The sequence below is a fragment of the Cohaesibacter intestini genome, from assembly GCF_003324485.1.
Classification (GTDB): Bacteria; Pseudomonadota; Alphaproteobacteria; order Rhizobiales; family Cohaesibacteraceae; genus Cohaesibacter; species Cohaesibacter intestini.
This window is the reverse complement of record NZ_QODK01000004.1, coordinates 1-230,686: the sequence shown is the minus strand read 5'-3', so window position 1 is coordinate 230,686 and position 230,686 is coordinate 1. Positions and strand designations below refer to the sequence as shown.

General features: G+C 55.9%; 204 protein-coding genes, 1 tRNA gene, 1 other RNA gene and 1 pseudogene. 104 read left to right on the top strand and 103 right to left on the bottom strand.

Going from position 1 to position 230,686, the window contains the following annotated elements; all coding sequences use genetic code 11:
• Window positions 1-191 precede the first annotated feature (191 nt).
• Both DSD30_RS15700 and DSD30_RS15695 read left to right on the top strand, forming a co-directional pair.
• Window positions 192-1,424, top strand: a complete 1,233-nt coding sequence (locus tag DSD30_RS15700) for an FAD-dependent oxidoreductase (protein ID WP_114010665.1) — start codon at window positions 192-194, stop codon at window positions 1,422-1,424.
• Window positions 1,409-2,317: a glycosyltransferase family 2 protein gene (locus DSD30_RS15695; protein ID WP_114010664.1), complete on the top strand. Its 909-nt coding sequence runs from the start codon at window positions 1,409-1,411 to the stop codon at window positions 2,315-2,317. Before DSD30_RS15700 ends, DSD30_RS15695 begins: the two co-directional genes overlap by 16 nt.
• 23 nt (window positions 2,318-2,340) lie before the next feature.
• On the opposite strand, the gene DSD30_RS15690 is transcribed toward DSD30_RS15695, so the two are convergent.
• Complete coding sequence (locus DSD30_RS15690; RefSeq protein ID WP_114010663.1) at window positions 2,341-2,754, bottom strand: universal stress protein; 414 nt, start codon at window positions 2,752-2,754, stop codon at window positions 2,341-2,343.
• Between the two features lie 72 nt (window positions 2,755-2,826).
• Window positions 2,827-4,191 carry an alanine/glycine:cation symporter family protein gene (locus DSD30_RS15685; protein WP_114010662.1) on the bottom strand — a complete coding sequence of 455 codons (1,365 nt, stop codon included), beginning with the start codon at window positions 4,189-4,191 and terminating at the stop codon, window positions 2,827-2,829.
• 450 nt (window positions 4,192-4,641) lie between these two features.
• On the opposite strand from DSD30_RS15685, the gene DSD30_RS15680 reads away from it, so the two are divergent.
• Window positions 4,642-5,499 (top strand): DMT family transporter, encoded by an 858-nt coding sequence (locus DSD30_RS15680; protein ID WP_114010661.1) that lies wholly within the window; start codon window positions 4,642-4,644, stop codon window positions 5,497-5,499.
• A gap of 22 nt (window positions 5,500-5,521) precedes the next feature.
• Here DSD30_RS15680 and DSD30_RS15675 read toward each other — a convergent pair whose 3' ends face one another.
• The 3 genes from DSD30_RS15675 to fliI all read right to left on the bottom strand — a co-directional run bounded on the left by DSD30_RS15675 (window position 5,522) and on the right by fliI (window position 8,093).
• Window positions 5,522-5,953: a paraquat-inducible protein A gene (locus tag DSD30_RS15675; RefSeq protein WP_114010851.1), complete on the bottom strand. Its 432-nt coding sequence runs from the start codon at window positions 5,951-5,953 to the stop codon at window positions 5,522-5,524.
• Between the two features lie 375 nt (window positions 5,954-6,328).
• Window positions 6,329-6,739 carry a flagellar export protein FliJ gene (fliJ, locus tag DSD30_RS15670; protein ID WP_114010660.1) on the bottom strand — a complete coding sequence of 137 codons (411 nt, stop codon included), beginning with the start codon at window positions 6,737-6,739 and terminating at the stop codon, window positions 6,329-6,331.
• Between the two features lie 13 nt (window positions 6,740-6,752).
• Window positions 6,753-8,093, bottom strand: a complete 1,341-nt coding sequence (gene fliI / locus DSD30_RS15665) for a flagellar protein export ATPase FliI (RefSeq protein WP_114010659.1) — start codon at window positions 8,091-8,093, stop codon at window positions 6,753-6,755.
• A 368-nt stretch (window positions 8,094-8,461) separates the two neighbouring features.
• Between fliI and ctrA the strand changes: the two genes are divergently transcribed.
• A complete protein-coding gene (gene ctrA, locus DSD30_RS15660) occupies window positions 8,462-9,163 on the top strand; it encodes a response regulator transcription factor CtrA (RefSeq protein WP_114010658.1) in 702 nt (233 codons plus the stop codon).
• A gap of 248 nt (window positions 9,164-9,411) precedes the next feature.
• On the opposite strand, the gene DSD30_RS15650 is transcribed toward ctrA, so the two are convergent.
• The 7 genes from DSD30_RS15650 to DSD30_RS15620 form a co-directional block, all read right to left on the bottom strand.
• Window positions 9,412-10,371: a CheR family methyltransferase gene (locus DSD30_RS15650; RefSeq protein ID WP_114010656.1), complete on the bottom strand. Its 960-nt coding sequence runs from the start codon at window positions 10,369-10,371 to the stop codon at window positions 9,412-9,414.
• On the bottom strand, window positions 10,371-11,597 hold the full coding sequence (locus DSD30_RS15645; protein WP_114010655.1) for a protein-glutamate methylesterase/protein-glutamine glutaminase: 1,227 nt from the start codon (window positions 11,595-11,597) through the stop codon (window positions 10,371-10,373). The genes DSD30_RS15650 and DSD30_RS15645 overlap by 1 nt, the downstream gene beginning before the upstream one ends.
• 35 nt (window positions 11,598-11,632) lie before the next feature.
• A complete protein-coding gene (locus DSD30_RS15640) occupies window positions 11,633-11,998 on the bottom strand; it encodes a response regulator (RefSeq protein WP_114010654.1) in 366 nt (121 codons plus the stop codon).
• A gap of 33 nt (window positions 11,999-12,031) precedes the next feature.
• Window positions 12,032-12,523: a chemotaxis protein CheW gene (locus tag DSD30_RS15635; RefSeq protein WP_114010653.1), complete on the bottom strand. Its 492-nt coding sequence runs from the start codon at window positions 12,521-12,523 to the stop codon at window positions 12,032-12,034.
• The gene (locus DSD30_RS15630; RefSeq protein WP_114010652.1) at window positions 12,520-15,330 is read right to left on the bottom strand and encodes a hybrid sensor histidine kinase/response regulator; all 2,811 of its coding nucleotides are present in this window, start codon (window positions 15,328-15,330) and stop codon (window positions 12,520-12,522) included. The genes DSD30_RS15635 and DSD30_RS15630 overlap by 4 nt, the downstream gene beginning before the upstream one ends.
• A 238-nt stretch (window positions 15,331-15,568) precedes the next feature.
• Complete coding sequence (gene chpT / locus DSD30_RS15625; protein WP_114010850.1) at window positions 15,569-16,273, bottom strand: histidine phosphotransferase ChpT; 705 nt, start codon at window positions 16,271-16,273, stop codon at window positions 15,569-15,571.
• Between the two features lie 250 nt (window positions 16,274-16,523).
• Window positions 16,524-17,030, bottom strand: a complete 507-nt coding sequence (locus DSD30_RS15620; RefSeq protein WP_157967733.1) for a YHS domain-containing (seleno)protein — start codon at window positions 17,028-17,030, stop codon at window positions 16,524-16,526.
• A 324-nt stretch (window positions 17,031-17,354) separates the two neighbouring features.
• Here DSD30_RS15620 and DSD30_RS15615 point away from each other — a divergent pair, with 324 nt between their 5' ends.
• From DSD30_RS15615 to DSD30_RS15585, 7 genes are all read left to right on the top strand, one after another.
• Window positions 17,355-17,963, top strand: coding sequence for a DUF1134 domain-containing protein (locus tag DSD30_RS15615; RefSeq protein ID WP_425359469.1), 609 nt, complete (start codon window positions 17,355-17,357; stop codon window positions 17,961-17,963).
• 216 nt (window positions 17,964-18,179) lie between these two features.
• The gene (locus DSD30_RS15610) at window positions 18,180-19,712 is read left to right on the top strand and encodes a hypothetical protein (protein WP_157967732.1); all 1,533 of its coding nucleotides are present in this window, start codon (window positions 18,180-18,182) and stop codon (window positions 19,710-19,712) included.
• A 200-nt stretch (window positions 19,713-19,912) separates the two neighbouring features.
• Entirely contained in the window at window positions 19,913-21,742 is a 1,830-nt protein-coding gene (locus DSD30_RS15605) for an ABC-F family ATP-binding cassette domain-containing protein (protein ID WP_114010649.1), read from the top strand.
• Entirely contained in the window at window positions 21,735-22,244 is a 510-nt protein-coding gene (locus DSD30_RS15600) for a P-loop nucleotide/nucleoside kinase family protein (protein ID WP_114010648.1), read from the top strand. The genes DSD30_RS15605 and DSD30_RS15600 overlap by 8 nt, the downstream gene beginning before the upstream one ends.
• 96 nt (window positions 22,245-22,340) lie before the next feature.
• Complete coding sequence (locus tag DSD30_RS15595; protein WP_114010647.1) at window positions 22,341-22,796, top strand: hypothetical protein; 456 nt, start codon at window positions 22,341-22,343, stop codon at window positions 22,794-22,796.
• Window positions 22,793-23,029, top strand: coding sequence for a helix-turn-helix transcriptional regulator (locus DSD30_RS15590; protein ID WP_114010646.1), 237 nt, complete (start codon window positions 22,793-22,795; stop codon window positions 23,027-23,029). Before DSD30_RS15595 ends, DSD30_RS15590 begins: the two co-directional genes overlap by 4 nt.
• A gap of 178 nt (window positions 23,030-23,207) precedes the next feature.
• Window positions 23,208-24,809, top strand: coding sequence for a peptide chain release factor 3 (locus DSD30_RS15585; protein WP_114010645.1), 1,602 nt, complete (start codon window positions 23,208-23,210; stop codon window positions 24,807-24,809).
• Window positions 24,810-24,877: 68 nt separating this feature from the next.
• Here the strand turns inward: DSD30_RS15585 and DSD30_RS15580 are convergent, their stop codons facing one another.
• Complete coding sequence (locus DSD30_RS15580; RefSeq protein ID WP_114010848.1) at window positions 24,878-25,438, bottom strand: pyridoxamine 5'-phosphate oxidase family protein; 561 nt, start codon at window positions 25,436-25,438, stop codon at window positions 24,878-24,880.
• Window positions 25,439-25,737: 299 nt separating this feature from the next.
• Between DSD30_RS15580 and DSD30_RS15575 the strand changes: the two genes are divergently transcribed.
• The gene (locus DSD30_RS15575) at window positions 25,738-26,457 is read left to right on the top strand and encodes a class I SAM-dependent methyltransferase (protein WP_114010644.1); all 720 of its coding nucleotides are present in this window, start codon (window positions 25,738-25,740) and stop codon (window positions 26,455-26,457) included.
• A gap of 210 nt (window positions 26,458-26,667) precedes the next feature.
• On the top strand, window positions 26,668-27,129 hold the full coding sequence (locus DSD30_RS15570; protein ID WP_114010643.1) for a YbaY family lipoprotein: 462 nt from the start codon (window positions 26,668-26,670) through the stop codon (window positions 27,127-27,129).
• A 62-nt stretch (window positions 27,130-27,191) separates the two neighbouring features.
• Here DSD30_RS15570 and ilvD read toward each other — a convergent pair whose 3' ends face one another.
• Both ilvD and trpB read right to left on the bottom strand, forming a co-directional pair.
• On the bottom strand, window positions 27,192-29,045 hold the full coding sequence (ilvD, locus tag DSD30_RS15565) for a dihydroxy-acid dehydratase (RefSeq protein ID WP_114010642.1): 1,854 nt from the start codon (window positions 29,043-29,045) through the stop codon (window positions 27,192-27,194).
• A gap of 303 nt (window positions 29,046-29,348) precedes the next feature.
• On the bottom strand, window positions 29,349-30,560 hold the full coding sequence (gene trpB / locus DSD30_RS15560) for a tryptophan synthase subunit beta (protein ID WP_114010641.1): 1,212 nt from the start codon (window positions 30,558-30,560) through the stop codon (window positions 29,349-29,351).
• A gap of 305 nt (window positions 30,561-30,865) precedes the next feature.
• On the opposite strand from trpB, the gene speA reads away from it, so the two are divergent.
• From speA to DSD30_RS15540, 4 genes are all read left to right on the top strand, one after another.
• Entirely contained in the window at window positions 30,866-32,770 is a 1,905-nt protein-coding gene (gene speA / locus DSD30_RS15555) for a biosynthetic arginine decarboxylase (RefSeq protein ID WP_198662985.1), read from the top strand.
• Window positions 32,771-32,834: 64 nt separating this feature from the next.
• On the top strand, window positions 32,835-34,040 hold the full coding sequence (locus DSD30_RS15550) for a saccharopine dehydrogenase family protein (protein WP_114010639.1): 1,206 nt from the start codon (window positions 32,835-32,837) through the stop codon (window positions 34,038-34,040).
• A gap of 202 nt (window positions 34,041-34,242) precedes the next feature.
• Window positions 34,243-35,436, top strand: a complete 1,194-nt coding sequence (nspC, locus tag DSD30_RS15545) for a carboxynorspermidine decarboxylase (RefSeq protein WP_198662984.1) — start codon at window positions 34,243-34,245, stop codon at window positions 35,434-35,436.
• 26 nt (window positions 35,437-35,462) lie between these two features.
• On the top strand, window positions 35,463-36,347 hold the full coding sequence (locus tag DSD30_RS15540; RefSeq protein ID WP_114010638.1) for an agmatinase family protein: 885 nt from the start codon (window positions 35,463-35,465) through the stop codon (window positions 36,345-36,347).
• A gap of 128 nt (window positions 36,348-36,475) precedes the next feature.
• On the opposite strand, the gene DSD30_RS15535 is transcribed toward DSD30_RS15540, so the two are convergent.
• Complete coding sequence (locus DSD30_RS15535; protein WP_114010637.1) at window positions 36,476-36,688, bottom strand: hypothetical protein; 213 nt, start codon at window positions 36,686-36,688, stop codon at window positions 36,476-36,478.
• Between the two features lie 155 nt (window positions 36,689-36,843).
• Window positions 36,844-37,053, bottom strand: coding sequence for a cold-shock protein (locus DSD30_RS15530; RefSeq protein WP_114010636.1), 210 nt, complete (start codon window positions 37,051-37,053; stop codon window positions 36,844-36,846).
• 292 nt (window positions 37,054-37,345) lie between these two features.
• On the opposite strand from DSD30_RS15530, the gene ybaK reads away from it, so the two are divergent.
• Window positions 37,346-37,819, top strand: coding sequence for a Cys-tRNA(Pro) deacylase (gene ybaK, locus DSD30_RS15525; protein ID WP_114010635.1), 474 nt, complete (start codon window positions 37,346-37,348; stop codon window positions 37,817-37,819).
• A gap of 25 nt (window positions 37,820-37,844) precedes the next feature.
• On the opposite strand, the gene DSD30_RS15520 is transcribed toward ybaK, so the two are convergent.
• The 4 genes from DSD30_RS15520 to DSD30_RS15505 all read right to left on the bottom strand — a co-directional run bounded on the left by DSD30_RS15520 (window position 37,845) and on the right by DSD30_RS15505 (window position 41,269).
• Window positions 37,845-38,306, bottom strand: a complete 462-nt coding sequence (locus DSD30_RS15520; RefSeq protein WP_114010634.1) for a GNAT family N-acetyltransferase — start codon at window positions 38,304-38,306, stop codon at window positions 37,845-37,847.
• A 12-nt stretch (window positions 38,307-38,318) separates the two neighbouring features.
• Entirely contained in the window at window positions 38,319-38,750 is a 432-nt protein-coding gene (locus DSD30_RS15515; RefSeq protein ID WP_114010633.1) for a deaminase, read from the bottom strand.
• Window positions 38,751-38,909: 159 nt separating this feature from the next.
• Complete coding sequence (locus DSD30_RS15510; protein WP_245418501.1) at window positions 38,910-39,518, bottom strand: hypothetical protein; 609 nt, start codon at window positions 39,516-39,518, stop codon at window positions 38,910-38,912.
• 92 nt (window positions 39,519-39,610) lie between these two features.
• A complete protein-coding gene (locus DSD30_RS15505) occupies window positions 39,611-41,269 on the bottom strand; it encodes a methyl-accepting chemotaxis protein (RefSeq protein WP_114010631.1) in 1,659 nt (552 codons plus the stop codon).
• Window positions 41,270-42,169: 900 nt separating this feature from the next.
• On the opposite strand from DSD30_RS15505, the gene DSD30_RS15495 reads away from it, so the two are divergent.
• The 5 genes from DSD30_RS15495 to DSD30_RS15475 are packed head-to-tail and all read left to right on the top strand — an operon-like array spanning window position 42,170 to window position 47,992.
• On the top strand, window positions 42,170-43,147 hold the full coding sequence (locus DSD30_RS15495) for a BMP family protein (protein WP_245418513.1): 978 nt from the start codon (window positions 42,170-42,172) through the stop codon (window positions 43,145-43,147).
• Complete coding sequence (locus DSD30_RS15490) at window positions 43,147-44,688, top strand: ABC transporter ATP-binding protein (protein ID WP_245418500.1); 1,542 nt, start codon at window positions 43,147-43,149, stop codon at window positions 44,686-44,688. Before DSD30_RS15495 ends, DSD30_RS15490 begins: the two co-directional genes overlap by 1 nt.
• The gene (locus tag DSD30_RS15485) at window positions 44,685-45,734 is read left to right on the top strand and encodes an ABC transporter permease (RefSeq protein ID WP_114010628.1); all 1,050 of its coding nucleotides are present in this window, start codon (window positions 44,685-44,687) and stop codon (window positions 45,732-45,734) included. The genes DSD30_RS15490 and DSD30_RS15485 overlap by 4 nt, the downstream gene beginning before the upstream one ends.
• Before the next feature lie 3 nt (window positions 45,735-45,737).
• On the top strand, window positions 45,738-46,682 hold the full coding sequence (locus tag DSD30_RS15480; protein WP_114010627.1) for an ABC transporter permease: 945 nt from the start codon (window positions 45,738-45,740) through the stop codon (window positions 46,680-46,682).
• Window positions 46,679-47,992: an amidohydrolase family protein gene (locus DSD30_RS15475; RefSeq protein ID WP_114010626.1), complete on the top strand. Its 1,314-nt coding sequence runs from the start codon at window positions 46,679-46,681 to the stop codon at window positions 47,990-47,992. The genes DSD30_RS15480 and DSD30_RS15475 overlap by 4 nt, the downstream gene beginning before the upstream one ends.
• Before the next feature lie 126 nt (window positions 47,993-48,118).
• Here DSD30_RS15475 and DSD30_RS15470 read toward each other — a convergent pair whose 3' ends face one another.
• From DSD30_RS15470 to betI, 11 genes are all read right to left on the bottom strand, one after another.
• Window positions 48,119-48,982: a P-loop NTPase family protein gene (locus DSD30_RS15470; RefSeq protein ID WP_114010625.1), complete on the bottom strand. Its 864-nt coding sequence runs from the start codon at window positions 48,980-48,982 to the stop codon at window positions 48,119-48,121.
• Window positions 48,983-49,012: 30 nt separating this feature from the next.
• Entirely contained in the window at window positions 49,013-50,641 is a 1,629-nt protein-coding gene (locus DSD30_RS15465) for an FGGY-family carbohydrate kinase (RefSeq protein WP_114010624.1), read from the bottom strand.
• A gap of 188 nt (window positions 50,642-50,829) precedes the next feature.
• On the bottom strand, window positions 50,830-51,561 hold the full coding sequence (locus tag DSD30_RS15460; protein WP_114010623.1) for an SDR family oxidoreductase: 732 nt from the start codon (window positions 51,559-51,561) through the stop codon (window positions 50,830-50,832).
• 41 nt (window positions 51,562-51,602) lie between these two features.
• A complete protein-coding gene (locus DSD30_RS15455; protein ID WP_114010622.1) occupies window positions 51,603-52,340 on the bottom strand; it encodes an SDR family oxidoreductase in 738 nt (245 codons plus the stop codon).
• 225 nt (window positions 52,341-52,565) lie between these two features.
• A complete protein-coding gene (locus tag DSD30_RS15450) occupies window positions 52,566-53,555 on the bottom strand; it encodes an ABC transporter permease (RefSeq protein WP_245418499.1) in 990 nt (329 codons plus the stop codon).
• On the bottom strand, window positions 53,545-55,047 hold the full coding sequence (locus tag DSD30_RS15445) for a sugar ABC transporter ATP-binding protein (RefSeq protein WP_114010621.1): 1,503 nt from the start codon (window positions 55,045-55,047) through the stop codon (window positions 53,545-53,547). The genes DSD30_RS15450 and DSD30_RS15445 overlap by 11 nt, the downstream gene beginning before the upstream one ends.
• Window positions 55,048-55,123: 76 nt before the next feature.
• Entirely contained in the window at window positions 55,124-56,041 is a 918-nt protein-coding gene (locus DSD30_RS15440) for an ABC transporter substrate-binding protein (RefSeq protein WP_114010620.1), read from the bottom strand.
• A 96-nt stretch (window positions 56,042-56,137) separates the two neighbouring features.
• Window positions 56,138-57,022 carry an AraC family transcriptional regulator gene (locus tag DSD30_RS15435; RefSeq protein ID WP_114010619.1) on the bottom strand — a complete coding sequence of 295 codons (885 nt, stop codon included), beginning with the start codon at window positions 57,020-57,022 and terminating at the stop codon, window positions 56,138-56,140.
• A gap of 833 nt (window positions 57,023-57,855) precedes the next feature.
• The gene (betA, locus tag DSD30_RS15430) at window positions 57,856-59,511 is read right to left on the bottom strand and encodes a choline dehydrogenase (RefSeq protein WP_114010618.1); all 1,656 of its coding nucleotides are present in this window, start codon (window positions 59,509-59,511) and stop codon (window positions 57,856-57,858) included.
• Window positions 59,511-60,965 carry a betaine-aldehyde dehydrogenase gene (betB, locus tag DSD30_RS15425; protein ID WP_198662999.1) on the bottom strand — a complete coding sequence of 485 codons (1,455 nt, stop codon included), beginning with the start codon at window positions 60,963-60,965 and terminating at the stop codon, window positions 59,511-59,513. Before betB ends, betA begins: the two co-directional genes overlap by 1 nt.
• Window positions 60,966-60,977: 12 nt before the next feature.
• A complete protein-coding gene (gene betI / locus DSD30_RS15420) occupies window positions 60,978-61,640 on the bottom strand; it encodes a transcriptional regulator BetI (RefSeq protein WP_245418498.1) in 663 nt (220 codons plus the stop codon).
• A gap of 112 nt (window positions 61,641-61,752) precedes the next feature.
• Here betI and DSD30_RS15415 point away from each other — a divergent pair, with 112 nt between their 5' ends.
• The 3 genes from DSD30_RS15415 (at window position 61,753) to choV (ending at window position 64,682) form a co-directional block, all read left to right on the top strand.
• On the top strand, window positions 61,753-62,673 hold the full coding sequence (locus tag DSD30_RS15415; RefSeq protein WP_114010615.1) for a choline ABC transporter substrate-binding protein: 921 nt from the start codon (window positions 61,753-61,755) through the stop codon (window positions 62,671-62,673).
• A 138-nt stretch (window positions 62,674-62,811) separates the two neighbouring features.
• Window positions 62,812-63,648, top strand: coding sequence for a choline ABC transporter permease subunit (gene choW, locus DSD30_RS15410; protein WP_114010614.1), 837 nt, complete (start codon window positions 62,812-62,814; stop codon window positions 63,646-63,648).
• The gene (gene choV / locus DSD30_RS15405) at window positions 63,645-64,682 is read left to right on the top strand and encodes a choline ABC transporter ATP-binding protein (RefSeq protein ID WP_114010613.1); all 1,038 of its coding nucleotides are present in this window, start codon (window positions 63,645-63,647) and stop codon (window positions 64,680-64,682) included. The genes choW and choV overlap by 4 nt, the downstream gene beginning before the upstream one ends.
• Window positions 64,683-64,819: 137 nt before the next feature.
• Here choV and uxuA read toward each other — a convergent pair whose 3' ends face one another.
• Entirely contained in the window at window positions 64,820-66,019 is a 1,200-nt protein-coding gene (uxuA, locus tag DSD30_RS15400; RefSeq protein WP_114010612.1) for a mannonate dehydratase, read from the bottom strand.
• A gap of 224 nt (window positions 66,020-66,243) precedes the next feature.
• On the opposite strand from uxuA, the gene DSD30_RS15395 reads away from it, so the two are divergent.
• A complete protein-coding gene (locus DSD30_RS15395; RefSeq protein WP_114010844.1) occupies window positions 66,244-66,939 on the top strand; it encodes a GntR family transcriptional regulator in 696 nt (231 codons plus the stop codon).
• 34 nt (window positions 66,940-66,973) lie between these two features.
• A complete protein-coding gene (locus DSD30_RS15390) occupies window positions 66,974-67,954 on the top strand; it encodes a C4-dicarboxylate TRAP transporter substrate-binding protein (protein ID WP_114010611.1) in 981 nt (326 codons plus the stop codon).
• Window positions 67,955-68,006: 52 nt separating this feature from the next.
• Here the strand turns inward: DSD30_RS15390 and DSD30_RS21975 are convergent, their stop codons facing one another.
• Window positions 68,007-68,129, bottom strand: a complete 123-nt coding sequence (locus DSD30_RS21975; protein ID WP_280955316.1) for a hypothetical protein — start codon at window positions 68,127-68,129, stop codon at window positions 68,007-68,009.
• Between DSD30_RS21975 and DSD30_RS15385 the strand changes: the two genes are divergently transcribed.
• From DSD30_RS15385 to DSD30_RS15375, 3 genes are all read left to right on the top strand, one after another.
• Window positions 68,128-68,658 (top strand): TRAP transporter small permease, encoded by a 531-nt coding sequence (locus DSD30_RS15385; RefSeq protein WP_114010610.1) that lies wholly within the window; start codon window positions 68,128-68,130, stop codon window positions 68,656-68,658. The two genes, DSD30_RS21975 and DSD30_RS15385, sit on opposite strands and share 2 nt — an antisense overlap.
• Window positions 68,659-68,661: 3 nt before the next feature.
• Complete coding sequence (locus DSD30_RS15380; RefSeq protein WP_114010609.1) at window positions 68,662-69,942, top strand: TRAP transporter large permease; 1,281 nt, start codon at window positions 68,662-68,664, stop codon at window positions 69,940-69,942.
• Between the two features lie 159 nt (window positions 69,943-70,101).
• The gene (locus DSD30_RS15375; RefSeq protein ID WP_198662983.1) at window positions 70,102-71,520 is read left to right on the top strand and encodes a mannitol dehydrogenase family protein; all 1,419 of its coding nucleotides are present in this window, start codon (window positions 70,102-70,104) and stop codon (window positions 71,518-71,520) included.
• Between the two features lie 103 nt (window positions 71,521-71,623).
• Here DSD30_RS15375 and pdxA read toward each other — a convergent pair whose 3' ends face one another.
• Window positions 71,624-72,625: a 4-hydroxythreonine-4-phosphate dehydrogenase PdxA gene (gene pdxA / locus DSD30_RS15370; RefSeq protein WP_114010607.1), complete on the bottom strand. Its 1,002-nt coding sequence runs from the start codon at window positions 72,623-72,625 to the stop codon at window positions 71,624-71,626.
• Window positions 72,626-72,848: 223 nt separating this feature from the next.
• On the opposite strand from pdxA, the gene DSD30_RS15365 reads away from it, so the two are divergent.
• Window positions 72,849-73,985 (top strand): four-carbon acid sugar kinase family protein, encoded by a 1,137-nt coding sequence (locus DSD30_RS15365; RefSeq protein WP_114010606.1) that lies wholly within the window; start codon window positions 72,849-72,851, stop codon window positions 73,983-73,985.
• 16 nt (window positions 73,986-74,001) lie between these two features.
• Window positions 74,002-74,742: a FadR/GntR family transcriptional regulator gene (locus DSD30_RS15360; RefSeq protein ID WP_114010605.1), complete on the top strand. Its 741-nt coding sequence runs from the start codon at window positions 74,002-74,004 to the stop codon at window positions 74,740-74,742.
• An 87-nt stretch (window positions 74,743-74,829) separates the two neighbouring features.
• On the opposite strand, the gene DSD30_RS15355 is transcribed toward DSD30_RS15360, so the two are convergent.
• The 5 genes from DSD30_RS15355 to DSD30_RS15335 all read right to left on the bottom strand — a co-directional run bounded on the left by DSD30_RS15355 (window position 74,830) and on the right by DSD30_RS15335 (window position 79,779).
• The gene (locus tag DSD30_RS15355) at window positions 74,830-75,789 is read right to left on the bottom strand and encodes a phosphoglycerate dehydrogenase (RefSeq protein WP_114010604.1); all 960 of its coding nucleotides are present in this window, start codon (window positions 75,787-75,789) and stop codon (window positions 74,830-74,832) included.
• Window positions 75,789-76,670 carry a dihydrodipicolinate synthase family protein gene (locus DSD30_RS15350; protein ID WP_114010603.1) on the bottom strand — a complete coding sequence of 294 codons (882 nt, stop codon included), beginning with the start codon at window positions 76,668-76,670 and terminating at the stop codon, window positions 75,789-75,791. Before DSD30_RS15350 ends, DSD30_RS15355 begins: the two co-directional genes overlap by 1 nt.
• 32 nt (window positions 76,671-76,702) lie before the next feature.
• Window positions 76,703-78,175, bottom strand: a complete 1,473-nt coding sequence (locus DSD30_RS15345) for a tripartite tricarboxylate transporter permease (RefSeq protein WP_114010602.1) — start codon at window positions 78,173-78,175, stop codon at window positions 76,703-76,705.
• A gap of 121 nt (window positions 78,176-78,296) precedes the next feature.
• Window positions 78,297-79,268: a Bug family tripartite tricarboxylate transporter substrate binding protein gene (locus DSD30_RS15340; RefSeq protein ID WP_114010601.1), complete on the bottom strand. Its 972-nt coding sequence runs from the start codon at window positions 79,266-79,268 to the stop codon at window positions 78,297-78,299.
• Between the two features lie 40 nt (window positions 79,269-79,308).
• Window positions 79,309-79,779, bottom strand: coding sequence for a tripartite tricarboxylate transporter TctB family protein (locus DSD30_RS15335; protein WP_114010600.1), 471 nt, complete (start codon window positions 79,777-79,779; stop codon window positions 79,309-79,311).
• A gap of 406 nt (window positions 79,780-80,185) precedes the next feature.
• On the opposite strand from DSD30_RS15335, the gene DSD30_RS15330 reads away from it, so the two are divergent.
• The 11 genes from DSD30_RS15330 (at window position 80,186) to DSD30_RS15280 (ending at window position 90,253) form a co-directional block, all read left to right on the top strand.
• A complete protein-coding gene (locus tag DSD30_RS15330) occupies window positions 80,186-81,304 on the top strand; it encodes an iron-containing alcohol dehydrogenase family protein (RefSeq protein WP_114010599.1) in 1,119 nt (372 codons plus the stop codon).
• A 202-nt stretch (window positions 81,305-81,506) separates the two neighbouring features.
• Entirely contained in the window at window positions 81,507-82,703 is a 1,197-nt protein-coding gene (locus tag DSD30_RS15325; RefSeq protein ID WP_114010598.1) for an NADH:flavin oxidoreductase/NADH oxidase family protein, read from the top strand.
• A gap of 220 nt (window positions 82,704-82,923) precedes the next feature.
• Window positions 82,924-83,100 carry a hypothetical protein gene (locus DSD30_RS21605; RefSeq protein ID WP_157967731.1) on the top strand — a complete coding sequence of 59 codons (177 nt, stop codon included), beginning with the start codon at window positions 82,924-82,926 and terminating at the stop codon, window positions 83,098-83,100.
• A 275-nt stretch (window positions 83,101-83,375) separates the two neighbouring features.
• Complete coding sequence (gene napF / locus DSD30_RS22045; protein WP_114010596.1) at window positions 83,376-83,861, top strand: ferredoxin-type protein NapF; 486 nt, start codon at window positions 83,376-83,378, stop codon at window positions 83,859-83,861.
• Between the two features lie 3 nt (window positions 83,862-83,864).
• Window positions 83,865-84,128 carry a chaperone NapD gene (locus DSD30_RS15310; protein ID WP_114010595.1) on the top strand — a complete coding sequence of 88 codons (264 nt, stop codon included), beginning with the start codon at window positions 83,865-83,867 and terminating at the stop codon, window positions 84,126-84,128.
• 12 nt (window positions 84,129-84,140) lie between these two features.
• Window positions 84,141-86,642, top strand: coding sequence for a nitrate reductase catalytic subunit NapA (gene napA / locus DSD30_RS15305; protein WP_114010594.1), 2,502 nt, complete (start codon window positions 84,141-84,143; stop codon window positions 86,640-86,642).
• A gap of 38 nt (window positions 86,643-86,680) precedes the next feature.
• The gene (napG, locus tag DSD30_RS15300; RefSeq protein WP_114010593.1) at window positions 86,681-87,511 is read left to right on the top strand and encodes a ferredoxin-type protein NapG; all 831 of its coding nucleotides are present in this window, start codon (window positions 86,681-86,683) and stop codon (window positions 87,509-87,511) included.
• Window positions 87,508-88,428 carry a quinol dehydrogenase ferredoxin subunit NapH gene (napH, locus tag DSD30_RS15295; protein ID WP_114010592.1) on the top strand — a complete coding sequence of 307 codons (921 nt, stop codon included), beginning with the start codon at window positions 87,508-87,510 and terminating at the stop codon, window positions 88,426-88,428. The genes napG and napH overlap by 4 nt, the downstream gene beginning before the upstream one ends.
• A 21-nt stretch (window positions 88,429-88,449) precedes the next feature.
• On the top strand, window positions 88,450-88,893 hold the full coding sequence (locus DSD30_RS15290; protein WP_114010591.1) for a nitrate reductase cytochrome c-type subunit: 444 nt from the start codon (window positions 88,450-88,452) through the stop codon (window positions 88,891-88,893).
• Window positions 88,894-88,919: 26 nt separating this feature from the next.
• Window positions 88,920-89,633 carry a NapC/NirT family cytochrome c gene (locus tag DSD30_RS15285; RefSeq protein ID WP_114010590.1) on the top strand — a complete coding sequence of 238 codons (714 nt, stop codon included), beginning with the start codon at window positions 88,920-88,922 and terminating at the stop codon, window positions 89,631-89,633.
• A gap of 107 nt (window positions 89,634-89,740) precedes the next feature.
• Window positions 89,741-90,253, top strand: coding sequence for a DUF2478 domain-containing protein (locus DSD30_RS15280; protein ID WP_114010589.1), 513 nt, complete (start codon window positions 89,741-89,743; stop codon window positions 90,251-90,253).
• Window positions 90,254-90,845: 592 nt separating this feature from the next.
• Here DSD30_RS15280 and DSD30_RS15270 read toward each other — a convergent pair.
• Complete coding sequence (locus DSD30_RS15270; protein ID WP_114010587.1) at window positions 90,846-91,166, bottom strand: DMT family transporter; 321 nt, start codon at window positions 91,164-91,166, stop codon at window positions 90,846-90,848.
• Between the two features lie 670 nt (window positions 91,167-91,836).
• Here DSD30_RS15270 and DSD30_RS15265 point away from each other — a divergent pair.
• The 3 genes from DSD30_RS15265 to DSD30_RS15255 all read left to right on the top strand — a co-directional run bounded on the left by DSD30_RS15265 (window position 91,837) and on the right by DSD30_RS15255 (window position 94,839).
• Window positions 91,837-92,853, top strand: coding sequence for a sialic acid TRAP transporter substrate-binding protein SiaP (locus DSD30_RS15265; RefSeq protein ID WP_114010586.1), 1,017 nt, complete (start codon window positions 91,837-91,839; stop codon window positions 92,851-92,853).
• 98 nt (window positions 92,854-92,951) lie between these two features.
• On the top strand, window positions 92,952-93,434 hold the full coding sequence (locus DSD30_RS15260; RefSeq protein ID WP_157967730.1) for a TRAP transporter small permease: 483 nt from the start codon (window positions 92,952-92,954) through the stop codon (window positions 93,432-93,434).
• Window positions 93,435-93,549: 115 nt separating this feature from the next.
• A complete protein-coding gene (locus DSD30_RS15255) occupies window positions 93,550-94,839 on the top strand; it encodes a TRAP transporter large permease (protein WP_114010584.1) in 1,290 nt (429 codons plus the stop codon).
• Between the two features lie 171 nt (window positions 94,840-95,010).
• Here the strand turns inward: DSD30_RS15255 and DSD30_RS15250 are convergent, their stop codons facing one another.
• The 4 genes from DSD30_RS15250 to DSD30_RS15235 all read right to left on the bottom strand — a co-directional run bounded on the left by DSD30_RS15250 (window position 95,011) and on the right by DSD30_RS15235 (window position 97,858).
• Complete coding sequence (locus tag DSD30_RS15250; protein WP_114010583.1) at window positions 95,011-95,661, bottom strand: GntR family transcriptional regulator; 651 nt, start codon at window positions 95,659-95,661, stop codon at window positions 95,011-95,013.
• A gap of 255 nt (window positions 95,662-95,916) precedes the next feature.
• Window positions 95,917-96,825 (bottom strand): dihydrodipicolinate synthase family protein, encoded by a 909-nt coding sequence (locus DSD30_RS15245; RefSeq protein ID WP_114010582.1) that lies wholly within the window; start codon window positions 96,823-96,825, stop codon window positions 95,917-95,919.
• A gap of 508 nt (window positions 96,826-97,333) precedes the next feature.
• Window positions 97,334-97,408 (bottom strand) — tRNA-Glu (locus DSD30_RS15240).
• A gap of 75 nt (window positions 97,409-97,483) precedes the next feature.
• Window positions 97,484-97,858: a hypothetical protein gene (locus DSD30_RS15235; protein WP_114010581.1), complete on the bottom strand. Its 375-nt coding sequence runs from the start codon at window positions 97,856-97,858 to the stop codon at window positions 97,484-97,486.
• Between DSD30_RS15235 and DSD30_RS15230 the strand changes: the two genes are divergently transcribed.
• The 3 genes from DSD30_RS15230 (at window position 97,857) to DSD30_RS15220 (ending at window position 100,697) form a co-directional block, all read left to right on the top strand.
• Complete coding sequence (locus DSD30_RS15230) at window positions 97,857-98,879, top strand: RluA family pseudouridine synthase (RefSeq protein ID WP_114010580.1); 1,023 nt, start codon at window positions 97,857-97,859, stop codon at window positions 98,877-98,879. The two genes, DSD30_RS15235 and DSD30_RS15230, sit on opposite strands and share 2 nt — an antisense overlap.
• 121 nt (window positions 98,880-99,000) lie before the next feature.
• Window positions 99,001-99,903: an RNA polymerase sigma factor RpoH gene (gene rpoH / locus DSD30_RS15225; RefSeq protein ID WP_114010579.1), complete on the top strand. Its 903-nt coding sequence runs from the start codon at window positions 99,001-99,003 to the stop codon at window positions 99,901-99,903.
• A 158-nt stretch (window positions 99,904-100,061) separates the two neighbouring features.
• The gene (locus tag DSD30_RS15220; RefSeq protein ID WP_114010578.1) at window positions 100,062-100,697 is read left to right on the top strand and encodes a TetR/AcrR family transcriptional regulator; all 636 of its coding nucleotides are present in this window, start codon (window positions 100,062-100,064) and stop codon (window positions 100,695-100,697) included.
• A gap of 167 nt (window positions 100,698-100,864) precedes the next feature.
• Here DSD30_RS15220 and DSD30_RS15215 read toward each other — a convergent pair whose 3' ends face one another.
• From DSD30_RS15215 to DSD30_RS15200, 4 genes are all read right to left on the bottom strand, one after another.
• Window positions 100,865-102,631, bottom strand: coding sequence for a RodZ family helix-turn-helix domain-containing protein (locus DSD30_RS15215; RefSeq protein WP_114010577.1), 1,767 nt, complete (start codon window positions 102,629-102,631; stop codon window positions 100,865-100,867).
• A gap of 79 nt (window positions 102,632-102,710) precedes the next feature.
• The gene (locus DSD30_RS15210) at window positions 102,711-104,006 is read right to left on the bottom strand and encodes an adenylosuccinate synthase (protein ID WP_114010576.1); all 1,296 of its coding nucleotides are present in this window, start codon (window positions 104,004-104,006) and stop codon (window positions 102,711-102,713) included.
• A 416-nt stretch (window positions 104,007-104,422) separates the two neighbouring features.
• A complete protein-coding gene (gene serA / locus DSD30_RS15205; protein ID WP_114010575.1) occupies window positions 104,423-106,009 on the bottom strand; it encodes a phosphoglycerate dehydrogenase in 1,587 nt (528 codons plus the stop codon).
• Between the two features lie 105 nt (window positions 106,010-106,114).
• Window positions 106,115-107,278, bottom strand: coding sequence for a phosphoserine transaminase (locus DSD30_RS15200; protein ID WP_114010574.1), 1,164 nt, complete (start codon window positions 107,276-107,278; stop codon window positions 106,115-106,117).
• Between the two features lie 118 nt (window positions 107,279-107,396).
• Between DSD30_RS15200 and DSD30_RS15195 the strand changes: the two genes are divergently transcribed.
• From DSD30_RS15195 to DSD30_RS15145, 12 genes are all read left to right on the top strand, one after another.
• The gene (locus tag DSD30_RS15195) at window positions 107,397-107,762 is read left to right on the top strand and encodes a hypothetical protein (RefSeq protein ID WP_114010573.1); all 366 of its coding nucleotides are present in this window, start codon (window positions 107,397-107,399) and stop codon (window positions 107,760-107,762) included.
• Window positions 107,759-108,361 (top strand): bifunctional DNA primase/polymerase, encoded by a 603-nt coding sequence (locus DSD30_RS15190; RefSeq protein WP_157967729.1) that lies wholly within the window; start codon window positions 107,759-107,761, stop codon window positions 108,359-108,361. Before DSD30_RS15195 ends, DSD30_RS15190 begins: the two co-directional genes overlap by 4 nt.
• Window positions 108,358-109,509 carry an AAA family ATPase gene (locus DSD30_RS15185; protein WP_114010571.1) on the top strand — a complete coding sequence of 384 codons (1,152 nt, stop codon included), beginning with the start codon at window positions 108,358-108,360 and terminating at the stop codon, window positions 109,507-109,509. Before DSD30_RS15190 ends, DSD30_RS15185 begins: the two co-directional genes overlap by 4 nt.
• Before the next feature lie 148 nt (window positions 109,510-109,657).
• Window positions 109,658-111,172, top strand: a complete 1,515-nt coding sequence (locus DSD30_RS15180; RefSeq protein WP_245418495.1) for a terminase TerL endonuclease subunit — start codon at window positions 109,658-109,660, stop codon at window positions 111,170-111,172.
• Entirely contained in the window at window positions 111,163-111,471 is a 309-nt protein-coding gene (locus tag DSD30_RS22040) for an HNH endonuclease (RefSeq protein ID WP_114010570.1), read from the top strand. Before DSD30_RS15180 ends, DSD30_RS22040 begins: the two co-directional genes overlap by 10 nt.
• 25 nt (window positions 111,472-111,496) lie before the next feature.
• Window positions 111,497-112,768, top strand: coding sequence for a phage major capsid protein (locus tag DSD30_RS15170; RefSeq protein WP_114010569.1), 1,272 nt, complete (start codon window positions 111,497-111,499; stop codon window positions 112,766-112,768).
• Complete coding sequence (locus tag DSD30_RS15165; protein WP_114010568.1) at window positions 112,768-113,358, top strand: HK97 family phage prohead protease; 591 nt, start codon at window positions 112,768-112,770, stop codon at window positions 113,356-113,358. Before DSD30_RS15170 ends, DSD30_RS15165 begins: the two co-directional genes overlap by 1 nt.
• Window positions 113,359-113,360: 2 nt before the next feature.
• Window positions 113,361-113,897, top strand: coding sequence for a hypothetical protein (locus DSD30_RS15160; RefSeq protein WP_114010567.1), 537 nt, complete (start codon window positions 113,361-113,363; stop codon window positions 113,895-113,897).
• 2 nt (window positions 113,898-113,899) lie between these two features.
• On the top strand, window positions 113,900-114,946 hold the full coding sequence (locus DSD30_RS15155; protein WP_114010566.1) for a phage portal protein: 1,047 nt from the start codon (window positions 113,900-113,902) through the stop codon (window positions 114,944-114,946).
• Window positions 114,947-115,135: 189 nt separating this feature from the next.
• Window positions 115,136-115,846, top strand: a complete 711-nt coding sequence (locus DSD30_RS15150; RefSeq protein WP_114010565.1) for a hypothetical protein — start codon at window positions 115,136-115,138, stop codon at window positions 115,844-115,846.
• Entirely contained in the window at window positions 115,843-116,187 is a 345-nt protein-coding gene (locus DSD30_RS21900; RefSeq protein ID WP_245418494.1) for a hypothetical protein, read from the top strand. Before DSD30_RS15150 ends, DSD30_RS21900 begins: the two co-directional genes overlap by 4 nt.
• 2 nt (window positions 116,188-116,189) lie before the next feature.
• Entirely contained in the window at window positions 116,190-117,023 is an 834-nt protein-coding gene (locus DSD30_RS15145) for a tyrosine-type recombinase/integrase (protein ID WP_245418493.1), read from the top strand.
• Between the two features lie 362 nt (window positions 117,024-117,385).
• Here DSD30_RS15145 and DSD30_RS15135 read toward each other — a convergent pair whose 3' ends face one another.
• Window positions 117,386-118,156 carry an outer membrane protein gene (locus tag DSD30_RS15135; protein ID WP_157967728.1) on the bottom strand — a complete coding sequence of 257 codons (771 nt, stop codon included), beginning with the start codon at window positions 118,154-118,156 and terminating at the stop codon, window positions 117,386-117,388.
• 378 nt (window positions 118,157-118,534) lie between these two features.
• Between DSD30_RS15135 and DSD30_RS15130 the strand changes: the two genes are divergently transcribed.
• Entirely contained in the window at window positions 118,535-119,455 is a 921-nt protein-coding gene (locus tag DSD30_RS15130) for a DMT family transporter (protein WP_198662982.1), read from the top strand.
• Between the two features lie 79 nt (window positions 119,456-119,534).
• Here DSD30_RS15130 and glmM read toward each other — a convergent pair whose 3' ends face one another.
• The 13 genes from glmM to ruvC form a co-directional block, all read right to left on the bottom strand.
• On the bottom strand, window positions 119,535-120,884 hold the full coding sequence (gene glmM, locus DSD30_RS15125; protein ID WP_114010560.1) for a phosphoglucosamine mutase: 1,350 nt from the start codon (window positions 120,882-120,884) through the stop codon (window positions 119,535-119,537).
• A gap of 282 nt (window positions 120,885-121,166) precedes the next feature.
• Window positions 121,167-123,086 (bottom strand): ATP-dependent zinc metalloprotease FtsH, encoded by a 1,920-nt coding sequence (ftsH, locus tag DSD30_RS15120; protein ID WP_114010559.1) that lies wholly within the window; start codon window positions 123,084-123,086, stop codon window positions 121,167-121,169.
• A 192-nt stretch (window positions 123,087-123,278) separates the two neighbouring features.
• The gene (gene tilS, locus DSD30_RS15115; protein WP_157967727.1) at window positions 123,279-124,616 is read right to left on the bottom strand and encodes a tRNA lysidine(34) synthetase TilS; all 1,338 of its coding nucleotides are present in this window, start codon (window positions 124,614-124,616) and stop codon (window positions 123,279-123,281) included.
• Window positions 124,603-125,643, bottom strand: a complete 1,041-nt coding sequence (gene ybgF, locus DSD30_RS15110) for a tol-pal system protein YbgF (RefSeq protein ID WP_114010557.1) — start codon at window positions 125,641-125,643, stop codon at window positions 124,603-124,605. The genes tilS and ybgF overlap by 14 nt, the downstream gene beginning before the upstream one ends.
• Before the next feature lie 273 nt (window positions 125,644-125,916).
• Window positions 125,917-126,396: a peptidoglycan-associated lipoprotein Pal gene (pal, locus tag DSD30_RS15105; protein ID WP_114010556.1), complete on the bottom strand. Its 480-nt coding sequence runs from the start codon at window positions 126,394-126,396 to the stop codon at window positions 125,917-125,919.
• Window positions 126,397-126,612: 216 nt separating this feature from the next.
• A complete protein-coding gene (gene tolB, locus DSD30_RS15100) occupies window positions 126,613-127,905 on the bottom strand; it encodes a Tol-Pal system beta propeller repeat protein TolB (RefSeq protein ID WP_114010842.1) in 1,293 nt (430 codons plus the stop codon).
• A gap of 174 nt (window positions 127,906-128,079) precedes the next feature.
• Window positions 128,080-129,015: a cell envelope biogenesis protein TolA gene (locus DSD30_RS15095; RefSeq protein ID WP_114010555.1), complete on the bottom strand. Its 936-nt coding sequence runs from the start codon at window positions 129,013-129,015 to the stop codon at window positions 128,080-128,082.
• Window positions 129,016-129,468, bottom strand: coding sequence for a protein TolR (tolR, locus tag DSD30_RS15090; RefSeq protein WP_114010554.1), 453 nt, complete (start codon window positions 129,466-129,468; stop codon window positions 129,016-129,018).
• A gap of 3 nt (window positions 129,469-129,471) precedes the next feature.
• Window positions 129,472-130,182 (bottom strand): protein TolQ, encoded by a 711-nt coding sequence (tolQ, locus tag DSD30_RS15085; RefSeq protein WP_114010553.1) that lies wholly within the window; start codon window positions 130,180-130,182, stop codon window positions 129,472-129,474.
• 331 nt (window positions 130,183-130,513) lie between these two features.
• Window positions 130,514-130,972 (bottom strand): tol-pal system-associated acyl-CoA thioesterase, encoded by a 459-nt coding sequence (gene ybgC / locus DSD30_RS15080; protein WP_114010841.1) that lies wholly within the window; start codon window positions 130,970-130,972, stop codon window positions 130,514-130,516.
• Complete coding sequence (gene ruvB / locus DSD30_RS15075; protein WP_198662981.1) at window positions 130,956-132,017, bottom strand: Holliday junction branch migration DNA helicase RuvB; 1,062 nt, start codon at window positions 132,015-132,017, stop codon at window positions 130,956-130,958. The genes ybgC and ruvB overlap by 17 nt, the downstream gene beginning before the upstream one ends.
• Window positions 132,014-132,631 (bottom strand): Holliday junction branch migration protein RuvA, encoded by a 618-nt coding sequence (ruvA, locus tag DSD30_RS15070; protein ID WP_114010552.1) that lies wholly within the window; start codon window positions 132,629-132,631, stop codon window positions 132,014-132,016. Before ruvA ends, ruvB begins: the two co-directional genes overlap by 4 nt.
• Before the next feature lie 35 nt (window positions 132,632-132,666).
• Window positions 132,667-133,170: a crossover junction endodeoxyribonuclease RuvC gene (ruvC, locus tag DSD30_RS15065; RefSeq protein WP_114010551.1), complete on the bottom strand. Its 504-nt coding sequence runs from the start codon at window positions 133,168-133,170 to the stop codon at window positions 132,667-132,669.
• Between the two features lie 145 nt (window positions 133,171-133,315).
• Here ruvC and DSD30_RS15060 point away from each other — a divergent pair, with 145 nt between their 5' ends.
• A complete protein-coding gene (locus DSD30_RS15060; protein ID WP_114010839.1) occupies window positions 133,316-133,948 on the top strand; it encodes a LysE family translocator in 633 nt (210 codons plus the stop codon).
• A gap of 82 nt (window positions 133,949-134,030) precedes the next feature.
• Here DSD30_RS15060 and DSD30_RS15055 read toward each other — a convergent pair whose 3' ends face one another.
• From DSD30_RS15055 to DSD30_RS15030, 6 genes are all read right to left on the bottom strand, one after another.
• Window positions 134,031-134,780, bottom strand: a complete 750-nt coding sequence (locus DSD30_RS15055; RefSeq protein ID WP_114010550.1) for a YebC/PmpR family DNA-binding transcriptional regulator — start codon at window positions 134,778-134,780, stop codon at window positions 134,031-134,033.
• Window positions 134,781-134,908: 128 nt separating this feature from the next.
• The gene (locus DSD30_RS15050) at window positions 134,909-135,736 is read right to left on the bottom strand and encodes a TIGR00282 family metallophosphoesterase (protein WP_114010549.1); all 828 of its coding nucleotides are present in this window, start codon (window positions 135,734-135,736) and stop codon (window positions 134,909-134,911) included.
• Window positions 135,737-135,869: 133 nt separating this feature from the next.
• Entirely contained in the window at window positions 135,870-136,460 is a 591-nt protein-coding gene (locus tag DSD30_RS15045; RefSeq protein WP_245418512.1) for a 5-formyltetrahydrofolate cyclo-ligase, read from the bottom strand.
• Between the two features lie 178 nt (window positions 136,461-136,638).
• A non-coding RNA gene (ssrS, locus tag DSD30_RS15040) (6S RNA) lies at window positions 136,639-136,799 on the bottom strand.
• Between the two features lie 52 nt (window positions 136,800-136,851).
• A complete protein-coding gene (locus DSD30_RS15035; protein WP_114010547.1) occupies window positions 136,852-137,211 on the bottom strand; it encodes a cell division protein ZapA in 360 nt (119 codons plus the stop codon).
• A gap of 27 nt (window positions 137,212-137,238) precedes the next feature.
• Entirely contained in the window at window positions 137,239-137,520 is a 282-nt protein-coding gene (locus DSD30_RS15030; protein WP_114010546.1) for a DUF4164 family protein, read from the bottom strand.
• 686 nt (window positions 137,521-138,206) lie between these two features.
• Here DSD30_RS15030 and tkt point away from each other — a divergent pair.
• From tkt to DSD30_RS14985, 9 genes are all read left to right on the top strand, one after another.
• On the top strand, window positions 138,207-140,198 hold the full coding sequence (tkt, locus tag DSD30_RS15025) for a transketolase (RefSeq protein ID WP_114010545.1): 1,992 nt from the start codon (window positions 138,207-138,209) through the stop codon (window positions 140,196-140,198).
• A gap of 366 nt (window positions 140,199-140,564) precedes the next feature.
• Window positions 140,565-141,572, top strand: a complete 1,008-nt coding sequence (gene gap, locus DSD30_RS15020) for a type I glyceraldehyde-3-phosphate dehydrogenase (protein WP_114010838.1) — start codon at window positions 140,565-140,567, stop codon at window positions 141,570-141,572.
• Between the two features lie 185 nt (window positions 141,573-141,757).
• Window positions 141,758-142,957 (top strand): phosphoglycerate kinase, encoded by a 1,200-nt coding sequence (locus tag DSD30_RS15015; RefSeq protein ID WP_114010544.1) that lies wholly within the window; start codon window positions 141,758-141,760, stop codon window positions 142,955-142,957.
• A 154-nt stretch (window positions 142,958-143,111) separates the two neighbouring features.
• Window positions 143,112-143,750: a thiamine phosphate synthase gene (locus tag DSD30_RS15010; RefSeq protein ID WP_114010543.1), complete on the top strand. Its 639-nt coding sequence runs from the start codon at window positions 143,112-143,114 to the stop codon at window positions 143,748-143,750.
• A gap of 128 nt (window positions 143,751-143,878) precedes the next feature.
• Entirely contained in the window at window positions 143,879-145,015 is a 1,137-nt protein-coding gene (locus DSD30_RS15005; RefSeq protein WP_198662980.1) for a tetratricopeptide repeat protein, read from the top strand.
• A gap of 248 nt (window positions 145,016-145,263) precedes the next feature.
• Entirely contained in the window at window positions 145,264-145,827 is a 564-nt protein-coding gene (gene efp / locus DSD30_RS15000; RefSeq protein WP_114010541.1) for an elongation factor P, read from the top strand.
• Window positions 145,828-145,996: 169 nt separating this feature from the next.
• Complete coding sequence (locus DSD30_RS14995; RefSeq protein ID WP_114010837.1) at window positions 145,997-146,800, top strand: inositol monophosphatase family protein; 804 nt, start codon at window positions 145,997-145,999, stop codon at window positions 146,798-146,800.
• A 365-nt stretch (window positions 146,801-147,165) separates the two neighbouring features.
• Complete coding sequence (locus tag DSD30_RS14990) at window positions 147,166-148,191, top strand: flagellar motor protein MotA (protein WP_114010540.1); 1,026 nt, start codon at window positions 147,166-147,168, stop codon at window positions 148,189-148,191.
• An 84-nt stretch (window positions 148,192-148,275) separates the two neighbouring features.
• The gene (locus tag DSD30_RS14985) at window positions 148,276-149,304 is read left to right on the top strand and encodes a peptidoglycan -binding protein (protein ID WP_114010539.1); all 1,029 of its coding nucleotides are present in this window, start codon (window positions 148,276-148,278) and stop codon (window positions 149,302-149,304) included.
• A 26-nt stretch (window positions 149,305-149,330) separates the two neighbouring features.
• Here DSD30_RS14985 and DSD30_RS14980 read toward each other — a convergent pair whose 3' ends face one another.
• Window positions 149,331-151,106, bottom strand: a complete 1,776-nt coding sequence (locus tag DSD30_RS14980) for an ABC transporter transmembrane domain-containing protein (RefSeq protein ID WP_114010538.1) — start codon at window positions 151,104-151,106, stop codon at window positions 149,331-149,333.
• A gap of 247 nt (window positions 151,107-151,353) precedes the next feature.
• On the opposite strand from DSD30_RS14980, the gene rpmE reads away from it, so the two are divergent.
• Window positions 151,354-151,578, top strand: a complete 225-nt coding sequence (gene rpmE / locus DSD30_RS14975) for a 50S ribosomal protein L31 (RefSeq protein WP_114010836.1) — start codon at window positions 151,354-151,356, stop codon at window positions 151,576-151,578.
• Window positions 151,579-151,870: 292 nt separating this feature from the next.
• Here rpmE and rcdA read toward each other — a convergent pair whose 3' ends face one another.
• On the bottom strand, window positions 151,871-152,419 hold the full coding sequence (rcdA, locus tag DSD30_RS14970; protein ID WP_114010537.1) for a protease adaptor protein RcdA: 549 nt from the start codon (window positions 152,417-152,419) through the stop codon (window positions 151,871-151,873).
• A gap of 868 nt (window positions 152,420-153,287) precedes the next feature.
• Between rcdA and DSD30_RS14965 the strand changes: the two genes are divergently transcribed.
• The 3 genes from DSD30_RS14965 (at window position 153,288) to DSD30_RS14955 (ending at window position 157,256) form a co-directional block, all read left to right on the top strand.
• Complete coding sequence (locus DSD30_RS14965; protein ID WP_114010536.1) at window positions 153,288-154,292, top strand: NAD(P)H-quinone oxidoreductase; 1,005 nt, start codon at window positions 153,288-153,290, stop codon at window positions 154,290-154,292.
• A gap of 337 nt (window positions 154,293-154,629) precedes the next feature.
• Window positions 154,630-156,168, top strand: a complete 1,539-nt coding sequence (locus tag DSD30_RS14960) for a vWA domain-containing protein (protein ID WP_157967726.1) — start codon at window positions 154,630-154,632, stop codon at window positions 156,166-156,168.
• A 368-nt stretch (window positions 156,169-156,536) separates the two neighbouring features.
• Complete coding sequence (locus tag DSD30_RS14955; protein WP_114010534.1) at window positions 156,537-157,256, top strand: DUF1013 domain-containing protein; 720 nt, start codon at window positions 156,537-156,539, stop codon at window positions 157,254-157,256.
• 108 nt (window positions 157,257-157,364) lie between these two features.
• On the opposite strand, the gene DSD30_RS14950 is transcribed toward DSD30_RS14955, so the two are convergent.
• A complete protein-coding gene (locus DSD30_RS14950; protein WP_114010533.1) occupies window positions 157,365-159,266 on the bottom strand; it encodes a propionyl-CoA synthetase in 1,902 nt (633 codons plus the stop codon).
• 292 nt (window positions 159,267-159,558) lie between these two features.
• Between DSD30_RS14950 and DSD30_RS14945 the strand changes: the two genes are divergently transcribed.
• Both DSD30_RS14945 and DSD30_RS14940 read left to right on the top strand, forming a co-directional pair.
• Complete coding sequence (locus tag DSD30_RS14945) at window positions 159,559-160,314, top strand: sulfite exporter TauE/SafE family protein (RefSeq protein WP_114010532.1); 756 nt, start codon at window positions 159,559-159,561, stop codon at window positions 160,312-160,314.
• 276 nt (window positions 160,315-160,590) lie between these two features.
• The gene (locus DSD30_RS14940; protein ID WP_114010531.1) at window positions 160,591-162,219 is read left to right on the top strand and encodes an acyl-CoA synthetase; all 1,629 of its coding nucleotides are present in this window, start codon (window positions 160,591-160,593) and stop codon (window positions 162,217-162,219) included.
• Window positions 162,220-162,339: 120 nt separating this feature from the next.
• On the opposite strand, the gene DSD30_RS14935 is transcribed toward DSD30_RS14940, so the two are convergent.
• Entirely contained in the window at window positions 162,340-162,510 is a 171-nt protein-coding gene (locus DSD30_RS14935) for a YdcH family protein (RefSeq protein WP_114010530.1), read from the bottom strand.
• Between the two features lie 215 nt (window positions 162,511-162,725).
• Between DSD30_RS14935 and DSD30_RS14930 the strand changes: the two genes are divergently transcribed.
• From DSD30_RS14930 to DSD30_RS14910, 5 genes are all read left to right on the top strand, one after another.
• Complete coding sequence (locus DSD30_RS14930; protein WP_114010529.1) at window positions 162,726-162,932, top strand: YdcH family protein; 207 nt, start codon at window positions 162,726-162,728, stop codon at window positions 162,930-162,932.
• A gap of 201 nt (window positions 162,933-163,133) precedes the next feature.
• A complete protein-coding gene (gene purE, locus DSD30_RS14925; RefSeq protein ID WP_114010528.1) occupies window positions 163,134-163,646 on the top strand; it encodes a 5-(carboxyamino)imidazole ribonucleotide mutase in 513 nt (170 codons plus the stop codon).
• A 44-nt stretch (window positions 163,647-163,690) separates the two neighbouring features.
• Entirely contained in the window at window positions 163,691-164,773 is a 1,083-nt protein-coding gene (locus DSD30_RS14920; RefSeq protein ID WP_114010527.1) for a 5-(carboxyamino)imidazole ribonucleotide synthase, read from the top strand.
• A 156-nt stretch (window positions 164,774-164,929) separates the two neighbouring features.
• Window positions 164,930-165,157, top strand: a complete 228-nt coding sequence (rpsU, locus tag DSD30_RS14915; RefSeq protein WP_114010526.1) for a 30S ribosomal protein S21 — start codon at window positions 164,930-164,932, stop codon at window positions 165,155-165,157.
• Window positions 165,158-165,618: 461 nt separating this feature from the next.
• Window positions 165,619-166,461, top strand: a complete 843-nt coding sequence (locus DSD30_RS14910; protein ID WP_157967725.1) for a tetratricopeptide repeat protein — start codon at window positions 165,619-165,621, stop codon at window positions 166,459-166,461.
• An 87-nt stretch (window positions 166,462-166,548) separates the two neighbouring features.
• Here DSD30_RS14910 and DSD30_RS14905 read toward each other — a convergent pair whose 3' ends face one another.
• From DSD30_RS14905 to DSD30_RS14895, 3 genes are all read right to left on the bottom strand, one after another.
• Entirely contained in the window at window positions 166,549-166,683 is a 135-nt protein-coding gene (locus tag DSD30_RS14905) for an aa3-type cytochrome c oxidase subunit IV (protein ID WP_114010835.1), read from the bottom strand.
• Between the two features lie 114 nt (window positions 166,684-166,797).
• A complete protein-coding gene (locus DSD30_RS14900) occupies window positions 166,798-168,111 on the bottom strand; it encodes an ABC1 kinase family protein (protein ID WP_245418510.1) in 1,314 nt (437 codons plus the stop codon).
• 209 nt (window positions 168,112-168,320) lie between these two features.
• Complete coding sequence (locus DSD30_RS14895; RefSeq protein WP_114010523.1) at window positions 168,321-170,192, bottom strand: M3 family oligoendopeptidase; 1,872 nt, start codon at window positions 170,190-170,192, stop codon at window positions 168,321-168,323.
• A 314-nt stretch (window positions 170,193-170,506) separates the two neighbouring features.
• Here DSD30_RS14895 and DSD30_RS14890 point away from each other — a divergent pair, with 314 nt between their 5' ends.
• The 3 genes from DSD30_RS14890 (at window position 170,507) to mepK (ending at window position 176,545) form a co-directional block, all read left to right on the top strand.
• A complete protein-coding gene (locus tag DSD30_RS14890; protein ID WP_114010834.1) occupies window positions 170,507-172,132 on the top strand; it encodes a sigma-54-dependent transcriptional regulator in 1,626 nt (541 codons plus the stop codon).
• Window positions 172,133-172,279: 147 nt separating this feature from the next.
• The gene (locus DSD30_RS14885; RefSeq protein WP_114010522.1) at window positions 172,280-174,061 is read left to right on the top strand and encodes a L,D-transpeptidase family protein; all 1,782 of its coding nucleotides are present in this window, start codon (window positions 172,280-172,282) and stop codon (window positions 174,059-174,061) included.
• Between the two features lie 462 nt (window positions 174,062-174,523).
• Window positions 174,524-176,545: a peptidoglycan L,D-endopeptidase MepK gene (gene mepK / locus DSD30_RS14880; protein ID WP_425359471.1), complete on the top strand. Its 2,022-nt coding sequence runs from the start codon at window positions 174,524-174,526 to the stop codon at window positions 176,543-176,545.
• A 162-nt stretch (window positions 176,546-176,707) separates the two neighbouring features.
• Here mepK and DSD30_RS14875 read toward each other — a convergent pair whose 3' ends face one another.
• Entirely contained in the window at window positions 176,708-178,210 is a 1,503-nt protein-coding gene (locus tag DSD30_RS14875; RefSeq protein WP_114010521.1) for an outer membrane beta-barrel protein, read from the bottom strand.
• Between the two features lie 268 nt (window positions 178,211-178,478).
• Here DSD30_RS14875 and DSD30_RS14870 point away from each other — a divergent pair, with 268 nt between their 5' ends.
• The 4 genes from DSD30_RS14870 to dmeF all read left to right on the top strand — a co-directional run bounded on the left by DSD30_RS14870 (window position 178,479) and on the right by dmeF (window position 182,621).
• Window positions 178,479-179,468: a KpsF/GutQ family sugar-phosphate isomerase gene (locus DSD30_RS14870; protein ID WP_114010520.1), complete on the top strand. Its 990-nt coding sequence runs from the start codon at window positions 178,479-178,481 to the stop codon at window positions 179,466-179,468.
• 242 nt (window positions 179,469-179,710) lie between these two features.
• Window positions 179,711-180,481: a MotA/TolQ/ExbB proton channel family protein gene (locus DSD30_RS14865; RefSeq protein WP_114010519.1), complete on the top strand. Its 771-nt coding sequence runs from the start codon at window positions 179,711-179,713 to the stop codon at window positions 180,479-180,481.
• Between the two features lie 57 nt (window positions 180,482-180,538).
• Entirely contained in the window at window positions 180,539-181,393 is an 855-nt protein-coding gene (locus DSD30_RS14860) for an OmpA/MotB family protein (protein ID WP_114010518.1), read from the top strand.
• Between the two features lie 187 nt (window positions 181,394-181,580).
• Window positions 181,581-182,621, top strand: coding sequence for a CDF family Co(II)/Ni(II) efflux transporter DmeF (dmeF, locus tag DSD30_RS14855; protein WP_114010517.1), 1,041 nt, complete (start codon window positions 181,581-181,583; stop codon window positions 182,619-182,621).
• An 89-nt stretch (window positions 182,622-182,710) separates the two neighbouring features.
• Here dmeF and DSD30_RS14850 read toward each other — a convergent pair whose 3' ends face one another.
• Entirely contained in the window at window positions 182,711-183,160 is a 450-nt protein-coding gene (locus tag DSD30_RS14850; RefSeq protein ID WP_114010516.1) for an NfeD family protein, read from the bottom strand.
• 52 nt (window positions 183,161-183,212) lie between these two features.
• Window positions 183,213-184,187 (bottom strand): SPFH domain-containing protein, encoded by a 975-nt coding sequence (locus DSD30_RS14845; RefSeq protein ID WP_114010515.1) that lies wholly within the window; start codon window positions 184,185-184,187, stop codon window positions 183,213-183,215.
• Window positions 184,188-184,559: 372 nt separating this feature from the next.
• On the opposite strand from DSD30_RS14845, the gene DSD30_RS14840 reads away from it, so the two are divergent.
• The 4 genes from DSD30_RS14840 (at window position 184,560) to arsH (ending at window position 186,876) form a co-directional block, all read left to right on the top strand.
• A complete protein-coding gene (locus tag DSD30_RS14840; RefSeq protein WP_114010514.1) occupies window positions 184,560-185,225 on the top strand; it encodes an ANTAR domain-containing protein in 666 nt (221 codons plus the stop codon).
• Between the two features lie 114 nt (window positions 185,226-185,339).
• Entirely contained in the window at window positions 185,340-185,693 is a 354-nt protein-coding gene (locus tag DSD30_RS14835; RefSeq protein WP_114010513.1) for an ArsR/SmtB family transcription factor, read from the top strand.
• Between the two features lie 21 nt (window positions 185,694-185,714).
• Window positions 185,715-186,122, top strand: a complete 408-nt coding sequence (arsC, locus tag DSD30_RS14830; RefSeq protein WP_114010512.1) for an arsenate reductase (glutaredoxin) — start codon at window positions 185,715-185,717, stop codon at window positions 186,120-186,122.
• 1 nt (window position 186,123) lies between these two features.
• Window positions 186,124-186,876, top strand: a complete 753-nt coding sequence (gene arsH, locus DSD30_RS14825) for an arsenical resistance protein ArsH (RefSeq protein ID WP_114010511.1) — start codon at window positions 186,124-186,126, stop codon at window positions 186,874-186,876.
• Window positions 186,877-186,940: 64 nt separating this feature from the next.
• Here arsH and DSD30_RS14820 read toward each other — a convergent pair whose 3' ends face one another.
• From DSD30_RS14820 to DSD30_RS14770, 11 genes are all read right to left on the bottom strand, one after another.
• Window positions 186,941-188,179 carry a phenylacetate--CoA ligase family protein gene (locus tag DSD30_RS14820; RefSeq protein WP_114010510.1) on the bottom strand — a complete coding sequence of 413 codons (1,239 nt, stop codon included), beginning with the start codon at window positions 188,177-188,179 and terminating at the stop codon, window positions 186,941-186,943.
• Between the two features lie 11 nt (window positions 188,180-188,190).
• Window positions 188,191-189,009: an ABC transporter ATP-binding protein gene (locus DSD30_RS14815; protein ID WP_114010509.1), complete on the bottom strand. Its 819-nt coding sequence runs from the start codon at window positions 189,007-189,009 to the stop codon at window positions 188,191-188,193.
• Window positions 189,010-189,240: 231 nt separating this feature from the next.
• Window positions 189,241-190,560 carry an ABC transporter substrate-binding protein gene (locus DSD30_RS14810; RefSeq protein ID WP_114010832.1) on the bottom strand — a complete coding sequence of 440 codons (1,320 nt, stop codon included), beginning with the start codon at window positions 190,558-190,560 and terminating at the stop codon, window positions 189,241-189,243.
• 157 nt (window positions 190,561-190,717) lie between these two features.
• Complete coding sequence (locus tag DSD30_RS14805) at window positions 190,718-191,794, bottom strand: branched-chain amino acid ABC transporter permease (protein ID WP_114010508.1); 1,077 nt, start codon at window positions 191,792-191,794, stop codon at window positions 190,718-190,720.
• Between the two features lie 3 nt (window positions 191,795-191,797).
• Window positions 191,798-192,706 (bottom strand): branched-chain amino acid ABC transporter permease, encoded by a 909-nt coding sequence (locus DSD30_RS14800; RefSeq protein ID WP_114010507.1) that lies wholly within the window; start codon window positions 192,704-192,706, stop codon window positions 191,798-191,800.
• A 42-nt stretch (window positions 192,707-192,748) separates the two neighbouring features.
• Complete coding sequence (locus tag DSD30_RS14795) at window positions 192,749-193,546, bottom strand: ABC transporter ATP-binding protein (RefSeq protein ID WP_171022166.1); 798 nt, start codon at window positions 193,544-193,546, stop codon at window positions 192,749-192,751.
• 26 nt (window positions 193,547-193,572) lie between these two features.
• Window positions 193,573-195,558, bottom strand: coding sequence for an AMP-binding protein (locus tag DSD30_RS14790; RefSeq protein WP_114010505.1), 1,986 nt, complete (start codon window positions 195,556-195,558; stop codon window positions 193,573-193,575).
• A 625-nt stretch (window positions 195,559-196,183) separates the two neighbouring features.
• Entirely contained in the window at window positions 196,184-197,770 is a 1,587-nt protein-coding gene (locus DSD30_RS14785) for a TRAP transporter large permease (protein ID WP_114010504.1), read from the bottom strand.
• A complete protein-coding gene (locus tag DSD30_RS14780; RefSeq protein WP_114010503.1) occupies window positions 197,770-198,309 on the bottom strand; it encodes a TRAP transporter small permease subunit in 540 nt (179 codons plus the stop codon). Before DSD30_RS14780 ends, DSD30_RS14785 begins: the two co-directional genes overlap by 1 nt.
• A gap of 224 nt (window positions 198,310-198,533) precedes the next feature.
• A complete protein-coding gene (locus DSD30_RS14775; protein ID WP_114010502.1) occupies window positions 198,534-199,622 on the bottom strand; it encodes a TRAP transporter substrate-binding protein in 1,089 nt (362 codons plus the stop codon).
• Between the two features lie 367 nt (window positions 199,623-199,989).
• A complete protein-coding gene (locus tag DSD30_RS14770; RefSeq protein WP_114010501.1) occupies window positions 199,990-201,093 on the bottom strand; it encodes a TRAP transporter substrate-binding protein in 1,104 nt (367 codons plus the stop codon).
• A 480-nt stretch (window positions 201,094-201,573) separates the two neighbouring features.
• Here DSD30_RS14770 and DSD30_RS14765 point away from each other — a divergent pair, with 480 nt between their 5' ends.
• Window positions 201,574-202,971, top strand: coding sequence for a cache domain-containing protein (locus DSD30_RS14765; RefSeq protein ID WP_114010500.1), 1,398 nt, complete (start codon window positions 201,574-201,576; stop codon window positions 202,969-202,971).
• A 405-nt stretch (window positions 202,972-203,376) separates the two neighbouring features.
• On the top strand, window positions 203,377-204,081 hold the full coding sequence (locus DSD30_RS14760; RefSeq protein WP_114010499.1) for a response regulator: 705 nt from the start codon (window positions 203,377-203,379) through the stop codon (window positions 204,079-204,081).
• On the opposite strand, the gene DSD30_RS14755 is transcribed toward DSD30_RS14760, so the two are convergent.
• Window positions 204,078-205,088 (bottom strand): nickel/cobalt transporter, encoded by a 1,011-nt coding sequence (locus tag DSD30_RS14755; protein WP_157967724.1) that lies wholly within the window; start codon window positions 205,086-205,088, stop codon window positions 204,078-204,080. The two genes, DSD30_RS14760 and DSD30_RS14755, sit on opposite strands and share 4 nt — an antisense overlap.
• 47 nt (window positions 205,089-205,135) lie before the next feature.
• Window positions 205,136-205,804, bottom strand: coding sequence for a DUF1007 family protein (locus DSD30_RS14750; RefSeq protein ID WP_114010497.1), 669 nt, complete (start codon window positions 205,802-205,804; stop codon window positions 205,136-205,138).
• 311 nt (window positions 205,805-206,115) lie between these two features.
• Here DSD30_RS14750 and DSD30_RS14745 point away from each other — a divergent pair, with 311 nt between their 5' ends.
• A complete protein-coding gene (locus DSD30_RS14745; RefSeq protein ID WP_245418491.1) occupies window positions 206,116-207,105 on the top strand; it encodes a Leu/Phe/Val dehydrogenase in 990 nt (329 codons plus the stop codon).
• 47 nt (window positions 207,106-207,152) lie between these two features.
• Here DSD30_RS14745 and DSD30_RS14740 read toward each other — a convergent pair.
• Window positions 207,153-209,327: pseudogene (locus tag DSD30_RS14740) on the bottom strand (heavy metal translocating P-type ATPase); the annotation flags it as partial.
• A gap of 83 nt (window positions 209,328-209,410) precedes the next feature.
• The gene (locus DSD30_RS14735; RefSeq protein ID WP_198662979.1) at window positions 209,411-210,229 is read right to left on the bottom strand and encodes a creatininase family protein; all 819 of its coding nucleotides are present in this window, start codon (window positions 210,227-210,229) and stop codon (window positions 209,411-209,413) included.
• Window positions 210,230-210,500: 271 nt separating this feature from the next.
• Between DSD30_RS14735 and DSD30_RS14730 the strand changes: the two genes are divergently transcribed.
• On the top strand, window positions 210,501-211,682 hold the full coding sequence (locus DSD30_RS14730; RefSeq protein ID WP_114010494.1) for a pyridoxal phosphate-dependent aminotransferase: 1,182 nt from the start codon (window positions 210,501-210,503) through the stop codon (window positions 211,680-211,682).
• A 137-nt stretch (window positions 211,683-211,819) separates the two neighbouring features.
• Complete coding sequence (locus DSD30_RS14725) at window positions 211,820-214,891, top strand: aminotransferase class III-fold pyridoxal phosphate-dependent enzyme (protein ID WP_157967723.1); 3,072 nt, start codon at window positions 211,820-211,822, stop codon at window positions 214,889-214,891.
• A gap of 11 nt (window positions 214,892-214,902) precedes the next feature.
• Here DSD30_RS14725 and DSD30_RS21600 read toward each other — a convergent pair whose 3' ends face one another.
• Complete coding sequence (locus DSD30_RS21600) at window positions 214,903-216,081, bottom strand: citrate synthase family protein (RefSeq protein ID WP_198662978.1); 1,179 nt, start codon at window positions 216,079-216,081, stop codon at window positions 214,903-214,905.
• Between the two features lie 112 nt (window positions 216,082-216,193).
• Between DSD30_RS21600 and DSD30_RS14710 the strand changes: the two genes are divergently transcribed.
• Complete coding sequence (locus tag DSD30_RS14710; protein WP_245418490.1) at window positions 216,194-217,312, top strand: citrate synthase/methylcitrate synthase; 1,119 nt, start codon at window positions 216,194-216,196, stop codon at window positions 217,310-217,312.
• A gap of 70 nt (window positions 217,313-217,382) precedes the next feature.
• Here the strand turns inward: DSD30_RS14710 and DSD30_RS14705 are convergent, their stop codons facing one another.
• From DSD30_RS14705 to DSD30_RS14670, 8 genes are all read right to left on the bottom strand, one after another.
• Complete coding sequence (locus DSD30_RS14705; RefSeq protein ID WP_114010490.1) at window positions 217,383-218,783, bottom strand: TRAP transporter large permease; 1,401 nt, start codon at window positions 218,781-218,783, stop codon at window positions 217,383-217,385.
• Window positions 218,784-218,794: 11 nt separating this feature from the next.
• Entirely contained in the window at window positions 218,795-219,391 is a 597-nt protein-coding gene (locus DSD30_RS14700; RefSeq protein WP_114010830.1) for a TRAP transporter small permease, read from the bottom strand.
• Between the two features lie 207 nt (window positions 219,392-219,598).
• Entirely contained in the window at window positions 219,599-220,594 is a 996-nt protein-coding gene (locus tag DSD30_RS14695; RefSeq protein WP_114010829.1) for a TRAP transporter substrate-binding protein, read from the bottom strand.
• Between the two features lie 258 nt (window positions 220,595-220,852).
• Window positions 220,853-222,196, bottom strand: coding sequence for a sigma-54-dependent transcriptional regulator (locus DSD30_RS14690; protein WP_114010828.1), 1,344 nt, complete (start codon window positions 222,194-222,196; stop codon window positions 220,853-220,855).
• Between the two features lie 65 nt (window positions 222,197-222,261).
• The gene (locus DSD30_RS14685) at window positions 222,262-224,025 is read right to left on the bottom strand and encodes a sensor histidine kinase (protein WP_114010489.1); all 1,764 of its coding nucleotides are present in this window, start codon (window positions 224,023-224,025) and stop codon (window positions 222,262-222,264) included.
• A 138-nt stretch (window positions 224,026-224,163) separates the two neighbouring features.
• Entirely contained in the window at window positions 224,164-225,420 is a 1,257-nt protein-coding gene (locus DSD30_RS14680) for a uracil-xanthine permease family protein (RefSeq protein ID WP_114010488.1), read from the bottom strand.
• A 312-nt stretch (window positions 225,421-225,732) separates the two neighbouring features.
• The gene (gene fghA / locus DSD30_RS14675) at window positions 225,733-226,566 is read right to left on the bottom strand and encodes an S-formylglutathione hydrolase (RefSeq protein ID WP_114010487.1); all 834 of its coding nucleotides are present in this window, start codon (window positions 226,564-226,566) and stop codon (window positions 225,733-225,735) included.
• A 132-nt stretch (window positions 226,567-226,698) separates the two neighbouring features.
• Window positions 226,699-227,484 carry a hypothetical protein gene (locus DSD30_RS14670; RefSeq protein ID WP_114010486.1) on the bottom strand — a complete coding sequence of 262 codons (786 nt, stop codon included), beginning with the start codon at window positions 227,482-227,484 and terminating at the stop codon, window positions 226,699-226,701.
• 446 nt (window positions 227,485-227,930) lie between these two features.
• Between DSD30_RS14670 and modA the strand changes: the two genes are divergently transcribed.
• The 3 genes from modA to modC are packed head-to-tail and all read left to right on the top strand — an operon-like array spanning window position 227,931 to window position 230,535.
• Entirely contained in the window at window positions 227,931-228,725 is a 795-nt protein-coding gene (modA, locus tag DSD30_RS14660) for a molybdate ABC transporter substrate-binding protein (RefSeq protein ID WP_157967721.1), read from the top strand.
• Window positions 228,726-228,769: 44 nt separating this feature from the next.
• Window positions 228,770-229,465: a molybdate ABC transporter permease subunit gene (modB, locus tag DSD30_RS14655; protein WP_198662977.1), complete on the top strand. Its 696-nt coding sequence runs from the start codon at window positions 228,770-228,772 to the stop codon at window positions 229,463-229,465.
• Entirely contained in the window at window positions 229,462-230,535 is a 1,074-nt protein-coding gene (modC, locus tag DSD30_RS14650; protein WP_114010483.1) for a molybdenum ABC transporter ATP-binding protein, read from the top strand. The genes modB and modC overlap by 4 nt, the downstream gene beginning before the upstream one ends.
• Window positions 230,536-230,686: the final 151 nt, after the last annotated feature.

Below are 230,686 nucleotides of genomic sequence, written 5' to 3'. Positions count from 1 at the left end.
AAATCGTCCCATCAACGAAGCGCTTGTATCAAAGCCATTTCATTGGACCAGACTGCACATAATCGATTGACCCTGACGCCTGAAGAATTGTAGCTTCCGGGTAGATGTAAAAGCACAAAGCAACCAATCCGGGCAGATTTCTTCACCGCGCTTTGAAGGCATGCCCGAGCGAAGCCGGTTAGAGGAAGCGAATGTCCGTTTCGATTATTGGGGGTGGCCTGACCGGATGTCTGATCGCCCTGGAGCTGGCCGAAGCAGGGCACAAGGTCGTGCTGTTTGACAGGGCTTCTGAGTTAATGGCCCGGGCCTCTTTTGCCAATGAAGGGAAAATCCATCTCGGCTTTGTCTATGCCGCAGACACCAGCTTCCAGACAGCCCGCCGCATGATTGATGATGCCTTGCGCTTCAGACCGCTGCTCGAACGCTGGATCCCGTCTCGTGTCTTCGAGGCAATGATCTACGACCGCTTCGACTATTTCGTTCCGCACAGCTCGATGTTGTCCGTTAAAGCCATCAATGCCCATTTTGGCAAAGTGATCCAGTATCTTAACGTCCAAACAAACCGCAATGCTGCCTCCTATCTGGGCCGCAGGGATTTTGCACCGGTTTCTCCCTCAGCCCCGCCACACGACACACTTCAGGCCCTGTTTCACACACCCGAACAGGGCGTATGGCCAGCCTCCATCGCTGAGGAAATACGCCGTTGCGTCCACAGCCACCCAAGGGTTGACATTCGTCTGGACACGACTGTCACCAAAATCCGACCGCAAAAGCAACAATGGCATCTGGACCTCATGCCATCAGACAAGGCAGAGCAGACCACAGAAGGGCCGTTTGAGACGGTGATCAATTGTGCCTGGGCGGGACGCAGGCACCTCGATGCCGCATCAGGCCATCCGGACCATGCGCAATGGTTCTACCGCTACAAATTCGGTGTCGTGCTGTCCAATGCCCGAGCGGCATTTGGCGGTGCGCTTCCCCGCAACAGCACAGCGATGCTTGGCGCCTATGGCGACAGCGTCTATTGTGCGGCTCAAGACAGTCTTTATTGCAGTTGGTACCCGGTCGGTATGTGTTTCAGTTGCGCAGAACTGGTCAGCGATCAGCCTCCAAGGTTAGACGATCATGAAGCTGCGATCCTGAAGACCTGGCAAGGCTATGCCACCATTGACCCAACCTTCAAGACCCTGTTGGAAACACAGCCGATCTCCAAGGCCCGGATCGTCGGAGACTATATCGCCGCCAAAGCCAAAACGGACATTCAGGACCCGAACAGCCGCCTGCATGAGCGGCACGGATATGGTGCCATGCAGTTAGCGCCCGGTTACTGGAGCGTTGAAACCGGAAAATATACCTCTGCGGCCCGCTGTGCCGAGGACTGCGTCCGGGCAATTTTGGAGCGGGAACCATGTTCCGGTTTTTAAGGCCTCGCCCCCTCGTCTCGATCTGCATCCCCGCCTATGACGCCCAGCCCTTCATTGCCCGGGTGCTGGAGTCTGCGCTATCCCAGAGCGTGGACGATATCGAAATCATTGTCTCCAATGACGGTGCCCTTCCAACGCCGGATCTGCAGTCCTATCGAAAACACCCCAAGATCAGGGTGATCAATCAGCGCAAACGGCTGGGCTGGGTGGCCAATACCAACACCGTTCTGTCCAAGGCCAGAGGCCAGTATTTCATGGTCCTGCCCCACGACGACCTGTTGGCACCAACCTATCTGGAAGCATGCCTTTCTTGCCTTGAAAGCGAGCCTGACACCTTTGCAGCCTACAGCGACATCGAGTATCACGGCGGCATTATGGAGCCGTCCGAACTGCTGGGCACGCTTGACGAGCGAATCGGCCATATGATGGAAAATCTCTATAATGGATACAGCTTCCGAGCCCTGATGCGCCGACGGCCCGCCGACTGGCCTGCCCTTGCCCTGCGTCACAATCCGCCCACAGATTGCTGTGTCGACACCACCTGGATCCTCCAGCAAACCCTGTTGGGCGCGCTGCGTCGCGTGCGGCAACCCCTTTACTTCAAGACTTTACACGAAACCAACACCCACGCCAGTTGGGAGCAGATCCCCCCCGACATGCTGGTATCCGGCTGGTGGCAGCATTGTGAAACCCTCGGCATGTTGGCACGCGAACGAACGAACAATCATACGCTGATCGATGGACTGGTTGCGCATCGGCGCGACCCCCGGCGCGTTATCGAAACCCCTCTCTTTCTCAGAAATGCCTTCGACGCCCTATATCCGCAGGACCTGCACCTTCTGAACGAGAAAGGCGAGCAGGAACAACCCCGCTCGCCTTCACCCCTGTCATAGAATGCTGCTCTGCGCCGCACCACTCAATCGCGGATAACCATCACCGTGCAATGGGCGTTGCGCACCACGCGACCCAAATGCGGACCCATTTCAAAATCAGGGAAGTCCCCCTTGGCCGAAGCCATGACGATCATGTCAAAATGGTCAGCATGGGCCAGCTTGAGGATTTCGCGATAGGCGCTGCCTTCCTCGATATGGATGGCGATATCGCTTGTTCCCTGCTCCGCTAAAATGCCTTCGATGACCTTACGCACATGCGCCTTTGCCCCGTCACCATAATTGTCCGGCAGGTTTGGCAGCTTGATGATTTCGGGAATGACCGAAACAACATGAAGCTCGGCCCCGTAGAATTTCGCCTGCTCCTGAGCCATCGGCAGAGCCTTTTTCCAGGACCGGGAGTCGGTGTGATCAATCGGCAGCAGGATTTTTGTGACCATGGGTCTTGTCCTTGCATAAACTGGGATTGGAAAGGAGGAAGGGAGCCGTCAAGCCGGCTCCCCGGATTGCGATCACTCGCCCGAATTTTCTTCCGAGGCACCATTGGTTGCGAAATAGTCTCGCGTCAGTTTGAACACAACCGGGCTGAGCAGAGCCAGAGCGATCAGGTTCGGGATGGCCATCATCGCATTGAGCGTATCTGCCAGAAGCCAGATGAAACCAAGATCCGCCGTTGCGCCGAAATAAATCATCACGATCCAGGCAAGACGATAGACGATCAGGATGCGATGGCCCATCAGATAGCCAACGCATTTCTCGCCATAGAAGGACCAGCCCAGAATGGTGGTGAAGGCAAAGATCGAAAGCGACAGCGCAATCACGGTCCCCCCGATGCCCGGTAGCGTGGTTTCAAAAGCCAACGAGGTCAACGCCGCTCCGGATTCACCAGACGTCCACGCACCAGAAGAGATGATGGCAAGACCGGTGATCGAGCAAACAATGATGGTGTCGATGAAGGTGCCCAGCATGGCGACCAGACCTTGGTTGACCGGCCCTTTGGTGGCCGCCGCCGCATGGGCGATCGGGGCGGAGCCAAGACCGGCTTCGTTGGAGAAGACACCACGGGCCACACCAAAGCGGATGGCGGCCCAGACAGCAGCGCCCGCAAAGCCACCTTCTGCAGCCGAAGGGGTGAAGGCATGAGCAAAGACCAGACCAAGTGCTTCGCCGATATTACCGATATTGATCAGCAGAACCAGGAAGCCGGCAATGATATAGGCAACAGCCATGAACGGCACCAGCTTGCCAGCAACGGCCCCAATGCGGGAGATGCCCCCCAGAATAACCATGGCGGTCAGCAGCATCAGCACCACGCCGGTGACGGATGTATTGACACCAAAGTTGCTTTCCAACACCTGCGCCACACCATTGGCCTGCACACCATTACCAATGCCAAAGGCGGCAATCGCACCGAACAGGGCAAAGGCAAAGCCCAGCCAGCGCCAATTCTTGCCCAGACCATTCTTGATGTAATACATCGGGCCGCCGACAAAGTTGCCCAACTCGTCGGTTTCACGATATTTGACGGCGCAAACGGCCTCGGCATATTTGGTTGCCATGCCAATCAGGGCCGTCATCCACATCCAGAACAGAGCGCCGGGTCCACCCAGAAAGACAGCCGTCGCCACGCCGGCAATGTTGCCCGTGCCTATAGTGGCCGAAAGCGAGGTCATCAGAGCATTGAAAGGACTGATCTGCCCTTCCCCCTGCCCGGCGCGCCCCTTGAACAGCAGACTGAAGCCGGTGCCCAGCTTGAGGATCGGCATAAATTTCAGACCCACCTGCAAAAACAGGCCAACCCCTAGGATAAGAACCAGCATCAACGGTCCCCAGACGACTCCGTTGATGGAACTGACAAGAGCATTCAACGCTTCCATGAATTTGCCTTCCTTTGCAAAAGTGTCATGCCTCTACGCGTCTTGTCCTGACTTTCCAAATCGGAACAGACTCTTGGAGGAAAAAATCAAAAGGGATATAGCGCAGAAAACAACCAAGATGCACCGTATCCGAGCTGCATCGAATCGTCGCATTCGTACAAGTCCCCACTTGCATCCTCAAAATCCGTAACCGTCAGCCTCCGCAGACAATTCCACTGGAATGGCATGTCCCATAGCACGGAGACATGCGCCCCGATCTGGGATTGATTTGACGCCGATCCCCTTCTAGTCTTGGTGCCAGCCTTTCCATGTGCGGCTAGGGTTCCGTTGCCATTGGGCAAGCTGGTCCGAGCGCCGTTATGAGCCGGTGGCAGACACCCGAGGACGAAAAGACCAGAGGGGATGGACAGGGCGTGATGAAACACGTCTATATTTTGTCTGGAGTCTCAAATGTCCATCACTGGCTTTGCCCTCATTCTCACCGCCGCATTCTGTCACGCCACCTGGAATGTCTTGATCAAGCGGATCAATGGCGGGCCAGAATTGATCTGGCTCTTTTCCACGGTAACGGTCATCCTCTATTTTCCGCTTGCCCTCTGGATCCTGCTTGTCGAGCGTCCCCAGCTCGATGCCATGACTTTTTTGCTGATTCTCGGCAGCGCGACCTTTCATCTCGGCTATTTTCTGCTGTTGCAAACCGGGTATCGCAAGGGAGAATTGTCGCTGGTCTATCCAATAGCCCGCGCGACCGGCCCACTGCTCTCCACGACCTTTGCGATTCTGTTGCTGGATGAAAGCATCACTCCGCAAATGGCGGCCGGCGCCATCGCAATCGTGTTTGGCGTTCTTATGTTGACCGGGGGCTTCAGATCCGGTGCCCGTAATGTCAGCACGTCCCTCCTCTTCGGACTGGCTGCAGGGGTGCTGATCGGCAGCTATACCGCATGGGACGCCTATGCGGTGTCGGTCCATCTCGTCCCGCCCCTGCTGATCGACTATGGATCCAGCGCCGGGCGAATGGTGGTTCTGGCACCTGTGGCATCGCGCAGTCACGGCCTCATACGCCAGCACTGGCAACAGCACAAATGGGGTGTCATTGCCATCGCGGTCTTCAATCCTTTAGCCTATATTCTCGTACTCTATGCGCTCACCTTCACGCCGGTGGCTCTTGTCGCCCCGTTGCGCGAAATCAGCGTGTTGCTCACCGTGTTGGCGGGCAGCCTGTTGTTGGGAGAAGGCAATCTCAAGCATCGGCTCGTCTGGGCACTGGTGATCCTGATTGGCATGTCCATACTGGTCTCTGCCTGATCTCTTGCCGTTTGGTGCTGCCCTACTTCTTGATCATCACCGACGCGAGAACCGAGGCGGTGGTGGCGGTGCCATAGAACCATAGTCCCGGCAAGGCACTGGCCTCAGCCAACCCGCTGGTCTTGGCGGAAAAGACCACCAGAGCCACCAGCAATACATCCATCATCGACCATTTGCTCGCCAGCCCCAGCAGGATCACCGACCGGGACCGTTTGCCACGAAAGGCGGCAATATGCAGAAGGAGAATTTTGACAGCCGGAAACACCACAGAAAAGGCACAGACAATCACCGCCAGCAATTTCTCATGGTCGTACCACAGCCCAACAACGATGCTCATCAGTGACGGCGTTTCGGTGAAGAACAGCAATCGGTCGAGGGAAACCAGCGGCAGGGTCAGCCCGAGGGCGAAGGAAAAACTGGAAATTGCCAACAAAAGGGGCAAGAGAAAGGACATCTGATCCAACCCGACAAACAGCAAGCGCCCGAAACAGGCGTGGCCAAACAAGGCGCCTGCCCCCTCTAGCGCAGTTTACCGGGCAAGAGCAAGGGCCAACCCGAGGCAAACACATGGCCAAAGCCAAACAGGGAGCATCCCCGGAGGCCGCGCCATTGTGCGGAACGGATCGAAATGTCTGAAACAATGCTGCGTTGGCCTCGCGCGGGGTACACAGCTCCCTCGCGAAGATCGGATCATGGGGGGGCAGGTCACACCCCATCGTCATACCGCATCAGTCCCGCAGCTTCATACGAAGCGCAGATCTGATGCAGAAGACCAGGAACAATGATCGGCGCTTTGCGCGATGTGCCCATGGATGGGCGAGCATCATAATTAGCGGCGGCGCCGTCCGATTGTGCTGAAATCATCCAGCTCGTCCTGCTCGGCCTGTTCACGGGCAGCCATTTCACGCTGGTGGTCGCGCTCTTCGAGCTTCTCGACTTTCTTCAGCTCGCCGATTGCCTCGCGCAATTGGTCCTGTGCCCGCTCCAGCTGTTCATTAAGATCAGCAATGGAAACCTGCAGATTTTCCTTGCGCTGCAAGGCTGCCTTGGCAAAGGTCGGATAAGCGAAATGCCCGATATCATCGATGCCCGCTTTTTCTTCCTCAACCGCGATTTGTGCATCCAGATCACGGATCATTCCCTGAAATTCCGTGACCATCAACTCAATCTGTCCGACTTGACGACGCTTTTCATCAACCTGAAAACGTTTCAGACGGATTAGACTCTCGCGCGACTTCATTACTCAATACTCCTTAAAGCCCCGTATTGCCCTGTTCTGACCGCGCCCCAACGATGGCTTCCAGCCTTTGGTATCCCTCTTCCAAGCTGGTCGCCTCTCCCTTTCCTTGAGAGAGAAATGCTTCCAGAGGCTCATGAAGAGCGATGGCCAGATCCACACTTGGATCGCTTCCCTGCCTGTAGGCTCCCAATCGGATCAACTCTTCCATATCCGAATAGGTCGCCATATGCTGCCGGGCCTTCAACACACTGGGCCAGAAGGCCGGATCGGCAGCATTGGGAAGTGTACGCGAAACAGATTTCAAAATGTTTATCGCCGGGTACCTTCCCCTCTCGGCAATGGCCCGTTCCATGACGATATGTCCATCCAAAATACCCCGGACGGCATCAGCAACGGGTTCATTGTGGTTATCACCTTCCACCAAAACAGTAAAAAGACCTGTAACGGCTCCCTCATTTTTTTCGCCCGGACCGGCTCTTTCCAGAAGTTTTGGCAGTTCTGCGAAGACTGTGGGGGTATAGCCCTTAGAGGTGGGGGGTTCGCCGGCAGCCAAGCCAATCTCCCGCTGCGCCTGAGCAAAACGGGTGACCGAGTCCATCATACAAAGAACCTGTTTACCATCTTCGCGAAAATACTCGGCCAATGCCAAAGTAAGATAGGCAGCCTGCCGCCGCATCAAGGCCATTTCATCCGAAGTGGCCACCACGACGATGGAGCGTTTCAGCCCCTCCTCGCCCAGATCATCCTCGACAAACTCCTGCACCTCGCGCCCGCGTTCCCCGATCAGGCCAATCACATTGACCTCGGAACTGGCGTTGCGCGCCAACATCGAAAGCAGCACCGACTTGCCAACACCGGAACCAGCAAAGATGCCCATGCGCTGGCCCTGACAAAGGGTAATGAAGGTATTGAGCGCCCTGACCCCCAGATCCATCGGCCCGCCGACCCGGGTCCGCTTATGCGCGGCGGGTGGCTTGCGTCGCAGCGGCACAGCATGGTGGCCGCGGGGCAAGGGACCCTTACCATCAATCGGCTCCCCATGGGCATTGATCATCCGTCCCAACCACGCCTTGGTGGGCCGGATCACCGCAGGACCGTTGAGCACGGCTCGGCAGCCAAGACGAATGCCATCAAGCTCAGAGAAAGGCAAACACAGGGCCCGATCGGTCGAAAAGCCGACCACTTCGCACTTGGCAGGCTCCCGTCCATCCGCATGAATCGTCAGCATCGAGCCCACGCTCATTTCGAACAAGGGACCGGCCACCTCGACCAGATGCCCTTGAATCGACGTCACGCGGCCATAGGCGTGTCTGGGCGAGATGTCATCTACCTTACCGATAAGTTCCTGGACCATTGCTAAGCCTTTAATGATTCTACTGCATGGTAATGATTCGTTTACCCGATTGGTTAATTATTATCTCGAGGGATTTTGACCGGCAAATATTTCCCAGCTGGGTAATCGCTTGCGTAGCTGAGTCTCGTGAATCACTTAAGAACGTTTCTTAAAGTAAAACATTAAGAAAGCTGGTAGGAAAAGATTTCCTAGGAATCAACGAGATAGCATTTTTTTTGTAAAGTTACGAGACGAGGCTTGCACGATGGAATCAGGATTTGTTAACCATTATGGACTAGCCTTAACAACTGGGATGAAATTTGGTCCTAAGCAATCGCCAGAAAGGCAGGTTGCTCCGAGCCCAGGAAAGGCAAACAAAGGGGATTGGCATGCGAGTTTTGCTAATTGAGGACGATAGCGCCACAGCACAGAGCATCGAGTTGATGCTCAAGTCCGAGAGTTTCAATGTCTATACCACCGATCTTGGTGAGGAAGGCGTCGACCTCGGCAAATTGTACGACTACGACATTATTCTTCTGGATCTGAACTTGCCAGACATGAGCGGCTATGAAGTGCTCCGCACTTTGCGCGTCTCCAAGGTCAAGACTCCTATTCTCATCCTTTCTGGCCTGGCGGGCATTGAAGACAAGGTTCGTGGCCTTGGATTTGGCGCTGACGACTATATGACCAAGCCATTCCACAAGGATGAGCTGGTGGCACGTATCCATGCGATCGTCCGCCGCTCCAAGGGCCATGCCCAGTCGGTCATCAACACCGGCGAATTGACGGTCAATCTCGACACCAAAACTGTTGAAGTTCAGGGCCAGCGCGTCCACCTGACCGGCAAAGAATATCAGATGCTCGAACTGCTTTCCTTGCGCAAAGGCACCACGCTGACCAAGGAAATGTTCCTCAACCATCTTTATGGTGGCATGGACGAGCCTGAACTGAAAATCATCGACGTATTCATCTGCAAACTGCGCAAGAAGCTCGCAACCGCGACCGGCGGCCGCAACTATATCGAAACGGTATGGGGCCGCGGCTATGTTCTGCGCGAACCAGATGAAGATGGAATGCGAGAAAGCGCCTAACTTCGGACAGTCCCTGTCAGGAAGGGCGACCAAATCCCGCTCCTGACACGGCCCGAAACTGGCAATGCTCCCCTATTCCTTAAAAGCCGCCTTTGCAAAAGGGCGGCTTTTTTTTGCCTAACTCCCCTGACTCGACCTTATCGGCAGCCGCCATCTTCCCTCCTCGGCACAGATTGCAGAACGCCAAGCAAAAAACCGCTCCCTTGAGGGGAACGGCTTTTTGAATTCTTGTCAGATAGTGGCTTGGGTTACTTCCGACCGCCATTGATGCTTGAAAAGCGTGAGGCGGAAAAAGTCGATGCGCCCGCGCCCGGCGCAGCACCCGAAGACTGGGCTGAAAGGCTACCACCGGCAGCAAGCGCCCGCTGACCAAATCCACCGGCAGAGCCAGTCTGCGCACCAGCAGCATTGGTATAAAGGCCACGTTTACCAGGCACCGACTGGAAAGAGGTCGTCAATCCAACCACGGTTTCAGCTGCACCGAGCAATAGATAGCCATCATTTGGCATCTGCTTGGCGAGACGGTTCATGATATCGGTTTTGGTTGCCTGATCGAAATAGATCAACACGTTACGGCAGAAAATCACGTCAAACTGACCCATCGAGGCGAAGCTGTCGAGCAGATTGAAGTGACGATAGCTGACCATCGAACGGATCTCCGGAGAGATCTGCCACATTTCACCATGCTGCTTGAAATATTTAAGCAACAACTGCACCGGCAGCCCGCGCTGTACCTCAAACTGGGTATAGAAGCCAGCTTTGGCCTTCTCCAGCACTTCATGGGAAATATCGGTACCAATGATCTCGAAGCTCAAACCACCAAGCTTGGCAGCATTTTCCTTCAGGCACATGGCCAGAGAATAAGGCTCCTGCCCGGTTGATGCAGCCGCGCACCAGATCCGCACGCGGCCCCGCTGACGATTTTGCACCAAATGCGGAATGATCGTTTCGACGAAATGCTCAAAGGGTGTTTTGTCGCGAAAGAAGAAGGACTCGTTGGTGGTCATCGCCTCGACGACCGCCGTCTGCAAGGCGCGATCTCCTGAAGACCGCAGCTTAACGATCAAATCAGCAATGGTCCCAAGCCCGGCTTTGCGCGCGACAGGCATGAGACGGCTTTCAATCAGATATTGCTTGTCTTCAGAGAGCACAAGTCCGGACTTTTGTTTCAAAAAGCCCTGCAAGAAAGCATAGTCTTGTGGTGTCATTATCGCTCCCCTTTGAAAATTCGCAATACTTTGGAGCCAATCTGGTTGAGAGGCAGAACCGCCGCACAGACACCGGCATTCGCGGCCGCACCCGGCATACCCCAAACAACGCTGGTCGCCTGATCCTGAGCCAGAACACTGCCACCCGCATCGACAATAAACTGAGCACCTGCAGTGCCATCATGTCCCATACCGGTCAAAATCACTGCCAGAGTAGCCGACCCATAAACGGTGGCGGCGGTCTCGAACAATGGATCAACGGCAGGTTTACAAAAATTGACAGGCGGCTCATCGGTCAATTTGACGACCGCTTGCCCGGCCTGTTTGACAAGTTTCATGTGCTTGCCGCCCGGCGCCACATAGATATGCCCGTTCTGCACCACTTCGCCATCCTTGGCCTCAGCGGAAGGCATGCCGGAAGCACGCGCCAGATGGTCCGCCAAAATAGCGGTGAAAGTGGCGGGCATGTGCTGGGTGATCAGAATAGGGACGGACCGCATTTGCGGGCCAATTTCTTGCAGCAGCTTCTCGAGTGCCTGTGGCCCTCCCGTAGAGCTACCAATCAGCAAGGCACGCGGCCGCGCGGATCCAAGCTTGCGCAAGGCGATGCCATTGGCCCCAGCCACCGGCGCAGCAGCTCGAGGTGTCGCCGCAGCAGCAGACGGTCTTGGGCCTTCACTTGCAAGCGTTTTGCGACTTTGCAGTGCCCGTGCCCCCCCTGCCCTTGCGACAGGTGCGCCACCGCGGGACGCGCGGAAGGTCGGTGCAGTGCCGTCCTCGATGCCGCCAATCGCCTTGATCTTGTCGACCAACTCATTGCGGAAGCTCTTGGACGTTGTAATTTCACTGTTCGATTCCGGCTTGGGCACATAGTCGGTTGCCCCCAGCGACAGAGCGCGCAAGCTGATTTCGGCATTGCGGCGCGTCAATGTCGACGCCATGATGATTTTGGTGGAAGGACAGCCACGCAACAACAGTGGCAGAGCTGTCAGGCCGTCCATATCCGGCATTTCGATATCGAGAACGACGATGTCCGGTTTGCTCTTGGCAATATTTTCAACCGCGAGGCGACCATTGCGGTGCGATCCGACCAGTTCCAGAGCGGGATCTTCCTCGACCCAGCGACTGATCAATCCGCGAATAACCACAGAATCGTCAACAATCATCACCTTGATTTGACGCGATGCAGCCTTGGCAGCCGGAGCGGTTGCGGACATCAGACCCATGTTATTCAACTTTCATAAGGGACCAAAAAGCAGGATCAGATCAGTCCGACTTCCTGCAATTTTGCTTCAACGATTTCTCGATCAAACGGCTTCATGATATATTCGTTGGCACCCGCGCGGATGGCTTTGGCAATATGCGCAACGTCATTTTCCGTGGTACAGAAAATCACTTTCGGGTCAGAGCCGCGTTCGAGTTTGCGCAACTCGACCAGAAAATCCATGCCGTCCATGACAGGCATGTTCCAATCCAGCAGAACAGCATCAGGCATGTTGCCAGCGCAGCTATCCAGCGCCGCCCTGCCATCTTCTGCTTCCAAAATCTCGAAATCGAGATCTTCGAGAATCCGCCGCGCCACTTTGCGGATAACGCTGGAATCGTCGACAACCAGACACGTCTTCATATTCACTCTCCAGAGACACCTTTATCTCAGCAATTAAGCCGCGACAGTGGTGGTTGTAACCATTTCACCGAGCACCTTATCGACATCCAGAATAACCATCAGGTCATTTTCGAGCCGATGGACCCCGGCAGCGATGCTCGCCCAGCGTTGATCCAGATTGCTGGGAACAGCTTCGCGGCTATTCTCACTCAAATCCAGAACTTCACCGACAGAGTCGATGATCAGACCATAAGATTCTTCCTTGAACTCGATACCGATCGCCATCATGCTGGACTGTTTTTCCAGAGGACGAATCCCCAACCGCCTGCGCATGTCGATGGCCGTAACGATCCGCCCACGCAGGTTCAGAACCCCAGCGATTTCTGTCTGGGACAGCGGAACCCGTGTCACGGATTCCGGCACGAACACATCATGGACCCGGCTGATCGGCAGGCCGAACAATTGTTCGGAAATGTAGATGGTGACATACTGGATGGTTTCATCCATGTTTTCGACTTCAGCGTCGTTTACAAACTGCTCGGTCATGCTGCAGCTCCCAGTTCAATATGCTGTTCTTTCAGAGAAGCAATCAGACCCGGACGATCGAATTTCGCCACATAGTCGTTAAAGCCTGCCTGACGTCCCCGTTCGATCGCAGCTGGCGTGCAGAGCGATGACAGGGCGATGATCGGAATATCACGGGTTGCCGGTTGGCGACGGATAGCCTCGCAAAGCTCGAAGCCATTCATTTCCGGCATTTCGATATCGGAGACGACGATTTCGTAGCTCGGATCCCGTTCAAGTACGGCGAGGGTTTCCTTGCCACTCGCACAAATGGTCACTTCATAACCAGCTGCCTTGAAGACCGGGCCGAGCATATTGCGGAAGAAGCTCGAGTCGTCGACAAAGAGCAGTTTCTTGGCCACCACGTCCTCGATGCCCATTTCCTTGCGATGGAACCAGTCCTCGAAGGCCTGTGGCAGGAAGTGGCCGACATCGATGATCTCGGTCGCCTTGCCCTTGATGACGGCTGTACCCAAGATACCCGGAACTTCGGACGACACCTCGATATTGAGCTGCTCGTCGACAATATCGACGATCTCATCGACCACCAGGCCCATCGAACGACCGGCATCGGAGAAGACCAGCATCGGCTGGGATCCCTCGGTCCGGCGCTGAACGAAGTCGTTGACCTGAACCAGTGGCATCAGGGCACCACGATACTGCACCATGTCGCGACCATTGGAGAATTCGATCTTCTCGATTTCGAATTCCTCAAGACGCGTGACGAGCGACAGCGGAACCGCCTTTGGTTCTGCGGAGCCGGCACGGAAGATCAACAGCGAAACGGTGTTCTTCTCTTCCGGCAGGGCTTCCTTCTCAGCCTGTTCTTTGTTGGTTTCCATATCGGTTCCAACATGGCTGCCAAAGGCCTGTGCGACGCCATTCGGATCGAGGATCATGATCACCGACCCGTCACCCAGAATGGTGTTGCCGGAGAACATGGTCAGGTGCCGCAGCATGGAGGCCATCGGCTTGACGACGATTTCCTCGGTATGGAAGACCGCATCAACCACGACGCCGAAGGTCTGTGCACCGACCTGCATGACAACGATAAAGCCATTGTCATCCAGCTTGAGCTCTTCTTCGGATTTCTCTTCGATCCCGAGCAGATTGCTCAGATGAATGAGCGGCAGCAGCTTGTTGCGCAAGCGCAGAACCGGCGTATCCTTGATCCGCTCGATCTTGTGCTCGGAATTGTTCTGGACACGCACCAACTCAACAACGGACAGCTGAGGGATTGCGAACCGATCGCCGGACGCTTCGACCAGCAAGGTCGAAACAATGGCCAGCGTCAGCGGGATCTTGATCGAGAAGATCGACCCCTTGCCAGGCACCGACTTCAGGTCAACCGAGCCACCGATCACTTCGATATTGTTGCGCACGACATCCATGCCAACGCCGCGACCTGAGACATTGGTCACCTTCTCGGCGGTGGAGAAGCCAGCAGCAAAGATGAATTTGTTGATCTGCTGTTCGGACATCTTGTCGAGCTCGGCTTCGGTCGCCAGCTCGTTCTTGAGGATCTTTTCTTTCACCTTCTCGGTGTTGATACCACGACCATCATCTTCGATATCGATGATGATATGGCCACCTTCGTGATAAGCGGACAGCTTGATGGTGCCTTTGACAGGCTTGCCCATCGCGACACGCTCGTCGGAGGTTTCAAGACCATGGTCAGCGGAGTTGCGCACCATGTGGGTGAGCGGATCCTTGATCAGTTCCAGAACTTGACGGTCTAGTTCGGTATCCTGACCGACCATCACCAGATCGATATCCTTGTGCAGGTCGTTGGCCAGATCGCGTACGATACGCGGCAGCTTCTGCCAGGCATTGCCGATCGGCTGCATCCGGGTCTTCATGACCCCTTCCTGCAATTCCACGGTCACATTGGACAGACGCTGCAGAGGCACCTTGAACTCGGAATCTTCGTGGCGACGGACAATTTCCAGCAACTGGTTGCGGGTCAGCACCAGCTCGGACACCATCGTCATCAGATGCTCCAGCGTCTCCACATTGACGCGGATCGACTGATTGGCAACAGACTTGGTTTCCTTGTCAGCAGCCTTCGGCTCTTGCTTCTTCTTGGCAGCAACCGGCTTTTCAGGTGCCTTGGCAGCAGGCATCTTACCATGACGCTTCATCGAAGCGGCATCAGCAACGGCTTCTTCTGCGGCTTCCTTGGCGCTTTGGGCGACGTCAAAACCATCAGGGCCGTCTGCTTCGCGGAAAGCCCGCTCCAAGTCATCCAGCGACACCTCGCCCGCTTTCAACTCGCGCTCAAGCACCTGATAGACTTCAACCGGCGCATTGTCCTTGCCTTCTTCAGCTGCTGACGCTTCAACAGGAGTTGTATCGCTTACGGCGTCTTCCGCTGGCTCAGCGGCATCCACTGCAGTGGACTGGCCGACATATTTGCCAACCCCTGCCAGTCGATCCAACTGATCGATCAGATCCTCATCCGAGCCATCCGGTTCCGCCTCGTTCGCTTCAAGCTCGCTCATGATTTCTTTAATACGATCCAGCGACAACAAGATCACCGACACGGATTCTCCCGTAACCGGCGCGCCGTCCCTGAACTTGCCCATCAACGTCTCTGCGGCATGTGCCAGGCTTTCCAACCGCGGCAGTCCGAGGAACCCGCAGGTTCCCTTGATGGTATGCACAAGTCGGAAAATATTATCGAGAATCTGAGCATTGTTCGGTTCTTGCTCGAACTTCACCAGCTCAACGTCTACGACGTCAAGGCTCTCGTTCGTTTCCTCGATAAATTCGCGTAACAGATCATCCATGGCCTAAAACCCTGATTTTTGGCGGAAACCAGCCCTTAAATACAGCTATTCCGCCTCAGTGTCGGCCTAAACTGTTAATTTAGACTGAAACAAATCACTTAATTTCATAAACTTTAGAGATACGCCTATAACCTGTTGGTATTTCACCATAAAGCACGGAAAAATAATAAGAAAAAGGGCCAGACTATGCTGACCCTTTAACCATCTTAAGGCGTATTTTACTGCGAAATTCTACCCGCTAACCAATCGTTTCAGATGGCTGAGCCACCCCGATCATTTCATCAGGGCTGGGAATGTGAACGGGTTTGGCCTCAATGGTAATCACGTCATCTTTCCAATCAAATGACAGATCCATTTTGCTTTCGCGGGCGAGCAGGCCGGTATAGTAAGGCTGGATTGAATGGGAATCGATGCCCTGATCATCCGCAGGACGACCACGCAGCAGACGATCCAGCTGCGCGGGAATGCGCGCATGCTTGCCTTCGCACACCAGACGGAAGGTCGGATAGCGAGCATCCCCTTCCAAAGACACGTTAATCACCCCGCCCCGTGGAATGGTGGACCCACCGATCAGGACCAGATTCAGCAAGAGTTTGACCAAATTCTTTGGCATCAGGACACGGGTGCCTTGCCATTCCAGATCTGCTTTCTCGCCTGCCATGAAATTGCGGGCAACGCTTTCCGCATCTCCAGTATCAATTTCGGCCCCGGCGGATCCGGCAGCACCAAAGGCCAGACGGGCAAATTGCAGCTTTGCCGAGGCCGTTCTGGTGCTCTTAACGATTAGTTCCATGGCGAAGGTTCGCATTTCCTCGCCATTGTCTTCCTCAAGCACTTCCAGACCATTGGCGATTGCACCAACCGGATTGATAATATCATGGCAAACGCGGCTACAAAGCAGCGCGGCAAGGTCCATGGAAGAAAGCGTGTCGATACCAGTCATTGCATCCTCGAAAGCTGTCACACCCTTCACCACTTTTGCCGTCTCTGATCATCTGGACAGAAGACAGACCGCAAGCGACTTGCGCTTCAAAGGGCGCATCGATCCGCAACCGGCGCGAATCAGACCAAAATTCCTTTTATGAGGATTACCTTCAAGCAGGTCCCCTGCCAAGACCGGACTTGCCGCAACCGAGGAGTTTCACGGGAAAGATGGCCGGTCCACAGGCCAGTCGTGCTGCACTGCACCTTGTCTAGCGCGACAAGGTGCCTTCCAGCACGGTCCAGACCTCGTCAGATTTGCGAATATGGGCCTCAACCGCTTCGGCCCAGGCCGCACGGGATGTGTGGGTGTAGAACAGAAACAGGCGGTCTCCGTAAAGCGCCCAGACCGTGGGATTGCACCCCGCCGCATATCCGCGTGCCATGGCCAGGGCGCCATGTCCCCCATAAGCGGGCGCATACACGTCCGGGTCAGCCTTGAAGACTTCAAGATTGGCGCGCGTTTCGAACAGCCAACTCACCCCATTCCAGACAAATTCATACTCTCGTTTGCCACGCTTGGCGGCATGATCTGTGAAATAGGCCACCGGATCATATCCGTAAATGGCATAGCCGGAGAAGGAGTCTGTTACCACGCGCCGCGATTGCGCCGTGGCCATGGCTTCCGTGGCCCAAAACCCTGTCAGCAGGCACAAGCTCATGACGGTCAGGCCGATAAAACCCCTTGCATCGCAGAACATATTCCTAGCGGTCTTCATCGTCCTGTCCATTCTGCCATCACACAAACGGATTTCCCCTCCATCTTTCACCCAAGCCCCATGAGTGGCTTGACTGGTACGGAGCGGGCAAAACCCGAAATGACCATCATTTCTTCACAATCCAGACTAATCTGGTGGCCATAATCATTTCGTTAATAATTAAGCGAGATCCCACCCGTATGGTAAACAAAAGCTTGCCGCGCCTCAGAGCCGACAGGCATAGAAACGATCGCTCCTGCTGCCCGTTCTGGAACCAACACCGGTTTGGCACATTGTTGTGAGGGTCACACTCTTTAGATGCGATGATTCAAAGGAAAAGATGCAATGCCTCATAAGACTTTGCCCCTGATGGCTCATTTCTGGCGCACCACACTGTTGCTGGTCGCCCTTCTCACCGTCACGATTACAACGCCAATGCAGGCCCGGGCGCAAAGCGCGCCAAACGATAATCATTACTCAGCCGATGAAATCGTCAATGCAGGCCACGTCTTTTTCGGCGGCGTCACCGGTGAGCTGGCCTCGCTGGTCGAGAAGGCCATTTCCCGCTTCGGCCTGCCTAACGGCTACATACTGGGTGAAGAAGGCAGCGGCGCGATGATTGTCGGCGGCCGGTTCGGCGAAGGCATGCTGCACACCAAGAATATGGGGGCCCACAAGATCTTCTGGCAAGGTCCCTCGATCGGCTGGGACCTCGGAGCCGATGGCAACCGCACCATGATGCTGGTCTACAACATTCCAAGCGTCGACTATGTCTTTCGTCGTTGGGGTGGCGTGAACGGCTCTGCCTATCTGGTTGGCGGTCTCGGTTTCACGGTGTTGGCAACCGAGAGCAGGAAATATATCCTACCAATCCGCTCTGGTGTCGGCGCCCGTCTGGGGGTCAATGTCGGCTATCTGAAATTCACCCGCAAGCCAACCTGGAACCCGTTCTAAACGGCCTCCCGGATAGCAAGACGACAGGATGCGGCGCATATCGCCTCAAGCAGTGAGAGGCAGATTGGCAGGGTTTTGTCGGGCAAATTCGCAAATGTCCGGCAAAATGTACGCGCGTGATGCTTTTTTGTATTTCACTCATCCGGATTGACTGCTAACTGTTGTAGTCTGCCAAAAGCTGGATAGAAGCCGCACAGAAACAAGGAATTGGGCGCCGTGATTGCCATCGCATTGTATATATCGCTAGGAGTGGTTGGCACTCTTTTGCTGGTGTTGCTGGCGCTGCCCATGATCTGGCGACGTGCAGTCCGTTTGACCGAAAAGCGCATCACCGCGGAGATGCCGATCAGTTATGGCGAATTGCAGGCTGAGAAGGACATGCAACGCGCCGAACAGGCGATTGAGTTGCGCCGCCTTGAGGTCTTGGCTGAGACCCGCCACGAGGAGGTGTCCAACCAAACCCTGAAGATTGACAATCTCAACCAAAAGCTTGCAAGTCGCGATCAGACCATCACCGAGCGCCTTGCGGAGATTGAAGACCTGCAGACTGCGTTGGCAAACCAGAAACAGGCCACTGCCGACACAGAGGCCAAGCGGCAAGCCACCGCCGAAGAACTGGCAGGCGCACGGACGGACATCGCAACGCTTGAAGAGGCCAAAGCCGACATCGAGCAGGACTTTGCCGACACCAAGGCGACCCTGCAAGAGACGATCGATGAGCGTGAAAACCATATCAACGAGCAGAAAATCGAACTGGCCGCCCAGATGGCCCGCATCGAATCCGACAAGCAGGAAATCAACGAGCTCAATGCCAAACTGACCAAGGAATCCGATCTTCTGGCCGAGACGAAGGGATTGCTGGCACAGAAAAGCTCCGATTACGAGCATCTCAAGGAACGGCAGGACAAGCAGCAAACAAAGATCGATGCCCTGCAATCAGAGCTGGCCGACAAGGACAGTGAAATCGACACGCTCACGCGCCGTCTGGAACGGGCATTGGAGCAGAGCAACGCAACGGTTGATGATTCCGCCGAACGCCTTGAGGAATCCGAAGCACGCCGGGCGGAAGCAGAAGCCAAGATTGCCAGCCTGTCCGGCCAACTGGAAGACCAGAAAAAGGTTGAGCCCGACACAAGCGCATCTGACGAACAGGACACAATCATCGCCACGCTCAAGCAGGAGAAGGCGGATCTGGAAAGCACATTGAAAGCGGCCCACCAGATCATCGACCGTCTGGACCGCAAAGTGAAGAAGCAAGCGGACAAAGAGGCTGGCAAAGACAATACCAGACTCAGCGATACTCCCCTGACCTCAGGCGAGATTGCCCTGCGCAACCAGATGAAGTCGATGGCAGCGATCATCACCGAAATGGCAGCCAGACAGGAAGGGGTCAAATCACCCATTCCATCCCTGCTGAAGCAGGCCGACGCAAGCATCGAAAAAGCAGCCAAGGGACCTGAGAAGGACATTCCCAAAACGGCACCCTCTGAAAGCGAGATGACAGCCTCCGGGGATGATCATCCGGCGACTGGCCAATCCAACGGCAAGACGACAGGCCAGAGTGACGATCAAAAGGCGGATCAGGCTGAGGCCAAGGCCGATGCCCCTGACACATCTGCGGCTGCCACCTCCACCGCCAATATCGAGGCGGCGACCCCAGCCCAAAATCCTTGGGAGCAGGTCTTCTCTCTCACCGACCGCATCAAGCAGATGCGCAAACCCGGTGAAGACAAGAAAACCGCCCCCTGACTCCCGCTTCTCTGAACAGCCACTCTGACAGTGTCTGCGCATGTCACTGGCGGAAAAAATCTGCTGCGTCCCTTGCAACGACGGCCGAGCCCACAAGGCAGCAAGTGCCTATTGGACTTGTCATTACTTTCCACATTGGGTAAAGGCAGGGTCACCAATTCTGCAGGCATCGCACCCGCGAACAACCAAAAGACAACATCATGGCCCCTCCTCTTCTGCATATTCAGGACATCCACCTCGCCATTGGCGGTCAGGCTCTGCTATCGGGCGCAGAACTTGCGGTGCATGAAGATGATGCCATCGCGCTGGTGGGGCGCAATGGATCGGGCAAATCCACCCTATTGAAGATCGCAGCTGCCCTTGTCGAGCCTGATCACGGCGAGCGTTTCTTCCAGCCCGGCACCACGTTGCGCTATCTGCCGCAGGAGCCGGACCTGTCTGCCTATGCCACCGTGCTGGACTATGTCGAGGAAGGCCTTGCCCCGGGCGACGATCATTATCGCGCCCAGTATCTGCTTGATGAGCTGGGCATGACCGGCAAGGAAAAGCCGTCCGACATTTCCGGCGGGGAAGCCAGACGGGCAGCACTCGCTCGTGTACTGGCTCCGGAGCCGGACATTCTGCTGCTCGATGAGCCCACCAACCATCTTGATCTGCCTGCCATCGAATGGCTCGAAAGCGAGCTGAAACAGATGCGGTCGGCCAAGGTGATCATCAGCCACGATCGGCGCTTTTTGGAAAATCTGACCCGCAACACGGTCTGGATCGATCGCGGCACGGCCCGCCGGTCCTCCCGTGGCTTCGCCCATTTCGAAGCGTGGCGGGACGAAACCTTCGAACAGGAACAGGTCGAGGAGCAGAAGCTCAAACAGAAGATCCTCGTCGAAGAAGACTGGATCCGCTATGGCGTCACCGCCCGCCGCAAGCGCAATGTCCGCCGTCTTGGAGAGTTGCACAATCTGCGCTCCAAGAAACAGCATATGGCGCAAAACCGCCCCCAAGGCGATGTCAAACTGAACGCCTCCGAGGGCGATAGCTCCGGCAAGTCAGTGATCAAGGCCAAGCAGATCGCCAAACGCTATGGGGACCGCGACATTGTCAAGGATTTCTCCATCGAGATCCTGCGCGGCGACCGGATCGGCATTGTCGGCCCCAACGGAGCAGGCAAGTCGACCCTGATCAATCTGTTGACTGAAGGCCTTCAGCCGGACCGAGGCGAGGTCAAGCTCGGCACCAATTTGCAAATGGTGACCCTTGATCAAAAACGCGAGAGCCTCAACCCAAACTGGACCCTGAAAGAAGCACTGACCACCCATAGCGGCGACATGGTGCAGGTGGGCGACACGTCCCGTCATGTAGTGGGTTATATGAAGGACTTCCTGTTCCGTCCCGAACAGGCGCGCAGCCCGATTTCCGTCCTCTCGGGCGGCGAACGGGGTCGCCTGATGCTGGCGCGGGCCCTCGCCAAACCCTCGAATTTTCTGGTGCTCGACGAGCCGACCAACGACCTTGACCTTGAAACCCTCGATCTGCTGCAGGAAGTGCTCAATGACTATTCCGGCACCGTTCTGCTGGTCAGCCATGACCGAGACTTTATCGATCGCATCTGCTCAACCACCCTGTTTGCCGAAGGCGATGGACGCTGGACGGAATATGCCGGCGGCTATAGTGACATGGTCGCCCAGCGTGGCGAAGGGATCGGGGCCCGCAAGTCAGCCAAGAAGGAAAAAGGCGTCAGGGCTGAGGACAAATCCGTTGCCAAGGAAAAGCCCCAGCAGCCCAAACAGCAAAAGGGGCTGACCTTCAAGGACAAACATCTGCTTGAAACTCTGCCTGCCAAGATGGAAGAGATCGAAGCCAAGATCACCCGCCTACGCAGCCGCCTCGAAGACCCAGAGCTTTTCGCCAAAGACCCGGAAACCTTCAACAAGGCCGCCAAGGCACTCGAAGCACAGGAAGAACTGCTCGCCAAAGCCGAAGAAAAATGGCTTGAGCTGGAAATCCTGCAAGAGGAAATGGGTGATGGCTGAGACAGGCCCACAAGGCCATCTGCACCTCTTCGCCGGGAAAATGGCGTCCGGCAAATCAACGCTTGCCAAAAATCTGGCGGCGACTGAAGGCGCAATCCTGATCAGTGAGGACCAATGGCTCGCCGACCTGTTCGGCGACCATATGGCAACCATCGCCGATTATGTGACCTATTCCGCCAAGCTGCGTCATGCTGTGGAGCCATTGCTCGGCCAGCTACTGGCACAGGACCTCCCTGTCATTCTTGATTTTGCTGCCAACACATTTGGCCAGCGTCGCTGGATGAAGGCGGTGATTGACAGGACCAGCTGTGCCCACAGCCTGCATTTTCTTGACCTGCCCGATACCATTTGCAAACAACGTCTGCTGGCCCGCAATGCGAGCGGCGAGCACGCATTCGCCCCGACAGAAGCGCAGTTTGACCAGATGACCAAACATTTCGAGCCGCCTCAAGCAACCGAAGGATTCACCATCATCCACCATACGGATTTCGACATTCCCTGAGACCACCTTTCCAACCAAAATGTAAAACACCCTTTACATTTTCTCGAAACCAAACTATGTAAAGCATGCTTTACATTTTTGTGCAGGGAGTGTCTCATGTCTCATTTTCAAAGATTCAATCTGATCGCTGCAAGTTTGACACTTGGTGTTTTGTCTGTCCTTGTCTGGCAATTTTGGGATGGCTTTGCTTGGAGCGATATCTCCGCCAAACACATGATGATCACGGTTTTACTGCTGACCATTGTTTACTCCGCAGCCCTTGCAGCGGCAGCAACAACGCTTTGGTCAAAGACTTCTCGCGCAAGAAACCCGTTGGACGAGCGCGAGCAAGCGATCGAAGCCAACGCCGAGAAAATCGGATATCGCGCTCTGGACCTTATGATCACGCTTCTGGTTTTCGCCATTGTTTTGGAAACCCTCTATGCTCCGGATTTCTTCGGCCCCCTTTCATTGTTAAACCCGGTAGGTCTGGTATTCACGCTGACCACAATGGTCGCAATCTCCTATCTCACCCGCTTCACTTTGGCCTTCTATCTGGCGAGAGTTGCATGACAGAGTCCAAAATTGTCAACCGCTTAAGAGAGTTACGTCAAGGGCCTCCCAAGATGACCCAGCAGGCACTCGCCGATGCATTGAATGTGAGCAGACAAACCATCATTGCCATCGAGAATGGGCGCTATGCGCCCTCTCTTGCCCTCGCCTTGCGCATCAGCCAATTGATGGACCGCCCGGTGGAAGACATTTTTTCCCTTCCCTTGAAAGAACAGCTAACAGGACCAGATTGACCCTTTCGAGCATATTGAAGGCCTTCCGCATAATCTGGGGATCTTTCCTCTGGCAATCTTTCCCCATCTCCCCTATTGTCCCGGCCAAATTCGAGGCCGTCCGCTTCTGATCGCCTCACGGGGCAATCCCGTTTGAGCGCCGAGCGAAGCGATCACAACCACAAGAGAAACGCATTTCATGTCCGCCAATACTGCGCAAGCAAGCCACGACAAACGCCGCACCTTCGCGATCATTTCCCACCCGGATGCCGGTAAGACCACGTTGACGGAAAAGCTGCTCTATTTCGGCGGCGCCATCCGCATGGCCGGGCAGGTCAAGGCCCGCGGCGAGAAAAGGCGCGCCAAGTCCGACTGGATGAAGATCGAACAGGAACGCGGCATTTCGGTCACCTCGTCGGTCATGACCTTTGAGCATCACGACCTGATCTTCAACCTGCTCGACACCCCGGGCCACGAAGACTTTTCCGAAGATACCTACCGCACCCTGACGGCGGTCGACAGCGCCATCATGGTGATCGATGCCTCCAAGGGGATCGAAACCCAGACCCGCAAGCTGTTTGAGGTCTGCCGCCTGCGTGATATCCCGATCATCACCTTGGTCAACAAATGCGACCGGGAGGCCAAGGATCCGTTCGAGCTGATGGACGAGATTCAGGAAACGCTGGCGCTCGATGTCTCGCCAATGGTCCTGCCCATCGGCTCAGGCTCCCAGTTCCATGGCTGCTTCAACATCACCAATGGCGAATATTACACCGCCAGTACCAAGGGCGATGCCTTTGACAAGGTGGTCGAGACTTCCGGCATCCATGACGAAAAGCTCGACGCGCTGGTCGATGGACAGTTGCTCGAAGAATGCCGCGAAATGATCGAGTTGGCCGAGGTCGGTTATACCGAATTTGATCTGGAGAGCTACCGCGAAGGCCATTTGTCGCCGGTCATCTTTGGCTCGGCGCTGAAGGATTTCGGCCCGACCGCCCTGCTCGATCTGATCGCAGAGATCGCCCCTTCCCCGCGCCCGGCCCCGACCACCGAGCGCATCGTGACGCCAGACGAGAAGAAAGTCTCCGGCTTTGTTTTCAAGGTGCAGGCCAACATGGATTCCAACCACCGCGACCGTGTTGCCTTCATGCGCATTTGCGCTGGCGACTTCAAGCGTGGCATGAAGCTCAAGCAGGTCCGCACCGGCAAGGATGTCATGGTTCACAGCCCGATCATGTTCTTTGCTCAGGACCGCGAAGTGGTGCATGGCGCAGGTCCGGGCGACGTGATCGGCATCCCCAACCATGGCACCATCCGGGTGGGTGACACCTTCACCGAAGGCGAAACCTTCCAGTTTACCGGCCTGCCGGCCTTCGCGCCGGAAATCCTGCGCCGCGTCCGTCTGCCGGATACCTCCAAGGTCAAACAGCTGCGCCGGGCGCTGGAGGATCTGGCTGAAGAAGGCCTGACACAGGTCTTCAAACCCAATATCGGCTCCAACTGGATCATTGGCCTGGTCGGTATCCTGCAGCTGGACGTGATCAAATCCCGCGCCAAGGCCGAATATGGCGTCGATATCGACTTCGAGCCTTTGTCCTACAATATGGCCGTCTGGGTGAAATGCGCTGATGAAGCCAAGATGAAAACCTTCCTCACGGCCAATGCCTCCAACATTGTCCGCGACCGAGAAGGCAGCCCGGTCTTCCTTGCCAAGAGCCAGTGGGAGCTCGACTATACCAAGGAGCGCAACCCGGACATCACCTTCATGAAAACAAGGGAGCTGGTGCAAACCGGCGAATGATCAGCATCAAGCGTGGCCAGTCAGCGCCCCTGCGTGGCGCCCAAAGAGGCTGTCATTGAATGGCAGCCTCAATCAGCCGGGATCTCAAGCCCGGTTGGCAGGCCGTCCATGCTTTCGAGATTCTTTTCCTGCCAATAAGCCTTGATGCCTTCAGGCCCCTTATTCTCGGCCCAGTTGATCAGCGACGGGCGTTCCCCCTGATGGTCGAACAGCGGGACACCATAGCCGCAGGATGTCTGCACCAGGTCGATCGACAGCCTGACAATTTTTCTGGCTCCAAGGGGGACCTCCCCGTCAAAATGCTGGTCAATCAGGGCTTTGAATTCATCCTCGTGCCATCCGATCACCTCGCCCTTGCCATAGAGCCGCAAGATATTCGGTGCACCGGAAAAGGCACAGAACATGATCGTCAACCTGCCATCAGCCAGCAGGTGCGCTGAGGTTTCATTGCCGCTTCCGGTTCGATCGAGATAGAGAACGCAAGACTCGTCAACCACCCTGAAAGCCCCGATTTCGCGGGGTGAAACATTGATCCGGCTATCCGCCGTCGCAGATGCGGTGAAGAAGATATGCTGTTTGGAAATAAAATGTGTCAGCTTCTCGTTGAGGGTTTCAAACTGCTTGGCCATCTTGCTCATTCTCCTTACCCTGATTGAGACGAGGAGTATAAATCAGGGTAAGGAGAATGCAATCATCAGGCATGCCCTTGTTTTGCCATGGCCCCACTGCAAGCGGCAGAGGAGGCATGAAGCTGCAGTGATTTCAATGAGCAGACGTCACATGTCGCTCCACCGCATCCCGCCAGCAGCTTTCATACGTCCCTTCATTCGCCCCTTTGCTGCAGGAATACTACACAAACAGGCTTTGGTTTCGCGCCAGAATCAAATTTAATCTATGGCAACAGCAGCAACGGCAAAGGCTTTGACACATGGAAGTGACGCGCGACCAACTGGAAATCATGAAGTATGAGGAGCTGCGCAAGGCTCCCTATCAGCTCAATATCTATCATCTAGCATGGGAGCGGGCCGTTCTCGATTCTGTCGAGTTCATCGAGCCACATTTGAACAATGCGCTGCTATATGGTGCCAAAGAGCCACTTTGGAAATATGCCATCAGCAAGCTCGACCGTCAGAGCATGATGGCCATCGAATTTGGTGTCTATAAAGGTGTATCGGTCAATTATATGGCCCAACGCACACCCGATTACACCTGGCACGGCTTTGACAGCTTTGTTGGTCTAAAGGAAGACTGGAAAGGCATGATCGAGGCAGGTCGCCTGTCCATGCAAGGCAATCATCCGACCGTTGAAAGCAATGTGCGCCTGATCGACGGTTGGTTTCAGGATACACTTCCCGGTTTCCTTGAAGAAATCGACGCCGTACCGGATTTGATCCACATCGACAGCGACACCTATGAATCAGCCCACTATATTCTGGAAGAGATGGCCTCAGTCATTCGCCCCGGCGCCCTGATCATTCTCGATGAGCATCACGGCTATCCGAACTGGCGCAATGGCGAGTTTCTGGCTCTCAATCAGGCTAGTGAAAAATTCGGTATCGAATTTGAGTATCTGGCCTTCGCTCAGGAGCAGGCGTTGATCAGGATCACCAAGAACGACGCCTATACCGGCATAAGCGATTCCGAATAGGTCGCGGACCACACCAGTGCCATTGGATACGCCGACCCTACAGGCAGGGCAGGCGTATCCTCTTCTCACCAGCCACCTCACTGACAGGCCCCGACGCATTCGGGTTGCCACAAAATGACCCTGAAATGACCCAATTCACCTCAGATTTCCCGCCGCAATTGATCGCCAGACTGACAGGCAAGTCAAATGCATGTCTATCTGGAGTGACCCATGGCCCTTTCAGAACAATCCACGCCAAAACGCATCATCTCGGATCGCATCCCATGCGAACCAGCCATTCCTTTTGGCCCCTTTTCCCTGCCCAACGAGGTCGATGAGGCAGACGCCATTCTCGACAAGATCCTCAATGGTGAATTGCAGGGCGAAGTGGTCACCGCCACCCCCGTGGCTTTGCCTGACGGGGCGAAGCTGGAGGTGCGATTGCTTGACCTCTCGGACATAGACGCGCCGGTCATCATTTTATGCAATGAGAGCATCAGCGACATTCACCGCCTGCCCCATGCTTTCAGCCTCAACTACAATCACCATGCCATTCGGCGTGGCAACATCTATGCGATTTCAGCCACCATTCGCGTGGGTGGCAAATTGCTATTCGGCAATGCTTGTATTCAGCTGGTTTTCACCTCAACGACCGAGGCCTTTGTCCGACTGCAATTGGTGCCAGTGGGATAAGAAAACCCGGCCTCACTGGTGCAAGGCCGGGTCCAAAATGTCGTCACACAAGCAAAATATCTCTAGTCGATCCGCTTGAGATTGGAGATGTCGCGCACAGCGCCCTTGTCGGCCGAGGTGGCCATCAGGCCATAGGCTTCGAGCGAGCGGGACACAATCCGATCACGCTTCTCGACCGGTTTCCAGCCACCATCAGGCCTTGCATTCATCGCATCGCGACGGGCCTGCAGCTCTGCATCCGAAATGGCGACATTGATGGAGCGGTTCGGAATGTCGATCTCGATCATGTCACCCTGCTCGATCAGGGCAATCGCTCCACCGGAAGCCGCCTCAGGCGAGGCGTGACCGATGGACAGGCCGGACGTGCCACCAGAGAAGCGCCCGTCGGTGATCAAGGCACATGCTTTGCCCAACCCCATGGCTTTCAAATAAGAGGTTGGATAGAGCATTTCCTGCATGCCCGGACCGCCGCTTGGCCCTTCATAACGGATGACAACCACTTCACCGGCCTTCACATGGCCTTTGGTGATGCCTTTCACCGCATCATCCTGACTTTCAAAAATGTGGGCCGGGCCAGAGAATTTCAGAATGCTCTCATCAACCCCTGCCGTCTTCACGATGCAGCCATCTTCGGCAATGTTGCCGGACAGGACCGCAAGGCCGCCATCCTGACTATAGGCATGGGCCTTGTTGCGGATACAGCCGCTTTCGCGGTTGCGATCCAGCTCCTTGTAGCGCTTGGCCTGCGAGAAGGCCTCCGTCGTGCGCACACCGCCCGGTGCCGCCTTGTAAAGCTGTTCCACCTCGGCCGTTGGCGAACGCATGATGTCATAGGCATCGATCGCATCGCCAAGCGTCGGCAGATGAACGGTCGAGCAATCCCGATGCATCAGTCCCGCACGGTCCAACTCGCCCAGAATGGCCATGATACCGCCCGCCCGGTGGCAATCTTCAATATGATAATTCTGGGTCATTGGCGCCAGCTTGCAGACCGATGGTACGGAGCGTGACAGGCGGTCAATGTCGGCCATGGTGAAGTCGATTTCCCCTTCCCGCGCCATGGCGAGAATATGCAACACCGTGTTGGTCGATCCACCCATCGCGATGTCGAGCGTCATCGCATTCTCAAACGCCTTGAAACTGGCGACATTGCGCGGCAGAACGCTTTCATCTTCGTCCTGATAATAGCGCTTGCACAGATCAACCGCCGTGCGGGCGGCTTTCAGGAACAGTTCCTTGCGATCTGCATGGGTTGCGACAATGGTGCCGTTGCCCGGCAGGGCCAGACCAAGGGCTTCGGCCAGACAGTTCATCGAGTTGGCCGTGAACATGCCCGAGCAGGAGCCACAGGTCGGGCAGGCTTCTTCCTCAACCTTCTGGACCATTTCGTCCGACACGGTCGGATCGGTACCCATGACAATCGCGTCAACCAGATCGAGACCATGGTCAATGCCTTCCGCGCGGCCCGCTTCCATCGGACCACCGGAGACAAAGACCGCCGGAATATTGAGGCGCATCGCGGCCATCAGCATGCCCGGGGTGATCTTGTCACAGTTGGAAATGCAAACAAGCGCATCGGCGCAATGGGCATTGGCCATATATTCCACCGAGTCCGCGATGATCTCGCGTGATGGCAGGGAATAGAGCATGCCGTCATGGCCCATGGCGATGCCGTCATCCACCGCGATGGTGTTCATCTCCTTGGCAATGCCACCCGCTGCCTCGATTTCACGCGCTACCATCTGCCCCAGATCTTTCAGATGCACATGACCCGGTACGAACTGGGTGAAGGAGTTGCAGACCGCGATGATCGGCTTGCCGAAATCCGTATTGCCAACACCGGTCGCCCGCCAAAGAGCGCGCGCGCCAGCCATGTTGCGGCCATGGGTCGAAGTCTTGGAACGATAATCTGGCATGGTAGTCTTTCCTTCAGGACGAGTCTCGGAACCGTCCGGATATGTCGGTGAGATGGTCGAGCCTTGCACGGGGATCAGGAAGGCTACGCATTGGTCCAAACCTGTTTAGACCATTCCATGGAGGGGAGACAATAGCGTTTGTTTCAAAAATCAACGCCTATTTGTATTTTTCGCAAAGCGAGCCAGAGAGAGGATCGCAATCACCAAGCGGGCTCAGCTCCCGCACCATAGCCCTCATAGCCACAGAAAACAAAAAAGCGGCCCTCATGAGGGCCGCTTTCCCAATCACGCAAGCGCTCTGGATTATAGCTCAAAATCTTCGCCGAAGCCGAACTTCTCGGTCACATAATCGATGTCCTTGTCGCCACGACCGGACAGATTGACCAGAATGCTCTCCCCGGGCAGATCCGGCGCCATCCGCATGGCATAGGCAACCGCGTGTGAGCTTTCAAGCGCCGGAATGATGCCTTCATATTTGCCCAGAGCGTAGAAAGCACGCAGGGTTTCATCATCACTGGCCGAGCCATATTGGACCTTGCCGATGGTATGCAAATAGGAATGCTCCGGCCCAACACCCGGATAATCAAGACCAGAAGCAATGGAATGAACCGGCGCAGGCTCACCCGCCTCATCGGTCAGCACGAGGCATTTGAACCCATGGATCATGCCAGGTTTGCCATAGGTGATGGTTGCTGCATGTTTGCCAAGCTCGGTCCCCGTGCCATGCGGCTCAACCCCGTGCAGCTGAACCTCGTCATTGTCGATGAAACCGGAAAACAGTCCCATGGCGTTTGACCCGCCACCAACACAAGCCATAACATGATCAGGATTATTGCCGGTCATCTCGAAGAATTGGTCCCGTGCCTCAAAGCCGACAACAGACTGGAAGTCTCGCACCATTTTCGGGAAAGGATGTGGCCCAACGACCGAGCCGATGGCGTAAATGGCATCTTCCGCCTGTTCCAGATAGGACATGAAGGCACTATCGACCGCTTCTTTCAGAGTTTTACCCCCAAAGCTCACTGGCACCACCTGTGCGCCCAAAAGCTTCATGCGGATCACATTGGGATGCTCCTTGGCGATATCGACTTCACCCATATGGATTTCGCATTCCATACCGAAATAGGCTGCCGCCGTCGCCAGAGCCACCCCATGCTGGCCAGCGCCGGTTTCCGCAATCAGCTTTTTCTTGCCCATGAATTTGGCAAGCAAGGCTTCGCCCATACAGTGATTGAGCTTATGGGCCCCTGTATGGTTCAAGTCTTCACGCTTGAGATAAATTTGTGCCCCGCCCATTTTCTCGGACAGATTCTTGGCATGCTGCACCGGTGTTGGTCGGCCTTGGAAATGCTTGCGAATATAGCGCAGTTCCGCAATATAGGAGCTATCAACAGCGAGGCGCTCATAGGCGGCGGCGATTTCCTTGAAATGCGGTTCCAGCTGTGGCGGAATGAATGAGCCGCCAAAGTCACCAAAATATCCGTCCTTGCTCGGGACTTGCTTCAAATAACCCATGAACACTCTCCAGTCAGTTGATCGTTTTTATCATTGTCTTGATACCGGTAAAATCCGTAGACTCAACCTAACCAAGAAAGACAGGGCTGAACAGTACCGGCAAACACGTGGGGCCGACATAATTGTCGCGCGTCCATAAGACCTTGGAAGGAGACTGGGTGCAAATCCAGTTTTCCCTTGCACTGGCTCACTACTCGCCATATGCAGCAACGAAATGACAAAGTTCCGTGCGAAGCAAGAGGAAACGTCGCACCTTTGGACCGACATCACACCCACAGCATCACTTTCAGATGAGGGATAGGCGATTGAGCATCTTGGACGAACAGACCCCCGGAGCCATCTATGGCATTGAACGTTGGGGCAATGGACGCTTTGAAATCCTGGACAATGGCAATATTGGACTGATCACCCACCATGGTCAGGACACCACGAGCACCGATCTGACGTCGATCCTCCACTCGCTGGAGGAACGCGGCATTGCCTCGCCGATCCTGTTGCGTGTGGCCAACAGCCTCAAACAACAAATTGACCGCATCAACAATGGCTTCAAGAATGCCATCAAGGAACTGGACTACAGCGCCGCCTATCGCGGTGTCTTCCCGGTCAAGGTCAACCAGCAGGCCCATGTGATCGAAAAGATCGTCGAATATGGCGCGCCGCACGAATTCGGTCTTGAAGTTGGTTCGAAACCCGAACTGATCATTGCCCTGTCCCAGCGCCTGTCCCGCGAAGCGTTGCTGATCTGCAATGGTATCAAGGATAGCGAATTCATCAATCTGGCACTTCTGTCCCGCAAGCTCGGCTTCAACACCATCATCGTGCTGGAAAGCGCGTCCGAACTGGAGCTGGTTCTCGAGGAAGCCAAGAAGCTGAAAATCCGTCCGGCCCTTGGCATTCGCATCAAGCTGAACAACCGCATCACCGGCAACTGGGCCTCCTCATCGGGCGACCGTTCGGCCTTTGGCCTGTCATCTCCGGACGTGCTGCGCGTTGTCGATCGTCTGCGCGATGAGGGCTATCTCGATTGCCTGCTGTTGCAGCATTTCCATCTCGGCAGTCAGGTACCGGATATTCTCGATGTGCGCCGCTCCACCGCCGAAGCTTGCCGCTTCTTTGTCGAGTTGCGCAAGGAAGGCGCGCCGCTCCATTATATCGATCTGGGTGGCGGTCTGGGCATCGACTATACCGGCGAGCACAAATCGACTGAAAACTCCATCAACTACACCACCGATGAATATTGCTACAATATCGTCGAAGCGGTGCGCAACACGATGGATGATGCGGGCGAAAAGCATCCAATCATCGTCACCGAAAGCGGCCGCGCAACGGTTGCCTACAGCTCGATGCTGCTGTTCAACATTCTCGACGTCACCGAATATGACGAAGATGAAGAAGTGGAAGTCACCGAGGAAGACAGCCGCTCCCTGCGCGACATGCGCGATGTGGAAAGCTATCTCACCCCGGCCCGTCTACAGGAATGTCTCAACGACGTCACCTTCTATCGCGACGAAGTGCGCCGCAATTTCGGTCGCGGCGAATGCGGTCTGCGCGACATGGCCAAGGCAGAGCAGCTCTATCTCCACCTGATTTCCAAGATGCGCAAGGTGGCCCGCACCGACGAGTGGATTTCCGATGATGTTGTCAGTGCACTGGAAGCCACCGCCGACATCTATCATTCCAACTTCTCGCTGTTCCAGTCTCTGCCGGATGTCTGGGCGATCGATCAGTTGCACCCGATCATCCCGATCCAGCGCCTGAATGAGGAACCAACCCGCCGGGCGATCCTGTCGGATATCACCTGCGACAGCGACGGCAAAGTCGATCAGTTTGTGCTGGCTGACGGCATTTCCCAGTCCCTGCCGGTCCATGCGCTGGCGCAGGGTGAGCATTACTCCCTTGCGGTCTTCTTTGTCGGCGCCTATCAGGAAACGCTGGGTGACTTGCACAATCTGTTCGGCGATACCAATGTGGCGACCATTGAAATCCGCCCTGACGGCGGCTTCGACCTCATTCACGAGGTCGAGGGTGACACAATTGCCGAAGTTCTGCGTTATGTAGAATATGACCCGCTTGCTATGTCCAACTCCTTCAAGATGATGGTCGAGGAAGCGGTGTCCCGCAAGGCCCTGACGCTCAAAGAGCGCAAGGCCATGATGAATGCCTTCAAGGAAAGCCTCAACGGCTATACCTATTTCGAATTTGACCACTAAGCCCGCGCTTGGCGCGCCCCCCATTTGACTGTGGGGATGAAGACTTTGAGAAAGAGGAACTGACATGAACAAGATTCTGGTCATCGGCGCAGGCGGCGTCGGTTCGGTTGTCGTCCACAAAATGGCCCAGCTCAGCGAGATCTTCGGCGAGATCACCCTTGCCTCCCGCCGCATTTTCAAATGCGACGAGATCGCGACCTCGGTGAAGGAACGCACCGGCGTCACCATCAACACCGCAGAAGTCGATGCCGATGATGTGGATGCAACCGCAGCCCTGATCGAAAAACTCGGCGTGTCGCTGGTGGTCAATGTGGCCCTGCCTTATCAGGACCTCAACATCATGGATGCTTGCCTGAAAACCGGCACCAACTATCTCGACACCGCCAACTATGAGCCGCGCGATGTGGCCAAGTTCGAATATAGCTGGCAGTGGGCCTATCAGCAGCGCTTTGAGGAAGCAGGTCTGATGGCTCTGCTCGGCTCTGGCTTTGACCCGGGCGTCACCAACGTCTACACCGCCTATGCCAAAAAGCATCTGCTCGACCGCATCGACACTCTCGACATTCTCGATTGCAATGGCGGCGACCATGGCCAGCATTTTGCCACCAACTTCAACCCGGAAATCAACATCCGCGAAGTGACGGCCCCGGTCCACCACTGGGAAAATGGCGAATGGGTCACCACACCCGCCATGTCCAACAAACAGCCTTATGACTTCCCCGCTGTTGGCGAGAAGAACATGTATCAGATGTATCACGAAGAGCTGGAAAGCCTTGTGAAGCATCTGCCGGAAATCAAGCGCGCCCGCTTCTGGATGACCTTCGGCGATGCCTATATCAAGCATCTCGAAGTGCTGCAAAATGTCGGCATGACCCGCATCGATCCGGTCCTCTATGAAGGCAAGGAAATCATTCCACTGCAGTTCTTGAAGGCCGTCCTGCCAAATCCGGGCGATCTGGGCAAGACCACCAAAGGCAAGACCTGCATCGGTAACATTATGACCGGTGAGAAAGACGGCAACGAGAAAACCGTCTATGTCTACAATATCTGCGACCACGAAGAATGCTTCGCAGAGGTTGGCTCCCAGGCCGTGTCCTACACCACCGGTGTACCAGCCATGATCGGTGCCGCTCTGATGCTGACCGGTGCATGGTCGGGCAAGGGTGTCTTCAACATGGAACAGATGGATCCGGATCCCTTCATGGACATGCTCAACAAGCATGGCCTGCCATGGCAGACCGTCGACCTCGACAAGCCACTCGATTTTTGAACCCAAGCGTTTGCAAAGCAAACGCGCCAGAAGGTGCAACGCGGCTCTCACACGCAGCGACAGGTGGTTTGCCAAAACCACCCAAAGCCTTATGTATCGAGAGCCTGTTGCATCGAGAATGAAGCGCAAAGCCCCCCATTTCGGGGGGCTTTCCACTCTTGAATGAGCCCTTTTCACGCCCCTTTCCCGGAGCCAGTGTCCAATGACCGACGCCCCAATCATGGAAACCCAGGCCGGCGATGCCGGAGCCTTCAAGGACTTCGACCTTAGCCGTGTGCCCTCCCCCTGCTTTGTCATTGACAAGGCCGCCATCCGCCGCAACCTCTCCCTCCTCTCTGAGGTCGGAAAACAGGCGGACGTCAAGGTGCTGTTGGCGCTGAAGGCCTTTTCCTGCTGGTCGCTGGGCGATCTGATTGGCGACTATCTCGATGGCACTTGCGCCTCGGGCCTGTGGGAAGCCAAACTGGCACGGGAGAAATTCAAGGGTGAGCTGGCCACCTATTCCGCAGGCTTCAAATCAGATGAAATGCCGGAAATCCTTGAGCTGTCCGATCACCTGATCTTCAACAGCCCCGCCCAAATGCAGCGATTTGCACCGCAAATTATCGCAGCTCGCAATTGGGGATACGTGCCGGATTTCGGCCTGCGCATAAACCCAGAACATTCCGAAGGCTCGATTGCCAAATATGATCCCTGTGCTGCCGGATCGCGCCTCGGAACCCCGATCAGTCAATTGAGTGAAGCTGATCTCGCGCCTTTCTCCGGCATCCATATGCACACTTTGTGCGAGCAGGATTTCGCGCCTTTGAAGCGCACCTTCGAGGCGGTCGAAGACACGCTTGGCCCATGGCTGCACAAGCTCAAATGGCTGAATTTCGGTGGTGGGCATCATATCACCCGCGACGATTATCAGCGCGACGAACTGGTGGCCTTCCTCAAGACGATCCGCGCCAAATATGATGTCGAGATCTATCTCGAACCGGGTGAGGCCGTGGCCCTTGATGCGGGGATTCTGGTTGGTGAAGTGCTCGACGTGACCCATAATGGCGATGTACGGCTGGCGATCATGGACATTTCCGCGACCTGCCATATGCCCGACGTGATCGAGGCCCCCTATCGGCCCGCCCTGCTGGGCGAAGCAGACAACGGACTGACATTCCGTCTGGGCGGCCCGTCCTGCCTTGCGGGGGATGTGATCGGCGATTACAGCTTTGCACAGGACCTTGAAATCGGTCAGCGCATCGCCTTTCTCGATCAGGCCCACTATTCGATGGTCAAAACCAACACCTTCAATGGTGTCCGCTTGCCCTCGATTGCCCTTTGGGATTCGGAAACGGACGATCTGGAAATCATCCGCCGCTTCCCTTATGAAGAATTTCGCGACCGCCTGTCCTGAGGCGCGCAGACGAAAGGATCCTCCCCATGGCCGACCTCAACTATCCCGCTTTTCTCGGCTCTGAGCTCAGCGACGACGAGCGCAATCCGGACACTGCCTTGTTTGAAGTGATCCCTTGCCCGCTGGAGAAAACCGTCTCCTATGGCTCGGGCACCGGTGCGGGTCCGTCAGCTTTGCTCGAAGCCAGCCAGGAGCTGGAACGGTTCGATGGCAAGGGTTTCCCGATTGAAAAAGGCATCATCACTGCCGACCCGATTGATTGCAGTCTGACGATTGAAGAAGTCATGCACAATCTACGTCGCGCCACCCGCAACAGCGTTACCGCAGGCCGCGTGCCCGTCACGCTGGGTGGTGAGCATAGCCTGTCCTATGCCGCCATCATGGGCGTGGTGGATGCGCTTGAACACCCAATCGGCATCATTCAGGTCGATGCCCATGCGGATTTGCGCGTTGCCTATCAGGGCCACAAACATTCCCACGCTTCGGTGATGCATCTTTGTGCCGTGGAAGAACAATTGCCACTGATCCAGTTCGGCATTCGCGCCCTTTGCATCGAAGAGCAGGAAGCCCGCCTTGCCACGCCACATATTCACCATGTGGATGCGGAAGAGCTGGTCACTGGCAACATCAATGCCTTTGATTTGCCGGAAGACTTCCCGCAGGATGTCTATATCACCTTCGATGTGGACGGCCTTGACCCGTCCATCATGCCAGCCACCGGTACACCAGTTCCCGGCGGCCTGAGCTACTATCAGAGTCTCAATCTCGTTGCCCATGCGCTCAAGGGTCGTCGTTGCGTCGGTATGGATGTGGTGGAGCTGGCGCCGATTGAGGGCCAATGGGCGTGGGATTTCACCGCCGCGAACCTGACCTACCGTCTGATGGGCTTGGTCGCAGACGGCAACGCATGAACGACAATATACCGCGGGAACAGCGCAAGGCCGGAGACCTCCGCGCATCATCAACGATGCTGATCAGCTTCCTCTAGCAGGGCCGGAACCACTGCGAGCCAAACGCTCATAAGCCGCCGATCAAGTTGTTATTTCGTGCGTTTCTTGCGCGCCAAAGCCGGCTTTTTGTCGGCTGCGTCCTTTGCGTCGGCGGCCTCTTTTTCGAGCCGCAGCGCCTTCAGGCGTGCGGTATTTTCGCGCTGCTTGAGCACTTTTTCCTGCTCTTCACTGAGCACAGCTTTCTGCTTCTTACGTGTCGCAGCGAACCGTTCTTCCGCGTGATTTCTGGAAATTTTAATCATAGGGACTCCCGTCACAAAAAAGGGCCATCTGAGACAGATGGCCCAAATATCAGGTCAACGCGCGGTTTGTTCAGTCGGACTAGTCATCTCAATGAACACGCGCGTCACCTTTTTTCGCGTAATAGGCAAGAGACATGTCTCTTGCAGACCGCGTATCAGTCAGCAGGCTGCAGGTTCACTGCGGAAGCCCGGCCGTCACGACCACTTTCCAGATCGTAGGAAACTTTCTGACCTTCATTGAGGCTATGCATGCCTGCATTTTCAACAGCAGAAATATGAACGAAAGCATCTTTGCCGCCATCATCTGGTTGAATGAAGCCGAAACCTTTGGTGGTGTTGAAGAATTTTACGGTGCCGATTGTCATGGCGATTACCTTTGTGTAAGAACCCGAAGCCGTAGGCGAACGAGTAGATGTCCCTTGCACGACATGTGAAGGGATGAAAACGTTCGCAAAAATCAGGGGAAGCCAAGCAGTCCAATAAAATTGGAAGATCAGTTTGCCAATGATGGCAGTAAACGTATTTTGCTTACATGGCCCCTTAATGTGACAATTTCAAGGCCAAATCAAAAAAGACTGCAAAACAACTGAAATTGGCATGTATTTTCCATTAATTTCGAACAAAATGGCTTCGAGCCAACAATGAGGCGAAACGCAAATGGCCACCAGCACCCCGGCAACCAAGACACTGGAAAAAGCAGGCATCGCATTCGAGCTGGTGCAGTATGATTATGCACCGGGCAACGACCGCGTGGGTCTGCAAGCCGCCGATGCAATCGGCGCGCCGCCCGGCCAAGTTTTCAAAACGCTGATGGTCGAGTTGGATGGCAAACCGGTCTGTGCCATTCTTCCATCTGACCGTGAACTCAACATGAAAAAATGCGCCAAGGCGCTCAAGGGCAAGTCCGCTGCCATGATGGACCCGCAAAAAGCCGAGCGCCTGACCGGTTACAAGGTCGGCGGCATCAGCCCGCTGGGCAGCCGCAAACGCCTGCCTGCAGCATTGGACGCTTCCGCCAAGAGTTATGACACAATCTTCCTCAATGGCGGCCAACGCGGCCTGCAAGTGAAGCTGAAACCGGACGATCTGATAAAGCTTCTGGGCTGTCAGGTCGAGGACTTGGTGCGGTAGGGTTCAAAAAAGAACGTATCTTGCCTCACCCAACCTTGAACTGCTTGCACATATTGGTGTCTTCATAACGATAGGTGTGGAAGCCCATGGCTTCGTAAAAGGCCAAAGCTTCCCCATTGTCCGCCCCGATTTGCGCTTCGATGTCCTTCAAGCCAGCCTCTTGCGCCGCCTTCAGCGAAACTGCAAACAGTCGCTTGCCGATGCCCATCCGGGCAGCTGAGGGGCGAATATGCGTGCCGATAACGCCCCAGCCCACGGGCGCGTTATAGATATTGCCAGCCCGCACCAGCTTGAGGGATTGAAACCCCAGAACGCAACCGTCATCCGCCTCCATCACTGTGCAGCATACCCGATCCGGATCTTCGATATAAAACTCACGCACCATTGCGGCATCACCGGCGGACGCTCGTTTTCCCACGCGAAAGATTTCATCCAGCACATCGCTCATGGCGTCGGCATCAGCCAAGGTGGCGGGCCTTGTCTTCATTTCGATTTCCCTTCACCCCACCACGGAAAATGCAATACCGCAGTCATTCAGGATCTGTTCGGACCGCGTGGTATCAAAGCGGTTCTGGATGCCCTCATTGTGGCGCCAGACGACCTTGGCCACCTGATGGGCGGCGAGGAATTTGGTGCATTCCTTACACGGCGGATGGGTGACATAGACGATGCAGCCCTTGGCGGTTTCCTTCATCGCCGCGAGCGCATTCATCTCCGCATGAACAACGCGATCATATTTCTCCTCGCGCTCCTCATACCATTCATCCCGATCTTCCATACCGCGCGGAAAGCCATTATAGCCCACCGCGGCAAAACTCTTGTCGGGCCGCACGATGACGCAGCCCACCTTGGTGGAGGGATCGCGGCTGCGTTTGGAAACAGCCTCGGCGCAGTCGAGCACCCATTCATCAAATCCGGATCGGGACACCATGTCGAACCTCTTTCAACCTGTGGTGCGCCCACCTTAGCGCCCTAATGGCCAGAGCAAAAGCGGGAAATCAACACCGTCAGGCAATAGTCCCGCCCCAAAATGACAAAAGCCCCCGCATCATCCGGATGCAGGGGCTTGTTGTTCATCGGTGTCGATTGATCAGTTGGCCTTCGCCTTCAACCGGCGTTCCAGTTCGGTCAGGTTGACCTCGATGGTCGCCGCCCCGATCAGCTCCTTGGTTGACGGGTCAACAAGGCTCTTGTTGATCTGCATCCGCCAAATATGGTTGTCTTCATCCCATTCAGGCTCATCAACAAAGACGGCATCAGGACCGACATCATAAGTCTTCTGGAATTTGGCTTCGTCGCCCTGCCAGAAATCCGAAGTGATCGAAGACTGCCCCACATTGAGGCCCTTCTTGTTCATCACAAAGATCTCGACAAACAGACCCAGATTTTGGCCCTGCATACGGGTCAGATAGACCGACAGCGGGCTCGACAGGGTGGAGGCAATCAGAGGCTTCATCACCTGCTTGCGCTCGGCACGCCACTGTTTGTCCAGCGCGTCTACCTCGGCCTGCGCGAGATCGCCATAGAGTGCATTGTGGGCGTGAACGCTGACCCGAACAATTTCGTTGTCGAGCCATTTGTCAATCATGGCAAACAGCTCTTTGGAATCCATCTTCTTGAAGTCAGGCGCCTCGGCAGCAACAGCCAGATTGGCCCAGACCATTGCACAGATCACCGTGAAAAATCTCAAAATTCGCATTTTCTTCTCCCTGCTTCGGCCATTCAGAGGGATCCAGTCGAGGGATCCGGCCTCAGGTTTATTCTTTGTCTTGAATGGGGTCCCGTCGGCCTTTAGGCCGCCAACAACCGCTTGATGAAGCCATCAAGCTCATGCTGCAGGGTTTCATTCTGCTGGTTCATTTTCGAGATAAGGTCATTCATCGTCGCAGAGACCTCTCCGGTATTGACCGCACCACCTGCGACCGTGACCATCGATTCATTCACGTGGCTGGTGCCTTGGGCCGCTTCATTGACATTGCGCGCAATATCTGTGGTGGCAACATTCTGCTGATCAGCAGAAATGGCCATTTCACTGACCCGCTCATTGATCGCCTTGACCCGCTCGGTCACATTGCTGGTTGCGGCAATCGACTGACCGGCAACAGACTGCATGTTTGCCACCTGCTGCTCGATCTGCTCGGTTGCTTTCGAGGTCTGGTTGGCCAGATCCTTCACTTCAGCGGCAACCACGGCAAACCCACGCCCTGCTTCCCCGGCACGCGCAGCCTCGATGGTGGCGTTCAGGGCCAGAAGGTTGGTCTGTTCAGCGATATCATTGATCAGGCGGGTCACGTTGCCCACTTCCTGAAGCACATTCTGCAAGGCCACCATGGATTGACTGGAGACGTCAACCTCGGCCATCGCTTCTGCCGAAAGGGAAGCGGAATCCGCAACCTGCTGACTGATCTCACCAATCGAAGCGGCCAGTTCCTCGGTCGCTGAAGCCACCGCCTGCACATTGCTGCTGGCTTCCTGAGAGGCACGCGTCACGGCCTCGGACTTCGAAGCGGTATCTTTGGAGATGCTCGACAATTCGTGCGATTTGTCCTGCAAGCTGCCACAGGTCTGAGCTAGCGTCCGGGCGATGGAGCCAACGGCTTGTTCAAACTCACCGGCAATGCGCTGCATTTCGGCTTTTTTGTCCAGCTCGCTTTGTTCCTGAATGCGCTTGGCCTCTTCCTCCATCTGCCTGTTTTGGGCAAGACTGTTGCGGAACACGGTCAAGGCGCTGTTCATGCGGCCAATTTCATCGGCACGTTTTTCCTGCGGAATTTCAACTTCGAGATGGCCCTGAGACAGGAACTCAGTCGTTTCAGTCAATTGGCGCAATGGTTTAGAGACTGCGATATTGTTGACCACGCCCAGCACCACGGTGGCGATCACCAACAACACCAGACCGATGGCCGCCGAGTTGTAAACCGATTCCAGTTTAGCATTCTGCTTGATGGTCAGCTGGCCCTGCACGCTTTCCAGATCGGCAATCTGTTTGTCGATCAAGGCAACCATTTCTTCGATGCGCTTGTTGCTCTGACCGGACACTTCGATGGCACGCGCCAGATCCACCCGCATCGGATCGCTCATATGATCAATCTGTTTTTTGGCGAACTCATCCGACCAGGTCAGCCAGAGTTTTTCGATTTCCGCGATGCCTTTCTCCGAATTCATTTTCTGGAACTGTTCGGTCAGGACGGCGTCAATCTTTCGCATCGCGTCCAGTTCTTTGAGATCACCGGTCAACAGAAAACTCTTGAGAGAAATGGCTTCATTGGCCAGTTCCATTTGCAGCTCATCAAAGGCACCGATCCGTTTATCGATGCTTTGACGCTCTTGCACAGCCACCTTGACCGCACCTGATTGCCAGAAACCTACGGCACCCACGCCGATACCGATCACCGCCAGCAAAATGAAGAACAGCAGGCTCTTGATTGTCAGAGAAACATTTTTAAGCATCGCTTGGTCCTTTTTGTCTTCACGCCTTTTTTTATGACGCCAAAACGATTTAGAACGTCCAAAATGAAGGCTCAGACATTCCTGTTGAAGGCGAGCTCTGATGGCCGCACCTTTGGCTGGTTATTGCTTATTGGAGGATTCTACCCGGAGAACGTCCTGACGGATCACAAACGTCGGTCTTTTCGCCCGCATGCCTTCACCGCAACAGGCTCAAGTGCCGACTTGCGTGCCGCAATGGCACAGGTCATGAGAAGCGACGTGGCGAGGAAAACGAACGTAATCATAAGGGTGCCCACCTATGTTTGAGTTAGCACCAGATTAAATTTCAAATTTTAAAAATTCGTTTCGAGTTTCAATGACCAATACAATTGGTTAGCAAATATTGGGAGAAAAAGACCAAAAACTTCGGAATTCCGTTTAATATCATTAGTATTAGTCCAGCCAAACACCGCAAAAAGCACGCAAAGATTGAATTGCAACCTCTCAACACCTTTAATTGCTAAGTATTTATGCGCACATCCTTCACCACACCTTTTCAATCAAAAGAAACGTGGAAAATTATTGCAACCTGGTTCCTTTTCCTCATCGCCAGCGGGTTTGAGGTCTTTTTTCCTTCTGACAACATTCCACTGAAGGCGGTTGGCGACACCGACAAGTCACATCATTCTGGATAACTTTGTCTACATGAAGGATTTTCCAATCCGGCTGCCATAGGAATAGGCGAAGTCAGTGGACGTTGCATAAATTGTATGCAATAGAATTCGCTGATAAAAATATAATCACATTCGACTTGTCAAACGGCACAATTTGCTCAAAGCTGCCGGAAACCAACCAGACATTTAGGGATTTGACATGGCCAAAGACACCAACCTCCTGCCTTCGCTTTCACGTCGCCACTTCATGCAGCTTTCTGGCGGCTTCGCCTTGAGCCTTGCGGCCTTTGGCCAGAAGGCATGGGCCGCTGAGCCGATTCCGACCGCTGCCATCTATACCGTGCCGGTTGAACAGCAATGGGTCAGCCGCATCCATGTTGCCGCCGAAGCCGCCAAGGCCCGTGGCGACATCACCTATGTCTATTCCGAGAATGTCTCCAACAGCGATTATGAGCGCGTCATGCGCGAATATTGCGAATCCGGCCACAAGCTGATCATCGGCGAAGCCTTTGCCGTTGAGAAAGCCGCCCGCGCCGTGGCTGCCGACTATCCGGACGTCTCCTTCCTGCTTGGCTCGAGCTTCATGCCAAAAGACGATGCGCCAAACTTCGCCGTCTTTGACAATTACATTCAGGACGCCTCCTACCTGTCCGGCATCATTGCCGGGGCCATGACCAAGTCCAAAAACATCGGCATGGTCGGCGGCTATCCGATCCCGGAAGTCAACCGCCTGATGCATGCCTTCATGGCAGGCGCCAAAGAAATCGCTCCGGACATCACCTTCCAGGTCGCCTTCATCGGCTCTTGGTTCGATCCTCCGAAAGCCAAGGAAACCGCCTTCGCCCAGATCGAAGCTGGCGCTGACTTGCTTTATGCCGAGCGCTTTGGTGTGTCCGATGCCGCCAAGGAAAAAGGCTTGCTGGCCGTTGGCAACGTCATCGACACCCAGGCCGATTATCCAGAGACCGTGGTGGCCTCTGCCCTGTGGCATTTCGAGCCAACCCTCGACCATGCCATCGCTCAGCTGAAAGCTGGCAACTTCAAGGCCGAAAATTACGGCATCTATTCCTTCATGAAAGAAGGCGGCTGCTCGCTTGCTCCATTCGGCACCTTTGAAGGCAAAATCCCTGAAGCGGCCCTCAAGCTGGTCGCCGAGAAGGAAGCCGCCATCAAGGACGGATCCTTCGTGGTCGAAATCAACGACACCGAGCCAAAATCAAGCTAATGACAAAAGACAAGATGCAAGAGGCGGAGATTGTTCTCCGCCTCGATGCGATCACCAAACGCTTCGGCCCCCTGATCGCCAACGATTCCGTCAGCTTTGACTTGCGGAAGGGCGAGGTCATTGCCCTATTGGGCGAGAATGGCGCGGGCAAAACCACCCTGATGAATATCCTTTTCGGCCATTATGTCGCCGATGAGGGCCATGTCGAAGCCTTTGGCACACCCCTGACGCCCGGTGATCCGTCAGCCGCGCTGGAGGCAGGCATCGGCATGGTGCACCAGCATTTCACCCTGACCGACAATCTTTCTGTCCTCGACAATATCGCCCTTGGCACCCAGAGCCTTTGGTCTTTGCGCTTTGATCGCAAGGCGGCCCGCAAGCGCATTCTAGAGCTGTCGGACAATTTCGGCCTGACGGTCGACCCGGATGCGATGATTTCCGATCTGACGGTTGGCGAACGCCAGCGGGTCGAAATCCTCAAGGCGCTCTATCGCAATGCCCGCATTCTAATCCTTGATGAGCCGACCGCAGTGCTCACCCCGCTGGAAACAGACGCGCTGTTCGAAACCCTGCGCCATCTGATCCGTGACGGCCTGTCCGTGGTCTTCATCTCCCACAAATTGAACGAAGTGATGCAAATCAGCGACCGCGTGCTGGTCCTGCGCTCCGGCAAATTGTCCGGCGAGCGCGTCACCACTGAGACCGACCGCCACGAGCTGGCCGAATTGATGGTCGGCGAAGAAATCCCGCTGCCCGTCGTCGAAAGCAAGGAACCCGGCGCGCCGGTGCTTGAATTGATGGCGGTCACCACCCCGCAAATCGGCACCGCCACCCGCCTTGATGACATCACCCTCACCCTGCATGAAGGCGAAATCACCGGCCTTGCAGGCGTCTCCGGCAATGGGCAGGTTGCCATGTCGGCCTTGCTGTCCGGCATGCTGGCGCCCGAAAGCGGCGACATGCTCTTTTGCGGTTCCTATATCGAAGACTGGTCGCCACAAAAGGCACTGGCCGCAGGCATTGGCCGCATCCCCGAAGATCGCCACAGCACCGGCACCATCGGCGACATGTCGATCCTCGAAAATACCATTTTGGAAAATTACCGCGACGCCCCCTATTCCCGTTTGGGCTGGATGAACAAAGCCAAGGCCCGCGCCTTCACCGAGCAGGCCATCGCCGATTATGATGTCAAATGCCCGTCACCGGACGCCCCCATCCGGCTGCTATCCGGCGGCAATATGCAAAAGCTCATTCTCGCCCGGGCGCTCGACAGCCACCCCAAATTGATCGTCGCCGCCCAGCCGACCCGTGGCCTTGATGTCGGCGCGGTCAATTATGTCCACCAAAAGCTACTCGAAGCTCGCAGCAACGGCGCGGCTATTCTGCTGATTTCCGAGGATCTCGACGAAATCCGCCTGCTGTCCGACAAGATCGTTGTCATCAGTCAGGGCAAATTGTCCGCCCCATCGGCGCGCGGCGAACGCAGCATCAAAGAGCTCGGCATTTTGATGGCTGGCCACAAGAAGGGGGCCGATGCATGAGACTGGAACCCAAAGACACCAAATCGCTCGCTGCCTCCATCCTCTATCCGGTTGGCGCGATCCTCGCGACCCTGATTTTTTCCTCCATCCTCGTCTTGATGGCAGGTGCGTCGCCCTTCTCGGTCTTCTATCTGGTGGCCAAAGGCGCGGCTGGCTCGCAATTTGCCTTTTTCGAAACCCTGACCCGCGCCACCCCGCTGATCTTCACCGGCCTTGCGGTCGCCGTCGCCTTCCGCGCCAAGCTGTGGAATATCGGCGCTGAAGCCCAGCTTTATATCGGCGCCGTGGTCACCATCCTGATGGGCACCGGCGCGTTACCGCTTCCCTCTTATTTGCTGATCCCCGCCATCATGGCCGCCTCCATGCTGGCTGGCGCAGTGATGCTGCTGGGACCGGCTTTCCTCAAAATCCGCTTTGGCGTCGATGAAGTCGTCACCACGCTTTTGCTCAATTTTGTCATCCTGCTATTTGTGTCGATGCTGCTCGAAGGTCCCCTCAAAGACCCGATGGGTCTCGGCTGGCCACAATCCGAAGCGGTTGACGATGCCGCCACCCTGTCCCGTGTGGTCAAAGGCAAGCGCCTGCATTATGGCTTTGTCATCGCGGTTGGCGCGGCGATCTTCCTCTGGGTGATCATGAAGAAAACCACCCTCGGCTTTGAAATGCGCGCCGTCGGCCACAATCCAAATGCGTCGGGCTTTGCGGGCATCAGCGTCAATGGCGTGCTGATGAAAACCGCCCTTCTGTCCGGCGGCATCGCCGCACTGGCTGGCTTTTCCGAAGTTGCGGGCCTCAAAGGCAGCCTCAGCCTCGACCTGTCGCCGGGCTATGGCTATACCGGCATCGTCGTCGCCATGCTGGCCATGCTCAACCCGCTTGGGGTCATCTTGTCGGCCATTTTCGTCTCCGGCATCTTTGTCGGGGCCGATGCCATGAGCCGCACCGCAGGCGTGCCGAGCTATATTGCCGATGTGATGGTCGCAACCGCCCTTTTGACCATGGTCACGGCCATTATGTTGACCCGCTTCCGGATCCGCTGGAGATAGACCATGCTTGAGGCTTTAGACATCCTGCTGACCAGCTCTTTCTGGGTCGCCGTCATCCGCATCGCTTCGCCGCTGATTTTCGCCACCATGGGCGAATTGGTCTGCGAACGGGCGGGCATTCTCAATCTTGGCATCGAAGGCATCATGACCGCCGGGGCCTTTGCTGGCTGGGTCACCGTCTATCTCGGCGGCGATCTCTGGCTTGGCGTCTTTGTTGCTGCCACTGTTGGCCTCGCCATCGGGGCGCTGCATGGACTTTTGACCGTGCCCCTTGCCCTGTCCCAGCATGTGACGGGCATCGGCATCACCCTGCTTGCCACCTCGCTCACCTATTATACCTACCGACTGGTGCTGCCCAAGGTCACCTCGCCACCGAAAATCGAAGCCTTCGAGCCCTATGCCATTCCGGGCCTGTCGTCTCTGCCGGTGATTGGCGAAGCCTTATTTGCCCAGACACCGCTCACCTATCTCAGCTTCGTCTGCGTGGCGCTCGTGGCCTATATTCTCTATCGCACCCCGCTCGGCCTTGCGGTCCGTGCGGTCGGCGAAAATCCAGAATCCGTCGAAGCGCAGGGCATTTCTGTCGTCGCCATCCGCATGGGCGCGGTCATGTGCGGCAGCGCCATGATGGCCGTTGGCGGCGCTTTCCTCACCATGTCGGCCTTCAACTCCTTCTTCTTTGAGATGGTCAATGGCCGTGGCTGGGTCTGCATCGCGCTGGTGGTGTTTGGCTCTTGGCGTCCGGGCAAGGCCCTGTTGGGGGCTATTCTCTTTGCCGCCTTTGATGCCTATCAGATCCGCCTGCAGCAGGTAACCGGCGGCGTTCTGCCCTATCAGCTGTTCCTGATGATGCCCTATCTTCTGTCCATTCTTGCCTTGATCATCATGGCCCGTCGTGCCACCTATCCAAAGGCACTGATGATCCCATATCTCAAGGGGGAACGATAATGTTTGATCTCATCGTCAAGGGCGGCACACTGCCCAGCAAAGTCCGAGAGGACGGCTCTATAAAAGACGGCTCCATTGCCGACATCGCCATCAAAGACGGCAAAATCGCCGCCATCGAGCCCAACATCACGGCCGAAGCGGGCGAGATCATCGACGCGTCGGGCATTCTTGTTGCCCCGCCCCTTGTCGACCCGCATTTCCATATGGACGCCACCCTGTCCTATGGCACCCCGCGCATCAATGCCTCCGGCACCCTGCTTGAAGGCATCAATCTGTGGGGCGAGCTCAAGCCGATCCAGACCGAAGAAGACATCGAAACGAGGGCGCTCGCCTATTGCGACTGGGCGGCATCCATGGGCCTGCTGGCCATCCGCACCCATGTCGACACGTCCGACGAAGACGGGCTGAAAGGCGTCCGCGCCCTTTTGTCCGTCCGCGACAAGGTCAAAGACTATATCGATCTGCAGCTGGTCGCCTTCCCACAGGATGGCTATTTCCGCTCCCCCACCGCCAAGGACTGCACCTTGCGGGCGCTCGATCTGGGCGTCGACATTGTCGGTGGCATCCCGCATTTTGAGCGCACCATGGAAGATGGCCGCCGTTCGGTAACCGAGCTCTGTGAAGTGGCTGCCAAGCGCGGCCTGATGGTCGACATGCATTGCGATGAAAGTGACGATCCGCTGTCACGCCATATTGAGCAGCTGGCCTATGAAACCCAGCGTTTGGGCCTGCAAGGTCGGGTCGCTGGCTCGCACCTGACCTCAATGCATTCGATGGACAATTATTATGTCTCGAAATTGCTGCCGCTGATCGCCGAGGCCGAAGTCTCCGCCATCCCCAATCCGCTGATCAACATTGTCCTGCAAGGTCGCCACGACACCTATCCCAAGCGCCGCGGCCAGACCCGCGTGCCGGAAATGCTGGCGCACGGCATCCGCGTCGGCTTTGGTCAGGATTGCGTGCTTGACCCTTGGTATTCGCTCGGCACCGCCGACATGCTCGACGTCGCCTTCATGGGCCTGCATGTGGCGCAAATGACCAGCCCGGCAGACATGCGCAAATGCTTCGACATGGTGACCATCGACAGCGCCGCGATTATGGGCCTTGAGGATTATGGCCTCGCGGTGGGCAAGAAGGCGAGCCTCGTCCTTCTCGACGCCAATGACCCGATCGACGCCATCCGCCTGCGCGCCACCCGGCTGACGGTCATCGCCAAGGGCAAGGTCATTTCCCAAAAGCCCCGCGATTTGCCCAAACTTGCCCTGCCCGGCCGCCCGGACACTGTCACACGCCGCGCACCCAAGCGCTAGGATTGCTGACGGGCCGCTCCGGCACAAGCGGCCTGCTCACCATCCAGACCTCTTCCCGACATCGACCATACCACTGATCAGCAGGCCATAATTCGCCTGATGATCTCACGCTTTTTATAAAGCCCGTCAGGCCCGCAAATAGTCCTCAACACAGAGCCTTGGCACATTGATGGACAGGCGATGGATCTGGGTGACCAGACGGCCTCCTTGCTCTATCGCCGACCGCATGGCATGAGGGCTAATGTCCATCAAGGCCTGACTTTCCCTTCGATGCAAAGCGGCGGGATTGGCCACCACCAGAAAGCCCATCCTTTGCAGGAAAAGTTCCGACGGACAGCCCGGCTGCGCAAAATTGGAAACCGCATCAAAGGCCTGCATCAGCGACGCATCATCCTCTCCACGCAGAATGATCAGCACTCCGGCGACACCGCTTAATTGACAAAGGACAGACATCAAACTCAGCTGATCAATTGGACTGATCCCCGCCACCGGCTGACCAAGCTGTGACAAGGCGAGCGCCATTTGCCTTTGATCGCCTTCCCCATATGCCTGCCAGTAGGAGAGAAGGCGGTGAGACAAATGGCGTCCACCAGTCAACGGCCGCAAGACCTCCAGCCGTTTTCGGATTATGGCATGCTCATCACCCCTGTGGCGATTGGCTTGCGCCCTCACCCCAGCAAAGAAGCGATCCAACAACGCTGCCATGGCTTTGAGCCCTTGTTGCCCGCCTTGCGCCAAACCGGTGGCAAAATCAGGGTCGAGACCCCAGCCATAGCCGTCTTGCGGCACAACTGACACAGTCAGAACCGCGGCCTGTTTGGCGCAAACCGTATGGCGAGCAAGGTCGAGCAACATCGAGCGGCCAAAGCCATCCTCCCCCACCAGCAACCGTACCGGTCGTGAGCCCTCAAGCAGACGATTGGCGAAGAAGACAATCTCTTCTATTGCCGTCGATTGATCAAACTGGGTGGCTTGTGACCAGTTGCCCATGACCTTTGCTCCTGTTCCTCCACCAGCCAGTCACGACCGCACGGCGGCCTCACGGGCCAGATTTTGAAACCGCTTGAACAGATCATAGCGTGTGTCGTGATAGGTCCGTGCCGCCCCATCGGCGGGTGGATAATCCGCCGCAATCGACGACATCGCGGCCATGGCATCGGCCACCGTGCCAAAGGCACCGCCAGCCACCGCGCCCAGAATGGCCGAGCCAAGTAGGACCGGCTCTTCCGTTGCGGGGGCTGCCACCCGAACCCCGGTCGCGTCCGCCAGCAATTGCCGCACAAGGTCACTGCGCCCCGCGCCGCCACTGATGACGATCGACTGGATCTTGGCGCCCGCTTCCGCCTGCGCTTCGATGATCTGTCGCAAGCCATAACCAAGGCTGCAGACACCTGCCACATAGAGCGCCACCAGATTGTCGATATCGGCTTCCATGCCAAGGCCCGCAATCACCGCGCGGGTGTGTGGGTCGCCATAAGGGGCGCGGTTGCCGATAAATTCCGGCACCACATGCATCCCGTCCGCCAAGGAAGCCACCGTCTTATCGGCCCTGGCCTTGTCAGCCCCGGCCATGGCCACAGCACGGGCCGCCAACCAATCGGGCAGCGCGCATCCCTCTGCCTTGGCCAATGCACCCGCTTCAAAAGCAGCCGGATGATAGGTCAGCAATTGGGCAATGGCAGCGCCCGCCGCCGACTGCCCCCCTTCATTCAGCCACAGCCCCGGCACCATGGCCGAGAAATAAGGCCCCCAGACACCGGGCACAAAGACCGGCTCGTCGGTCGAGGTCATGGTGCAGGAGCTGGTGCCAAAGACATAACCCAGATTGTCCTGCGGTTTGCCCGCGCCCGTAGCCCCCACCGTGCCAATGCCACCCGCATGGGCGTCAATCAGACCAGCCCCGACAGCGGTTCCGGCCACCAGACCAAGGTCCGCCGCAGCCTCCGCCGTCAGGCCTGTGCCAAGCGGCGTCCCGGCATCAACCACCTGCGTGCCGATCCGCTCGAACCCTTCTTCGGCCAACACACCAAGGCCGATCTTGGTGAAATAATCCGCGTCCCAGCTGGCTTCATGGCCCATATAGGTCCATTTGCAGGTCACGGTGCAAATGGAGCGCGCGTCGCTGCCCGTCGCCCGCCAAGTGAGAAAATCCGTCAAATCAAAGAAGCGCCATGCCTTGGCGAAAATTTCAGGCTTGTGTTCCTTCAGCCAAAGCAATTTGGGCGTTTCCATTTCCGGTGAGATGATGCCGCCGACATAATCCAGAACCCTGTGGCCCATTTTGTTGATCCGCTCAGCCTGTTCAATCGAGCGATGATCCATCCAGACGATGATGTCACGATCCCCGTTGGCATCATCACCAATCGGCAAAGGCGTGCCCCCCTCGCCCAAGACCACCAGCGAGCAGGTCGCATCAAAGCCGACACCAACCACATCGGCCGGATCAATTCCGGCTTGCACCAAGGCGCCCTTACTGGCAGTGGCAACAGCCTGCCAGATCTCGCTAGAAGACTGCTCCACCCGCGAGCCCGGCTCATGAAAAACCGTGATGTCGCATTTGGCCGTGCCGAGCATGCGGCCAGCTTGATCAAAAATCCCGGCGCGTGCGCTGCCCGTACCGACGTCAATACCCATGAAACAAGTTGCCATGATGCGGATCCTTTAAAAGCAATTGGAGATAAGAGGCGGCACCAGCACGCCGCCTCTCAAGTCGGGCAAAGCATCGGGGGCCGTCTCTGACCAGACCGACTGGGTGGCGGTTGATCAGATCCGTTGGAGCCACCCGGCCCCGCGCCTGCCTTGCCCTTGGGGGTTGCCCCCCAAAACTCTGAGAGGCCTCAGAGACGATCAAAGTTGGTTGGCAGAACCAGCATGTCGCGAATGGTGACATTGCGGTCGCGGGTCAGGATATACATCACCGCATCGGCCACTTCCGTTGCCTCGATCAGGCTGCCGGATTCCTTGGCTTTGCGCAGATTTTCTTCGGGCCAGTCGGCCAACAGAGCGGAAATGACCGGACCCGGAGACACCTGCGAGACGCGGATGCCATGCGGGATCATCTGCCGACGCATGGTCTGGACAAAGCAGGTGATCGCCCATTTCGATCCCGCATAAACCGGCTCCCAATGCGTGGGGAAGTGACCGGCAATCGAGCAGGTGACCATGATGTCGCCAACCCCACGCTCAATCATGTGTGGCGCCATATCGCGGACATTCTTCATCACCGCATTGACGTTGAGATTGAGCATCCGGTCGATGGAATCCGTATCGGTGTCGATCAGGTCCCCGCCGATATAAATCCCTGCATTGCAATAGAGGATGTCGACATGGTCAACTTTTTCAAGGATTTCCGGAACCATGTTCGCACAGCTATCCCGATCAAGCAGATCGGTCACTTGAGCAATCGCCTTGTCGCCCAGCTCGGCGGTCAGCCGTGCAAGGGCCTCTGCATCGCGGTCGACCATGACCACGGTCGCCCCTGCATCGAGAAGGGCCTTGGTTGATGCCAAACCGATACCAGAAGCGGCACCGGTGATTGCTGCGATTTTGCCTTCCATGGACACTGCCATTGTCTTGCTCCTTACTTGGATGAAATCGTGAAGTTGATGTGTCAGACCGCCAGAAACCCGCCATCGACAGACAGGACAGACCCTGTCACCATCGCGGCGTCATCGCTCAAGACCATCGCGATGCTGCGTGCAACATCTTCAGGCTCGGCAAAGCGGTTGATTGGATGACGCACCATCATTGGCTGGCTGTTGACCGGATCGCTCCAGGCCTCGATCGCCAGATCGGTCAAGGTGATGGTCGGGGCGACGGCCACCACGCGGATGCCATGGGGCCCAAGCTCCTTGGCCATCACCCGCGTCGCGCCTTCGAGCCCGGCTTTCGAGGCGGCGTAGCAGACATGGGCCTCAAAGCCCCGATGCCCGGCAATGCTGGTGATATTGGCGATCACCCCGCCACCGCCTGCGGCCACCCGTGCCTTGGCGAACTCCTGCGCTGCAATCAGCGCGGCCCGCAAATTAAGATTCAGCACCGCCTCGCAGCCCTCGTCTGTCATGTCGAGGACGCTTTCAAGAATGTTGGTACCGGCACAATTGACCAGATAATCGCAAGGGGCCTCACCGCCCATTGCCTCCTGCATGGCCCGGCGCACATCGCTTGCCTTGCTGAAATCCGCCGCGATGGTGCGCGCGCCTGTTTCCGCTGCCAGTTTGGCCAACCCATCCTCTGAGCGGGCGATGCCGACAATCTTGGCCCCGCGTTTCGCCAGCAAGCAGGCGGTGGCATAGCCAATGCCCTTGCTGGCGCCGGTGATCACCACCGATTTTCCCTTGAAATCCATTTTGAACCTCTCATCTTTCCGCGTCCCACCCGCGCAGTTCGTGGGGCAAGAACAGCTCAGACATCTGGCCAATCAGCCTGAAAAAAGCGCGACTTCCCCCGTCTCCCGGAGAGAGCCCTCACCGAAAGGTCACTTGTCGTTGCAAGTGGGTTTTGAAATTTCTGTTGCTCAGTCAGTCATCGGCGTCTCAAGTCAGACCTCGAGACGCCTTTAAGCCTGGGACCATCAGCGCCATTCGCGACCGATATAGATGGCCAGCAGAATGATGCAGCCCTTGATGACATCTTGCAGATACGGATTGATGCCCATCAGATTGAGACCATTATTGAGGATTCCCAACAGGATTGCGCCGATCAGGGTGCCAAGGATCAGACCACGCCCCCCGGCAATCGACGTGCCGCCCAGCACCACAGCCGCGATGGCATCAAGCTCAAAGCCGACCCCGGCATTGGGCTGACCACTCATCAGCCGACCAGTCAGCACGATCGCCGCCAGCGACGAGGTGAAGCCGGAAATGGTATAGATGGCCAGCTTGATCCATTGGGTCTTGACGCCCGACAGACGAGCAGCCGTCTCATTCCCACCAATCGAATAGACATGGCGACCGAACGGCGTACGCTGCAACAGCACCCAGGCGCAGAAATAGATCACCACCATCAGGATCACCGGCACCGGAATATCGCCAATCCTGCCAATGCCGAACCACGAAATCCAACTTGGCAACCCGCTGATCGGATAGCCACCCGAATAGATCAGCCCCAGACCTCGGGCGATGCCCATCGTCGCGAGCGTCACAATGATCGCGGGCATGCGCCCCCACGCCACCATCGCCCCGTTAATCAGGCCAAAGCCGATCCCGACCGCTGTGCCGCCCAAAAGCCCAATGCCCCCAGACATGTCGCCATGGACAATCAACCCGGCACAAATCGTCCCAGACAGGGCCATCACGGCACCGACCGAGAGGTCAATCCCGCCGGTGAGAATGACAAAGGTCATGCCAACCGCCAGAATGCCAATGATCGACACCTGCCGGAGCACATTGAAAATGTTGGAAATGCTGAAGAAATTCTCACTCGCAATACCCATCATGATGGACACCACGATCAAACCGGCCAACGGCAGGACCAGCGGCGAATGCAGATAGTCACGGAAATTGAAACTCTGGTTCATGCCTGGTGCCTTCCCGGCCTCGCTGATAATTTCATTATGCGACATTGTCTTGTCTCCCGGTCGTTGCGAGCGTCATGATTTTTTCCGAGTTGATGTTGGCGCCTTCGACCGTGTCGACAATGCCGCCGTCACGAAAGACACAGACCCGGTCGGACATGCCGAGAATTTCCGGCAGCTCCGAGGAAATCATGATGATGGAACACCCTTGCTCGGTCAGGTCGCGCATCAGCTGATAGATTTCAGCCTTTGCCCCGACATCAATGCCGCGGGTGGGTTCATCAAAAATGAGGACATTCATGGTGTGGTTCAGCCAGCGGGCCACCACCACCTTTTGCTGGTTGCCCCCCGAAAGGGTATCGAGCGGATCGCTGGGGCCATTGGCCTTGACCCGCACCTGTGCCATCACCTCTTTGGTGCACAGCACTTCCTTTTTGAGGTCGATAAAGACCCCATTCTTGCGATATTTGCCGTAATTGTTGATCGAGACATTGCGCAGGATCGAGAAGCTGGTCACCAGCCCCTGTTCCTTACGGCTTTCGGGCAACAGCCCGATGCCATGGGCCAGCGCATCAGCAGGCTCGGAAAAGCGCACTTCCTTGCCATTATGCTTGACATTGCAGGTGACGGACGGATGCGCCCCGATCATCGCCAAGGCAGTCTCGGTGCGCCCGGACCCGACCAAACCGGCAAAGCCGAGAATTTCGCCTTGATGCAATTGGAAGGAGGACACCGGGCTTGCTTTTGACAATTGCAGTTCACTCACATCCAGCACCGGCTCGCCGCTCATGTCGATCTCTGGTTTCGGCGGGAAGCTCTGCTCGATCCGCCGACCGACCATCAGCTCCACCAAACGGTCCACATCCACATCGGCAACGTCATGGGTGGCAATATAATGCCCGTCGCGCAATACGGTGATGCGGTCGCAAATCTCGAAAATTTCTTCCATGTGATGGGAAATGAAGACAATCGCCACCCCATCCCGGCGCAATTCGCGGATCACCTTAAACAGATGCTCCACCTCAGACGGCGTCAGCGTTGCGGTTGGTTCATCCAGCACCAAGATCCGCGCTTCCAGCGACAAGGCCTTAGCGATTTCGACAAATTGCTGTTCGGCAACCGACAGATTGGCCACCGGCACATTGAGCGGCAGGTCCACATCAAGCCGAGCGAGGATTTCGCGCGCCCGATTGCGCATGGCCTTGCGATCCAGAAGCCCGAGCCGAGTGGTCATCTCTCTGGCCAGAAACATATTTTCGATGGCCGTCAGATAAGGAATGAGACTGAATTCCTGAAACACGATGCCGACGCCAGCCGCAATGGCCGCGTCATAATTGGCAAAGGAGTGAAGCTCATCATTGATCCTGATGGTGCCTTCGCTCTCCTTGATAATACCACACAGGACTTTCATCAAAGTCGATTTGCCAGCACCATTCTCGCCCAGAAGCGCATGCACTTCCCCCGCGCGCACCTCAAGATCAACGCCATGCAAGACTTCGATAGAGCCGAAGCGTTTCTTGATCCCGTTCATTTGCAGCATAGGACAGTCCAATAGGTTGGAGTGAGAGAACCACCCCCACCAAAGAAGCGGCGGGAGTGGTCTTGGGAGGTCCAGATTACCAGCTGAAGCCTTTGGCATTCTTGGCGTCGATCACACGAACGTCGATCGGCACTTCAGACGGCACAACGCGAGCACCCCAGAGCTGGGCCAAAGCCATGCCCAAACCGACGCGGATCTGATCGCGTGGGAACTGAGCGGTGGTTTCGATGAATGGCGTGCCATTGTTGATGGCGTCAATGGCTTCAGGCGCACCGTCAACCGAGGTCAGCTTGATGTCGCGACCCGATCCCTGAATGGCAGCCAGCGCACCCATGGCACCACCGTCATTAACGGAAAAGATCCCTGCCAGTTTCGGATGGGACTGGATCATGTTTTCGACAACACCAAGGGCAACCGAACGGTCCTGGCGGCCATTCTGTGTATCGACCAGTTTGATATCGGCAAATTCACCCAGAGCAGCTTTGCAGCCTTCGACGCGTTGCAGGATCGGCACCACCGGGATACCATCCAGAATGGCCACTTCCCCTTTGCCACCCAGAGCCTCCGCCATATATTTGCAGGACATGTAGCCAGCATCGCGGTTTTTGGACCCAACGAAGGTGTCAACCGGACCATTGGCGTTGGCATCCACTGCCACGACGATGGCACCCGCTTCCTTGGCCATGGTCACAGCGGCTTCGATGCCGGCGCTGTCGGTCGGGTTCAAAAGGAGGATATCAATATCCTGCTGCAACATGTCTTCCACATCGGAAAGCTGTTTGGCAACATCATGACCCGCATCGGTGACAACCAGATCAGCATTCAGCGAAGCCGCAGCTTCTTTCAGCGCTTCATGCATGGAAACGAAATAAGGGTTGTTCATTTCCTGAAATGTCATGCCGATTTTCAATTTGCCGTCAGCGGCAGCAGACATCATGGTCGAAGCCATCAGGCCAAGCGCGGCCACCGATACGGTTTTAAGCAGTTTCTTCATCTGGGTTCCTCCCGTTTGTGAAGTGGGCAATACTTACCCGTTTGCGCAGAGTGTTATTCTGCGACATGGTTGAAATCAAAAGCGTTTTTAAAAAACCTACCCTGTCATACGGACCACATTATTCGCCGCAAAAGAGGTTCGGAATTCCGACGGGGACATCCCCTTGAGCTTTTGGAAGTGTCGGTTGAAGTTGGACAGGTTGGCAAAGCCGACATCGTAACAAATGTCAGCGATGCGAGCGTCGACGTCCGACAGCAGCATGTGACAGGCCAGATCGATCCTGAGCTGGTTCTTGTAGCGAACCAGCGTCATGCCCGTATGGCGCTTGAAGGACCGCGAGAAGGAGCTTTGGCTCTGCCCGGTCAGGTCCGCAAGATCCGCTTCGGTGATCGGCTTGGTCAGATTTTCCCGCAGGAAATGGATCGCCCGATTGATGCCCGTATCATCAGCGCCGCCCATTTCCAGCTGGAAGTTGAGGCTGGCAAGAACTTGCGGCTCCGGCGCCCGAAGCAGTGTGTCGACGATCTCGCAAAACAGGGCAATCCGCTTGATCCCCGTTGCATCCACCAGTTGACTGAGCACAGGTTCGATCGAATTGCCGGTCTCGTTGTCGAACAGAAGGCCACGTTGGCTCCGCTCAAGCATCGGACGGAAAGAGGCCATTTCAGGAATGGCATCCATGGCATCTTCGATGAAGGGTTCGGAGAACTGGATGACCTGACTGCGGCGATGGTGAAAGCTGCCTTCGGGAATCTCGCTGATCCAGTTTTGCGGCAGATAGGGACCGGTCATGACGAGCTGGCCCGGCTTGAACTGGCCGATATGATCGCCGACATAATATTTGCCGGACGTCGAAACAACGAGATGAATTTCATATTCCGGGTGATAATGCCAGCGGACAGTGCGGAATGGATATCCGTGCTGCCAGGCGGCAAAAGACTCACCTTTTCGAATATGCACCAACTCAAGATCTGGCTGCATCCTATCCTCCCATTAACGCCAATCCACCCCCTCCCAAGGGTGCAAACGATCGTCGTCTTGTAAGCGAGTATAGGTCAGATATTTCCAATAACTCCACATCACTACGGAGTTTTATATAATACTTTTTTGACCAGCCAATGTGAATATTGGCATAGGCGATCCGCGCAAGCCATTATAAAACATGAACTTTTCAAGAATAATTAACCATTGGAAATCAGAAACTGTCGTCAAAAACGGGAGATTTTGGCCAAATCAGACCGAGGCTGAGGTTAAACCCTGCCCAGAAAAGAGCTTGGGCGCTCTTTGATATGCAAATTTACCGTACGCAGTTTCCGACATGCGTTCGATACTATTTTAACATTCCAAGATGCATCTTATCCAATTTTTCGTTGCATTGAGGATATTATGTCGCAGCTGAATTTGGAAATAGCTGTTCAAAACCAAACGTGCTTGAAAAACATGGCGGACAAGTGATCCACCTCAATGGGTTGGGCCCCATCACAATAGGGATATGAGCTCCTCTATCCGATGCAGCGGATGTCTTTCGTCGACACAAGTTCGAGCCTGAACGAGCCCATGGTCCCCACTGACAATCATGGAAAGTATCATCCCATCTAATGCCAACCTTTTGACACCAAGTGTCAAAAAACCATCAGGCCGAAGGGTAATCGGGCTATAGACGCCCCGAAATGAAGGAGGAGAAGGCGGAGAAACCACCGCGATCTTGTTGATCGCGCCTGTCCAGTGAAAAGATGAACCATCTTTCTGCCTGACTGGCCGGCAAGGTCCCAAGGCGCGTCTGTGTTTTTTGCGCCTTGGGAAAGGGCGTGGAACTATCGCTGGCTGGTCTGCCAATCTGGATGAATCCAGGCTTGGCTTTCATCGCGCGGCAACATCTGGCCAAGGATATGATCGGCCGCCTTCTCGCCGACCATGATGGATGGGGCGTTGAGATTGCCATTGGTGATTTGCGGGAAGATGGAGCTGTCAGCGACGCGAAGTCCCTCAACGCCAATGACCTTGAGATCCGGGTCGACAACCGCCATCGGATCGTCTTTCGCTCCCATCTTGCAGGTACCGCAAGGATGGAAGGCACTCTCTACATGCTCACGGATAAAGTCATTGAGCGCCTCTTCAGACGTGACCTCTGCACCGGGCTGGATTTCCTTGCCGCGATAGGGTGCAAAGGCCTCCTGCCCGAACAGTTCGCGGGTCAACTCAATGCAGGTGCGGAAATCGCGCCAATCCTCTTCATGCGACATGTAGTTGAACAGAATTTTCGGATCCTGTCGCGGGTCAGCGGAGCGCAAGGTGACTTCGCCGCGGGATTTTGACCGCATCGGCCCGACATGCGCCTGAAAACCATGGCCTTCGGCAGCCACCTGCCCGTCATAGCGCACAGCGATGGGCAGGAAGTGGAATTGAATGTCGGGATATTTCACCCCGGCGGCCGTGCGGACAAAAGCCCCGCTTTCAAACTGGTTCGACGCGCCCAGTCCGGTTTTGGTGAACAGCCATTGCGCACCGATCAGCGCCTTGCCAATCAGGTTCCAGTATTTGAACAGGGTGATCGGCTGGATACAGGCCTGCTGGATATAAAGCTCCAGATGATCCTGAAGATTCTTGCCAACACCGGGCCGGTCCGCAACGATGTCGATATCATGCGCCGCCAGCTCCGCCGCAGGGCCAATGCCGGACAGCATCAACAGCTTGGGCGAGTTGATGGAGGATGCAGCGACGATAACCTCGCAATTGGCATGGATCACTTCGGTCTGGCCGCGCCGGTGGACTTCGACGCCCGTCGCCTTGCCATCCTCAATCACGATTTTCTGGGCAAAAGCCTTGACCAGCTCGCATTTACCACCTTGAAGCGCAGGCTTGAGATAGGCCTTGACGCAAGACCAACGGGTGCCTTTCCAGATATTGGCCTCAAGCGGGCCAAAGCCCTCCTGCTTCTCGCCATTGTAATCCGCGGTCATTTGATAGCCAGCCTGACGACCGGCTTCTTCAAAGGCGGAAACCAGCGGATTGTCGCGCGGCCCCCGCGAAACATGCAGCGGGCCGTCCTTGCCACGCCAGTCGGCATCCCCCCCATGGCCACCGGAATGCCATTGCTCCATGCGTTTGAAATAGGGCAGCACATCCGCATAGGACCAACCAGACGCGCCATTCTCGTTCCAATCGTCATAATCACAGGCATGACCGCGCACATAAACCATGCCGTTGATCGACGATGTGCCACCAATGATTTTGCCCCGAGGCGTCACAAGCGACCGGCCACCCAGATGGGGCTCAGGCTCGCTTTTGAAGCCCCAATCGTAAATGGGCATGTTCATGGGATAGGACAGAGCAGCCGGCATCTGGATAAAGGGACCAATATCCGTGCCACCCTGTTCGATGACGATCACCGATTTGCCTGCTTCGGCAAGCCGATAGGCCGTCGCACTACCGGCAGAACCGGACCCAATAATTACATAATCCGCGCGCATCAAAAGGGAGCCTCCGTATCACCAAGACAGACATAAACCGACTTCAACTGGCTATAATGCTCAATCGCGGCCTTGGAATTTTCACGCCCGACACCCGACATCTTGACGCCACCAAACGGCGCCTCGACCGGGGTCAGATTAAAAGTGTTGATGTAACAAGTCCCGGCTTCAAACCGCTCGACAACGCGGTGAGCCCGGGTCAAATCACTGGTAAAGACGCCTGCTGCCAGACCGAATGCGGTCGCATTCGCCCGATCGACAACCTCCTGTTCATCCCGGAAGGACAGAACAGACATGACGGGTCCGAAAATTTCTTCCCGCGCGATGGTCATCTCATCGGTCACGTCAGCGAACACCGTCGGCTCGATATAATAACCGGCCCCGTCAATGGCCTTGCCACCGGCGACCAAGGTTGCACCTTCTTCAAGGCCTTTGTCGATATAGCCCAGAGTGATCGCGCGTTGACGCTCGGAGACCATCGGCCCAATGGTGGTTGCCTCATCCATCGGATCGCCGATGATGGCCAATTCCATCCGTTTGGACAGGCGAGCCAGAAACACATCCTTGATGGACTCGTGCACGAAGACACGGGTCGAATTGGAACAAATCTGACCGGTCGAATAGAAATTGCCATTGATCGCAGCGGACACCGCATTGTCCAGATTGGCATCATCGAAAATGATCAGCGGCGATTTGCCGCCCAGCTCCATCGTGGCATGTTTGAGCCCCGAAGCCGCGCTGGCATAGACCTTCTGCCCCGTGGGCACAGATCCGGTCAGCGACACCTTGGCAATGCGCGGATCTGCCACCAAGGCCGCGCCGACATCCCCATAGCCTTGCACCACATTGAACAGGCCAGCAGGGGCACCGGCCTCGATCAGGATCTCGGCCAACTTCAAGGCAGACAGCGGGGTGACTTCGGACGGCTTGAAGATCATCGCGTTGCCGCAGGCCAAAGCCGGTGCGGCCTTCCAGCAGGCAATCTGAATCGGATAGTTCCAGGCACCGATCCCGACACAGACCCCAAGCGCTTCGCGGCGCGTATAGACAAAGTCACCCCCGGCAACCGGAATATGCTCGCCGGTCAACGTGCCTGCGAGGCCACCGAAATATTCAAGCGCATCCGCACCGGACGCTGCATCGGCAACAAGGGTCTCCGACAAAGGCTTGCCCGTGTCATGGGTCTCGATTTCCGACAACTCGCGATTGCGCTCACGCAGGATCTGTGCGGCACGGGTCAGAACCCGGCCCCGCTCTGTGCCGGACAGTTTTGCCCACATTTTCTGAGCGGCCTCAGCGGCAACAATGGCCTGTTCGACAATCGCGGTGGTGGCGCTGTGAACCTGCGCAATGGTCTCGCCGGTGGCCGGATAGACCACCTCGATGGCAGCTCCGGTGGAGTCTTCACAATATTGCCCATCCACAAAGTGGCTGGCTCTGGGCTGATAAGCCAATGTCATATAAGTCTACTCCTGTCCCCCGACCAACGGGGGGTTGGCAATGGGAGCCATCGGGCTTGGGTCGGCCTCATCGATGGATATTTCCTCATTTTCGTGAATCTCGGTGCATTCGGCCGCGATGGCCCGCAAGACATGCTCAGACGCCGCCTGATTGTCGTCTGATGACGTATCCAGCGCATAGCGCAAATAGAGACCGTCAATCAGACCGCCAATGCGTCGGGCGACATCCGGTGCAGTCTCGCCGATCAGGGGGCGCAAATTGTAAACCAGATTGCTGTGCAGCCGCCTTTGATAGATATAGAGCAACCGCCGCGCGGCAGGGGATCGCAAAGCCAGCGAATAAAAGATCAGCCAGGCATGAATGGCTTCCTTGGTAAAATTGCGATTGTTGAAACTGGCCCGCGCAATGGACGCAAGGCGCTCTTGCGGCGTGCGGGCTTCAGCCAGTCCCCGTCGCACATCCTGACCATAGCGCATCAGAATGTGCGCCATGGCCGCCAGAAACAGGCTGTTTTTGTCCTTGAAATAATGAAAAGCCAGACCTGATGACACACCTGCGCTTTTGGCAATCTGACTGGTGGTCACATCCAGCGACCCAACGGCGGCGACCTCTCGTATGGTCGCAGCAATCAGCTCTGCCCGTCGTTCCTGTTCGCTTTTTCTCGCCAATGCCATTATCCTGCAAAGTGGGTTGCAAATTTCTTCTAGCCTGTTATTTATTAACCAGTCAATCAATAACTATCAATAGTCACCATCCACACAATTGAAAGCGAGACCTTCCATGAAACTGGCTGTCGCCGCCTCCATCTTTGCCCTTTCCACTGCTTCAGCTTTTGCCGATTGTTCCACAGTGACATTCTCAGATGTTGGTTGGACGGACATCACGGCAACCACTGCAGCCACGTCTACGGTTCTCAATGCGATGGGTTACAAGACCGACACCCGCGTCCTGTCGGTGCCAGTGACCTATGTTTCTTTGCAGGAGGGAGACGTTGATATTTTCCTCGGCAACTGGATGCCGACCATGGAAGCCGACATCAAGCCCTACCGCGAGAAGGGAACGGTTGAGACCGTTCGTGCCAACCTTGAAGGCGCGAAATACACCCTCGCGACCAATGCGGCAGGCGCAAAGCTTGGCATCACGGATTTTGCCTCCATCGCCAAATTCTCCGATGAACTGAAGGGTGCCATCTACGGCATCGAGCCGGGCAATGACGGCAACCGCCTGATCATGGACATGATCGAAAAAGATGCCTTTGGCCTCAAGGATTTCAAGGTGCGTGAAAGCTCCGAGCAGGGCATGCTCAGCCAGGTTGGCCGTCTGAGCAAACGCGACAAGCCGATTGTCTTTCTGGGCTGGGAACCGCATCCGATGAATGCCAACTTCGATCTCACCTACCTGTCTGGTGGCGACGACTATTTTGGCCCGAGTTTTGGTGGCGCGACCGTCTATACCAACGTCCGCGCAGGCTATGTTGCGGAATGCCCCAATGTTGGTAAACTGCTGACCAATCTGGAATTCTCCCTTGCCATGGAAAACGAGATCATGGGTGCAATCCTCAATGATGGCGAAAAAGCCGAAGACGCGGCAGCAAAATGGCTCAAAGCCAATCCAGCCGTTCTCGATGGCTGGTTGGATGGTGTTAAGACCATCGATGGCAAGGAAGCCCTGCCCGCCGTCAAATCGGCTCTGGGCCTCTGATACGAAATCATCACCAAGCCCCGCTTCGTGCGGGGCTTGTCATATCCGGCCGGAGATCTGCAACAGCGCACTTGCCACAGCAAGAAATCGCATCATTGCAGTCAATCAATCCTCCCGCTGAAAGAAGGAACCCCTATTGTGGACTGGCTCTATGAGCATAAAATACCCGTCGGCGATGTCGCGAGCGCAATCTTTGAATGGGTGCGCACCCATGCCGAAGAGGGACTAGATCTCCTTTCTATCTTCCTCGAAACCATCATTGACACCATCCTCTGGCTGCTGAACGCCCCCCACCCCCTTATCGTGATAGCCATTTTTGTCGCTCTGACATGGCTTTTCCAACGCAACTGGAAGACCTGCCTGTTGGTCGGTCTTGGCTTTCTCTTCATCCTCAATCAGGGATACTGGCAGGAAACGACCGAGAGTCTGACCCTTGTCCTAACATCGTGCAGCGTCTGCATGGCCATCGGCGTTCCCATTGGCATCATGGCCGCCCACAGACCGCATTTCTACGCCATCCTGCGCCCCATTCTTGACTTGATGCAGACCTTGCCGACCTTCGTCTATCTGATCCCGGCGATTGTCTTTTTCGGCATCGGCATGGTGCCCGGCCTGATCTCGACGGTGGTCTTCGTCCTGCCCGCCCCCATTCGCCTGACCCAACTGGGTATTTCCTCAACCCCGGACAGTCTGGTCGAGGCCGTGCGCGCCTTTGGTGGCTCGAACCGGGATGTCCTGTTCAAGGCCGAAATTCCCCATGCCATGCCGCAGATCATGGCGGGCCTCAACCAGACCATCATGCTCGCCCTCTCCATGGTCGTTATTGCTGCGCTGGTCGGTGCAGACGGACTGGGCGTACCGGTGGTCCGCGCCCTCAATCAGGTCAATACCAGCCTTGGCTTTGAAAGCGGCTTCATCATCGTTGTTGTCGCCATCATTCTCGATCGCATGCTGCATAGGAAAAGTGACCAATGACGCCCGCAATAAAATTCGACAATGTGTCGATCGTGTTTGGCGACCATCCCGAGCAGGCCCTGCCCTTGATGGACGAAGGCTTGGATCGCAACAGTATTCAGGAACAGACCGATCAGGTCATGGGCGTCCATGATTGCTCCTTTGAGGTTCATCAGGGTGAAATTTTTGTCCTGATGGGCCTGTCCGGCTCGGGCAAATCGACCTTACTGCGCGCAGTGAACGGATTGAATCCTGTGGTGCGCGGTGCGGTGCATGTGGATGACGGAGGCTCCATCATCAATGTCACCGCAGCTTCGCCAAGGGAACTGCGTCATATCCGTAGCAACCGAATTGCGATGGTATTCCAACAATTCGGCCTGCTGCCATGGCGGAGCGTGGTGGAAAATGTCGCACTGGGGCTGGAACTGTCCGGCATTCCGAAGAAACAGCGCCGAGAAAAGGCAATCGAGCAACTGGCGCTGGTCGGACTTGAAGACTGGGCCGACAGTCAGGTCGCCGAATTGTCCGGCGGGATGCAACAGCGCGTTGGCCTTGCCCGCGCCTTTGCCACCGACGCGCCTATTCTGCTGATGGATGAGCCTTTTTCGGCGCTCGACCCCCTGATCCGCAACAGACTGCAGGATGAATTGCTCGACCTGCAAGAAACTCTCAAGCGCACCATTCTGTTCGTCAGTCACGATCTCGACGAAGCCTTCAAACTGGGCAACCGCATCGCCATTCTGGAAGGCGGACACATCGCCCAGATCGGGACGCCGCGCGAGATCTTCTCAAGACCGGCCGATAATTATGTGTCGGACTTCGTCGCGCACATGAATCCGCTCGCCATTTTGCGTGCCAGTGACGCCATGAAGAAACCGCAAGCCGAAAGCTACGAAGAAACCGTCCCGGCAGAAACCCTGCTGGCCGACATGCTGGACATACTGGCAAACAATGACAACCCGATCGGTGTCGTCAAACATGGCAACATCGTTGGTGAGCTGACGGCAACCAAGGTGTTGAGATTCCTAGCCGGTCATCTGGGCGACGAAGGGTAACGCCCCGACCTCCCATCAGATGCGGATGGCGGGATCAGACATGCCCTTGACAACCAATAAACCCCGCACCCTTTATCATGAAGGGTGCGGGGTTTTTCAATCATTTGCCCAAGCGACAGCAAAGAATGTCCTGTGGGTCAGCCATGCTCCAGCGCAACCATGATGCCACGCAACTCGGCAAGGCCTTTCAAGCGACCGATCGCCGGATAGCCCGGCTGGGCCTGACGCTTGAGATCATCGAGAATATCGAGCCCGTGATCTGGACGGAACGGAATGGACCAGTCCTTGCGCCCCTGCGCCCGCCGTCTTTCTTCCTCGGCCAGAGCAGCCTTCATCAAGGCAACCATATCCACATGCCCCCCCAGATGCTCGGCCTCATAGAAGGAACCTTTGATATCACTGCTTTCCAGCACCACATTGCGCAGATGTAAGAAATGCACCCTGTCGCCTAGGCGTTCCATCATGCCCGGCAGATCATTATCCGGCCGCGCGCCCAGAGACCCGGAGCATAGCGTGATACCGTTGGCGGGAATATCGACCGCATCCATCAGATATTTGTAATCCGCTTCCTTCGACATGACCCGAGGCAACCCCAACAAGCCAAAAGGCGGATCGTCCGGATGACATCCAAACCGCATGCCAAGGCTCTGGGCAAGTGGCGCGATTTCTTCAAGAAAGTCGACAAAGTTGGAGCGCAGTCGCTCTTCCGAGATCCCGTCATATTCAGCCAGATTGGCCCGGACCTTTTCCATCGACGGGGCTTCTGCATCGCCGGGCAAGCCAAAGATAATGGATTCGGCCAATTCGATCTTTGCCGCATCGTCCAGCTTGGCAAACCGCTCTTTCGCTGCTTCGATCACGTCTTCGGGAAAATCGTCCTTCGCACCTTTGCGCTCCAGAATAAACAGATCAAACGCCGCGAAATCGATGAAGTCAAACCGCATGCATGTCGCACCGGTTGGCAAGCGGTAGGCCAGATTTGTTCGCGTCCAATCCAGCACCGGCATAAAATTGTAGCAGATGATCTCGATGCCGGCGTCAGCCAGATGCTTCATGCTCTGCTTGTAATTGGCAATATGGGTGCGCCAGTCGCCTTTCTGCTTCTTGATATCCTCGGAAACCGGCAGGCTTTCCACCACGTCCCAAGCAAGACCGGAGGCCGAGCCATCCGAGCAACGGGCGATCAATTGCTGGCGCCTGGCGATTTCCTCGGGTGTCCAGACATCGCCGGTCGGGACGTGGTGTAACGCGCTGACAACGCCCTCTACGCCTGCCTGCAGCATATCCTCGATCATTACTCGGTCCTGCGGACCAAACCAACGCCACGTCTGACGCATTTATGCCTCCTGCTCTTTCTTGTTGGCACCCTCAAAAGTCAAAATTCCTTTCAAGCTTTTTGAGGGGGCAAGTGCATTCGAAACGGGCTAGAAAGGCAGAGATGCAAAAAGGAGCCAAGCCGGGCTTCGAATGAATACAAGATTCGTAACACAGCCAACGCCGGTTGACAAGTATGGTGGTATACCGGTATGGTGGTTAGCAATTGGAGGACCTAATGACATCGATGGATATGCTCGAACAGACAGAGATTGACCTGCGCTTGCCCGTGGCACCGCAGATCCATCAGATTCTGCGACAGCGGATTATCTGCAATCAACTGTCACCGGGGAGCCGTATGTCGGAAGCCGAACTGGCAACCGGATTTGCCGTCTCCAGACAACCTGTTCGCGAGGCCTTCATCAAGCTTGCCAATGACGGCCTCTTGAATGTCTTGCCAAACCGCGGATCCTTTGTGCGCAAGATCTCCATCAATGCTGTGATGGATGCGCGCTTCGTGCGTGAAGCGATTGAAGCTGACATCGTCAAACTTGTTGCTCAAGAGCATGAAGCCAGCCTCGACCGCACGCTTGGTCGACAGATTGCCCAACAACAAAAGGCAGTCGAACAAGGTGATCCTGACGCCTTCATCGAACTCGATGAACTGTTCCATCAAACCCTCGCCGAAGCCGCCAAAAAGGCTGGAGCCTGGGCCGTTATTCAAAGCCAGAAGGCACAGATGGATCGTGTTCGATATCTCAGTCTTGGCCAGCAAAATATAGCAAAGCTGGTCGAGCAACATCGTGCAATCACGGTCGCTATTGCCGATCGTGATAGCGCAACTGCAGAGCAGGCCATGCGCACTCACCTACGGCGGATCATCAATGATCTACCAACAATTGCGCAACAAAAGCCTGAACTATTTGAGCCTGGGGGCAACTGACCCCCGATTACCAATCAACAGGGAGGGAAACCTGATGAAACAGAAAACACTTGGTACACTCATTCTCGCAGGTGCAATGGCCAGCTTGCTTGGCTCGACAGCCATGGCTGCAGATTACACGCTGAGCATCAATACGGCGCTTGCCACGTCTGATCCTCTCTACAAAGGTCTGGAAGCCTTCCAGAGCAACATGAAGGAAGCCTCTGAGGGTCGTCTGGAAGTCAAACTCTTCCCGAACTCCCAGTTGGGTCCTGATGAAGACGTGCTCGAACAGGCCCGTGCTGGCGCTCCTGTTGCCGTGATTGTTGATGGCGGCCGTCTTGCGGTCTTCCAGAAAGAACTCGGCGTGCTTGGCGCGCCTTTCCTCGCATCCGGCTATGATGGCATCCGCAAGGTCGTCACCTCTGACTTGTTTGAAGAATGGGTCAAGAAACTGCATGACAATTCCGGCCATCAGATTCTCAGCTTCAACTGGTGGCAGGGCGAACGCCACCTGCTGACCAACAAGGAAGTCAATGTACCAGCGGACCTCAACGGCATCCGCATGCGCACGCCAGGTGCCCCTGTCTGGACCGGCACCATTGCTGCCATGGGCGCAACGCCAACCCCGATGCCTTGGGGTGAAGTCTATTCTGCTCTTTCCGCCAACGTGATCGATGGCGCAGAAGCCCAGTTCCCGGCCATCGTCGGCGCGAAACTCGACGAAGTCATCACCCACGTCACCAAAACCGGCCATATCAACCTGATCACCGGCATGGTCACCTCGGCTGACTGGTATGACAGCCTGCCAGCAGATCTGCAGAAAATCCTGCGCGACGAAGCCTTGAAGGCAGGTGATATCGCCTCTTATGGCACCCAGGATGCCCTTGCTGGCATCGAAGAAGCCCTCACAGCCAAGGGCATCTCCGTCCGCGCTGTCGACGTGACCCCATTCAAGGACGCCACTGCCAAGGTTTATGACGATCTGGGTTATGGCGACCTGCGTGACACGCTTCGCGCCATGGCGTCAAAATAATCCTCCCGCAGACTTGAACCAGCGGCCGCCGCGAAGTTTTCCTTCGCGGCGGTTAGAGTATCGCCATCCTGTCGAGCCCGATAACGTGGCCATAGGGAGCGCGTTCAAAACACCATCCGGGATTGCGTGCCAAATCAGCAAAGACACCGATCCCGTAGAAAGGCGAGGCAGTCATGCCGGGTTTTCTGGGAAAAATAGAATTTGCCGTGGGAGCAATCCTGTTGGCCATCATCACGGTGCTGGTCTTCATCGCGGCAGTCATGCGCTTTTTCGGCCATCCGTTGATCTGGTCGGTGGATCTGGCCCAATTGCTGTTCATTTGGCTGTGTTTTATTGGTGCGACGCGTGCCATGCGCGAGCGTGTTCATCTGGGTGTTGACTATCTGGTCCGCCTCTTCCCGTTTGGTCCACGCAGGCTGATTGAAACGGCGTTGGCTCTGGTCTTTATCGGCTTTTTGCTGCTGTTGGCCAAAGAGGGATATCGCCTGACCATGCTCAACTGGCAGCGGATTTTCGGGGATTCCGGCCTTTCCTATGCCTGGGTGACCATTGCCGTCCCCGTTGGCTCGATCCTGCTCTCCATTTCAATCCTGTCCAATCTGATCATCTCCTGGCGATCGGGGCCTGAAAATCAGCAGCTTATCTTCATTCGCAAATCTTCCGCCCAAGACGCTGCGACAGACAAGACATCAACGGAGCTCTGAGTCATGGCCTTGATTGCATTTATCTTCTTTCTGTTGATGATCCTCGGCGCTCCGGTGGCTTTCGCCATTGGCATTTCCGGCTTTGTCTTCTTCCTCACCTCCGATGTGATGCCTGTATCCATTGGTGTTCAGAAAATCGCCACGGTATCCCAGAGCTTCCCTCTTCTCGCGGTGCCTTTCTTCGTGCTGGCGGGTCACCTGATGAATGAGAGTGACATCACCGAACGGTTGTTCCGCTTTTCCAAGGTCGCCCTTGGCTGGATGTCCGGTGGCCTGGCTTTGGTGTCGATCTTTCTCTCCACACTGATGGGCGGTGTGTCCGGCTCGGCGGTGGCCGATGCAGCCATGGAGGCCCGTATTCTTGGGCCTCAGATGCTCGCCAACCGCTACACCAAGGGATACACGGCCTCCGTGATCGCACTCAGTTCGCTGATCACCGCAACCATCCCGCCATCCATCGGACTTATCCTGTATGGCTATGTCGGGCAGGTCTCCATTGGTCGCCTGTTCCTTGCAGGCGTGGTTCCCGGCCTCTTGATGATGTTGTTCCTGATGGTTGCTGCCTTTCTGATCGCCAAGAAACGCAACTATGTCATCGATGCCGCGGAGAAACCCACCGCGCGCGACGTCGGCGTGGCAGCATGGGACGCCAAATGGGCCCTGCTCTTTCCGGTTCTGCTGATCATTTCCATCCGCGGAGGCATTTTCACCCCGTCCGAAGTCGGGGCCTTCGCGGTGGTTTATGCCATTGCTATCGGCCGTTTCGCCCATGGCATCATGACCTTTGAGGCCGCCAAACGGGCCTTTGGCCATGCACTCAGCGACATTGGCATGATCATGTTGATCATTCTGATGAGTGGCATGATCGGCTTTGCCATCATCTTCATGCAGGTGCCTCAGTCGGTTGCTGGCTTCCTGCTCAGCTCGATTTCCGAGCCGCATCTAATCGTTGGTGTCATTCTGATCTTTCTGCTGATCTCGGGCCTGTTCTTCGAGAGCACCATTCTTGTGCTGTTGTTGACCCCGATCTTCGTGCCGGTGATCAAGAGTGCCGGGGTCGATCCGGTCCATTTCGGCATTCTGATGATGACCATCGTCACGCTTGGCTCCATGACACCGCCCGTCGGGGTGGCCATGTTCACGGTCTGCAGTCTGCTCGACACGCCAATTGATGAATATGTCAAGGAAAGCCTGCCCTTCTTGCTGGCAATCCTGTGTCTGGTCCTGCTGCTGCTGTTCGTTCCAGAAATCGTGCTTTTCCTACCCAATTGGGCCTTTGGCTAGAGCCCCATTGAGAACCCTCCCTTAAGGTGAGGAGCAGATTTCCCGTTTGATGTGTCTACAGGCATCACAAACGAGTTGGCTCCTCGCCCCCTTTTTTTTTGCGAGCCTCACCCCATGACAAGCCTCCCCTTCCCCCAAAATCCAAATCCTGATGTTGCATTGCCAGACTACGACCGGTCTTCCTTGGCCGTTCGCATGTGTCATATCGGCTTCGGCGCCTTCCATCGCGCCCATCAGGCCGTCTATACCGACCAGTTGATCGGGATGGGCGCCACCAACTGGGCCTATCGGGAAATCGAACTGATGGGACCGACCGCACCACTCAATGCCCTGAAGAGCCGCGACTATCTCTATAGCGTCGTTGAGAATGGCGCAGACAACCGCAAAGCCCGGGTCATCGGATCTGTCATCGATCATCGCCACATGGCCGATTGCGGCCCCGAAGCCATCATCGAGGCCATTAGCGAAGACCCGATCGAGATCGTCTCGATCACCGTGACGGAAAAAGGCTATACGCTGGCTTCCGACGGCGGTCTGGATGTCGACAATGCCATGGTCAAGGCCGATCTGGCCGACTCTGAAAATCCCAAAACCGTAATCGGCGTTCTGACTGCCGGTCTTGCCTGCCGCCGCAAGGCAGGCAAAAAGCCTTTCACCATCCTGTCCTGTGACAATCTCCCGTCCAATGGTCACATGGTAAAACGTGCCGTGCTTGACTTCGCCGCCGCCATTGATGCGGATCTGGCGACATGGATTGAAGCCGAAGCCCGCTTCCCCTCCACCATGGTCGACCGGATCGTGCCTGCCATGACACCGGAAAGCCACAGCATGCTCGCAGATGTACTGGGCTATGAAGATCCGGCTGGCATTTTGTGCGAGCCATTCCGCCAATGGGTCATCGAGGACGATTTCGTCTCTGGTCGCCCGGATTGGGACAAGGCGGGCGCAACCTTCACCAAGGATGTGCTACCCTTTGAGAATATGAAGCTGCGGATGCTCAACGGCTCCCACTCTTTCCTCGCCTATCTGGGTTATCTGGCAGGCCATGAGACCATCGCGGACACGATGGGAGATCCGGTCTTCAAAAAAGCCGCCCGTGATCTAATGGTGCTGGAACAGGCACCAACACTCGAGGCTCCGGGTGACGTCAATCTGGAAGATTATGCGGATATCCTGATCGCTCGTTATTGCAACCCGTCGATCCGACACCGGACCTGGCAGATCGCCATGGATGGTAGCCAGAAACTGCCTCAGCGCGCGCTTGAATCCATCGCCCACCATCTCGATCACGGCACCCCCTTCCCACGACTGGCAATGCTCGTGGCAGGCTGGATGCTCTATGTCAGCGGCACCGATCTGAACGGTCAGCCAATCGAGGTATCAGACCCGATGGCCGACAAGCTCAAGATCCTTGCCAATGGAGACGGAGTCGAAGCAATTATCAGCGATCTGATGCAGAAGACCGGCATCTTCCCCCAAAAGCTGGCGGACAATGCAGCATTGAAGTCCAGCCTGATCGACGCCTATGAAGCGATCCGGCAACAGGGCGTCAAGGCAGCGATTGCCGCGCTTGGATAAAGGCAAGCAGAAGCCGCCAATCCTGTTGCTCCCCAAAAACAAAAAACCGCCGCGAGCCAAAGTTCGCGGCGGAAGTTGGGAGGAAGAACTCTCATTGCGTCAATCAGGCGGGAGCATCCGCCAAACGCAAGCCATACGTGATGGCGCAAATCATATTTTCATGCTTGGCAAGGCCCTTGCCCGCAATGTCAAAGGCCGTACCATGATCGACCGAAACCCGGTCGATTGGCAGTCCAAGCGAGACATTGACCGCACTATCAAAGGCGATCAGCTTGATCGGGATATGACCCTGATCGTGATATTGCGCAACCATCAGATCAAACTCGCCCTGAGCTGCGCGGTAATAGGCGGTGTCCGCAGGAATGGGCCCAACCACATCGATACCCTTGGCCTGTGCCATCTCAATGCCCGGACGGATGTTGCGATCATCCTCATCGCCAAACAGGCCACCCTCGCCACAATGGGGATTGAGACCGGCAACACCGATCTTCGGCTTGTCGTAGCCAAGCCGCTTGAGATGGCGATCACCCGCTTCAATGGTCGCCAGAATCCGCTCCGGCGTCGCCCGTTCGATGGCATCACGCAGCGACACATGGGTGGAGGCATGAATGACCTTCAGCTTGGGATCCGCAAGTAGCATAAAGGAAGACTTCGACTGGGTCAGATGCGCCAGCATGCCGGTATGACCATCAAAATGGTGACCGGCGGCATTGAGCGCAGCCTTGTTGATCGGCGCGGTGACAATGCCCTTGATTGCCCCGGACTGCGCCAATTCCACACCCTTGGCGATATATTGATAGCAAGCCTCACCACAAAGATCACTGAGCACGCCAAACCGGTCCGGCAGTCCTTCAAGCGGGATATCATAGACCTCAAGGCTCTCGCCCGCCTCTTCCGGATCGGTCCCATAGGGATGAAAACGAGGCTCGAAATCGCAAGCCGCAGCCGCGCGTTTCAAAACAGCCATATCCCCGATCACCAACAGGCGCGCCCGCTTTTCTGCAGGTAGGTCGTGAAAGGCTTTCAGGATGACTTCCGGTCCGACGCCCGAAGGGTCGCCCATGGTGATGGCCAGTTTGGATAGCGGCATTGGAAAGGCACTCATCGATAGACTCCAGCATTGACAGTGAAAACAATTTACACCATATTTGTAAATATGTAAGCAAATATTTTGCTTTCTTATTTAAATCAAGCGGGATAACAAGATCAAAGTATTGATTTATAAGTGATTTTTGCGAACATTTCACATATCATCAATATGTAACAAATATTCTCGCACCTTCGACCCTGTGGCACACCAACCCGCCACCCATCAGGAAGAACTCGGCATGTCAAATCCGGCGTCGCACCCTCTCGTCGTCACCATTGCAGATGACCTCACTGGCGCGTTGGATTCTGGCGTGGAGTTTGCCAAGCACGGCCTGGCTACCTATGTAGCAACAAGCCCTGACCATCTGGACGAAGCGCTCGCGCAGGCCCCGACCTGTCTGGTGATCAACACCGCCAGCCGTGAGATTGCCGCGGCCCAAGCCCAACAGATCCATGACAGGTTACGCCAGAAGCTGGACCATCTTGAAGATCACTATCTGTTCAAGAAAGTGGACTCCCGCCTCAAGGGCAACATCGCCGCCGAGATCAACGGCTTGATCGGCCCCCAGCAAAAGCAGGTCATCCTGGCCCCGGCAATTCCGGCCATGGGGCGATTGCATCAAGCTGGCATCCTGACCGGATCGGGTATTGAAACACCAATCAATATTGCCGAACGCTGCAGCGATCTTTCGCAACCCGTTCATGTACCAGATATTGCAAATCAAACCGACTTTAACACCATTCTACAAACCGCACCGGGACAAGCCTTGTTTGTCGGCGCAAAAGGCATGGCACAAGCTCTGGCCCAAACACTGGTCCAGACTCTGGTCCAGACTCCGGCGCCCCACCAGACCGACGACATTCCTGCCAAACCGTCAACAAAACAGACTTTCAAGCCACTGGCCGGGACCATGCTTGCCGCAATTGGATCCCGCGACCCCATTACCCTGCGCCAGATTGATTCCTTGAGCGCCCGCCAACTTGCTGCCGTGCGCCATGTGGCGGTCCCGGATGGCGACATCAGCGAAAAAATCACGGAAAAGGACACATCCCTCCTACTGCAGCTAACGGCAGGCCCAAACCCGCAGGACAGCATCAGGGTTGGAGCCAAATTCACAGCCGTTGCTTCAGAAATTTTCAAACGACATCAATATGATAATCTAATTGCTTGCGGTGGCCAGACGGCACAGGATCTATTGCAAACCCTGTCGGTTCGCCTGTTGAAACTCACCGGCGAGCTTTACCCCGGCGTCCCAGTTGCAGAGGCGCTATTTGACAGTCGCCGATTTTGGCTTATTACAAAGTCAGGTGGCTTTGGTGATCCTGACTTGTTGGCAAATTTGTTTGCACGCCAATCAGAACCACCGCAAGCATGAACTGAGATACAGGTCGATGAGCTTCACTGAAGATACTTCCTCCGGCAAAGGCAAAGGCAAGAGCTCCTTGTCTGAGCGCGTCTATAATTTGCTCTTTACCCGAATTTCCAACGGCGATTATCAAGAAAACCAGAAGCTTCCGACCGAGGCAGTGATGGCCGAGGAATTCGGCGTCTCACGACCAGTCTTGCGCTCCGCCATGGATAGACTGCGCGACAAGGGCCTGATCTATTCAAGGCAAGGTGCAGGCAGCTTCGTCAAGGTGCAGCACAACAAGACGCTGGGCTACGCCAAGGTGGAGACAATAGCCGACATTCAACGCTGCTATGAATTCCGTCTATCGTTGGAGCCACAAGCGGCCTATTATGCCTCGCTGCGCCGCAACGGTGATGCCTTGGGCGAAATTGAAGCAGCCCTTGAGCTGATGGATCAGGCGACCCACAATCTCACGCATAAGGAAGATGCGGATTACGCCTTCCATATTGCGATCGCCAAAGCCTGCAACAATCACTATTTCGAAGCCTCAATGGGTGCATTGCGTGAGCATATTCATGTGGGCATGAAAATGCATGGCCAGTCCTTGATGGATGATTCCAGCGCCAGCGCCAGCCTTGAACGGGTGTTCGAGGAACATGTCGGCATATGCGATGCGATCCGGAAAAAAGATGCAGATTTGGCGCATGCGCTAATGACAACACATATCGAGCATTCCCGTGACCGCCTGTTTGAAGGGCGCCTGTTGGATCTGGCGCTATAAGCGATTTGCGCTCTGCCGAAAGCCGCTTGCCCGCCTTGTATGATACACAAATCAAGGCGAGCATTCTGCGGGGGACTTAAGGGGGACCTAAAGCTCCTTGGCATTGAGGCAGCGCTGCGGCATGCCCCCTTCAAGGATTGTCGCGATATCCTCGACGACCATCAGGCCGACATTTTCAACCGCTTCCTTGGTATCAGCGCCCGAATGGGGCGTGAAAATTGCGTTGGCATGGGCGAAGATTGGATGGCTGACATCCGGTGGCTCACTGACATAGGCGTCGATGGCGACGCCGCCCAATTGGCCATTTTCCAACCCGTTGTGAAGCGCATCGAGATCGACCACTTCCCCGCGCGCCAGATTGATCAGCTTGGCCCCTTCTTTCATTTTGCCGATGGCATCAGCATTGATCAGGGCAGCATTGTCTTTGCCGCCAAAGACATGCAGCGAGACAAAGTCGGACTGCGCCAGCAACTCATCCAGCGACAGGATGGCAATGTCATGCTCGGCAGCAAAAGCCATGTCGGCATAAGGGTCGGTCGCGACCACCTTGAGGCCAACGCCAATGGCGAGTTTGGCCAGCCGCTTGCCGATATTGCCCAAGCCAACAATACCAAGCACCTTACCGCCGAGCTGGGTGCCAACGCGACGATTCCAGCCGCCGGAGGTGACACTCACATGGCCCTGCGGGATGAAGCGGGCCATCGCATACATGAAGCCCATCGCCAACTCTGCAACCGCATCTGCGTTCGCCGCAGGCGTGTTGCAGACGGGCAACTTCGCGGCCGTGCAGGCCGGGATGTCGATATTATCGACCCCAACCCCATGCTTGATGACGGCTTTCAGCTTGTCAGCACCCACAAGACTGTCAGCACTGACAGGCACCAGGCCGACCACCAAAATGTCGGCATCGGCAATTTGCTCCGACACGCCGCCATCATGCTTGGACGTGTCGTCACAGCGCACCAGATCCCAGCCATGCTCGGCAATGAGATCGGGCACCCGGCCATGTTTGCCAAAGCCGGGAGAGGTTGTAACAATCTTGACCATTAGATCAGCTCGTATTTTTTGAGGATGGCTGCAACCTGCTTATCCTGCTCATCGTTGGGCAGAAGGGCTGGCTGGCGCGAAGCACCGACGGACGGATCCATCACCCAGAGGGCGCGCTTGACCATGGCTGGCGGGAAGCCAAGGCCATAAAGATCCTTGCGGAAGTTGCCATAGATTTCCTGAGCGGCGGCGGCCGCTGCCTCATCGCCCGCATTGAAGCTGGAGATGATTTTCGCCAGCACATGCGGCATCACGTTGCCAAGGCCAGAAATCGCCCCGGCTGCACCATTTTGCAAAGCCCAGTGAACCAGATGATCCGGACCGGAATAGACCGCAAAGCCCTCCACGTCTTTGCCGACCTGCATATAGGCTTCCAGCGTTTCCTGCTGGCCACCGCTATCCTTGATGCCAGCAATATTGGGGTGTGCGGACAGGATGCGAGCGGTTTCCGGCTCGATATGATTCTGAGTGCGGGCCGGAATGTCATAGAGATAGATTGGGGTCTCTACGCTGTCGGCGACGGTCTGGTAGTGACGGATCAGGCCATCCTGCGTGCAGGCAATGAAGAAAGGCGTGATGACCGCGATGCCATCCACGCCAATGGCATCGAACTGCTTGGCCAGCTGGACGGTCTCGTAGGTTGCCGGCATACCCGCATTGACGATAACCTTGCAGCGGCCTTTGACTTCATCAACCACTTCGGCAGTCAGCTTGACCTTTTCATCAAAGGTCAGGGCAGAGAAATCACCATTGGTGCCAGCGCAGAGAATGTTGTTGCCAGCTTCAATTTGGCGACGCACCTGCGCGCGGGTGGCATCATAATTGATGCTTTCATCATCATTGAAACAGGTGACAAGAGCAACATAGGCATCTTTTGTCATGGGGATTTGTCCTTTTCAATCGGGGTCATGGCTCAGGCATTGGATTTGGAGCGGGCCCGGGAGATGAGAGGCCAGAGCAGTGAGAGCACTGTCAGACCAAGGAAGAGAAGCGTGATGGGACCAGAGACAAAGGCAATCACATCGTCACCGGTCTGCAACAGACCACGGCGCAGATTGCTTTCCATCATCGGACCAAGGATCAGAGCGATACAGAGCGCTGCCTGACTGAAGCCGAATTTCTGCATGCCCCAGCCCAGCACCCCGAAGCCGACCATTGTGTAGAGGTCGATCGGATTGAGGTTGATCGAGAAGGAGCCGATGAAGCAGAAGATGACGATGGAAATGGTCAACATCCGGCGCGGCACCATCAGGATTTTGGAGAAGAGCGGGATCAGCGCCATGCCAAAGATGAACATGAAGATGGTGGCGATGAAGGTGCCGCCAAAGATGCCAACCACCACATCCGGGTTGGTTTGGAACAGCATAGGACCGGGCGCAAGGCCTTGGATCATCAGACCACCCATCAGAACCGCTGTGACCACATCACCAGGCACGCCAAGGGCCAGCAGGGGGATGAGCGCAGACGCGCAGACCGCATTGTTGGCGCTTTCGGTTGCCGCCACGCCGGGGGCATAGCCGGTGCCGAACTTTTCTGGCGTTTTGGACGAGCGGCGGGCTTCATTGTAGGAAATCCACGAAGCCGTGCCCGAGCCGGTGCCCGGCACGATGCCGATGAAAGTGCCAATGATCGAGCCGCGCAGCAGGGCCGAGGCACTTTCCTTCATTTCCTTCATGCTTGGCCAGCGGTTGGCCACATGGGAAATGGGTGTCTCGGAGAGATGCAGGCGCTCAAGCTGGGTGAACACTTCGGACAGCGCGAACAAACCAATCAAAGCGGGCGTAAAGGCGAAGCCAGAGGCAAAGCCATTGACGCCGAAGGTATAGCGCATGACGCCGGAAATCGGATCTGCCCCGACGCAGGCAATCAGAATGCCAAGCAGGCCGGAAATGGCCCCTTTGAGCAGATCACCGGACAGCGAGGCAATGATGGTCAGACCGAAGAGAGCAAGGGCGAAATATTCGGGCGCGCCGAATTCCAGCGCAACGCTGGCCAATTGCGGCGCCAAGGTCGCCAACACCACCGCTGCAAACAGGCCGCCAACGGTCGAGGCAATGGTTGCCATGCCGAGCGCCTTGCCTGCCTGCCCTTTCTGGGCCATCGGATAGCCATCCAGAACCGTGGCAGCAGAGGCTGGCGTGCCCGGCGTGCGCAGCAGGATCGATGAGACGCAGCCGCCATAAATGCCGCCGATATAGATGCCGATCAGCATATTGAGTCCCATCACCGGGGTCATACTGAAGGTCAGAGGAATGAGCAAAGCCACACCCATTGTGGCCGTCAAGCCCGGCAAGGCACCAATGACAAGGCCACCGAGGGTGCCCATGGCAATGGTCCAGAGGACATCAAATTGGAACAGAGGGGTAAGATAGGAGAGCGTATCCATGATCAACTTTCAGGCAAACGCGGCGAGGCCAGTCAGAGGCGCGGCGCGACGCAGTGTTTAGTCGATGAGACGGAGCGCAGAAACCCGCGCTCCATCAAGCTTGGAAGGGATAGACGAAGGCTTATTTGTTCATGCCCAACATGCCCAGCTCTTCAAGAACTTTGCGAGAGACGTCGCTGTCTTTGCGAACGCGTTTTTCGAAGGTTTCAGCGTCTTCGTAAGTGACGAACTCGCCCATATCGGTCATTTTCTGAACAAAGGCAGGATCGGTCGCAACAGCTTTGGTTGCTTCGCGCAGCCAGGCCAGCTGATCAGCCGGGGTATTTTTCGGAGCGATCAGACCTTTCCACGAAGACCATGTGAAGTCGACCCCTTTTTCGACCGCAGTCGGGGTGTCCGGGAACAGATCAATGCGTTTGTCTTCCATCACGAAGAGCGGAACCATCTGGCCGGCTTCGGAGGCTGCTTTGGCTTCAGCAGGGGAAGCAACCATGGCATCGATGTGACCACCGATACAAGCGGTACGCGCCTTTGAAGAGCCTTCAAACGGGATGGACTCGATCTTAATGCCAGCCGCCGCCGCAAAAGCTTCAGCCGAAATCTGGTTGGCACCACCAGCGCCGGAATTGCCAACCTGAGGCTTTTTCGATTTGGCATATTCGATGAAGGCATCATAGTCGGAGAAAGGCGCATCTTTACAGGCAACCAGCACCTGCAGAGAGCGAGCAAACAGACCAACAAAGGCGAAATTGTCGACTTCATAATCGGTGCCGCCAATATGCGGCTTGATGGCGATTGGGCCTTGCGCTGCAGCGCCTACAGTATAGCCGTCCGGGCGACCATGAACCGCAGCTGACGTACCGATGGCCCCGCCACCGCCCGGCTGATTGCGCACCACAAATTGTTTGCCTTCGAATTTTTTCTCAAACACATCTGCAAAGACGCGCAAGGACAGATCGGTCGAACCGCCTGCAGAGTAAGGCACAACAACCTGAATAGGGCGAGCCGGGAAATCAGCAGCCGAGGCCATACCAGTCATCATGATGGCGGCGGCAGCAAGGGCCAAAGTTGAAGTTGAAGTTGAAGTTTTCATTTCATGTCCTCCCATGGATCAGAAAAAGGGTCAGGCCGGTTTAAGGGAGCCAAACCGAGAGCAACTCGGTAAAGCCAAGATAGACAATGCTTGTCATGATGATCGGAAACAGCGTCAGCACGATCCAACGCCGCTCACCCATCAGCCAGAGTCCGGCGACGAAGGTCACAAGAGTCGCCGGAATATAACCGATGGGAAAGAAAGAGGCCGCATAGGCAACAAGAAGCAGTATGAAGGCTGCAAAGATCAGAAGGGATCGCCCGACAGGGACTTCAACACGCACCTCGTCTGCTTGCTGATCGCGCTTATAGGCAAGCGTCGAGCGCAAGACGAGAATGCAGGACAACACCGCAACGCCACCAATCATCATCCACGGAATCATCCGCGGCCCGGCAGCGGAGCTCGACATGCCATTCTTGATATCGGGCGTAAAGAGAGCCGCAACGGCGCAAAACACCAGCAGACCCAACGCGATAACCAGATCGCTTTTGCGCTCAGATACAGACGCCATTCATTCCTCCCGACAGTTTCTCCAGAATCTCAAGCAGAAAACAGCTTACACTTCCAGAAAAATCCATGCTTTCATCAGCACAATGAGAACTATTTGATAATTTGTCAACAAAAATGTCCACTTTTTTGACAAGACACACAGCTCCCCGTGCGAACTCAATGTGGAAATTAATTACCAAACAATTGGCATAATTATCCTATCCATTTGAAATGTATACATTTTATAATAACTCACATCCAACCAACCACACCACCAGCACCACCATGCCCAAAAATAAGTTGCCCGCCAACATGTAAAATAATTTGACAAATTGTAATTCTAGCCGTCTATTGATGCCAACATATTTGCGCTTGAAACTGGCAACAAAGACCCTTGATTTGCTGGATTTCAGTTTGAGGAGGAAGAAATGCTGGAACTGACATCGCTGATCGAATTACAAATTCCCCCAGTTGTTCGCTTCGGAGACGGTGCTGTCAAATCACTGGCATCCTGGACCGCCGACAAAGGCTTCAAGGCACCTTTCATCATTGCTGATGCCGCCAACAAAGACCGTATTGATCTGCTGGGCCTGACCAACCCCACATGTTTCACCGACGTTGTGCCTGAACCTAGCATCGAGAATCTCGACGCCGCCGTTGCAGCAGCCAAGGGCTGCGATCTGGTCATCGGCTTTGGTGGCGGCTCTGCCATGGATATCGCCAAGCTGGTGGCTGTCATGGTTTCCGACGAGGTCGCATTTGCCGACATTTCCGGCCCCCATCGCGCTCCCGCTCGCAAGGTTGGTCTCGTCCAGATCCCGACCACAGCGGGCACTGGATCCGAAGTCGGCACCCGCGCATTGGTCACCGACCTTGCCACCATGAGCAAAGTCGCAACGGAAAGCGTGCATATGCTGGCTGATGTTGCCTTGGTGGACCCGCTGATGACCGTCACTGTGCCAGCCCCTGTGACCGCAGCCACTGGCGTTGATGCCATGGCCCATTGCGTTGAGGCTTTCACGTCCAAACGCTCGCACCCGATCATCGACGGTTTTGCCCTCCAAGGCATTCAGCTGGTTGGCAAATTTCTCAAACGTGCGGTTAAGGATGGCAATGACAAAGAGGCCCGCACAGGCATGGCACTCGCTGCCTTTTATGGCGGCATCTGCCTTGGGCCCGTCAACACCACGTCCGGCCACGCGGTCGCTTATCCGTTGGGAACCAGACACAAACTTCCCCACGGCATCGCCAATGCCCTGATTTTCCCGCATACCTTGGCCGCCAACGCGCCCGTTGCGCCACAAAAAACCGCGTTCATCTGCGAGGCCCTAGGCTTTTCGGCATCAGAGCCAGCGGAAATTTGTAAAAAAGCCAAAGCCTTCTGCGAGGATCTCGGCCTGGACATGGCCCTGAGTGCCTACGGCGTGGACGAGGCCGATCTGCCTTTGATGGCAAAGGAAGCCCATGCCATTCGGCGCCTGCTCGACTGGAATCCGGCTGATTTGTCGCAAGAAGACATTGAAGGCCTGTATCGCGCTGCCCTGTAGTCAGAACAGCTTCAATCCTGTTCAAAGCCAATCTTCATCAACCCGAAGGAAGCGACAAAGACAGTCGAAGCCGTCGGGTTGATGCGTTTCATCGGCCCAACAAGAAGCTGCGAGCCCCTCCACTGTCACTCCCTCGGCTTGACTTGCCATGACATCGTCAGCGACAAAAGCGTGTGTAAAAACCTCAACTGCTGGAACGCCGATGTCTCAGAAACTGCCCCTGTTCGAGCCCTTCCTGCTGCCCTGCGGCGTCACATTGAAGAATCGCATTGCCAAATCGGCAATGTCGGACTCTCTGGGCGACGGCACCGGCCACCCAACCAAGGACCAGATCAGCCTGTATCAAAAATGGGCGGAGGGCGGTGCGGCCCTCTCCATCATTGGCGAGGTACAGGGTCATCCCGGTTTCGTAGAAAAGCCGGGCAATCTGGTGCTCAATGACAAGGCGGATCTTGAGCCCTTCAGGGATTTGGCCAAGGCTGGCGGCGCACACGGCACACAGCTTTGGCTTCAACTCGGCCATGCAGGCGCCCTCGCCTATGCCCCGACCAGCACCCCCAGAGGGCCAAGTGCACTTGATCTGCCGGGTTTGCAATGCGCAGAATTGTCAAAAGCTGACATTTGCCAAATCCCTGAAGACTTTGCCAGAACGGCTGAACTCGCCAAACAAACTGGCTTCGGAGGAGTGCAGATCCATGCAGCTCATGGCTTTCTGCTCAGCCAGTTCCTGTCACCTCTCTTTAACAACCGCCGCGACGCATATGGCGGCTCCGTCGCCAACCGCATGCGCCTGCTTGTGGAAAGCATCGAGGCAGTTCGCAGCACAGTTGGCAGCCGCTTTCCCGTCGGCCTCAAACTCAATTCCAGCGACCAACTCGAGGGCGGCCTGTCAGAGCAAGAGGCGCTTGAGGTCATTGCCGCACTGGACAAGACCTCGATTGATCTGATTGACATTTCTGGCGGCACCTATTTCCCGGGCGCCAAAGCGGCGTCCGATGGCGCTGGCAAGGGACCCTATTTTCTCGATTTTGCCAAACGGGCTCGAACGATGACAACAAAGCCACTGATGGCGACCGGCGGCTTTAAAACGCACCATCAGGCAGAACAGGCCGTTGCCAGCGGCGCGACTGACCTCGTCGGCCTTGCGCGGGCATTGGTTCTGGACCCGTCGCTTCCCAAACATTGGCAAGCCAACAGAATGCCCGAACCAAGCTTTCCGCGATTTACCGCCACCCCTGACGGGGGCGTAACGGCCTGGTACACCATGCAAATGACCAAAATTGCACGGGGGGAAGACGACAGCACCGATCAAGACATTTGGCAGGCCATCAAGGCTTACGATGAACGCGACGATGAGCGCACCAGAATATGGTTGAAGCATTTCTGCCAAGGACAATAACTGGCGCGGGTGTTGGACGACACCAGCCCATCAGCAGGGTCCCAAGCATGCCCCAGCAAAACCACTTAAAACACCCTTTATACTCCAGCCAGATCCCTTAATGGACATGATGAAAAATATGCCTCTTTTTTCATCATTTCTAAATTTCAGATGATTAACTTTTGATCACCAGTAAAAGGCTATGCGCAGGATTTGCCAGACAGATTTCACAGACTGAAGCATGATCTTCAGTGCAACAGGCAAAGAAAGCTTGAAGCTGGAAAAACGCATCCCGCAACGCGCTTTGAAAATTTGGAAATCATCGATCAAAAAATCGAAATCAATGGATAAATTGTTAGCGCTTATCGCAACAATCAGAATTTTTGACCGTTGTCTGTCAGCCGTGACCGCCTTTTGAAAAATGCAGGTGAACGCAACTTGCAACCCGCCGAAATAGGTTACGCCCTATTTTTGTACGAAATAACTGAAAAAATCAGATCGCCCAATCTGCCCATAATTTCAGCAAAAGTTGCACCTCTTATACTATTTTACTAGAGATCATAGAGGTCTGATTTTTCAATGTAATTCGGAAATAACCAGAGCCAAGAGGATTTTTGATTAGCTCACATTAACAAAAATCAATTTTCGCAGTTGGGGCTGGTGGTATGGCTCGCAACGGGAGGACCGGCCCGTATGCAGGACCAAATCAGCAAAAGAGCTTTCTTTCGCGGAAAGCTCAAGGCCGCAATATCGTTGCGACCACCCGGAGCGGTGGAGCAATTTGCCGAGCTTTGCACGCGATGCGATGCATGCCTCACGGCCTGTCCGACCGGGATCATCGGCCGTGATCCAGAGGGATTACCCAAAGTCGACCTGAGCAATGGTGCCTGCCTGTTCTGTGGGGAATGCGCCGAGGCGTGCGAGCCGCAAGCGATCTTGCCCGCAACCAGTTGGGCAATCCGCGCCAAGGTGAATGCCAGCTGCCTTTCCTTCAATGGCATCATGTGCCGCACCTGTGAGGATCATTGCGATCATCAGGCCATCCACTTTCATCTCATGACCAGAGGACGGTCCGTCCCGACCATCGATCCCGACAGGTGCACCGGCTGCGGCGAATGCGCTGCCCCGTGCCCATCCCAGTCCATTCAATTCTACGAACAACCAAGCCAGCGAGGATAGTCCATGTTTAACATTTGCGGATGCCTCGTCCATGTCATGCCCGCTGAGGCCGATCGGGTGATCGGCGCAATCGAGGCTATGGCTGGATGTGAGGTCCATGCCCATGAAGACGGACGCCTCGTCGTCACGGTCGAAGACATCGGGGACCAGAAGGCCTCGGACACGATCATGGCCATGCACCAAATTCCAGGCGTGCTGACCATCACTCTCACCTATCACCATTTCGAACCGCTCGGCCCGCAAGAGGCTGCGGCTTCTGCACTCTGAGGAGGCACAGACATGACACTTGACACCACCCGTCGTAATCTTCTGAAAGCAACTGCTGCCACCGCGACTGCGTCAGCCGCAGGCATCGCTTTGCCACAGGCCGCAAGCGCCCAGATTGGCCGTCCGGACATCCGCTGGGACAAAGCGGTCTGCCGCTTCTGTGGCACCGGCTGCTCGGTTTTGGTCGGCACCAAAGAGGGCCGCGTGGTCGCCACGCAAGGGGACCCGGACGCACCGGTCAACCGGGGCCTGAACTGCATCAAAGGCTACTTCCTGTCCAAGATCATGTATGGCAAGGACCGCCTGACCACCCCGATGCTGCGCAAGAGCAACGGCGTCTATGACAAGAATGGTGAATTCACCCCGGTTTCGTGGGATGAAGCCTTTGATATCATGGCCGAGAAATGGAAAGCAGCCCTGAAAGACAAGGGCCCGGATGGTGTGGGCATGTTCGGCTCTGGCCAGTGGACCGTCTGGGAGGGCTATGCCGCATCGAAATTGATGAAAGGCGGCTTCCGTTCCAACAATATCGACCCCAACGCCCGTCACTGCATGGCGTCCGCCGTCGCTGGCTTCATCCGCACCTTCGGCATCGATGAGCCAATGGGCTGCTATGACGACCTTGAGCATGCAGACACCTTCGTGCTCTGGGGATCCAACATGGCCGAGATGCATCCCATTCTCTGGTCACGCCTCACCGACACCCGCCTGACCAAGCCGGGTGCCGAGGTGCATGTGCTGTCCACCTTCGAACATCGCTCTTTCGAGTTGGCCGACAATGGCATGATCTTTGTGCCGCAGACGGATCTGGCGATCCTCAATTACATCGCCAACTATATCATCCAGAATAATGCGGTGAACTGGGACTTCGTCAACGCCAACGTCAACTTCACCAAGACCAACACTGACATCGGCTATGGCCTGCGCCCCGAGCATGCCTTGGAACAGGCCGCTACCAACCCGGCTCACGAAGGCAAGCACGGCAAACTCGAGAAGATCTCGTTCGAGGAATACAAGGAATATGTCTCCAAATATACCTTGGAGAAAGCGGCAGAACTGTCCGGTGTGCCGGCTGCCAAGCTGGAACGGCTGGCCCAGCAATATGCTGATCCGAACCGCAAGGTGATGTCGCTCTGGACGATGGGCTTCAACCAGCATACCCGTGGCTCTTGGGTCAATTCCCTGATGTATAACGTCCATCTTCTGGTCGGAAAAATCGCCGAGCCCGGCAACTCGCCTTTCTCCCTGACCGGCCAGCCTTCTGCCTGTGGCACGGCGCGTGAAGTCGGCACCTTTGCCCACCGTTTGCCTGCTGATCTTGTGGTGGCCAATGAAAAGCACCGCACCTATTCAGAAGAAAAATGGAAGCTGCCAAAAGGCCTGCTGAATGGCAAGGTCGGCGCTCATGCCGTGCTTCAGCATCGCCTGCTGAAAGACGGCAAGATCAACGCCTATTGGGTGCAATGCACCAACAATATACAGGCCGCGCCCAACATGAATGAGGAAGGCTATCCCGGCTATCGCAATCCGGACAATTTCATTGTCGTCTCGGACCCTTATCCGACAGTTACCGCCTTGGCCGCCGACCTGATTCTGCCAACCGCCATGTGGGTCGAGAAGGAAGGGGCCTATGGCAATGCCGAGCGCCGCACCCAATTCTGGCGCCAGCAGGTCAAGGCTCCCGGCGAGGCGCGCTCCGACGTCTGGCAGGTGATTGAGTTTTCCAAGCGCTTCACCGCTGAAGAAGTCTGGCCTGCCGAGATTCTCGATGCCAACCCCGATTACAAGGGCAAGACCCTGTATGAGATTTTGTTTACCAACGGACAGGTCGACAAATATCCGCTGACTGAAACCGCGGAAGGGTTCGACAATGACGAAAGCGAGTATTTCGGTTTCTATGTCCAGAAAGGCCTGTTCGAGGAATATGCCGCCTTTGGTCGCGGCAAGGCCCACGATCTGGCACCATTTGACACCTATCACAAGGCCCGCGGTCTGCGCTGGCCGGTGGTTGATGGCAAAGAGACGCTCTACCGTTTCCGCGAAGGCTATGACCCTTATGTGAAAGAAGGCGAAGGGGTCAAATTCTACGGCAAGCCCGATGGCAAGGCGAACATCATTTTCGCTCCGTTTGAGCCAGCCGCCGAGGAACCGGATGAGGATTATAACCTCTGGCTGGTAACGGGCCGCGTGCTCGAGCACTGGCATTCAGGTTCCATGACCCGGCGCGTGCCAGAGCTGCATCGCTCCTTCCCGAGTGCGGTTGTCTTCATGCATCCCGAAGATGCCAAGGAGCGGGGCTTGCGGCGCGGACAGGAGATCACCATCACAACCCGCCGCGGCGAAGTGAACAGCCGTCTGGAAACCCGTGGTCGCAACAAGATGCCGCGCGGTCTTGTCTTCTTCCCTTGGTTCGATGAAGGCCAGCTGGTCAACAAGCTGACGCTGGATGCAACCTGCCCGATTTCCAAGGAAACAGACTTCAAGAAATGCGCCTGCAAAGTCGAACGCGCCTGATCCGTTGACGCCAGATCTTTTGACCTAAGAGAAACACCATGTCCACCAACGCGAAAAAACCTGCCAACCCGGACCGCCGTCGCTTCCTGACCGAAGTGGCCCGCGGCTCGGCAGGCTGTGCGCTGGCGGGCATGGGACTGGCCTGGTTGGCAAAAGAAGCCCAAGCTTTGCCCGCCACAGCCATCCGACCGCCCGGCGCTCTGGCGGAAGAGGCGTTCCTTGCCGCTTGCGTCCGGTGTGGTCTCTGTGTTCGTGACTGCCCGTATGACACGCTGACACTGGCCGAGCTTGGCCGCGATGCAGCAGCAACGGGCACGCCCTTTTTCACGGCAAGGACCATTCCTTGCGAGATGTGCGATGACATTCCCTGTGTGGTGGCCTGCCCGACCGGAGCACTGGATCCGGCTCTCGACGTGATTGATGACGCGGATATGGGCGTTGCCGTACTGATTGATGAGGAGCATTGCCTCAACGCCTTGGGATTGCGTTGCGATGTCTGCTATCGCGTTTGCCCGCTGATTGATGAAGCCATCACGCTCGAACAATCCCACAATGCCCGCTCCGGCCATCATGCGATCTTCATGCCCACGGTTCATGCTGACAAATGCACCGGCTGTGGCAAATGCGAGAAATCCTGCGTCCTACCCGGAGAATCCGCAATCCGGGTGCTGCCGACCAGACTGGCACGGGTGGAACCGGCCGAGCATTATCGTCTTGGCTGGGAAAATCGCGAGAAAATCGTCGATGAACTGATCGATCTGCCAGATCGACTGCCCGGTCCGGGAACCGACAATCTCAAGGCGCCCGGCGGCTTTGAACAGGAATTCAAGCCGACCTTCTCCTTGCCACAGGGGAGTAAGGGGCAATGAGCGCAAAAACCCAAAGCCCGGTCGGATCCGAAGCCATCGAATTGAAGGGCTGGCTTGCCGCCCACAAATATCTGCTTCTGCGTCGCACCACCCAGTTGCTTTTCCTAGCCCTGTTCCTGATCGGTCCATGGTTTGGTATCTGGTGGGTCAAGGGCAACCTTGCTGCATCGATGACGCTCGACATCCTGCCATTGGCTGACCCCTTGATGCTTCTGCAGTCCGCACTGGCTGGCCATTGGCCGGAACAAACCGCCCTTGTCGGGGCGCTGATCGTGGCTGTGACCTATGCACTGATTGGCGGGCGCGTCTATTGCAGCTGGGTATGCCCGATCAATATTGTGACCGACGCATCCCATTGGCTGCATGACCGGCTGGGCTTGCCCAAAGGCTGGCAGCCAAAGGCCAACACGCGCTATTTCATGCTGACCGCGATCCTCATTGCCTCGGCCATGACCGGAACGCTGGCCTTCGAACTCGTCAACCCCATCACCATGCTCCATCGTGGACTGGTCTTCGGGCTTGGCTTTGCATGGACCTTCGTGATTGGCATTTTCCTGTTCGATGTCCTGCTGGCCCGGCGGGGCTGGTGCAGTCATCTGTGTCCAGTCGGGGCCTTTTACGGCTTGCTTGGCAGCAAGGCCCTGCTACGCGTGTCCGCCACCGACCGCGCCGCCTGCGACGATTGTATGGATTGTTTCGCGGTTTGCCCGGAAATGCATGTCATCACGCCCGCCCTGCGTGGCAGAAGCGAAGACACACCCATCATCCTATCCCGCGATTGCACCAATTGCGGGCGCTGCATCGACGTCTGTTCGGTGTCTGTTTTCCAGTTTACCCATCGATTTGACCAACGCCCCAGCCCGGGGCGGACCTCAGGAAAATCCAAACTTGCGCATAAGGCGACAGAAGCTGCCTAACCAGGCGAAGGAGGAAGAGAAATGAAACAACATAGCCTTATCGGCATTCTTACAGTGTCTATTTCGCTCGCACTGGGCAGCTTTTCCATTGCACAGCAGATGAACAAACCAGGCAAGGTGGAAAGCTTGCGCGGTGCAGCGCTGGACGAGCAACCGCCAGCGGAACAGGTCTTCCATCAAGATGAAAACCGATTTGTTCGCAACTATCGCCAGCAGCCACCGCTGATCCCGCATACCATCGCCCAATATCAGATTGATCTGGCGGCCAATGAGTGCCTGTCCTGCCACGACTGGACCAACGCCGGCGACCGTGGCGCCCCAACCCTGTCCATGACCCATTATCTGGACCGGGAAGGCAACCAGCTGGACACCATCGCCGGCACCCGCTGGTTCTGCAACCAATGCCATGTGCCACAGGCCAATGCCCCAGAACTGGTTGAAAATACCTTCGGGAAATCCAACTGACGCACCGCTTGTAAGGAACATTGAACATGGCTGATCAAGATAACCATGCCCAAGATAACCAGGCCGGGAAAGCGGGCTTCCTCAAACGCCTCTGGCGGTTCGTCTCCAAACCCTCGGTCTCCTATTCACTTGGCTTTTTGACCATTGGCGGCTTCATTGTCGGGATTCTGTTCTGGGGGGGCTTTCACTGGGCACTGGAACTCTCCAACACCGAGAGCTTCTGCATCTCTTGCCATGAGATGGAAGACAATGTTTATGCCGAATATCAGGGCACCATCCACCAGAATAACCGCTCCGGCGTCCGTGCCACCTGCCCGGACTGCCACGTTCCCAAGGAATGGGGAGCAAAGATGATCCGCAAGATTCAGGCCTCCAAGGAGCTCTATGGCCACTTCATCACGCGCTCTATCTGGACAGAGGAGAAGTTCAAGGCGGAGCGCATCAATCTGGCCACCCATGAATGGGCACGCATGAAGAAGAATGACAGTCAAGAATGCCGAAACTGTCACGCCTTTGATTTCATGGACTTCACCATGCAGGAAAATCGGGCAGCCGATAACCACCAGAAGGCGCTTGATGACGGCATGACCTGCATCGATTGCCATCAGGGCATCGCCCATGATCTGCCGCCCGACTATCTCGACGCCTATCGCAAGCTTGTTGCTGAAATGGTCAAGAATGGCGACATCGAGCCACAGAAGCGCGACATCGAAGACGCCAAGGCTGCCATGAAGAAGTGATTTGAAGCCGATCAACCAATGCCGGGGCGCTGGGGAACCCACTCTGCGCACCGGATCCGCCTGACCGCCCTTCCCGCCCCAGCATTCGCCCAAGAGATCCCCCTTCGATGACCATCGCCTATATTCGCAGCCTGCAACGCGGCGGCACCAATGAGCTGTTTGATCTTTTCGCCCATCACCTGCTGGCGCAAGGGTTTCGCGTTGTTGGCACCATCCAGACCAACACCCCGCGCCCCAAAAGCCACAAATGCGATATGGATGTGCGCATTCTGCCCGATGGTGACATCATCCGGATTTCGCAAGATCTCGGACCAAATTCGCGGGGCTGCCACCTCGATCCATCGGCGCTGGAAGAGGCTGTGATGCAAACCACGGCCCGCCTCGATCAGGCCGATCTGCTGATCCTCAACAAATTCGGCAAACAGGAAGCCCAGGGACGCGGCTTTCGTGACGTGATCGCACAGGCTGTCATGCAGGACATTCCCGTGCTGGTCGGTGTTAATGACCTCAATCTGGCGGATTTTCTGACCTTTTGCGGTGATGAAGCTGTTGAGCTGCCAACGGATCGCGAGCATCTGTTCAAGTGGGGCGACGCATTAAAGCTTCCCCAGAACAGCTGATTGACTTCACAAGAACACGCAAAAACCAACTGCTTAAGCTATTGGTTTGGGTTGGAGAATCCGCGAGCATAAAAGTGAACAAAATAAAAAGGCAAAATCCGTCCGTGTTTTCTTTACAGTTTTAGTCCAAGCCCAAGATGGCGGCACGGCATGACCTGAACATTGTCTATGAGGAACCTTCAAGTGCAACCGGGAAAGAGCTGAAATATTCAATACAAGACTCTGAAGTTGAGATGAATGCAGAGGAATGCTGCAACGCAATTCATTCACACTTCTGGGCAAGACAGAAGCTTTTTCAAAATTGGCATGCCGACCTTGGTTCTCCAAGTGTTGAGCTCTAGTGCCACAGACATGGAGCTGCCACGGAACCGCTCTGAAGTGGCCCCACGTTGCGGGCGGATTTGCAGCACTTGGCCATTCTCGCATCCCCTCAACGGTTCAGGATACACCCTACCCCACGGGTAAGTTTTCCGGGACCACACACAGAGGCGGCAAGGACCGAGTTTGCGTCAATGCAGATCAGGGACATAAAACCCCACAGAAACCGCGCAAGCATATACTGACAGCGAATGCGCATTTTCTTCGATCGGCTTCAGGCCGAGCTAGCCAGCTTCATCACAAGGATGCCGCTGACAATCAGAAGCGCAGCAACAACGCGTGCAGGCGTGAGGGGCTCTCCCAGAACGACGACACCGACGACAAACGCACCGACAGCGCCGATGCCCGTCCAAATCATATAGGCTGTTCCAAGTGGAAGTGTTTTCATTGCGATAGACAACAGTCCGAAACTGGCGATCATTGTTATGATCGTAATCGCGGTTGGGATGAAGACAGAAAAGCCTTCAGACTTCTTCATCGTGAAAGCCCAAACAGTCTCCAGAACTCCGGCAACAATCAGATAAACCCACGCCATGGATAATCCCTCTATGACGGGCCGTCCCGAATGAAACCAGTTTGGTGAGGTCGTCCTCATTCAGCTAGGTATGACTTCAAAAGATGAACGTCAACCATATGATCGACTTTGATGCTTCGTTAGAGCGCAAGTGATTTTGTGGTGCTTGGCTCGGCTGTCTCAAGCGTCATCCAGAAACAAGAGCAACACTCCTAGCTACCATTCGGTCGTTAGTCTTGAAATTTCAGAAGCCAGCATTCGGTCACTCCACAGGGCATCTGTCCGCCAAACAATAGCGACGCACACACGTCTTTCGACAGCTGCAACAAATTTGGCTCGGTGTTCACCTATCAAGGGAAGCCCGCAAATTTAATCAGTGATATATCAAAGATTAAGAAGAAATTTCATTCTCACTCAAGGTTGTGGATGCGATTTCTGGCTGATTCTCCCTCAGGTTTTTATTGGGTCACCCCTCTTCGGTCTCCTTGATCAATTCATATAACGACGCCATTTGCCTGTTGATCGCGACACATTTGAGCCAATATATGATTTATCAGTGATATTCTAATGATGATTTTACCTTGAAACGCGTTTCGGTTGATGGCACTATTGCCCAATAACGACCCGCAATGCCATCCTGGGAGGGCGGGTATGAGCAATTCTGGTTTGCTTTAGTTCGTAGGAGGAAATAATGAACTTTTCCAAACTTTGCAGACGTGGCCTATTGGGTGCCGCGCTTGCGCTGGCTTTTGCGCCTGCAGCGATGATCGCTGAACCAGCTGCAGCCGAAAAGATGACTGTACGCATTTCGTCTCCGGCGGTTCCGGGCGATTGGCATGCCGAACAGCTCTACATCTTCAAAGAGTATGTCGAGCGCGCACTTCCGGATCAGTTCGATATTCAAGTGTTCCTCAATGCGACGCTGTTCAAGCAAGGGACCGAGCCTGCGCAAATGATGCGCGGCAATCTTGATATGGCCATGATTTCTGCTCAGGACATCGCCAAACAGCTGCCGCAATATTCAATCTTTACCGCCGGCTATCTGATCCGTGATCCAGAGCATCAAAAAGCCGTCTTCTATGGCGATGTCGGTAAGGAATATTTCAAGGCCGTATCCGACAAAATGGGTGCGCATATTCTTGCTGTTGGCTATCTTGGCACCCGTCAGTTGAACCTGCGCGACGAGCGTGACGTGAAGGTTCCTGCGGATCTGAAAGGCGTCAAGTTGCGCATGCCTGGTTCCAAAGCCTGGCAGTTCCTCGGCTCCGCTCTTGGTGCCGCACCAACCCCACTGGCCTTCAACGAAGTTTATCTGTCTCTGAAAACCGGCACCATCGACGGTCAGGACAACCCGCTTCCAACCAACCAGAAGGCAAAATTCTACGAAGTCACCAAACAGATCGTTATGACCGGTCACCTGGTGGATGGTGTTTTCCTCTCCATCGCCAACAAAACCTGGGACAAGTTGAACGCTGAACAGCAACAGGTTTTCACCGATGCTGCGCGTCTTGCTGCAGAGTTCAACAACAAGAACCGTCTGCGTGACGAAGCCGGGCTGGTTGAGTTCTTCAAATCCAAAGGCATGACGATTTCCGAGCCGGATCGTGATGCCTTCCGTACCCATGTTCAGAAAATGTATCTGGAGAGCGAGTTCTCCAAGACATGGCCTGAAGGTCTGCTTGACCGCATCAACAAAGCGGGTATGTAACAGAACAAGATTGAGCGGCTTTTTTCGCCGCTCAATCTTTATGCCCGCCTTCATTTCACACAAGTATGATTGACAGGGCAGGCAAAGCTGGAGGAACGATGGTGCAAAAACTTCTCAAAAGCTTCAAACTGGTTGCCGAATTTGTTGGCGTCTTCTGGTTTCTCGTGATGTTCATCACTTTCCTTTTGCAAGTCTTTACGCGCTATGTGCTGAATGATCCCCTCGGCTGGACGACAGAATTGTGCCTGATTGCATTTCTCTGGTTTGCTTTCTGGTCCGGTGGTTTGCTGGTGCGTCCGTCAGATCAGGTGCGCTTTGACTTACTCTATTCCATGGCCAGCCTCAAGGTCCGGCGCCTTCTAACGATTGTCACGACACTTTCCATCGCGATGGTGTTCCTGCTTGGACTGCCAGCCAACGTCGATTTCGTCACTTTCATGAAAATTGATGTGACCTCAGTCATGGAAATCCGGTTCGACTATGTCTTTGCAGTCTTCGTCGTCTTCATGGCCGCGCTCGTTGTTCGGGGCATTTTACGCACCATACGTCTGATGCGCCCTGATTGGCAGGATGAGCTCTGACGCGCCTCTCCCTTACACAGCACTGCATGCCAGTGTTTCTATGATTGCAAGCGTGCAGACCAATCTCCTGAGTCGGCCTTGCATCTTTTCACGCGGATAAACAGCGGATAAAAATATGAGTATCGCTCTTCTGATCATGTTGGTTTTCTTTGTGGTCATTTGCGCCATGGGAGCTGCCATCGGTCCGGCCATGATTGCCAGTGGCATTCTATATCTTCTGATCTCGGGTCAGGATGTCGGCTTGACGGCTGACTTGATCATGAATGGGTTCTTCTCATCCTTCGTGATGCTTGCTGTGCCGCTGTTCATCTTTGCCGCCAATGTGATGAATGCCGGGACGATTAGCGAGCGCTTGCTCGACTTTTCACTGGTCGTGGTCGGACGTTTCCGCGGTGGCCTCGCGCATGTGAACATCTTCACCAGTCTGATCTTCTCCGGCATGAGCGGCAGCGCCATTGCCGACGCTGCGGGCGTTGGCAAGGTGTTGATCGATATGATGCGCAAGAATGATCGCTATCCTCCGGGATTTGCCGCAGCCATCACGGGCGCGTCCGCAACCATTGGCCCGATCATTCCGCCCTCTATCCCGATGGTGCTCTACGCGCTTGTCTCTGACCAATCTGTCGGAGCTCTGTTCCTAGGTGGTGTGGGGCCTGGCCTGTTGATGACAGGTGCGCTCATGGTAACCGTTTGGATCATTGCCAAACGTCGGAATTTCCCGATGGAACCCGCCCGCAGTGCGGCAGATGCACTCGTTGTGATTGGTCGCGGCATTCCACCTCTATTGATGCCGGGTATTCTCCTTGGAGGCATTTATGGAGGTGCCTTCACGCCAACGGAAGCTGCTGCCGTGGCGGCGCTCTATGCCCTGTTGCTGGCCGGTTTCGTCTATCGTGTGCTGGGCTTGCGCAAGCTGTTTGTGATTCTGATTGAAACGGTGCGTTCCAGCGCCGTGATCGCCTTGATCATCGCAGGTGCTTTCCTGTTCAACTATATCGTTGCGACAGAACAGATCCCCAATGCGATTGCCAGTTGGTTGTCCGGATTCGAATTGTCGCCAACAATCTTCCTGCTGCTTGTCAGCTTGTTGTTCCTCGCCTTTGGCTGCTTCCTCGATGCCACGACGATGATGTTGGTGCTTGTGCCAATCGTCCTGCCTTCTCTGAAGGCCATGGGTATTGATCTGGTGCATTTCGGTGTTGTTGTTGTCGTCAATATGATGATTGGCCTGATCACGCCGCCATATGGGGTTCTGCTCTTTGTCATCAATTCACTGACAGGCATTGAACTCGCCGAGATCATCCGCGAGATCTGGATATTCATCGCAATTCTGCTGCTGTCGCTATTGGTGATGATCCTTGAGCCGAATATCGTGCTCTGGCTTCCGCGCATGCTTGGCTATTGATCGCGTCGCCGACGCCAGACCGCAACGGATGGTGTTTTCACAACACAAGATCCAGTGATTTGCGAGAACGCTGCATCAGGAGGACGGTCGGAAGGCACTGTCACATGCAATTGCGGACAATTGCCTGCCAACCCATCGTCTTAAGAGACAGAGTTGCCTCAACTCTGTCTCTTACAATCCCAGCGCACGGTGCAGAGCTGTAGTCAAATGTCGCTCGATGGCTGCCACAGACGCACTGGCATCATGTTTTTTCAACGCCTCAATGACAGCCATATGCTCTTTCATCGCCTGTAGGAAGGTTCCAGGTGTGATCAAGGTCAGATTGCCATGGGCGAGGCGGATGAGTTTTATGCGATCATTGTTGAGCTTGTGAAGATTGTTGACGATCGAATTGCCAAGAGCCTCAACAATAGTGTCATGCAGATTCCAATCAACGCCTTGCGCTTCCTGCAGCAGGGCATCGCTCGGTCCCTCCTGTTCAAAGCGCGCAATGATATCCTTGTGCTTGGCTTCAAGGGCTTCGATTTGTGCATCGCTGGCATTTTCTGCAAATTTCGCTGCGGCTTCTTTTTCGATCAACATGCGCAATTGATACGTGTCACGAATGAAGCGCAAACTTGCTTCGACAATCTGGATGCCACGTTGGGGTACGATATGCACGAGGCCTTCAACTTCAAGACGCTGGAGGGTTTCGCGCACAGGTCCAAGAGGGATACCGGTCAGTTTCACCAACTCTCTTTGCGAGATAAACTGACCCGGACGCAGGTCACCTGTGAAAAGGTGATGCTTGAACTTCACATACGCACTGTCGCTAAGCTTCATCGCTGCTAATGACCTTCTGTGCCGGTGCACTGACTTGATCTCGTGAAAACGGCAATTGCTGCAGACTTGATTCTATCAAAGATTAATCACGCGATAGGATCTCGTCAATCACTTCGCCAACTGTGTATTCCTTCCGTCCATTTGAAGCCCCTTGATATGAAAACCCCTCGGCCGCAATCAGCCGAGGGGATGAACTTGAGAGACATTCTGTTGGTGGATCGAAAAGATCAAACACCATAAACCAAGGCAGGGCCTTCAGAAGCCCGCCATCGATTTGCCATGTGCGAATGCGGACAACAGCTTTTTCTTCTCTTCATCATCAATCGGCAGGTTCGGGACACGTATGGCTTCCCACTCCGCTTGTTGTGTTTGATCAGCAAGAATGGCTTTCAAGGCTGGTGTAACCGGTGAGCTGGTGACCGCCGCGACAATATGTTCAACACCGTTCAATACTTTATCGTCTGTTGCAGCAGGCACTCTGTCAAACAAATCCCGCAACAGCTCGGGAGCCACGTTGGCCACACCAGAAATGTTCCCAGCACCTCCCGCAGCCAGCAATTTTGGAACCAACGCTTCCCAACCCGTAAATACCGCGATGTCGGGACAGCGGTTGCGAATTTCCATCATATAGTCCCACTCCCCGGAGCTGTCTTTGACGCCAGCAATCGTGGTCGGGAAAGCTTCAACCAGGCGGGCAATGACATTCGGCGAAATCAGGACCCCTGTAACGGCCGGGAAATTGTAGAGATAGACTTGTAAGGCAGAGTCGTTCACTTCTGTGATGACTTTGGAGAAAAAGGCGAAAACCTGATCATCAGTCAAAGACTTGAAGAAGAACGGCGGCATCAGAAGAATATTGTTGCATCCGTGTTCCAGAGCATGTTTCGTCAGCTTGATGGTGTCGGGCAAGGCCACACAGCCTGTGGCAGGCAAGATCTTGTCGGCAGAGATGCCTGCGCTCAATGCAGCTTCCAGACCCTGCATGCGTTCTTCCGTCGTAAAGCCGGGGCCTTCTCCGGTTGTCCCGAACAAGCTGACACCATGGCATCCGCGTTCAAGAAGACCCTTTGCGTGAGCTGACAGGCTGGCTAGGTCAAGGGTGCCATTTTCCAAAATTGGGGTCAGAACCGCTGCGAAGATGCCGCGGAGAGGCTGATTGGTCATTTTAACTTCCACTTCATCACCTGAAGTCAATGCGTGTTGCAATCACATTCGGATTTTGACAACTCGTTGACTGCATGACTAACATATCAGTGATAGTACATTGATTGCATTTTTCGATCAAGCAAGATGTCGCTCTCTTGAAGCAGGATCGCCGCTGAACTTGAGTGTTTGAATGTCAAACTTATAGGCTCTGTTTTGCAGATGAATTGAGTGGAATGACTTGGGTAAGTATCTTCAACTATCCCAAGAATTGCAGCCCCTTGAGGGGCAAATCTTAAGCCGTTCCTATTCGACAGACAAAAGCTGGCAGAGGCTGGGGGAACAGTGTTTGAGGTTATGGCTTTCCTCGGCCACAAAACACCGCAACAAGCGCAAATATGGAATAGCAGCGAACAGGAAAAAGATGGCGGGGAATGCGATGGCGCGGCTGAAATGGCAGCGAGCCTCGCTGCCCAGTCAAACAAAAGGCCCCGCAACTCATTGAATTGCGGGGCCTTTTAGTCGAAAGTGGCACGCCCTACGGGACTCGAACCCGTGTTACCGCCGTGAAAGGGCGGCGTCCTAACCGCTAGACGAAGGGCGCTCGCTATCGGTGAGGCGGTTTATATGAGGCTTTGTCGCAAAGCGCAAGAGTGGTTTTTGACGAAACTGTGAATATTCATTCTACCTGTGGAATAAACTCGATGCGGCGGGAAATGCTCCCGTTCTTTTTGCTGATTTCGAGCACAGAGGTCATGCCCTTGCCATCCACCAGCAAGTAGACAGTGCCATTTTCGATCCGCATCTCGCGGATGCTTTCACCTGCATTCAGGCTGTGCGTAACCGCCCCCACAGGCGCGGCAGCCTCAGAGGCACTTTCCTTCTTGGTCACGCTCTTGTAGATAAGAATGCCAATAATGGACGAAATACCGACAACCATCACCAATATGGACCGAAGAGCAATGCGGCGCATCTTACGCTGCAGTTCCAGCATTTCCGGGCTCTGAAAGGGATCATCGCCGTTTGGTTGTTGGTCGGAAGATTGTTGAACCATGAGTGACTCTAGCCTAGTAGATGAAATCCTGACCTTCGAAGTCGAAGAGCATGAAAGTGGCAAACGCCTTGATGCGATTATCGCCGCCAAGGATGGCCGTTTTTCCCGCTCCCGCTTCAAAAGCCTGATCAAGGAAGGCAAGGTCAGCCTCGCCCAGCCCGATCAACCAGAGCGGACGATAGAGGAGCCCAACCACAGGGTCAATGCGGGGGATTGCATCAAGGTCACTTTGCCCCCGCCCGAAGACCCCACACCGCAGGGGGAAGACATCCCGCTGGATGTGGTGTTTGAGGATGACCACCTGATTGTCATCAACAAACAGACCGGTCTTGTCGTTCATCCGGCGGCCGGAAACTGGACCGGTACGCTCGTCAACGCCCTCATCCATCATTGTGGCGACAGCCTGTCGGGCATTGGCGGCGTCCGCCGTCCGGGCATTGTTCATCGGCTGGACAAGGAAACCTCAGGCCTGTTGGTGGTTGCCAAGAGCGATGCTGCCCATAAGGGCCTGTCCGAGCAATTTGCCGACCATGGACGCACCGGGCCATTGGTGCGCGCCTATCAGGCCCTCGTCTGGGGCCAGCTGAGCAACCGCAAGGGCACCATCGACACCCAGATTGGTCGCTCCCAACACAATCGCCTCAAGCAGAAGGTGCTGCGTGAAGGTGGGCGTCAGGCCATCACCCATTATCAATTGCAGGAAGAATTTGGCTCTGGCGGCGAAATCGTTGCCTCACGGGTCGAATGCCGCCTCGAGACTGGCCGCACCCATCAGATCCGCGTTCATATGGCCCATATTGGCCATCCGCTGATCGGCGATCAGGAATATGGACAAGGCTTCAAGTCAAAACTCAACAAATTGCCCGAAACCCTCGCGCGTCACATCGAGAAACGCAAGCGACAGGCGCTGCATGCGGGTCTGCTTGGCTTTGCGCATCCGGTCTCGGGCGAAGTGCTGGAATTTCGAAGCGAAATGCCTAACGATCTGAAGAATGTGATGAAAGCACTGCAAAAAATGTAGAACTTTTTTCTGTTCTGGCCCTGTTGTTGTCCAATTTTGACCTATATTAAACCAGAATGCAGGCCGTCCCGGCTGCACGATACTGTCCTGCCACTTGGGGGACAAGAGGAATAAGAATCAAATGGCAAAAGAATCTGGCAACATCCCTGTCGTCTCAAATTCTGAAGGTGGCCTGAGCCGCTATTTGAACGAAATCCGTCGCTTTCCCATGCTGGAGCCGCAAGAAGAATATATGCTGGCCAAGCGCTATGCGGACTATGACGACAAAAACGCCGCCCACAAACTGGTAACAAGCCATCTGCGCCTTGTCGCCAAAATCGCTATGGGTTACCGCGGCTATGGCCTGCCGGTCAGCGAAGTCGTCTCAGAAGGCAATGTCGGCCTGATGCAGGCCGTCAAACGCTTTGACGCCGAAAAAGGCTTCCGCCTTGCCACCTATGCCATGTGGTGGATCCGGGCCTCCATTCAGGAATATATCCTGCGCTCTTGGTCGCTGGTCAAAATGGGCACCACTGCCAACCAGAAACGGCTCTTTTTCAACCTGCGCAAGGTGAAGGGGCAGATTCAGGCGCTCGAAGATGGCGATCTGAAACCGGATCAGGTCGATTACATCGCCGAGAAACTGGGTGTCTCCAACGAAGAAGTCATCTCCATGAACCGCCGCCTGTCGGGCGACGCCTCGCTGAACGCGCCTTTGAAGGCCGATGGCGAAAGCGGCCAATGGCAGGATTGGCTTGTGGACGATTCCGAAAGTCAGGAATCCGTTCTGGCCGACAAAGAAGAACATAACCATCGCATGTCCCTGCTCACCGATGCTCTGGACATCCTCAATGATCGCGAGCGACGCATTTTCGAGGCTCGCCGCCTTGAAGAGAAACCGATCACGCTCGAAGAATTGTCCGAGGAATTTGACGTCAGCCGCGAACGCATTCGTCAGATCGAGGTTCGTGCTTTCGAAAAGGTCCAGAAGGAAGTACAGGCAGCCGCAGCCAAGGCGCTGGCTGACAGTGCGGTTGATCAATAACGTTTTTCTCTTGCAAGACGACGCTGCGACACCCCCGAATTCGGCGAAAACCACAATAGCGCGAGGCTGATCACAAAGATGTGACCAGCTTGTCGCGCAAAAATATTTCGCATAAAGTCGTCTACTAAATTTTTCGCATTCAGGAGGCAGATCACCCAATGGGTCGCGCACGTTCGTTTGATGATCAAGACGTACTGGAAAGGGCCACACGGCTATTCTGGCGACAAGGTTATAAAGGCACATCCATGCGAGACCTGGTCGAAGCAACGGGATTGGCCAAAGCCAGCATCTACAATGCCTTCGGGACCAAGGAAGATCTCTTCAAATCCGTCCTCTCCTATTATATCGACAACAAGCAAACGCACAGCTTGTCCTTTCTGGAAGGCGGGTCCAATGGACGCGAGGCATTGCTTGCCTATTTCAACAATGTGCTCTGCGTGACTCTGGAGAACCAGTCGACTGCGGGCTGCTTGCTGGTCAACACCGCGACCGAACAATGCGCCACGGATACAGCCATGAAGGGGCTGGTCGACCATGGCATGGAGAGAACACAGCGTACCCTGATCAGCACCGTCACACGCGGCATCGAGGATGGCTCCATTGCCCCGTCAGTGGATGCGGAAACCGCCGGTCTGTGCCTGATGGGCACATTGCTTGCCATTCGCGTGATGGCCAGAAAAGGCGTCGACACACAATGGGTTACCAAATTGATCCGCGCCAATCTTGAAGCCCACATACCGGTCTGCATGCCATCCGCCGTATCAACAGGGCCTGTCACAGGCTATCGGCACTGAAACCGCTCCACCCAACGGCCCACTGGTTGATCCAGATCGACATATGCTGCTTGATCACACCAAAACAAAAGCCGGTTGGCATCCGCCACCGGCTTTCTCTTTGAGATAATTGCGCTGAGACATGGCTCATTCAAGCGTGCCATCCTGCACGATCTACCGAACCGTCTTTATTCACCCCAAGCCTTGATGGCATCCGCGATCACACGCTCCCCTGCAGCCCCTTTCTCAAGGGTCAGAATGGCCCGCACGCCCGAATTATACTGGATCGGAATATCGATCCAGCTGCGCAGGGTCAGAAGCTCGAGATTATAGCGTTCTTCCTTTTCCCCGGCGGTCAGGGCAATCCAGTGCAAATCGTCAGCGATCTTGATCGCCGCACCAACCATACCTTCGCCTCGGCTTTGTTCGGTCGGCTTGAGGATCAGTCCCGGTATTTTGACAATGGCGCGCGCTTCGTCCGGGGTTGGACGCTCGGCTGAAATCTCGATCAGATGAGAAGCAGGCAATTCAGCATCCTGATTCTTGGCCATTTTGATCGAGAAGGTTACATTCTGGTTGGGGATGGTTGCGGAAATCAGAATTTCGGCATTGTCGCCCTTGCCATCAAGCTCCCAGACAACCTCTCCGGCATTTGCCGAACCCGGCTCGCCATTCGGGCCTTCTTCTTCATAGAGAATAGAGCGTTGGGCAACCACCATCTCTTGTCCGGGCGCACTGGTCGCATCATCATTGCTGGCACCCGTCACCTGCTCGTCACTTGAAGGAATGGCATCAGGAACCGCAGGTGTCTCGCTCTGATCCTGAGACGGTGTCGCAGGCTCACTCTGGTCCTCAGGTTGCGACGGGGTTGACTGGTTGTCATTCTGCGGTGCTTCCGTCTGCGACGGCGCAGTGATATCAACCGTCCGGACAGATTTAGCCGGAATTTCCGCCTCATCTGCAGGCTTGGCTGCGCTGCCCTGATCCGGTTCACGCTGAGACGGTGGCTTTGAAACAACCTGTTCCGCACCGCCCTGATCACCCATAAAGGCGTCACGATTCTGGTATAGAAGGTAGCCACTACCGCCCAACAGACCGGCGAGCAAAACACCACCAACCATCACACCAAACCGCGAACCGCTCTCACTCTCGTCTTCAAGACCATCCTTGAAGTCATCGCTCTTGGCGATCGGGAGAGGTTTGTCGAGTGGGTCCCGTTTCACCTCACCTTTGATGGCCGTCTTACTGTCGGGCTTTGATGGAGCACCGGGACGGGCAACCGGAACAGCCATGGTCGGCTCAATACGGTCCTGACTGGCTTTTTTTGCCGGTTTTTCAGACTTCTTCTTCTCGTCGCGCCCATCGCCTACCGCATCAGCAGCGTCCTGTGCGGACTTCACAGCCGCATTGGTGGCAGCCCCGAGCGCATTGGCGTCCCGTACCGCATGCTTGAGCACATCAGGCCCGGCCCGCTTGACAACCGGATCAGAGGTCTGGTCCTCGTCATTTGCTTCATCATTGCTGTCAGACACAGTCACGGCAGGCACAGACACGGCAGGCCCTTTGCCCGGATCCTTAGCAACAGCCACGGCCTTCGAGGCAGGTTTTTCACCCTCTTGAGATTTGCCAGCAGCCTCTGATGCCTGTGTCGATATATCCGATGGCGTCACAGAAACCTGCGGTGCAGACGGAGCCTCTGCGGCCTCATCTCCAGCAGTTTCCTTGGCATCGCGCGCCTGTTTTTCAAGATCCAGCTCACGCTCGACCGCCCGCACGGCTTCTTCCAAAGCCATGCGTTGTTTGGAAATATCAGACGCAGCCAATGGCGGGTCCATATTCTGAAGCTGCGCCAACAGCGCCTTGCGAGCCTTGTCATAAATTGCCTGACGCTGCTCGCGCCCGGCATCCGGGGCGGCATCCACAGCACGCTTCAAAATCGTAAAATAGTCCGCCATCTTCCAATCCACTTAATGAGCCATTCCGGATCGACTCCAGTATGAGAATCGATCCGAAAAAGCCATTTGGAACCCCATCTTAGTCCTGATACGGATCCTGAACAAGAATGGTATCGTCTCGTTCCGGGCTGGTCGAGAGAATTGCAACCGGCGCACCGATCAACTCTTCAACGTGGCGGACATATTTGACGGCCTGCGCTGGCAGGTCGTTCCATGTCCGGGCACCGGCAGTCGAGCCAGTCCAGCCTTCAAGGGTCTCATAGATCGGCTCAACGCGCGCCTGCGCACCTTGCGAGGCTGGCAGATAGTCGATCCGCTCGCCGTCCAGCATATAGCCGACGCAGATCTTGATTTCTTTGAGGCCATCAAGCACATCAAGCTTGGTCAGCGCGATGCCGGTGATGCCAGACGTGCAAACTGTCTGACGCACCAGAACCGCATCAAACCAACCACAGCGGCGCTTGCGCCCGGTGACAACGCCAAATTCCTTGCCCTTTTCGCCAAGGAACTGACCGACTTCGTCATGCAGCTCAGTTGGGAAAGGCCCTTCACCGACGCGGGTGGTATAGGCTTTGGTGATGCCAAGCACATAATTCAGTGCCGATGGCCCAATGCCCGACCCGGCAGCAGCCTGACCGGCAGAGGTGTGGGACGAGGTCACGAACGGATAGGTGCCATGATCCACATCGAGCAGAGCCCCTTGCGCGCCTTCAAACAGGATCCGCTTTCCATCGCGCTTGGCCTTGTCCAGCAGGCGCCAGCTCTGGTCCACGAAAGGCAGCACCTGATCAGCCACGCTGGTCAGCTCTTCATACAGGTCCTCGGCCTTGATTTCAGGCACGCCCAAACCGCGACGCAGCGGATTGTGATGAGCCAGCAGACGGTCGATCTTGGCAGGCAGGGTCTCGATATTGGCCAGATCCAGCACGCGAATCGCACGACGGCCGACCTTGTCCTCATAAGCTGGGCCAATGCCGCGCTTGGTGGTGCCGATCTTGGTACCGGCAGCAGCGGCTTCTTCGCGCATCGCATCCAACTCGCGGTGCAGCGACAGGATCAGGGAGGCATTCTCGGCAATCCGCAGATTGTCGCGGGATACCTTGACGCCCTGTTCTCCAAGGCGGGCAATCTCGGCAACAAGCGCATGCGGATCAATCACCACGCCGTTGCCGATCACGCTGAGCGTGCCTTCACGCACGACGCCCGATGGCAACAGGCTCAGCTTGTAGCTGACCCCATCAATGACAAGCGTATGCCCGGCATTGTGACCGCCCTGAAACCGGACGACGATGTCTGCCCGTTCCGACAGCCAGTCCACGATCTTGCCTTTACCCTCGTCGCCCCACTGCGACCCGACGACCACAACATTTGCCATCGATGCGAGCTCCTTTAATCTGATGGTTGAGAAGGGGACGGGTACGGTTCGGATTTCGACCACGCTGGGGTCGAGCAACAACAGCAAAACTGAGCGTCAGATCGCTTCAACCGCGTCCCTTCAAAGAAATAGCCCTTCCGGGCGTCCGCCTGTTGCACCACCAAACCTTGATTAGGCTACCGGGCGGCACATCTTTCCGTTACAGACAATTCTATAGAGGGAAGTGCCCATGAAACCAAGCGCTGAGCCTTCTCGATTCAGTGAAATCTGCAAAAATCCCGCAACATCCCGTGGTTGATCCGCGCTTTGGGCACAGGATCTGCCACCAACAACGCAAAAACCCGCCCCAGAACACCGGAGCGGGTTTTCAAATTTGGATCATTCAGGCGATTCTCGGCGCCCCTGAGGGCAAGACCTCAGGCGAAATGCAGAGCCTTGGTCTGAACGACACCTTCCAATGCCGCAATTTCCGCGATCACTTCATCAGAGATCTTGCCATCAATCTCAATCAGCGCGATGGCGTCCTGACCGGCTTCCTTGCGGCCCAGATTGAAGGTCGCAATATTGAGGCCATGGGTGCCAAGCAACGTCCCCAAACGACCAATAAAGCCCGGCTTATCCTTGTTGGTGATGTAGAGCATATTCTCGCCCAGCTCGGCTTCCATATTGATGCCCTTGATCTGGATGATGCGCGGCTTGGCATCGCCAAACACGGTGCCAGCAACGCTGCGTTCCTGACGTTCGGTAATCAGTGTGACGCGGATGTAATTCTCATAGGCGCCCTGCTGCTCGCGACGGGTTTCCTCAATGTGAATGCCACGCTCTTTGGCAACAGCCGGAGCAGAGACCATATTGACGGTCTGCAGCAGCGGCTTCAACACGCCAGAGAGAACCACGGACGTTAGCGCACGGGTGTTCATCTCGGCCACATCGCCTTCATATTCGATGCGAATGCCCTGCAGGCTGGTCTCGGTCAACTGACCGGCAAAGGAACCAAGCTGGTCAGCCAGTTTGACGAATGGCGTCAGGCGAGGCGCTTCCTCAGCAGTGATGGATGGCATGTTGAGTGCATTGGAAACAGCGCCATTGACCAGATAATCAGCCATCTGCTCAGCCACCTGAATGGCCACATTTTCCTGCGCTTCCGAGGTAGAAGCCCCCAGATGCGGCGTGCAGACCACGTTCGGCAGACCGAACAGCACATTTTCCTTGGCCGGCTCTTCAGTGAAGACGTCAAAGGCCGCACCAGCAACCTTGCCGCTTTTGATGGCTTCCGCCAGAGCACCTTCGTCAACAAGACCACCACGGGCGCAGTTGATGATGCGCACGCCGTCTTTCATGGAAGCAATGGCTTCTGCGGAGACAACATTGCGTGTCTTTTCAGTCAGAGGGGTGTGCAGCGAGATGAAGTCAGCGCGCTTGAACAGGTCTTCCAGTTCGACCTTCTCAACCCCCAGATCCATTGCACGCTCTGGCGACAGGAAGGGGTCGAAAGCGATGACCTTCATTTTCAGGCCAACGCCGCGGGTCGCCACGATTCCACCGATATTGCCGCAGCCAATGATGCCAAGGGTCTTGCCGGTGATTTCGACCCCCATGAATTTGGATTTTTCCCATTTGCCAGCCTGCGTCGACGCATCAGCCGCCGGGATCTGGCGAGCCACGGCAAACATCATGGCAATGGCATGCTCGGCCGTGGTGATGGAGTTGCCGAACGGGGTATTCATCACGATGATGCCGCGCTGGGTGGCTTTCTCGATGTCCACATTGTCAACGCCGATACCAGCGCGACCGATGACCTTGAGATTGTCTGCGGCAGCAATGACTTTTTCGGTCGCCTTGGTGGCAGACCGGATCGCCAGCCCGTCATACTGACCGATAATTTCAATCAGCTTGTCCTTGTCTTTGCCCAGATCGGGCAGATAGTCGACTTCAACGCCTTTGTCCTTGAAGACCTGAACGGCGGTTGGAGACAGTTTGTCAGAAATCAGAACCTTAGCCATGGGATGCTCCTCATGCTCTTTGCGGACAGCGCACGCGCAACAGCGAAACCGGTGCGTCTGTCACAGGAAATCAAATTGAATTCAGGGAATTGGAGGGGGCTCTGATTACAGAGCCGCCTTTTCTTCAGCAAAGGCCCAATCGAGCCAAGCGGTCAGCATATCCAGATCACTTGCCTCGATGGTGGCACCAGCCCAGATGCGCAGCCCGGATGGGGCATCGCGATAGGCTCCGATATCGAAGGCAGCGCCTTCAGCATCGAGACGCGCAACAAGTGCCTTGGCAAATTTCGCCTGAGCATCCGCTTCGAGCGCCTGAACCGCCTCATCAACGATCGTCAGGCAAACGGACGTGTTGGAGCGAATGGCCTCGTCCTTGGCAAGGAAGTCAACCCAAGGGGTCTTGGCAACCCAGGCTTCCAGCACGGCAAGATTCTTGTCGGCCCGTGCGATCAGGCCCGACAGACCACCCAGATCCTTGCCCCATTTCAGGGCATCGAGATAATCCTCAACGCAGAGCATCGAAGGGGTGTTGATGGTCTCGCCCTTGAAGATACCTTCGATCAGCTTGCCGCCTTTGGTCAGGCGGAAGATTTTTGGCAAAGGCCATGCGGGCGTGTAGCTTTCCAGACGCTCAACGGCGCGGGGGCTGAGGATCAGCATGCCGTGAGCCGCTTCTCCGCCAAGCACTTTCTGCCAGCTATAAGTGACCACATCGAGCTTGTCCCATGCCAGATCCTGCGCAAAGGCAGCGGAGGTGGCATCACAAATGGTCAGGCCTTCGCGGTCCGCGTCGATCCAGTCACCATTGGGCACACGCACACCGGAGGTGGTGCCATTCCAGGTGAAGACGACATCGCGGGAGAAGTCAACCTGCGACAGATCCGGCAGCTCGCCATAGCCAGACTTGAGCACGCGCACATCATCCAGCTTGAGCTGTTTGGTAACGTCGGTTGCCCAGCCAGCGCCAAAGCTTTCCCATACGAGAATATCAGCGCCACGCGCACCAAGCAGCGACCACAGAGCCATTTCGACGGCACCCGTGTCAGACGCAGGCACGATGCCGATCCGGTAATCCGCAGGCACATTGAGCACCTCACGGGTCAGATCGATGGCTTCCTGCAGCTTTGCCTTGCCAATTTTTGCGCGGTGGGAACGACCCAGCGGCGCGTCAGTCAGTCCATCGAGGGACCAACCCGGACGCTTCGAGCATGGGCCAGAAGAGAAAAGGGGGTTGTTCGGCTGTTGAGCCGGCTTCGTCATATCTGTCATGTATCTACCCTCACAGATAGTTGCCTCTCGTTGGGGAGAGGTGTCCCACTCACCGGACTACAGCAACACTGAGGAAACCGCAAGCATTAAAGGGAATTCAGCTACAGATAAATGTAGCATGGAACAGAACGCACCCGGAACATGCGGGGAAGTGTGTCACAAAACTGGCACAAGCGGTTCACAGTCTGTTCTTGATGATCCGAAGGCTTTGCACGATGCGCTCACCGAATATGACCTGAAACCAACGCTTGCTGAGGCCAAAGGGATCACGCCACAGGTACAGCGCGAACGCATTTACCAGATTTACACTGAAGCTATTCGCCTTCAGGGCTTGCTCATCGGTCATTTCAAAATTGCAAATGAAGTGCATTTGAAAGATCCAGTCGGTCATGAAGGCGCTATCCATGCCATGGATTCAATTCAGGATGCGGCTCGCGATCTATGCGGTTCAATTGTTGACACGCTCGACGAGGTGTCGCAGTGAACGCAGCTTTACAAAAAGAAATCCCCGGTGCGGCAACACCGGGGACTTGCGAACTACTGAAAAGTAGAAGCGAGATAATACACCCGGATCCTAGCCAATTTAGCCCCATGACGCAAGAAAAGGCTTTGCGTGATGAACTCATTTTTTGGGCCTTGGCATATGCGAAACGCGGCTATCCTATTTATCCGATCAATATCGACGGTACACCATTGGTTGACTGGAACGGCGTCACCACGCCTGAAAGCAAGGTGCGTGAATGGTGGGGCAAGTTTCCTTTCGCAATGATTGGAATGAGCGTTGGCCTATGGAGTGGCATCTGGTGTTTGAAGGTCAAAGACCGCAACACCCTTGAAAGCCTGAAAAGGTCCGGTTGGGCAATTCCTGAGAAGGTCGTAGAGATTGTCACCCCTCTTGATGAACTAATGTTCCTTTTCCGCCCCGAACAAAACTTCGATCAAATCAGGGGATCGATTGCCCCCGGCGTCCATGTTTTCGGCACGGGTGACTTTGTGCTGTTGCCTCCAAGCCGTCCGGCGCTTGGTGGTCCAGATTATTTCCTTGAAGAAGGGCAAGAGCTTGAAGTGGGGCAACTGGTATGACTGACAACAATTTCAAAGTGCTTTCCGACATGAAAAGCCAATCCAACGTTACCACATTGCCAAAGCGTAAGAGCTTCAAGCGCACGAACACCAACGACATTATGGCGACGGAATACGCGCCTATTCGGTGGATCGTGCCTGAATACCTTCCTGAAGGTTTCAACGTACTGGCGGGGCGTCAAAAACTTGGCAAAACGTGGCTTGCGATAGATTGGGCCGTGTCCGTTGCCACAGGTCAGCACGCTATGGGCCAGATCCCTTGCGAACAAGGTGATGTGCTTTACATCGACATGGAAAATGGAGCAAGGCGCGTTCAACGGCGGATCAAGACCCTTTTCCCGGATGAAAAGTCAGTGCCTGATCTTTCCCGTTTGGATTGGGTAGAGGAAGCCGTTCAGCTTGATCAGGGTTTCATTGAATGCCTTGAAAGCTGGCGACTGTCCGTCAGTGAACCCCGGCTTGTTGTGATCGACGTTTTGCAGCGCATTAAGCCCGCGGGCACCAGCAACCGCAATGCCTATGAGAATGACTATGTAGCCTTTGCAGAATTGCAGCGCTGGGCAACTCAGAACGGGGTTGCAGTGCTTGCCCTGCACCATACCCGTAAAGGCGGTGCGGACGATCCTCTTGAAGCCCTGACCGGATCAAATGGCTTGTCAGCGGTAGCGGACGCGACCCTACTGCTAGACCGTGATGGAAACGGGATAACGCTCTATGTGCGTGGTCGTGACGTGGAAGAGAAGGAAACAGCCCTGACCTTTGCAGGCGGTATTTGGTCCATGCATGGCGAGGCAACCGAGGTGCGCCGTTCATCGGAGAGGGCAGCAATCCTTGATGAACTTCTTACCGCTGACGAATGGCTTACCCCAACCGACATTGCCATTATTACCGGTCGCAACAAGAACCCGGTAACAAAGATGCTGTCTCTTATGTCTAAGTCTGGCGAGGTAATGAAGGCTAAGAAAGGGCATTATTACCACCCATCTCGCACTGACCTAACCCCCGGTAATGTGGGTAATAAGGTAAGGTCAGAGAATAAAGGTATTAATAACAATGATTTAGAAGAAAGCGACATTCTTACCTTATCAATGGATGCGGGTAAGGTCGGTAAGGATCAGGAGAACCAAGGCAAGGAGGGCAGGCCATGACCTACAGTCCATTCTTACCTTATTACCGTTCTTACCGGGGGTCTGCATATCTGGTCCCAATGGTCGGCAATCTGACAGATATGGGCATCGGGGGTGGGACTTATCTTTTCTCTCTCGCAAGCCACCCTAAAACTGTGGAGGCGGTCGAATGATGGCATCCACGAAAGCAATCCGGTTCCTTGAAAGCCTTCAGATTCCAGAAGGGCCAAAGGCTGGCGATCCGATCAAGCTGGCTCCGTTTCAGAAAAAGTTTGTCAAAGGCGCTCTGAAAGCTGGCATCTCGATTGCCGTTCTTTCTATTGGTCGCGGCAATGCAAAGACGGCTTTGTCTGCTGGCATTGCTTTGGGCGCATTGCTTGGCGAATGGGATAATCAGCCACGGCGGGAAATCCTTATTGCAGCCCGGACAAGAGATCAGGGCCGGATTGCATTCAATTTCGTTGAAGGCTTTGCAAGGTCTTTGCCGGAAGAGATCCAAGAACAAATGACCTTCAGGAAATCGCCACGGCTTGAAATAGAGTTTGATGGCGATGGCGGCGGGCATTTGCTGCGCGTGATTGCAGCGGATGGCAAAACGGCATTGGGCACCGCTCCGACTTTGGTTCTGATGGATGAACGAGGCCATTGGCAAGCAGATAAAGGGGATGCGCTCGAGCACGCTCTTTTGTCCGGCATCGGCAAACGCGGCGGGCGGGCGCTGATTATTTCGACTTCTGCAAGCGATGACAGCCACCCATTTTCAAAGTGGATCGATGAACCACAAGAGGGCGTCTATGTGCAAGAGCATAGGCCAGCACCGGGCTTGCCTGCTGATGATCTGGAAAGCCTGAAAGAAGCAAACCCCGGCGCTCAATATGGCATTGGCTCAAATCTTGACTGGCTTCAAGCTCAAGCGAGAAGAGCAATCAAGCGCGGCGGATCTGCTCTTACCACCTTCCGGCTTTACAACCGAAATGAGCGCGTCAGTGCTGAAACCCGCGATCTACTTTTGACGGTCGATGAATGGCAGGCTTGCGAAGTCTCTGAATTGCCAGCCCGCAAGGGGCAAGTCGTGATTGGGATCGATCTTGGCGGCTCGGCATCGATGACGGCAGCGGCTTTTTATTGGCCTGAGACTGGAAGGCTTGAAGCGCTTGGAACCTTCCCCTCTATGCCTTCCCTGCTTGATAGGGGGCAAAATGACGGCGTTGGTTCTCGGTATGTCGATATGAGCGAGCGGGGCGAACTCTCAACGCTTGGAGAGCAAACGGTTCCAGTTGCCCCTTGGCTTACTCAAGTGATGAAGCATGTTGAAGGTGAAACCGTCTCGGCAATCATCATGGACCGATACAAGCAAGCCGAACTTGGCGAGGCCATTTCACGGGCGGGCATTCGTGCGCCCCTGATTTGGCGCGGTCAAGGTTTCCGCTCTGGGGGAGAAGATTGCGAACGTTTCCGGCGTGCCACGTTTGACGGCAAGGTGAAAACGTCCCCTTCCCTGCTCTTGCGGTCTGCATTCTCTGATGCGGTCACGCTTAGAGACCCGGCAAACAATATGAAGCTGACCAAAGCCAGATCAAAGGGGCGCATTGATGCGGCAAGCGCAACGGTTCTGGCAGTCGCAGAAGGGGCGCGAATTATGGGGCGTCCAGTCTCCAAAGGGGGGCGCGTGGCATGGGCTTGAAGAAGGAATATGCCAGACACTCGAAGAAAGTCACCCGGTCCCAACGCTGGAAAACGGTTCGATTGGAAGTCTTGCGGCGTGATGGCTGGAAGTGCGTGAAATGCGGCGCAAAGGGACGATTGGAAGTCGATCACATAAAGCCCGTGAGAACGAACCCAGAACTCAGCTTTGAAGAGTCCAATTTACAAACACTTTGCGGACCCTGCCATAGCAGGAAAACCCGCCTAGAAATCGGCTTAGGCCGTGAAGATCCAGCCCGCGAGGCTTGGAAAGAACTGATTGCAAAAATGCGGTCTTAATCCACCCCAACACAAGAGGCTAAAAATGTTGGAATCTGTAAAAATCAATCGCCGTCAGTCCGAAATCCGGCAGGCACTTAGTGAACTGGTCGGCAAGCAAAACCCGACTGAAGACGAAACCCGCTCTATGGAAAGCATGGATGCGGAATACCGCCAGAATGAAACCCGCTATCGTGCGGCGCTCATTGCGGAAGATACCGAACGGCGTGAAGCTGGCGAAGAGCTTGAAACGCGCGGCGACAAAGAATGGAATGATCTGATCGATCGTTTCGAAATGCGGCAAGTCGCCCTTGCACTGGATGAAGGCGCGGCGCTTTCCGGTCCAACGAATGAAATTGTGCAAGAGATGCGCTCTCAGGGTGGGTATAGGGGTTTTCCCGTACCTTGGGCAGCTCTGGAAACCCGTGCAGGCGAGACAATCGCAAGCGGTACTCCCGATCCTATTCGGACCCGCCCTATCATTGATCGCCTTTTCCCTGACTCTGTTGCATCCCGCATGGGCGTTCAGATGATCAATATCGACTCTGGCGAAACTGAATGGCCGGTTGTCACTAGCTCAGTGTCTGCTGGCTGGGCAAGCTCTGAAACGGGAAATGTCGCTGGCCCAACTGCCTTTGCGACGACTGACAAAGCGCTGAAACCAGAACAAAACCTTGGTATTCAGATGCGGATCACTCGCAAGACGCTCAAACAAAGTGGCAGCGCTCTTGAAATGGCGGTGCGCCGTGACATGAACTCTGCAATCGGTGCGGCACTCGATCAAGCAATTTTCCTTGGCACTGGTGCCGATGGTCAACCGCTCGGCGTAATCACTGGTCAGAGCACCTACGGCATTACTTCAACCGATGCGGCGGCTCTGGCTGACTGGTCTGCATTCCGCGCCGCTGTTGTCCGCTTTATGACGGCAAATGCAGCTGGAAGCCCCAACGCTGTTAAGGCACTCATTCGGCCTGAATTGTGGTCCCTGCTCGATGACACATTGATTTCTGGAACTGCGGTTTCGGAATGGGATCGCCTTCTGAAGAATATCCCGGCTCAGAATATCGCCATGAGTACGAATGCTCTTGCTGATCCGTCTGGCACTCCAAGCGAAACGCAAGCCCTACTTACTACCTCGGCGGGCGGTGTCGCTCCGATTTTCGTGGGTGTCTGGGGGGGTGTCGATGTTATTCGCGATCCATATACCGACGCCCAATCAGGCGGGCTAAGGCTCACAGCGTTGACCACTGCTGATGTGACAGTTGCGCGTCCTGCTCAGCTTGAACTGATCACTGGCCTTGAGTTGGAGGCTTCCTAATGCTTTGGGGCGGTCATAACGGCGGGCTAGAGCTTCGCCGCTCCGAAGGCGGTTTAATAACCGTCCTTCGAGGCCGCTTCCCCTATGGTGCGCCTACCGTCCTTTGGGACGGTGGCCGCTCTGGGCAAGCACGAAAGGAAGTCATTGCACCACGCGCCTTTGCAGCACGTATCAACAGCGGGGAAGATATCTACTTTCTCGCAGGGCATGACTTTGAAAAACCACTGGCAAGCAGATCGGCAGGCAGTCTCACTCTCGAAGACAGCGACGAAGCATTGACGTTTGAAGCTCGGATTTCCCCTGAAATGCGGGCGGTGTCCTATGTCTCGGATTTCATGGCAGCACTGGAAGCCAATCTAATCAAAGGGATTTCACCGGGCTTTAGGGTTGCGCCAACAGATCATGCGGAAAGCGTACGTTCTGAAGGCGGGGCGATCCTTCGCACTGTCAAGAATGCTGAATTGTTCGAGATTAGCGCAGTAACCCGCCCTGCCTATCCAAGCGCACAAATCGAGGCGCGGGCATGGCGTGCAAACGCATATCCGCCAGATAGCGGCTTGGTGCATTCCCTCAAGCGTTGGAGGCTCTAACGATGGCAACCACGATTAAACAAACTGAATCCATCCCGGCCAGTTATCCCGATACGGCACCATATCCGCATTGGAACAATGAAAGCTATCCTGATGATGCGAGCATTGAAAACGCTCTGATCTGGCAGCGTATTGAAAGCTATATCGCGCACCGTTGGACGGCTCGCAATGTCGTTTGGATTGTCGAAGGTCCGGGCGAATGGACGCCGCCACTAACACCGGCAACAATTAGCCAGGTCGAAGTCTGGAACGGCTCCGCATGGGAAACCGTCAGCATTGCCGATGCGCCTTTGGGCTTTGAATTGCCCGGTGATGGCCCCTATCGCTTTAGTGCTTCAGTCGGTAGCGGTGATGTTCCTGAAGCAGTGCAAGAGGCTTTCCGGCGTTTGCATGAATTCAGTAAGGGCATTGCTGAAAACCACAAGAATGATGCGGCTTATCGCTCCGATGATCAAACGGAAGTTTTCACCGGATGGACTGGCAAAGCGCTTCAATTATCAGGTGCGGCTGATCTGTTGCGCCCTTATCGGAGGGCTTGAGCATGTGGCCTTTTAATCGAAAACCAAAAGAAGAAACCAGATCCAGCGCAAGCGGGTTTACGGCTGAAATCATGGCAGCACGGGAAAGCTATATTTCCGGCTCGCGTGGCATTGCCGAATTAACTGGCACGGCTCAAAGCTGCGTTTCCATGTGGGAACATGGCTTGACCATTGCAGATGTTGAAGGGACCAATCTGCTTGATCCTGCATCGCTTGCACTCATTGGCCGATCTCTGGCCTTGCGTGGTGAAGCGGTGTTCCTGATCGATGGGGACGGACTTATTCCCTGCTCGGATTGGGATCTACGCACAAAGAACGGCAAGCCAACGGCATATCGGCTTTCAATTTCCGAAGCGGGCGGCGGTCGCACTGAAACCGCACTTGCGGGCGAGGTGCTGCATTTCCGGATTGGGTGTGATGTGGCCAGTCCGTACCATGGGCAATCGCCTTTACGTCGGGCACAGCTTACGGCAGGCATGTTGAACTCTGTAGAAAGTGCTTTGGCGGAAGTATTTGACTGCTCCTCTTTAGGCAGCAAAGTGTTGCCTTTTCCAGAACAGCCAGAAACGGATATGGAAACTTTGGGCCGTGGTTTTCGTGGTAAGCGTGGGCGCATTCTCCTTAGAGAAAGCGTGACAGTAACCAGTGCTGGCGGGCCAACGCCTAGCTCAGATTGGAATCCCAGCGACTTATCGCCTGATTTGCAAAAATCGATGTCGATTGAAACGTTGAATGCGGCGCGAAATTCAATTTCGAGCGTGTTCGGCGTGTTGCCCGGCATGTTTTCCACAGCCACAACAGGGCCAATGATCCGAGAAGCTCAACGCCATTTAGCGCAGTGGACCCTTGCACCAATCGGCAAAACCATTGCTCAAGAGACAAGCGAAAAGATGGGAACTGAAATCACGTTGGACGTAATGCGGCCACTTCAAGCGTTCGATGCAGGTGGGCGAGCGCGAGCGTTAACCACGATAATTCAAGCACTTGGACAAGCCAAAGAAAGCGGCATTGATCCGAATGAGGCTTTAAAGCTGGTCGATTGGGATTAGTGGTGCCCTGTCCGTCCTATTCAAGGGCACCCCGGACAAGTCAGCAAGTGTCCGTAATAACACTGACAGGGCGCGGCGGAGTTAACCCCTACCTTTCATTGCCCCGCGCGGCGCTCATCTTACTACAAAAAAGTTAATCTTGATGTTCTTACGCGCTCATAGTAAATTGAATGCATCAAAGGATCAGAGATGCAGATTTCAAGATACACGCCAAAACTCACTGCTGATGAAATTGAACGTTGCTGGATGAAACCACTCGACGCTTGCAATCTGTCTGCGATTGGCGACCCTTCAAAAGCCGAAATAAAGCGCTTTCTGAATAACATTTCTGACCGAGGTTTGATCCCGTTCGTCAAGAAGGGAACCGGCAAGACGTCACCTCGTTTGTACAGCCTGAAATCTTGTCTAATGATGCGAGTTATGCGCGATATCACTGCGCAAGGTGCAACGTATGAATTCGCGGCCACAGTAGCGGAAAAAGCGGCAGATGTGTTTATGGAAATTGTGAAAACACACGATGACGTATTTGAAATAGATTCAGACGATTGGTTCCTGTTTTTTACATCTGACTGGGTTGGACACATTAAAACCGATTTAATTCGGAAAGACGAAATCTGCCCCTCATTGCTGGCACAAACAACTCTTTGGAGTGTTTTGTCTATGGGTGGGATTTCCTTCATGTTGATCAATCACTACCCGGACCACTGGTCAAGAGATCGCATGGATAGAGGATTGGATTCATCAAATAACGACAGATACGCTGGTTGTGATGTAAATGGTTACCCTCTCGATCCAGCACACCCATGGAACAATGAAGGCACTCCGATTGAGATTGCGAAACGGCGACTTGAGATCGAAGAGTACATCGCTGCTCGTGAGCAAAAGGAGGGCAACAAATGACTGCCCTTCCTGCCTATATCACACCGGACCAAATAGCCTCTCATTTTGGCATCAATGAACGCACTGTTCGTGAGAAAGCTAAAGCATTGGGCTTGAGCCGCAAGATTGGCAAGAAAGTATTTCTGCTCGAAGGTGACGTTCATCAACTCATGGAGGCTTGTCTCGAATGCCCCTCAAGCTCACAAAAAGAGGCCGGATCTATCATTACCGAGGCACCGTTAACGGTAGACTCCTACGCGGAAGTACAAAAACGACTGACAAAAAGAGAGCGGAACGGATCGCGGCGGAAGTCGAAGCGAAGGCATGGAAACGTAGTCTCGATGGACCGGGGGCAGATCTGACGATGGCTGATGTATTCTTGGCATATATCGAGGCAGAAAAGGCAACCAGGTTTATTGCTCCACTGGCTGACTATTGGAAGAACACCCCAGTAGCATCAGTGACGCCAGAAGCTATTCGCCAGTCAGCGAACAGGCTTTATCCGACCTGCAAGCCTGCCACCAAAAACAGGCAAGTCATTATTCCAACGCAAGCTGCAATCAATCATTGCGCTAAATTGGGATGGTGCAGCCCGATCAAAGTGGAACGCTTCAAGGTTATCAAGAAGGAAGCAAAGCACGTCACAGATGAATGGGTTGCGTCTTTCGAAGACAATTCTCCCCCCCATTTGGGCGCTTTGTGCCGTTTCATGTTCGAGACAGGGGCAAGGATCGGGGAAGCAGTGGCGCTGGAATGGCGACATATCGACTTCGAAAAGCGAACCGCTTTAATCAATATGACGAAAGTCAGTGAAACACGACTTGCCCGCCTCACACCTAACGTAATCGCCGCGCTTGCCAATATTCCAAGCAATCGCAAGCCAGACGAACCGGTTTTTCAATATGAGGCTTCAGATTGTGTTCGCAAGTCTTGGAACAACGCCATTAAGCGAGCTGGAATCGAGCATATGACGCCTCACGCTTGCCGCCACGGCTTCGCAACCAAGATGCTACAGGCCGGTAAAGACGTGAAGACAGTTGCCGAATTTGGAGGCTGGAAAGACATTCGGGTACTGCTCGAAACCTATGCTCACGCGATCAAAGATCCCACCGTGGTTGATGACGTTTTTGGCACAAAATCGACACACAGCCACACCACACAAGCACTAACCAACTGTAATGAAAGGGGAATTTCATGACTGACCATAACCCTCGTTGGGGAGAGGTGTCCCACAGACGGGCATAACCGATATCCTCAGAAGCGTCAAACGGAAAGTGGCGACCTTGGCCCAAGGGATGTGCCGTTGGGTAAGCAAGAATAGCACGGCAAACAGCACAATCCTCATGGATTTCAAGGTCGTTGAAGCATCCCGCCCCCCAATGAGCCGCCGCCCCTTTTCAACCAAAAAAGGCGACCGTCTCATGACAGTCGCCTTTCTCGAGAGGATTTTCATCCTGAATTTTTGTCCCACGAGGGGCATCGTCAGCGCATCATTTGCACTTCATGCGGCATTGATGAGCGTGGCACCGCACCCGATACCCGCCTTAGGTCAATGCTGCCCTAGTTCAGGTCGTAGCGCAGACCCACACGGAAGTCGTGGGCATACAGATTTTCGAACCGAACCGGCTCAGTGGAAGAGTTGTCACGTCGACCACCCGTACGCGCTTTACCAAGCGATACGAACCGATAGTTGGCGTCAAGCTTGACATTTTCAGCAAGATCGAAGGTAGCACCAGTCGTCAGGTTCCAAGCGAAGTTGGTCCTGGTCTTGTTCTTGAACGGAGACCCGGTACCAACGGTCTTGTGATTGCTGGCTTTCAGCCAGGCCACACCGACACCACCGCCCACATAAGGATTGATGCTGTAGTAGGTTCCAAGATCAACATAGCCGTTGGCCATCAGCGTCCAGGCGCTGAAATTCAGCTTCTCATACGAGTCACCCGGGGTACAGCCTGCAGGAGGGCTAACCGGGGTACAGGTAGAGGTGCTGTCATATTTGACCTTGTGACGATAGTCGAGGATCACGTCCGCACGAAAATGCTTATTGAAATAGTAACCGGCACCGATACCAGCAACCCAACCATTGGCGATATTCTCGTGATGGAAGCCGATCAGGTTGGTATTGGTCGGGTCGGTCCAGGATGCGTGACCGCCCTGATAAACGGCGAATCCGAGATCGCCACGCAAATACCAACTGGAACCAATTTCAACCGGTGTTTCTGGTTCATATTCGATAACCGGGGGCGCAGGCAGATCTGCTGCCAGTGCAACAGTCGCGGACATAGCGGCCCCGAACACGCTCAAAAACAGATTTCTTTTGAGGCTGCTCATCATGATTTCCTCTCGATGCAAGTGTCTGAACACGAAAAACTTAGAATTACACTTGAGGAAACGATCTCAGAATATTCTTAATACTGGATTAACCACGAATATTAAGCATGATTTCTATCAAAACCGCCAATTTCGTAACTATTTGTAAATAAAATAATTCAAATTGCAAAAATCAAACTTAACAAACTGTTACCAACACCCCAAGTTGCCAAAAATCCAGACACAACAATCCACAATCCAGACGGCACAATGTCGGGCCGAAAGCCATCGCCCCCCCAAAAAACAAGCTGCAACCGGGCGGGGAAAGTCATTTGCTTTATCTTTGTCACTCGCATAGTCTGTCCGTCCCGCCCGCACCCAAAACCCGACGGATATGACATGCAATCCCCCACACTGCGCCATTGGCTCATGCTCGCCATTCTCATTCTGTCTTGGGGATCGGCGATCCTTCTTACCCGTGTCGCGGTCAATGACCTGCCACCCCTGTGGGTCACTGCTGGACGTGTGACGACCGGAGCAGCAACCCTGCTTGCCTATCGGCTGATCTTTGTCCGCAAACCTTTCTCCCTTGGCTGGCACCATCTGCCATGGCTTCTCTGGCTAGCGCTACTCAGCTCCGCCCTGCCCTTCCTGCTGATTGCCTGGGGCACCCAATATACCAGCGCCGCCATCGCCGGGATCCTGATGGGCACCATCCCGCTCTCGGTGCTGGGGCTGGCCCACATCCTACTGCCCGATGAAAAACTGACCCGCAACAAGGCGATCGGCTTTCTGATCGGCTTTATCGGCGTGGTCCTGATCATCAACCCCACCGCGGGAAGCCTCTCCTTGGATGGCAACAGCGAGCTGATCGGTCAGATTGCCATTTTCATCGCCAGCTTCTGCTATGCGCTGAACAGTGTCTCGACCCGCCGCATGCCACCTGCCGACAATATTGACAAGGCAACGGCGGTTCTGATCACCGCATCACTGATCCTGATCGCACTCTGTCTGCTGTTCGAGCCCTTCACCGGTCTTGACCGCGCACCGATGGAAAAATGGCTGATCCTGCTTTATCTGGGTATTGTTCCGACCGCTCTGGCCACTCTTGTTCTGTTTGTTTTGATGTCCCAAACCAGCGCCGGCTTTGTCGCCACCTCGAACTATATGATCCCGATCGTCACAGCCTTGGGCGGCATGATTTTTCTGGGCGAAAGTCTCGCCCTGATCACCCTGATCGGCTTTGCCATCATCCTGCTTGGATTGCTGCTCAGTCAGCGCAAGGGCAAGGCCAGACAGCAGATTGAACCCGCCGAGTAACGTTGCCGGACCATAGTCCTCAAACAAAAAAGCCGGATCAGATGACCCGGCTTTTGAAGTGCGTCCATATGACACCTGACTAGCCATCAAGACTGGCCTTGGTGACCTCCTCGCAAATGGCGTCAACGACCTGAGTAACCAGATCGGAATTGTCGCCTTCTGCCATCACCCGGATCAGCGGTTCGGTGCCCGACGCCCGGATGACCAGACGGCCATTCTTTCCGAACTTTGCCTCACCCGCAGCAATCGCCTTTTTGACATTCTCTGCCTCAAGCGGCTTACCGCCAGAATAGCGGACATTTTTCAACAGTTGCGGCACCGGTTCAAACCGGTTACAGACCTCGCTGACCGGTTTGTCGAGTTTCTTGACCACAGCCAGAATCTGCAAAGCGGCAATCAGGCCGTCGCCGGTGGTGCAATAGTCACTGAGCACCAGATGGCCGGACTGCTCACCACCAACATTGTAATTGTGCTTGCGCATATGCTCGACCACATGACGGTCGCCAACCTTGGTCCGGGCCAATGACAGCTTCAGGCCCTTAAGGAAGCGCTCAAGCCCCAGATTGGACATCACGGTCGCCACGATCCCCGGCGCGGTCAGCAGGCCCTCCTTCGACCAGCTTTCGGCCACCACGGCCATCAACTGATCCCCATCAACCTCATTGCCCTTTTCATCGACAATGATCACCCGGTCCGCATCGCCATCAAGCGCAATACCGATATCAGCACGCACTTCCTTGACCTTGTTGATCAGCGCGCCAACGGAGGTGGAGCCACAATTGTCATTGATGTTGAAACCATCCGGATCAACGCCGATTTTGACCACCTCGGCACCCAGCTCCCACAAGGCATCAGGGGCCACACGATAAGCAGCCCCATTGGCACAATCGATCACCACCCGCAGCCCTTCAAGGGACAAATCCTTTGGCATGGTTCGCTTGGCAAACTCGATATAGCGGTCATAGACACTCTCGATCCGCTTGGTCCGCCCCAGATAACGAGCGCTGGCCAGCCTGGCGGTCATGTCCGTATCGATCATTCTCTCGATTTCGGCTTCGATTTCATCCGACAGCTTGTAACCGTCCGGACCAAAAAGTTTGATGCCGTTGTCATGATAGGGATTATGTGAAGCGGAAATCATGACCCCCAGATCTGCACGCAACGAACGGGTCAACATCGCCACGCCCGGTGTTGGCACCGGCCCAAGCAGAAAGACATCCATGCCCATCGCGGTCAGACCAGCAGTCATGGCAGGTTCCAGCATGTAACCGGACAGACGCGTATCCTTTCCAATCACCACCCGATGACGAAAGTTCCCACGCCGAAACACCTTGCCCGCCGCCATGCCGACTTTCATGGCAATCTCCGGTGTCATTGGCGACTGGTTGGCATATCCACGAATGCCATCGGTTCCGAAATATTTCCCCATACGCTTCCATCACCCTTTCAGCAACACGTCCCAGAAGAACCGTGATCCCACCGACACGCGCCATATCTTTTCAAGCAAACAGTCCGCGCGGCATGGGGCCACCACCCCGCGCAGGCATTTGCAGCAAGGCTTAGCGCAAAATTCTGACTATTTGTTCAACAAAGCATCGCTTTGCCCGTCAATAATTGTTTCCTGTTGTTACACAAACCCTGCCTACAAACGCAAAAAAGCACCCCGAAGGGTGCTTTTTCCTGTTTCATTTATAATGGGGCCTTGGCAGTCTTATGGCTGCGGCTGAGGCTCCATGCCACCATCCGGCTCACCACCCTTTTTGACCGAACCGGCCTTTGGCACGGCAGAGCCTTTAGAGGTCACCGGCGTGTCATCATCTTCGCGCACCGGAGGCTTGCCATCGAGCAGACCGCGAATCTCGTCGCCAGACAGGGTTTCATATTCCAGAAGTCCTTCGGCGATCGCGATCAACTGATCCTTGTGTTCATTCAGGATCTGATCGGCCTTCTCATAGCCTTCATTGACGAAACGCTTGACTTCAGCATCCACCAGTCTCTGTGTATCATCAGACACATGTTGCTGACGTGCCACAGAATGGCCAAGGAAGACTTCTTCCTCATTTTCCGAGTAAAGCAGCGGGCCGAGCTCGTCGGACATGCCAAACTGGGTTGCCATGGCGCGGGCCAGACGGGTTGCCATCTGGATGTCGCCAGAGGCACCGGACGTAACCTTCTCATGACCGAAGATCAGCTCTTCGGCCACGCGGCCACCCATGGCGACAGCAAGGTCAGCATGGCATTTGGCACGGGTCAGTGACACCTGATCTTTTTCCGGCAGACGCATCACCATACCAAGCGCACGACCACGCGGAATGATGGTGGCTTTGTGGATCGGATCAGAGGCTTCCATATGCAGCGCAACGAGCGCATGACCGGCTTCGTGATAGGCGGTGAGTTTCTTTTCCTCTTCGCTCATCACCAAGGTGCGGCGTTCCGCACCCATCATGACCTTGTCCTTGGCATCCTCGAATTCATGCATGGAGACCAGACGACGATCCCGGCGGGCAGCCAGCAAGGCCGCTTCGTTGACGAGGTTCATCAGGTCCGCACCGGAGAAGCCAGGGGTGCCGCGCGCAAGGGTCTTGAGGTCCACATCGGGCGCCAGCGGCACGTTGCGCACATGCACTTTGAGGATCTTTTCACGGCCGGTAATATCCGGGTTCGGCACAACGATCTGACGGTCAAAACGGCCCGGACGCATCAGGGCAGGGTCCAGCACGTCAGGACGGTTGGTCGCAGCCACAAGGATCACGCCTTCATTGGCTTCAAAGCCATCCATCTCGACCAGCAACTGGTTAAGCGTCTGTTCGCGCTCATCGTTGCCGCCGCCAAGACCGGCACCACGGTGACGACCCACAGCGTCGATCTCATCGATGAAGATGATGCAAGGGGCGTTCTTCTTGGCCTGTTCGAACATGTCACGGACACGGGACGCACCCACACCGACAAACATTTCGACAAAATCGGAACCGGAGATCGAGAAGAAAGGCACATTGGCCTCGCCTGCAATCGCTTTACCCAGCAGAGTTTTACCAGTACCCGGAGGGCCCACCAGCAAAACACCGCGCGGAATACGACCACCAAGGCGCTGGAACTTCTGCGGGTCCCGCAAAAACTCGACAATTTCCTGCAGGTCTTCCTTGGCTTCATCGACGCCAGCCACATCTTCAAACACGACGCGGCCTTGCGCTTCGGTCAACAGCTTGGCCTTTGACTTGCCAAAGCCCATCGCCTTGCCACCGCCCTGCATCTGGCGCATGAAGAAAATCCAGACCGCGAGAATGAGGATCATCGGGAACCAGGACACCAGCGCCCCCAGAAGCGAGAAGCTCTCGGTCTGCGGCTTGGCAGTGATTGCAACGCCATTTTCCTTCAGAAGCGGAATAAGCGTGGTATCGTTGGCAGGCAGATAGGTCTGGAAGTCGCTGCTATCGGACATCTTGCCGCTGACTTGCTGACCGACAATCGTCACTTCCTTGACTTGTCCTTGCTCCACATCAGCCACAAACTGGGAGAAAGGAATCTCCTGAGAATTGGTACGCTGCGTCGGGCTCTGGAACAGCTGGAACAAGGCCACAAGCAAGAGGCCGATAATTACCCACAAAGCCAGACTGCGGAAATTCGCGTTCATATGTTTTCCCTTGGTTCCCGGGGGGAGGTCGAATGCCTGTCGCAAGACACAGAAGGCCTTTGGCGGGCAGTCCGACAAATTTTCTTGTTGAATTTAGGTGTTCAAAGCGGTCTTGCCAAGGCAAGAGCCCCGCTTTCTACCCCAAATTAGACCCATAGTTTAGTTTTCGGTCTCTCTGGGGAAACATTTCGTTTATTTTTCTTGGAATTCAACCCTTATCCCCGAAAGTTCACTCAAGTCTGTCCAATCTTTAACGAAGACGGGCTTGTCCATAAACCAGACTGACGGCAGGGCCTCAATCAACCCCATCGGCAGATCTCCATGATAGGCGCGGAAAGAGGCAAGAAATTGCCCTTCCTGCTCCATCAGGCAGACACCGTGCCGCCCCAATGGTTTCAGAACGCCTTCTGCGTGTGGCGGCACACTGGACACGGATACCGTCTTATACAGCCCCGGCCAGTCAATTGGATCACCCGCCCGGAAGGACCGGGTGAAGGGATCGCGTCCCAACTCACGATAGATCCATAGATCATGTCCATCCGGCTCGAAACAGCAACCGCCAAAGGTACGCTTCCCGTCTCGCTCGCCTTTGCACCTCACATAAGCCAGATCAAGCGCCAATAGCTTTTCCTCACGCGGCGGGTAGGCTGACCCCGCCACATAGTCAATACACCGCCGCCAGAGCCGCAACCGCACCTCTTCGAGGTGACCCGAGAGGCCATCCAGCGACAGACGCAAGGACCGCCCCGGCTTCACTTCAACGTCTGAGTGAAAACTCTGCTCGCTCATTGCTTCGAGCGCAGCATCCGCCCTCTGCATCCGACGCGCGGTGGCAGCCAGTCTTTCTGCATCGCACCCTTCAGCGGCGAGCATTGGCATCCATTGCCGCACACGGACACGCTGGTAGGCATCCTGATGGTTGCTTGGATCGTCCACCCAGCTCTTGTCCATGGCCTCCAAAGACGCACGCAATCGTGTTTTGGGCACGCTCAGAAAGGGACGCAACAGCGTCAGTTCATCGAGCTTTTGTTCCGGGCGCATTGCGCCAAGACCGGTGACGCCACTGCCACGCAGCAACCGCATGATCAGCGTTTCGGCCTGATCATCCAGATGATGGGCCAGTATAATGTGCGAACAACCCAGCCTTCGTGCCTGATCTGCCAGCAATTGGTAGCGGGCCACACGGGCCTTAGCCTGCAGATTGCTCAGGTCCAAAGGCGGCGCCCAGACAAGGGTGGAATGGGACAGGCCAAGCGCCGCGGCCTCATCCGCCACCAAGGCGCATTCGGCGGTCGCGTCAGCCCGCAATCCATGATTGACACTGGCGACATGCAGCGACAGCGGCACCGCGCGCGCTTGTTGCCAATGATGACACAAAAACATGAGAGAAAGAGAATCAGCACCCCCGGAGACCGCAAGCAGAACCGATTTGAGCCGCAACAGCGGCGCAAACAACGCATCCAACTCTTCAAGTGTCAGGGGAGAAGGCGGCGGCGCGGTCGCGTCACCGGACTGTCTAGCATTGGGCACTTTTAATCTCGGCCCGCACTTTCTGACGCACACCGGACGAGGCATTCGGGAATTTGGCAAGCAATTCCTCAAAGGTCGCGCAAGCCGCGTCACGCTCATTGATCTTACGCAGGGACATACCGGTCTTCAGCAGGATTTCCGGAGCCTTCTGAGCGGTTGGATATTGGGAATAGGCATCGAGGAAGACCTGAATCGCCCCACGAAAATCCCCCTGTTGATAAAGGCTTTCGCCAATCCAGTAATGGGCATTGGGGGCCAGACGGTCATTGCCATAGGCCTGAACAAACTGACGGAAAGCCACTTCGGCAGCGGGATAATTGCCTTGCAGCACCTGTCCGTAAGCCGCGTCATAATCGGTTGCCGGATCGCCGGTCAGGGCGGTCATCTGATCCACGGCCCCGTTGGAAGGCTCCGTCGTTGCCCCGCCGAGCATGGAAGACAGATCGATCGGCCCAGTTCCTGGTTGCGTGCCTAGTTGCGTGCCCGGTTGCGTGCCCAATTGGTTTCCGGCCACCGGCTGGTTGTTCTGTGCCAGAGGCGCAGAGGTCAGCGGGTCGGCAGGCAAGCTACCCAGATTGCGCGGCGGCTCCCCCAGCTGTTCAAACTGCTGGGGTTGCTGGGTGCGTTGCTCGGCCGGCTGCCGGGGCTGACTGTTGCTGGAGCTTTTGCGTGGCGACTTGCCCCGCTCCAGATCCTGAAAGCGAAACTCGCTGTCTTCCTGAAAGCGACGCAGTTGTTCCTGCAACTGCCGCAAACGGAAATTCATTTCTTCCATCTGTCCGGTATATTGGCGCATCTGATTTTCAAGACGCTCCACCCGCACCGCAAGGTCGGCAGCGGACTGCGCAACCACGATACGGCCATCATTGTTGGGAATGGGCTGAGGCGGCAGCAACAGCCCCTGATTGCGTGCCTGCTGCTCAAGGCCCTCGACGCGTTTGGCCAACGCATCCAGCGGCTCCTGATTGGCAGCAAAAGTGGCACTGCCCCAAACCATCGCCAACACGGCGAATAAGAACCTGATCATGAATGTCCCCTGGGATCATGTGTCAAAACAAGGCGAAAGGGTCACCGATACATCGTCAGACTATCGGATTCTCGCCCTCTGGTAAGCCTTTTGAGCCAATTTCGCGGCAAAAATATGAAGCCCCTTGCCGACACCGCAGAAAAGCCCCTCCTCTGCGTATGCTTTCCAGCGCACGCATCCACATATCTTGCCTTGAAACAGAAAAAGGACCGGCCTGTCGACCGATCCTTTTTCAAATATCCACCGGGCCAACCATTGCCCGATTGGCCAATTCTAGTTGGCCAATGTGGTCACAGCACGTCGGTTCTGCGACCAGCAGGAAATATCGTTACAGACGGCGACGGGGCGTTCCTTGCCGAAGGATTTGGTCGACATCCGGGTCGCTGAGATGCCTTTGGACACCAGATAGGTCCGCACCGAGTTGGCACGGCGGGCACCAAGCGCGATGTTATATTCACGGGTGCCGCGTTCATCGGCATGGCCTTCGATGGCAATGCGGTAATTGCCATATTGCTGCAGCCAAAGGGCCTGTTTGTCGAGGGTTGCCTGAGCCGAGGTGTTCAGATCGGAACTGTCCGTATCAAAGAAGACACGATCACCGACATTGACGACAAAATCCTGAGCGGAACCAGGCGTCGCAGCAGACAGGCCCGGATTGGCAAGCTTGTCGGGGCTCGAGGAACAAGCCGCCAGCGCCGTCATCAGGGCGATACCGAATGCGGCACGAATGGAGAATTTTGCGCGAGTTGACATTAGTCTTGTCCTTCATATCCCAAAGGAGTGGATTTACTGGCCTTCTATAATGAAAAACTTAGGTTAACTGCGGGTTTGCAAAGATGGTTAACAAAGTCTTTCTTGGCACTTATCCCTCACATTGCGTGAGATCCCGACATCTGTCGCAAACATGGCCAGACTGAGGCGAATGGCCCCAGTCCGGCTGCTTTTGTTGGATATTGCTGCTTTTCCGCATCAATTCACAAGGGGCGACCAGGCCGGATCAGAGCCGAAGGCTGGTGTTGGCACCACATATTCATTCCGGCCTGTGAGGTCGATGGAATAAAGCTTGGGTCCACCATTGGCTCCGGGGCTTTCCCGGAAGAACATCAGCACACGACCATTGGGCGCCCAGGTTGGCCCCTCATTGTGATAGCCATCCGCCAGAATACGCTCACGCGATCCGTCGGTCTGCATCACGCCGATCTGGAACTGCCCCTTATACTGCTTGGTGAAGGCAATCAGATCGCCGCGCGGCGACCAGACCGGGGTGGAATAGCTACCGGATCCAAAGCTGATACGCTGAACATTCGACCCGTCGGCATTCATCACGTAAATCTGCTGGCGCCCGCCACGATCACTTTCGAAGGCGATCTGGCGTCCGTCCGGCGAAAAACTTGGACTGGTATCGATTGAAGCGGAGTTGGTCAACCGGGTGATCTTGCCGTTGCGCAGATCCATCCGGTAAATGTTGGCATCGCCCCCCTGCTGCAGGCTGAGCACAATGCTCTGCCCGTCAGGCGAGAAGCGCGAGGAGAAGCTCATGCCGGGAAACTGGCCGACATTCGACCGGCGACCGGTCTCAATATCGAGCAGATAGGCCCGTGGCTGGCCATCTTCCAGCGCCATATAGGTGATTTCCTGCTTGGTCGGCGAAAAGCGCGGCGTCAAAACCAGATTGCGACCATCGGTCAGATAGCGCACATTGGCCCCGTCCTGATCCATGATGGCCAGACGTTTGACGCGATTGTCTTTTGGCCCGCTTTCATCGACAAAGACGATCCGCGTGTCGAAGTAACCCTTCTCACCGGTCAGGCGTTCATAAATCGCATCGGCGATAATATGCGCCACACGACGCCAGTTTTTCGGCGAGGTGAAAAATTGCTGGCCGGTCATCTGTTTGCCAGCAAACACGTCCCACAGGCGAAATTCCGCTTTCAGTCGACCATCGGCTTCCTGCGTCACGGTGCCCGTCACCAGCGCCTGCGCATTGATCACCGTCCAGTTGGCAAAGGATGGCACACTCGAGGAGGTCAGATCACGCTGAATGAAGGCATTGCGATCCACCGGGGCGAACAGCCCGGAGCGTTCAAGGTCGGCCTCGACCACCTTGGAGATATCCTGACCCTGCGGCACACCGGAGAAACTGGTGATGGCAATTGGCATCGGCTGAATATTGCCTTGCCGGATGTCAATCTCGATCAAGGCATGGCTGGGTTTGACAGTCAGCCCCTGAAAGACGAGGGCCAGCAGCAACACCGGCAGCATCAAAAGAACCCGTTTGGTCCAGTGATCCCGGCGAATGGAGTGACCAATCGACATGGGCAAGATCTGAGCGGATTGGTCGGGCGCAGAAATCGGGTCCTGTTTCATCTCTTTGTACATCCTGTCTTGTCTCACGTCACATCTGGGGCCAAGGCCAAAGGCTCGGTTCCAATCGTGCTAGAACATCTCACGCGGGTCAAATGTAATACGCACACGCTTCCATGCATCATATTTGTCTTGCGGCAAGCTAGAATAGGGTCCGCAACGGCGTACCGCTCGCATGGCGCTTTCCACGGCTGCCACACCAAACTGGTTGGCCGGAAACTCCACCGGCTCCGGACCACTGACCACATTGCCTTGACGATCCAGACCAAACTCGATCCTGACACGCAATTGTGACGCATCCGCGGCACCAACCGGAGGTGACCAGCAAGGTGAAATCTGGGCCCGCAAGGCATCCAGCTCACTCTGGGTCATCGCGGCGGCCTGATTGCCAGTGCGCGATCCAAAAGACGCATCCTGATCGCTGGTCGCCGCTTCGCTTGGCGCGGATTGATCAGCCTTGTTGGCAAGCGCCTTCAGAGCGTCGGTATCAAAGGAGCGCTGCTTTTTCGGCGGTGTCTTCTTGGGCGGACGCGGCCGCACCTTGGGCAAGGCGGCAATCGGCTTTGGCGCCTCGGGCTTGGCCTCTTCCACCTTCACCTCAGGCTCTTTGGGCGGCTCAGGCTTTGGTTCCGGCTCAACTTCGGGTTCTTTTGGTGGCTCCGGCTTTGGCGCAGGCTCTGGTACCGGAGGGGTCGGCTCTGGCTGTTTGGCCGGAGCCGGTTCCTTCGGCTTTGGCTCAGCCTTTGGCGCAGGCTTCGGCTCTGGCTTTTTGGGTTCCGGCTTTTTCGGCTCCGGGGCCTTTTCCTTCTTTTCCTGCACTTGTTCAGCAGGCTTGGCATCCTTCTCGCCCTTGCGCACATCGGTCACGTCAGACACTGAAACCAGCTCAATGGGCAGGATCTCCAGCTCCGTGATGTCATGCGGCTCCGCTGATGGCAGACTGAAAAGCCCCCATCCAAGCAGAACAATATGTCCGATGCTCGATGCTATGAAGCCGACATTGCGCAATTAGGATTGCTCCTCGGTGCTGACCAACCCGATTTTCTTGAAACCGGCGCGGTTCATCGCCCCCATCACCTTCATGATGGAACCATAATCGATCTCGCGGTCGGCCCGCACGAAAATGCGTTCTTCATAGCCATTCTCAGCGACAGCAAGCAGAGTTTGCACCAGACTGGCAAACTCAACTGGCTGATCCTGCAAAAAGAGACTGCCATCCTTGCGGATCGACAGGGTCAATGGCTCAGTTTGGCTGGAAAGCGGCTTGGCGCTTGATTCCGGCAAATCCAGCGGCACGCCCACAGTCATCATCGGGGCTGCCACCATGAAGATGATCAACAACACCAGCATGACGTCGACCAGCGGGGTGACGTTGATTTCGGCAACCGGTCTGTGTCGCATGGCGCGTCTTGCGCCGCGCCTGCGCGATCCACCCGGTGATCCCATAGAGCCCATACCCATCACTTAGCCCCTTTCGTCCATCAGACGGGACAGGATGGCGGAAAACTCATCGGCAAAACCTTCCAAACGAAGCGCATGCTGGGATGCAATCGACGCCAGCTTGTTATAGGCAACCACCGCCGGAATAGCGGCGAGCAGGCCAATGGCTGTGGCGAACAGAGCCTCGGCAATACCCGGCGCGACGACCGCAAGCGAGGTGTTTTTTGAAGCTGCAATGCCCTGGAACGAATTCATGATGCCCCAGACCGTACCGAACAAACCAACAAACGGCGCTGCCGAGCCGACAGACGCCAGAAACAGCAATCGTTTCTCAAGGCGATCCACCTCACGGGCCAGCGTCACATCGAGCACTTTTTCGATCCGGGTCGGCAGCCCGGCGAAGGACCGGGCATGCCCTTCAAACGACCGTTTCCATTCCCGCATTGCTGCGACGAACAAGGCAGCCATCGCATGATTGGGGCGCCCGGAAAGGGTTTGATAAAGCTCTTCAAGAGACTGACCGGACCAGAATACCTTTTCAAAACGGTCCATCTGTCTCTTTGTCCGCGCATAGAGCAGTGACTTGTCGATGATGATCGCCCACGACCAGATCGAGGCAGCCATCAGACCAATCATCACCAGCTTGACCACGATATGCGCTTGCAAAAACAACGAGATCAGCGACAGGTCAGCCGTCACCCCTGCAAGGGCGCCTTGCACTACCTCATCAGCCATTGTCTCTTGTCCTTTCTTTGCCGGTTTCTCTTTCGCACAAGTCCGGCGCTTTGATTGCTATTCTGCGACAGGTCTTGTCAGCAGATTTTGTCAAAACTAGGGACGCCAGACCTCTACACCCTGTTGCATTCTCTTCCCGAGACAGCATGATTATGGTTAATGAAAGATTAAATAGTCGTGAACGGACAGATCGGGGCCGCCAAACTTTCCCCGCATGGGGACAGAATGCCACTTACGCACTTCCCCATAGAAAAAAGCGAGACTCCATCAGAGCCTCGCTTCATTTTTCTGTTCTTGCGACCTGCAAATCGCAGCGGGTCATGGCATGGGGCTAAATCCCGAATATCTTGCGCATGCTGTCCGGCAGGCGTCTTGGTCGCCCTTCCCGGTTGATCACCACAACTGTGACGCGGGCCGTGAAGATCACCTCATCGTCGCGCAAAATCTTCTGATCAAGGATCATGCGCGCGCCTTTGACCGCCTCGACTCGCGTTTCAATCGTCAGCATATCGTCGATATGGGCGGACTTGAGATAATTGATATCCATATGCCGCACGGCCAGCGCCACCCGCTCTCCGTTTTCATCGGAATCAAGCTTGGAATGCTCGATGCCCAAGAGGCGGATATAATCCGAGCGGCCTCGCTCTATAAAGCGGATATAGGAGGCGTGATAAACGATCCCGGAAAAGTCGGTGTCTTCATAATAGACCCGCACCACCTGACGGTGACCAAAATCGGTGAGACGGCCAGCAAGATCCGGCCAGTTTTCTTGTTCATGATGCTCCGGCATCATCCAGTCCTTCAGCAAAAAGTCCCATTTGCGGAGGGGTGTCTTTTTGAGGCACAGCCAGACCCAAATGGGCAAAGGCCTTTGGCGCCAGCAGGCGTCCGCGCGGGGTGCGCTGGATAAAACCCTGCTGGATCAAATAAGGCTCAATGATTTCTTCAATGGCGTCCCGGGGTTCCGAAAGCGCCGCGGCTATGGTCTCTATACCGACCGGCCCACCACCAAATGAGGTGGCAATCAGGATCAGGTAGCGTCTGTCTAGGGCGTCAAGGCCCTCATTGTCAACTTCCAGCATTTTCAAGGCTCGGTCTGCGACCTCGCGGCTGATCTCGCCGCCCGCCTGCACGATCGCCACATCACGCACCCGGCGCAGCAAGCGTCCGGCGATGCGCGGGGTGCCACGCGACCGACGCGCAATCTCAACCGCACCATCCTTGGTGATGCCAACGCCCATCAAGCGCGCCCCACGGGTGACGATATATTCCAGCTCATCGACCGTATAAAAATTGAGCCGCACCGGAATACCGAACCGGTCACGCAATGGCGTCGTCAAAAGCCCCAGCCGGGTGGTCGCCGCCACAAGGGTGAATTTTGCCAGATCAATCTTCACCGAACGGGCCGCTGGCCCCTCACCGATGATCAGATCGAGCTGAAAATCTTCCATTGCAGGATAGAGGATTTCTTCTACCGCCGGGTTGAGCCGATGGATCTCGTCGATGAAGAGAACATCATTCTCTTCCAGATTGGTCAGCAGAGCCGCCAGATCACCTGCCTTGGCAATCACCGGACCGGAGGTCGATTTAAAATTCACCCCAAGTTCCCGGCTGACAATCTGCGCCAGCGTCGTTTTACCAAGCCCCGGAGGGCCGACAAACAGCACATGATCAAGCGCATCCTTGCGGGTGCGAGCCGCTTCAATGAAGATCGACAGATTGGCCCGCGCCTGCGCCTGCCCGACAAAATCATCGAGCATTTGCGGCCGCAAGGTCCGGTCGGTATCTTCCTCGGTTGTTTGGGCCGAAACCAGGCGGTCATCATCCCCGATCATTGGCTAAGCTCCTTCAGGGCGAGGCGAATGAGCGCTGCGGTGCCCAGATCATCCCCTTCCCGTTTGATGACGGTGGCAACCGCCGCGCTTGCCTGCAGCTGCCCATATCCCAGATTGGACAGGGCCGAGACGGCCTCCGCCATGGCTTTGGGCGCGGCTGCACTGTCCATTTCGGCCTGCAGATTGGCAACCGCACCATCGGTTGCCGCCAGCGACGGCGTCTTGTCTTTCAACTCAGAGACAATCCGCTGCGCCACCTTGGGGCCAACCCCCGGCGTGCGCGCCACCATCGCTTTATCCTGCAAGGCAATGGCCGACGTCAGTTCGGAAATTTTCAACGTAGAAAGTATGGCAAGCGCCACCTTCTGCCCCACCCCCTGCACGGTCGTCAACAGGCGGAACCAGTCCCGCTCCAGCGTGGTGGCAAAGCCAAACAGCTTGATCTGATCTTCCCGCACATGGGTCTCGATCAGCACACTCGCTGCCTCACCGACCGAAGGCAAGGCCTGCAGGGTTTGGCCAGAACAATGGACCTCATAACCGACGCCACCCACATCGACAATCACATAGCCGTCGGCATATTCGTCGATCAGACCTTTCAGCTTGCCTATCATGGTTCGGCTCTCCGCTTCTTATCCCAGCCCGGCCTTCAGGCGATCTTCAGGGCTTTCTGTTTGCGCTGATGGGCGTGACAAATGGCAATGGCCAGCGCATCGGCGGCATCTTCGCTGTCGAAATGGGCTTTTGGCAACAGCATTTTGACCATCACCTGAACCTGTTTCTTGTCCGCATGGCCAACGCCAACCACGGTCTTCTTGACCGCGTTCGGTGCATATTCAGCCACTTCCAGCCCCCTTTGCGCAGGAGCCAGCAGGGCAATGGCCCGCGCCTGCCCCAGCTTCAGGGTGGCGGCAGCATCCTTGTTGACAAAAGTCTGCTCAACGGAGACTTCCTGCGGCTGGTATGTTTCCAACACGCCCCAAATGCCCGTATGCAATTCCAGCAATCGCGACGCCAGATCAAGCTTGTTATTCGAGGTGATCAGCCCTGAGCCAACAAAAATCAGCCGATTGGAGACAACATCAATCGCACCCCAGCCAGTGCGGCGGAGCCCGGGATCAAAACCAACGATTCGGACAGGATGTTCTTTCATAGCTCTTCATTAGCCCGGAAATATGAACAATACCAGAACAAACTCGCACTTCAAACAGGAATTGACAATTGCAGGCACCATGAGAAAATGGCGCTCACCTTCAGGATTTTGCACCCTTCTCGCCAACGCAATAAAGCATCTTTTCATGACCGACATCAATCTGCCTCTGATCATGGGCGCCTCCCTGCTCGCCATGGCAAGCCCCGGCCCGGCAACACTTGCCATTGCAGCGACCTCAATGTCCCATGGCCGCAAACACGGTCTGGCACTGGCCAGCGGAGTGACAACCGGATCCTTCCTCTGGTCTCTTGCCGCCGCTCTGGGCATGGGCGCGGTGATGGCTGCCAATGTCTGGCTGTTTGAAGTGATGCGTTATTTCGGGGCCGGTTATCTGTTGTTTCTGGCCCTGAAGTCTGCGCGTTCCGCCATGACGCCAACAGGGCTGGAGCAACCAGTGATCGAGACGGCAGAACTGAGTCTGGGCAAAAGCTACCTCAAAGGGCTGGCAATCCACTTGACCAATCCCAAGGCCATTCTCTTCATCGGCTCAATCTATGCCCTTGGCCTGCCAGCGGAGGCCACCCCGACCGACCTGATTACCGTTGTCCTGCTGCTTGGCAGCCAAAGTGCTCTTGTTTGTCAGCTCTATGCATGGATATTTGCCAGCCGCCCGGTCGTCAGTGGCTATCGCAAGACAAGACGCGCCCTTGATGCAGTCTTTGCCATGCTGTTCGGTGTTGCCAGTCTCCGCATTCTGACCAGTACCTTTGGGCACTGAATAGCACGCCAATGTGCCACAAAAGACAAAACCCCGCTTGGCGGCCAAGCGGGGTTTCTTTTATTCCGTCAACAGGCAAGGCTTAGCCTTCCAGAGAGGCCATCACTTCGTCGCTCATGGAGAAGTTGGAATAGACATTCTGTACGTCGTCGTCATCTTCCAGCGCATTCATCAATTTCATGATGGTGGCGGCTTTCTCTGCGTCAACGTCGATCTCGTTCTGTGGCTTCCAGATGGCTTTCTGGGATTCCGCTTCCTTGCCAAAGGAATCTTCCAGCGCCTTGCCCACTTCGATCATGTCTTCAAAGGCGGTGTAAATGGTGTGGCCTTCCTCATCGCTGACCACATCGTCTGCGCCCGCTTCAATGGCCGCTTCAAGAACCGTGTCTGCATCGCCCACATCCGCAGGATAGACCAGCTCGCCCACGCGATCGAACATGAAGGCCACAGACCCGGTTTCACCCAGAGACCCGCCATTTTTCGAGAAAGCAGCGCGCACGTTGGAGGCGGTGCGGTTGCGGTTGTCGGTCAGCGCTTCGACGACAACAGCGGTGCCGCCCGGGCCGTAGCCTTCATAGCGCACTTCATCAAAGTTGCCCTCGTCACCGGCCTCAGCCTTTTTAATGGCGCGGTCGATATTGTCTTTCGGCATGGACTGGCCGCGGGCGTTCTGAATGGCCAGACGCAAACGGGCGTTGGAGTCAGGATCGCCACCGCCCATTTTGGCTGCGACGGTGATTTCCTTGGAGAGCTTGGAGAACAACTTGGACCGCTTGGCATCCTGTGCACCCTTGCGATACATGATATTCTTGAATTTTGAATGGCCTGCCATAATCCCTAAATCCGTAAATTCTGTCTCATCGCGCCCAAGGCGCATCAAATTTGTTGCAGGTGATGCCACAAGAGACCAGCAAAGATCAAGCGATCTGTTGCCAGAGCCTTCAAAGACTGGCTGTTTCGTTAGGATTTTTCCCAGAAGGACGGAATATGCGGGGATAGATGCCCGCCAATCCGCAACGGCTCGACAGCAAGGGCAAGGCCGGTTCCATCCTCAATATCGACGGCCACACCGCAGAGGGTCGGATCACCAAGCGCTGGCGTAAAGCGCGCGGATGGAACCTTGCGCAGGAAGCGCTGTACCGGCTCTTCCTTCTCCATGCCAAGCACAGAATCATAGTCACCAGTCATGCCCGCATCCGACATATAGGCCGTGCCAGAAGGCAAAACCCGATAGTCCGAGGTTGGCACGTGAGTGTGGGTGCCCACCACCAAGCTGACCCGCCCATCGAGAAAATGTCCCATGGCCTGCTTTTCCGAGGTCGCCTCGGCATGAAAGTCGACCACGATCGCATCAGCAAACTCGCCCATCGGGCAGGCTGCCAACTCCTTCTCGACAGCAGCAAAGGGACAGTCCAGCGCATCCATATAAACCCGCCCCATGGCATTCATCACCAGGATATTGGCGCCATTGCGGGCAGTATAGAGATTGGCGCCCTTGCCGGGTACGCCGGAGGGGTAATTGACCGGCCTGAGGAAAGCAGGCTGCCGCTCGCAGAAAACCAGCGCATCGCGCTGGTCCCAGGCATGATTGCCGGTGGTGATGACATCGCCACCCGCATCCAGCAGATCCTGAACAATGGTCTCTGTAATACCGAATCCGGCGGCGGAATTCTCGCCATTGATGACAACGAAATCGATGCCATGGGTCTCAACCAGCCCCGGCAGTTTATCCTGCACGATCGTCCGACCGGCCCGGCCGACAATGTCCCCAATGAATAACAGTCTCATCGCGTCCTGCCTTCAGCGCGTCGCGCTGTCTTCTTTGGCCAAGCAACCACCCCGGAGGCTGCAAGGCTCTACAAACTGAGAAGACATGATGCGATCACGTTTGAGGATCCATCAAACGACGCATCATTGAGCGTCAGGATGGGTCCGTAGCAGGGGAGTGAATGATACCGGCCTCGGTCACGATCATATCCAGAGGCAGGTCATAAAGACCAACCGGCACCTTGTCCAGTTTTTGCAATGAAAAAGCCAGTCCGAAACATTGCGGCCTTTGCTCAGCCTCAATCAGCCCGGCAATATACCGATCATAATATCCGGCCCCGTAACCAAGCCGATTGCCGCGAGGATCAAAGGCCAACAGTGGCACGATCAGGATCTGCGGCTCGACAATCAGGGCCGAAGGGTCCGGTGCGAAGGTGCCATAGCCTCCATCCACCATCGGGCAATCGGGAAGCCATTGACGAAACACCATCTCACGATTTGCCAATGTCGCAGGCAAGGCCAAATCCGCTCCGGCGGACCGCAGCGGATCAACCAGGGCAAGGCAATCGATTTCAGAGCCAATTGGCCAGAAAAGGCCTATCATGACCCCTTTGACATCATCCAGTTGATCAAGCAGAAGACGGGCTGCCTGTTCACTATGCACCGCGCGCTCCGCATGGGGCATGGCATCGCGCAGCACCCGCACCGTGGCACGCAACTGCGTCTTTCTGTCGATCAGTCGCATTTCATTCACGCCGCGTCCTCCCCGAGTTCACCATGATCATCCCATGACGAATGCCCCGCGACAATGCGCTGCCTCAATGATTCACACGCTCCCCAAGTCATCATACGAAAAGCCAACGAACAGGAAGCGAACAGAAAACAAAAGAGCGGCTCCCTTCATCAAGGAGCCGCTCTTGCAATAGGAAGCCGCAGCGACCGTTAAAGCTTTTCTGATCCTGGGACACCTTATGTTAAGGTGGGGGCCAGTTGAAGAGGACCACGGTCCCTATCAGCGCCAGCTCCCTTTCGGATCTTTAAGGCCCCGAGGAAAAGTAGCTTCTCACGTGAAGTGCAGCAAGCAATGGAATATATAGGAAGGGCGGTGGGAATTCCAGCCCACTGCGACAAGATTTTCAGCTTTCCAGCAATAAGTGTGACAAGCGCTCCAACTGCTCGGCGGCCTTGTCGATTCGGTGCGCCAACTGCTCCTGATCGCCTTCATTCTTGACCTGAACAGCCGACCGGGCTTCCCTCAGCGCCGAGACCTCCTGATCCAGATGCTTGACCCGGCCGTCCAACTCGGCCAGTTGGTCCATCGCCATGATCCCGGCCATCACCGTCAGGCGCTGATCACCAATTTCGCCGAAATTCTCTTTCAACTGATCAATCAACTCGTCAAACCGGCGCGCCAGCGACAGCAGATGGTCTTCCTGTCCGTCTTCGCACGCCATGCGATAGGCGCGACCATTGATACTGACACTGACCTGAACCATAGCCTTCTCCGGTCATCCCTTCACAGATCAGCCACCATGCTGATCCAGAACGGCCCGAACTGATTCCATTGCGGAGACCAGTCGTCGGGACACTTCTTCATTTGCACCTTCAAGGCGCTCTGATCGCGATTGGGCGGATTTCAAAGATTGCGTCAAAGTTTCGCGCTCCTTGCTCATCCGCTTCAAATCGCCCTGCAAGGCATTGAGAGACAAAGCCTTATCCTGCCTTTTGTCAACCGCCCGTTCGAGGGACGCAATCGCCTGCTCAAGCCGCACCAAGGCGTCCTGAACCGCTGGTCTTTCAGACATACTTCCCCCAACCTTCCCCCAACACGAAAAACTCTCACTTGCATTGCCACTCGCCACCGCCACAGCAAGGGGTCCGCAGCCCAATCCCGATTGTGCCCCCTCTTTGTCAGACAGGGTCAAACGGACTGGCATTCTGGCCTGCTTTAGCGGAATGCACCCCCAGCGTCCAGCCATCCCACATCGCTTTGATGTGTTTTGGGCACATCTTTCATCGGGCCTTTCTTGCGCCAAGTCCCGGCTCTGTTGTCGTTTCTGCCTCTGGCATCCGCGATGGGGCATTTTGAGGCCAGCCCGACAGGCACGATCAACCATGGCATCCCCCGATGCCGTTCAGGAAAGCGATTCAAACCCGGTGAATCAGGCCAAAAATATGGCTAAATTTGAATCTAGGTGACTTCTGCCAGTCCCGTCAATGCCGCCTCTTCGTCAACAGTTCCAGTCCACAGGGGATTGTCTGGAGCGCAAAAATCAGCCTTTTTGCTAAGTCTAGGGCCAAGTTGAGATTGACTCTTCGCCCACGAGTGATAAATGTCTCAGCGTTTGTTTCAGCCTCTGTCTGCCGGGCTACAATGAGGCAGGGCAGGTCCTGAATGGCATGATCGACTACGATCACTCAACTGGCGGAGGGGGCACTAGGTTGGGATTTCCCTTGCTGTCACATTTGATAATTCCCAAAAGCAGAGTTCATGAGCAACATGGATAAACAAACCCGCATGGCACATGCGATCCGCTTTCTTTCAATGGACGCCGTTGAAAAAGCGAAATCAGGTCACCCTGGTCTTCCAATGGGTGCAGCCGACATTGCGACGGTTCTTTTCACCAAATTCATGAAGTTTGACCCGACGGCCCCGAAATGGGCTGACAGAGACCGCTTCGTCCTGTCCGCCGGTCACGGTTCAATGCTGCTATATTCTCTGCTGCATCTTCTCGGCTATGAAGACATGTCGATTGAGGATCTTCAGAATTTCCGCCAGATCGGCGCGAAAACCGCGGGTCACCCGGAATTTGGTCATGCGTGCGGCATCGAAACCACCACTGGCCCACTTGGTCAGGGTCTGGCCAACGCGGTTGGCATGGCAATTGCCGAGAAAGCACTGGCAGCCCAGTTCGGCTCCGAGCTGGTTGATCACTACACCTACGTGCTGGCTGGTGACGGCTGTCTGATGGAGGGCATCTCTCAGGAAGCCCTGTCTCTGGCAGGCCACCTCAAGCTCAACAAGCTGATCCTCTTGTGGGACGACAACAATGTCACCATTGACGGTGCCGTGTCCGTGTCTGATTCCACCAACCAGTTGGACCGCTTCAAAGCGTCTGGCTGGAACACCGATGCCATCGACGGCCATGACCACTCGGCCATCGAGAAAGCCATTGCTGCCGCTCAGAAGAGCGACAAGCCAACCATCATTGCTTGTAAAACCACCATCGGTTTTGGCGCGCCAAACAAGGGCGGCACCTCGTCCGTTCACGGCGCTCCATTGGGTGCAGCGGAAATTGCCGCTACCCGCGAAGCGCTGGGTTGGGAAAATGAGCCATTTGATATTCCGTCCGACATTCGCGACGCATGGCGCATTGCTGGCCTGAATGCCGCTCATGGCCACAAAGAGTGGCAGAAGCGCTTTGAAGCTGCCGATTCCGAGCTGTCCGCCGAGTTTGAACGCCGCATGCGTGGCGACCTGCCATCCGGCTTCGAAGATGCCATGGCAGCCTACAAGAAAGAACTGGCAGCCGAGCCCAAGAATGTTGCCACCCGCAAAGCCTCCGAGATGGCCCTCAATGTCATCAACGGTGTCCTGCCGGAAACCGTCGGCGGCTCTGCTGACCTGACCGGGTCGAACAACACCAAAACCTCGCACACCGTCTCCATCACGCCAGACGACTTCTCCGGTCGTTACATGAACTGGGGTATCCGCGAGCATGTGATGGCCTCTGCCATGAACGGCATGGCCCTGCATGGCGGCGTCATTCCTTACGGTGGCACCTTCCTGGTCTTTGCGGATTACATGCGCGGTGCTATGCGCCTCTCCGCCCTGATGGAACAGCGCGTTGTCTATGTCCTGACCCATGATTCCATCGGTCTGGGCGAAGACGGCCCGACCCACCAGCCGGTCGAGACCCTTGCCTCCCTGCGCGCCATTCCAAACATGCAGGTCTTCCGCCCTGCAGACGTGTATGAAACCGCAGAATGCTGGGAAGTCGCCATTCAGTCGGAGCACAATCCGAGCGTCCTGTCCCTCACCCGTCAGGGTCTGGAACCGGTTCGCACCGAATATTCCGATGACAATCTGTCAGCACGCGGCGCCTATCTTCTGTCCGATTGCGACGGGGAAGCCGACGTATCGATCTTTGCTTCCGGCTCTGAAATCGAAGTCGCCATGGCAGCTCAGAAAGCCCTTGCCGAGCAGGACATCCCGGCCCGGGTGATTTCCGTGCCTTGCTTCGAGCTGTTCGAGAAGCAGTCCGCAAACTACCAGCGCGAAACGCTGGGCAGCGCCAAGGTCAATGTTGCGATTGAAGCTGCCATCCGCATGGGGTGGGATCGCTTCATCGGCTCTGACGGCATTTTTGTCGGCATGGACTCGTTTGGCGCTTCCGGCCCTTACAAAGAGCTTTATGAGAAGTTCGGCATCACCGCCGAGAATGTCGTTGCACTGGTTGCAGAGCGCCTTAAAACGTCATAACTTTTGAAGCAAAATGTCAATTTGGCGGGAAAATACGCAAAAAAATGCTGAAGTCCCGCCAAGTGACTTGGCAGCCATGCAAAAATGTCATACGACAAAAGTATGATAACGATTTAAATTGAGACTGATCAGTGCGTCATATTCAAAGGCGAATATGTGGCGCATAATTGGATGATCTGGAGGAGATCCCTGTTTCGACACTCACGCAAATTTGTGTTGAAACACGGACCATTCTCGAGCCAATGAACCAAAGCGTTATCCTGCCACCTTGAAGCCTCAGGGTGACAAGAGAACTCTCTCAAGTGGAAGTCCGACCCCCTTTCGTTGGTAAATTTCGGGGCAGGCAAGAAAATTCAGGAGAAGGTCATGACTGTAAAAGTAGCGATCAATGGTTTCGGTCGTATTGGACGAAATGTACTGCGTGCTATCATCGAATCTGGTCGCACCGACATCGAAGTCGTAGCGATCAACGATCTGGGCCCAGTTGAAACCAACGCCCATCTGCTCCGCTTTGACTCTGTTCATGGTAAATTCCCTGCAGAAGTCACCGTTGATGGCGACACCATCAATGTCGGCCGCGGCCCAATCAAGGTCACCGCTATCCGCAACCCTGAAGAACTGCCTTGGGGTGAGCTGGGCATCGACATTGCCATGGAATGCACCGGTATCTTCACTGCCAAGGAAAAAGCGTCCATGCACCTGACCGCTGGTGCAAAGCGCGTTCTGGTGTCCGCACCGGCTGCTGGCGCTGACAAAACCATCGTTTACGGCGTCAACCACGACACCCTGACCGCTGACGATCTGGTTGTTTCCAACGCATCCTGCACCACCAACTGCCTGTCTCCGGTTGCTTACGTTCTGGACAAAGCTGTTGGCATCGAAAAAGGCTTCATGACCACCATTCACTCCTACACTGGTGACCAGCCGACCCTCGATACCATGCACTCGGATCTGTACCGCGCCCGCGCAGCAGCCCTGTCCATGATCCCGACCTCCACCGGTGCTGCGAAAGCCGTTGGTCTGGTTCTGCCAGAACTGGCTGGCAAGCTGGACGGCGTCGCCATCCGCGTTCCAACCCCGAACGTCTCGGTTGTGGATCTGGTCTTCGAAGCCAAGAAAGACACCACCGTTGAAGAAATCAACGCAGCAATCAAAGAAGCTGCTGATGGCGCACTGGCTGGCGTTTTGGGCTACACCGAAGTGCCGAACGTATCTTGCGACTTCAACCATGATCCACATTCTTCCATCTTCCACATGGATCAGACCAAAGTCATGGAAGGCCGCATGGTCCGCATCCTGACCTGGTACGACAACGAATGGGGCTTCTCCAACCGCATGGCTGACACCGCGGTTGCTATGGCCAAGCTCATCTAATCACGGTGAGACAAGCCCCGGCTGATCAAGTCAGGCGGGGCCTGACCAGACATCAAGGCGCTGTTTGAGACGAAACCGGCCACGGTTTTAGGTCCGGACAGCGCCTTTTTCATTTGACGACAGGCTCCCCAATCGGAGCAAGGCGCGCGCTGAAACAGCGAGCCGACAAGAAGCAGGATTGACCCATGGCAGCAACGAAATTCAAAACCCTCGATGATGTGGAACTGCACGGCAAACGCGTCCTGGTGCGTGTTGACCTCAATGTGCCGATGAAAGACGGTAAAGTCACCGACACCACCCGCATCGACCGCATTGTTCCAACCCTGACGGAAATCTCTGAGAAAGGCGGCAAGGTCATTATCCTTGCGCATTTCGGCCGTCCAAAGGGCGAGAAAGTGCCTGAAATGTCCCTCAAGCAAGTGGTCCCTGCCGTGGCACGCGCCATGGAACGCGAAGTGGCCTTTGCTGAAGACTGCATCGGTGATGTGGCCAAGGCAGCCATCGACAATATGGACAATGGCGACATCCTCGTTCTTGAAAATACCCGCTACTATAAGGGTGAAGAGAAGAATGATCCCGAGTTTGCCGCTGCTCTGGGCGCCAATGGCGACCTGCTGGTCGCCGATGCCTTCTCGGTATCCCACCGCGCCCACGTTTCCACCGAAGGTCTCTGCCACCATATGCCAGCAGTTGCCGGCCGCACCATGCAGCAGGAACTCGAAGCCCTCGACGCCGCCCTTGGCAACCCGAACCGTCCGGTTCTGGCCGTTGTCGGTGGTGCCAAAGTCTCCACCAAAATCGACCTTTTGGAAAATCTGATCACCAAGGTTGACGGGCTCGTTATTGGTGGCGGCATGGCCAACACCTTCCTTGCCGCGCAAGGCAAGGATGTCGGCAAGTCCCTGTGCGAACATGATCTGGCTGAAACCGCCAAGCGCATCATGGCAAAAGCCGACGAAATCGGCTGTGAAATCGTCCTGCCGACCGATGCTCTGGTCGCCAAGGAATTTGCAGCCAACGCCCCACACGACGTGCTCGATGTCGACAGCGTGCCCGCTGATGGCATGATGCTCGATGTGGGTCCCAAATCCGTCGAAGCCGTTGTTGCATGGATCAAGAAAGCCAACACCGTTGTCTGGAATGGCCCGCTCGGCGCTTTCGAAATTGCCCCGTTTGACACCGCAACCGTTGCGGCTGCCAAGGCCGCTGCGGAAGAAACCAAGGCAGGCAAACTGACCTCGGTTGCTGGCGGTGGTGACACGGTTGCAGCCCTCAACCATGCGGGTGTCTACGAAGATTTCTCCTACATCTCCACCGCAGGCGGTGCTTTCCTTGAATGGATGGAAGGCAAGGAACTGCCGGGCGTAGAAGTGCTCAAAGCCTGAGACAGGCACGAAATCATAGGATAACCGATGCGCCGACACGCCCGTTGGCGCATTTTTCGTTTTGATCGGGACGCCAAGCCTTGCATGCGCTGGCCTTTTGCGAGATATCAGTCAAACCCGCGCATCCAACCACCCCAAAACAGCAGGTCGCATCATGGAAGCCTCTCAGATTTATCTCGTCACACCCAGACATGTCGATCTGGAGACCTTCCCGGCCCAGCTCGAAGCCGCCATTGCCGGTGGTGATATTGCTGCGCTGTTGATCGACTGCGATGCCCAGCATGACAGCGAGCTGCAGCAGATTGCCCAGACGGTCGTACCGATTGCCCAGAAGCATGACATCGCGGTGATGCTGCGCGGCGATTCCCGCGTTGCTGGACGGGCCAAATGCGACGGTCTGCATATCGATGGCGAACTGGCCGAGATCAAAGCGGCCGTCGAGGATTTTTCCAGCCGCTTCATGCTCGGTGCCCAAGGCAGCAACAAACGCCATGCAGCCATGGAAATTGCCGAAACCGGCATCGATTACATCATGTTTGGACGCTTGGAAGCCCCGGCAACCGAGGAGATTCACGACAAGGCGCTGGAAATGGCCGACTGGTGGTCCAGCCTGTTCGAAGTGCCTGCGGTACTCATTGGCGCGGCCGACTTGCAGGAATGCGCCAAGGTGGCAGAACGTGGCATCGAGTTTGTAGCCCTGCGCGAAGCCATCTGGGACCATGAAGCCGGCCCACAGGTCGCGGTTCAGAAAGCCAACGCCATCATTGCGGCCCACACCCCACAAGAGGACTGACCATTGGCATGGGGCGCAACGGGACCGGCATTTGATGCCGGCCCACCCATCACAGAATGGCCTAACTTCTGTGAAGAATGGCTTTCCCACATTTCAGACAGCCTGAACCATTGAGGATTCGTGTGACCGTGACACTCGACCGTGCAAATGCCTACATCCGGATGCACAACGCTTTCAAGATCCCCGTTCGTTTGCTGGCTGTCGCCCTCTGCGTCAGCAGTGCGAGCGCCCAGACACCGGAAAAGTCAATCGGCAATGCAACCACAGGCGTTGAGGAAGCTGATGCAGGAACCTTCGCAGGCAGCCGCGTTGTTGCCCCGACCAACAGCGACAATCCGTTCAACCTGCCGCAACTGAAGCTTTCCCCCGGCCTTGCCTTTTCTGCCTATCAACGGGGCTATTACCTGTCAGCCTTCGATCTGGCCACCAAACTGGCCGCCGGAGGCGAGCGTTCAGCGATGACCCTGCTCGGCGAGCTGTATCTCAATGGGCAAGGCGTCCCGCAGGATGTCAAGGAAGCGGCCAACTGGTTTCAACTGGCCGCAGACAAGGGCGACCCGGAGGCACAATTCTCTCTCGGCTTGCTCCATGCCCGCGGGCGTGGCGTCGAGAAAAATATCGACAAGGCCGTCGAACTTTTCACCAAGGCGGCAGAAAACGGCCAAAAAAATGCCCAGTTCAACCTCGCCTATATGGCCTTGCAAGGCCAACAAGTGCGGCGCGATGTGACCCGTGCCCTCGATCTTTTCACCAAATCCGCCAAGCAGGGACTGGCCGACTCCCAATATGCGCTGGCGACCCTTTATCAATCAAACCTGTTTCCCACCCCCAATCTGGAACAGGCCAGCTATTGGATGCACAAGGCGGCACAAAATGGTTTCACCGATGCCCAACTTGAATATGGACTGATGCTGTTCAAGGGCCGCGGCGTGAAGAAGGATTATGGTGCAGGCCAGGCTTGGATCGAACAGGCGGCCAACGCCGGCCATGTCATCGCCCAGAACCGACTTGCGCGGATTCTCGCGCATGGTTTTGACAACCCGCCGGAACCGATCAAGGCCGCTCGCTATTATCTGCTTTCCAAACGAGCCGGGCTGAATGATGACTGGCTGGAAAACTTCTTCCAGAAGCTGCCCAATGCCGACAAGCAACAGGCCCTGAAATCCATTCAGCAAAGTGGCCTCTGGTCACCCCAGTCAGTCCCTAAGACAGCGCCCCAGACCGCACCCCAGACAACACCCCAGACAGGCAAACGGCAGCCCTGAGACTGGTTACCAGAGCCTTTCGCAAGCAAGACCAGTCCATGGACGAGACGTCAGAAAGCCGAAATCTGGCAGTTTCACGCCAAAAAATCTGCCAAAAGCCTTGCAAATCGCCCGTGAATATGGTCCTAGAAGGCACCTGTCCGCGTGCTGAGATCTTTCCGTCTTGGCCGGGCGCCTATCATCCTTTCAAATGACACAGGATCGCAGCAACCATTTGTGCCCGCATCCTGTCAGCAAGATGGCTAGTTATGAAGATCAATGGTAACGAAATCCGTCCTGGCAATGTGATCGAGCATCAGGGCACGATCTGGGTTGCAGTTAAAATCAATGCCGTGAAACCCGGCAAAGGCGGTGCCTTCGCGCAGGTTGAACTGAAAAACCTGATTGATGGCCGCAAACTCAACGAACGCTTCCGCGCCACCGAAACAATCGAGCGCGTGCGTCTTGAGCAGAAAGACTTCACGTTCCTCTATGAAGAAGGCGACAATCTGGTCTTCATGGATACCGAAAGCTACGAGCAGCTTGAACTGAACAAGGATTTCGTCGGCGAGCGCTCCGCATTCCTTCAGGACGGCATGGCAGTGGTTGTCGAGTTGCACGAAGAGCGCCCGATTGGCATTCAGTTGCCCGATCAGGTGGTTCTCGAAGTCACCGAGACCGAGCCGCATATCAAGGGCCAGACCCAGTCCTCTTCCTACAAGCCTGCGATGATGGACAATGGCGTGCGCTGCATGGTGCCTCCCTTCATCTCCATTGGCGAGAAGATTGTGGTCGACACCAACGAAATCACCTATATCAAGCGCGCCGACTGATCAGCCGCAGATCTTTTCTGGCCACTGGCATCCTGTCTGGTGGCCTGACAGCCTTTAGCGACGTGTTGGCGTTCGAAAGATCACCTGCACGTCCTTTCATTTTATCCGCACCCGATCAGACCGAGGCAAGGTCCATATCGGGATGCCAGTCACCCAGGACACACGACCCATGGCCCGCTCAGCCCTTCTCAATGTCATGACCCAGGCCGCCCTCAAGGCAGGCCGCCGCCTCGCCCGCGACTTTGGCGAACTGGAAAATCTGCAGGTCTCCCGCAAAGGACCGGGTGATTTCGTATCCAACGCAGATATGCAGGCAGAGAAGACCATTCGCATGGAACTGCAGAAAGCGCGCCCGAATTTCGGTTTCCTCATGGAAGAAGGCGGCACCATCGAGGGCGTTGACAAGAGCCACCGCTGGATCATCGATCCGCTCGATGGCACCACCAACTTCCTGCACAGCATTCCATTCTTCGCCATTTCCATTGCGCTGGAACATGAAGGGCGCATCGTTGCGGCCGTTATCTACAATCCGGCCACCGATGACCTGTTCACCGCCGAACGCGGCCGTGGCGCCTTCTACAATGACCGCCGCATGCGCGTTGCGGCCCGCGATGACATTCATGATTGCGTCATTGGCACCGGGATCCCACATCTGGGTCGTGGCAAGCACAGAGCCTATCTGGGCAAGATGGAAACCGTGATGGGTGAAGTGTCAGGGGTCCGCAGCATGGGGTCTGCAGCCCTTCAGCTGGCCTATGTGGCTGCTGGGCGCCTTGATGGCCATTTCGAAGAATATCTCAACGCCTGGGACATTGCCGCAGGCATCCTGCTGATCCGTGAGGCAGGTGGCTTTGTCACCGACATTCACGGCGGCGATGCCATGCTGGAAAATGGCTCGGTGGTGGCTGGCAACGAATTGATCCGTCAACGCCTGAAAAAGCTGCTCGACAAGCCCCGTCAAGACCAGGCCTGACCGCAAAGCCGGTTATGGACCTGCTGCGAACATACTGACCTGATGATCCGGGCGCGGTGCAACGAAATGCATCGCGCCCTTTCTTTTGCACGCCCGCATGGTAAATAAATCATAAAAACCCTTCCCCTTGGCGGTGAAATTGGGCAATGTCCGTAAGGACCATGAAGGAAACGGGTCTTCATCACCATTCCGACATGGTTTCGCGGTAAGTGGTTTCGCGAAGAGTGGGTTTCGCGCCAAGCGGCATGGCGGAGCGTGACTATTTCCAGGGAGCGCCTGTTTCTGGGGAAGAGTTGAACCGTCCGAGTTGGTCGACCCATCATGACGTTGCGGGCCATTCTTTGTGCAACCAGAACAGACGGATGATGACCAGCGAAATGGATCCTTACAAGCTCGCAAGTCCACAGCGTTATTTGTGGCGCATGCTCATCTTCATCGGCGCAGCCGCCTTTGTACCCCTGATTCTCTATCGGCAGATTCTGGACGCCTTCTGGAGCAACCCGCTTCTCAACGCAATGATCTTTGTGGTGTTGGCGGTGGGGATTTTCCTAGCATTGCGACAAGTGGTCCGCCTGTTCCGCGAAGTGAAATGGGTGAATAATTTCCGCCTCGGCGATCCGGGGCTCGAGGTCTCCCGCCCACCAATCCTGCTGGCCCCGATGGCCACCCTGTTGGGCGACCGCATTGGCCGAATGGCAATCAACACCTCGACCATGCGATCCATCCTTGATTCCGTTGGCATGCGTCTGGATGAAGCCCGCGACATTTCGCGCTATCTGACCGGCCTTCTGGTGTTTCTCGGCCTGCTCGGCACCTTCTGGGGTCTGCTGCAAACCGTGAGCTCGGTCGGCGATGTCATTCGCTCTCTCTCGGTTGCCTCGTCCGATGTCGGTGTTATTTTCGAAGATCTCAAAGCTGGCCTTGAAGCCCCGTTGCAGGGCATGGGCACCGCTTTCTCCTCCTCTCTGTTCGGTCTTTCAGGCTCCCTCGTCCTCGGCTTTCTGGATCTTCAGGCCAGTCAGGCCCAGACCCGTTTCTTCACCAATCTTGAAGACTGGCTGTCCACGGTCACCGACATTCGCATCGAGGATCTGGAAAACGGCTATGCAGACGCCCTTGATAACGGCGATAACGCCCAGTTGGTGTCCGTGCTCGAGCAATTGTCCGCCAAGATGGACAAGGTTGGACGCGAAGCGAGCGCAGGGTCAGATCGAAACGCCACCAGCGCCATGGCCAATCTGGCTGAAGGCATTCAGGGTCTGGTCGGCCATTTGCGGTCCGAGCAGGAACTGATGCGTGAATGGGCTGATCAGCAAGCCACCCAGCAGGAAGAAATCAAACAATTGCTGGCCAAGCTGAATACAGTCCTGTCCACCCCGCCCAGCTCATAACACCGCGCCTGATACAGGCGAAAGGCCCAGAGCTTCGGGCCATTCAGCAACAAGCAAATGCAAGCCAAGCAATGAGGCACTGACATGGGTCTGTCCCGAAATCGCCGCACCGAAACAAGAGCCGACTATTGGCCCGGCTTCGTCGATGCCATGGCGACCCTGTTGCTGGTGCTGATTTTCCTGCTCACCGTCTTCATGGTGGCGCAATTCTTCCTCAGTCAGGAGATTTCCGGCAAGGACACGGTCTTGAACCGGTTGAACAGCCAGATTGCCGAACTGACGGAACTGCTGGCCCTTGAGCGTGCAGGCACCCGCGACCTTGAAAGCTCCTTGCTGAGCATGCAGGCCAGCCTGACCAGCGCCGAGGCCTCCCGTGACCGGTTGCTGTTGCAACTGGAAAATCAGGCTGGTGACAAAGACACGGCCGGTGGCCAGATCGCCACCCTGACCAAGGAACTGGAAGGCGAGAAAGTCATCTCCCAGCGCGCCTTGGCCCAAGTGGAACTGCTCAACCAGCAAATCTCGGCCCTGCGCCGCCAGATAGGCGCACTGGAGGACGCGCTGGAAGCCTCAGAGAAGCGTGATCGGGAAAGCCAGACCAAGATTGCCAGCCTTGGCAAGCGCCTCAATGTCGCCTTGGCCCAGCGGGTGCAGGAGCTGAACCGCTATCGCTCAGACTTCTTTGGCCGTCTGCGTGAAATCCTGTCCCAACGCTCTGACATTCGCGTTGTCGGTGACCGCTTTGTCTTCCAGTCTGAAGTGCTGTTCCCGTCCGGTGGCGAGCGGATGAAAACCGAAGGCGAGCAGGAGCTGGACCGTTTGGCAGAGGCCATATTGGAGCTGAGCGCCGACATCCCGCCGGAGATCGACTGGGTGTTGCGCATCGATGGCCATACCGACAATCGCCCCATCAACAGCGCCCGCTTCCCGTCCAACTGGGAATTGTCAGCCGCCCGTGCCATCTCGGTGGTCAAATATCTGATCACCAAGGGCGTCCCACCCAACCGCCTTGTCGCAGCAGGTTTTGGCGAGTTTCAGCCGTTGGAAGAAGGGGATGATGACGAAGCCCTGCGCAAAAACCGCCGCATCGAGCTGAAGCTGACCCAGCGCTAACGGATCACCACCGGCCGCAGACGGGACTACTCGCCCCGCCCTGATCCAAACTGCAGTTTCGCCAGACGGGCATACAACCCGCCTTCGCGGATCAGACTGTCGTGATCGCCCTGCTCAACCAGACGCCCATCCTCAAGCACCAAGATCCGGTCGGCCTTCTTGACCGTTGCCAGTCGATGGGCAATGACAATGGTCGTCCGGTCGACCATCATGCCATCAAGCGCCGCCTGCACATAGCGCTCGCTTTCCGCATCAAGCGCGCTGGTCGCTTCATCCAACAGCAGGATCGGCGCATCCTTCAGGATCGCCCGGGCAATGGCCAAGCGCTGCCGCTGCCCGCCAGACAGGGTGACCCCGCGTTCCCCCACCAGCGTCTCATAGCCATCGGGCAGCGCGGCGATGAAGTCATCGGCGTGGGCTGCTTTGGCTGCAGCGACAATCTGATCTGGTGAGGCGTCCGAGCGGCCCATGGCGATGTTGTCGGCAATTGACATGGCGAAAATCACCGGTTCCTGCGGCACAAGAGCGATATGATTGCGCAAATCCTGCAAGGAAAGCTGGTCAATTGGCGCTGAGCCAAGCCTGATCTGTCCCTGTTCCGGATCATAGAATCGCATCAAAAGCTGGAAAATCGTGGTTTTGCCCGCCCCGGATGGCCCGACAATCGCCACCGTCTCCCCTTCGCCAATGGCGAAGGACAGATCATGCAAAACAGGGCTCTTGTCGGCCTGTGGGTAATGGAAGCCCACTTGATCGAAGCTGACAGACAGTGCGTCCTTCGCATCCAAAGCCGCCGGAATGGCGACCGACTGGATCGAAACCTCCTCATCGAGCAGTTCAAACAGCCGCTCCGCCGAGCCGGAGGCCTGTGAGATCTCACCCCACACCTCGCTCAAGCCCCCCAGACCACCGGCAGCCATGATCGAATAGATCAGGAACTGGCTCAACAGCCCGGCAGAAATCCGTCCGGCGGTCACATCCTGTGCCGCATACCACAGCACCCCGACCACCGAGGCAAAGATCACGAACATCGCAAAGGCGGTCAGGACCGCCCGCGCCCGCACAGACAGGCGCGCTGCACCAAAGGCTTTCTCGATGGCATCGCCAAAGAAGGCATTGGCCCGCTCTTCTTGTGTAAAGGCCTGCAAGATACGCATTGCACCAATGGCCTCGGTCGCAAAGGCCGAACTGTCGGCCAACCTGTCCTGTGCAAAGCGCTGCTTCTGCCGCACCCAGCGCCCCAGAAAAACAATCGGCAACACGATAAAGGGGATTGCCCCCAACACGATGAGCGACATATGCGGGCTGGTTACCACCATCATCACCGCAGCCCCGAGAAACAGCAGCATATTGCGCAAGGCCATCGAGGCGCTGGCTCCGACCGCCGACTTGATCTGGGTCGCATCCGCCGTCAGCCGCGACACGATCTCGCCGCTGCGCACCCGGTCGAAGAAGGCTGGCGACAAATGGGTCAATTTGGCAAATACATCCCGCCTGAGGTCATTGACCACCCGCTCGCCGAGAATGATGACGAAGTAATAGCGGCTCGCACTGGCCAGCGCCAACAAAAGCACCGCAAGAATCAGCCAGCCGGTATAGCCATCGACGGAGGAGACATTGTCCTGCGACAATCCCTTATCCACCAGCCCGCGCACGAGAATAGGCAGCGACAATGTCGCAAGCGATGCGACCAGCAAAGCCAGAATGGCCATCAGCACCGTGCTTCGGTACCGCAAGGCATAAGGCAAGAGGCGCGTAAGCGGCTGCAAGCGGGGTTTAGACGCGACGTCTTCTCTGGCCATGACTGCTCCTGTCGGGGGAAAGGCTGTGGGCAACGGGTTGGAAAGAAAAAATTGCCCTGAAAGGTGTCTTTTTCTCTCTCTAGATAAGCAACAGGCTTGTATATCGCAACACACTACGCTATACGGTGCTTCAAAATATCATGACGGCTGTGTGGCCTCGCCTGCCCGCAGCCTAATTTATTGGATCTGGCAGATCGGCAAGCCTCAGAGCGGGCGCCATCGCGGTCCCTGGCTAAGGACGCTGAAAATGAAAAAAGACATTCATCCAGAATACCATATGATCAAGGTTGTCATGACCGATGGCACCGAGTTCGAAACCCGCTCCACCTACGGCTCCGAAGGTGCTGTGATCAATCTCGACATTGATCCGTCTACGCATCCGGCATGGACCGGTGGCAACACCCAGCTGCTGACCAAAGGCGGCCGCGTGTCTCGCTTCAAAGACAAATTCTCCGGCTTCCTGGGCTCGTAAGACCCGGTCGTCACGGACGATTTTCAAACCCGGTGCCTGGCGCCGGGTTTTTTATTGCCCGGACGCCAGCAACCGACGTCGTCCGCGATGGCCATCTGTTCCAATCTGGATCACTTTCCTCCCAAGCATCACTTCGGGCCATTCCGATTGTGAGACAGTGACGGACCAGAGAGTCTGGCCATAGATCAGACCAGAAACCGGACAAGAACCCCGCACAAGAAAAAAGCGAGGCCCGACATTCGGGACACTCGCTTTGGATGGTCGAACGACTGGAGCGGTCTGGCAGTGACGATCAGTCCGCCATGGACCGGGCCGCAAAGGCATTGGCAATCATGCCAATCTGGTCACCGACCGGATTGCTCTGTTCGGAATCCACTTCCGGCTCGACTGCCTTCTTGGAATAGATCAGATCATCGAGATGACGGATGCGCTTTTGCAGATGCAGGGAGCGTTCGATCAAATCACGCAAACGCGACGGCAATTCGTCCCAGCCCGGACCGTCTTTGGCAGAAGTCAGCCCGTGCAGACGCACTTTATTCTTTTCCTGACCGGCCTGTTCGGCGCTCATTTCGCCTTCATTCACAGCACGCTGGAGCAACAGCCAAGAGGCCATCTGCATCAGGCGGGTGGTCAGGCGCATGGATTCGGTCGCATAAGCAAGCGATGCAACGCGGGGCAGGCTTTTCGCCTCGGCGCGGCCTTCACCATCGAGATAGTCGGCGGCCTCTTCGACAAGGGCCATGCCATCCCGGAACAAGGTTTTGAAGCTATCGGAATCCGCCAGTTTGGCCCCGAAAGAGACCGGGCTTGTGTTTTTTTGTTGCCTACGCTTGTCGCTCATGTGACCTCCAAATGTCTGGCCTTGCCTAGCATGATCGCTGTGTCATATTCAAACAGGCAATGCAGCAGAATGTGATTTGCGTAAATACTAAGCACAAACCGTGCCAAACCCGCTTTTGTCCTTGACAGAAACCAGGGCATCGCGATGGGAAACCGGTGCATGTCGGGAGCCGCCGTCAGTCTAGCAGAAACGATGAGCGCGGCCTAACTTTTCCTGCCCGACCCTGCCCCTCACCCCCGTGATTGCAAAACCGTATCCCCATAAGGGGCAAAAATCGGGCAACAAAGTGGCTATCGGACCTGCCCGTTGGCACATCCCACAACTTCACCAACACAGTTTCAGTCCAGACAAAAGCACCTGATTGCCGAACAGCGACGAATCAGCCCCATCCCCGCGCCAGACCGAAGCGCGTGGGAAACAGGCCAGTTGAGACCACCAAGACAAAAAAAGAGCCGCATAGCGGCTCTCAGGAGTTAACAGGGAGGCGTCAAACAGAGTGACAGGAGCCACTCGTCATCCATATAGTATGGACACCTTTTATTAACTCAAAAATAGATTAACAACGCGTTAATATGCAGCAAAATGCGAATAAATTCGACACATGACGCAAAGGAACTCATTTGATTACTTCAGTACAAAAGCAATGAACCCAAGACTTCACGACATCGTATCTTAAAAATTGCTCAAAAGAACGAAAACAACCAGACGGAAGCCCAAGCAAAACAGCACACCCCATTCAAATCCCGCCTTTCTCACCCCGACCTGCTCGCTCTTTTTGTGTTTTTGCACCCAATAGGTCATTGATCGGATTTCCCCTGATCGGTCAATTGCGTTAGAACCAGTTCAGACATGACAAGAGAGGTGACCCATGCCACACCCATCCGAGATGAATGCCATCTATGCGCCAGAGCCCGGTGGCCCTGACAATCTGCAAATGGTTCAACGCCCCGTCCCAACCCCGAAGGATGATCAGGTTCTGATCAAGGTGAAAGCCGCAGGCGTCAACCGCCCCGACTGCATCCAGCGCGCCGGCAATTACCCGCCTCCCAAAGGAGCATCCGACATTCTCGGGCTGGAAGTTTCCGGCGACATTGTTGCCGTTGGCAAGGATGTCTCTGAATGGTCCGTTGGCGACAAGGTAACAGCACTGGTCTCCGGTGGTGGCTATGCGGACTACTGCCTCGCCCATCAAGGCAGCGTCTTCCCTGTGCCTGAAGGCTGGAGCTATCTTGAGGCAGCCGCCCTGCCGGAAACCTTTATCACGGTCTGGCACAATGTGTTCCAGCGTGGCGCCCTGCAGCCCGGCGAAAGCCTGCTGGTGCATGGTGGGTCATCAGGCATCGGCATCACCGCCATCCAGCTTGCCAAGGCTTTCGGTGCCAAGGTGGCCGTGACTGCCGGCAACAAGGAAAAATGCGACGCCTGCCTGGAGCAGGGTGCCGACTTCGCCATCAATTACCGTGATCAGGACTTTGTCAAAGAGATCAAGGACTGGACCGAGAAGAAAGGCGTCAATGTCATCCTCGACATGGTGGGCGGTGACTATATCTCGAAAAACTATGTCATTGCTGCAGAAGATGGACGCATCGTTTCCATCGCCTTCCTGCAAGGGGGCATCGCCGAGGCCGACTTCCGTCGCCTGATGATGAAGCGCCTGACCCATACCGGCTCCACTCTGCGCGCCCGCTCCGACGCCATCAAGGCTGCCATCGTCAGTGAGTTGAAAGCCAAGGTCTGGCCTTTGCTGGCAAGCGGCGACATCAAGCCTGTCATCTACAAGACCTTCCCGATGAAGGAAGCCGCAGCCGCCCATCACCTGATGGAAAGCTCCGCCCATATCGGCAAAATCATGCTCGATCTGTCCGGCGAATAGACCCGGCTGATCCTTAACAGCCAGAAACAAATGCGCCCGCCGCGCCCCGATTTTTCAGGTTCAACCGCGGCGGGATTGCAAATAGACGACTATTCGTCCTTTCCCTTAAATCTCTGTTCACCTCAATGACAGGAAGCGGCCTATTCTGCGACCACAAGTGGCTTTGTGAAAGGAATTGGTAACGCTGCCGCGGTTCAATTGGCCAAAGACGACCAATGTCCGGACCACCTGATGCAGGGGCCCGGCGCTTGGCCGTTGTCGCGCCTTTGTGCCCGCTCCTCTAGCGCCGCACATCAGACGCCACGCATTGCTGCTTGAACAGGGGACTGCCAGAACCATGCTTGCTTCATCTTTGCTGCGCTTAGCCAGAAACAAAGCCAGACGCCTTCAGCGCTCTGCACCGTTTCAAACCGGCCGCTCTTTCGCCAAAGACGAAAGCGGTGCCATTGCCATCATTTTTGCCCTGACGCTCATCCCGATCCTGTTGCTGATCGGTGTGGCGATTGACTATTCCCGGATCGCTCTGGATCGATCCGAAGTTCAGACGGCCCTCGATGCGGCGACGCTGGCGGCGGTGAAGAAAGTCGGGATCCTGAATGATTCCGAAATCCGCAGCATGATCGGCGCCTATGTTGTCGCCAACACACCAAACAGCATCAAGACCAACATTGATGTCGTCGAGATCAAGCGCAACCCCAATGCCTTGCGCGTTCAGGCAAGCGGCGAGACCAAAACCACCTTCATGCTGCTTGCGGACGTGGAAAAAGCCGATTTCAAGGCTGACAGCAGCGCTGTGGCCTCGGACAAGAGCATCGAAGTGTCCCTCGTGCTTGATAATTCGGGCTCGATGGGTGGTTCGCGCCTGTGGGCACTCAAGAATGCGGCCAAGGAATTGGTCACGATCCTTGAGGAAAATCAGCAGAATAGCGAAGATCTGAGCATTGGCATCGTGCCGTTCAACCATCTCGTGCGACTGGATTCCAACGACACCAGCCGCAGCTGGCTGGACAAGGACGCCTCGGCGTCAATCCATCGCAACAACTTGCCGCCAAAATCGAAGCGCTTTGATCTGTTCAGCATCCTCAAAGACCCATACACCTACAAAGCGGAAGAATGGGAAGGCTGTGTTGAAGCGCGCAAGCATCCGCAGGACATCAAGGACACCGCAGCCTCAAGCGGCAATCCAGAAACCTTTTTCCAGCCCTTCTTCTATCCAGACACCCGCGAGCCGAACAACCGTTATGACAACAGCTATAACGATTATCTGCCAAAGAATGACTATCCAAGCGGCATGACATGGACCCAGAAGAAAAAATATGGCTGGTATTACAAGCAAAAATTCTCCAAGGGCCGCGGCCCCAACTATAGCTGCTATGTCCAGCGCATTCTGCCGTTGACAACCAACATGAACACCGTGCGCTCTCACATCAATTCCCTGAGCGCCAACGGCAACACCAACATCCATCTGGGCACCATCTGGGGTCTGCGCCTTCTGTCCCAGCAAGCGCCTTACAGCCAGGGCAAAAGTTATGATGATGACGAGAATGTCAAATTCATGATCGTCATGTCGGACGGGGCCAACACCTATGGTGGCTATCAGGCCTATGGCTGGGCAGCAGACGGGCGTATTTCCGGCTCGGGCAGCACCACCAGCGAGATGAACAAACGGACGCTGGAAGCCTGCACCGCAGCCAAAGACAAAGAGGTCATTGTCTATACCATTGCCTATGGCAATATCGGCTCGTCCACAACCAAGATGCTGCGCGACTGCGCCACCTTGCCGGAAAATGCCTTCACGCCACAAAGCACCTCCGATATGATCAACGTCTTCAAGGAGATCGCAGCGGCTCTGAACGTCATCCGTCTGACCGACTGATTGGACCCCTGCACCGAAACACATGATTTTCGGTCACGATTTCAAAAAGATAACACAAAATGGCCGGAGTGGGACTGCCCCACATCCGGCCGTTGTCATATCTGATCCATCCACCGTTCATCTGCCGTGCCTGCCCCCCAACACAATCGGCTTCAACGCCGCCGCATATCGGTGCTATAATGGCGCTTACAGGGAGAGAATCGGGACGATTTCCGAAGAAAAACCAGCGCAAAAGCCTGCTCTGGACCTTTTCTTGTTTGCGCCGGGAGGACAATCCAAGTATAGTCGCGCCATTCCCTGTCAATTTCAAAGAATCTTGAGAGGCTGATCTGAAGAGAATTCAGGTCCAGCAACAATGAGGATGTACCATGTCGAATGCACCACTGATGCCGAAAGCAACCGCAGTTTGGCTGGTCGATAACACAGCCCTGTCTTTCGATCAGATCGCTGCTTTCTGCAAGCTGCACCCGCTGGAAGTCAAAGCGATTGCCGATGGCGAAGCCGCACAGGGCATCAAGGGTATGGATCCGGTAATTTCCGGCCAGCTGACCCGTGAAGAAATCGAGCGCGCCCAGAACAACCCGACCTACCGGATCAAACTGGCCGCGCCAAAAGTTGTCGTGCCAGAACCAAAGCGCCGTGGCCCACGCTATACACCGGTCTCCAAGCGTCAGGACCGTCCGAACGCCATTCTCTGGCTCGTGCGCAACCATCCTGAGCTCAAGGACGCCCAGATCGTTCGTCTCGTTGGCACCACCAAGCCAACCATTGAGGCGATCCGCAGCCGTACCCACTGGAACAGCGCCCAACTGACTCCGATGGATCCGGTCACTTTGGGCATCTGCAAACAGCTCGACCTTGATATGGAAGTGCGCAAGTCCGCCGCTGATGCGCCAGCCCGTCCGGAAAGCCTTGAAGAGCAGACCCTGTTGTCCACCGAGGAAACGGTCAATCCAGCCGATCCGTTCGGCAATTTCAAGGCAACAGAAAGCAAGCCCGAAGAAGAAGACAAGATCCCGGATGCTGCTTCCGTCTTTGCCAATTTCCAGCCGTCCGAGAAGAAGGACGACGAAGACGACGATTACTAGGATATGGCCTGCCCGAGGCAAGCGCCATACGCCGGGGCAACCATCATCAAGATATAAAAAAGGCCGGACAGCAGTCCGGCCTTTTTGGTTTCACCTCTCACTCAGAGGTTAAATGCCATGCTCACGCAAAGCCGCCTCGATCTCGTTCAGAATGGCGGGATCGTCAATGGTCGCAGGCATTTTATATTCTTCATGATCCGCAATGGCGCGCATGGTGCCACGCAGGATCTTGCCCGAACGGGTCTTAGGCAAACGATCAACGGTGACAGCGATCTTGAAGGCAGCAACCGGGCCGATTTTCTCGCGTACCAGCCCGATCAGCTCCTTCTCGATGTCCATCGGCGCGCGATCAACACCTGACTTCAACACCACGAAGCCGGCAGGCAACTGGCCTTTCAGCTTGTCGGCAATACCAATCACCGCGCATTCGGCGACATCCGGATGGGCTGCCAGCACTTCTTCCATCGCCCCGGTCGACAGACGGTGACCGGCCACGTTGATAATGTCATCGGTGCGCGACATGATATAGAGATAGCCATTGTCGTCCATATAGCCCGCATCCCCGGTCTGATAGTAGCCCGGAAATTCATCGAGGTAGCTGGACTGGAACCGCGTGTCATTCTGCCACAACCCCGGCAGGTTGCCCGGTGGCATCGGTAGCTTGATGACGATGTTGCCCATCTCGTTGGCCGCAACCGGATGGCCGTCAGCCCCGACAATCTGCACATCATAGCCCGGCATGGAAACCGTCGGAGATCCATGCACCACCGGCAGCAGCTCAATGCCAACCGGATTGGCGGCAATCGCCCAACCGGTTTCGGTCTGCCACCAATGGTCGATCACAGGCACTTTGAGCATATCCTCGGCCCATTGCACCGTATCGGGATCGGCACGCTCCCCGGCAAGGAACAAGGTGCGGAGCTTGGAAAGATCATATTTCTTGATGAAGTCGCCCTTCGGATCTTCCTTCTTGATCGCCCGAAAAGCCGTCGGCGCAGTGAAGAGAGCCACCACATCATGCTCTTCAATCACCCGCCAGAAGGTGCCTGCATCAGGGGTGCCAACCGGCTTGCCTTCGAACAGCAAAGTGGTCGCACCATAAACCAGCGGCCCATAGACAATGTAGGAATGGCCCACGACCCACCCCACATCCGAAGCGGCCCAATAAACCTCACCCGGCTTGACGCCATAGAGATATTCCATGCTCCAGGCCAGAGCCACCATATGGCCGCCATTGTCACGCACAACGCCCTTTGGCTGACCGGTGGTGCCGGAGGTATAGAGGATGTAAAGCGGGTCGGTCGCTGCCACCGGCATGCAAGGAACCTCTGTGCCCGCCTCCAAAGCCGCCGCGACGGCACTGGCATAATCCACATCGCGCCCGTCAATCAGATCACAAACCAACTGTTCACGCTGGAAGACAATGCAGCTGTCGGGTTTGTGTTCGGCCAACTCGATCGCTTCGTCAAGCAATGGCTTATAGGCGATGGTCCGGTTCGGCTCGATGCCACAGGAGGCTGAAATGATTGCCGTGGGCTTGGCGTCATTCAGGCGGGTTGCCAGCTCATTGGCCGCAAAGCCACCAAACACCACCGAATGAATAGCCCCGATGCGGGCGCAGGCCAGCATGGCAAACGCGGCTTGCGGGATCATTGGCATATAGATGATGACCCGGTCGCCTTTGGCAACGCCGCGATCCTTCAGCACGGCGGCCAGCGCCTGCACCTGATCTTTGACCTCGGCGAAGCTGTAGCTTGCCTTGGTGCCGGTGATTGGGCTGTCATAGATGATCGCAGTGTCCGCCCCGCGCCCGGCTTCCACATGACGATCCACCGCATTGTAGCAGGTGTTGCATTCCGCTCCGGCAAACCAGCGTCCATATACACCACTGTCGGGATCAAAGATCTTTTCCGCTGGCTTGAACCAGTCGATCTTCTCCGCAGCCTTGGCCCAGAACCCTTCCGGGTCCTGCTTCCACCCTTTATACACGTCGCTATATTTCACGCTCATCAAAGCCTCCCAGCGATTGAACCTTTGGCGCTATGAATAACGTCCGCCTTTGCGACGGTCTATCGGGCAAAAGTAGGGATAGCGTCTGTTTTTCTTGACCTTTTCGGGCGATTTCTTGAAATTTTCGCTGTATTCCGAAGAAAAAAGGGTCCATAAGACCAGAAAATTTAGACTAAAGCTTTAGCGCAAATCCACCTTCCTGCCGATGCATGCCTCCCTCACGCCCTGCACTTTCCGTCATCTTGTTCTTTTCGAATAAGTACAACCACTTATACACCAAAGAAACCAAGCAATGATTGCCGATCCAACCTTCTATTATCTCGCCGTGCCAGCCATTCTCATCACCGGCATCGCCAAGGGGGGATTTTGCAGCCCACTTGGCATGCTCAGCGTGCCGATCGCCGCTCTGGTGATTGATCCGGTGACGGCAGCGGCGATCATGCTGCCGATTCTGGTCAGCATGGATCTGATCGGATTGGTGGTTTATCGTGGCAAGGCCAACCGGCATATCCTGACCCATATGCTGCCCTTTGCCATTTGCGGTGTCGGGCTTGGCTGGCTGCTGGCTGACAAAATGAATGAAGAGGTGATCCGCCTTGCACTGGGGCTTGTCGCTCTTGGCTTTGTGCTGAACTATTTCTTTTTGGCGCGCCAACCAAAAGACGGCAAACCGGGCGGCACTGTGTCCGCTGCCATTTGGGGCACGCTGACGGGCTTTACCAGTTTCATTGCCCATGCGGGCAATCCGCCCTATCAGATCTATGCCTTGCCGATGCGTCTGCCGCCGATCCAGTTCGCCGCGACCATGGTCTATTTTTTCGCCATCACCAATCTGGTCAAACTGATCCCCTATTTCGCCCTTGGTCAGTTCAGCCGCGAAAATCTCACGACCACACTCACCTTGCTGCCACTGGCCCCTATCGGGGTGGGAATCGGCGTCCTGCTGGTCCGTGCCCTCGATCAGAATCTCTTCTACAAGCTGGCCTATGGCGCAATGCTGCTTGTCTCGATCAAGCTTTGCTATGATGGGGTCCTGTCCCTGTTCTAGGCGCCGGACGCCCTTGTGCCAAAGCCCCGATTCCATCAACAGGCCCGCTTTCAAGTCGAATTTCCAATTGAATAAAACCGTATCCTTCGCTTTGATAAAGGAAAGCACGTAACATGCGAGGACAGGAGTCGACCCCTGTCCGACTGAAGCGACAATGGGAGGGCCAAGTCCACCACCCGTTCGGCGTTCAGTCACAAACATAGCAGCTCACATTGGCTGGCAGCAGGGACTAGAGACATTGGCCTGCATATCAGGACGACAAACAGGGAGGCGATCATGACGAACAATCCATTCTCGCAGCATCTGGACAAGATGCCTGCCAATTATGTGCCGCTCTCCCCGATCACCTTCCTCGAACGCGCCGCAACCACCCACCCCGATCATACGGCCTGGGTCTATGGCAGCGACCGCACAAATTATGCCGATTTTTATCGCCGCTGCCGCCAGCTCGGTTCGGCCTTGATGCACCGTGGTCTGCGCGCTGGTGATGTTGTTTCAATCATGCTGCCCAACGTCCCCTCGATGCTCGAGCTGCATTATGCGGTGCCGATGTTTGGCGGTGTCATTCACACCATCAACACCCGTCTTGATGCAGCCATCATCGCCTTCCAGCTCGAACATGCTCAAAGCAAGGTGGTGGTGATCGACACCGAATTTGCCGATGTGATGAAGGAAGCGATTGAACTGGCAGGTGTTGACCCGATCATCGTTCAATATGAAGATCCACAGCATCCCCAGCAGGGCCTCTATCTGGGCGAGTTGGAATATGAAAATCTGATCACCGAAGGCAATCCCAATTTCAAATGGCCCGGTGTTCAGGATGAATGGGACGCGATTGCACTGAATTACACCTCTGGCACCACCGGTGACCCCAAGGGCGTGGTCTATCACCATCGCGGCGCCTATCTGATGGGCTATGCCAACATCATCTCCGCCGGTCTCGCCAAACATCCGGTCTATCTCTGGACCCTGCCGATGTTCCACTGCAACGGCTGGTGCTTCCCATGGTCCATTTCAGTGGTTGCAGGCACCCATATTTGCCTCCGCTCGGTGCGCGCCAAACCGATCTATGATGCCATCGCCGAGGAAGGCGTCACCCATCTGTGTGGTGCGCCGATCGTCATGTCGACTTTGTTGAACGCTCCGGCCCATGAAAAGCGCGACCTGCCGCACAAGGTGGACTTCATCACAGCCGCTGCGCCACCGCCCGAGTCCGTGCTGGCGGGCATGGCCGAGGCTGGCTTTGCGGTCACCCATGTCTACGGCCTGACCGAAACCTACGGCCCTTCGGTGGTCAATGAATGGAAGCCGGAGTGGGACGATATGAACCCGGCAGATCAGGCCAGAAAGAAAGCCCGACAGGGGGTGCGCTATCCGGCCTTAGAAGGCCTTGCGGTCCTCAATCCCAACACGATGGAGCCTGTCCCCTCGGACGGCGAAACCATCGGTGAGGTGATGTTCCGCGGCAACATCGTCATGAAGGGCTATTTCAAGAATGAGGGTGCCACCAATCAGGCTTTCTATGATGACTGGTTCCATTCCGGAGATCTCGCCGTGATGCACCCGGACGGCTATATCCAGCTGCGCGACCGCTCCAAAGACATCATCATTTCCGGTGGCGAAAATATTTCATCCATCGAGGTGGAAGATGCCCTCTATAAACATCCCGCAGTGGAAGCCGCCGCAGTCGTGGCTCGTCCCGATGATAAGTGGGGCGAAACGCCGTGCGCCTTTGTCGAGCTGAGCGAAGGGCATGAGGCGAGCGAGGGCGAGCTGATCGAGTGGTGTCGGGAACATCTGGCCCACTTCAAAGCGCCGAAAACCATCATTTTCGAGGAACTGCCGCGCACCTCAACCGGTAAAATCCAGAAATTCCGCCTGCGCAGCAAGGCCAAACATCTATGATGCGGTATGGCATGGCCCACATCTGTGGGCTTTGCCCCGAAATCAGCCCGCAAGGAAATCAGGCAACAAAAAAGCCGCGGGCACTTTCCGCGGCTTCAACATTCAAACTGAGCGACAGGGTCAGCTAGCAGCTTTCAACTGTTCGATTTCATCGCGCATTTGCAGCTTTTTGCGCTTCATATCGGCGAGGTCAAGGTCGTCAATGGAAGGATGGGTAAATGCTTGTTCAATTTCCTTATCCAGTTCGTCATGCTTGCGTTGCAGCTCCTGGATACGTGCATCTAACGACATATAAGTCCTCCATAGGTTCGATTGAGACATGGTAATTGTGACATAGATGTTACAGCCTGTCGACTGAAATCGGGCCTGAATAGGCTGTCTTTTTGCATCTTTTGAAGGGCTTGCAATTGGACAGTTAAAACACTCTGAACAGAATCAAGGCCTTGCAAAAAAGGTCCCGATAATGTATTGAATTTACAACCATTTATTAGATCGGCCCAACTATTATGACCCCTGAAAAAGAACAAGAAATTCGCGCCGCTCTAGCGCTGCTGAAAACAGAACATTCCGATCTAGATCTAGCCATTCAGGCATTGGAGGAGCGCCCCGGCGGCAACGCCCTGCCCATCCAGCGCATGAAAAAGAAAAAGCTGTCTTTGAAGGACGACATCCAGCGTCTTGAGAATATGCTGTTTCCCGATATTATCGCCTGATCCGGACACAACCATGTCCAGAACGATGCCCAGAGCCCTACCCAGAACCATACCCTGTGACGCCATTTCGGCAGCAATGCCAGCCTGATCGCGCACAACTTGCAGCTTGTCCCACACGCCAAGTTGGCTATACTCCGCGCTTTCTAAGGCCCACAGAAGTCGGGCAGACACATTATTGAGGTCTGCAAGAAGGATCTGACCATGTCGAACGCCGGAACCAACGCCGCATCCCCTGTCGCCATCATCATGGGCAGTCAATCCGATTGGCCCACTATGCGCAACGCCGCTGAGATTCTCGACGCCCTCGGTGTGGGCTATGAGGCCAAGATCATTTCGGCCCACCGCACGCCCGACCGCATGGCCGACTTTGCCAAGTCAGCCAAGAAAGACGGCTTCAAGGTCATCATCGCAGGGGCTGGTGGCGCAGCCCATTTGCCCGGCATGACGGCGTCCATGACACCCCTGCCAGTCCTTGGCGTACCGGTCCAGTCTCGCGCTTTGAGCGGACAGGATTCCCTGCTCTCCATCGTTCAGATGCCAGCGGGCATTCCGGTTGGTACGCTGGCCATTGGCCGGGCGGGCGCAGTCAATGCGGGCCTGATGGCCGCCGCCATTCTGGCGACCACCGACGATGCACTGGCCGAGCGCCTTGACGCCTGGCGTCAGGCCCAGTCCGACGCCATCGCACTGGAACCTGTCGACGAAGACGCATGAGATTCAAACCAAACCGAAACGGCAATAAACAATAAGAGGCACATATGCTGCAACCGGGTGATACAATCGGCATTCTGGGGGGCGGTCAGCTTGGCCGAATGATGGCGCTTGCCGCCAGCAAAATTGGCCTCAAGACCCACATCTATTGCCCGGACCCCAACAGCCCGGCCTTTGACGTGACTGCCTTTCACACCTGTGCCGATTATGAGGACGAAGCCGCCCTTGAGGCCTTCGCCAAGTCGGTCAAACGGGTGACCTACGAATTCGAGAACATCCCGGCCCCGACCGTCGAGTTCCTCAAGTCCCGCCTCCCCGTCCTGCCCGGCGACAATGTGCTGCGCACCTCTCAAGACCGTTTGATTGAGAAAACCTTCTTTAATGACATAGGCATTCCGACCGCCGGTTACCACGATGTGGCCAGCCAGCAGGATCTGGAAGCGGGCGTAAAGGCCCTTGGCCTGCCAGCACTCTTGAAAACCCGCCGCTTCGGCTATGATGGCAAGGGACAGGTTTTCCTGAAGAGCGAAGAGGATGTCAGAACGGCTCTTGATATTATCGGCAACCAACCGGCGATTCTTGAAGCCTTCGTGCCATTCGAGCGGGAAATCTCGGTCATTGCCGCCCGCAATGAGCAGGGCCAGATTGTTTCCTACGATATTGCCGAGAATGTCCATCAGAATCAGATCCTCCACACCACCACGGTGCCAGCAGCCATCAGCGATTCTATCGCAGCTGAGGCCAGAGCCATTGGTGAGAAGGTTGCCGACAAGCTGAATTATGTTGGCGTGCTGGCGGTGGAGCTGTTTTTGCTGCCCGAAGGGCATGACCAGCGGCTCGTCGCCAATGAAATGGCACCACGGGTTCACAATTCCGGCCACTGGACCGAAAGCGCCTGCCTTGTTTCGCAGTTTGAACAGCATATCCGCGCCGTTGCGGGCTGGCCTCTTGGCACCACCAAACGCCACAGCAACTGCGTCATGACCAATCTGATTGGTGACGATATCCATGCACAACAAAGCCATCTTTCCGAACCTTCAACCGCCTTCCATTCCTACGGCAAATCGGAGACCCGGGATGGCCGCAAGATGGGTCATATCAACGTGATTTCCCCGATTGATGCCGCTTGAAAGGCAACTTTTTAGCAGTTTTTCGTCAAAACCGGCCCCTTGGATATAGACAAGCCACTGCCGGTCTGATAGAACGCCCCAAAGTTTCGGTCGCTGCCAAGGCGGTGGCCGATTTTTTTTCGAAAATCCAGACATCACGAACTTAAGGATTGACGCGTGCAGGTACTCGTCCGCGATAACAATGTTGATCAAGCCTTGAAGGCGCTGAAAAAGAAACTCCAGCGCGAAGGCGTGTTCCGTGAAATGAAAATGCGGAACTTCTATGAAAAACCTTCTGAGAAGAAGGCCAGAGAAAAGGCTGAAGCCATTCGTCGTGCCCGTAAGCTGGCTCGCAAGCGTCTTCAGCGCGAAGGTCTGATTCCTTCCAAAGGCCGTGGTCGCTAAGGATCGTGTCGCCTCAGGCCGCCTTTAAATGCGGCCCGTAACAGGCTGACCCTCCGATAGCTAGACCATACCACTTTGCGCCCTTCACAGCATGACTCCGTCCCGCTTCGGGATGATGCATTGCTTTGTGCGATGCATGTCGGCTCGGGCGCAGAGACAGCCTTTCTCCAAGGCTAGACAATGTGACTCTGTGTCAAAGTTCGCTGATGTTGGTCAGGTCCCGAAATCCGGGGCCTGATAACATCTGTTTGCGTTCACTTATGTCTTGACACATCCGTGCAAATGGCCGCATTGAAAGCGAAGCCGTTTGACATAGGAATGGATATGCACGCATTTATGCGTTGCACCATGCCACACATATCCGGCTGACAAATTTTGGCCAGTTTATTCTGTCAAAAGGTGAAATTCACAGTCAAAAGCGCCCGAATGGCGCGCCGGAACGTCCGACGGGGTTTGTCAATATGGTTCGCATCTGCCACTTCAAGCAGCTTTTCCTGATCGCAGGTCTTTCATTGGGTTTGGCAGCATGCCAGACCACTGGCTTGGAGACGGGTCAGGATTTTGACCGCAATGCAGGGGCAGCCGACAACATCGCCTCCCTCAATCAGGTGATTGCCGAAAATCCGTCCGACGCCAATGCCTACAATATTCGCGGCACCGCCTATGGACGCTCGCGTCAGTTTGATTTGGCCTTGCAGGATTACAGTCGTGCCATTTCGCTCAATCCCAACTTCCATCAGGCCTATGCCAACCGTGCGCTGGTCTACAAGAAGATGGGCGATCTATCCTCTGCACTGGCCGACTATAACCGCGCCATCGCACTGGTCCCGACCTATGACGTGGCCCTCATTGGGCGCGGTGACATCTATCGCCAGAATGGCGACGCCAACCGCTCGATTTCCGATTACAATCAGGCAATCGCTGCCCAGACCCGTGACCCGCGCGCCTATTATCATCGCGGCCTGATCTTCCAGCAGCAGCGCAACCATTCCCAGGCCATCGAAGACTTTACCTTTGCCCTCAGCCTGGATGCCTCCAACCCGGAAGCCTTCAACTCCCGTGGCATTTCCTATCTGGTGCAAAATGACATCAAGGGTGCCCTTGGCGATTTCTCGAATGCCGTCAAGATCGACCGCGACAATTATCGCGCCTGGACCAATCAGGGCATCGCGCTGGAAAAGGTCGGCAACTATTCCAAAGCGTTTGATTCCTATTCCCGTGCCCGGATCATCAATCCCAATTACAGCCCGGCAACCAACGGCATGAATCGCACCCGCAAGCTACGGTCCCAAAGCAAAGCTTGATCAAGCGGACAGGAAACAGAACAGAGACAAAAAAAGCGTGCCTTTCGGGCGCGCTTTTTGTTTTGGCTTGACTGAAAACCTGCTGGCTTACAGCAGGAAAATGGCCATAAAAGCGACCACCAGAAGACAGCCAATGGTGCCATACTGGAAAAGGGCAATGAACAGATCATAGGTCTTTTCATGCTCTTCATAATCCATAACCGGATTGAGTTCTTTGCTCATGGGTCCCTCCTCATACCGCCCGGGGCGGCTAAGCATTTTCTCTGCGACAACATAGCGCAGCAGAAAAGGAATGGCAATCCGTCCTCCCGCCATCCCCGCCAGAAGTCGAAAGGCTCATGCCTCAGCGCCAAAGCTAGGGTCAATGTCCCCCGGCGCAGCAGGCAAAAGGCGTCGTGCCGCCAACACCCGGTCCTGACTGAAATCCTCGATCTGTTGGTTAAACATCTCATAGAAGTTCAGCTCGGCACCAAGATGCAGAAACACCCCGCCAAGACCGATGGCGGCCCGATCCATGAAGACAAATTCCCGTGGCACCGTCACAGGACCAAGGCGCTTGAATTCCTGATGCACCTTGAAGGCCTGCTTGCGGCCATATTCGGCCGGACTGACCCCGTCAGCGATCGTGCGCACCCGATCATCAAGCAACGGACCGTAAATGAACCGCGCCCAGACATTGAGCGCATCAACCAGCTCGTTGCTCAGATTGGAAAAACCCCAGCATTCATAGGCATGAACGATCTGGTCACGATCATCCTTGCCAAGCCCGTGATACAGATCCACCACCCCTTGCACAAAACGCGGTGAGAAGATGCGAACGCAGCCATAGTCAAACAGATTGATCCCGGCAACCCGACCATCCTCTTCAAAGGCGGTGTAGTTGCCCAGATGCGGATCCCCGTGAATCACCCCATGATGGGCGAACGGGTACCACCAGGCATGAAACATGACACGGGTCAGGAAGTTACGGTCTTCCTGCGAATGCTGCTTGTAGTCCAGCAGCTTGCGGCCATGCAGCCAGTCCATCGTCAACAGACGCGGACTGGACAGATCGTCATAGAGGCGCGGCACCCGCACCCTCGGCTCATCCTTGAAAATCGTGCGATAGACATGCATGTGCCAGGCCTCGCGCACATAGTCGAGTTCTTCGCGCACCCGTTCGGCAATTTCCTTGGCGATCTCGCTGGTATCAATTGCACTTTGCATGCTGCGATGCACGGCAAAGACCATTTTCAGCTGCTTGAGATCGGCTTCCACCGCCGAGGCCATATCGGGATATTGCAGTTTGCAAGCAAGCTCGATGCCATCATGATGAAAGGCCCGATGCACCTGCCCCAATGAGGCGGCAGCAGAGGGCTCATGCTTAAAGGAGGCAAAGCGCGTGCGCCAGGCCGGTCCCAACTCGGATCGCATCCGCCGCTTGGTGAAGGCCCAGCCCATTGGCGGCGCATCCGACTGCAATTGTGCCAGCTCTGCTGCATATTCAGGTGGCAAAACATCCGGCACCGTGGCCAGCATTTGCGCCACTTTCATCAAGGGCCCCTTAAGTGTCCCCATGACCCTGGCAAGGTCAGCGGCTTCGCGCTGGATATCGCTGTCTCCACGGCCAAACAATCGCGATGTGGCCGCGCGCGCGACAAATCCCCCCATTCCTGTATTGACCTGCGCATAACGTTTCACCCGACGGCCAAACCGGTTGGCATCGTTGTAAGCGTCATCATGTATGTCATCTGGCCCGTCATCGCGCGGACCATCCGTCGCCGGAAGGGCGACGGAGGATTGGGACAGTTCGGGTGTCTTCTGATCGGCCATTACAGTCACTTTCCTGCCAGTCACACCCTGTCGGGGCAAAGAGAGGTTCAGGCCTCTTCCAGAGCTTCCAGCTCGTCAATCAGCGCCTCGACAACCGAGAGGCCTTTTGACCAGAAGTCCGGATCCTTTGCATCAAGCCCGAATGGTGCGAGCAATTCTGAATGGTGCTTGGTGCCGCCTGCGCTCAGCATGTCGAAATATTTCTGGACAAAGCTCTCGTCGCTATCCTGATAGACAGAATAGAGCGAGTTGACCAGACAATCCCCGAAGGCATAGGCATAGACATAGAAGGGGGAATGGATGAAATGCGGAATATAGGCCCAGAAGGTCTCATATCCCTCACCCAGCCGCACCGATGGCCCCAAGCTGTCTGCTTGTACGCTCATCCAGAGTTCGCAGATCTGGTCAGCGGTCAATTCTCCTTCAGCGCGGGCCGAATGCAGCTTGCGCTCGAACAGATAAAAGGCAATCTGGCGCACCACCGTGTTGAGCATATCCTCGACCTTGCCGGCAATCATGGCCCGACGTTCGGCCACATCCTTGGTCTTGGCCAGCAAGGAGCGGAAGGTCAGCATTTCACCAAACACGCTGGCCGTCTCGGCCAAGGTCAACGGCGTTGGTGCCATCAAGGCACCCTGCCCGGCAGCCAGCACCTGATGCACCCCATGGCCCAGCTCGTGGGCCAGTGTCATCACGTCGCGTGGCTTGCCCATATAATTGAGCAGAACATAGGGGTGTGCGCTCGGAACGGTCGGATGGGCAAAGGCCCCCGGCGACTTGCCTTCGCGTACCGGAGCGTCGATCCAGTTTTTGTCAAAGAACTGACCGGAAATCTCTGCCATTTTCGGCGAAAAGCCCGCATAGGCATCCTGAACGATGGCCTTGGCTTCCGGCCATTCGATCGTCTTGGTTGGCACGGCAGGCAGCGGCGCATTGCGGTCCCAATGCTCAAGAGCATCCTTGCCAAACCACTTGGCCTTCAGCGCATAATAACGATGCGACAGGCGCGGATAAGCCTCCTGCACGGCATCCACCAGAGCGTCCACAACTTCGCGCTCGACCCGATTGGCAAGATGGCGGCTGTCAGCCACATCCTCAAAGCCGCGCCAACTGTCAGAAATGCTCTTGTCCTTGGCCAGCACGTTGGAAATCAGCGAGAAGGTCGACAGATTGGCCTTGAAGGTCTTGGCCAGTGCATCGGACGCCGCTTTGCGTTTGGCTTCGTCCGCATCGGTCAACAGATTGAGCGTTTGCTCGATGGCCAGCTCTTTTGTGCCGTCGGCCAACTCGACCGAGAAGCGCAAGCCTGCCATGGTTTCGTCAAACAGACGATTCCACGCCATCGCACCGGTGACCGACTTCTCATAGAACAGTTTCTCCAACTGATCTTCCAGCTGGTACGGCTTTTCCTTGCGCAGATCATCCAGCCACGGCTTGTAGTGGCCAAGCAAGGCACTTTCTGCCACAACCTGATCCAGAACCGCGTCTTCGATGCGGTTCAGCTCCAGTTCGAAAAACAGCAATTGGGTTGAGATCGTTGTGATCCGCTCCTGCACATCGCCGTAAAACTTCGCCCGCACCGGATCGACGGTGTTGCCGGTATAAGTGAGGCCAGCAAAACTGATCAGGCGCCCCATCCGGTCCTGAATTTTCTCATAGCGCTGTAAGGCTTCCCCCAGCGCATCGCCCCCCTTGTCCGCCAGCAAAGCCGCCAGCTTGCCCTGATAGTCGGCTGCAAATGCTGCCACCTCTTCCTTGCACTGGCTAAAATCCTGTTCCAGCGCCGGATCATCAACCCCTTTATAGAGGTCGTCCAGATTCCATTCTGGCAGCCCCTCAAGGCTGGCACTTCCCTGTTCGGCCGCAGCAGCAGTCAAAGGTGAATGAAGAAAAGAAGGATAAAGAAGGGCAGTGGTCATGAAACAGCTTTCCAGCGATAAGAGAAAGAACAAATCCCCGGACGCGCGCTCGGATAGCGACGGCGTCACGCGGGCATTATAACAAAGATAGGCAATCTTCCGGACGGATCCAATGCCCTGACGTCAAAAGTAGGCACACAAGCTGACTTTGCCCAGACGGACGGGTCGGAAAGTCTGTTCCGGCGCCCCGCTATGCACATAATTTTTTCCACCAATCAGGCCGGAAATTAATGAAGCTTTAACCGATGCAGGGGATCTTGGTTCAAAATGAAACAAGGCTGAACCAACCCGCACACAAGCAACCCGGCCCCTACATGAGCGAAAAAATCCTGATCGTTGATGACGATCCCGTCCAGCGCCGACTGCTGGAAGCCATCGTTGAGAAGAGCGGCTTCAAGGCCGTCAGTGCCGAACATGGAGAACAGGCACTGGCGATTCTCGAACAGAATCCCGCCAGCTATTTCGACCTGATCATTCTTGATCTCGTCATGCCCAACCTTGACGGCATGGGCGTGTTGCAAGCGTTGCAGAAAACCGACATCAAAGCCCCGATCATCGTCCAGACCGCTCATGCGGGCATCGACACGGCCGTCAATGCCATGCGCGCTGGTGCATTCGATTTCGTCATCAAGCCGGTGGCCCCGGAACGTCTGCAAGTCGCCATGCGCAATGCCTTGAAGGTCAACGCGCTTGAAGAGGAAATCACCCGCATCCGCTCGCGCAGTCAAGGGACGCTCAGTTTCAAGACCATCATCGCCTCGAGCGAACCCATGGGCCGGGTGATCAATCTGGGCAAGCGGGGCGCAAAATCCAACATTCCGATTCTGATTGAAGGGGAATCCGGGGTCGGCAAGGAATTGATCGCCAAGGCCATCCAGCATGCCTCCGACCGCTCTTCCAAACCCTTTGTCACGGTCAATTGCGGCGCAATTCCCGACAATCTGGTCGAGAGCATCCTGTTCGGCCATGAAAAAGGGGCCTTCACCGGGGCGGCGGAAAAACATGTCGGCAAGTTCGTTGAAGCCAACGGCGGCACGCTGTTTCTTGACGAGGTCGGCGAACTGCCGCTCGAAACCCAGGTCAAATTGCTGCGTGCCTTGCAAGAAGGCGAGATTGACCCGGTCGGCGCGACCAAGCCGGTCAAAGTGGATTTCCGTCTGATCTCGGCCACCAACAAGGATCTGATCCAGCTGGTCAAGGATGGCAAATTCCGCGAGGATCTCTATTACCGTCTCAATGTCTTCCCCATCCGCGTTCCCCCCTTGCGGGACCGCAAGGATGACATCCCAGCCTTGGCGCGGAATTTCCTCACCCGCTTTGCTGCCGAAGAAGGCCGCAAGAGCCTTGCCACCATCACGTCCGATGCCCTGTCCCTGCTTGAAAGCTATGATTGGCCGGGCAACATCCGCCAGTTGGAAAACACCGTCTTCAGGGCTGTGGTCCTGTGCGACGGAGACCAGTTGACGGTTGAAGAATTCCCCCAGATCGCCAGTCAGGTCAGCGCCTTCAGCGACACGGTTGTACGCGCACGCGCTCCCCGTCCTGAAGATCTGGCCCGAATGGCCCCATCCGCAGATGTTCCGGACCAGACGCCTGAAAGGGTGCCCCCGGATACAACATCCATACCCTCCCCACCCGAGGCATCCCACCCCTCGGCCATGAGCGGACAGGAAGCAGATCCGGACAGTGACGCCCTGCGGCAAGACCCATGGGGATTTCTGCGTCTGCTTGATGAATATGGCAACATCCGCGCGTTGGCCGAGCTGGAGGCGGAAATCATCGATCGCGCCCTCAAGCATCATGATCACCGGATGTCCGATGTGGCGCGCCGCCTCGGCATTGGCCGCTCAACGCTCTATCGCAAGCTCAAGGAATATGGACTGGATCAGGACGAAGCTGAGTCGGACGAACCGACAAAACCCGGCGCTCGGGCCTCCTGACCGTGATATCTAGGTGACACCACAGATAGGAAGACGATCCTGATCCAATTTTTGGATTGCAATGGATCGCGAAAATCAGCTTTGATTCTCTGAACTGATTTGCAAAGATTCGCGGACCGAAGGTCGTGAAAAGGGGAACGCAAGGACATGCCTAAAATGTACACTGCCATGATGGCGATAACGATCGCAGCAGCGGGCAGCGCATTGTGTTTGAACCCCTCTGTTGCCGCCGAAGCGGGTGCCTCCAGCATCGAAGCCTCTGGTCAGATGTCTGCGAACCATGGCCCGTTGCGCCTGCTTGATGTCCAGCCGTCCGCCGGTTTCGAACAGGAAATCGCCAACCGCATCCAGATCAACACCATCCTGACCGCCCTGCGCCAGACCGACACCGGCATTGATCAGCAACGCGATCAGGACCTGTTCGACGCAGTGGCCGCCAAAATCGACGCCATTCCGCGCACCAAGGACTTCCTTGAAAAACGCGACAATGCAGCGCTCGTGGCCTTTTATGAAACCCGCAATTTCCAAACCGCTTGGTTTGACAATGGCGAGTGGACCGATCACGCCCGCAAGCTTGTATTCGCTCTGTCGCGCGCCGACCGGGACGGTCTCGACCCGGCGGATTATCAGACCCCGTCCCTCGCCCTGTCGCGTCAGGCAGGCAGCGCGAACGAGGATATTGCCCAGGCTGACATTGCCCTGTCGCTGGCACTGACCCGCTATACCCGTCACGCCTATGCCGGACGCATCGATCCGCGCAGCTTCCCGAAAAAGGCTGTGACGATCAAGCCGCACTATCCGGATTCGATTGCCGCGCTTGACAAGATCCTCGTCTCCAGCGCCCCCGTCGAAACCCTGCGCAGCTACAATCCGCAGCATCAGGGCTTCCTTGCCCTGCGCAAGGAATATAACCGCCTGCGCTTTGCCGGCAAGAAAGACCAGACGCCCCCTGTCCCAAGCGGCAAGAGCCTCAAGGTCGGTATGAGCGATGAACGCGTGCCGCTGATCTGGCGCAAGCTTGGTGAGACCGCTCCGTCGGACAATCCAACGCTATATAGCGAAGCGCTGGCCGGAAAAATCGAGACCTATCAGGCCAAACATGGTCTGATCGCGGATGGCATTGTCGGCAATGCCACCCTGCGTGTGATGAATGATGACCGCAAGGAACTGATCAGCGACCTGATCGCCAATCTCGAGCGCTGGCGCTGGCTGCCCCGCGATCTGGGTGACTTCCATGTGATGGTCAACATTCCAACTTTCCATGTGCAGGTGGTTGAACAGGACAAGGCAATCCACGAAACCCGCGTCGTGGTTGGCAAGTCCCAGCACAAGACCCCGATATTCTCTGATCAGATGGAATATCTGGTGGTCAATCCATACTGGAATGTCCCGCGCTCCATCGCTTCGAACGAATTGCTGCCTAAGATCAAGTCCGACCCTTCGGCCTTTTTCTCCAAGACCAACTATCAGGTCCTGGCAAGTGTGAAGGGCCGCACCCAGATTATCGATCCATCAAAACTTGACTGGGAAAAGGTCGATGCCACTCAGGTGCGCCTGCGTCAAATGCCCGGCACCCGTAACGCCCTTGGCAACATCAAGTTCATGTTCCCCAACCAGCATGCGGTCTATCTGCATGACACGCCATCCCGCAGCCTGTTCAATCGCGACTATCGCGCCTTCAGTCATGGCTGTGTTCGAGTGCACGAACCGATGGAATTTGCCGAAGTGATCCTTTCGCGGACCAAGGGCTGGAACGCGGCACGCGTCAAGAAGATGATCGGCGGCAACGAGCGCCGGGTTAATCTGGCGAACAAGATCCCGGTCCATCTGGCCTATTTCACCACCTGGATGTCCGATGACGGTGTGTTGCAGGTTCGGTCCGACATTTACGGCCACAATGAAAGGACCAAGAAAGCCCTTGGCCTTTGATTAACCCTGACTGCGCTCAGGTAAAGCATATGAACCGATAGCTGGGGATGGATAGACCAATATCCGTCCCTTGCCATTTTTCGTCCCAATTTTCCGATCAACTTGCCGTGAACCGATTATTTGACCTCTCAAACGGGGTTGAGTGATGCATTTTGCGTGGCTCTTTGACCTTCATTAACCAAATGCCAAGCATAATGCACACAAAGTAAGAAGACTTACCTGCAATCCTTGGCCGGCAAGGCATGCAGATTCACTTTGGTAAGCACCGCTCCCGCTGCTCTGACCGCGGAGCGAAACTGTGCGTATGTCAGCCCGAGCTGACGGATGATTGGACAACCTGTGGCCAGACACAAAGTCTTTCTGTCCCGTTTGATGCCTTTAATGCGCCCCCTTCTGTCAGCATCTGCGACATGGGTGGTGTCACGCATCCATCTTCAGACAGCATTCCTGCTTTCCCTTCTGATGGTGCCCTTGATGGCTCCGACCATGGCACAGGCCGCCTCCCGTTCGCTGACCCTGCACAACACCCATACCAAAGAAACCCAGACCATCACCTTCAAGCGCAATGGTCGCTATGATCCCGAAGGGCTGCGCCAGATGAACCGCTTCCTGCGTGACTGGCGTCGCAACGAAAGCACCCAGATGGATCCGGTGCTGTTTGATCTGATCTGGAATGTCTACAAGGAAACCGGGGCAAAAAAGCCGATTCACGTGGTGTCTGGCTATCGGTCCCCGGCCACCAACAACATGCTGCGCAGGCGCAGCCGAGGCGTTGCCAAGAATAGCCGTCACACCAAGGGGCAGGCGATGGATTTCTACCTGCCCGGCGTGCCAATCAGCAAAATCCGTAGGGCTGGCCTCCGATTGCAGGCCGGTGGGGTTGGATATTATCCCACGTCGCGCTCGCCCTTTGTCCATATTGATACTGGCAATGTCCGTCACTGGCCCCGCATGACACGCAAACAGCTGGCGCGGGTCTTTCCCGATGGCAACACGGTTCATGTACCGACCGATGGTCGCCCCTTGAAGGGCTACAAGAAAGCCAAAGTGCAGGTTGCAGCCCGCAAGGCTGAAATGATCCGCACCACCCGTTCTGCCCGTCGCTACAGCCAGGTGGCCAAAGCAGCACCGGCTCGGCCACGCAGCCCCGATCCCGTGCGCGTCGCCAGCAACAAACCTGTCGCGTCGCAAGGCGAAGGCACCCTTCTTGGCAGACTGCTCAATCGCGGCCCGAAAGCCCCGCCAAAGCCAACATTTGAAACTGTGAATGCACCTGGCACAGCGACAACAACAGAATTTCCAACACAACTGGCCTCGCTACCCAAGCGTCCCGACGGACGGGAAGAGACCCGCGCACCGGGCAGTCTTGTGGCCACTCGCAGCGCTCAGCTCACCGTCTCGTCCAATATCGATGCAGATGACATCATCGCAGCAGCCGAAGCCTCCGACGCCAAGCTCCGAGCCGCAGAGACCACCAACCCTGACGAACAAGCTGCGCCGCCGATCCTCTTCAGGTCCTTGCCGCGCGCGCGCCCTGCCGACCAGAGAAGCAGCTCCTTCCAGTTGGCCAGCGCCAACCCGGAGCCGAAACCACTGCCTATTCAGGTCGCGTCAGCTGATCAGACCGCACCTGACGACAGTGCTGTCGGCAGCATAGGAACTTCGCCGGTTCTCCAGCAATTGGCCAACGCACCACAAGTGACCCAGACAAGGCAGGCTCCGCAACCAGCCAGGACGGAACCTGCTGCTGATGCCTCCCAAGTGGCGTCTGCCGCGGCCCCTGATCCAGCAAATGTTGCAGCGCATGTTGCAGCGAAACAGCCTGAGCGGGTCGAACTCGCCGCTCTGCCTCATGCCCGCGCACCAATCACGGCCTCTCAGCAGGACGCCAAAAGCGTGCTCAACCAGCTGACCGGCGCAGCCGAACAGAGCAATGAAGCCTCCATCGTTCGGGCCGCCTACGCTTCGGCAAGCACCACCGGTCTGCCGACGGCTGCCCCGCGCACGCGTCTCATCGCCCAACCGGATAATAGTGCGTCAGATCTGGCATCCCTGCCACGCAAGGCCGAACGCCAACAGCTGGCGAGCCTGCCGTCCAATCTGAAGGAACGCATCGGTGTGCCACGCGACATGATGGCCAAACTGCCGCGCCGCGCCGACCGAGCCCCATTGCAAGCCCCTGCGGCCCGCAACGTGCCCCCGCGCGCCAAGCGAACCTCAGATGCAGATGCTTCGCATCTGACAAAACTGACTTTCGCCTATGGTCCATCTGGCATGGCGCACTTTGCCCATATGAAGCAATCGACCCGCACGGCGACCTTTGCCCGCCTGTCCCGTCCGATCCCGGCCAATCTCCGTGCCTTGGTCAGCAAACCATCAAGCATCGTCGATCAGACCTTCAGCAGACTTCCCGGCCAGATGCCACAGGATGCCCGCTTCAGTGGACGGGCCATCGCACGCCTGTCGATCAGAAGCTTCCGGTAAGAGCGTAACCGCGTCCTGCCCATGGCGACAATCAAGGCCCAACGGTGCGCCCTTGGGCACACGCCCCTGACATGAGCTGCTGTGCAGGAGCCTCCCCCTCTCAATTGAAACTGGAACTAGAACTGGAACTGGAACTGGAACTGGAACTGGCGGCGCGAAGGATCAGTGGCGCAAGCGCAATCCCACTTCGATTTTGTTGGCAGAAAAATCCGCCCCGGCTTCATTGCTGTTGCGCTGTTCACGACCGACACGGGCAATCAACTGAACCGAACGATTGAAGGCATATTCGGCGCCAAAGGTGGCATCGAATACCCAATCCTTGCGCCCCGACCCGCGATAATCTTCATGAGATATGGAACTGTCAAGCGACAGGGTCAGGTTGCGCCGCACCGCATAGTCGGCTTCGAGCGACAGGGTCCGGGTCGCCACGCTGGTCGCAGCAGTTGAACTGGAGGTCAGGCTGGTCTCCAGCCCACCCTTGAGGGTCCACAAAGCATTGGGGGACCAGTTGACGCTAGCGTCGGCAAACAGGATCGTATCGCGCCCCAGAGAAGCCCTGTCCGGATCCCAGAGCATCACCCCGCCGGATACTTCACCCGACAGTTTCTCGCGATCTGTAACGGCCACCCCGACCGCGCCACGCAGGCTATAGCCATCAAGGCTGCTATCGCGCTGGTCGTAGCGTTTGCGGGCGACTTCCACATCAACAAATGGCAGAATCTGATCCGTCACCTGATAACCGACACGTCCGCCAGCCTTGTAGCTCCGATAATCGCGACTGGCATCCTCGTCAAACCGTTCGCGATCAAACGCGCCACGCAATTGCAGTTTGAGCGGGCCAGCCCCCTGATCAAGACTCGCCGTCAAACCGTAGGCCGTTTCGATTGATGCTGTGCCGCCCGATGCAGCCAGATCCGGATTGTTCGCCTCTTCCTTACTGCGCTCCATCCGGGCGCCGAGTGCCAGCTTGGTCTGGTCGGCCAGATCGAGGGTCAGATCCGCATTGGCGGAAAGCTCGTTGTCAGGCTTGCGGTTCGGAGACTGGTAGCTTTCAAACACACCCATTGCCCCCAGGGTCAACGCATGGCGCTGCCAGAGAGATTGCGCGGTCACCTCCAAGGCCACCCGCCCGATGCCCCCTTTGGTTCCCACCGCCGCATTATCGATATTGTCTGTGCCTTCGGCAAACAGCGTGAGCGACGGATAAAGCAGGAAAGAGCCCGCTTTCACCCCGACCGCATCATAGGCATCGCTGTCTCGGCTGCCTCGCACGGTCTTTCCCTGCTGTTTCTCGAAAGGGGGGACTGGACGCTGCTGCGGCAGGGCACGGCTTGCTGGCTGGATCGGATAGGTCACCCGACCTCGGGTTGCTGCAATCGATCCGGTGGTCGCCGGTGCAGATTGTGGTGCGGCATTGGACACAATGCCATCCGCGCTGCGCAAGGGTGGCGTCGAGGATGCGGAAAACAGCGATTGCTGCACGCTTTGCTGCCCTGTTTGCGGCCACAGGCTTGCATTGGCGCTTTGCGGCACCTGAGCACCGCTTTGCTCGACCTCTTGCGCATCAGCGCCCGTCGACAGCATCACCATCAGCGGCAAGATCACCACAGATGCACCGGCCAAGATGGGGCGGGTCAGAGATGTCGATGTCAACAGCAACCGCATGCGAAACTAGCCTTGCAGAAATTCGGTAAAGCCGCGCTCCACCCCAAACCTGCCAGCCACGCATCCCCTCTGACGAGAGCGGTGAAAGCGGACTTCAGGCACAGTTATTCCTTTCCAGAAAGTAAACACTTTTGGTTAACAACTCCTTTCCCCTCCCCCTTAGGCGCAGCCTTCGGACTGATCATCAGAAAGCCTTATTGAGAACAACTTTCTTTCCCACCGAAAGTGTACTAGAAATCGCCCATCTCAAATTCTCAGGCAGGCCACGATGACCCTTCCAGCTACCCCCGTCGACTATTCAGCAATCGCCTCGGCACACTCGACGATTGACAATGAAATCAATGGCCTGATCGCGCTGAAAGCGGAGTTGGAGACCAGCCTCAAGCAACCGTTTGAAGAAGCGGTGCGGATCATTCGCGAATCCAAAGGCCGGTTGATCGTCACCGGGATGGGCAAAAGCGGCCATATTGCCAAAAAACTGGCTGCCACTCTGGCCTCCACCGGCACGCCGGCCTTCTTCGTCCATCCAGCCGAAGCCAGCCATGGCGATCTGGGCATGATCCGGCCTGTTGATATTGTGCTGGCCATGTCCTGGTCGGGGGAAACCGCCGAGCTTGCCAACATCATTTCCTACACCCGCCGCTTCAAGGTGCCGATGATCGCCATGACATCCAATCCCGAAAGCACGCTGGCCACCCAGTCGGACCTCAGCCTCTGTCCGCCAAAGGTCAAGGAAGCCTGCCCTCACGGCCTCGCCCCGACCACGTCAACCACCATGCAGCTCTGTCTGGGCGATGCATTGGCCGTTGCCCTGTTGGAAAGCCACGGCTTCACCGCCGCCGACTTCAAGACCTATCATCCGGGTGGCTCGCTTGGCGCCAACCTGCAGTTTGTACGTGACCTGATGCACAAGGGCGCCTCGCTGCCACTGGCAAGACCAGATGTGAAAATGAGCGAAGTGATTGTCATCATGTCGCAAAAGGGCTTTGGCTGTGTTGGTGTCATCGACGAAGCTGGAGCGCTGATCGGCATGGTCACCGACGGCGACTTGCGTCGTCATCTGGCCGATAACCTCCTCAAAAAGCCAGTCGAGGAGGTCATGACCCGGATGCCAAAGACCCTGCCTCCGACCATGCTGGTGCCTGCAGCAATAGAAATGATGAACAGCCTGTCAATCAGTTCGATCTTCGTGGTCGCCGATGACAAACCGGTCGGTATTGTGCATATGCACGATTTCCTGCGGGCGGGCGTGGCATAAAGCCGACGATTCCCCTGCATTTCCAAGGCCCTCTGGCCTGCGCCCTGAATTGTTGCTGCAATGGGCAACATGCCGGGCCAGCCCCACCTTGTTATCCCTTTGGTAACCTTAATCAAATTTACTTCAGATTCGGAGCCTTTGAGCGCTTTCATTAGCAATCCATTAGATCTGTTTTCATAGACTGCCAGTTAATCAAATGGCACCGGGCGTCAGATCCGGCTCATGAAGACAGGAACACAGGAATGGATATTGCAACCCTAATCGGTATGGTCGCGGCTTTCGGCGTTGTGTTGACGGCTGTTCTGCTGGGCGGCACTCTCGGGCAGTTCATTGATATTCCCTCCGTTCTCATCGTGATTGGCGGCGGGTTGTCCGCGACTCTGATCCGCTTCACCCTTGGCGGCATCGGCGGCGCCATTGTAACGGGCGGCAAAGTTGCCTTTGGTGGCAAGAGCACCAACCCGCGCGAGATGATTGAAAAGATCACCGAACTGGCCGACGTTGCCCGCAAGAGCGGCCCGCTTGGCCTTGAGAATGTTGAAGTTGAGGATCCAGTCCTTGCCAAGGGTGTCCAGTTCATTGCCGACGGCTATGAACCCGGCTTCATCCGCGAAAGCATGGAACGCGAACGCGATCTCTATATTGAGCGCCTTCAGGAGGGCAAACGCTTCTACAAACAGCTCGGTGACGCGGCTCCGGCCTTTGGCATGATCGGCACGCTGGTCGGTCTGGTGCAAATGCTGGCCGCGATGGATGACCCTTCGGCAATTGGCCCTGCCATGGCCATCGCCCTGTTGACCACCCTTTATGGTGCGTTGGTTTCCAACATTATTTGTATCCCGATTGTCGACAAGCTCGATTCCAAACTCGATGGTGAAGATCTCAACCAGACCCTGATCATCGATGGCGTCATGCAGATCCGCGAAAACAAGTCTCCGAACCTGATCCGGGAAATGCTGATCGCCTATCTGCCGGAGAAAGCCCGCATCGAGCTTCAGGACGAAGCAGCCTGATCTGCTCCCAGATCTGCTCCACGCAGGTCTCACTGATCACAAGGAAAGGCGTCACGCATGGCCAAGAAAAAGCAACAAGGGGGCGGTGGTGCACCTGATTGGCTGGTCACCTTTGCCGATCTGATGTCGCTGCTCGTCTGCTTCTTCGTTTTGATCATTTCCTTCTCCATTCAGGACGATCAGAAACTGCAGGTCGTTGCCGGATCGATGAAAGATGCCTTCGGTGTCAAACCCGTGATGCGCAAGGCTGGCATGATCGAGATCGAAGGCATGCCCGTTCGCGAGCACATCAAACAGGTCGCAGCGGTGCCGCAGGAAAATGACTCCGACTTTGCCCAGGAGCGCCATGACCAGCGCTCAAAGCAGGGCCCGGAAGCCAACACCCACGATATCGAGAAAACCGAAATCGAACGCCCGCGAATGTTTGCCACCGCCGCCGCTTCCCTGCGTCAGGCCTGGCAGGAAATGCCGGAAATTACCGAAATTTCGAAGCATATCATCATCGAGGAAGACAAGGACGGCCTGAACATCCAGATGGTTGATCAGGATGGTCGCTCGATGTTTGCCGAAGGTTCGAAATATCCCTACGATTTCACCCGCCGCCTCCTCGTCCACATGGCACCGGTCCTTGCCCGAATGCCAAACCGGATCAAGATCAGCGGTCACACCACAGCCTCGAACGTACCTGTCACCTCGGGCTATACGGGCTGGGAATTGTCATCAGACCGCGCCAACGCTGTCCGCTCGATCCTGATGGAACATGGTGTTGCATCCGATCAGGTCTTTGGAGTGGAAGGCAAATCGGACACGGATCCACTCTTCCCGAACGACCCCTATCTGGCCGCCAACCGACGCATCACGATCCTGCTGATGTCCGAGGAGCCGCCCCTGCCACCGACCCATCAGCCCTAAGGCTGGGCATCGGCTGCATTGACCGACAAGAGAGCGTTGCTGACCCCTCAGTAACGCTCTTTACACATGGTCTCGCCCCTTTCGCCTTTGAGAGAGATTTCAGCCACTGCGTATTTCTGCTAAAGCTCGCGGGTACGTACAATCTCCATTCCAGTCAGGCCGAACCTCACCCCGTTAGGACACATCAATGCATATTTTCCAGCTTGAGAAGTGGCAACATGATCATCAGTTTCTTGATGATGATCGCAACCGGAAAAATGCCCGTCGCACATTCTATGTCGTCCTGTTGACCATCGTCACAATGGTCGTTGAGATCACTGCTGGCATGGTCTTCAACTCCATGGCCCTCTTGGCCGATGGCTGGCACATGGCATCTCATGCTGGGGCGTTGGGTCTGACCGTGCTTGCCTACTCGCTGGCCCGCAAGCATGCCGCCAACCGTCAGTTCACCTTTGGTGTCGGCAAGATCGAGATTCTCGGCGGCTACACCAATGCGGTCATTCTGGGGCTGGTGGCTTTGTTCATGATCTATGAATCCATCCTTCGTCTGTTCAACCCGCTGGACATCGCCTTTAACGAGGCAATGCTGGTGGCCTGCCTTGGCCTGATTGTCAATCTGGTCAGCGCCTATCTGCTGCATGAGGATGGCCATCATCACCATCATCACGGGCACGGGCACGGGCATCATCATCACGACCACGGTCACCATGATCATGCGCACCATGATCACGATCATCATGACCATCATGACCATCACGCCAGCGGCAAAGACCACAATATGCGGGCGGCTTATCTGCATGTCATGGCCGATGCGCTGACCTCCATTCTGGCGATTGTCGCGCTGTTATTTGGCAAACATTTTGGTTGGACATGGATGGATGCCATGATGGGGCTGGTCGGGGCCTTTGTTATCGGCAAATGGGCTTACGGGTTGGTCACAGAAACCGGTTCGATTTTGCTTGACCGGGCACCGGACGAACATCTCGCCCAAAAAGCCATCCAACTGATCGAAGCCGATGCTGACAATCGGGTGTCTGATCATCACATTTGGTATATCGGCTCGGACCGCTATGCTGCGATCCTGTCGGTCGTCACCCATTATCCGCGCAGCGCCGAGCATTACAAGGCTCTGCTCAAGCCTCTGCAGCAAATTGCCCATATCACCATCGAGGTCAATGTCTGCACTGAAGAGGCCTGCATGCCCATTCCCGACCTCGAGACGTCCTGAAGCAAAGCAACCTCCGGTACGATACAAAAAAGCAGACCAGACGGAAGCCTGATCTGCTTTGTCGTTTGAAGGATAAGGCCGATCAGCGATCAGAGCGGCACGACATCCAGCACCGTGCCATTGCTGCCAATGACGCGCACCTTTTGCCCTGCGGCGACATCCGGCCCGGCCACGCGCCAATAACTGTCATTCACCTTGACCCGCCCCTGACCATTTTCGATCGGCGCATCGAGAATATAGACCTGCCCCACCAGCGCTTGGGCGCGGGCATTGAGCAACGGCTTGTCGGAAGCCGTCGAGGCCGTTCTTTTGAGGATATATCGCCCGGCAATCACCGAGACCAACGACAGAAGGCCAAACAGGATGAAGGCATGTTGCCAGCTCAGCTCAAAGAAGAAACCAAGTATGCCGACAATCAGGGCCGCTAGTCCGAACCACAAAAACATCGTCCCCGGCGCCAGCAATTCCAGCACCAAAAGCAAAAGACCGAGAATGAGCCATGCCCATTCTCCCTGTTCGATGAAAAACTGCTGTATCATCTTGTCCCTTTCCTAGCCAGCCATCGGAGCAAAAACCGCAAAGACCCCTATTCTATTGGTCATCGCGCACGTCCGGCACCCGACCGGAGCGATTGGCCCCCGGCGCGTCCTTGCCAAAGACCTGCTTGCTCAACTCGCCAATGCCCCCAAGGGCCCCCAGAATGGAGGTGGCTTCGATCGGCAACATGACGACTTTCTGATTTGGTGCCTTGACCACCTCGCCCAACGTTTCGACATACTTGCTGGCGACAAAATAGTTGATGGCCTGCACATCGCCTTCAGCGATGGCCTTACTGACCATTTCCGTTGCCTTGGCTTCGGCTTCGGCTGCACGCTCGCGGGCTTCTGCCTCAAGGAAGGCGGCTTCCCGCGCCCCTTGGGCTTCAAGGATCTGCGATTGCTTTTCGCCTTCGGCGCGCAAAATCTCCGATTGACGCTGCCCTTCAGCTTCCAGAATGGATGCGCGCTTCTCACGCTCAGCCTTCATCTGACGGCCCATGGCTTCCACCAGATCGCGCGGCGGGTTGATGTCCTTGATCTCGATACGCGAAATCTTGACGCCCCAAGGGGCCGCAGCCGCATCCACCACATGCAACAGCTTGGCATTGATTTCGTCCCTGTTGGACAGCAACTCATCCAGATCCATCGACCCCATCACCGTCCGGATGTTGGTCATGGTCAGGTTCAGCAGCGCAGATTCCAGATTATGCACTTCGTAGGCTGCGTCCGCTGCATTCATGATCTGATAGAAGGCAACCCCATCCGAAGCGATGGCGGCATTGTCGCGCGTGATGACTTCCTGGCTTGGAACATCGAGCACCTGCTCCATCATGTTCATCCGGGCGCCGATCCGGTCAATGAACGGCACAATCAGCGCCAGACCGGGCCTTAGCGTTCGCGTATAGGCCCCAAAGCGTTCAATGGTGAAATTGTAGCCCTGCGGCACCGTCTTGATCCCGGCCAGCAGGATCAGGACAAACAGCACCACCAGCACGATGGCGACAATATCAAAACCGATAATATTCATAGAGCAACTCCTCAACTGGCAGCCATTGCAGGGTCGGAAACAACCACCGATATGCAACAACAACCGCAACCGCCTGAAGTCTGATCAACATAAAGTGTCTTTGCAGACACAGATACACATCAACAGCGTGGCATCACTATGCGTCAGGCCGACAACAAGAACAAATACTTAGTCCTCTTCTGCCCAACTTTCCCGCACCAGTCCCATCGTGCCAAACCGGGCAACATCACACCCAAACCTGCCCTAAGGGAAGTTTTCGCAAATTCCGCAAAAGATTCACTTCTTTTACCCAATATTTAATCCCGTTCTGTCATAACAGTCTGTCAGAACAGATGGGGGTCTGTTCCGAAATGTCAGCCAAGGGGACCACTGATGTTGCAGCCAATACGGCATGGCAGCGCCGTGCTTGTCGATCATAACACGTTTCAGCGCAAACTGCTCCGAACCGTGCTTCGATCCTCCGGTTTCATTCGCGTCAGCGAATTTGAAGACGTGGAGATCGGTCTTGACGAGTCCAGCCGGATTTTCCCTGACTTTGTTTTCATCGATTACGAGACCGCTCAGGAATCTGAATTGTTCAGAAGCCGCGAGAATATGCGAACAAAGATGCTTGGCGCCAACACCCACATGTTCATTCTGATGCAGGAGCCGACCCGCCAGCGGGTTACCAAGGCCGTTGGATTTGGTGCCCACTGGGTGATCTCCCGCCCATTCTCTCCCAAAAGCCTCAATGAACGCCTGCGCGCCATCCTCAACCCGGGCTATGCAACGCCAGTCCAACCGGAGCCGCCCAGCAAACGGCGCGCCGAAAGCCTGATCTCGCGCCCGATCCGCGACGACGACACCATGGACGATCTTTCCGAACATATGCACGACTTGCTGAATTACTCGCAGGACTACAAGAATCAGCTTTCGTCCACCCGAGCTGCAACGCGCCAGAATATTCTCAATCGCATCCATGAACTGGAAAAGAGTCTGCAATCCCGCCACAATGCGGCGGATGCCCGGAACGAAGATAACAGCGTCATGCTGATCTAACACAGCCTTTTGCCCGTAAACCGCATTGCTGTGTCCGCCAGCCAGTCGCACGGGCCCCTTCCGCATAAACCCTTAGCTGTTGCAATCGATTAAAATATCAAGTATTCATGATATATGGATAAGATAACTGCAATCACAGCCTTCTCGGCTCTCAGTCAGGAAACCCGACTTGATGTCTTCCGCCTTTTGATCAAGGCAGGCAACAACGGCCTATTGTCCGGGGAAATGGGGGAGAAGCTCGGCGTGCGTCAAAACACCATGTCGACCAACCTCAACATTCTGCTGCGCGCAGGCCTCATACGAAACGAGCGACAAGGCCGCTCCGTTCGCTATTTCGCTGACATGGAGGGAATCGGCGGACTGATTGACTATTTGCTTCAGGATTGTTGCGGCGGCTCAAAGGAAATGTGTGCCACAACGATCCAGATCCTTACGCAACCACATGCAGCGCAACGCTGCTCTGATTGAACAACAGGAAACCATACCCCGATGGCGATTACGATCTATCACAATCCCAATTGCGGCACATCACGCAACGTCCTGGCCATGATCCGCGAAGCCGGGATTGAGCCAACCATCATCGAATATCTCGAAACGCCACCAAGCCGGGAAGAACTGATCGCCCTGATCGACGCCATGCCGATCACCACCCGTGACCTGCTGCGCCAGAAAGGAACGCCCTATGAGGAACTGGGCCTTGGCGATGACAGCCTCACCGATGAGCAGTTGCTCGATGCCATGATGGCCCATCCGATCCTGATCAATCGCCCCATCGTGGTCAGCGACAAGGGCACGAATCTGTGCCGCCCATCGGAAAAAGTCCTGGAGCTGTTGCCCGTCGACATTGGCAGCTTCACCAAGGAAGACGGCGAAGTCGTCACCAGCAAGGGGCTTTGAGATGGACCAAATTAACCCTCAGGCCTTTAATACGGCATTTGAAAAAAGGGATCATCTGGCCGATGAGACTCACCTCAGAGAGATCGACGCTCAGGCACTGGCTGGCCCCGGCGATGACGGGCACAAGCCGCGTATCCTGCTCCTCTATGGTTCACTGCGCAAACGCTCCTTCTCCCGTCTGGTGGCAGAGGAATCCGCTCGTATCCTGACCCGCATGGGAGCGGAATGCAGGATCTTCAATCCGTCCGGGCTGCCCTTGCCCGATGATGCCGATGCAAAGCATGAAAAGGTGCAGGAACTGCGCGCCCTTTCCGCGTGGTCAGAAGGCATGGTTTGGGTCTCGCCCGAACGCCACGGCGCCATGACCGGCATCATGAAGGCCCAGATCGACTGGATCCCCCTGTCCCTCGGCGCGGTGCGCCCGACCCAAGGCAAAACGCTAGCCCTGATGCAAGTGGAAGGCGGCTCCCAGAGCTTCAACGCGGTCAATCAGATGCGCATCTTGGGCCGTTGGATGCGGATGATCACCATCCCCAATCAGTCATCCATCGCCAAGGCCTTCACGGAATTTGACGATGATGATCGCATCAAGCCCTCGCCTTATTACAATCGCATTGTCGATGTCTGTGAGGAACTGATGAAGTTCACCTGGATGACCCGCAGCCGCAGCGACTATCTGGTCGACCGCTATTCCGAGCGGGTGGAAACCGGCCAGCAATTGATCGATCGCGTCAATGGGGCGGATATCAAATAGGCCAGAATAGAACAAGCCCGCCTCTCAGGAAGCGGGCTTCGTTCGTTTCAGACAGGTGGAGCGATCAGGCGGAGTAATCGCGCTTGTCGGCAATCACCATGCCATCATTGGGCAGGCTGCCCACGGCCACCAGTTCGACCGATCCGCGAATCTTGGTGATGTCGCGCAGCGCCTCTGACACCGCAGTCACATCAACGGCAGCCTTGTCTCCGACTTCCACTCGAAGCATCATCGCATCCTGATCATCGGCGCGCTCCACGTCAAGCCGCACTTTCAGGATCGCATCGAACCGTTTGACCAGTTCATCAAGCTGGGTCGGGTCGATGAACATGCCTTTGACCTTGGTACGCTGGTCTGCACGCCCCATCCAGCCATTGATGCGCGATGCGGTCCGGCCACATGGGCTCGGCTCGGGCAGGATTGCCGTCAAATCGCCTGTGCCAAAGCGGATCAGCGGATAGACATCGCTAAAGGCTGTTACCACCAGCTCCCCAACCTCGCCATCGGCCACCGGATCATTGGTGCCGGGACGGACAATCTCGACAATGAAATCCTCATTGATCAGCATCCCCTCAGAGCCAAGACTCTCATAGGCGATGATGCCCAGATCCGCCGTCGCATAACATTGCGCCGTGGCAATGCCGCGCGCTTGGTAGGCCGCGCGCATTGAGGGAAACAAAGCCCCGCCCGACACAAGCGCCTTTTTCAGGCTGTCGAGCGTGACACCCATCTCATCGGCTTTTTCCAAAATCACCTTGAGGAAATCCGGCGTTCCGACATAGGCAACCGGCTTCAGGCTCGCCATCGCCTCCACCTGCATTTCGGTATTGCCGATGCCAGCCGGGAAAACCGCGCAGCCCAGTGCCCGGGCGCTTTCATCCAGAATGAAGCCACCCGGCGTCATATGATAGGCAAAGGCATTATGCACCATGTCACCGGGTCTGAGGCCTGCCGCAAACAGCGCCCGCGCCCCACGCCAAGGATCAATTCCAAGCCCCTGCGGTTCCCAGATCGGACCGGGCGACATAAAGACCCGACCAAAGTCCTTCGGCTCGCCAATGGCAAAGCCACCAAAGGGGGGATTGGCCTTCTGGGCTGCCTGCAACACGCTCTTGCGCAACACCGGCAGGCTGGCCAAAGCCGCCCGATCCGTGATCGCTGCTGGGTCGATTTCTGCCAGATGCGTTGCCCAGCCAGCGCCGCCAGCCTTGACGCGCGCGATCAGCGCAGGCAGACGGGCAAAAAGGGCTTTTTCGCGGGCGGCGGGTTCTTGCAGATCCCGTTCATCAAAATAGTCAGACATGGGTCACCCGATCAGGCCAGCCAGCGCTTGCGGCGCTTATAATGCTTCACATTGCGGAAGGATTTCTGCCCTTCGCCACCAACGCCGAGATAGAATTCCTTCACATCCTCATTCTCGCTGAGATCCTTGGCAGCGCCATCCATCACCACGCGCCCACCTTCCAGAATATAGCCATAGGAGGCATAGCGCAGGGCAACGGAGGTATTCTGCTCGGCCAGCAGGAAGGACACCCCTTCCTTCTCATTCAGCTGTTTGACGATCTCAAAAATCTCTTCCACCAGCTGCGGCGCAAGACCCATGGAGGGTTCATCGAGCAGGATCATCGACGGACTGGCCATCATCGCCCGGCCAATAGCGCACATTTGCTGTTCCCCACCCGATGTGTAACCGGCCTGCGATTGCCGCCGCTCACGCAGACGGGGGAAATAATCATAGACCATTTCAAGGTCGCGCTTGATCGCAGCAGCGCCATCCTTGCGGGTATAGGCCCCGGTCAACAGATTTTCCTCGATCGACAAATGGCCAAAACAATGACGGCCTTCCATCACCTGAATGCAGCCACGTCGTACCAGATCATTCGGGCTCAGCGCCTGCACCTGTTCGCCTTCAAAGACAATCGAGCCCTTGGTCACATCGCCACGCTCGGCCCCCAGCAGATTGGAGATCGCCTTCAGGGTCGTGGTCTTGCCCGCCCCGTTGGCCCCAAGAATAGCCACAATGCCGCCACGGGGAACGGTCAACGAAACACCCTTGAGCACCAGAATGACGTGATCATAGATCACCTCGATATTGTTTACCGACAGAATCGTATCGCTCTTGACGTCAGTCACCTAAGTCTCCTCCCCGAATGTCACCTCGGCCTGTCCCAATCTGGATTTTGCAATGGCATATATGTCTCAAAAGCCTGTCGCGAGCAGGCCGCGACAGGTTGGATCGAAAACTCGATCCGGTTGGCAAGGGCCGAAACCGGGCCGCATCACTCGCCCCTTGCTCTTTTGTCCACGGGATCGACGACCACCGGAGCACACAAAGGGCACTCCGGCACCATCATCCCATGGTCATCACATGCACTTGCGTGGCTCGAAGCTGTTTTCCTTGGCGTAAGCCATGGAGTCTTCTTTGATCAACGGCGTGGTCACATCATCCATCGGCTCGACAAAGTCGGAGATGAGGGCCCATTTCTTGGCTGATGCATTCCACTGCTGGACGGCAATCTTGGATGGACCGCGATGGTCCGAACAGCCAAGCTTGACCGCACCGGTGAAGCCGGGAAGACCCAGTTCTGCCCAGCGGGCATCGGAGATTTCGAGGGCTTCGAAGCCTTCCTTGACCATCTCGCCGGTTAGCTCCTTGGTGTCATGGATCTCCATCGCCTTGCGAATGGCTTCGGCCACGATCACACCGGCATAGATGCCACGGTTATAATGGGTCTCGCCAATGCGATCTTTGAAGTCCGGATCGACCGCTTTGCCTTTGCCATAGACATGGGTCTTGATATCGGCAAACAGCGGGAAGTCAGAGCCAACATTGACGAAATTCAAGGCCTTGTAGCCATTGGCCGCGTCACCCGCTGGCAGCACGTCATTCTCGCCACCGGACCACCAGACGCCGATGAATTTTTCCATCGGGAAGCGAATGGATGAGGCTTCCTTGATGGCGACCTGGTTCATAACGCCCCAGCCCCACATCAGCACCCAGTCCGGCTGACCACGACGGATCTGCAACCAGGTTGCCTTCTGCTCCTGACCGGGATGATCAACCGGCAGCAAGGTCAATTCGAAGCCATATTGCTCAGCGAGTTTTTCAAGGGTCCGGATCGGCTCCTTGCCATAAGCAGAGTTATGATAAACGAGGGAGATTTTCTTGCCCTTGAGGTTGGCTTCCCCACCCTCACTATCAATCACATGCTTGATGGCAACGGTCGCGCCATCCCAATAGGTAGCGGGCGGGTTGAAGACATATTCGAACACTTCCCCGTTGCGTGCCGAGGTCCGGCCATAGCCGATGGTCACCAGCGGGATCTTGTCCGCAGTCACTTTCGGGATCAACTGATAGGTGATGCCGGTGGACAAGGGCAGATAGGCCAGCGCGCCAGAGCCGATATTCTTGGTTTTCTCGTAGCATTCAACACCCTTTTTGGTGTTGTAGCCGGTCTCGCAGGGCACCACATTGGCTTTCACCCCGTTGATGCCGCCGTCGCGTTCATTGAGCAGCGCGAAATAGTCCGCGTAGCCGTTGGCATAGGGAATACCGCCCGGCGCGTAAGGACCGGTCCGATAGTCGAGCGATGGCAGAACCAGCTCGCTGGCCATCGCCGCGGCCGGTGCCATCAGGCTTGCCGCCAGACAGGCCACGGCCAGTTTCGTCTTGGCAAATTTCATTGTCGTTCCTCCAATATGCGTGCCTGCCACCTTCTTGTTGGCTTGGTCAGACACTCCTCCGAAAAAGGTTGCTCCACAAACGAAGCCTATGGGCCCTGCCCGCATGATCAGCCAATTGCCCCTTTCCTCCATGGGACCACCGGCGAACCCTCATACATCAATGCGGGAAAGGCCAGATTCTCAGCTTCTCCTTAAAGATCTGCCACAGACGGGCAAGCCCATGCGGCTCGACGATCAGGAAGAAGATGATGAGCGCACCCATCAGAATGATCTGAAGATGCTCTGACATGGCGGTCGACAAACCAAGCGTGTCCACCATGAAATTCTTGAAAGCGATCGGGAACAGCCACAGGAAGGCAGCCCCCAAAAAGGAGCCCATGATGGTTCCCAAACCACCAACAATGACCATGAACAGGATCAAAAAGGACTGATCAATGCCAAAAGCTTCGGTCGGCTCTGCCGCCCCGAGCCAGACACCGAAATACAGCGCTCCCCCCATGCCGATCAGAAAACTGGACACAGCAAAGGCAGTCAGTTTGGTGGTCAAGGGACGCACACCAATCAGTTCGGCGGCAATATCCATGTCGCGGATCGCCATCCACTGACGCCCGATGCGACCGCGCACGACATTCTTGGTCATCCATGCGGCCAGCGTCACAAAGATCAGGCAGAAGAAATATTTATACAGGATCGGCGCATTCGGACCGGTCACCTCGAACAGCAGGCTCGTCCGCTCTGGCGCGTTGATCTGCCCGGTGGCGGAATCGTTGTAGAACCACGACACCTTGTTGAACAGCCAGATGATGAAGAACTGCGCCGCCAGCGTCGCCACCGCCAGATAGAAGCCCTTGATCCGCAACGACGGCAGACCGAACAACGAGCCGACCAAAGCGGTGACAAAACCAGAAAGCACCACCACCACGGCAAAATCAAGGCCGGGGAAGGACGTCATCAGCTTGAAGGATGCATAGGATCCAACCGCCATAAAAGCCCCGGTGCCGAGCGAAATCTGACCGCAATAGCCCACCAGCACATTCAGCCCCAGCGCAATCAGTGTATAGATCAGCAAAGGCAGAAGGATCGCGTTGCCCCAATAGTCATTGACGAAGAAGGGCACCACCAGATAGGCAACGGCCAGAATGACGATCATGCCGTAGCGATCCTGAGCAATCGGGAAAATCGCCCGATCGTCGGTATAGTTGGTCTTGAATTGACCTGTTTCGCGATAGAACATCCGTTACACCCTTTCGATGATCTTTTCGCCGAACAAGCCCTGCGGACGAACCAGCAGGAAGGCGAGCGCCAGCATATAGGCAAACCAGTTTTCAACGGCTCCGCCAACAAACGGACCCATATAAACCTCGGCAACCTTTTCGCCGACGCCAATGATCAGACCGCCGACAATCGCGCCGGGAATGGAGGTAAAGCCCCCAAGGATCAGCACCGGCAGGGCTTTGAGCGCAATCAGCGACAGCGAGAATTGCACGCCCGACTTGGTGCCCCACATGATGCCGGCAACCAGAGCCACAATGCCTGCCACCGACCAGACAATCACCCAGATGGTGTTAAGCGAAATGCCAACCGACAAGGCAGCCTGATGGTCATCGGCCACCGCCCGCAGCGCCCGACCAATGCGGGTCTTCTGGAAAAAGACCGCCAGAGCCGCCACCAGAACCATCGCAATGATCGCGGCAACGACTTCCAGCTTCTCGACATAGAGATTGTAATTGTCGAGCAGATAGTCTGATGCCCCTTGCGGCAGACCGATATCAAGCGGTTTGACGTCCGAGCCCCAGAGTACGTCGCCCAGCCCTTCGAGCACATAGGCCAGACCAATGGTTGCCATGAACAGGATGATCGGATCCTGATTGACCAGATGGCGCAGGATCAACCGCTCAATCAGCCACGCCAGCAGGATCATCACCCCGACCGCAGCAGGCAAAGCCAGCCAGATGGGCAAGCCGAGCTTTTCCTGAACACCGACAAAGGTCAGCGCCGCAAACAGACACATCACCCCTTGCGCAAAGTTGAAAATGCCCGAGGCCTTGAAGATCAGTACGAAACCGAGCGCGACCAGCGCATACATCACCCCGGCCATCAGACCGGAAATGACGGTTTCCAAAAAGAAAGCGAATTCCATACCCATGGACTTGCCTCCGTCAAACAAATGAGAAAATACGGGTGATCATCAGTGCGAGACGCCGAGATAGGCATCGATCACTTCCTTGTTGGCCTGCACCTCTGCTGGTGGGCCATCCCCGATTTTCTTGCCATAATCCAGAACAACGACACGGTCGGACAAATCCATCACAACCCCCATGTCATGCTCGATGAGAGCGATGGTGGTGCCATAGCGCTGATTGGTCTCGATGATGAAGCGGGACATGTCCTCCTTCTCCTCAAGATTCATCCCCGCCATTGGCTCATCCAGCAGCAACAGGTCCGGCTCCATAGCCAAAGCCCGAGCCAGCTCCACCCGTTTCTGCAAACCGTAAGGCAACTTGCCCACCGGTTTGTTGCGGATATGCTGGATTTCCAGAAAGTCGATGATTTCCTCGACCTTTGCGCGATGGGCATTCTCTTCCTTCAAGGCAGGCCCCATATGCAGGCACTGCCAGAAGAAATTGGCATTCATCTTCAGGCCCCGCCCGGTCATGACATTGTCGAGCGTCGACATGCCCTTGAAGAGCGCCACATTCTGAAACGTCCGGGCGATGCCACTCTTTGCTGCCTCGTGGGGCTTCATCCGACGGCGCACCTCACCCTGCCAGAAGATCGTGCCTTCCTGCGGGTGATAAAAGCCGTTGATGACATTCAGCATCGAGGTCTTGCCCGCGCCGTTCGGACCGATGATGGCGCGGATTTCACCCTTGTGAATGTCAAAGGAAATGTCCGTGATTGCCTTCACACCGCCGAAGGACAGCGACACATGCTCAACCGCCAGCATCACTTCAGGCTCGGCCTGTTGCGCGGCGACATTGCTCATCTGCTCGCTTACATTGCCTTGAAAAGTCATTCTGCCGCCTCCCCAACACTGGTTTCATACGGGAAGACCTTGGCGTCAGACAGCCTGACCGTCGCCTCGATCGAGCCTTTGCGGCCATCCTCGAACACCACTTCGGTCTTGGTATATTGCTCAGCCTTGTCGCTATAGAGCGCTTCGATCAGATCGTCATAGCGCTCGGCAACAAAGCGGCGGCGGACTTTTTGGGTGCGGGTCAGCTCGCCGTCATCGGCATCCAGCTCCTTGTGGAGCACAAGAAAACGACTGATCTGGGAGGCCGCCATGATCGGCTCTTTTGCCAGATCCGCATTCACCTGCTCGATATGCGAGCGGATCATCGCATAGACTTCCGGGTGCCCCGCCAGTTCCTGATAGGAAGCGTAGGCGATATTGTTGCGCTCAGCCCAGTTACCCACCGCATTGAGGTCAATATTGACAAAGACGGTGGCACTGTCGCGGCCATCACCAAAGGCAACGGCTTCCTTGATGTTGGGGAAGAATTTGAGCTTGTTCTCGATATATTTCGGCGCGAACATCGCCCCATTGGTCAGCTTGCCCACATCCTTGGCGCGATCAATGATCTTGAGGTGACCGCGATCATCAAAAAAGCCAGCATCACCAGACTGCACCCAACCCTCGTCATCCTTGGTGTCCTTGGTGCTTTCTTCATTTTTATAGTAGGCAACAAACACACCGGGCGAGCGGAACAAGACCTCGCCATTGTCGGCAATCCGGATTTCGACATCCTTTGCCGGTTTTCCCACCGTATCGGAATAGATCTCGCCATCCGGCTGAACGGTCACGAAGATCGAGGCTTCGGTCTGGCCATAAAGCTGTTTGAGATTGATCCCCAGCGAGCGATAGAAACGGAAGATTTCCGGCCCGATGGCTTCCCCCGCCGTATAGCCCACGCGGATATTGGAAAAGCCGAAGGTGTTTTTCAGCGGCCCGTAAATGATCAGATCCCCAAGCCAGTATTTCAGCCGATCCATGAAGGCGACCGACTTTCCATTGAGAATATCTTCGCCAACCCGTTCCGCATGCTTGATGAAATAATGGAACAAGGCCTGCTTCATGGCACTCGCATCTTCCATCCGGATCATCACCGAGGTCAGCAAAGCTTCAAACATCCGTGGTGGCGCAAAGAAGAAGGATGGACCGATTTCCTGCAGATCCGTCTGCATGGTCTCCGTGCTTTCCGGACAGGAAATGCAATAGCCCGCAACATAGGACTGGCAATAGGAAAAGAGATGATCGCCAACCCATGCCAGTGGCAGATAGGCGAGCACTTCATCCTTCTCGGTGAGTTTTTCGGCCTCACAGGCATTGATGCCGGAAATCATCACATTGTCATTCGACAGCATCACGCCCTTTGGTTTGCCGGTGGTGCCCGAGGTATAGAGCATCACCCCGATATCCGCCCCTTTGCCTTTGGCAATCCCGTCCAGCCACGCCTGCTCGCGCCCGGGCTCATTGACCAGCATCTTGCGACCAATGGTCTGCACATCACCAAAAGCATGCAGATGGCTGTGATCATAGTCTCGCAGACCCTTCGGGTCGTCATAGACCACATCCTTAAGCACGGTCAGCTTGTCCGAAATCTCCAGAATCTTGTCGACCTGTTCCTGATCCTCAGCAACCACCAGCTTGGCGTTGGCATGATCAAGAATGTAATGCAGCTCCTCTGCCGCGCTGTCGGCGTAAACTGGCACCGGAACAGCCCCCAGCGCCTGCGCGGCGGCAAATGTGAAATAGAGCCGTGGACGATTGGTGCCGAGAATGGCGATATGGTCGCCTTTCCCAACCCCCAGTTCTGCAAGACCGACCGAAAAGGCACGCACTTCCTCCAAAGTGTCACCCCAGGTCCAGGTCTGCCAGATTCCCAGATCTTTCTCCCGCAAAGCAGGTCGATCCCGCCATTGTTTGGCGTTCCGCAACAACACGGCTGGAAAGGTTTCCAAACGCGTCGATGCAGTCTCCTCCGCAACTGACATAGTCGTTTCCTCTGTTCCCTAAGAAGGGTCCCATTGATTGGGTTATTTATATTTTTTTCAATCTAACGCTGAAAGGAACGGACAAATCAAGGGGCAGTGGTGCTTATTGGCCGAAGGATTTAGAAAGCAAAAGCGTGTTTTTTGAACTTTCATAATTGTGCAAGTGCGTGATTTATAATCATTCTTTTGCATTCCGTTTACGTCAACATTCCAAATTGTGTGGCAATATCAGTACCTTCCCTCTGGCACCCGATCACACAACACTGCAATTTACGTAAACGTCAAAAGACTTTCCAGAAAAGACAAGCCCGGATGCCGCAAACAAAGCTATGCGACAAAAGTCACGCGCTTCTGTGAATAACCTCGAAGGGCAATAGCCGCTCGTTGGTTTCACCCGCAACCATTTTTCCAAACCAACCCGGATAAGTCAATTTTGCCAGCAACTTCTCTGCCATGCAGGGCTCTTTGGCTCAGGTGATTCTGTGCCCTGCCCTGCTCAAGTCGTGCAATGAGACCAGATGTCGCATTCCGTCAGCAGACCCTGAAGCAAGCGCTTGGCAACAAAAAAGCCGGGTCAGGAGACCCGGCTTTTCAATGTCATACTATCTTTTCCATCCAGACAGGATCAACCATAGATCACCGTCGGCAACCAGGTAGCCAGAGCCGGCAGATACCACAGCAGGACCAACGCACAGATCTGGATCATAACGAACGGAATGATACCCCGATAGATCTGCGACGTCCGCACGGTTGGTGGTGCCACACCGCGCAGATAGAACAGAGCGAACCCGAAGGGTGGCGTCAGGAAGGACGTCTGCAGGTTCACGGCCATCATAATTCCCAGCCAGACCGGGCTCATCGGCTCCCCGTTTGGCATTTCCATCTGCAACAGAACCGGCGCAACCATTGGCACGACCACGAAGACAATTTCGAGGAAATCGAGGAAGAAGCCGAGGAAGAACATCAGCACCATCACCGCGATCATGGCGCCAATGGCACCACCGGGAATATTCGACAGGGCTTCCTGAATCATTTCCTCGCCGCCAAGGCCACGGAAGACCAGCGAGAAGAGCGACGCACCGATCAAAATGACGAACACCATGGAGGTAACCTGCGTCGTTCCTTCCATCACCGGCTTGAGAACGCCGGTTTTGATGAGCCGGATGATTGCAGTCACAATGCCAAACATCAGAACCAGCACGAAAAAGGCCGCAGCATAGATCGCAATCTGATCAGATGCCGGAATGACGTCCCGCGCCACACGCAAGTCCATGTTGGCCGTCAGCACCAGCACCGCGACAAGCGCCACCGCCGCCAGAAAGATCGGCCAGCTGTGGTCTTCGTCCAGACGATAACCAGCCAGCAGGATCGCACCGACAGCCCCCACGGCAGCCGCTTCGGTTGGCGTGGCGATGCCACCAAGGATAGAACCGAGCACTGCAAGGATCAGAAGGATCGGCGGCACCAGCGCATGAAGGATTTCCTTGCCCGTCACACCCGGATTTTCAGCCTTCGGAATGGATGGTGCGGAGCTTGGCTTGAGAATGGCAATCACCACCTGATAGATGATATAGAAGCCAACGAGCATCAGACCCGGCAACAAGGCACCGGCAAACAGGTCACCAACAGACACGGTCTCTGGTGAGAAGATCCCCATTTCCAGCTGCGCCTTCTGATAGGCGTTGGATAGCTGGTCACCCAGAATGACAAGCACGATGGACGGTGGAATGATCTGCCCCAACGTACCGGCGGCGGCAATCGAGCCACAGGCCAATTCCGGTGAATAGCCGCGCTTGAGCATGGTTGGCAGCGACAACAGCCCCATGGTCACAACGGTCGCACCGACAATCCCGGTCGAAGCGGCCAGCAAGGCCCCCACGATGGACACGGCAATACCAAGCCCGCCGTGAACCGATCCCATCAGGCGTCCCATCGTGTCGAGCAGCTCTTCGGCCACCTTGGAGCGCTCCAGTGTTACACCCATAAAGACAAACAAAGGCACAGCAATCAGCACCTCGTTGCTCATGGTGCCGAAAATACGCTGTGGCAGAGCCGACAGGAACGACATGTCGAAGGCACCGGCCGACCAACCGATCAATGCGAAAGCAAGCGCGACACCGGCCAGCGTGAAGGCCACCGGGAAGCCTAGCATCAACACGACACAGGCAGCCCCAAACATCAAAAGATCAAGAATATGAGCGAACGCTTCCATTAGTGGCTCCCACCCATTTGCTGCAGACGACGCAGCTCTTGTTCATCGCCCTGCAGGGCGTACCAGCTGCGCACCATCATCACGAAGGCCTGCAGCCCCATTTGCACAGCGAACCCGATGATCGCACTTTTCAAGAGGAACCGCGCCTGAATGCCCGAGGTTTCCTGACTGCCTTCCAAGATCGCCCAGCTGTTGGCAACATAGTGCCAGGAAGCAAACACGATCAGCACGCAGACGGGAATGACCAGAAAGGCCGCGCCGAACAGATTGACATAAGCCTTCGTCCGCGCGCGCGCTTCGCGATAGAAAATATCGACGCGCACATGGCCTTCCTTGGAGAAGGTATAGGCGGAAGCAAGCATGAACAGGAAAGCATGCAAATAGACGATCAGTTCCTGCATCCAGATGGAACCAACGCCAAACACATAGCGCATCAGTACGACGGTAAATTGTATGAGAACGATGAAGAGTGTGAACCATGCCAACGTCTGGCCTGTCACAACATTGACCCGATCGATCAGGTCCGCGAGAGCGCGCATATGTCTAACTCCTGGCTGATCCTGTTCGCAGACTTCCCCAGATGGAAATCCGTCACAAAGCGACAGATCACACCCGACCTCGAACAGGAGGTCCTTCGACACAGACCCAAAAGAAGGGCAGCATCAGCCATTTCGGCTTTTATTGTTGAAGTGCCCGCCGAAACGAGCGAGATGCCCTCCCCGCACCGGGGCGGGAAGGGCGGTAGGCTCTCATCAGAGAGTGATTATCCCAACACGCGGTCGCGGTTGGCGGTGTAGGTCTGCTCGGCAATGCGGTTCCAGTCACCCACATCCTTGCGTGCCTTGATGTAGCTGTCATAGATGCGCTTGGACAGGTCGTCGGTTTTGGCCACTTCCGCAACCACTTCCTCAGACACCTTGCCGATGGCATCAAAGACATCATCAGGGAACTGCTTCAGATTGACCTTGTGCTTGTTCAGCAGGGTTTCCAGAGCGGCACCGTTTTTGGCGTTGAACTCGGAGAACATGAAGTTGTTTTCAGCCAGACATGCATTCTGAACAATCGCCTGATCCCCTTTCGACAGGCTGTTGAACACGTCAAGATTGACGCCCGAAGCAAGCCCTGAACCTGGCTCGTGGAAACCAGGATAGTAGTAGAATTTGGTGATCTTGTAGAAGCCGAAGGCCAGATCATTCCAAGGCCCCACCCACTCGGTCGCGTCAATTGCGCCCGACTGCAGGGATGGGAAGATTTCGCCACCCGGCAGAGCCACGGCAGACGCACCAAGGCGACGCAGCACTTCACCGCCGAGCCCAGGCATACGCATTTTCAGGCCTTTGAGATCTTCAAGGGTGTTGATTTCCTTGTTAAACCAACCGCCCATCTGAACACCGGTATTGCCAGCCATGAAAGGCTTGATGTTGAACTTGGCGGACAGCTCATCCCACAATTCCTGACCACCGGCATTGTTGATCCAGGCATCCAGCTCGTTTGCCGTCAGGCCCATTGGTACGGCGGTAAAGAAGTTGAAAGCCGGGTGCTTGCCCTGCCAGTAATATTCAGCACCGTGATACATGTCGGCGGTGCCGGTAGAAACGGCATCAAAGCTTTCGAATGCAGGCACCAGTTCGCCAGCAGCATAGAGCTTGACGGTCAGGCGACCATCGGTCATCGCAGTGATGCGGTCAGCGACGCGCTGAGCACCGGTGCCAAGACCGGGGAAGTTTTTCGGCCAAGTGGTGACCATTTTCAGCGTGCGCTTATCCTGCGCAATTGCTGGAGCTGCAAGCGTGGTTGCTGCAGCTGCGCCAGAAGCAAGGCTGGCTTTCTTCAAAAAGGAACGACGATCCATCTAATAATTCTCCTCCACAGGCAATCTTTGTGATTGCAGACCAGTTCGGTCGGTTTTTTTGCTTACATAAACGCTTCTGGAGGCACTACAGTAGTAGCTGCGACAGACGGTGCGTACAAATACGCAACTCCCTCCCCAAAAGCCCCTCTACGAGCAACATACGAACATAAAAGACCACTGATTCCAATGGAAAATTGCTATCGTTTTCCAATATCTGTCAGAATAGTATTTTCGTCGTATGGACGACCAATTCAGCCTCTTTTCTGCAGAAAAGCCCAGTTTCGCACTGTGTCTGGGGTTAACAAGGCAATCCACGACGAGCCGATCGCTCCCCAGCAACACCTGTTGCAAGGGAGCAAAACCGGCGTCAGACGTCGCGCGCCAACCCCATGGCACGGTTGCGATAAAGAGCGTAGGTCTGGTCAGCAATGCTGCCCCAGCCCGCAAGCTCCTTGCGTGCTGCCGAGAAACTTTCGAGCACACGGCCTGTAAATTCATCTTCCGCGGCCACTTCAGCAACCACCTCATCGGCAGCCTTTGCGATGGCGTCGAACACTTCATCGGGGAACTTCTTCAACTGCACGCCATGCTTGGTCAGCAGCGTATTGAGTGCCCGGCCATTGTTGGCATTGAACTCGGCATAGGCGTCAGCGGTCGCAGCCTTGCAAGCCTGCTGAACGATCGCCTGATCGGCAGCCGACAGGCTGTTGAAGACATCGAGATTGAAGCCACAGGACATGGCCGTCCCCGGCTCATGGAAGCCCGGATAATAGTAGAATTTGGTGATCTTGTAGAAGCCGAAGGCCAGATCGTTCCAAGGACCGACCCATTCGGTTGCGTCGATCGCCCCGGATTGCAAGGAGGGGAAAACCTCCCCGCCGGGCAAAGACACAGCGGAAGCCCCAAGACGACGCAGCACTTCACCCCCAAGACCCGGCATGCGGATTTTCAGGCCTTTGAGATCATCAACAGCATTGATTTCCTTGGTGAACCAGCCACCCATCTGGACGCCGGTATTGCCAGCCATGAAAGCCTTGATGTTGAACTTGCCAGCCAACTCGTCCCAGAGTTGCTGACCACCGCCATGATACATCCATGCATCCATTTCACTGGCGGTCAGCCCCATCGGCACCGTGGCAAAGAAGTTGAAGGCCTTATGTTTGCCCTGCCAGTAATATTCTGCCCCGTGATAGAGGTCGGCTGACCCGGTAGAAACGGCATCGAAGCATTCAAAGGCCGGCACCAGTTCGCCTGCGGAATAGAGCTTGACCGTCAAACGCCCGTCGGTCATTGCCGTGATATTGTCAGCCAGCTTCTGAGCTGCCGTACCAAGACCGGGAAAATTCTTCGGCCATGTCGTCACCATCCGCAAGGTGCGTTTGTTCTGGGCGATGGCAGGCGCCGCGAGCGTGGAGGCAGCCGCGGCACCGGAGACGAGGCTGGCTTGTTTCAGAAAAGATCGGCGATCCATTTTGCTTCCTTCTCCCGTCTGCAAAGCCCAACGGGAGATCCCTTCAGATCAGTGGTCAATGTTACCGTCAGGTCGGGAGAGAAGGGAAATGAATGGCACCCTTCCGCCCCCAAAGCTATAGACGAAAGATGTAGAATGGAAACATATGAACATGCAGAGCGAAATTTTCAAACAAAAATTCCAGAAACTATATCAAAGGCTTGTTGAATGTTGCTTGCTGACTATAGAGAAACAAAAATATACAAACTTCCCCTTAGGCAATTTAAGCATTTGCCCGCATTATGCACAGGAGGTCGAATGATCACCTATTCTGTTCCACATGCGGCCCCGACATCGGTCACGAACCCCGCCCCGCTACCGCTTTCCCAACCCGGCCATAACTTGACACGGTCGGCAAGCCATGCAACCCAAAATCAGGCGCAGCCCGACACAAGCAAGCGCCGAACGAGACGTCTTGATCCCCGGACATCAGAGTAAGTCATGCAAAAAGCACCAACGACCAAAGCCTCAGACATGCGCGGCAACCTGCCCTTCAAGCTGAAGATCCTGATGATCGCCATCCTACCGATCATTCTTGCATCCGCCCTGACGAGCTGGGTCATTCATATTGGTGCAAACCGACTGATCGAGATCGAGACATCCCTGATCGAACAGCGGATCCTGACCTTCCGCCAGAAGGAGCTGGAAAATTACGCGTCACTGGCGCTGACTGCCATCGATCATGAATATTCCCACGCGCAAGTGCCAAGCCAGGATGCAAAACAGGCGGTCATTCGGATCCTCAACAATCTGAACTATGGCAATGACGGCTACTTCTTTGCCTATGACCGATCTGGCACCAGTCTGGTCAATGCCCCAACGCCCGAGCTGATTGGCGCCAATCTCTGGTATATCAAGGATAAAGACGGCAAGTTCATCATTCAGGGCCTGATGAAACAGGCGATCAATGGTGGCGGCTTCTTCACCTACCGCTGGAACAAGCCCTCCACCAAAACCGAAACCCAGAAGCTGAGCTATGCCACCTATCTGCCCAAATGGGGCTGGATGCTTGGCACCGGGCTCTATCTCGATGACATCGAACAGCAGGTCGTCGCTTTCCGCAGTGATATGCTCAAGGAAATCCGCAAGGCCGAAACCGTCCTGTTTCTGGTTGCCCTGTTGGCTGTGGTCGTCACGGCCATCGCCATCGCCGCTGTCAACTATAATGAGCACAAACTGGCCGACGTCCGCCTGAAGGCGCTGACCCGGCGCATTGTTGACGTGCAGGAAGAAGAACGCAAACGCGTCTCCCATGACCTCCATGACGGCATCAACCAGTTGCTGGTCAGCGTGCGACATCGGGTCGAGTTGGCTCGCGAGCAACTGGGCGATCCAGTCAAGGCCAAACAGTTGCTGACCAAAAGCATGGCCATTCTGGATACCTCCATTGCCGATGTTCGCCGGATGTCCAAGGCCCTGCATCCTTCTGCACTTGACAATATCGGCCTTGCGGTCGCCGTGCGCGAACTGGCGAAAGACTTCGAGGAAAGCACGCGCATCACCACCCGGGTCAAGACAGACCCTATCGGCGACAGGATCGAGGAAACGGCCAAAATCGCCATCTATCGTGTTCTGCAAGAGGCACTGACCAACATTGCCCGCCATTCCAAAGCCAGCCATGTCGACATTTCTCTCACGATCGATGACACCCTCAACAAGGTCACGCTGCAGATTGCCGACAATGGTATCGGGTTGAAAAACCCCGATCAGGTCCCCCATCCCGACGGATTGGGCCTGCGCAACATGGCCGAGCGCATGGAGAGCCATGGCGGTACCATGTCGATCCGCAATGGCAACCATGGTGGTGTCGAACTGATCGCTCACATGCCCCAAATCTGATACGAACTGTTTGGCAAGTATGGCCTTGGGGAAATCTGAAAACCCTCAGGTCGACATGGGATGGTCACATCCCGGCAAACGGCGACCCGCGATGCGGCGGCCGTTGCCAGCCGTCAACAAACAGCCTGAAAGACGCAGCAGATCATCCACACCGAGGCGAGACGCGTCTGTGTGAAACCACCCGCTCAGCGTGGCCCCTTGCGCTTTTCTTTGATTTTTGACCCAAGCCTGTATATTGCAGAACCACAACAGAATGGCCCAAAGCCACACCTGCTGACATCTACCAGCCGCAAAGACAGGCAAAATGGACGGATGGAAGCCCCATAACGAATAAGACGACCAGAGGAGGAAACCAGCGCCAAGAGGGAAACCAATCTCACAGGCCTGTTTCCGAGAGAGTTCGAAATGACCTTCAACAGAGACGTCCCCACCGCACAGGTTCCCCCCCGCAAGAGCCTGCGCATTGTCATCGCCGACGATCATGCTCTCGTGCGTGACGGCATCCGCGCCCGTCTGGAGATGATCGACAATCTGGACATTGTGGCGGAGGCCTCCGATGGCTTTGAGGCGGTCAATCTGACCCGTCTGCACAATCCGGACATCGTCATGCTCGACATATCGATGCCCAATTGCAACGGTCTGGAAGCGGCCCGCATGATCCGCTCGGAAAACAGCAAATGCCGCATTCTGTTCTTGTCAATGCATGACAATGCCGAATATGTCAAAGCGGCCGTGGATGCAGGCGCCAATGGCTATCTGCTCAAGGATGTCTGCACCTCCGGCATGACCTCGGCCATCGCTTCGGTTGCTGCAGGTGGCTTCTATGTCTCGAAAAACATCTCTCTGGATGCCCTCAAGGATGACGGCGACAAGGCCGCCAGCAATCCCTACAATCTCACCGAGCGCGAGCTTGATGTCCTCAAAGGCATTGCCGAGGGCAAAGCCAACAAGGCGATTGCCAGCGAATTGGGGATCGGTGTCAGAACGGTAGAAAGCCATCGCCAGCGGATGCGCGAGAAAATTGGTGGCGGCAATGCGGCCCAACTGACTCACATCGCCATGGAAATGGGCCTGATCAATTCGGGCTCCACCGACAAGCTGGCACCCTAGAGCAGGTTTGCCAGCAACAGGACCAACCCAAAGCCCATGACGATCACGCCACCTGCGGCCAGCAACACAATACCGAACCAGTTAACCCACTGGCTCGACAGACCGCGCGATACCAGCCCTTGCGAAAAGCTGCGGGCATAGACGGCAACCAATGCCAGAATGGCGATGGTCAGCCCGGTCCCCAGCCCCATCGCATAGGCCGCAAGAATACCCGCCCAGAACACCTTTTGTGACAGGGCGAAGACCAGCACAATCAAGGCCCCCGAACAGGGACGCAGGCCCATCGACAGCACCGCCAGAACCATGCCGCGCAGCCCCTTGACCTGCTCGACCGTTTCAACACTCGGCGCATGGCTGTGACCACAACCGCAACTACCCTCATGGTGGTGATCATGATGATGACCATGATCGTGGTCATGATCGTGATCGTGGTGATCCTCATGATCGGAATGGACATGAGGCTGTGACGCTGCCCCGGCCCTGATCTGCTCGGCAGTGCCCCGCCAGGCCCGCAGCAGCAACCAGCCTCCGAGCAGCACGAACAGGACATAGGAGCCAAGTTCGAGCAATTGCGCGGTCTGGGTGATGGCCATCGCGGTGAGATTGAGCGCCACGGCTGCAATCCCAATCAGAATGACCGCCACCGAGGCCTGCACCATTGCCGCGATCAACGCCAAAAGCGCCCCGCGCCGCGCCGTCGCGCCAGAAGCAAACAGATATGTGGTCAGCACCACCTTGCCATGGCCGGGACCGGCCGCATGAAACACCCCATAGGCGAAAGATAGCCCCAACAGCAGGATAAGCGCTGTCGGGTTATTCTCCACCTGTTTCACCGCATCCTTCAGCGCCAGATAAAATTCGGATTGCCGGGCAAGGATCCAGCCTTGAACCTCGCCCCACAAACCGGTCGTGGTCACTGGACCTGTGGTGTCCGGAATGGCCACTCCAAAGGGCGAAAGCGCAGCAAAGGCCTCTGGCGCAGCCAACAACCAACAGGCCACTGCCATAAACACCACCACACACAGCAAAGACCGTGAATGGAAAGCAGGCGCTGTTACTTGCATGTGAGAATCACCTGATTGGCCATCGTGACCGTCAATTTCATCAATTCTTCGGGCAACTCGCGCTGATCCGCCGGAATCTGAGCCAACGCATCCATCGTGTCGCTGTCGAGATCCTGCGCCATTTTCAAATCCATCTTGCAGCCCTTCGGCGCATCGACCAGCGTGGCGGGTTGCTTGGAGGAGAAGGCAAAATCAACAAAGAAACTCGGGTCATACACCTCGAGCAGAACCTTCTTCTTGGCATCGACCTCCACCAGCACCGGCAAGGTGAAATGCAAGGTCAATTGCGTGTCATCGATCGTCAGGAAATAATCCACCGGATCTCCAAAGATCCGTTCCTTGGTCGCAGCGGTTCCTTCTTCATACAGGTCGGAGAAGAACTCATATTCCTCAAGCGATTCCACATTGACCTGCGCCAGCGGCTGCAACTCGGCCCGCGACAGTTTGCCGTCCCCATCCTCATCCAGCCCCTGCGAGGCAAAGGCGCTGAAGGCCTCATCAAAGGTCCAGTGATGGCGCACAGCACGCACCAGACTGTCTTTCATGATCAGCTCGGTTTTCACCGCCGTCCAGACATGAGGATGAGCCTTGGCCGTCGGGACGGACAACATAACAGACAGCATGGCTGCGAGACTCCAGGCAATCGCGGATCTCGTCATGAATAGCCTCCTGAAAATGGGATGATCTAACTCCTCGAGAAGCAGATTGGACACCGCCCCCTAGCCGGACAGTTCGGCAACAAAATGTCATATCCCCAGTTTGATAGAAACAGGCATTCCTCACCCAAGAGAATATCAAACAAAATTAACGTCAATAAGGGCTTTTACAAGGATAAAAAGACGCATCTTTCTCATAAATCGTCAATAATGAACCCAAAAATGCAATCTGAGAGGAACAAATCAACCTGATTCCAGAAAATTTCAAACTGTCTGCGACATTTGATCACCCCGAGTTTCACGACCATGAGCAAGTGTTGTTTTGCAGCGATGCCAAAAGTGGCCTGAAAGCCATCATTGCCGTGCACAACACCCATCTTGGACCGGCGATTGGCGGCTGCCGCATGTGGGACTATGCCAGCGCTGACGAAGCCCTGACCGATGCTCTGCGCCTGTCCAAAGGCATGACCTACAAGAATGCGCTGGCGGGTCTTCCCCATGGTGGCGGCAAGTCGGTGATCATCGGCAATGCCCATACGGACAAGAGCCCCGCGCTGCTCAAGGCTTTTGCCCATCACGTCAAATGCCTGGCCGATCGCTATGTGACCGCAGAAGATGTCGGCATCACCAGTGCCGACGCAGACCTGATGGCCACCATTGCCCCCAATGTCGGCGGCACCAGCGAAGCAGGCCTTGGTGACCCCAGCCCCTATACGGCGCTCGGGGTCTATTGCGGCATCAAGGCCGCGGCTCATCATGTCTTTGGCAATGATGATCTGACCGGCAAGCATGTATCCCTGCAAGGTCTGGGCAATGTCGGCTTCCGCGTGGCAGAGCATTTGCACAGGGATGGGGCCAAGCTGATTGTGTCTGACGTCTGGGAACCTAGCCTCACCCGCGCCGTCGATGCCTTTGGGGCCACAACCATATCGCCAGAAGAAGCCCATCGGGTGCCATGCGATATCTTTGCACCTTGTGCGCTGGGGGCAGGCCTCAATCGCCACACCATTCCGGACATTCAGGCGGCGATCGTGGCGGGAGCCGCCAACAATCAGCTCGAACAGACCACCGACGGGGCCTTGCTCGCCAGTCGCGGCATTCTCTATGCGCCGGATTATGTCATCAATGCGGGCGGCGTCATCGCCGTGGCAGAACCAGTCAGCGCCAGCGCGCACGCCAGTGTTACGCGCCGCACAGAGGCCATTGGAGACACCCTCTCTGCCATCTTTGCCGAAGCGACACGCACCGGAGAGCCCACCGCCCTGATCGCCGACCGGATGGCTGAACAGCGTTTTAGGGGCTGACAGCCAAACCAATCCTGCCGGATGGTCTCCATCCGGCAGTCAATGCATCAATGGGCGGCGCGCCAGCGCCTCAGCAACAGGGCATTGCTGACCACCGACACCGAACTGAAGGCCATTGCCGCCCCGGCAAAGGCCGGATTGAGCAAGCCAAACGCCGCCAATGGAATGCCGATCACATTATAGACAAAGGCCCAAAAGAGATTTTGCCAGATCTTGCGATAGGTTTTCTGGGCAATCTCGAAGGCAGAAGCCACAAGGCGCGTATCTTCCCGCATCAAGGTCAAGGCAGCAGCGCCGATGGCGACATCCGTACCCGATCCCATGGCAATCCCTAGATCTGCCTTGGCCAAGGCAGGCGCATCATTGAGCCCGTCGCCAATCATCGCCACGGCATGACCCGCATCCTGAAGCTCGGACAGGACTGCAAGTTTCTGCTGCGGAGATACGCCACCACGCACATCATCAAGGCCAAGCGCATCGCCGACACGGGCAACCGTCTGCACTGCGTCTCCGCTCAGCAACATGGTCTTGAAGCCTTTGTCCTTGAGCAGCCGGATCGCTTCGATGGCTTCGGGTCGCACTTCATCGCGGAACCCTAACAAAGCGACCAATTGGTCCCCTTTGGCCACCGCCGATACGGACAGGCCATCAGCAGCCATATCGGCCATTGCGGTTTCGACACCATCCAGCGTCACCCCGTGGCGCTTGAGAAAGTCAAATGTGCCAATCAGATAACGCACGCCATCCACCAGCCCTTCCACCCCTTCGCCCACATGGGCCGTGGTGGCCTCGCATTGGGGCAGAGACAGGGATTGGTCGGCGGCAGCGGTTACACAGGCCTTGGCCAGCGGATGCTCGCTGCCCGCCTGCACGGCGGCCACCGACGCAAGGATCTCGGCGTCTTGTCCGTCGACGAAATAACGTTGCTGTGCAAGGCTCGGCTTGCCCTCGGTCAGGGTGCCGGTCTTGTCAAACACCACATGGGAAACTTTGCCCGCCTGCTCCAGCGCATCAATATCGCGGATCAAAATGCCATTCTTCGCCGCCGCCCCGGTGCCCGCCACCAGTGCCGTCGGCGTCGCCAAACCCAGTGCACAAGGGCAGGCAATGACCAACACCGACACGGAGGCAACCAACGCGCTTTCGAACGAGCCGGACACAAACAGCCAGCCCAAGAAAGTCACCAGCGCCAGACCAACCACGATCGGCACAAAGATTGCGGAAATCCGGTCCGCCAGATTTTGCATCCGAGCACGGCCCGTCTGGGCCTGATCCACCAGCCGGATGATCCGCGCCAGCACCGTATCATCTCCAAGCGCTGCCACCTTGAGGGTGACGGAGCCAACCCCGTTGACCGCCCCGGCAATCACCCGCTCGCCCGCTTTGCGCAACACCGGCACGCTTTCACCCGACAACAAAGCCTCGTCAAATTCGCTCTCGCCCTGCTCGATCACCCCGTCAACGGGCACCACTTCACCGGGCAGCACCCGGATCAGATCCTCAACCGACACCTGTTCAATCGCCACCATCTGGTCGCCAGAACCATCAGCGGCAATCAACCGCGCTTCGCGTGGGCGCAACCCCATCAAGGCCCGCAAAGAATCCGCCGCCGAGCGTCTGGCCCGGCCTTCCAGCCATTTGCCAAAGACAATCAGCGTCAGGATTGCCGCCGAAGCCTCAAAATAAAGATGCCCCGCCGATTGCGCCCCAAGCATAGCCACTTGATAGAGTGAGAATAGAAAGGCCGCCGAGGTGCCGAGCGCCACCAGCACATCCATATTCGCCGCTTTGTTGGCCAACGCCGCAAAGGCTCCGCGATAAAAGCGCGCCCCGACAATCACCTGCACCGGCAAAGCCAGCGCCAACTGGAGATAAGGATTGAGATGCCAATCTAGCCCCACAGCCATACCGATCATCGGCGCAACCAGCGGCACGGTCATCACGGCAGAAAAGAGGAACAAATAGAAGGAATGCTTTTCTTCTTCACTGCGCGCTTCATCGAGCTTTTCGGCTTGCTCTTGCCGCTCAGCCAGAGACCCCTCGCGCAAGGTGGCACCAAAGCCGGTTTTCTCAATGAAGCCCTTGATGGCGTCCGCGTCAAAGTCGCCGCTGACCGCCACATCGGCCCGTTCCAGCGCCAGATTGACCGTAGCACTGACCCCGGCCTTGGCATTCAGCACCCGTTCCACCCGCGACGAACAGGCCGCGCAATGCATCCCCGTCACGTCAAAAACAAAAGTTTGAGCGTCCGCCGCGCCCTTTGACAGGTCAGCAGAAGGAGTGGCAGCAAGATCAGACATGATGATTACCTACTTGGGAGGGAAAGAGGAGCTGGCAAGGGAAGGCGTTGAAGCTCGGCAGCATAAGCAAGGAAGCCATCGACCAAATGATCAAGCAGCTTTTGCCCCATCTCAGCCGTCGCAAGGGAGGCGTCGCCCACCACTCCTTTTGGATTGAGATCGCTTGCTAACCAACCGGTCTGTTTTCGTCCATAGAAGCGAGCATGGTCATTCTGTTCGGCCCTTGCCTGTTGCGCGGAAGGGAAGATGTCTGCCTTGTCCATCGCCACCAGATCGGGGCGTAGAGCCAACATCAGGGCGGTTTCGACCGCGCCCCCATGAATGCCATAGGCAATTTCATCCGCCGTAAACATCCCATCGGGATAGCCAAAGCGCAGCCAGTTGGTGGCCGAGGCCTGCATGCCATGGTGCACCCGCAGATCCTGGATGAGAATATCCATCAAGGGGACATTGCCCCCATGGCTGTTGATCACGACGAGACGATGGATCCCGGCCCGCTTGACCGACAGGGCAATATCGGTCCAGAGCGGCAGAAGTGTTTTCCAACTCGAGGTAACGGTGCCGACCGCATCGAGATGTTCCTCGGACCAGCCCACCTGTTGGACAGGAAGAAAGACCAGCGGCAGACCCTCATCCATCCGTTCGATGCAGTGCTCGACATAGCCTTCCGCCAGCAGCGCGTCGGTGCCCGTGGGCAAATGTGGCCCATGCTGTTCAATCGCGGCAATCGGCAACACGGCAATCGGATCACGCGCAGATAATTCAGCAATCTCGTCGCGGCTCATATCGCGCCACAGATGTTTGATCATGGGACATTTGATCATGTCATGACCTTCCTACAAGGCACGAAACAGCGTGCGACAGACAAAGAGGACAGAGAGCGAGTGCATTCGTGCGAGACGCACCAGAGTGGTGCCTCCCCTTAATGGTAAGGCGGATTTCGAAGGATTCAAGATCTGACGGTCTTTTCCGACATCAATTCACCTTGCAAAGCAATCCCATACTTCCCTCCACACAAGCCCTTAGTCACTTTACCCAAGCCCATTCTGCGCCTATCGTATCGCCAACCAACAAGATCGCCAAGGGAGGCCAATCATGCTTCACCCCATCGCCAATTTCGCCAATCTGGGCGACGAAAATGCCTTTGCCGTCCTCGCCCGCGCCAACCATCTGGCCGCGCAAGGACGCGACATCATCAATCTGGGCATCGGCCAGCCAGATTTCAAAACCCCGAATCACATCGTCAGCGCGGCAGTCAAGGCATTGGAAGCCGGCGAGCATGGCTACTCCCCGGCCAATGGCATCCCGGCCCTGCGCGAGGCGGTGGCTGACGATCTCAAACTGCGCCACGGAGCCGACATAGCCCCGGACCGGATCATGATCATGCCCGGTGGCAAGGTGACCATGTATATGGCCATCACCATGTTCGGCCAGCCCGGGGCGGACATTCTCTATCCCGATCCCGGCTTCCCGATTTATCGCTCGATGATCGAATTCACCGGCGCCCGCCCGGTGCCTGTGCCCCTTCGGGAGGAAAATGGCTTTGCCTTCTCGGCAGACGAGTTGCTCTCCCTGATCACGCCGCAAACCCGTCTGATCATCGTCAATAGTCCATCCAATCCGACCGGCGGCGTCACCCCGAAGGCTGAAATCGACAAACTGGTCAAGGGACTGGCGCAATGGCCCGAGGTGGCCATCATGTCCGACGAGATCTATTCGCGCATGACCTTTGATGACCTAGCCCATCAGAGCCTGACCAGCTATCCCGAACTGGCTGATCGCCTGATTCTGCTGTCGGGCTGGTCCAAGACCTATGCCATGACCGGCTGGCGGTTGGGTTTTTCCGTCTGGCCCGCGCAAATTTTGGATGATGCCCGCAAGCTGGCGGTCAATTCCTATTCCTGCGTCAACAGCGCCGCCCAGTTTGCCGGCATCGCCGCCCTCACAGGCCCGCAAGGAGCAGTCGATTACATGATGGACGAGTTCGACATCCGCCGCAAAGCGGTGGTCGAGGCCTTGAACGACCTGCCCAACGTTTCCTGCATCACGCCAAAGGGCGCCTTCTATGCCTTCCCCAACATCAAGGCGACAGGCTTCAAGGCCAAGGAGCTCTCCTCACGCCTGTTGGAAGAAGCCGGCGTCGCCACCATCGGTGGGCCAGACTTCGGCGTCCATGGGGAGGGCTATATCCGCCTTTCCTATGCCAACAGCCTAAATAACATCCTCAACGCCATTGACCGCATGGGGGATTTTCTCGAGGCCAACGCGCCGAAATAGCATCGCCATCGCTTCCGACCGCATGAGAACAAGGAATGGGCAAAATCACATTCCCTGTCTTGCGGTCGCGTGCCTTTCATTGAATATTGGATACAATTCATCCAGCGATCGCCTTTCAAGCCAAAAAGACCATCATCATGAGCCAGCCTTCTGCCCCTTCCGCCTCGTCTGCCTTTGACATCCCGCCACCGAATCTCAGCCAAGAGCGCCTCCTTGCCCTACTCGAAGAACATTACGGCAAAACCGGCAGCCTCAAGCAGCTGGTCAGCGAGCGGGACCAGAATATGCGCCTTGACGAGAAAGACGGGGCAACCGGCAAGGATCGGCGCTACACGGTCAAGATCGCCAACAAGGGCGAAGACAAGGCCCTGCTTGATCTGCAAATCGCAGCCCTCGAACACTTGCAGGCAGTTGATCCGTCCCTCGCCCTGCCACAGATCCTGTGCAGCAAGACCGGCAACAGCCTCATTCAACTGCCAGAAGCGGATGGTGGCAACTGGATGCGGACCGTGTCCTATCTCGATGGCGTAACCTTTGCCGATTGTGAAAAGACCAAAGAGCTACGCCACGCACTGGGACAGACCATGGGGCGCCTGACACAGGCTTTGCAGGGCTTTGGCCATCCCGCAGCCCATCAGCCGGACTTTCTGTGGAATCTCGACAATGTCGAGGCCTGCCGCGCCTTTATTCCCGACATTGCCGATGAAGCCGACCGGGCGATGGTCGCCCGCTTCTTTGCGCTTTATGACATCATCTCCAAGCCATTATTCGCTCGCCTGCCCGGCGCGATCATCCATCACGACGCCAATGATCTCAATCTGATTGTCGACGAGCAGAAGGGCACTGTCGGCCTGATCGATTTCGGCGACATGGTTTATTCCCGCCGGGTCAACGAGCTGGCCGTCACCTTGGCCTATGCCTTGATGGAGAGCGATGATCTGATCAGCGATGGCAGCGATATTGTCGCCGCCTATTGCGCAGAATGTCCCCTCACAGACCTTGAGATGGCCGTCCTGCCGATGCAAATGGCCATGCGGCTGGTCATGTCAGTCTGCATCAGCTCCCACCGCGCGGCGAGCTACCCGGACAATGCCTATCTGACCATCAGCCAGAAACCCGCCTTTGACCTGCTCGCCCGCCTTGATCGGCTTAATCTGCGCTTTGTTGCCGCCGCATGGCGCAAGGCAGCAGGCAAATGCGCCACCGCCAATGGCGACAAGGTCCTGCCATGGCTGAAGGCCAATCAAAGCTCATTCGCCCCGATCTTTGCCCGCCCACTGAAGCGCGAAGCCCGCATCTTGGTGTCTTACGCCAAGGGCGCAGAAGGCTTGGAGCTGCTGTCCGATGGCAACGCCCATTGGGCCTTCATCCAGCAAAAAATGACTGAAACCGAAGCGACCTATGCCATCGGGCTTTATGCCGAAGACCGCGATTGCTACCGCACCGATGCCTTCAAGAGCCGCGAGGGGTCAGGCTGGCGCAGCACCCATCTGGGCTTTGATGTCTTCATCGACGTGGACACCCCGATCTTTGCTCCGCTCGATGGCGAGGTGGTCTCAGTGGTAAACAATGCCGAATACCAGAATTACGGCCCCACCGTGATCCTCAAACATCAGGCAGGCGACACGGGCAGCCATTTCTTCACCCTCTATGGTCACCTGTCGCTGGCGACCCTTGATCTGCTCAGCCCCGGTCAGCAGGTGAAGGCAGGCGACCCAATTGGCTATATTGGCGACGCCTCGGTCAATGTCGGCTGGGCGCCCCATTTGCATTTCCAGATCATCCTCGATCTGCTCGGTGAGACGGGGGATTTCTATGGGGTAGGCGAACCCAACCGAATGGATGTCTGGGGCGATATCTGCCCCGATCCAAATCTGATCGTCGATTTCCACCCCGCCGCATTTGAGACCGACGCCACCAGCGTCAGCGACCTCAAAGCCCGCCGCGATCACGCCATAGGCCCATCCCTCAGCCTGTCCTACAAACAACCGTTGAAGATTGTCGGCGGCAAGGGGCAGTTTCTGATTGACCAAACGGGTCGGGAATATCTCGATCTGGTCAACAATATCTGCCATGTCGGCCATTGCCACCCTCATGTGGTCGAAGCGCTGGAAAAGCAGGCCCGCAGGCTGAACACCAACACCCGCTATCTGCACGACACGATCATCAACTATGCCGAGCGGCTCGCCGCCACCCTGCCCGATCCGCTTTCAGTGGTTTATCTGACCTGTTCAGGCAGCGAGGCCAATGAGTTGGCCATGCGGATGGCCCGCACTGTATCTGGCAACAGCGACATGATCTGCGTAAATTGGGGCTATCATGGCAACACGGCGGCCAATGTCGCCGTCAGCCCCTACAAATTTGACCGCAATGGCGGCGCAGGCTGCCCGCCCAACACCCAGATTGCCGAAATGCCTGATCCCTATCGTGGCCGCTTCAAAGGCTATGGCAGCGACAGCGGTCGCGCCTATGCGCAAGATGTCGGGGAATGCATTGCCGCGATTCAAACCAAGGGCCATCAAGGGCCTGCTGGCTTCATCGCCGAATCCATGCTTGGCTGCGGCGGTCAGGTGGTGCTGCCAGACGGCTATCTCGCCCATGCCTATGATCAGGTCCGCGCTGCCGGTGGTCTTTGCATTGCCGACGAAGTGCAGATCGGCTTTGGCCGTGATGGTGAGCATATGTGGGGCTTTGAATATCAAAAGGTCATCCCGGACATCGTCACCATGGGCAAGCCAATCGGCAATGGCCACCCGATGGCCGCCGTCGTCACCACGCCTCAGATTGCCCGCGCCTTTGCCAATGGCATGGAATATTTCAATTCCTTTGGCGGCAACCCGGTTTCCTGCGCCGTCGGCATGGCGGTGCTGGATGTCATCGAACAGGAAGGCCTGCAAGACAATGCCCTCAAAATGGGGACCTATTTCCAACAGGGCCTGAAGGCCTTGGCAGACAAATATCCGTTGATCGGCGATGTCCGTGGCCGCGGCCTCTATATCGGGGCCGAACTGGTCGAGGATCGCGAAAGCTTGGAACCCGCCACCGAGAAAGCAGGCCGCATCATCAACTTCATGAAAAACGAAGCCGTGCTGCTCTCCACCGACGGCCCGTTTGACAATGTGCTCAAGATCAAGCCGCCGATCTGCATCAAGGCCGAACATATCGACGAGGTGATCGAAAAGCTGGACCGGGCCTTCGCCACGCTCTGAGTCAATCCGCCTTATATACCCTTGGGACCCACATAGAGAGCGCGCGGACGGATCTGCGCGCCACTCTTATATTGCTCCAGCGCATGCCCGATCCAGCCGACCATGCGCCCGGCACAAAACAGCACCATCCCGGCCCCTTCTGGCAACTTCAAAACCCGTTTCATCAGCGCAAGTGAGAAATCGATATTCGGCGCAATGCCAAACAGGGCCCGAGCATGATCAATCACCTGATCTGCCAGAAGGACGCCCGGATGATCAGGATGTGCCGCCCGTATGGCGTCCATCAGGCATTTGCCTCGCGGATCCGTATTCGTATAAAGAAGATGGCCAAAGCCGGGCAGGTCCTCTGCCCGCATCAATTGCTTCTCAAGCGCCAAGGCCGGATCGGCTTCTCGCACCATGCCTTCAAACCAGTGATCCACCCGTTCGCTGGCAGCTCCGTGTTTGGGCCCCAGAAACGCCCCCATGCCCGCAACGATGGCCGCATGCAAAGGCGCCCCGGTGGACGCAGCCACCCGCACGGCATAGGCGCTCGAATTCAGTTCATGATCTGCAGACAACACCAAAGCCATACTGATCAACCGCCTGTCCGTCGCCCCGTCAACGCCCCAGCCTTTGGCAATCAGGTCTGCAATCGGAATTGCATCGGGCGGGACATTGACCAGCTCCGAGGCAACCAGACGACAAAGATCCACCCCATGGGCCCAGAGAATGGAGGGATGCAGCGCATAGGCGGACCGGTCGACCAACGGCCACGCAGACAACATCACCATCGCCCGCTCGACGGGACGCAAGGCAGCGGGCGCAGAGGCAATCGGACGACGCGGTTTTTCGCGATTGAAGGGATTGACCGCACCACAGTCCCACAAAAGGGTGGCCGTCGCCTCCAATGTGCCATGCTGCGCCAGCTCGATAGCTGATCGGCCACAATAATGCGGCCCGGCCTCGTCAATGTAAGTCAAGCTTGACCGAATGACATCGCCGCTGTCGCGCACCTCGGGTCCCATGGTCGGCACTGCGTCTCCATTGCGCATCCGCATCGCCCGCACATCATCCGATGCATAGAGTCTGGACCGCCCCGGCCCCGCCTGTGACCGGATAAACCCGCGGGATACATAGGAATAGAGCGTCTCAACCCGCACACCCAATTCCGCCGCCGCTTCTTTCGCCGTCATGTAAAGGGCCGCCATGGCCACGCTCCCTACCAAAGTCGTGATATATTGATTGTTTGAATCAAGATTGATCAATGATGACAGGATCGTCAAGTCTAAGGGCAGATACAAACACGAGAAAGGATTTCCAATGAACAAGGTTATGCGCTCATCTGCCCTGTCAAACTCCCTACCCAAGCACCATATGTCCCCCGGCCTCGATGATGTCGTGGTCGCAGAAACAACCCTCAGCCATGTGGATGGTGCAGCCGGAGAGCTCATCCTGCGTGGCCGACGCATGGAGGACGTGGCGGGGCGCATCCCGTTTGAAGATGTTGTCGTTGACCTCTGGTCGGGCTTTACCAAAGAACCCGTCACCAGCATCCGGGATCAATTGGCAGCAGCCAGTCTTCAGGCGATGGAAGTCGTGCATCAGCTGGCTCCCCTGGCCCCAAATCTTGAAGTAATTGAATGGATGCGGGCCTGTCTCGATGCCCTTCCGATCAACAACTCCACATCGGAACCGGTGGCGATCCTCGCGGCCATGCCGGTCTTTCTGGCGAACGGCTTCCGCGCCAAGCAGGGAATGACGCTGGTATCCCCCAATCCGCAGCACAGCTTTGCGGAAAGCATCCTCGCCATGCTGCATGACGCATCCCCCGGCAGCCATGAAGTCGAAAGCCTTGATCGCTATCTGGTGACGATTTGCGATCATGGCCTGAATGCCTCGACCTTCACGGCGCGGGTGATTGCCTCAACGCAGTCGGACATGCGCTCGGCCATTTCAGGTGCCATCGGCGCGTTGAAAGGCCCCTTGCATGGGGGCGCACCCGGCCCCGTGCTTGACATGATCGAAGCCATTGGCAAACCGGACAAAGCGGATGCTTGGATCGCCAAAGAGCTGGCAGCAGGCCGCCGCCTGATGGGCTTTGGCCATCGCGTTTATCGGGTACGCGACCCCAGAGCCGACATCCTGAAAGAAGGTCTGGCCAAAATGGCGAGCCATTCAGACAAGATCATTCATGCCATGGCCATCGAGAAAGCCGCCCTCAAGGCCCTCAAGAAGCACAAGCCAGACCGCACCCTCGACACCAATGTCGAGTTTTACACCGCGATCCTTCTCGACAGCATCGGCATTGATCGCAGCTTGTTCACGCCCCTCTTCGCCGTTGGCAGAACAGCAGGCTGGACCGCCCATGTCATGGAACAGACTGCCAGCAACAAGCTGATCCGACCACAATCCCTTTATGTCGGCCCTACCCCTGCCTGATAGAAAAAAGCCGCATCCAGTGGATGCGGCTTTATCAGGTGCGGGGACGCTTCTTCTTCTTTGTTGATGGTTAGCGCGTGATGGTTTCCGGTCCCATCAAGGCGGTCGGTATGGCCGTCGAGATCCATGGAATATAGGTCACCAAGATCAGGAAAATCATCAAAATGCCGACCCATGGCAAGGCAGCCCGGACCACCTGCACCAACGACATGCCGGTGATGCCCGAGGTGACGAACAGATTGAGCCCGATGGGCGGCGTGATCATGCCGATCTCCATATTCACCACCATAATGATGCCCAGATGGATCGGATCGACACCCAGCTCGATGGCAATCGGGAACACCACCGGTGCAACGATCAGCAACAGACCAGACGGCTCCATGAACTGGCCTCCGATCAGCAGCAACAAATTGACTGCCAACAGGAAGGTGAACCAGTTGAAGCCTGCCCCGATCATCAGATCGGTAATCTGCTGCGGGATTCGCTCGGTCGTCAACACATGGGCAAACAACAGAGCGTTGGCGATGATGAACATCAGCATGATGGTCGTCTTGGCCGAGTTGGTCATCACCTTTTGCGTGTCTTCATGCACCAAAGCGAGCGGGAAGCGGGTCACTGTGAGGTAAAGGTTGCGGATCGCCGCCTCGACAAATCCCTCGCTTGGCCGCCGCCAGGACACCTCGCGCAATGGCCCCATATCACGATAGACAAACAGAGCGATAAAAGCCGCATAGACCGCCGCCACCGCCGCTGCTTCGGTCGGCGTGAAGACCCCGCCATAGATGCCGCCCAGAATGATGACGATGAGGAACAGGCCAAAAGCGGAATCGCCCGCAGCGGACGCCAGCTCGCCGACCCCTTTCCAGGGTTGACGCGGATAATTCTTGCGCTTGGCCACGATATAGATGCCAAGCATCAGCATCGTGCCAGCCAACAGACCCGGAATAATCCCGGCCAGGAACATCCTACCAACCGACACATCGGTCGCCGCTGCATAAACCACCATCACGATGGAGGGCGGGATGAGAATGCCGAGCGTACCCGCATTGGCGATGATGCCAGCAGCAAATTCTTTCGGATAGCCGACATCCTTCATGCCGGCAATGACGATCGTCCCAATGGCGACCACAGTTGCGGGCGAAGACCCTGAAAGCGCAGCAAACAGCATGCAGGCAAACACCCCCGCCATCGCAAGGCCTCCGGGAAAAGGCCCGACCACCGCAATGGCAAACCGGATGATGCGTTTGGCGACGCCGCCGGTCGCCATGAAACTGGAGGCCAGAATGAAGAAGGGGATCGCCAACAAGGTATAATGCTCGGTCGCTTCAAACAGCTTTTGAGCCATTGATGACAGACTGTCATCGGAGAAAAAGTGGATATAAACGACGCTGGACAGCCCCAGCGAAATGGAGATCGGCGCACCAAACAGCAACAGGCCGAGCACCATGCAGAAAAGAAAGAAAGTTTCCATGCCCGTGCCCCTTAAGCCTTGTTCTTGTTTTCTGCGACGAGGTCTTCTGCCTCATGGCTCGCAATAATCATCTTGCGATCGCCAACCACGATCGCCCATGCCGCCTGCAAACAGCGCAGGGCAAACAAGGCAAGACCGATTGGCAGGATCGAATAGGCCAACCAGCGCGGCACTTCATTGTCATAGATTTCCAGCCCGATGGCCGGGGCCACACCATTGGCAAACCAGTCCGGAAAATGCAGATCTTCCATGCCGATGTTGAATTTGTACATCTTGCCGATATAGGTCATCGACCCGTCCAGCAGCATCAGGGCATAGACAACGCCCGTCAGGGCACCAAGAACCGCAGCAACCCGAAACAGGCGATTGGGCAACAGCGCAATCAAGGCATCGACCCCCAAATGGGCACCAATCTTGATGCCATAGGATGCCCCAAACAGGATCATCCAAGCATACATCAGCGTGGTGGCTTCCAGCGCAGCCCCCCAGCCGGAATTGAAAATATAACGTGCAATCACCTGCGAGAAGGTCAGCAGCACCATCCCTGCCAATAGCAGCGAAATGACCGTTTCCTCGAATTTCGTGATGATGCGAGACAGTCGTTCCATACCCGCCCCCATGCCCTGTCTTTGCAGGGTGTTGTCTTGTTGTTCAACGACGCTGAAGGAAGGGAAACCACGCAGTCGGTCGGTGCAGGCCTATCCCTTGCACACAAGCAACCACCTCGGCATCCGCTCGAACAGACACGCATCGAACGCTTCTGGTCGGGAGAAGGCAGCAGACCGCCCTCTCCCTATTGCAATCAAGCGGATTGCTTAGTTGTTGGCAGCCAGAGCCGCATCGATCAGATCCTGACCGATATCGTCCTTAAACTGGTCCCAAACGGGTTTCATCACATCCACCCAGGCCTGACGCTGGGACGCATCAAGCTCACGGATCACGCCGCCAGCTTCGAGAATCTTGGCGCGGTTCTGCGCGTTGATCTCGGTCGACAGAGCGTTCCGCTCAGCGGCCACTTCATCCATGATGGTCTTCAGCTGAGTGCGGATCTCCGGATCCAGGCCATCCCACCATTCGGTGGAGGTGACGACCAGATAGTCCAGCACCTGATGGTTGGTTTCGGTCACACCGTCCTGCACTTCGAAGAATTTCTTGGTGTAGATGTTGGACCAGGTATTCTCCTGACCATCGACAACACCGGTCTGCAGGGCGCCATAAACCTCGGCAAATGCCAGCTTTTGCGGGTTGGCACCCAGTGCCTCAATCATTGCGGCGGCCACTTCGGAGGTTTGCACGCGGAACTTCAGGCCAGATGCATCAGCCGGTTTGATCAAAGGCTTGTTGGCCGAGAAATGCTTGATGCCATTGTGCCAGTAGGACAATCCCTGCAAGCCCTTGCGCTGCATGGAATCGAGCATGGCTTGACCATTGTCAGAGGTCTGGAAACGATCAACTGCCCCCATATCCTTGAACAGGAAGGGCAGATCGAACAGGCGGAATTTCTTGGTATATTTCTCGAACTTGGCAAGCGAAGGCGCTGCCAGCTGAACATCACCGAGCAGCAGGGCTTCGAGCACCTTGTTGTCATTGAATAGCTGCGAGTTCGGGAACACTTCCATGCAGGCCTTGCCGTTCATTTCGGCATTGACGCGTTCGGCCAGAAGCGAGGCGGCTTCACCCTTGGGATGGCCAGTCGCAGCGGTCACATGGCTGAATTTGATGACCATCTCACCGTCATCACAATTGGCAGACGCAGCTGCAGTGCCGAGCAGCAGCGCAGCCGAGGCTGCGGCCAGAACAAGTTTCTTCATCGGGGTCTCCTCCCAGAGAGTCATTTCAGGGCTTTTGCCCATTTTGCGAATGATCTCTTGTATGCAACGCCCGTGCCAAAAGATGCAAAGTCGATGAATTTTCCAGCAAAGCCTTGAATATAGTGCATATCAGACCCAATTGAATTGCACAGCTCGCGCAACACACCCTGCAATCTGTGTGGATTTCGTTACACATCCCCTCCAGTCTGTATCGATTCCCACACACATTTGGATGCAGGATCGCTCCCTCATCCGATCCTATTCCAGGTCATATTTCTTCAGTTTGTCATACAGCGTCTTGCGGCCAAGCCCGAGACTTTCGGCCGTTTTCGTCCGGCATCCTCCCTGCTCCTTCAGGGCTTCGGCAATCAATTGCCGCTCATAAGCCCCGACACGTTCCGCCAAGGTTGCCGTCACACTCTGGACTGCGTCGTCACGTTCTCCGCCCTGACCATCCGCCAGCCCCATCGACAGACCGAGCACAAACCGATCCGCTGCATTACGCAACTCGCGCACATTGCCCGGCCAATCATACGCCATCAGCCGGTCGAGCAAGCTACGGGTTAGATCCGGGATATCCTTGCGATAGCGCGAGCGGGCACCCCGGGCGAGAAAATTGAACAGGTCCGGAATGTCTTCCTTTCTGTCACGCAAGGGCGGGATATGGAGGGTGACAACATTCAACCGATAGAATAGATCAGGTCTGAAGCTCCCCTGCCGTCCGGCTTCTTCCAGATCGGTCTTGGTGGCAGCGATGAAACGGATATCAAGCGCGATCAGCTCGTTGGTGCCCAAGGGTTCAACAGCGCGTTCTTCGATGACACGCAGCAGCTTGACCTGCAATTCCATTGGCATGGTCTCGATTTCATCAAGAAACACCGTCCCGCCATTGGCATATTGCAGCTTGCCCACCCGCTTTGATGAGGCGCCGGTAAACGCCCCCTGCACATGACCGAACAATTCGGATTCGATGATATCCGCAGGCAAACCGCCGCAATTGAGCGCCACAAACGGCGCACCCGAGCGCCGCCCCTCTTCATGCAGGGCACGTGCCACCATTTCCTTGCCGGATCCGGTTTCCCCCTTGATCAGGATGTCCGCATCCGTATCGGACAATGCCAGAATATCCGACCTGAGGCGCTGCATGGCAAGGGACTGGCCAACCAGCCGCCCCTCTAACTTGCTCTCTTCGGCCAGTTCCTGTCGCAGAGCCCGGTTTTCCAGCACCAACCGGCGCTTTTCTGCCGCCCGCATGACCACCCCAACCAGAACCGCCATGGGAAAGGGCTTTTCAATAAAATCATAGGCGCCACGCCGCATCGCTTCCACCGCCAGCGGCACATCCCCATGCCCCGTGATCAGGATCACCGGAAAGGCATCATCCAGCTCGTGCACATGCTGCATCAAGTCAAGGCCATCGTCGGACCCCAGCCGGATATCCGAAATCAGGATGCCTTCCAGATGACGCGAGATGGTTTCAAGGATCCCCTCGCGACTGTCAAACTCAATGACCTCATAGCCAGCCAACTCCAGCCCCTGCTTGAGGGCAAAGCGGACCTCTTCTTCATCCTCGGCCAGCAAAATCTTCGTTTGGCTCGTCATCTTGTCCTCATTCCCCCAGCCACACCCCAGCATCCGGGTGCGTGTTCAGCTCAGTTTCGTCTCTGTTATCCATCGTTCGCCAACGGCAGCGTGATGCGGAAGGTGGTTTTCATCTCATCGGCGGCCGGATCGACCAGCGACAGGGAGCCTCCAAATCCGCTTACCAGATTGCTGGCGATCGGCAGGCCCAGCCCCAACCCGACCCCATGGCCCTTGCTGGTGACGAATGGCTCGAAAATCTCGGCTCGCAAGGCGGGTTCGATCCCCGGCCCATTGTCACTGATCTCGATGATCCCATTGTCGCCATCACGGGCGACCCGGATTCTCACCCGCCCAGCGGCACCGCGCGTCTCTGAATCCTGCTCAGCGATGGCATCAAGCGCATTGGCAATCAAATTGATCAACACCTGTTCCAGCCGCGTATGTCCGGCAGTCACCAGCAACTGGCTCGCCTCGCGCACCACCTCAAGGGTCGCCCCGACCTTGCGGGCTTGTGGCTGCATCAGCATCACACTCTCGTCGAGGACCAGATCAACCGACACCGACTTCAGGTCGACGCCGGGCTTGCGGGCGAAGGTCTTGAGGGTTTTCGACAGATTGGCCAAACGATCGACCAGTTTGCCAATGCGCGAAAGATTGTCCTGCCCTTGTGCATACCGCCCGGCCGAAAACAGCAACTGCGCATTGTCCGCATAGGAGCGAATGGCCGATAGCGGCTGATTATATTCATGGCTTAACACCATCGACATCTGACCGATGGCTGCAAGCTTGGCTGAATGGATCAGCCCTTCCTGCGTCTGGCGCAATTCCCGTGTCCGGTCCCGCACCCGGCGCTCGAGCCATTGACTGGTTGCCAGATCCTTACGCCTCTGGCGCAACTGCATTTGCTGGCGATTGAACTCCACCGATAAGGCCCCCAGCACCAAACCGGAAATCAAACTCGAAATGACCAAAGCAGTGGCCGCTGTCATCACCGGTCGGCGCAAAGGTTCAAGCGCATAGAAGGTCCAGCCCAGCACATGTTCGGTGCGTCTGGCCGCCACATAGTCACCCGCCACATCATGGGCACCATTGCGGCTGCGCACATCGATCAGCAACGGCCCGAACAGACTTGGCCGTTTTTCCAGTGTCCAGGGGTGGGCATGGTCTGTATGACCATCCATCTGGGCATTCAGCCACGCAGTTTGGTTGGTGAGCAGGACCCGCCCCTGTTTGGTTGCCAATATGGGCTGGGGTGATAAGGCCCATATCTGTTCCGTACCACTCAGATCCACATGCACCGACACCACCCCGGCAATCTGACCATCGACCCGGGCAGCGAAGGAAAAGACATAGATCCGCCCCTCCGAGCCATGCCTCAACCAGCGACCGAGCCGCCCCTCAAGCGCCTGCACAATGTCGGGCCGCTTAAGAATATCAGGGTCGCTGGAGACTTCACCTTCCTGCCGCGAGGAGAATGTAGAAAGCTGCAAGCCGTTCAAAAAGGTCAGACGAATATCAACCGCATCGCTCATGCCGCCGATCCGCGCCATCCCTTGCAGGGCCGTCTCCATATCATCGTCATCATGCGTGCTGGAAAAAATAGTCAGCAGATCGGGTCGGCGCGCCAGCAGTGGCGTCAGCAGACGATATTTGTCGAGCGCATTAACCAGCCCCTCCAACTGCAACGTCAGCCGGGCCGTTGCATTGGCCTGACTGTTCAGCAGCGCGCCGCGATAGCTAAGCACCGTTGCGACAACAACCAGCAAGGTCAATCCAAAGGCAAGCCACGCCAGCACCTTGCGATGTTGCCGTACCAGCACTGCCGGCCGTTGAATGGATTGCACCATGAAAGCAAAAGTCCGTCGTCGTTCGAATTGCTGTTATCAAGCCTCAGTCGCATATAAGGGCAAAAGCGTAGACGACGCAAAAAGAAAAGGCCCGCAACTGGGGCGGGCCTTGAACGTGACTGGTTTGAAAAAGGCGCTTTAGTCGGCATGCGCCCGAGGCAAAATGGCATTGAGCAAAATGGCAACCACAGCGGACAGACCAATTCCCTTGATCTGAAAATCACCATAGCCCACTTCCATTCCGCCAATGCCGACCACCAACACAACCGAAGCAATGATCAAATTGCGCGGTTCGGTCAGGGCATCGCCCACCTTGAGCAGGGTGGAAACACCAACCACAGCAATGGCCCCGAACAGAATGACCAGAATGCCACCCATCACCGGCACCGGAATGGTGCTGAGCACCGCTCCAAGCGTCCCAGAGAAGGAGAAGACAATCGCCCAGATGGCGGCATAGGTCATGATCACAGGATTGAAGGCCTTGGTCAGCGCAACCGCGCCGGTCACCTCAGAATAGGTGGTGTTTGGTGGCCCACCCAAAAAGGCCGCAAAGCTTGTTGCCAGCCCATCCCCCAGCAGGGTGTTTTTCAAACCCGGACGGACCAGAAAATCCTTCTTGGCAACGTTGGAGATGGCTGCCACATCACCGATATGCTCGATCGCAGGCGCGATTGCCACCGGCAGGATGAACAGGATGGCTTCCAGATTGAATTCCGGGAAGGTGAAGGAAGGCACGGCAAAGAGTGGTGCCTGTGAGACGGCATCAAAACTGACCAGACCGAAAGCGAAGCTCGTGGCATAACCCGCCAGAATACCGCACAGAATCGGCAACAAACGAAACATGCCGCGACCCTTCAACGTCACCAGCATGGTGACAACAATCGCCACCAGAGCGACGATAATCGACTGGGTCATGGGTGCAAGCTGAATGGCACCATCCCCCGACTTGCCCTGTGCCATATTGACTGCGACGGGGGCCAGCGACAAGCCAATGACCATGATCACCGGACCAACGACAACCGGCGGCAGGATTCGGTCGATGATTTTCTGACCCTGATAGCGCACAAGGAAAGACAGGGCGACGTAAACCAGTCCGGCAGCGATCAAGCCAGACATGGTGCCAGCCACGCCCCAGGTATTCACACCGAAGATGATCGGCGCAATGAAGGCGAAGGAAGAGGCGAGGAAAACAGGTACCTGACGCTTGGTCACCAATTGGAACAGCAGCGTACCGGCCCCGGCCGTGAACAAAGCGACCGACGCATTAAGGCCGGTAAGAATGGGCACGAGAACCAGAGATCCAAATGCCACGAACAGCATTTGAGCACCGAGAATGATTTGGCGACCGACCCCCATTTGGGCAGAATTGTCAGCCGAAGTAGAGCCTTCGGACATGTTATATCTCCTAAGACCAACCGAGCGGGATCCAGCGCAGGCGCGGCTGATCAAGTTGATGTCAGGATAGTGTGGATCGGGACTAACGTCTGCCTGATTCTATAATCGGAAGGGAGATGAAAAAGCCCGCCCTAGTCTTTTATCAGCAAACTGAGGATAACTTGATCTGGAAAAGAGGGCATCTTAAAGCTCACGACACCAAAATGCGCACAAGTAAACTCGATCAATCAAGTTCCAAGTGGAATTACTTAGCCGGACAAAAGTCCGGCTAACTTGCGTGATTGCGGAAAATTTTCCTAGCAGGAAGCGACCCTATTCAAGACGATCCGCGTGCCAGGCGAAGTGATCGGCCAAGAAGCTGGCAATGAAATAATAGGAATGGTCATAGCCACCCTGCAAGCGCAACGTGAGGTCGACGCCCGCCTCCCGGCAGGCAGCTTCAAAGGCCCATGGCTTGAGCTGGCTGGACATAAAGTCATCCGCCAGACCCTGATCGATCAGAATGTCACCATCCCATCCTTGTTCCTTGATCAGCGCACAAGCATCATGCTGCGCCCACTGGCTCTCATCCGGGCCGAGATAGGCATTGAAGGCTTTCTGCCCCCATGGACAATCAACAGGATTGGTGATCGGGGCAAAGGCTGAGACGGAATGGAACAGATCGGGATGGCGCAAGGCCAGTGTCAGCGCTCCGTGCCCTCCCATCGAGTGGCCAGTGATACCAATTGCATCTTCATCAACGGGCAAGGCATCAATCAACAGATCAGGCAACTCGTCCGTCAGATAGCTTTCCATCTGGAAATGCGGAGCCCATGGCTCTTGTGTTGCATCAAGATAAAAGCTGGCGGCCTGTCCCAGATCATAGCCATCATCATTGGCCACAGCCTCGCCCCGTGGGCTGGTATCGGGTGCGATGAAAATCATGCCATGCTTGGCCGCATGCATCTGCGGCAAGCCCTTGGTCGTGACATTTTCCCATGTACAGGTGAGACCAGAGAGATAAACCAGGCTCGGGCAAACGAAGCCGTCCAAAGCCGCACGCGGCAGAAAGACCGCAAATTCCATGTCGGTGCCAGTTGCCTTGGATTTATGTTTATAGACGCGCTGCTCACCGCCGAAACATTTGGTGCTAAAAACTTGCTCCATGGCAAAATCTCCCTGCTTGATTGTCTCTGGCCGCCAATCTTATGAGCAAGATCTGTCTGTTCGATGACAACGGGCCAATCGCGAAGAGCCCAATCAAGCAGGCTACCCGTTGTCATGCAAGTCTTATGATGGCTATTTGCGTTTTTTACCCAGCAGCTTCAGGCGTCCGGCAATCGCCGCATCACACCGGCCTTTGGCGCGCCTTACGACAATTTCCTGCGCAAAGGTGACATGCTGCCCGATTGGTCCGCCGGAAAAAGAAGGCGTGCCTTGCGGCAGGATCTGCAGAACCCCATAATCGCCCCCCGCATCGGTGAACAGAGCAAAAGGCGTCCCGCCAACGGACAGGCCAACTTGACCGGTGCGCAGCGACTGCATCGAGATCGTCTGCTTCTTGCCCGCCAACTCCAGCTCGGTTTCACTGAGCTTCATGCGTTTCTTCTTGTCACTGGCCAACACCCAGCTGCCAAGCAGATCCTTCATTTCCGTATCCACCGCGAGGCAGGATTTGTCGGCATTGGGCACGCTGAGGCGATGGGCTTCACCCTGCTCGATGACAGTGCCATTGGCGCTCATGCGGTAAAGCATCTTTTGATCGTCAACGCGGGCCACTTCCACCAACGCCGCAGACAATCCATTCACTGAAACGCGGCGCGCATGGAAGGTATAACGGACACCCGGCACAGAATCCGAGCGCATATAAAGCCAAGTATTCGGTAGTTTCTTGTCGAAAATCAGCCAGTCACTCATGACCAGTGGCCGTACACCATTCGCATCACGCAATTCCCAAACCCCTGTAAAGAATGGCGTGTCACCTGCTGCCTTGCCTCCAACGACGCTGACAAGCGTCATCATCGAGGCGACCACGACCAAACGCAAGATCTGAGCGCTTGTTGCGAAAAATTGCATCGTCTTCATTGCTTCACCCTCTGGATCCTCAAGCGCCCCGCCAACTGCAAGCCGCCTGATCCTGGATTAACCCCATTGGTCGGAGAAGAGGATCCGACTAGGATCTGCAACTCCATACCCGTCACTGATCCGGATCGATGCGCGAAACGCACCTCAGGAAGGCCACCGCTCCCCCTATCCGTGGAGGGTAAAGTGTCACCCTGTTTTGTTTCTTTGGCAATCCCCACGATGAATAACATTGAAAAATATGGGGTTTTCGGACCCATTATGGTTAACAAAACCTTCTGGTTGTACTTCTCAACTTTGTCCAAAAGCGGTCGAGTCGAGCCTCTATCCCGCCCATCTACCGAGCAACCCCATTCAGACGCTTCAAAGCTGGTCTGGAATATGCACAATGGGACATCACAGATGTAATGTCGGCCTGCCGACAAACCAGATCGTTAAGGACCAATCCAGTGTTGCGTGCCCTTTTCCATTTCCCTCGGCTCCTCGTTCTCCTGTCGACCAGCCTTGCAATGCTGGCCATTCCCACCCGTGCCGACGAGAACAGGCTGACAGTTTTCGCAGCAGCCAGCCTCACCAACGCGGTTGGTGAAGCGGCCAAACGCTTCGAACAGCAAACCGGCATTGCTATCCGTCTGTCCTTTGCGGGCTCATCGACCCTTGCCCGGCAAATCGAGGCAGGAGCCGATGCCGATCTGTTTCTCTCGGCCAACGAAGCATGGGCTGACTATCTGCTCGATCGTGGCCTGCTCGATCCGCAACACCAGAGCCGCTCCTTGTCCAACGACCTTGTACTCGTCGGACCATTTGGAAACGGACAGAAGTCTCTCCCCCATCTCAGCGAAAAGCATTTGTTTTCTCGACTTGGAAAGGACGGTCTGATCGCCATGGGAGATCCCGACCATGTGCCCGCTGGGATCTATGGAAAACAGGCGCTAGAGGCGTTGGGCCTATGGCAAGCAACATCCAGACGCATAGCACGCACAGACAATGTTCGGGCAGCCGTGGCTTTGGTATCACGCAGGGAAGTTCCGCTCGCCATTGTCTATAAAAGTGATATGGTCGGTATAGAGGATCTGCAGATCCTCTATGTCTTTGAAAGAACGGGGCCTCCTATCCGCTATGTCTTCGCAAAGACCACAAACAGCCAATCCACTGCCGCAGAGCAATTGCTTTCCTTTTTGTCAGGCACTGAGGGCATGGCAATATTCCGGCGCTATGGATTCTCGACCGCAACAGAAAAGTAGGACGACGCGTTGAGGCAAAGGCATCAACAAGGCAAAGGCAGCCGATGATGGATCTGATCACCACCGCAGAAGCAGAAGCATTAATCCTGAGCTTCAAGATTTCAGCAACCGCTGTCTGCTGCGCCTTGCCCTTAGCGATCATGACCGCTACTTTGCTGTCTCGCCCCAGATTTCCCGGCAAGATCATTGTCGATGGAATCACCCATTTGCCATTGATCCTGCCCCCCGTTGTTATGGGCTATCTATTGTTGGTTACCCTTGGCACCCGCGCACCACTGGGCGCTTTTCTCCAGGACACTTTTGGCATCAAGTTTGTGTTCAGCTGGACCGGAGCGGCATTGGCTGCAGGCATCGTAACCTTTCCCTTTCAGGTGCGTGCGATCCGATTGGCAATGGAAGCAATTGACCCCGGCCTAATAGCCGCTGCCAAAACGCTTGGCGCGGGACCGATCGATCATTTCACATCGATTACCCTACCCCTCGCCATGCCGGGCATTATCGCTGGCGCCATCACGGCCTTTGCCGCCAGTCTGGGTGAGTTTGGAGCCATCATTACCTTTGTTTCCAACATACCGGGTGAGACAAGGACGCTGCCACTTGCCATCTACACCGCCATTCAAACCCCCGGAGGTGAAACGATAGCGGCAAGACTGGTTACCCTTTCCATCGCTCTCGCATTTTCAGGTCTGGTTTTATCGGAAATAGCCAACCGCCGCATCAAGAGGCATTTGAACCGATGAGCCTTGATATCGCCTTGCATCACGCATTTGGAACATTCGAACTGGATCTGAGCTTTTCACAATCGGACAAGGGTGTAACGGCCCTGTTTGGCCCTTCAGGTGCTGGAAAGTCCCTGACGATCAACATGATTGCTGGTCTCGAAACACCCCTGAGCGGACATATCAGCCTCAACAATCGGGTCCTTTTCTCTACGCGCGACCGTATCAATATACCATCTTACAAACGCCGCATTGGCTATGTCTTTCAGGACGCCCGTCTCTTTCCTCACAAGACCATCAGGCAAAATTTGCTGTTTGGCGCCAAGCGCACGTTCCCCAGACCCAGCCACACCGAGATTGAAGACGTAATCGCCATGCTCGACATCGCGCACTTACTCGACCGTTTTCCTTCAAAGCTGTCTGGCGGGGAAAAACAACGGGTCGCGATTGGACGCGCTCTGCTTAGGCAGCCAGATCTTTTGCTGCTTGACGAGCCTCTGTCCGCTTTGGATCATCGTCGCCAACATGACATTCTCTGCCATCTCGAGACGATCAAGGCTGACAGCAAAATCCCGATACTGCTGGTCACGCATTCAATGAACGAGGTCTCCAGATTGGCTGATGATGTAATATTGTTGAAGGACGGCAAGTTGGCAGCCCAAGGGTCCGTCTACGACATTACATCGCGCATAGACCTATTGGCATTAACGGGGCAGTTCGACGCGGCAAGCACCCTGAACGGCATCGTCAAGGCCCATTTACCTGCTCAGGGCATGTCGCTTATCAATCTGGAAGGCAACAAAATCTATGTGCCGCAATTGGACAAGCCCCTCGGTTCCATGGTGAGAATCCGGATCAAATCCCGTGATGTCATGTTGTCGAAAAACAGCCCAACCGACATCAGCGCAAACAACATTCTGCCAGTGACAATTCAGAACCATAAACAATCCGACCAAATGCATGTCGATGTTCAGCTTCGTCTCAACCGCCAAATTTTTCTGTCGCAGATCACCACCAAGTCCTGGGACCGCTTGAACTTGCAAGAAGGCATGAGCCTTTATGCGGTGCTTAAAAGCGTACAGCTACTATGATTTATGTATTATCTTTTAAGAATCAAAAAACCCCGGTGTCTGGTGAACACCGGGGTTTTTTTTATGATTTGCTTTTAACAGGCCTGGCGGCGACCTACTCTCCCGCGTCTTAAGACGAAGTACCATTGGCGCGGAGGCGTTTGACTTCCGA

Excerpts from the sequence above, each read along its gene's own strand:
- DSD30_RS15330 (WP_114010599.1), top strand. The coding sequence starts at position 80,186 with ATGCTGGAACTGACATCGCTGATCGAATTACAAATTCCCCCAGTTGTT.
- DSD30_RS15535 (WP_114010637.1), bottom strand. The coding sequence starts at position 36,688 with ATGATTAAAATTTCCAGAAATCACGCGGAAGAACGGTTCGCTGCGACA.
- DSD30_RS15265 (WP_114010586.1), top strand. The coding sequence starts at position 91,837 with ATGAACTTTTCCAAACTTTGCAGACGTGGCCTATTGGGTGCCGCGCTT.
- DSD30_RS15515 (WP_114010633.1), bottom strand. The coding sequence starts at position 38,750 with ATGGTGTCCCGATCCGGATTTGATGAATGGGTGCTCGACTGCGCCGAG.
- ruvC (WP_114010551.1), bottom strand. The coding sequence starts at position 133,170 with ATGAAAGAACATCCTGTCCGAATCGTTGGTTTTGATCCCGGGCTCCGC.
- fghA (WP_114010487.1), bottom strand. The coding sequence starts at position 226,566 with ATGGAGCAAGTTTTTAGCACCAAATGTTTCGGCGGTGAGCAGCGCGTC.
- DSD30_RS14695 (WP_114010829.1), bottom strand. The coding sequence starts at position 220,594 with ATGAAGAAACTTGTTCTGGCCGCAGCCTCGGCTGCGCTGCTGCTCGGC.
- DSD30_RS15220 (WP_114010578.1), top strand. The coding sequence starts at position 100,062 with ATGGGTCGCGCACGTTCGTTTGATGATCAAGACGTACTGGAAAGGGCC.
- DSD30_RS14960 (WP_157967726.1), top strand. The coding sequence starts at position 154,630 with ATGCTTGCTTCATCTTTGCTGCGCTTAGCCAGAAACAAAGCCAGACGC.
- DSD30_RS14710 (WP_245418490.1), top strand. The coding sequence starts at position 216,194 with ATGAACAAGGTTATGCGCTCATCTGCCCTGTCAAACTCCCTACCCAAG.
- DSD30_RS15575 (WP_114010644.1), top strand. The coding sequence starts at position 25,738 with ATGGAAGTGACGCGCGACCAACTGGAAATCATGAAGTATGAGGAGCTG.
- DSD30_RS15415 (WP_114010615.1), top strand. The coding sequence starts at position 61,753 with ATGAAACTGGCTGTCGCCGCCTCCATCTTTGCCCTTTCCACTGCTTCA.
- DSD30_RS15480 (WP_114010627.1), top strand. The coding sequence starts at position 45,738 with ATGCTTGAGGCTTTAGACATCCTGCTGACCAGCTCTTTCTGGGTCGCC.
- DSD30_RS14770 (WP_114010501.1), bottom strand. The coding sequence starts at position 201,093 with ATGGATCGCCGATCTTTTCTGAAACAAGCCAGCCTCGTCTCCGGTGCC.
- serA (WP_114010575.1), bottom strand. The coding sequence starts at position 106,009 with ATGGCTAAGGTTCTGATTTCTGACAAACTGTCTCCAACCGCCGTTCAG.
- DSD30_RS14760 (WP_114010499.1), top strand. The coding sequence starts at position 203,377 with ATGACCTTCAACAGAGACGTCCCCACCGCACAGGTTCCCCCCCGCAAG.
- DSD30_RS14755 (WP_157967724.1), bottom strand. The coding sequence starts at position 205,088 with ATGGCAGTGGCCTGTTGGTTGTTGGCTGCGCCAGAGGCCTTTGCTGCG.
- trpB (WP_114010641.1), bottom strand. The coding sequence starts at position 30,560 with ATGGGTTATTTGAAGCAAGTCCCGAGCAAGGACGGATATTTTGGTGAC.
- DSD30_RS14750 (WP_114010497.1), bottom strand. The coding sequence starts at position 205,804 with ATGACGAGATCCGCGATTGCCTGGAGTCTCGCAGCCATGCTGTCTGTT.
- DSD30_RS15530 (WP_114010636.1), bottom strand. The coding sequence starts at position 37,053 with ATGACAATCGGCACCGTAAAATTCTTCAACACCACCAAAGGTTTCGGC.
- DSD30_RS14800 (WP_114010507.1), bottom strand. The coding sequence starts at position 192,706 with ATGGGTATGGAATTCGCTTTCTTTTTGGAAACCGTCATTTCCGGTCTG.
- DSD30_RS15600 (WP_114010648.1), top strand. The coding sequence starts at position 21,735 with ATGGCTGAGACAGGCCCACAAGGCCATCTGCACCTCTTCGCCGGGAAA.
- DSD30_RS15390 (WP_114010611.1), top strand. The coding sequence starts at position 66,974 with ATGAAACAGAAAACACTTGGTACACTCATTCTCGCAGGTGCAATGGCC.
- DSD30_RS14680 (WP_114010488.1), bottom strand. The coding sequence starts at position 225,420 with ATGTCCGAAGGCTCTACTTCGGCTGACAATTCTGCCCAAATGGGGGTC.
- glmM (WP_114010560.1), bottom strand. The coding sequence starts at position 120,884 with ATGGGGAAATATTTCGGAACCGATGGCATTCGTGGATATGCCAACCAG.
- DSD30_RS15215 (WP_114010577.1), bottom strand. The coding sequence starts at position 102,631 with ATGGCGGACTATTTTACGATTTTGAAGCGTGCTGTGGATGCCGCCCCG.
- DSD30_RS14945 (WP_114010532.1), top strand. The coding sequence starts at position 159,559 with ATGATTGCCGATCCAACCTTCTATTATCTCGCCGTGCCAGCCATTCTC.
- rpoH (WP_114010579.1), top strand. The coding sequence starts at position 99,001 with ATGGCAAAAGAATCTGGCAACATCCCTGTCGTCTCAAATTCTGAAGGT.
- ilvD (WP_114010642.1), bottom strand. The coding sequence starts at position 29,045 with ATGCCAGATTATCGTTCCAAGACTTCGACCCATGGCCGCAACATGGCT.
- DSD30_RS15470 (WP_114010625.1), bottom strand. The coding sequence starts at position 48,982 with ATGGGCAACTGGTCACAAGCCACCCAGTTTGATCAATCGACGGCAATA.
- DSD30_RS14725 (WP_157967723.1), top strand. The coding sequence starts at position 211,820 with ATGAGCCAGCCTTCTGCCCCTTCCGCCTCGTCTGCCTTTGACATCCCG.
- DSD30_RS15130 (WP_198662982.1), top strand. The coding sequence starts at position 118,535 with ATGCAATCCCCCACACTGCGCCATTGGCTCATGCTCGCCATTCTCATT.
- tolR (WP_114010554.1), bottom strand. The coding sequence starts at position 129,468 with ATGGGTATGGGCTCTATGGGATCACCGGGTGGATCGCGCAGGCGCGGC.
- DSD30_RS15590 (WP_114010646.1), top strand. The coding sequence starts at position 22,793 with ATGACAGAGTCCAAAATTGTCAACCGCTTAAGAGAGTTACGTCAAGGG.
- DSD30_RS14730 (WP_114010494.1), top strand. The coding sequence starts at position 210,501 with ATGCTTCACCCCATCGCCAATTTCGCCAATCTGGGCGACGAAAATGCC.
- DSD30_RS15505 (WP_114010631.1), bottom strand. The coding sequence starts at position 41,269 with ATGCTTAAAAATGTTTCTCTGACAATCAAGAGCCTGCTGTTCTTCATT.
- DSD30_RS14890 (WP_114010834.1), top strand. The coding sequence starts at position 170,507 with ATGAGCGAAAAAATCCTGATCGTTGATGACGATCCCGTCCAGCGCCGA.
- tolB (WP_114010842.1), bottom strand. The coding sequence starts at position 127,905 with ATGCTGCCGGTGTTGCTGCTGGCCCTCGTCTTTCAGGGGCTGACTGTC.
- DSD30_RS15325 (WP_114010598.1), top strand. The coding sequence starts at position 81,507 with ATGTCTCAGAAACTGCCCCTGTTCGAGCCCTTCCTGCTGCCCTGCGGC.
- DSD30_RS14685 (WP_114010489.1), bottom strand. The coding sequence starts at position 224,025 with ATGGTGCAATCCATTCAACGGCCGGCAGTGCTGGTACGGCAACATCGC.
- DSD30_RS14950 (WP_114010533.1), bottom strand. The coding sequence starts at position 159,266 with ATGAGCGTGAAATATAGCGACGTGTATAAAGGGTGGAAGCAGGACCCG.
- DSD30_RS15200 (WP_114010574.1), bottom strand. The coding sequence starts at position 107,278 with ATGACAGATATGACGAAGCCGGCTCAACAGCCGAACAACCCCCTTTTC.
- arsC (WP_114010512.1), top strand. The coding sequence starts at position 185,715 with ATGGCGATTACGATCTATCACAATCCCAATTGCGGCACATCACGCAAC.
- DSD30_RS14735 (WP_198662979.1), bottom strand. The coding sequence starts at position 210,229 with ATGATCAAATGTCCCATGATCAAACATCTGTGGCGCGATATGAGCCGC.
- betA (WP_114010618.1), bottom strand. The coding sequence starts at position 59,511 with ATGCGCGCGGATTATGTAATTATTGGGTCCGGTTCTGCCGGTAGTGCG.
- DSD30_RS15485 (WP_114010628.1), top strand. The coding sequence starts at position 44,685 with ATGAGACTGGAACCCAAAGACACCAAATCGCTCGCTGCCTCCATCCTC.
- DSD30_RS15280 (WP_114010589.1), top strand. The coding sequence starts at position 89,741 with ATGACCATCGCCTATATTCGCAGCCTGCAACGCGGCGGCACCAATGAG.
- ftsH (WP_114010559.1), bottom strand. The coding sequence starts at position 123,086 with ATGAACGCGAATTTCCGCAGTCTGGCTTTGTGGGTAATTATCGGCCTC.
- DSD30_RS15355 (WP_114010604.1), bottom strand. The coding sequence starts at position 75,789 with ATGGTCAAGATTGTTACAACCTCTCCCGGCTTTGGCAAACATGGCCGG.
- mepK (WP_425359471.1), top strand. The coding sequence starts at position 174,524 with ATGGTGCCCTTGATGGCTCCGACCATGGCACAGGCCGCCTCCCGTTCG.
- DSD30_RS14955 (WP_114010534.1), top strand. The coding sequence starts at position 156,537 with ATGTCGAATGCACCACTGATGCCGAAAGCAACCGCAGTTTGGCTGGTC.
- DSD30_RS15060 (WP_114010839.1), top strand. The coding sequence starts at position 133,316 with ATGACCGACATCAATCTGCCTCTGATCATGGGCGCCTCCCTGCTCGCC.
- DSD30_RS15250 (WP_114010583.1), bottom strand. The coding sequence starts at position 95,661 with ATGAAGCTTAGCGACAGTGCGTATGTGAAGTTCAAGCATCACCTTTTC.
- tolQ (WP_114010553.1), bottom strand. The coding sequence starts at position 130,182 with ATGGCTGATGAGGTAGTGCAAGGCGCCCTTGCAGGGGTGACGGCTGAC.
- purE (WP_114010528.1), top strand. The coding sequence starts at position 163,134 with ATGTCGAACGCCGGAACCAACGCCGCATCCCCTGTCGCCATCATCATG.
- DSD30_RS15365 (WP_114010606.1), top strand. The coding sequence starts at position 72,849 with ATGTCAAATCCGGCGTCGCACCCTCTCGTCGTCACCATTGCAGATGAC.
- DSD30_RS15455 (WP_114010622.1), bottom strand. The coding sequence starts at position 52,340 with ATGGATTTCAAGGGAAAATCGGTGGTGATCACCGGCGCCAGCAAGGGC.
- DSD30_RS15150 (WP_114010565.1), top strand. The coding sequence starts at position 115,136 with ATGCAGATTTCAAGATACACGCCAAAACTCACTGCTGATGAAATTGAA.
- DSD30_RS14940 (WP_114010531.1), top strand. The coding sequence starts at position 160,591 with ATGACGAACAATCCATTCTCGCAGCATCTGGACAAGATGCCTGCCAAT.
- DSD30_RS15440 (WP_114010620.1), bottom strand. The coding sequence starts at position 56,041 with ATGAAGAAACTGCTTAAAACCGTATCGGTGGCCGCGCTTGGCCTGATG.
- DSD30_RS15195 (WP_114010573.1), top strand. The coding sequence starts at position 107,397 with ATGGAACAGAACGCACCCGGAACATGCGGGGAAGTGTGTCACAAAACT.
- DSD30_RS15645 (WP_114010655.1), bottom strand. The coding sequence starts at position 11,597 with ATGGGTCTGATGTCCGCAACCGCTCCGGCTGCCAAGGCTGCATCGCGT.
- DSD30_RS14840 (WP_114010514.1), top strand. The coding sequence starts at position 184,560 with ATGTTGCAGCCAATACGGCATGGCAGCGCCGTGCTTGTCGATCATAAC.
- DSD30_RS14705 (WP_114010490.1), bottom strand. The coding sequence starts at position 218,783 with ATGGAAACTTTCTTTCTTTTCTGCATGGTGCTCGGCCTGTTGCTGTTT.
- DSD30_RS15580 (WP_114010848.1), bottom strand. The coding sequence starts at position 25,438 with ATGGCCAAGCAGTTTGAAACCCTCAACGAGAAGCTGACACATTTTATT.
- DSD30_RS15230 (WP_114010580.1), top strand. The coding sequence starts at position 97,857 with ATGAGTGACTCTAGCCTAGTAGATGAAATCCTGACCTTCGAAGTCGAA.
- efp (WP_114010541.1), top strand. The coding sequence starts at position 145,264 with ATGAAGATCAATGGTAACGAAATCCGTCCTGGCAATGTGATCGAGCAT.
- DSD30_RS15285 (WP_114010590.1), top strand. The coding sequence starts at position 88,920 with ATGGCTGATCAAGATAACCATGCCCAAGATAACCAGGCCGGGAAAGCG.
- ruvA (WP_114010552.1), bottom strand. The coding sequence starts at position 132,631 with ATGATAGGCAAGCTGAAAGGTCTGATCGACGAATATGCCGACGGCTAT.
- napH (WP_114010592.1), top strand. The coding sequence starts at position 87,508 with ATGAGCGCAAAAACCCAAAGCCCGGTCGGATCCGAAGCCATCGAATTG.
- DSD30_RS15245 (WP_114010582.1), bottom strand. The coding sequence starts at position 96,825 with ATGACCAATCAGCCTCTCCGCGGCATCTTCGCAGCGGTTCTGACCCCA.
- DSD30_RS15520 (WP_114010634.1), bottom strand. The coding sequence starts at position 38,306 with ATGAAGACAAGGCCCGCCACCTTGGCTGATGCCGACGCCATGAGCGAT.
- DSD30_RS15050 (WP_114010549.1), bottom strand. The coding sequence starts at position 135,736 with ATGAGACTGTTATTCATTGGGGACATTGTCGGCCGGGCCGGTCGGACG.
- DSD30_RS15380 (WP_114010609.1), top strand. The coding sequence starts at position 68,662 with ATGGCCTTGATTGCATTTATCTTCTTTCTGTTGATGATCCTCGGCGCT.
- DSD30_RS15340 (WP_114010601.1), bottom strand. The coding sequence starts at position 79,268 with ATGAAAACTTCAACTTCAACTTCAACTTTGGCCCTTGCTGCCGCCGCC.
- ybaK (WP_114010635.1), top strand. The coding sequence starts at position 37,346 with ATGGCCACCAGCACCCCGGCAACCAAGACACTGGAAAAAGCAGGCATC.
- DSD30_RS15260 (WP_157967730.1), top strand. The coding sequence starts at position 92,952 with ATGGTGCAAAAACTTCTCAAAAGCTTCAAACTGGTTGCCGAATTTGTT.
- DSD30_RS14810 (WP_114010832.1), bottom strand. The coding sequence starts at position 190,560 with ATGAAATTTGCCAAGACGAAACTGGCCGTGGCCTGTCTGGCGGCAAGC.
- ruvB (WP_198662981.1), bottom strand. The coding sequence starts at position 132,017 with ATGATCGGGGATGATGACCGCCTGGTTTCGGCCCAAACAACCGAGGAA.
- DSD30_RS15030 (WP_114010546.1), bottom strand. The coding sequence starts at position 137,520 with ATGTCTGAAAGACCAGCGGTTCAGGACGCCTTGGTGCGGCTTGAGCAG.
- DSD30_RS15550 (WP_114010639.1), top strand. The coding sequence starts at position 32,835 with ATGAACAAGATTCTGGTCATCGGCGCAGGCGGCGTCGGTTCGGTTGTC.
- DSD30_RS14845 (WP_114010515.1), bottom strand. The coding sequence starts at position 184,187 with ATGAATATTATCGGTTTTGATATTGTCGCCATCGTGCTGGTGGTGCTG.
- DSD30_RS14920 (WP_114010527.1), top strand. The coding sequence starts at position 163,691 with ATGCTGCAACCGGGTGATACAATCGGCATTCTGGGGGGCGGTCAGCTT.
- DSD30_RS15690 (WP_114010663.1), bottom strand. The coding sequence starts at position 2,754 with ATGGTCACAAAAATCCTGCTGCCGATTGATCACACCGACTCCCGGTCC.
- DSD30_RS15650 (WP_114010656.1), bottom strand. The coding sequence starts at position 10,371 with ATGACACCACAAGACTATGCTTTCTTGCAGGGCTTTTTGAAACAAAAG.
- DSD30_RS15360 (WP_114010605.1), top strand. The coding sequence starts at position 74,002 with ATGAGCTTCACTGAAGATACTTCCTCCGGCAAAGGCAAAGGCAAGAGC.
- DSD30_RS15335 (WP_114010600.1), bottom strand. The coding sequence starts at position 79,779 with ATGGCGTCTGTATCTGAGCGCAAAAGCGATCTGGTTATCGCGTTGGGT.
- DSD30_RS15160 (WP_114010567.1), top strand. The coding sequence starts at position 113,361 with ATGGCAACCACGATTAAACAAACTGAATCCATCCCGGCCAGTTATCCC.
- DSD30_RS14875 (WP_114010521.1), bottom strand. The coding sequence starts at position 178,210 with ATGCGGTTGCTGTTGACATCGACATCTCTGACCCGCCCCATCTTGGCC.
- DSD30_RS15445 (WP_114010621.1), bottom strand. The coding sequence starts at position 55,047 with ATGCTGCAAATGAACGGGATCAAGAAACGCTTCGGCTCTATCGAAGTC.
- DSD30_RS15235 (WP_114010581.1), bottom strand. The coding sequence starts at position 97,858 with ATGGTTCAACAATCTTCCGACCAACAACCAAACGGCGATGATCCCTTT.
- DSD30_RS15490 (WP_245418500.1), top strand. The coding sequence starts at position 43,147 with ATGACAAAAGACAAGATGCAAGAGGCGGAGATTGTTCTCCGCCTCGAT.
- DSD30_RS15635 (WP_114010653.1), bottom strand. The coding sequence starts at position 12,523 with ATGACCGAGCAGTTTGTAAACGACGCTGAAGTCGAAAACATGGATGAA.
- DSD30_RS14765 (WP_114010500.1), top strand. The coding sequence starts at position 201,574 with ATGCAAAAAGCACCAACGACCAAAGCCTCAGACATGCGCGGCAACCTG.
- DSD30_RS15310 (WP_114010595.1), top strand. The coding sequence starts at position 83,865 with ATGTTTAACATTTGCGGATGCCTCGTCCATGTCATGCCCGCTGAGGCC.
- DSD30_RS15700 (WP_114010665.1), top strand. The coding sequence starts at position 192 with ATGTCCGTTTCGATTATTGGGGGTGGCCTGACCGGATGTCTGATCGCC.
- ybgF (WP_114010557.1), bottom strand. The coding sequence starts at position 125,643 with ATGATCAGGTTCTTATTCGCCGTGTTGGCGATGGTTTGGGGCAGTGCC.
- DSD30_RS15540 (WP_114010638.1), top strand. The coding sequence starts at position 35,463 with ATGGCCGACCTCAACTATCCCGCTTTTCTCGGCTCTGAGCTCAGCGAC.
- DSD30_RS15435 (WP_114010619.1), bottom strand. The coding sequence starts at position 57,022 with ATGCAGCCAGATCTTGAGTTGGTGCATATTCGAAAAGGTGAGTCTTTT.
- DSD30_RS15620 (WP_157967733.1), bottom strand. The coding sequence starts at position 17,030 with ATGAAGACCGCTAGGAATATGTTCTGCGATGCAAGGGGTTTTATCGGC.
- DSD30_RS15170 (WP_114010569.1), top strand. The coding sequence starts at position 111,497 with ATGTTGGAATCTGTAAAAATCAATCGCCGTCAGTCCGAAATCCGGCAG.
- uxuA (WP_114010612.1), bottom strand. The coding sequence starts at position 66,019 with ATGCGTCAGACGTGGCGTTGGTTTGGTCCGCAGGACCGAGTAATGATC.
- fliI (WP_114010659.1), bottom strand. The coding sequence starts at position 8,093 with ATGGTCCAGGAACTTATCGGTAAGGTAGATGACATCTCGCCCAGACAC.
- DSD30_RS14860 (WP_114010518.1), top strand. The coding sequence starts at position 180,539 with ATGGCCAAGAAAAAGCAACAAGGGGGCGGTGGTGCACCTGATTGGCTG.
- pdxA (WP_114010607.1), bottom strand. The coding sequence starts at position 72,625 with ATGAGTGCCTTTCCAATGCCGCTATCCAAACTGGCCATCACCATGGGC.
- DSD30_RS15350 (WP_114010603.1), bottom strand. The coding sequence starts at position 76,670 with ATGACAAAAGATGCCTATGTTGCTCTTGTCACCTGTTTCAATGATGAT.
- DSD30_RS15465 (WP_114010624.1), bottom strand. The coding sequence starts at position 50,641 with ATGGCAACTTGTTTCATGGGTATTGACGTCGGTACGGGCAGCGCACGC.
- DSD30_RS15615 (WP_425359469.1), top strand. The coding sequence starts at position 17,355 with ATGCCTCATAAGACTTTGCCCCTGATGGCTCATTTCTGGCGCACCACA.
- DSD30_RS15165 (WP_114010568.1), top strand. The coding sequence starts at position 112,768 with ATGCTTTGGGGCGGTCATAACGGCGGGCTAGAGCTTCGCCGCTCCGAA.
- DSD30_RS15450 (WP_245418499.1), bottom strand. The coding sequence starts at position 53,555 with ATGTCGCATAATGAAATTATCAGCGAGGCCGGGAAGGCACCAGGCATG.
- DSD30_RS15015 (WP_114010544.1), top strand. The coding sequence starts at position 141,758 with ATGGCAGCAACGAAATTCAAAACCCTCGATGATGTGGAACTGCACGGC.
- DSD30_RS14790 (WP_114010505.1), bottom strand. The coding sequence starts at position 195,558 with ATGTCAGTTGCGGAGGAGACTGCATCGACGCGTTTGGAAACCTTTCCA.
- DSD30_RS15045 (WP_245418512.1), bottom strand. The coding sequence starts at position 136,460 with ATGCGACTGATCGACAGAAAGACGCAGTTGCGTGCCACGGTGCGGGTG.
- DSD30_RS14885 (WP_114010522.1), top strand. The coding sequence starts at position 172,280 with ATGCCTAAAATGTACACTGCCATGATGGCGATAACGATCGCAGCAGCG.
- DSD30_RS14965 (WP_114010536.1), top strand. The coding sequence starts at position 153,288 with ATGCCACACCCATCCGAGATGAATGCCATCTATGCGCCAGAGCCCGGT.
- DSD30_RS15605 (WP_114010649.1), top strand. The coding sequence starts at position 19,913 with ATGGCCCCTCCTCTTCTGCATATTCAGGACATCCACCTCGCCATTGGC.
- DSD30_RS14900 (WP_245418510.1), bottom strand. The coding sequence starts at position 168,111 with ATGGGGGGATTTGTCGCGCGCGCGGCCACATCGCGATTGTTTGGCCGT.
- arsH (WP_114010511.1), top strand. The coding sequence starts at position 186,124 with ATGGACCAAATTAACCCTCAGGCCTTTAATACGGCATTTGAAAAAAGG.
- DSD30_RS15345 (WP_114010602.1), bottom strand. The coding sequence starts at position 78,175 with ATGGATACGCTCTCCTATCTTACCCCTCTGTTCCAATTTGATGTCCTC.
- gap (WP_114010838.1), top strand. The coding sequence starts at position 140,565 with ATGACTGTAAAAGTAGCGATCAATGGTTTCGGTCGTATTGGACGAAAT.
- DSD30_RS14865 (WP_114010519.1), top strand. The coding sequence starts at position 179,711 with ATGGATATTGCAACCCTAATCGGTATGGTCGCGGCTTTCGGCGTTGTG.
- DSD30_RS14910 (WP_157967725.1), top strand. The coding sequence starts at position 165,619 with ATGGTTCGCATCTGCCACTTCAAGCAGCTTTTCCTGATCGCAGGTCTT.
- DSD30_RS22040 (WP_114010570.1), top strand. The coding sequence starts at position 111,163 with ATGGGCTTGAAGAAGGAATATGCCAGACACTCGAAGAAAGTCACCCGG.
- DSD30_RS15035 (WP_114010547.1), bottom strand. The coding sequence starts at position 137,211 with ATGGTTCAGGTCAGTGTCAGTATCAATGGTCGCGCCTATCGCATGGCG.
- DSD30_RS14795 (WP_171022166.1), bottom strand. The coding sequence starts at position 193,546 with ATGAGCAATGTCGCCGCGCAACAGGCCGAGCCTGAAGTGATGCTGGCG.
- DSD30_RS15595 (WP_114010647.1), top strand. The coding sequence starts at position 22,341 with ATGTCTCATTTTCAAAGATTCAATCTGATCGCTGCAAGTTTGACACTT.
- modC (WP_114010483.1), top strand. The coding sequence starts at position 229,462 with ATGAGCCTTGATATCGCCTTGCATCACGCATTTGGAACATTCGAACTG.
- DSD30_RS21975 (WP_280955316.1), bottom strand. The coding sequence starts at position 68,129 with ATGACTGCCTCGCCTTTCTACGGGATCGGTGTCTTTGCTGATTTGGCA.
- DSD30_RS14785 (WP_114010504.1), bottom strand. The coding sequence starts at position 197,770 with ATGGAAGCGTTCGCTCATATTCTTGATCTTTTGATGTTTGGGGCTGCC.
- DSD30_RS15640 (WP_114010654.1), bottom strand. The coding sequence starts at position 11,998 with ATGAAGACGTGTCTGGTTGTCGACGATTCCAGCGTTATCCGCAAAGTG.
- chpT (WP_114010850.1), bottom strand. The coding sequence starts at position 16,273 with ATGACTGGTATCGACACGCTTTCTTCCATGGACCTTGCCGCGCTGCTT.
- DSD30_RS21900 (WP_245418494.1), top strand. The coding sequence starts at position 115,843 with ATGACTGCCCTTCCTGCCTATATCACACCGGACCAAATAGCCTCTCAT.
- DSD30_RS15695 (WP_114010664.1), top strand. The coding sequence starts at position 1,409 with ATGTTCCGGTTTTTAAGGCCTCGCCCCCTCGTCTCGATCTGCATCCCC.
- ybgC (WP_114010841.1), bottom strand. The coding sequence starts at position 130,972 with ATGCCGGAGCATCATGAACAAGAAAACTGGCCGGATCTTGCTGGCCGT.
- DSD30_RS14835 (WP_114010513.1), top strand. The coding sequence starts at position 185,340 with ATGGATAAGATAACTGCAATCACAGCCTTCTCGGCTCTCAGTCAGGAA.
- DSD30_RS14805 (WP_114010508.1), bottom strand. The coding sequence starts at position 191,794 with ATGTTCTATCGCGAAACAGGTCAATTCAAGACCAACTATACCGACGAT.
- DSD30_RS15145 (WP_245418493.1), top strand. The coding sequence starts at position 116,190 with ATGGCTGATGTATTCTTGGCATATATCGAGGCAGAAAAGGCAACCAGG.
- napG (WP_114010593.1), top strand. The coding sequence starts at position 86,681 with ATGTCCACCAACGCGAAAAAACCTGCCAACCCGGACCGCCGTCGCTTC.
- DSD30_RS15185 (WP_114010571.1), top strand. The coding sequence starts at position 108,358 with ATGACTGACAACAATTTCAAAGTGCTTTCCGACATGAAAAGCCAATCC.
- DSD30_RS15255 (WP_114010584.1), top strand. The coding sequence starts at position 93,550 with ATGAGTATCGCTCTTCTGATCATGTTGGTTTTCTTTGTGGTCATTTGC.
- DSD30_RS15510 (WP_245418501.1), bottom strand. The coding sequence starts at position 39,518 with ATGCGAATTTTGAGATTTTTCACGGTGATCTGTGCAATGGTCTGGGCC.
- DSD30_RS14670 (WP_114010486.1), bottom strand. The coding sequence starts at position 227,484 with ATGAAGACGATGCAATTTTTCGCAACAAGCGCTCAGATCTTGCGTTTG.
- DSD30_RS14895 (WP_114010523.1), bottom strand. The coding sequence starts at position 170,192 with ATGACCACTGCCCTTCTTTATCCTTCTTTTCTTCATTCACCTTTGACT.
- rcdA (WP_114010537.1), bottom strand. The coding sequence starts at position 152,419 with ATGAGCGACAAGCGTAGGCAACAAAAAAACACAAGCCCGGTCTCTTTC.
- napA (WP_114010594.1), top strand. The coding sequence starts at position 84,141 with ATGACACTTGACACCACCCGTCGTAATCTTCTGAAAGCAACTGCTGCC.
- DSD30_RS15395 (WP_114010844.1), top strand. The coding sequence starts at position 66,244 with ATGGATATGCTCGAACAGACAGAGATTGACCTGCGCTTGCCCGTGGCA.
- rpmE (WP_114010836.1), top strand. The coding sequence starts at position 151,354 with ATGAAAAAAGACATTCATCCAGAATACCATATGATCAAGGTTGTCATG.
- DSD30_RS15290 (WP_114010591.1), top strand. The coding sequence starts at position 88,450 with ATGAAACAACATAGCCTTATCGGCATTCTTACAGTGTCTATTTCGCTC.
- ctrA (WP_114010658.1), top strand. The coding sequence starts at position 8,462 with ATGCGAGTTTTGCTAATTGAGGACGATAGCGCCACAGCACAGAGCATC.
- DSD30_RS14930 (WP_114010529.1), top strand. The coding sequence starts at position 162,726 with ATGACCCCTGAAAAAGAACAAGAAATTCGCGCCGCTCTAGCGCTGCTG.
- tkt (WP_114010545.1), top strand. The coding sequence starts at position 138,207 with ATGAGCAACATGGATAAACAAACCCGCATGGCACATGCGATCCGCTTT.
- choV (WP_114010613.1), top strand. The coding sequence starts at position 63,645 with ATGACGCCCGCAATAAAATTCGACAATGTGTCGATCGTGTTTGGCGAC.
- DSD30_RS15180 (WP_245418495.1), top strand. The coding sequence starts at position 109,658 with ATGATGGCATCCACGAAAGCAATCCGGTTCCTTGAAAGCCTTCAGATT.
- DSD30_RS14870 (WP_114010520.1), top strand. The coding sequence starts at position 178,479 with ATGACCCTTCCAGCTACCCCCGTCGACTATTCAGCAATCGCCTCGGCA.
- DSD30_RS14820 (WP_114010510.1), bottom strand. The coding sequence starts at position 188,179 with ATGTCTGACTATTTTGATGAACGGGATCTGCAAGAACCCGCCGCCCGC.
- DSD30_RS14775 (WP_114010502.1), bottom strand. The coding sequence starts at position 199,622 with ATGGATCGTCGTTCCTTTTTGAAGAAAGCCAGCCTTGCTTCTGGCGCA.
- pal (WP_114010556.1), bottom strand. The coding sequence starts at position 126,396 with ATGTCAACTCGCGCAAAATTCTCCATTCGTGCCGCATTCGGTATCGCC.
- fliJ (WP_114010660.1), bottom strand. The coding sequence starts at position 6,739 with ATGAAGTCGCGCGAGAGTCTAATCCGTCTGAAACGTTTTCAGGTTGAT.
- DSD30_RS15270 (WP_114010587.1), bottom strand. The coding sequence starts at position 91,166 with ATGGCGTGGGTTTATCTGATTGTTGCCGGAGTTCTGGAGACTGTTTGG.
- DSD30_RS15570 (WP_114010643.1), top strand. The coding sequence starts at position 26,668 with ATGGCCCTTTCAGAACAATCCACGCCAAAACGCATCATCTCGGATCGC.
- DSD30_RS15675 (WP_114010851.1), bottom strand. The coding sequence starts at position 5,953 with ATGTCCTTTCTCTTGCCCCTTTTGTTGGCAATTTCCAGTTTTTCCTTC.
- DSD30_RS15630 (WP_114010652.1), bottom strand. The coding sequence starts at position 15,330 with ATGGATGATCTGTTACGCGAATTTATCGAGGAAACGAACGAGAGCCTT.
- DSD30_RS15055 (WP_114010550.1), bottom strand. The coding sequence starts at position 134,780 with ATGGCAGGCCATTCAAAATTCAAGAATATCATGTATCGCAAGGGTGCA.
- DSD30_RS14985 (WP_114010539.1), top strand. The coding sequence starts at position 148,276 with ATGGGTCTGTCCCGAAATCGCCGCACCGAAACAAGAGCCGACTATTGG.
- DSD30_RS15010 (WP_114010543.1), top strand. The coding sequence starts at position 143,112 with ATGGAAGCCTCTCAGATTTATCTCGTCACACCCAGACATGTCGATCTG.
- DSD30_RS15385 (WP_114010610.1), top strand. The coding sequence starts at position 68,128 with ATGCCGGGTTTTCTGGGAAAAATAGAATTTGCCGTGGGAGCAATCCTG.
- DSD30_RS14980 (WP_114010538.1), bottom strand. The coding sequence starts at position 151,106 with ATGGCCAGAGAAGACGTCGCGTCTAAACCCCGCTTGCAGCCGCTTACG.
- DSD30_RS15585 (WP_114010645.1), top strand. The coding sequence starts at position 23,208 with ATGTCCGCCAATACTGCGCAAGCAAGCCACGACAAACGCCGCACCTTC.
- DSD30_RS14990 (WP_114010540.1), top strand. The coding sequence starts at position 147,166 with ATGACCAGCGAAATGGATCCTTACAAGCTCGCAAGTCCACAGCGTTAT.
- DSD30_RS15135 (WP_157967728.1), bottom strand. The coding sequence starts at position 118,156 with ATGAGCAGCCTCAAAAGAAATCTGTTTTTGAGCGTGTTCGGGGCCGCT.
- DSD30_RS21605 (WP_157967731.1), top strand. The coding sequence starts at position 82,924 with ATGATCTTCAGTGCAACAGGCAAAGAAAGCTTGAAGCTGGAAAAACGC.
- DSD30_RS15680 (WP_114010661.1), top strand. The coding sequence starts at position 4,642 with ATGTCCATCACTGGCTTTGCCCTCATTCTCACCGCCGCATTCTGTCAC.
- DSD30_RS14995 (WP_114010837.1), top strand. The coding sequence starts at position 145,997 with ATGGCCCGCTCAGCCCTTCTCAATGTCATGACCCAGGCCGCCCTCAAG.
- DSD30_RS21600 (WP_198662978.1), bottom strand. The coding sequence starts at position 216,081 with ATGGCGGCCCTTTACATGACGGCGAAAGAAGCGGCGGCGGAATTGGGT.
- DSD30_RS14905 (WP_114010835.1), bottom strand. The coding sequence starts at position 166,683 with ATGAGCAAAGAACTCAATCCGGTTATGGATTATGAAGAGCATGAAAAG.
- DSD30_RS14850 (WP_114010516.1), bottom strand. The coding sequence starts at position 183,160 with ATGATACAGCAGTTTTTCATCGAACAGGGAGAATGGGCATGGCTCATT.
- DSD30_RS15495 (WP_245418513.1), top strand. The coding sequence starts at position 42,170 with ATGCAGCTTTCTGGCGGCTTCGCCTTGAGCCTTGCGGCCTTTGGCCAG.
- napF (WP_114010596.1), top strand. The coding sequence starts at position 83,376 with ATGCAGGACCAAATCAGCAAAAGAGCTTTCTTTCGCGGAAAGCTCAAG.
- modB (WP_198662977.1), top strand. The coding sequence starts at position 228,770 with ATGATGGATCTGATCACCACCGCAGAAGCAGAAGCATTAATCCTGAGC.
- DSD30_RS15155 (WP_114010566.1), top strand. The coding sequence starts at position 113,900 with ATGTGGCCTTTTAATCGAAAACCAAAAGAAGAAACCAGATCCAGCGCA.
- DSD30_RS15460 (WP_114010623.1), bottom strand. The coding sequence starts at position 51,561 with ATGGCAGTGTCCATGGAAGGCAAAATCGCAGCAATCACCGGTGCCGCT.
- nspC (WP_198662984.1), top strand. The coding sequence starts at position 34,243 with ATGACCGACGCCCCAATCATGGAAACCCAGGCCGGCGATGCCGGAGCC.
- DSD30_RS15210 (WP_114010576.1), bottom strand. The coding sequence starts at position 104,006 with ATGGCAAATGTTGTGGTCGTCGGGTCGCAGTGGGGCGACGAGGGTAAA.
- DSD30_RS15685 (WP_114010662.1), bottom strand. The coding sequence starts at position 4,191 with ATGGAAGCGTTGAATGCTCTTGTCAGTTCCATCAACGGAGTCGTCTGG.
- dmeF (WP_114010517.1), top strand. The coding sequence starts at position 181,581 with ATGCATATTTTCCAGCTTGAGAAGTGGCAACATGATCATCAGTTTCTT.
- DSD30_RS14700 (WP_114010830.1), bottom strand. The coding sequence starts at position 219,391 with ATGGAACGACTGTCTCGCATCATCACGAAATTCGAGGAAACGGTCATT.
- DSD30_RS14690 (WP_114010828.1), bottom strand. The coding sequence starts at position 222,196 with ATGACGAGCCAAACGAAGATTTTGCTGGCCGAGGATGAAGAAGAGGTC.
- DSD30_RS14935 (WP_114010530.1), bottom strand. The coding sequence starts at position 162,510 with ATGTCGTTAGATGCACGTATCCAGGAGCTGCAACGCAAGCATGACGAA.
- DSD30_RS14780 (WP_114010503.1), bottom strand. The coding sequence starts at position 198,309 with ATGCGCGCTCTCGCGGACCTGATCGATCGGGTCAATGTTGTGACAGGC.